The sequence below is a fragment of the Silvibacterium bohemicum genome (assembly GCF_001006305.1).
GTDB lineage: Bacteria > Acidobacteriota > Terriglobia > Terriglobales > Acidobacteriaceae > Silvibacterium > Silvibacterium bohemicum.
The window spans coordinates 690,690-914,507 of the sequence record NZ_LBHJ01000004.1 but is presented as its reverse complement, the minus strand read 5'-3'; the positions used below and the strand labels follow the sequence as shown (position 1 = coordinate 914,507).

The 223,818-nt window shown below is 58.5% G+C and carries 187 protein-coding genes, 6 tRNA genes, 3 rRNA genes and 1 pseudogene; 90 read left to right on the top strand and 107 right to left on the bottom strand.

Annotation, left to right across the window (positions count from 1 at the left end; all coding sequences use genetic code 11):
• Nucleotides 1-72: 72 nt before the first annotated feature.
• The 8 genes from XX99_RS14585 to XX99_RS14550 all read right to left on the bottom strand — a co-directional run bounded on the left by XX99_RS14585 (nucleotide 73) and on the right by XX99_RS14550 (nucleotide 10,574).
• Nucleotides 73-1,992, bottom strand: a complete 1,920-nt coding sequence (locus XX99_RS14585; RefSeq protein ID WP_050060071.1) for an ATP-binding protein — start codon at nucleotides 1,990-1,992, stop codon at nucleotides 73-75.
• A gap of 2 nt (nucleotides 1,993-1,994) precedes the next feature.
• Entirely contained in the window at nucleotides 1,995-3,314 is a 1,320-nt protein-coding gene (locus XX99_RS14580; protein WP_082125564.1) for a metallophosphoesterase family protein, read from the bottom strand.
• 2 nt (nucleotides 3,315-3,316) lie between these two features.
• Nucleotides 3,317-3,775 (bottom strand): DUF6527 family protein, encoded by a 459-nt coding sequence (locus tag XX99_RS14575; protein WP_050060069.1) that lies wholly within the window; start codon nucleotides 3,773-3,775, stop codon nucleotides 3,317-3,319.
• Nucleotides 3,772-4,950 carry a ThiF family adenylyltransferase gene (locus tag XX99_RS14570; protein ID WP_050060068.1) on the bottom strand — a complete coding sequence of 393 codons (1,179 nt, stop codon included), beginning with the start codon at nucleotides 4,948-4,950 and terminating at the stop codon, nucleotides 3,772-3,774. Before XX99_RS14570 ends, XX99_RS14575 begins: the two co-directional genes overlap by 4 nt.
• Nucleotides 4,925-5,680, bottom strand: coding sequence for a multiubiquitin domain-containing protein (locus XX99_RS14565; protein ID WP_050060067.1), 756 nt, complete (start codon nucleotides 5,678-5,680; stop codon nucleotides 4,925-4,927). Before XX99_RS14565 ends, XX99_RS14570 begins: the two co-directional genes overlap by 26 nt.
• 80 nt (nucleotides 5,681-5,760) lie before the next feature.
• Entirely contained in the window at nucleotides 5,761-9,141 is a 3,381-nt protein-coding gene (locus XX99_RS14560; RefSeq protein WP_050060066.1) for a UvrD-helicase domain-containing protein, read from the bottom strand.
• On the bottom strand, nucleotides 9,142-9,723 hold the full coding sequence (locus XX99_RS14555) for a hypothetical protein (protein WP_050060065.1): 582 nt from the start codon (nucleotides 9,721-9,723) through the stop codon (nucleotides 9,142-9,144).
• Nucleotides 9,720-10,574, bottom strand: a complete 855-nt coding sequence (locus XX99_RS14550) for a DNA-binding response regulator (protein WP_231581361.1) — start codon at nucleotides 10,572-10,574, stop codon at nucleotides 9,720-9,722. The genes XX99_RS14555 and XX99_RS14550 overlap by 4 nt, the downstream gene beginning before the upstream one ends.
• Before the next feature lie 300 nt (nucleotides 10,575-10,874).
• On the opposite strand from XX99_RS14550, the gene XX99_RS14540 reads away from it, so the two are divergent.
• The 5 genes from XX99_RS14540 (at nucleotide 10,875) to XX99_RS14520 (ending at nucleotide 16,940) form a co-directional block, all read left to right on the top strand.
• On the top strand, nucleotides 10,875-11,810 hold the full coding sequence (locus tag XX99_RS14540; protein WP_050060062.1) for a hypothetical protein: 936 nt from the start codon (nucleotides 10,875-10,877) through the stop codon (nucleotides 11,808-11,810).
• A 457-nt stretch (nucleotides 11,811-12,267) separates the two neighbouring features.
• A complete protein-coding gene (locus tag XX99_RS14535) occupies nucleotides 12,268-13,257 on the top strand; it encodes a 4Fe-4S dicluster domain-containing protein (RefSeq protein WP_050060061.1) in 990 nt (329 codons plus the stop codon).
• An 86-nt stretch (nucleotides 13,258-13,343) separates the two neighbouring features.
• Nucleotides 13,344-14,627 (top strand): MFS transporter, encoded by a 1,284-nt coding sequence (locus tag XX99_RS14530; protein ID WP_231581359.1) that lies wholly within the window; start codon nucleotides 13,344-13,346, stop codon nucleotides 14,625-14,627.
• Nucleotides 14,628-14,774: 147 nt separating this feature from the next.
• On the top strand, nucleotides 14,775-16,082 hold the full coding sequence (locus tag XX99_RS14525; protein WP_050060060.1) for an NAD(P)/FAD-dependent oxidoreductase: 1,308 nt from the start codon (nucleotides 14,775-14,777) through the stop codon (nucleotides 16,080-16,082).
• Nucleotides 16,083-16,085: 3 nt separating this feature from the next.
• On the top strand, nucleotides 16,086-16,940 hold the full coding sequence (locus XX99_RS14520; RefSeq protein WP_050060059.1) for an alpha/beta fold hydrolase: 855 nt from the start codon (nucleotides 16,086-16,088) through the stop codon (nucleotides 16,938-16,940).
• Nucleotides 16,941-17,115: 175 nt separating this feature from the next.
• On the opposite strand, the gene XX99_RS14515 is transcribed toward XX99_RS14520, so the two are convergent.
• The 5 genes from XX99_RS14515 to XX99_RS14495 form a co-directional block, all read right to left on the bottom strand.
• A complete protein-coding gene (locus tag XX99_RS14515) occupies nucleotides 17,116-17,664 on the bottom strand; it encodes a peroxiredoxin (RefSeq protein WP_050060058.1) in 549 nt (182 codons plus the stop codon).
• Nucleotides 17,665-17,760: 96 nt separating this feature from the next.
• Nucleotides 17,761-18,636 carry an LpxI family protein gene (locus XX99_RS14510; protein ID WP_050060057.1) on the bottom strand — a complete coding sequence of 292 codons (876 nt, stop codon included), beginning with the start codon at nucleotides 18,634-18,636 and terminating at the stop codon, nucleotides 17,761-17,763.
• Nucleotides 18,637-18,724: 88 nt separating this feature from the next.
• Complete coding sequence (gene lpxA / locus XX99_RS14505) at nucleotides 18,725-19,501, bottom strand: acyl-ACP--UDP-N-acetylglucosamine O-acyltransferase (protein WP_050060056.1); 777 nt, start codon at nucleotides 19,499-19,501, stop codon at nucleotides 18,725-18,727.
• Complete coding sequence (gene fabZ / locus XX99_RS14500; protein ID WP_050060055.1) at nucleotides 19,498-20,049, bottom strand: 3-hydroxyacyl-ACP dehydratase FabZ; 552 nt, start codon at nucleotides 20,047-20,049, stop codon at nucleotides 19,498-19,500. Before fabZ ends, lpxA begins: the two co-directional genes overlap by 4 nt.
• Before the next feature lie 46 nt (nucleotides 20,050-20,095).
• Complete coding sequence (locus XX99_RS14495; protein WP_231581358.1) at nucleotides 20,096-20,542, bottom strand: nucleoside deaminase; 447 nt, start codon at nucleotides 20,540-20,542, stop codon at nucleotides 20,096-20,098.
• Nucleotides 20,543-20,741: 199 nt separating this feature from the next.
• On the opposite strand from XX99_RS14495, the gene XX99_RS14490 reads away from it, so the two are divergent.
• From XX99_RS14490 to XX99_RS28670, 3 genes are read left to right on the top strand one after another with little or no spacing between them, the layout of a single operon-like run.
• Nucleotides 20,742-22,178 (top strand): APC family permease, encoded by a 1,437-nt coding sequence (locus XX99_RS14490; RefSeq protein WP_231581356.1) that lies wholly within the window; start codon nucleotides 20,742-20,744, stop codon nucleotides 22,176-22,178.
• Nucleotides 22,179-22,238: 60 nt separating this feature from the next.
• Nucleotides 22,239-22,499, top strand: coding sequence for a ribbon-helix-helix domain-containing protein (locus tag XX99_RS14485; protein ID WP_050060053.1), 261 nt, complete (start codon nucleotides 22,239-22,241; stop codon nucleotides 22,497-22,499).
• Nucleotides 22,496-22,933, top strand: a complete 438-nt coding sequence (locus tag XX99_RS28670; RefSeq protein ID WP_050060052.1) for a type II toxin-antitoxin system VapC family toxin — start codon at nucleotides 22,496-22,498, stop codon at nucleotides 22,931-22,933. The genes XX99_RS14485 and XX99_RS28670 overlap by 4 nt, the downstream gene beginning before the upstream one ends.
• 95 nt (nucleotides 22,934-23,028) lie before the next feature.
• Here XX99_RS28670 and XX99_RS14475 read toward each other — a convergent pair whose 3' ends face one another.
• Together XX99_RS14475 and XX99_RS14470 are read right to left on the bottom strand one after the other, a co-directional pair.
• Nucleotides 23,029-23,967 carry a branched-chain amino acid transaminase gene (locus tag XX99_RS14475; RefSeq protein WP_050060051.1) on the bottom strand — a complete coding sequence of 313 codons (939 nt, stop codon included), beginning with the start codon at nucleotides 23,965-23,967 and terminating at the stop codon, nucleotides 23,029-23,031.
• Between the two features lie 219 nt (nucleotides 23,968-24,186).
• The gene (locus XX99_RS14470; protein WP_050060050.1) at nucleotides 24,187-24,492 is read right to left on the bottom strand and encodes a hypothetical protein; all 306 of its coding nucleotides are present in this window, start codon (nucleotides 24,490-24,492) and stop codon (nucleotides 24,187-24,189) included.
• A 500-nt stretch (nucleotides 24,493-24,992) separates the two neighbouring features.
• On the opposite strand from XX99_RS14470, the gene XX99_RS14465 reads away from it, so the two are divergent.
• The 7 genes from XX99_RS14465 to XX99_RS14435 all read left to right on the top strand — a co-directional run bounded on the left by XX99_RS14465 (nucleotide 24,993) and on the right by XX99_RS14435 (nucleotide 32,913).
• Complete coding sequence (locus tag XX99_RS14465) at nucleotides 24,993-25,709, top strand: MarC family protein (protein ID WP_082125562.1); 717 nt, start codon at nucleotides 24,993-24,995, stop codon at nucleotides 25,707-25,709.
• Nucleotides 25,710-26,605: 896 nt separating this feature from the next.
• Nucleotides 26,606-28,105 (top strand): 16S ribosomal RNA (locus XX99_RS14460).
• 305 nt (nucleotides 28,106-28,410) lie between these two features.
• Nucleotides 28,411-28,487 (top strand) — tRNA-Ile (locus tag XX99_RS14455).
• Nucleotides 28,488-28,518: 31 nt separating this feature from the next.
• A tRNA-Ala gene (locus tag XX99_RS14450) sits at nucleotides 28,519-28,594 on the top strand.
• 349 nt (nucleotides 28,595-28,943) lie between these two features.
• Nucleotides 28,944-31,865 (top strand): 23S ribosomal RNA (locus tag XX99_RS14445).
• Nucleotides 31,866-32,093: 228 nt separating this feature from the next.
• Nucleotides 32,094-32,210: ribosomal RNA gene (gene rrf / locus XX99_RS14440) — 5S ribosomal RNA — on the top strand.
• Together the 16S, 23S and 5S rRNA genes with 2 tRNA genes alongside form the textbook arrangement of a ribosomal RNA operon.
• A gap of 97 nt (nucleotides 32,211-32,307) precedes the next feature.
• Nucleotides 32,308-32,913 (top strand): Uma2 family endonuclease, encoded by a 606-nt coding sequence (locus XX99_RS14435; protein ID WP_050060049.1) that lies wholly within the window; start codon nucleotides 32,308-32,310, stop codon nucleotides 32,911-32,913.
• Nucleotides 32,914-32,995: 82 nt separating this feature from the next.
• Here XX99_RS14435 and XX99_RS14430 read toward each other — a convergent pair whose 3' ends face one another.
• The 3 genes from XX99_RS14430 to XX99_RS14420 all read right to left on the bottom strand — a co-directional run bounded on the left by XX99_RS14430 (nucleotide 32,996) and on the right by XX99_RS14420 (nucleotide 37,611).
• Complete coding sequence (locus XX99_RS14430; protein ID WP_050060048.1) at nucleotides 32,996-33,778, bottom strand: dienelactone hydrolase family protein; 783 nt, start codon at nucleotides 33,776-33,778, stop codon at nucleotides 32,996-32,998.
• Nucleotides 33,779-33,822: 44 nt separating this feature from the next.
• A complete protein-coding gene (locus tag XX99_RS14425) occupies nucleotides 33,823-35,619 on the bottom strand; it encodes an MFS transporter (protein ID WP_050060047.1) in 1,797 nt (598 codons plus the stop codon).
• Nucleotides 35,620-35,730: 111 nt separating this feature from the next.
• Entirely contained in the window at nucleotides 35,731-37,611 is a 1,881-nt protein-coding gene (locus XX99_RS14420; RefSeq protein WP_231581354.1) for a glycoside hydrolase family 9 protein, read from the bottom strand.
• A gap of 192 nt (nucleotides 37,612-37,803) precedes the next feature.
• Here XX99_RS14420 and XX99_RS14415 point away from each other — a divergent pair, with 192 nt between their 5' ends.
• On the top strand, nucleotides 37,804-38,952 hold the full coding sequence (locus XX99_RS14415; RefSeq protein WP_082125588.1) for a glycoside hydrolase family 18 protein: 1,149 nt from the start codon (nucleotides 37,804-37,806) through the stop codon (nucleotides 38,950-38,952).
• Nucleotides 38,949-40,184, top strand: a complete 1,236-nt coding sequence (locus XX99_RS14410) for a DUF5009 domain-containing protein (protein ID WP_050060046.1) — start codon at nucleotides 38,949-38,951, stop codon at nucleotides 40,182-40,184. Before XX99_RS14415 ends, XX99_RS14410 begins: the two co-directional genes overlap by 4 nt.
• Before the next feature lie 34 nt (nucleotides 40,185-40,218).
• Here XX99_RS14410 and XX99_RS14405 read toward each other — a convergent pair whose 3' ends face one another.
• From XX99_RS14405 to XX99_RS14375, 7 genes are all read right to left on the bottom strand, one after another.
• Nucleotides 40,219-41,004 carry a DeoR/GlpR family DNA-binding transcription regulator gene (locus XX99_RS14405; protein ID WP_050060045.1) on the bottom strand — a complete coding sequence of 262 codons (786 nt, stop codon included), beginning with the start codon at nucleotides 41,002-41,004 and terminating at the stop codon, nucleotides 40,219-40,221.
• Nucleotides 41,005-41,129: 125 nt separating this feature from the next.
• Complete coding sequence (locus tag XX99_RS14400) at nucleotides 41,130-42,506, bottom strand: alpha-L-fucosidase (protein ID WP_156185985.1); 1,377 nt, start codon at nucleotides 42,504-42,506, stop codon at nucleotides 41,130-41,132.
• A 207-nt stretch (nucleotides 42,507-42,713) separates the two neighbouring features.
• The gene (gene udk / locus XX99_RS14395) at nucleotides 42,714-43,346 is read right to left on the bottom strand and encodes a uridine kinase (RefSeq protein ID WP_050060044.1); all 633 of its coding nucleotides are present in this window, start codon (nucleotides 43,344-43,346) and stop codon (nucleotides 42,714-42,716) included.
• Nucleotides 43,347-43,348: 2 nt separating this feature from the next.
• Complete coding sequence (locus XX99_RS14390) at nucleotides 43,349-44,215, bottom strand: purine-nucleoside phosphorylase (RefSeq protein WP_050060043.1); 867 nt, start codon at nucleotides 44,213-44,215, stop codon at nucleotides 43,349-43,351.
• Nucleotides 44,216-44,226: 11 nt separating this feature from the next.
• Complete coding sequence (locus XX99_RS14385) at nucleotides 44,227-45,468, bottom strand: NupC/NupG family nucleoside CNT transporter (protein ID WP_050060042.1); 1,242 nt, start codon at nucleotides 45,466-45,468, stop codon at nucleotides 44,227-44,229.
• 22 nt (nucleotides 45,469-45,490) lie between these two features.
• Entirely contained in the window at nucleotides 45,491-46,861 is a 1,371-nt protein-coding gene (locus XX99_RS14380; RefSeq protein WP_050060041.1) for a thymidine phosphorylase, read from the bottom strand.
• Nucleotides 46,862-46,872: 11 nt separating this feature from the next.
• Entirely contained in the window at nucleotides 46,873-47,298 is a 426-nt protein-coding gene (locus XX99_RS14375) for a cytidine deaminase (RefSeq protein ID WP_050060040.1), read from the bottom strand.
• A 191-nt stretch (nucleotides 47,299-47,489) separates the two neighbouring features.
• Here XX99_RS14375 and XX99_RS14370 point away from each other — a divergent pair, with 191 nt between their 5' ends.
• The 5 genes from XX99_RS14370 (at nucleotide 47,490) to XX99_RS14350 (ending at nucleotide 55,355) form a co-directional block, all read left to right on the top strand.
• On the top strand, nucleotides 47,490-52,346 hold the full coding sequence (locus XX99_RS14370) for an Lhr family helicase (protein ID WP_050060039.1): 4,857 nt from the start codon (nucleotides 47,490-47,492) through the stop codon (nucleotides 52,344-52,346).
• A gap of 2 nt (nucleotides 52,347-52,348) precedes the next feature.
• Nucleotides 52,349-53,251, top strand: coding sequence for an Fpg/Nei family DNA glycosylase (locus XX99_RS14365; RefSeq protein ID WP_050060038.1), 903 nt, complete (start codon nucleotides 52,349-52,351; stop codon nucleotides 53,249-53,251).
• A 38-nt stretch (nucleotides 53,252-53,289) separates the two neighbouring features.
• On the top strand, nucleotides 53,290-53,619 hold the full coding sequence (locus XX99_RS14360; protein WP_050060037.1) for an RNA chaperone Hfq: 330 nt from the start codon (nucleotides 53,290-53,292) through the stop codon (nucleotides 53,617-53,619).
• Nucleotides 53,616-54,500 (top strand): inositol monophosphatase family protein, encoded by an 885-nt coding sequence (locus XX99_RS14355; protein ID WP_050060036.1) that lies wholly within the window; start codon nucleotides 53,616-53,618, stop codon nucleotides 54,498-54,500. Before XX99_RS14360 ends, XX99_RS14355 begins: the two co-directional genes overlap by 4 nt.
• 114 nt (nucleotides 54,501-54,614) lie before the next feature.
• On the top strand, nucleotides 54,615-55,355 hold the full coding sequence (locus XX99_RS14350; protein ID WP_050060035.1) for an SDR family oxidoreductase: 741 nt from the start codon (nucleotides 54,615-54,617) through the stop codon (nucleotides 55,353-55,355).
• A 79-nt stretch (nucleotides 55,356-55,434) separates the two neighbouring features.
• Here the strand turns inward: XX99_RS14350 and XX99_RS14345 are convergent, their stop codons facing one another.
• The gene (locus tag XX99_RS14345; RefSeq protein ID WP_050060034.1) at nucleotides 55,435-57,354 is read right to left on the bottom strand and encodes an alpha-L-arabinofuranosidase C-terminal domain-containing protein; all 1,920 of its coding nucleotides are present in this window, start codon (nucleotides 57,352-57,354) and stop codon (nucleotides 55,435-55,437) included.
• Nucleotides 57,355-57,579: 225 nt separating this feature from the next.
• Between XX99_RS14345 and XX99_RS14340 the strand changes: the two genes are divergently transcribed.
• Entirely contained in the window at nucleotides 57,580-57,840 is a 261-nt protein-coding gene (locus tag XX99_RS14340) for a 4Fe-4S dicluster domain-containing protein (RefSeq protein ID WP_050060033.1), read from the top strand.
• 165 nt (nucleotides 57,841-58,005) lie between these two features.
• Nucleotides 58,006-58,656 carry a pyridoxamine 5'-phosphate oxidase family protein gene (locus XX99_RS14335; RefSeq protein ID WP_050060032.1) on the top strand — a complete coding sequence of 217 codons (651 nt, stop codon included), beginning with the start codon at nucleotides 58,006-58,008 and terminating at the stop codon, nucleotides 58,654-58,656.
• Between the two features lie 115 nt (nucleotides 58,657-58,771).
• Here the strand turns inward: XX99_RS14335 and XX99_RS14330 are convergent, their stop codons facing one another.
• The gene (locus XX99_RS14330; protein WP_050060031.1) at nucleotides 58,772-60,202 is read right to left on the bottom strand and encodes a glutamine synthetase family protein; all 1,431 of its coding nucleotides are present in this window, start codon (nucleotides 60,200-60,202) and stop codon (nucleotides 58,772-58,774) included.
• A gap of 255 nt (nucleotides 60,203-60,457) precedes the next feature.
• Here XX99_RS14330 and recO point away from each other — a divergent pair, with 255 nt between their 5' ends.
• The 4 genes from recO (at nucleotide 60,458) to XX99_RS14310 (ending at nucleotide 65,550) form a co-directional block, all read left to right on the top strand.
• On the top strand, nucleotides 60,458-61,201 hold the full coding sequence (gene recO / locus XX99_RS14325) for a DNA repair protein RecO (RefSeq protein ID WP_050060030.1): 744 nt from the start codon (nucleotides 60,458-60,460) through the stop codon (nucleotides 61,199-61,201).
• Nucleotides 61,202-61,335: 134 nt separating this feature from the next.
• Complete coding sequence (locus tag XX99_RS14320; protein ID WP_231581353.1) at nucleotides 61,336-62,403, top strand: glycine--tRNA ligase subunit alpha; 1,068 nt, start codon at nucleotides 61,336-61,338, stop codon at nucleotides 62,401-62,403.
• A 130-nt stretch (nucleotides 62,404-62,533) separates the two neighbouring features.
• Nucleotides 62,534-64,627 (top strand): glycine--tRNA ligase subunit beta, encoded by a 2,094-nt coding sequence (glyS, locus tag XX99_RS14315; RefSeq protein WP_050060029.1) that lies wholly within the window; start codon nucleotides 62,534-62,536, stop codon nucleotides 64,625-64,627.
• A gap of 119 nt (nucleotides 64,628-64,746) precedes the next feature.
• A complete protein-coding gene (locus XX99_RS14310; RefSeq protein WP_050060028.1) occupies nucleotides 64,747-65,550 on the top strand; it encodes a HugZ family pyridoxamine 5'-phosphate oxidase in 804 nt (267 codons plus the stop codon).
• Nucleotides 65,551-65,566: 16 nt separating this feature from the next.
• Here XX99_RS14310 and XX99_RS14305 read toward each other — a convergent pair whose 3' ends face one another.
• The 6 genes from XX99_RS14305 to XX99_RS14280 form a co-directional block, all read right to left on the bottom strand.
• A complete protein-coding gene (locus XX99_RS14305; RefSeq protein ID WP_050060027.1) occupies nucleotides 65,567-66,616 on the bottom strand; it encodes a phytoene/squalene synthase family protein in 1,050 nt (349 codons plus the stop codon).
• Nucleotides 66,617-66,736: 120 nt separating this feature from the next.
• Nucleotides 66,737-66,811, bottom strand: a tRNA-Cys gene (locus tag XX99_RS14300).
• 98 nt (nucleotides 66,812-66,909) lie between these two features.
• A tRNA-Gly gene (locus XX99_RS14295) sits at nucleotides 66,910-66,984 on the bottom strand.
• Nucleotides 66,985-67,062: 78 nt separating this feature from the next.
• Complete coding sequence (locus tag XX99_RS14290; protein WP_050060026.1) at nucleotides 67,063-67,776, bottom strand: ABC transporter ATP-binding protein; 714 nt, start codon at nucleotides 67,774-67,776, stop codon at nucleotides 67,063-67,065.
• A gap of 43 nt (nucleotides 67,777-67,819) precedes the next feature.
• The gene (locus XX99_RS14285; protein ID WP_050060025.1) at nucleotides 67,820-68,287 is read right to left on the bottom strand and encodes a response regulator; all 468 of its coding nucleotides are present in this window, start codon (nucleotides 68,285-68,287) and stop codon (nucleotides 67,820-67,822) included.
• A 525-nt stretch (nucleotides 68,288-68,812) separates the two neighbouring features.
• Nucleotides 68,813-69,730 (bottom strand): PhzF family phenazine biosynthesis protein, encoded by a 918-nt coding sequence (locus tag XX99_RS14280; protein ID WP_050060024.1) that lies wholly within the window; start codon nucleotides 69,728-69,730, stop codon nucleotides 68,813-68,815.
• A 284-nt stretch (nucleotides 69,731-70,014) separates the two neighbouring features.
• Between XX99_RS14280 and XX99_RS14275 the strand changes: the two genes are divergently transcribed.
• Together XX99_RS14275 and XX99_RS14270 are read left to right on the top strand one after the other, a co-directional pair.
• A complete protein-coding gene (locus tag XX99_RS14275) occupies nucleotides 70,015-70,671 on the top strand; it encodes a peroxiredoxin (RefSeq protein ID WP_050060023.1) in 657 nt (218 codons plus the stop codon).
• A gap of 120 nt (nucleotides 70,672-70,791) precedes the next feature.
• Nucleotides 70,792-70,867, top strand: a tRNA-Cys gene (locus XX99_RS14270).
• 196 nt (nucleotides 70,868-71,063) lie between these two features.
• On the opposite strand, the gene XX99_RS14265 is transcribed toward XX99_RS14270, so the two are convergent.
• Together XX99_RS14265 and XX99_RS14260 are read right to left on the bottom strand one after the other, a co-directional pair.
• Complete coding sequence (locus XX99_RS14265; RefSeq protein ID WP_156185984.1) at nucleotides 71,064-72,944, bottom strand: porin; 1,881 nt, start codon at nucleotides 72,942-72,944, stop codon at nucleotides 71,064-71,066.
• 140 nt (nucleotides 72,945-73,084) lie between these two features.
• Nucleotides 73,085-73,300 (bottom strand): hypothetical protein, encoded by a 216-nt coding sequence (locus XX99_RS14260; RefSeq protein WP_156185983.1) that lies wholly within the window; start codon nucleotides 73,298-73,300, stop codon nucleotides 73,085-73,087.
• 201 nt (nucleotides 73,301-73,501) lie between these two features.
• On the opposite strand from XX99_RS14260, the gene fliG reads away from it, so the two are divergent.
• On the top strand, nucleotides 73,502-74,524 hold the full coding sequence (gene fliG / locus XX99_RS14250; protein WP_231581351.1) for a flagellar motor switch protein FliG: 1,023 nt from the start codon (nucleotides 73,502-73,504) through the stop codon (nucleotides 74,522-74,524).
• A gap of 238 nt (nucleotides 74,525-74,762) precedes the next feature.
• Here the strand turns inward: fliG and XX99_RS14245 are convergent, their stop codons facing one another.
• From XX99_RS14245 to XX99_RS14235, 3 genes are read right to left on the bottom strand one after another with little or no spacing between them, the layout of a single operon-like run.
• Complete coding sequence (locus XX99_RS14245; RefSeq protein ID WP_050060018.1) at nucleotides 74,763-75,212, bottom strand: chemotaxis protein CheX; 450 nt, start codon at nucleotides 75,210-75,212, stop codon at nucleotides 74,763-74,765.
• Nucleotides 75,213-75,261: 49 nt separating this feature from the next.
• Nucleotides 75,262-75,723, bottom strand: coding sequence for a hypothetical protein (locus XX99_RS14240; RefSeq protein ID WP_050060017.1), 462 nt, complete (start codon nucleotides 75,721-75,723; stop codon nucleotides 75,262-75,264).
• A 7-nt stretch (nucleotides 75,724-75,730) separates the two neighbouring features.
• Nucleotides 75,731-76,084 (bottom strand): response regulator, encoded by a 354-nt coding sequence (locus tag XX99_RS14235; protein ID WP_197081888.1) that lies wholly within the window; start codon nucleotides 76,082-76,084, stop codon nucleotides 75,731-75,733.
• A gap of 306 nt (nucleotides 76,085-76,390) precedes the next feature.
• Here XX99_RS14235 and XX99_RS14230 point away from each other — a divergent pair, with 306 nt between their 5' ends.
• From XX99_RS14230 to XX99_RS14170, 13 genes and pseudogenes are all read left to right on the top strand, one after another.
• A complete protein-coding gene (locus XX99_RS14230) occupies nucleotides 76,391-76,894 on the top strand; it encodes a chemotaxis protein CheW (RefSeq protein WP_050060015.1) in 504 nt (167 codons plus the stop codon).
• 56 nt (nucleotides 76,895-76,950) lie between these two features.
• Nucleotides 76,951-78,192, top strand: a pseudogene (locus tag XX99_RS14225) (methyl-accepting chemotaxis protein); the annotation flags it as partial.
• Nucleotides 78,193-78,713: 521 nt separating this feature from the next.
• Entirely contained in the window at nucleotides 78,714-80,870 is a 2,157-nt protein-coding gene (locus XX99_RS14220; RefSeq protein ID WP_231581350.1) for a chemotaxis protein CheA, read from the top strand.
• Nucleotides 80,867-81,742 (top strand): CheR family methyltransferase, encoded by an 876-nt coding sequence (locus XX99_RS14215; protein ID WP_050060013.1) that lies wholly within the window; start codon nucleotides 80,867-80,869, stop codon nucleotides 81,740-81,742. The genes XX99_RS14220 and XX99_RS14215 overlap by 4 nt, the downstream gene beginning before the upstream one ends.
• Nucleotides 81,739-82,260 (top strand): chemotaxis protein CheD, encoded by a 522-nt coding sequence (locus XX99_RS14210; RefSeq protein WP_050060012.1) that lies wholly within the window; start codon nucleotides 81,739-81,741, stop codon nucleotides 82,258-82,260. The genes XX99_RS14215 and XX99_RS14210 overlap by 4 nt, the downstream gene beginning before the upstream one ends.
• On the top strand, nucleotides 82,260-82,661 hold the full coding sequence (locus tag XX99_RS14205; protein ID WP_050060011.1) for a response regulator: 402 nt from the start codon (nucleotides 82,260-82,262) through the stop codon (nucleotides 82,659-82,661). Before XX99_RS14210 ends, XX99_RS14205 begins: the two co-directional genes overlap by 1 nt.
• On the top strand, nucleotides 82,642-83,082 hold the full coding sequence (locus XX99_RS14200; RefSeq protein ID WP_050060010.1) for a chemotaxis protein CheX: 441 nt from the start codon (nucleotides 82,642-82,644) through the stop codon (nucleotides 83,080-83,082). Before XX99_RS14205 ends, XX99_RS14200 begins: the two co-directional genes overlap by 20 nt.
• Nucleotides 83,083-84,162 (top strand): protein-glutamate methylesterase/protein-glutamine glutaminase, encoded by a 1,080-nt coding sequence (locus tag XX99_RS14195; protein ID WP_050060009.1) that lies wholly within the window; start codon nucleotides 83,083-83,085, stop codon nucleotides 84,160-84,162.
• Nucleotides 84,163-84,540: 378 nt separating this feature from the next.
• Nucleotides 84,541-86,193, top strand: a complete 1,653-nt coding sequence (locus XX99_RS14190; RefSeq protein WP_050060008.1) for a methyl-accepting chemotaxis protein — start codon at nucleotides 84,541-84,543, stop codon at nucleotides 86,191-86,193.
• Between the two features lie 333 nt (nucleotides 86,194-86,526).
• Nucleotides 86,527-87,393, top strand: coding sequence for a magnesium/cobalt transporter CorA (gene corA, locus XX99_RS14185; protein ID WP_050060007.1), 867 nt, complete (start codon nucleotides 86,527-86,529; stop codon nucleotides 87,391-87,393).
• A 75-nt stretch (nucleotides 87,394-87,468) separates the two neighbouring features.
• Nucleotides 87,469-88,248 carry a glycosyltransferase family 2 protein gene (locus XX99_RS14180; protein ID WP_050060006.1) on the top strand — a complete coding sequence of 260 codons (780 nt, stop codon included), beginning with the start codon at nucleotides 87,469-87,471 and terminating at the stop codon, nucleotides 88,246-88,248.
• A gap of 50 nt (nucleotides 88,249-88,298) precedes the next feature.
• Nucleotides 88,299-89,087 (top strand): glycosyltransferase family 2 protein, encoded by a 789-nt coding sequence (locus tag XX99_RS14175; RefSeq protein WP_050060005.1) that lies wholly within the window; start codon nucleotides 88,299-88,301, stop codon nucleotides 89,085-89,087.
• Between the two features lie 290 nt (nucleotides 89,088-89,377).
• Entirely contained in the window at nucleotides 89,378-90,661 is a 1,284-nt protein-coding gene (locus XX99_RS14170; protein WP_156185982.1) for a hypothetical protein, read from the top strand.
• A gap of 45 nt (nucleotides 90,662-90,706) precedes the next feature.
• Here XX99_RS14170 and XX99_RS14165 read toward each other — a convergent pair whose 3' ends face one another.
• From XX99_RS14165 to XX99_RS14150, 4 genes are all read right to left on the bottom strand, one after another.
• Complete coding sequence (locus tag XX99_RS14165) at nucleotides 90,707-92,005, bottom strand: ArnT family glycosyltransferase (protein ID WP_231581346.1); 1,299 nt, start codon at nucleotides 92,003-92,005, stop codon at nucleotides 90,707-90,709.
• Nucleotides 92,006-92,025: 20 nt separating this feature from the next.
• Nucleotides 92,026-93,264: an ArnT family glycosyltransferase gene (locus tag XX99_RS14160; RefSeq protein WP_231581344.1), complete on the bottom strand. Its 1,239-nt coding sequence runs from the start codon at nucleotides 93,262-93,264 to the stop codon at nucleotides 92,026-92,028.
• An 84-nt stretch (nucleotides 93,265-93,348) separates the two neighbouring features.
• Entirely contained in the window at nucleotides 93,349-94,041 is a 693-nt protein-coding gene (locus tag XX99_RS14155) for a KdsC family phosphatase (protein WP_050060003.1), read from the bottom strand.
• Nucleotides 94,042-94,146: 105 nt separating this feature from the next.
• Nucleotides 94,147-94,380: a hypothetical protein gene (locus XX99_RS14150; RefSeq protein WP_050060002.1), complete on the bottom strand. Its 234-nt coding sequence runs from the start codon at nucleotides 94,378-94,380 to the stop codon at nucleotides 94,147-94,149.
• Between the two features lie 145 nt (nucleotides 94,381-94,525).
• On the opposite strand from XX99_RS14150, the gene XX99_RS14145 reads away from it, so the two are divergent.
• Nucleotides 94,526-99,001, top strand: a complete 4,476-nt coding sequence (locus XX99_RS14145; protein ID WP_082125558.1) for a DEAD/DEAH box helicase — start codon at nucleotides 94,526-94,528, stop codon at nucleotides 98,999-99,001.
• Entirely contained in the window at nucleotides 98,994-99,176 is a 183-nt protein-coding gene (locus XX99_RS14140) for a DUF5522 domain-containing protein (protein ID WP_231581342.1), read from the top strand. Before XX99_RS14145 ends, XX99_RS14140 begins: the two co-directional genes overlap by 8 nt.
• 28 nt (nucleotides 99,177-99,204) lie before the next feature.
• Here XX99_RS14140 and XX99_RS14135 read toward each other — a convergent pair whose 3' ends face one another.
• Genes XX99_RS14135 through XX99_RS14125 form a run of 3 tightly spaced genes read right to left on the bottom strand, consistent with a single transcriptional unit; the run spans nucleotide 99,205 to nucleotide 105,598 of the window.
• Nucleotides 99,205-101,415, bottom strand: a complete 2,211-nt coding sequence (locus XX99_RS14135; RefSeq protein ID WP_082125585.1) for a VWA domain-containing protein — start codon at nucleotides 101,413-101,415, stop codon at nucleotides 99,205-99,207.
• Nucleotides 101,416-101,429: 14 nt separating this feature from the next.
• The gene (locus XX99_RS14130) at nucleotides 101,430-104,843 is read right to left on the bottom strand and encodes a TonB-dependent receptor (RefSeq protein WP_050060000.1); all 3,414 of its coding nucleotides are present in this window, start codon (nucleotides 104,841-104,843) and stop codon (nucleotides 101,430-101,432) included.
• Between the two features lie 20 nt (nucleotides 104,844-104,863).
• Nucleotides 104,864-105,598: a DUF5666 domain-containing protein gene (locus XX99_RS14125; RefSeq protein WP_050059999.1), complete on the bottom strand. Its 735-nt coding sequence runs from the start codon at nucleotides 105,596-105,598 to the stop codon at nucleotides 104,864-104,866.
• Between the two features lie 249 nt (nucleotides 105,599-105,847).
• Here XX99_RS14125 and egtB point away from each other — a divergent pair, with 249 nt between their 5' ends.
• Nucleotides 105,848-107,146 carry an ergothioneine biosynthesis protein EgtB gene (gene egtB, locus XX99_RS14120; protein WP_375782560.1) on the top strand — a complete coding sequence of 433 codons (1,299 nt, stop codon included), beginning with the start codon at nucleotides 105,848-105,850 and terminating at the stop codon, nucleotides 107,144-107,146.
• A gap of 35 nt (nucleotides 107,147-107,181) precedes the next feature.
• Entirely contained in the window at nucleotides 107,182-108,162 is a 981-nt protein-coding gene (gene egtD, locus XX99_RS14115) for an L-histidine N(alpha)-methyltransferase (protein WP_050059998.1), read from the top strand.
• Between the two features lie 91 nt (nucleotides 108,163-108,253).
• Here egtD and XX99_RS14110 read toward each other — a convergent pair whose 3' ends face one another.
• The 11 genes from XX99_RS14110 to XX99_RS14060 all read right to left on the bottom strand — a co-directional run bounded on the left by XX99_RS14110 (nucleotide 108,254) and on the right by XX99_RS14060 (nucleotide 116,677).
• Entirely contained in the window at nucleotides 108,254-108,583 is a 330-nt protein-coding gene (locus XX99_RS14110; RefSeq protein ID WP_050059997.1) for an ArsR/SmtB family transcription factor, read from the bottom strand.
• Nucleotides 108,584-108,612: 29 nt separating this feature from the next.
• Nucleotides 108,613-109,086: an SRPBCC family protein gene (locus tag XX99_RS14105; protein ID WP_050059996.1), complete on the bottom strand. Its 474-nt coding sequence runs from the start codon at nucleotides 109,084-109,086 to the stop codon at nucleotides 108,613-108,615.
• Nucleotides 109,087-109,215: 129 nt separating this feature from the next.
• Complete coding sequence (gene moaC, locus XX99_RS14100) at nucleotides 109,216-109,677, bottom strand: cyclic pyranopterin monophosphate synthase MoaC (protein WP_050059995.1); 462 nt, start codon at nucleotides 109,675-109,677, stop codon at nucleotides 109,216-109,218.
• Nucleotides 109,678-109,726: 49 nt separating this feature from the next.
• A complete protein-coding gene (locus XX99_RS14095; RefSeq protein WP_221302549.1) occupies nucleotides 109,727-111,040 on the bottom strand; it encodes a molybdopterin molybdotransferase MoeA in 1,314 nt (437 codons plus the stop codon).
• A 46-nt stretch (nucleotides 111,041-111,086) separates the two neighbouring features.
• The gene (locus tag XX99_RS14090; protein WP_231581339.1) at nucleotides 111,087-112,241 is read right to left on the bottom strand and encodes a carboxypeptidase-like regulatory domain-containing protein; all 1,155 of its coding nucleotides are present in this window, start codon (nucleotides 112,239-112,241) and stop codon (nucleotides 111,087-111,089) included.
• A gap of 90 nt (nucleotides 112,242-112,331) precedes the next feature.
• On the bottom strand, nucleotides 112,332-113,024 hold the full coding sequence (queC, locus tag XX99_RS14085; protein WP_050059994.1) for a 7-cyano-7-deazaguanine synthase QueC: 693 nt from the start codon (nucleotides 113,022-113,024) through the stop codon (nucleotides 112,332-112,334).
• Between the two features lie 113 nt (nucleotides 113,025-113,137).
• Nucleotides 113,138-114,130 (bottom strand): substrate-binding domain-containing protein, encoded by a 993-nt coding sequence (locus tag XX99_RS14080; protein ID WP_050059993.1) that lies wholly within the window; start codon nucleotides 114,128-114,130, stop codon nucleotides 113,138-113,140.
• A 193-nt stretch (nucleotides 114,131-114,323) separates the two neighbouring features.
• Nucleotides 114,324-114,563 (bottom strand): type II toxin-antitoxin system HicA family toxin, encoded by a 240-nt coding sequence (locus XX99_RS14075; protein WP_050059992.1) that lies wholly within the window; start codon nucleotides 114,561-114,563, stop codon nucleotides 114,324-114,326.
• On the bottom strand, nucleotides 114,560-114,769 hold the full coding sequence (locus XX99_RS14070) for a type II toxin-antitoxin system HicB family antitoxin (protein ID WP_050059991.1): 210 nt from the start codon (nucleotides 114,767-114,769) through the stop codon (nucleotides 114,560-114,562). Before XX99_RS14070 ends, XX99_RS14075 begins: the two co-directional genes overlap by 4 nt.
• A 67-nt stretch (nucleotides 114,770-114,836) precedes the next feature.
• On the bottom strand, nucleotides 114,837-116,177 hold the full coding sequence (trmFO, locus tag XX99_RS14065) for a methylenetetrahydrofolate--tRNA-(uracil(54)-C(5))-methyltransferase (FADH(2)-oxidizing) TrmFO (RefSeq protein ID WP_050059990.1): 1,341 nt from the start codon (nucleotides 116,175-116,177) through the stop codon (nucleotides 114,837-114,839).
• Nucleotides 116,174-116,677: a GNAT family N-acetyltransferase gene (locus XX99_RS14060; RefSeq protein ID WP_050059989.1), complete on the bottom strand. Its 504-nt coding sequence runs from the start codon at nucleotides 116,675-116,677 to the stop codon at nucleotides 116,174-116,176. Before XX99_RS14060 ends, trmFO begins: the two co-directional genes overlap by 4 nt.
• Nucleotides 116,678-116,884: 207 nt before the next feature.
• Between XX99_RS14060 and XX99_RS14055 the strand changes: the two genes are divergently transcribed.
• Nucleotides 116,885-119,425 (top strand): ABC transporter permease, encoded by a 2,541-nt coding sequence (locus tag XX99_RS14055; RefSeq protein WP_050059988.1) that lies wholly within the window; start codon nucleotides 116,885-116,887, stop codon nucleotides 119,423-119,425.
• 33 nt (nucleotides 119,426-119,458) lie between these two features.
• Here the strand turns inward: XX99_RS14055 and XX99_RS14050 are convergent, their stop codons facing one another.
• From XX99_RS14050 to XX99_RS14035, 4 genes are all read right to left on the bottom strand, one after another.
• On the bottom strand, nucleotides 119,459-122,014 hold the full coding sequence (locus XX99_RS14050) for an ADOP family duplicated permease (RefSeq protein WP_050059987.1): 2,556 nt from the start codon (nucleotides 122,012-122,014) through the stop codon (nucleotides 119,459-119,461).
• Between the two features lie 68 nt (nucleotides 122,015-122,082).
• Entirely contained in the window at nucleotides 122,083-123,513 is a 1,431-nt protein-coding gene (gene der / locus XX99_RS14045) for a ribosome biogenesis GTPase Der (RefSeq protein ID WP_231581377.1), read from the bottom strand.
• A 183-nt stretch (nucleotides 123,514-123,696) separates the two neighbouring features.
• Nucleotides 123,697-124,065, bottom strand: coding sequence for a type II toxin-antitoxin system VapC family toxin (locus XX99_RS14040; RefSeq protein ID WP_050059986.1), 369 nt, complete (start codon nucleotides 124,063-124,065; stop codon nucleotides 123,697-123,699).
• Nucleotides 124,062-124,253 (bottom strand): type II toxin-antitoxin system VapB family antitoxin, encoded by a 192-nt coding sequence (locus tag XX99_RS14035; RefSeq protein ID WP_050059985.1) that lies wholly within the window; start codon nucleotides 124,251-124,253, stop codon nucleotides 124,062-124,064. The genes XX99_RS14040 and XX99_RS14035 overlap by 4 nt, the downstream gene beginning before the upstream one ends.
• 154 nt (nucleotides 124,254-124,407) lie before the next feature.
• On the opposite strand from XX99_RS14035, the gene XX99_RS14030 reads away from it, so the two are divergent.
• The 5 genes from XX99_RS14030 (at nucleotide 124,408) to XX99_RS14010 (ending at nucleotide 129,539) form a co-directional block, all read left to right on the top strand.
• Nucleotides 124,408-126,405, top strand: coding sequence for an ATP-dependent DNA helicase (locus XX99_RS14030; protein ID WP_050059984.1), 1,998 nt, complete (start codon nucleotides 124,408-124,410; stop codon nucleotides 126,403-126,405).
• Between the two features lie 65 nt (nucleotides 126,406-126,470).
• Complete coding sequence (locus XX99_RS14025) at nucleotides 126,471-127,931, top strand: amidohydrolase family protein (RefSeq protein WP_082125555.1); 1,461 nt, start codon at nucleotides 126,471-126,473, stop codon at nucleotides 127,929-127,931.
• A 170-nt stretch (nucleotides 127,932-128,101) separates the two neighbouring features.
• Nucleotides 128,102-128,353: a hypothetical protein gene (locus XX99_RS14020; protein WP_050059983.1), complete on the top strand. Its 252-nt coding sequence runs from the start codon at nucleotides 128,102-128,104 to the stop codon at nucleotides 128,351-128,353.
• Nucleotides 128,354-128,452: 99 nt separating this feature from the next.
• On the top strand, nucleotides 128,453-128,830 hold the full coding sequence (queD, locus tag XX99_RS14015) for a 6-carboxytetrahydropterin synthase QueD (protein ID WP_050059982.1): 378 nt from the start codon (nucleotides 128,453-128,455) through the stop codon (nucleotides 128,828-128,830).
• Nucleotides 128,831-128,858: 28 nt separating this feature from the next.
• A complete protein-coding gene (locus tag XX99_RS14010) occupies nucleotides 128,859-129,539 on the top strand; it encodes a radical SAM protein (protein ID WP_050059981.1) in 681 nt (226 codons plus the stop codon).
• A 108-nt stretch (nucleotides 129,540-129,647) separates the two neighbouring features.
• On the opposite strand, the gene XX99_RS14005 is transcribed toward XX99_RS14010, so the two are convergent.
• On the bottom strand, nucleotides 129,648-130,307 hold the full coding sequence (locus XX99_RS14005; protein ID WP_050059980.1) for a hypothetical protein: 660 nt from the start codon (nucleotides 130,305-130,307) through the stop codon (nucleotides 129,648-129,650).
• 60 nt (nucleotides 130,308-130,367) lie between these two features.
• On the opposite strand from XX99_RS14005, the gene XX99_RS14000 reads away from it, so the two are divergent.
• The 5 genes from XX99_RS14000 to XX99_RS13980 are packed head-to-tail and all read left to right on the top strand — an operon-like array spanning nucleotide 130,368 to nucleotide 135,012.
• A complete protein-coding gene (locus XX99_RS14000; protein WP_050059979.1) occupies nucleotides 130,368-131,627 on the top strand; it encodes a 3-deoxy-D-manno-octulosonic acid transferase in 1,260 nt (419 codons plus the stop codon).
• Complete coding sequence (gene lpxK, locus XX99_RS13995; protein ID WP_050059978.1) at nucleotides 131,624-132,595, top strand: tetraacyldisaccharide 4'-kinase; 972 nt, start codon at nucleotides 131,624-131,626, stop codon at nucleotides 132,593-132,595. The genes XX99_RS14000 and lpxK overlap by 4 nt, the downstream gene beginning before the upstream one ends.
• 10 nt (nucleotides 132,596-132,605) lie before the next feature.
• Nucleotides 132,606-133,646 carry a glycosyltransferase family 9 protein gene (locus XX99_RS13990; RefSeq protein WP_231581336.1) on the top strand — a complete coding sequence of 347 codons (1,041 nt, stop codon included), beginning with the start codon at nucleotides 132,606-132,608 and terminating at the stop codon, nucleotides 133,644-133,646.
• Nucleotides 133,647-134,201, top strand: a complete 555-nt coding sequence (locus XX99_RS13985) for a methyltransferase family protein (RefSeq protein ID WP_050059977.1) — start codon at nucleotides 133,647-133,649, stop codon at nucleotides 134,199-134,201. It abuts the gene before it with no gap.
• Nucleotides 134,202-134,232: 31 nt separating this feature from the next.
• Entirely contained in the window at nucleotides 134,233-135,012 is a 780-nt protein-coding gene (locus tag XX99_RS13980) for a DUF3108 domain-containing protein (RefSeq protein WP_231581335.1), read from the top strand.
• Between the two features lie 2 nt (nucleotides 135,013-135,014).
• On the opposite strand, the gene XX99_RS13975 is transcribed toward XX99_RS13980, so the two are convergent.
• The 10 genes from XX99_RS13975 to rpe all read right to left on the bottom strand — a co-directional run bounded on the left by XX99_RS13975 (nucleotide 135,015) and on the right by rpe (nucleotide 148,144).
• A complete protein-coding gene (locus XX99_RS13975; RefSeq protein ID WP_231581333.1) occupies nucleotides 135,015-135,338 on the bottom strand; it encodes a hypothetical protein in 324 nt (107 codons plus the stop codon).
• A gap of 104 nt (nucleotides 135,339-135,442) precedes the next feature.
• Nucleotides 135,443-138,157, bottom strand: a complete 2,715-nt coding sequence (locus tag XX99_RS13970) for a ComEC/Rec2 family competence protein (RefSeq protein ID WP_050059976.1) — start codon at nucleotides 138,155-138,157, stop codon at nucleotides 135,443-135,445.
• Between the two features lie 33 nt (nucleotides 138,158-138,190).
• Nucleotides 138,191-139,474: a 23S rRNA (uracil(1939)-C(5))-methyltransferase RlmD gene (rlmD, locus tag XX99_RS13965; RefSeq protein ID WP_050059975.1), complete on the bottom strand. Its 1,284-nt coding sequence runs from the start codon at nucleotides 139,472-139,474 to the stop codon at nucleotides 138,191-138,193.
• 10 nt (nucleotides 139,475-139,484) lie between these two features.
• Nucleotides 139,485-140,204, bottom strand: a complete 720-nt coding sequence (locus XX99_RS13960; RefSeq protein ID WP_050059974.1) for a hypothetical protein — start codon at nucleotides 140,202-140,204, stop codon at nucleotides 139,485-139,487.
• Between the two features lie 8 nt (nucleotides 140,205-140,212).
• Nucleotides 140,213-141,082 (bottom strand): type III pantothenate kinase, encoded by an 870-nt coding sequence (locus XX99_RS13955; RefSeq protein ID WP_050059973.1) that lies wholly within the window; start codon nucleotides 141,080-141,082, stop codon nucleotides 140,213-140,215.
• Between the two features lie 4 nt (nucleotides 141,083-141,086).
• Nucleotides 141,087-141,947 carry a biotin--[acetyl-CoA-carboxylase] ligase gene (locus XX99_RS13950; RefSeq protein ID WP_050059972.1) on the bottom strand — a complete coding sequence of 287 codons (861 nt, stop codon included), beginning with the start codon at nucleotides 141,945-141,947 and terminating at the stop codon, nucleotides 141,087-141,089.
• Between the two features lie 3 nt (nucleotides 141,948-141,950).
• Nucleotides 141,951-142,835, bottom strand: coding sequence for a carboxylating nicotinate-nucleotide diphosphorylase (nadC, locus tag XX99_RS13945; protein WP_050059971.1), 885 nt, complete (start codon nucleotides 142,833-142,835; stop codon nucleotides 141,951-141,953).
• 7 nt (nucleotides 142,836-142,842) lie between these two features.
• Nucleotides 142,843-145,587: a valine--tRNA ligase gene (locus XX99_RS13940; protein WP_050059970.1), complete on the bottom strand. Its 2,745-nt coding sequence runs from the start codon at nucleotides 145,585-145,587 to the stop codon at nucleotides 142,843-142,845.
• A gap of 147 nt (nucleotides 145,588-145,734) precedes the next feature.
• Nucleotides 145,735-147,399, bottom strand: coding sequence for an outer membrane protein assembly factor BamD (bamD, locus tag XX99_RS13935; protein ID WP_050059969.1), 1,665 nt, complete (start codon nucleotides 147,397-147,399; stop codon nucleotides 145,735-145,737).
• 37 nt (nucleotides 147,400-147,436) lie between these two features.
• Nucleotides 147,437-148,144, bottom strand: a complete 708-nt coding sequence (gene rpe / locus XX99_RS13930; RefSeq protein WP_050059968.1) for a ribulose-phosphate 3-epimerase — start codon at nucleotides 148,142-148,144, stop codon at nucleotides 147,437-147,439.
• 117 nt (nucleotides 148,145-148,261) lie between these two features.
• On the opposite strand from rpe, the gene XX99_RS13925 reads away from it, so the two are divergent.
• Both XX99_RS13925 and XX99_RS13920 read left to right on the top strand, forming a co-directional pair.
• A complete protein-coding gene (locus tag XX99_RS13925; RefSeq protein ID WP_050059967.1) occupies nucleotides 148,262-148,708 on the top strand; it encodes a type II toxin-antitoxin system VapC family toxin in 447 nt (148 codons plus the stop codon).
• On the top strand, nucleotides 148,705-148,914 hold the full coding sequence (locus XX99_RS13920; protein ID WP_050059966.1) for a hypothetical protein: 210 nt from the start codon (nucleotides 148,705-148,707) through the stop codon (nucleotides 148,912-148,914). The genes XX99_RS13925 and XX99_RS13920 overlap by 4 nt, the downstream gene beginning before the upstream one ends.
• A 3-nt stretch (nucleotides 148,915-148,917) precedes the next feature.
• Here XX99_RS13920 and XX99_RS13915 read toward each other — a convergent pair whose 3' ends face one another.
• The 4 genes from XX99_RS13915 to tldD all read right to left on the bottom strand — a co-directional run bounded on the left by XX99_RS13915 (nucleotide 148,918) and on the right by tldD (nucleotide 153,507).
• Nucleotides 148,918-150,189, bottom strand: coding sequence for a UvrB/UvrC motif-containing protein (locus XX99_RS13915; RefSeq protein WP_050059965.1), 1,272 nt, complete (start codon nucleotides 150,187-150,189; stop codon nucleotides 148,918-148,920).
• A gap of 27 nt (nucleotides 150,190-150,216) precedes the next feature.
• Nucleotides 150,217-151,599, bottom strand: a complete 1,383-nt coding sequence (locus XX99_RS13910) for a TldD/PmbA family protein (protein ID WP_050059964.1) — start codon at nucleotides 151,597-151,599, stop codon at nucleotides 150,217-150,219.
• 169 nt (nucleotides 151,600-151,768) lie between these two features.
• Nucleotides 151,769-152,035, bottom strand: coding sequence for a hypothetical protein (locus XX99_RS13905; protein WP_050059963.1), 267 nt, complete (start codon nucleotides 152,033-152,035; stop codon nucleotides 151,769-151,771).
• A 20-nt stretch (nucleotides 152,036-152,055) separates the two neighbouring features.
• Nucleotides 152,056-153,507, bottom strand: coding sequence for a metalloprotease TldD (gene tldD / locus XX99_RS13900; RefSeq protein WP_050059962.1), 1,452 nt, complete (start codon nucleotides 153,505-153,507; stop codon nucleotides 152,056-152,058).
• A gap of 328 nt (nucleotides 153,508-153,835) precedes the next feature.
• On the opposite strand from tldD, the gene XX99_RS13895 reads away from it, so the two are divergent.
• Together XX99_RS13895 and XX99_RS13890 are read left to right on the top strand one after the other, a co-directional pair.
• Nucleotides 153,836-154,375 carry a YfiT family bacillithiol transferase gene (locus tag XX99_RS13895; RefSeq protein WP_050059961.1) on the top strand — a complete coding sequence of 180 codons (540 nt, stop codon included), beginning with the start codon at nucleotides 153,836-153,838 and terminating at the stop codon, nucleotides 154,373-154,375.
• A gap of 45 nt (nucleotides 154,376-154,420) precedes the next feature.
• Nucleotides 154,421-155,992 carry a PDDEXK family nuclease gene (locus tag XX99_RS13890; protein WP_050060140.1) on the top strand — a complete coding sequence of 524 codons (1,572 nt, stop codon included), beginning with the start codon at nucleotides 154,421-154,423 and terminating at the stop codon, nucleotides 155,990-155,992.
• 112 nt (nucleotides 155,993-156,104) lie between these two features.
• Here the strand turns inward: XX99_RS13890 and guaB are convergent, their stop codons facing one another.
• Nucleotides 156,105-157,628 (bottom strand): IMP dehydrogenase, encoded by a 1,524-nt coding sequence (guaB, locus tag XX99_RS13885; RefSeq protein ID WP_050060139.1) that lies wholly within the window; start codon nucleotides 157,626-157,628, stop codon nucleotides 156,105-156,107.
• Between the two features lie 214 nt (nucleotides 157,629-157,842).
• On the opposite strand from guaB, the gene XX99_RS13880 reads away from it, so the two are divergent.
• Nucleotides 157,843-158,574, top strand: a complete 732-nt coding sequence (locus XX99_RS13880; protein ID WP_050059960.1) for a hypothetical protein — start codon at nucleotides 157,843-157,845, stop codon at nucleotides 158,572-158,574.
• 50 nt (nucleotides 158,575-158,624) lie between these two features.
• A complete protein-coding gene (locus XX99_RS13875) occupies nucleotides 158,625-158,987 on the top strand; it encodes a cupin domain-containing protein (protein ID WP_050059959.1) in 363 nt (120 codons plus the stop codon).
• Between the two features lie 23 nt (nucleotides 158,988-159,010).
• Here XX99_RS13875 and XX99_RS13870 read toward each other — a convergent pair whose 3' ends face one another.
• Nucleotides 159,011-159,505: a dUTP diphosphatase gene (locus tag XX99_RS13870; RefSeq protein ID WP_050059958.1), complete on the bottom strand. Its 495-nt coding sequence runs from the start codon at nucleotides 159,503-159,505 to the stop codon at nucleotides 159,011-159,013.
• Between the two features lie 5 nt (nucleotides 159,506-159,510).
• On the bottom strand, nucleotides 159,511-159,741 hold the full coding sequence (locus tag XX99_RS13865; RefSeq protein ID WP_050059957.1) for a hypothetical protein: 231 nt from the start codon (nucleotides 159,739-159,741) through the stop codon (nucleotides 159,511-159,513).
• 222 nt (nucleotides 159,742-159,963) lie between these two features.
• Here XX99_RS13865 and XX99_RS13860 point away from each other — a divergent pair, with 222 nt between their 5' ends.
• The 3 genes from XX99_RS13860 to XX99_RS13850 all read left to right on the top strand — a co-directional run bounded on the left by XX99_RS13860 (nucleotide 159,964) and on the right by XX99_RS13850 (nucleotide 163,366).
• On the top strand, nucleotides 159,964-160,848 hold the full coding sequence (locus tag XX99_RS13860; protein WP_082125553.1) for a GNAT family N-acetyltransferase: 885 nt from the start codon (nucleotides 159,964-159,966) through the stop codon (nucleotides 160,846-160,848).
• Nucleotides 160,849-160,952: 104 nt separating this feature from the next.
• Complete coding sequence (locus XX99_RS13855; protein WP_050059956.1) at nucleotides 160,953-161,606, top strand: lysophospholipid acyltransferase family protein; 654 nt, start codon at nucleotides 160,953-160,955, stop codon at nucleotides 161,604-161,606.
• A gap of 110 nt (nucleotides 161,607-161,716) precedes the next feature.
• The gene (locus tag XX99_RS13850; RefSeq protein ID WP_050059955.1) at nucleotides 161,717-163,366 is read left to right on the top strand and encodes an alpha-N-arabinofuranosidase; all 1,650 of its coding nucleotides are present in this window, start codon (nucleotides 161,717-161,719) and stop codon (nucleotides 163,364-163,366) included.
• A gap of 1 nt (nucleotide 163,367) precedes the next feature.
• Here the strand turns inward: XX99_RS13850 and XX99_RS13845 are convergent, their stop codons facing one another.
• Complete coding sequence (locus tag XX99_RS13845; protein ID WP_050059954.1) at nucleotides 163,368-164,243, bottom strand: glycoside hydrolase family 16 protein; 876 nt, start codon at nucleotides 164,241-164,243, stop codon at nucleotides 163,368-163,370.
• A 141-nt stretch (nucleotides 164,244-164,384) separates the two neighbouring features.
• On the opposite strand from XX99_RS13845, the gene XX99_RS13840 reads away from it, so the two are divergent.
• Nucleotides 164,385-165,572 (top strand): pyridoxal phosphate-dependent aminotransferase, encoded by a 1,188-nt coding sequence (locus XX99_RS13840; RefSeq protein ID WP_231581332.1) that lies wholly within the window; start codon nucleotides 164,385-164,387, stop codon nucleotides 165,570-165,572.
• Between the two features lie 123 nt (nucleotides 165,573-165,695).
• On the top strand, nucleotides 165,696-166,226 hold the full coding sequence (locus XX99_RS13835; protein ID WP_050059952.1) for a DinB family protein: 531 nt from the start codon (nucleotides 165,696-165,698) through the stop codon (nucleotides 166,224-166,226).
• 163 nt (nucleotides 166,227-166,389) lie between these two features.
• On the opposite strand, the gene XX99_RS13830 is transcribed toward XX99_RS13835, so the two are convergent.
• Together XX99_RS13830 and XX99_RS13825 are read right to left on the bottom strand one after the other, a co-directional pair.
• Nucleotides 166,390-167,538 carry a M24 family metallopeptidase gene (locus XX99_RS13830; RefSeq protein WP_050059951.1) on the bottom strand — a complete coding sequence of 383 codons (1,149 nt, stop codon included), beginning with the start codon at nucleotides 167,536-167,538 and terminating at the stop codon, nucleotides 166,390-166,392.
• A gap of 258 nt (nucleotides 167,539-167,796) precedes the next feature.
• Nucleotides 167,797-168,849, bottom strand: coding sequence for a COX15/CtaA family protein (locus XX99_RS13825; RefSeq protein ID WP_231581330.1), 1,053 nt, complete (start codon nucleotides 168,847-168,849; stop codon nucleotides 167,797-167,799).
• A 73-nt stretch (nucleotides 168,850-168,922) separates the two neighbouring features.
• Here XX99_RS13825 and XX99_RS13820 point away from each other — a divergent pair, with 73 nt between their 5' ends.
• Nucleotides 168,923-169,354: a hypothetical protein gene (locus XX99_RS13820; RefSeq protein WP_156185980.1), complete on the top strand. Its 432-nt coding sequence runs from the start codon at nucleotides 168,923-168,925 to the stop codon at nucleotides 169,352-169,354.
• On the opposite strand, the gene XX99_RS13815 is transcribed toward XX99_RS13820, so the two are convergent.
• Entirely contained in the window at nucleotides 169,355-170,005 is a 651-nt protein-coding gene (locus XX99_RS13815; protein ID WP_050059948.1) for a CPBP family glutamic-type intramembrane protease, read from the bottom strand.
• Between the two features lie 166 nt (nucleotides 170,006-170,171).
• Nucleotides 170,172-171,011: a pyrroline-5-carboxylate reductase gene (gene proC, locus XX99_RS13810; protein ID WP_050059947.1), complete on the bottom strand. Its 840-nt coding sequence runs from the start codon at nucleotides 171,009-171,011 to the stop codon at nucleotides 170,172-170,174.
• 221 nt (nucleotides 171,012-171,232) lie between these two features.
• Between proC and XX99_RS13805 the strand changes: the two genes are divergently transcribed.
• The gene (locus XX99_RS13805; RefSeq protein ID WP_082125549.1) at nucleotides 171,233-172,756 is read left to right on the top strand and encodes a sensor histidine kinase; all 1,524 of its coding nucleotides are present in this window, start codon (nucleotides 171,233-171,235) and stop codon (nucleotides 172,754-172,756) included.
• A 97-nt stretch (nucleotides 172,757-172,853) separates the two neighbouring features.
• Here the strand turns inward: XX99_RS13805 and XX99_RS13800 are convergent, their stop codons facing one another.
• From XX99_RS13800 to XX99_RS13785, 4 genes are all read right to left on the bottom strand, one after another.
• The gene (locus tag XX99_RS13800; RefSeq protein ID WP_082125548.1) at nucleotides 172,854-174,722 is read right to left on the bottom strand and encodes a DUF885 domain-containing protein; all 1,869 of its coding nucleotides are present in this window, start codon (nucleotides 174,720-174,722) and stop codon (nucleotides 172,854-172,856) included.
• Between the two features lie 181 nt (nucleotides 174,723-174,903).
• Complete coding sequence (locus tag XX99_RS13795; protein ID WP_231581375.1) at nucleotides 174,904-175,947, bottom strand: sigma-54-dependent transcriptional regulator; 1,044 nt, start codon at nucleotides 175,945-175,947, stop codon at nucleotides 174,904-174,906.
• Between the two features lie 140 nt (nucleotides 175,948-176,087).
• Complete coding sequence (locus XX99_RS13790; RefSeq protein WP_050059945.1) at nucleotides 176,088-176,855, bottom strand: ABC transporter ATP-binding protein; 768 nt, start codon at nucleotides 176,853-176,855, stop codon at nucleotides 176,088-176,090.
• A gap of 124 nt (nucleotides 176,856-176,979) precedes the next feature.
• Complete coding sequence (locus tag XX99_RS13785; protein WP_156185979.1) at nucleotides 176,980-178,362, bottom strand: efflux RND transporter periplasmic adaptor subunit; 1,383 nt, start codon at nucleotides 178,360-178,362, stop codon at nucleotides 176,980-176,982.
• Between the two features lie 358 nt (nucleotides 178,363-178,720).
• On the opposite strand from XX99_RS13785, the gene XX99_RS13780 reads away from it, so the two are divergent.
• From XX99_RS13780 to XX99_RS13765, 4 genes are all read left to right on the top strand, one after another.
• Nucleotides 178,721-180,457, top strand: a complete 1,737-nt coding sequence (locus XX99_RS13780; RefSeq protein ID WP_050059943.1) for a GWxTD domain-containing protein — start codon at nucleotides 178,721-178,723, stop codon at nucleotides 180,455-180,457.
• 94 nt (nucleotides 180,458-180,551) lie between these two features.
• Entirely contained in the window at nucleotides 180,552-182,240 is a 1,689-nt protein-coding gene (locus XX99_RS13775; protein WP_050059942.1) for a carboxypeptidase-like regulatory domain-containing protein, read from the top strand.
• Nucleotides 182,241-182,359: 119 nt separating this feature from the next.
• Nucleotides 182,360-182,435: transfer RNA gene (locus tag XX99_RS13770), tRNA-Lys, on the top strand.
• A gap of 1,202 nt (nucleotides 182,436-183,637) precedes the next feature.
• On the top strand, nucleotides 183,638-184,825 hold the full coding sequence (locus tag XX99_RS13765) for a GNAT family N-acetyltransferase (protein ID WP_184085259.1): 1,188 nt from the start codon (nucleotides 183,638-183,640) through the stop codon (nucleotides 184,823-184,825).
• Nucleotides 184,826-184,872: 47 nt separating this feature from the next.
• Here the strand turns inward: XX99_RS13765 and XX99_RS13760 are convergent, their stop codons facing one another.
• Nucleotides 184,873-186,255 (bottom strand): alpha/beta hydrolase family protein, encoded by a 1,383-nt coding sequence (locus XX99_RS13760; RefSeq protein ID WP_050059940.1) that lies wholly within the window; start codon nucleotides 186,253-186,255, stop codon nucleotides 184,873-184,875.
• 99 nt (nucleotides 186,256-186,354) lie between these two features.
• On the opposite strand from XX99_RS13760, the gene XX99_RS13755 reads away from it, so the two are divergent.
• A complete protein-coding gene (locus XX99_RS13755; protein ID WP_050059939.1) occupies nucleotides 186,355-188,136 on the top strand; it encodes a hypothetical protein in 1,782 nt (593 codons plus the stop codon).
• Nucleotides 188,137-188,163: 27 nt separating this feature from the next.
• Here XX99_RS13755 and XX99_RS13750 read toward each other — a convergent pair whose 3' ends face one another.
• From XX99_RS13750 to XX99_RS13730, 5 genes are all read right to left on the bottom strand, one after another.
• The gene (locus tag XX99_RS13750) at nucleotides 188,164-188,658 is read right to left on the bottom strand and encodes a DinB family protein (RefSeq protein WP_184085263.1); all 495 of its coding nucleotides are present in this window, start codon (nucleotides 188,656-188,658) and stop codon (nucleotides 188,164-188,166) included.
• 63 nt (nucleotides 188,659-188,721) lie between these two features.
• Entirely contained in the window at nucleotides 188,722-189,048 is a 327-nt protein-coding gene (locus XX99_RS13745; protein WP_050059937.1) for a hypothetical protein, read from the bottom strand.
• A 215-nt stretch (nucleotides 189,049-189,263) separates the two neighbouring features.
• The gene (locus XX99_RS13740; RefSeq protein ID WP_184085266.1) at nucleotides 189,264-190,739 is read right to left on the bottom strand and encodes an AAA family ATPase; all 1,476 of its coding nucleotides are present in this window, start codon (nucleotides 190,737-190,739) and stop codon (nucleotides 189,264-189,266) included.
• Nucleotides 190,740-191,012: 273 nt separating this feature from the next.
• On the bottom strand, nucleotides 191,013-192,503 hold the full coding sequence (locus XX99_RS13735; RefSeq protein ID WP_184085269.1) for a glycosyl hydrolase family 79 C-terminal domain-containing protein: 1,491 nt from the start codon (nucleotides 192,501-192,503) through the stop codon (nucleotides 191,013-191,015).
• A gap of 388 nt (nucleotides 192,504-192,891) precedes the next feature.
• Nucleotides 192,892-194,181 carry a VWA domain-containing protein gene (locus XX99_RS13730; RefSeq protein WP_082125544.1) on the bottom strand — a complete coding sequence of 430 codons (1,290 nt, stop codon included), beginning with the start codon at nucleotides 194,179-194,181 and terminating at the stop codon, nucleotides 192,892-192,894.
• A gap of 347 nt (nucleotides 194,182-194,528) precedes the next feature.
• Between XX99_RS13730 and XX99_RS13725 the strand changes: the two genes are divergently transcribed.
• Nucleotides 194,529-195,611: a VWA domain-containing protein gene (locus XX99_RS13725; RefSeq protein ID WP_050059934.1), complete on the top strand. Its 1,083-nt coding sequence runs from the start codon at nucleotides 194,529-194,531 to the stop codon at nucleotides 195,609-195,611.
• Between the two features lie 60 nt (nucleotides 195,612-195,671).
• Here XX99_RS13725 and XX99_RS13720 read toward each other — a convergent pair whose 3' ends face one another.
• Nucleotides 195,672-196,418, bottom strand: a complete 747-nt coding sequence (locus tag XX99_RS13720; protein ID WP_050059933.1) for a peptidase — start codon at nucleotides 196,416-196,418, stop codon at nucleotides 195,672-195,674.
• Between the two features lie 160 nt (nucleotides 196,419-196,578).
• On the opposite strand from XX99_RS13720, the gene XX99_RS13715 reads away from it, so the two are divergent.
• Entirely contained in the window at nucleotides 196,579-197,424 is an 846-nt protein-coding gene (locus tag XX99_RS13715; protein ID WP_050059932.1) for a transglutaminase-like domain-containing protein, read from the top strand.
• Nucleotides 197,425-197,454: 30 nt separating this feature from the next.
• On the opposite strand, the gene XX99_RS13710 is transcribed toward XX99_RS13715, so the two are convergent.
• A complete protein-coding gene (locus XX99_RS13710; protein ID WP_050059931.1) occupies nucleotides 197,455-198,774 on the bottom strand; it encodes a Gfo/Idh/MocA family protein in 1,320 nt (439 codons plus the stop codon).
• A 241-nt stretch (nucleotides 198,775-199,015) separates the two neighbouring features.
• Between XX99_RS13710 and XX99_RS13705 the strand changes: the two genes are divergently transcribed.
• From XX99_RS13705 to XX99_RS13695, 3 genes are read left to right on the top strand one after another with little or no spacing between them, the layout of a single operon-like run.
• Nucleotides 199,016-199,633, top strand: a complete 618-nt coding sequence (locus tag XX99_RS13705; RefSeq protein ID WP_050059930.1) for an RNA polymerase sigma factor — start codon at nucleotides 199,016-199,018, stop codon at nucleotides 199,631-199,633.
• Nucleotides 199,630-203,217, top strand: a complete 3,588-nt coding sequence (locus XX99_RS13700) for a CHAT domain-containing protein (protein ID WP_050059929.1) — start codon at nucleotides 199,630-199,632, stop codon at nucleotides 203,215-203,217. The genes XX99_RS13705 and XX99_RS13700 overlap by 4 nt, the downstream gene beginning before the upstream one ends.
• A complete protein-coding gene (locus XX99_RS13695) occupies nucleotides 203,210-203,983 on the top strand; it encodes a hypothetical protein (protein ID WP_050059928.1) in 774 nt (257 codons plus the stop codon). The genes XX99_RS13700 and XX99_RS13695 overlap by 8 nt, the downstream gene beginning before the upstream one ends.
• A gap of 256 nt (nucleotides 203,984-204,239) precedes the next feature.
• Here the strand turns inward: XX99_RS13695 and tatA are convergent, their stop codons facing one another.
• A complete protein-coding gene (gene tatA, locus XX99_RS13690) occupies nucleotides 204,240-204,449 on the bottom strand; it encodes a twin-arginine translocase TatA/TatE family subunit (RefSeq protein ID WP_050059927.1) in 210 nt (69 codons plus the stop codon).
• Between the two features lie 308 nt (nucleotides 204,450-204,757).
• Between tatA and XX99_RS13685 the strand changes: the two genes are divergently transcribed.
• The 7 genes from XX99_RS13685 (at nucleotide 204,758) to XX99_RS13655 (ending at nucleotide 211,370) form a co-directional block, all read left to right on the top strand.
• Nucleotides 204,758-205,417: a hypothetical protein gene (locus XX99_RS13685; RefSeq protein ID WP_156185977.1), complete on the top strand. Its 660-nt coding sequence runs from the start codon at nucleotides 204,758-204,760 to the stop codon at nucleotides 205,415-205,417.
• Between the two features lie 383 nt (nucleotides 205,418-205,800).
• Nucleotides 205,801-206,937: a glycine cleavage system aminomethyltransferase GcvT gene (gene gcvT / locus XX99_RS13680; RefSeq protein WP_082125543.1), complete on the top strand. Its 1,137-nt coding sequence runs from the start codon at nucleotides 205,801-205,803 to the stop codon at nucleotides 206,935-206,937.
• A 76-nt stretch (nucleotides 206,938-207,013) separates the two neighbouring features.
• A complete protein-coding gene (gene gcvH / locus XX99_RS13675; RefSeq protein ID WP_050059925.1) occupies nucleotides 207,014-207,403 on the top strand; it encodes a glycine cleavage system protein GcvH in 390 nt (129 codons plus the stop codon).
• Between the two features lie 141 nt (nucleotides 207,404-207,544).
• A complete protein-coding gene (gene gcvPA, locus XX99_RS13670; RefSeq protein ID WP_050059924.1) occupies nucleotides 207,545-208,909 on the top strand; it encodes an aminomethyl-transferring glycine dehydrogenase subunit GcvPA in 1,365 nt (454 codons plus the stop codon).
• A gap of 106 nt (nucleotides 208,910-209,015) precedes the next feature.
• Complete coding sequence (gene gcvPB, locus XX99_RS13665) at nucleotides 209,016-210,563, top strand: aminomethyl-transferring glycine dehydrogenase subunit GcvPB (protein ID WP_050059923.1); 1,548 nt, start codon at nucleotides 209,016-209,018, stop codon at nucleotides 210,561-210,563.
• Nucleotides 210,564-210,572: 9 nt separating this feature from the next.
• The gene (locus XX99_RS13660) at nucleotides 210,573-210,962 is read left to right on the top strand and encodes a GxxExxY protein (RefSeq protein WP_050059922.1); all 390 of its coding nucleotides are present in this window, start codon (nucleotides 210,573-210,575) and stop codon (nucleotides 210,960-210,962) included.
• A gap of 132 nt (nucleotides 210,963-211,094) precedes the next feature.
• A complete protein-coding gene (locus XX99_RS13655) occupies nucleotides 211,095-211,370 on the top strand; it encodes a hypothetical protein (RefSeq protein WP_050059921.1) in 276 nt (91 codons plus the stop codon).
• A 53-nt stretch (nucleotides 211,371-211,423) separates the two neighbouring features.
• Here XX99_RS13655 and XX99_RS13650 read toward each other — a convergent pair whose 3' ends face one another.
• The 5 genes from XX99_RS13650 to XX99_RS13635 form a co-directional block, all read right to left on the bottom strand.
• Nucleotides 211,424-211,984: a DUF2911 domain-containing protein gene (locus tag XX99_RS13650; protein ID WP_050059920.1), complete on the bottom strand. Its 561-nt coding sequence runs from the start codon at nucleotides 211,982-211,984 to the stop codon at nucleotides 211,424-211,426.
• 134 nt (nucleotides 211,985-212,118) lie between these two features.
• Nucleotides 212,119-212,547 carry an MmcQ/YjbR family DNA-binding protein gene (locus XX99_RS13645; RefSeq protein ID WP_050059919.1) on the bottom strand — a complete coding sequence of 143 codons (429 nt, stop codon included), beginning with the start codon at nucleotides 212,545-212,547 and terminating at the stop codon, nucleotides 212,119-212,121.
• 54 nt (nucleotides 212,548-212,601) lie between these two features.
• The gene (locus XX99_RS13640) at nucleotides 212,602-214,113 is read right to left on the bottom strand and encodes an amino acid permease (protein WP_269430974.1); all 1,512 of its coding nucleotides are present in this window, start codon (nucleotides 214,111-214,113) and stop codon (nucleotides 212,602-212,604) included.
• Nucleotides 214,114-214,240: 127 nt separating this feature from the next.
• Complete coding sequence (locus XX99_RS27730) at nucleotides 214,241-214,396, bottom strand: hypothetical protein (RefSeq protein WP_184085271.1); 156 nt, start codon at nucleotides 214,394-214,396, stop codon at nucleotides 214,241-214,243.
• A 37-nt stretch (nucleotides 214,397-214,433) separates the two neighbouring features.
• Nucleotides 214,434-217,136 (bottom strand): ATP-dependent helicase, encoded by a 2,703-nt coding sequence (locus XX99_RS13635; RefSeq protein ID WP_050059917.1) that lies wholly within the window; start codon nucleotides 217,134-217,136, stop codon nucleotides 214,434-214,436.
• A gap of 305 nt (nucleotides 217,137-217,441) precedes the next feature.
• On the opposite strand from XX99_RS13635, the gene XX99_RS13630 reads away from it, so the two are divergent.
• Entirely contained in the window at nucleotides 217,442-218,050 is a 609-nt protein-coding gene (locus XX99_RS13630; protein ID WP_050060133.1) for an LOG family protein, read from the top strand.
• A 3-nt stretch (nucleotides 218,051-218,053) separates the two neighbouring features.
• On the opposite strand, the gene XX99_RS13625 is transcribed toward XX99_RS13630, so the two are convergent.
• The 6 genes from XX99_RS13625 to XX99_RS13600 form a co-directional block, all read right to left on the bottom strand.
• Complete coding sequence (locus XX99_RS13625) at nucleotides 218,054-218,494, bottom strand: gamma-butyrobetaine hydroxylase-like domain-containing protein (RefSeq protein ID WP_050059916.1); 441 nt, start codon at nucleotides 218,492-218,494, stop codon at nucleotides 218,054-218,056.
• 90 nt (nucleotides 218,495-218,584) lie between these two features.
• Nucleotides 218,585-218,857: a SemiSWEET transporter gene (locus tag XX99_RS13620; RefSeq protein ID WP_050059915.1), complete on the bottom strand. Its 273-nt coding sequence runs from the start codon at nucleotides 218,855-218,857 to the stop codon at nucleotides 218,585-218,587.
• Entirely contained in the window at nucleotides 218,854-219,636 is a 783-nt protein-coding gene (locus tag XX99_RS13615; RefSeq protein ID WP_050059914.1) for a sulfite exporter TauE/SafE family protein, read from the bottom strand. The genes XX99_RS13620 and XX99_RS13615 overlap by 4 nt, the downstream gene beginning before the upstream one ends.
• Nucleotides 219,637-219,779: 143 nt before the next feature.
• Nucleotides 219,780-220,541, bottom strand: coding sequence for an ATP-binding cassette domain-containing protein (locus XX99_RS13610; RefSeq protein WP_050059913.1), 762 nt, complete (start codon nucleotides 220,539-220,541; stop codon nucleotides 219,780-219,782).
• Between the two features lie 287 nt (nucleotides 220,542-220,828).
• Entirely contained in the window at nucleotides 220,829-222,712 is a 1,884-nt protein-coding gene (locus XX99_RS13605; protein ID WP_050059912.1) for an amidase, read from the bottom strand.
• A gap of 171 nt (nucleotides 222,713-222,883) precedes the next feature.
• On the bottom strand, nucleotides 222,884-223,615 hold the full coding sequence (locus tag XX99_RS13600) for an endonuclease III domain-containing protein (RefSeq protein ID WP_050059911.1): 732 nt from the start codon (nucleotides 223,613-223,615) through the stop codon (nucleotides 222,884-222,886).
• Nucleotides 223,616-223,818 lie beyond the last annotated feature (203 nt).

The window sequence follows — 223,818 nt, the reverse complement described above, 5'->3', positions numbered from 1 at the left end:
CCTCCGCCCTCTTCAGGGTAAGTTCTCTGCCAAAAACTAACTCTCAATTTGGTACTGTTTTCGCCAGGCCCATCACAACGAAGGCAAGGCTCTCATGCTGAGCTCCTTTCCCCACGCGACGAGCAACTCCGCAGCAAGCCTCTCAGCCTCTTCAAGGCGCTCGTCAGTCTGCTTGATCTTCAAATCCAATAGAGCGATTTCTGCGTCCAGCACCTCCAGAGCAGCAGAAGACTTTGCTGACAAGAAGCGATCATCCGAAAGCCCATCCGCCGACAAGACCGACTCTTCATACTGTGAGACGGAAGATTTGGGATCTGTGAGAGCTTCTTGGGCAAAGAGATGATCGCGAAGTGGTTGCCAGGAGTCAGTTCTCATCTTCCGGGCTACACGTACTTCCTCGGCAGTTACTGCGCGCTCGGAAGCGACAAGTGACGCACGGGATATGCGTTTTTGCTCACGATCATCGGCTAATTTACGGGCCGCGGCCTTCTCCTCAGCAACATTACGCTGCGCGTCTTCGAGTTGAAGTCGCCATGATTCCAGCACACTGTCCGCCATGACATCGACGATCAACAGATCCTCAATCCCACCGCTCCAGGGAGCTAGTTTCGTAATCAGGACTGCAAGACGTTTTTCGGCATCTTTCTTGGAGATCTCGGCAGAGCGAAGTTCTTGATCAATTTTTCCTTGTTTTCTGGCAATGCCCACGGCCGATCTCAGAGACGGCAATGACAACGGCTCATCTGTTTCGGCACCCTGGCTCAGAATAGCTTCGGATTCTTCCTTCAATTCCACCACACGATCGTCCGCAGAGCGCTTAGCTTCCCTCAGCCTATCGAGCTTTCTGGCTCTGTCGCGGATGGTCGACACAGTTTGACGCGACGGTAGACGCTTTCTCAGTTCACTGATTTTGGCATCTGAAACCAGATTCAGATCAGCCAAGATGTTGCCTATCTGTAATTGCTTCGCCGCGAGATTCGTGCGCCTCCGGGGCAGATCGTCAAACGCCTGCTTTACTGCTCCTCTCTTTTCCAACAATTCTGAAATGTCGTTGGACAGCTCGACGATTTCGGCATCTCTCGACAGAGCTTTAAGTTGCGCATCCAGATCATGCAGACGTGCTTGCGCGGCGTCCCAAGCTCTGTGCGCGGTCGCAATGGCTTCCATGGCTGCATAAAATTCTCGTTCGTCAGAAAGAGACAGAACTTTCGTCGTGCTGTTGAAGAGGTACGTCCTTAGTTCTTCGAAACGCCGAACATTGGCAGCTAATCGCCGACGCCGTTGATGTTTCTTTTCTTCTACGCGTAAACGAGCCCTTTTTGTCGTCAACTCATCCCGGCGTAGTTCTAAAGACTCTTTCTTTTCTAGGGCGTCCTGCCAGTCTTTCGGGCGGATGCTGTTCTCCTTCACCGACTGGATCGCGCTCACTAGTTCCCGATGGGCGATGTTCCATCTGCGCGCTGTCGCACCTTTCTTCCAGATTTGTTCAGCTTCCGAGCACAGGGCATCGACTGTTTCGGCTATGCCCACCAGCCCTGAGCCAGCCGCGAAGATTGCTTGGCCGACATCGTCACGTGATTCGGCGATTGAACGTCCCCCATCACGCAACTGTTGGTGGCTTAGACTCCATCCGAGACGAAAAGAGTCGCGTGTGCTTCCTTGTAGCATTCGAATGATGCGGTCCTCGCTGACGGATTGGTTCGAGGAGTCAAGCAATGTCCCAACTTTACCCCTCTTGCGTTGGCAGTCTAGCGTTTCTCCGTTATGACTCAGAGAGGCTCCGACCCTCAATAAACTTGCATCGAATTTGTAATCTTGCGATTTTGCATGCGAAAACCCGAAAAGCAAATCCGATACACCTGCCATCGCTGTAGACTTCCCTGCTTCGTTTCGACCCGCGATGAAGTGAAAGTCTCTCGTTGCTTGAGGAAAGATCATCTCGCAACCATCAAAACTTCCGTACTTGGACAGCTTAAGTTTATTGAAACGCATGACTAATCCTCCGCCGAAACAAGCCGCGCTTGAAGAGTTCTAGAAGTTAACGAAATTAATTCACTCCAGCTTCCGGCACGCGCCAAGAGCATTGCTGTTTCCTCAGTTTCATTTGGTGGCTTCGGATAAGCTAAGAGGAACGGCGCGAGCTCATCTTGAAGTTGCTTGGACAAGAGATCATCTGACACTGCTGATGCGAGAAGTTCCTCCAGTCCTCCAACCTGAAGATTGGGCGCTGACTCCTTCGGCGCTTCTACCTGGATCCTAAGTTTTTCCAGCCAAAGGTCGGTCGAGAGCTCCACGGCGATTGCCCGTACGTCATCTCTAATCTGGGCAGAACTCTCCATGATTCGCGCATGCAATGGTGTTGAACCCTTGAGAACGAGCTGGATCACGACGGGTGGGTCCGTGCCTAACATGTCCAAGTGCGAACGAAGTTCTCTGCGGATGAGGCCCTGTAGATCTTCAATCTGGTCGACTTCGGTGCAATCGACGGCGACGGTAGCCCACCTAAATACATCTAGAGGGATGTGTTCTGCACGCTTCACTGCACCGTCTTCGACTTCCACTAAGACGGCTCCCTTTGGTCCGTGCTCACGGATATGTCGACCTTGCAGAACGCCACTAAATACAACATACGGAGAAGTATTCAAAATCGCGTGCTCATGGACATGCCCTAGAGCCCAGTAGTCGTAACCTTTCGCTTCCAGTGCTGCTATGTTGCACGGCGCATAGGTTTCGTGTTCCGCATATCCGTTGAGTGATGTGTGGAGAATCCCGATGTTGAAGAAACCCGAGATCGGCTCTGGGTAGCTGGGAGTAATGTCATCAACCTCTCTTCGAGAGCCGAAGCTTCGCCCATGCAAAGCGACTCGAAGCGTGTCTAATTCCTTTGTTTCAGCAATTCGATCGCTAAATACATGGACGTTCTCGGGCAGGGGCAGCGAGCGTGTCAACACTGAAACAGCGTCGTGATTGCCGCGTATCAGAAAAACCGGTATCCCCGCTGCGCCGAGTCTGCCCATAGCCTTAGCGAAATACAGGCCCGTTCCCATGTCCTTCCAGTCGCTATCGTAAAGATCACCTGCAATGACGACGAAATCGACCTTTTCGGAGCAAGCGAAGCGGATGAGTTTGTCGAAAGCGCTCCTGCTTGCTTCGCGGATCTCTTCTATAGGAAGCCCCTCATAACGTGACAAACCTCGTAGAGGGCTATCTAGATGTATATCCGCCGCATGGATGAACCGAAAAGTAGGCATCGGAGAAGTGTAATCGGAGTCCAGTGTTGCGCCGCGGTAGAGTTGTGATTTCGAAGTAGGCACGCTCAACCTCTCTCTCTGATCCAACGCCAAGCTTGCACCCAAAGACGTGGTTTCGCCGCTTCCGATAGGCGGGGGCTCTGAACCTGAATCGGCATCGGCATCGGCTCGTGCATCGGCTGATCGTAGAATTCCTTCTTCGCAGCTTTGTCCCGGCGCTGCTCGTCCTGAAACTCATCTTCCGTCCAAGGCAGCGCTTCAATTACACTTCCGCGGCTGATAACGTAGTGTGATCGACACGGAAGATTCCAGTTACCAATCGACGGTTTAAGAGAAACCGTATCTCCGTCAAATATCATTTTCCAATCGGTAGGGGTGAATGGGGTAACGACTTCTTCGCCGCATCCGCAGCAGCAGCTATGGGCCGCTACCGCATAAGGCATGGAGATATAGAGCGTACCCTGTTCAAGTTGCTCAGGAATATGTTCCACGAAGTGGTGCTCCAGATGTTTTTGGGAAATCATTCGCAATCTCCGTTTACGAGCATGTTGCCATCCGTGGTGTAGGTGCAGTGATGCTCTCGTTCAAGATCCCGGTAGAAGCCTCGAATCTTCTTCCACTTCACAACGGCCAGCACCGCGTTTAGTGCATTGAGATCGGCAACCTGAATGTTTGAAGCATAAAGGTCTGCGGGACCGCCTCCGGCAAACGAAACTCGGCTGCTATGGACATGATCACGTTTCTGCGGCGTGCTGGCTGTGGTCCGAAGAATTCCGCCAAGTGAACCGTCAGTCAAGTCGAGTCCCATGCCGACGTCCACAAATGAAGCACCGATCGACTCGAGTTTCTGAACGATCACGCGTTTCTCTTCGCCTGCATCCAAGCAAAGAAAGGCAAAAGTCACACCCTCGAGGAGATGTATATTGTTCCCGTCAAGCGCCACCGCATTCGCGGTGATCCCTTTACGCATGCGTGAATATATTCCCTTGAGGTAGTCAACCTTCTTAGGTGCCTCGCGCAGTTCTTCCAGACCTGGAGCACCGGGCGCACGGAACGCGTTGTGTTGCAGAAAGAGATCTGAATCAAAGAGTCTGATCTCCTGCACCGGGGTCTTGGCGACGAGGTCCAGCACATAAGAGCCCGTGCCACCGACTCCAACTATGGCGATGCGATCCGCCTTGAGTAGTTCGGTAAGGGCTCCTATGCCGACCCGACCGGATGCCGTTTCCATATAGTTGAAAACGCTATCTTCCTCTTCATCTGGCGCCCGCATTACCCTGGCACTCATTCCAGGTTTTACCACTGCCGCTGGACCGGACAAGATGCCGGCATAGCTCGTGAACTTCTGGTAATAGTCTGTATATCCTCCATCAGGTTTGCTTGAGAATGCCTGCCTGGCAGCCAGGCCATTACCTAAATTGATCTGAACGTTTGTCTGGTGCGCAATGGCTTGGATAGGAACGCCATCTGCGCGGCAAGGAAAGTCGCCGTCGAAATGGATTACGTGGTTGTCCGGCTGCCGGGTCTCATCTCCAGCCAACGTGAGACTGGAGATGAGGCGACCCGTGAGGACGTCTCCCTGCGCGTTGACGTAGGGGACTTCCTCCATGACGAGGAAGCCACCCTGCACGTGCACAAGATAACCCTCGTCGCGGAGACGTTTGAGGTCGGCGTTACGACTGAACAGTGCGTGTGACATTGAAGATTGTCCCCTTTTGCTTGACGTCAACCTTACCCCCGGTACCGAGTTCCCCTGCGTGTGGGGCAGAGGCCGCGTGTCGGTAGGTCATTGAAAACACCACATTGGGCTCGTGAACTCCCGGGAAGGCGAGCTGAACAACCTCTTCGAACGTGACGAGACGCTCATTCACGATGCGCGGCCGCGAATTGACGATGATCTCGTAATTCGTGGGCCTCTTGGGTGCTGTAACGAAATGTTCGATTCCGGGTTCCGCAAGGTCGACGAAGTCGCCGACCTCAATGACTCGATCTTCACCGCCACGTACTTGGAGGAAGACGCATTCGCCCTCCCGGGGCATGGCCAGCTTGTGGAGCTCTGCGCCGCTGATGATCGGTTTGCCCCAAGCGAGTTGCTTGTCATCGACAGTTAGCTTGAAATCGCGGTCCGTGAGAAAAGCGACAAATCGCTCAGCGCCCCTCGCCCGCAGGTCGAACAGCTCGTCGAGACGAATGTCCTCGAAATCTCCCGACGGTAGAATGCCGAAGAGACTATAGCCATCGCTCGGAAGGAGACCGGCTGCCTCCAGAATCTGGCTGCCAAGTGGGATGGGATCGCTGATCGTGAGAGTGACGAAGTTCAGATTTCCCTGCGCCAAGAGGAAACGGTAATTGCGGGCAGGATTGAGAGGTCGTCCTTCTCGCACCGCGACGCCCAGATCGTCAAACTCGAGGAAGGTTTCGGTATTCATAAGATCACATCCTTTCGTAGCGCGGGGCTTTGCCTCGGCTCTATAGGAGTAATCGCTGGCACATGGGCCGACCGGTAAACTCAGGAGAATTTTTTCTGCAGGGGTCCCTCGGGCGTGGGTCCACAGATAAAGAAGGCTGGACAGCCGGGACAGGTGAAAGGAGAAGTGATCGCTGGGAAATGCCCCGCTCGAATATCACCCAGGAAGCCCTCGAGCTTCGTTCGCCGATTCTGTAGCTCTTTCACGGATAGCAAAAGCCGTTGAGAGGTGCCGTCTGATAGATGGACGATTTCCGCTACCGAGTCTGGAAACGCCTGCTGAACGGCAAGTACGAATGCGGCAGCGCCAACATCCTTCGTTTCAGAGGATCTTAGATGTCCAGTCCGAATCCGACGTACAACTCTACTTTGATCAGGTCTGATGAGGATGTCATCAGCTCGCACCACGATCTCTTCGTCTCCGAATTTGAGATTGATAGCAACGGGAATCTCGTTCGAGCAGCCTTCCTGTGTACTGACGAAGTACCTTAGCATCGTTAGGGCGAGCGCAGAGAATTCATTTCGATGGCCGTGATCAGCAAGTCCCACAGTCTTGAGAGCCGCCTCGATGCGATCCTCCAAGTCCTCCGGGCCGGCAGGCTTCCCATCAATGATCAGCGTGGCCAGTATCACCCGCACCGCGTCGTGCATTTTCATAAAGGCAGTGGAGGTTCGTCTTCCGCCGACTTGCAGAATGTGGGTGTAGAAGAAGCGCCTCGGACAGCTTTCATAAAGTGCAATCTGCGGAGCCCCGAATCGCATAGGACCGTCGAATACTAATTGAAGTGCAGCCTCCTCCGCTGCCTCGGGAATCGAACGTTGCGGAACAACGACCGTCCTTATTAGCGTAGTGCCGATGCGATCCAAGAATGAAGAGAGGGGCCGATTATGGCCGTTGCTCTTCTCCATTGGTGCGTAAAAAAGCAGATGGCCTTTCGCTCGTGACAACGCCACATAGAAAAGACATTCCTGCTCTTCCACCTGTCCTTCGCGGTACGTCTCCAATGAGGATGTCGTTGCGCCCTGAATCATCCCTTCTGGGGGCGGGCAGATTGGGGCTGACGAAACGCGAGGAATCGTGTCTGCGTTCACGCCAGGTATATGTATAGCGGAAAACTCAAGTCCCTTGGCACCATGTATGGTCAGCAGACGCACCGCGTCAAGACCTTGAGCCGCGTTGGGGAGCTGGCGAAGGTCTCTGTCGTCGCCAAGGCGAACTAGCCGACGTACACGATCTAGGAGCCGCGCGATTGGCAGGCCTTGTCCGGATGGCTGGACACGTAGGAAGTTCAAGAACTGCCAGATGGCAATGGCACGAGAGCGATCGGCGATGTTGACTGAGCTGCCAAGTCTAGCAGCCATGCGCGTGTGATCAAGAAGCAGAGTTACAAGGACTGTCCACGGTGATGAACTCTGATCAAAGCCATGGAGAGCGACTCCCAAAGATGTCAGGGCTCTTGCCCCCTGATCCGTTATTTTCGGAATTCCGTCGACGCTCTGTAACCAAGCCCCCGGCGATACCTCTGTTAGGCGAAGGAACTCCAAGGTCGCTGCAACATCCGCAAACTGCATTTTGAATTCTGGCCAGCAGCCGAGCCGAACCAAGCCCATCGCGCGACGGTCAATCAACACCGAAAGTAATGAAAGGAGATCTTTAACCTCGGGACGTTCGAACAAGCTGCCTAAGAAGAGAACAGGGATGCCTAAAACCTCGAGATCTCTCGCCAACGTCGACAGCTTTTCATTTCCCGTGCACAAGACCGCCTGTTCTCTGTACGTCAAGCCTTCGCTTCTTAGCACTTGAATCGAATCTGCAAGGGCCACCGCCTGCTGCTCTGCCCTCCGTACGCAAAGCAATTTGGGGTAAATGCCGTTTGGCCCACGGTCGGCATGGAGTGCCCTACTCCCGGCACCCAGACGCATGGTGGCCGCGAATGTCGAAAAAGCGTTGACGATCTCTGCGGAGGATCGATAGTTTTGGCCTAAGCGCTCGCGTTTGGCACCAGGAAAGTCTTGAGTCCCGAAGCGCATCATGCTGAATGGAGATGCCCCGCGGAATCTATAGATGGACTGCTTCGCATCTCCGACAACCCAGAGGTTATGACCATCCGGTTTAATGGCCGCTAGCAAGCGGGTGCTGCTTCGGTTCACGTCTTGATATTCGTCCACGATGACGTGGTCGTACAGGGACTGGATGTGTGATCGAATATCAGGATTTGTCTCCAGTAACCGTACTGGAAGCAAGACTAAGTCACCAAAGTCAACGCAGTTTGCGTCTCTTTTCAGGCGCTCATAGGCGCCATACACTTGTGCGACCTCTGCGGCGCGCTCTGCGGCCTCACTTGATCCCATTGATCCTGCCAAGCGAGCATATTCCTCTGCGTCAACGACTTCATCCTTCGCACGAGATATAGCAGCCAGTATCTCGGTGATGATCTGGGTCGGGTCGTAGATGTTTCGGTAATGACGAAGATTGAACGAAGGAAATCGATCTTCCAGCAACTCAACAGCTTCGGTTCTGTCCATCATCCGCGGATCTCGAGGAAGTCCCAACTCTGTAAAGAAGCGGCGGACCAAGTCGAGGCCAAACGCGTGGAAGGTCCCCACCCACATCGCCGCGGCTGCCTCTCTGTGCTTTCGCGCGATGCGTTCGCCCATCTCGCTGGCGGCTTTATTTGAGAATGTGAGTACAAGTATCCGCCGTGGGTCAACGCCGTCCGCCAACAGTCCTTCGACCCTCGCCACGAGAGTTCGCGTCTTCCCAGTTCCCGGCCCGGCCTCAAGCAGATAGGCTTCGCCACGATGCTTGGCCGCTAATTCCTGAAGGTCGTTGAGCGGTGCTTCTTGCGTCGACTCCAATGGGCTGAGGTTGACGGCTGGTAAGAGGAGCGCGTCAAGTAGCTGCTGAGCCACTACCTCGAAGGGTGCGCCCACCTTATCTGATATCTCTGACGCGGTGAGGCCGTCGTCCAGGTGGAGCGTTCGAACCCATGATCTGGGCAAGAGGAACTCCCTCGCGAATAGATCCATTTGGATTTCACGCCTCTGCCTTCTACCGTAGTCAACGACCCTATCGAATCCAAGGGGCGAAGGCTCAGATGGTCGGCTGGGATCAACCTCAAGGATCGATTCGTCGGCAAGATCATCCTCCAGCACAACGTGCCCTAGTTCATGAGCAGTGAGGAAAGCCCTTTCAAAAAACGACTCGCAATTCTCATGGAGAATGAGCCGATCCTTCCGTAGGATCGCGGCTCGTCCCCCATCTAGGATCGCGGCACCTTTTGCCGTTGATTCGACATCGACGTCTTGGCGCTTCGCCTCAGCGAGAACAAAGGCGTACGGATCACAAGGATTGCTCCCATCGGCCACCGCGCGAGCGTGGAGTTGGGCGGCGATCTGGCGAGCTAGCTCAACGGAGTCCATCTACTCTCCGTCAACCGTCAGATCACGGATGTTTTCATCCGTCACACCCGCATCGGTCAACAGACGGACAAAACTGACCTGCTCGGCAACCTTCGGTTTGGAATCGGCCTTATAAGCTCGGCTCGGCTCTAAGTTCAATGAAGACGCCGAACTTAGCGACAAGATTGTTTCAACACTCGTGTTCAGGGTTGTTGCCAGGCGTAACAGGAAACGTTTAGGTACAGTTGAAAGCAACACGCGATGCTCTCGGAAAGCGGATAGGACCTGGCGTGGGACACCGAGGTTAAATGCAGCGGAACGTAAATCCGTGGCAGACAACGCAGCGAAGGGATCCGACTTGGGAGAAGCGCTGGAACTTCTGTATATGCTCCACGCTGTCTCAATTTTAGCCGTGTCCATAGAGGTGAGGTGTTCCTCCTCTTGTGTCGTGAGGCTGTTCAATTGCCATGACAGATCGATGAGATCTTCAGCAAACTCCGGGTACGTCCGTATGTAGTGCTCAAGCGTCTCTGGATCGGCCTTTTTCTCCACGGAGAACGCATCGAGAACCTCTTCGCGCGTAGGTTTAGTAGGGACGCTCATAGAGTTCCTCCTTCCTTCATGCTGTCGCGAATGACAGCGAAGGCAAGATCGCGGTGAGTTCTAACGGTCTTTTCGGAACGGTTAACTGCTTTGACGATAGTCATTGTGTCGGCGTCATTGGAGTCTATTTGGAAGCCCTGTCTCAACATGTGAATGATCCTGCGCTGTAAAGGAGATAACTGGTTAATCGCTGCATCTAGACACAACCGGTAACTGTGGCTCTGCAAATTTGATACATCGAAGGGATCGAAGGCACCCGCCGCCTGCTCAACCTCCGGCGACAGATCTGCGCCATCCTCATCGGACTCAAGGGGCGCGTATCTTTTCTCTGACAGCCACGCCCTTTTCTGGGCGGTCAGGCGAAGCTTCTCTACGGCTCCGTTGAACTTGATCTCAAAGAAATCTAGGCGCTCATCGTAGCCTTGACGGTCACTAGATAAGATCTCAACGAAACGGCCGAACGCTTCATCCCGGATGGATTCCTTCGTAAGCGAAGTGTCTTTTCCGTCTCGCATGGTGGCCCGCGGCAAAGCATTTAGAATTCGCTTGCTGAGAACTTTGAAAAGCAAGCCAAACCAAACTTCGTCTAATTCGTCCCGGCCTGTGCGAATCAGATGGACGATGCATTCACTTGGAACATAGAGAGGGTCGCTGGCTCGACTGATCTGTGCGCGCTCCACTAGAGACGTCCGAGGAAGGGCGTAGAGTTCAATCAACATCGACTCTATACCTGCATCGCGTGTGTAGAGATCGCCGGCAAGCGTCTTTTTCTTGAGTGGAGGGATGCTCAATGGTTCACCTTGCTCATCTGGAGCTCTTTTGTTGATGCTATGGAATACCGGCTCCATCATACGGGAACGGTATGATGGAGCCGTTAGGGGCAAACGGCTGGTCGTAATCAACTAGTAATCGTAGACATCAATGCCTACTGCCGCCCTTTCTCGTTCGTCAATCGATTGAATTGTGCCGAGATCGCGGTTTGCCATCTGCAAGGCGCTGTTCGGAGCAATGAACTCTTCTTCACTGGCACATCGCAAGAGAGGTACCACCCTGGACGGATCGACCGAGAGTTGCTCCCATCCAATCGCCACAACACCTTGCTCAAGGAGGGAATATTGGCTTTATATGTAGGGTTGGAGAACGGTGACTAAATGCCCATACTGAGATATCACGCAGCAGATTTCGGAGGGGGCAACTCCCTTCTCGTGGGCACGCATGATCTCGATGTCTCATGGGAGCAGATCAACTGGGCAGCCCAGACAGTTGGAAAGGCTGAGCATCATGTAGGTATGCACGGCCTCTTCTCGCTCTTCGAAGCGGCCTATAGAACCACGATCGTCTGGGCAAATCTGATGGAATCGGCAAGTGGGCGATTGATCAAATCACCGGCTTACGAAGCGCTTGATCCTTCGGAAAAGGGCTCCATCTCCTATTACCTCGGATTGATTTTTGCCAAACTCTTTGCGTTCCGCAGACTTGATACTCCCTGGCTGCTCCACTTCGACGTATATCGCGAAGAGCACGAAGCAGTTCTCGAAGGAAACGAGAAGCCGGACCTTATAGGACTGAACGCTGCGGGAAATTGGATTGTCTATGAAGCGAAGGGTAGAACCGGCGGATTCTTGACATCCGTTCTGGACGATGCAAAAGGCCAAGCACAGGAGATTACTACCATAGGCGGTATAGAGCCTGTATTGCGCGTAGGAAGTCTTGTCTATTTTCGATCTGACGGACTGCATCTGTCGGTCGTAGATCCTCCATCGGACAAGAGTCGTAGGCGGCGGGACGTCAAACTCTCTGAAAGAGATTTTCTCGCACAATATTACGCAACGTTCGATGCGGCTGTAGATGTGCGTCAAAATGCTCGGCGTGAGGAGCGCAATGGTGAAGAGTATCGAATTCTTGAATTGAATGACCTCGATGTCGCAATTGGTGTTCCAGTTGCAGCTCGCTTGGAACGGAGAGTCACACCTCCAAGGCAAATCGATGATGCAAGCTTCATCGGGCCCGACGGTATTGAGATAGCCCTTGGTGGTGCGTGGAGCCAAGTTAACATGCGTCGCGATCCGCGGGTTCGGACACGTTAGCAATGCATGTTTGGGTGATGAAGACTTAAGGTGCGTAGGGATAGGCTTCGGAATCAGCAAAGGGCATCAGTTCATCTTTGTACCAATTTTGTACCGCCGAGCCGGGAGAGGTGGTATTTTCGGATTTCTTGTCATTGTGTTTTCTGTAACTTACAGAATAAAAAGACCCGTGGAAAGAACGATCCCGTCTCTGGCCACCACTCCGAATTAATAGTCGTTCTCACCTCATTCGGTAGCTTTTAGGGCTGGCCCGGCCTTGAATATTTGAGTCCCGCGTCTCTTTCTTCCTGCGACAACTGACCTATCACCGTTGCTTCCACATGAAGATACGGGGAAATGCCCGGGTCTCTCTGTGCAAGGTGAGCCCGGCGCTTTCTCAATCTTTTGATCGATACCGCGTCGCTTGCGGCCGCCCCTATACTCGATGGCGTTCAGAGCCTTTTGGTGGGGAGAGTGAGTGACCGATCACGCGAATTCCAGACGCCCAAAACGCGGCAGCTACCGGCCTAAGCCGGAGACTCTTGCGCTGCTGCAGGTTTCCGGCAATCCGATCAATGGTGTGGGAGAGACCACGCCGCGCCGGCCTTCTCCATTCTTCTGGCATCCGCCCGATCAGCACCCCTGGGGCGGGCTGCAAATCGTGGCGCGAGAGAGCTCGCGCAAGTGCCCGGGCTCGGTTTCGGCCTTTCAGGCTGCCTATAACTATCCGGAGCTCATTCCGGTCGCCGACGTTCGCAGTGAGCAGTCCCCGGAGCAGCTTTCTTTAAATCTCATGCGCGTTGCTCTGGAGCATGAGGCGGATGATGTGGGTATCGCGCCGATGGATCCGCTCTACGTGTTTGAGGGATACACGATCAATGAGCCGTGGGTGATTGTTCTCGCTCTAGCCCACAATTACGAGCGGTTGAAGGAAGTTCCCTCTGACGAAACGAATGGGGTTGGCGTCTGCGATGTGGGCGATCAGTATGCGAAGGGCACGCGTTCTTCTTACGCGCTCGCAAACTGGATTCGCTCACAGGGGTACAACGCCCATCCCTATCCGGGACCTTCGGCAGGCGCTCTGGCGCTGATTCCTCCCGCCATCGCTGCGGGGTTAGGCGAACTCGGCAAGCATGGATCGCTGATCAGCAGACATTTCGGCTCAGGCGTGCGTCTGGCTGGAGTGACTACAGACATGCCGCTTGTCGCCACGGCGCCCGATCGCTTCGGAGCCGATGAGTTCTGCGCTACCTGCCAGATCTGCACGAATGCTTGTCCGCCGGGCGCGATCCTTCCGCAAAAGCAGATGGTGCGCGGCGTCGAACGCTGGTATGTGGACTTCGACAAGTGCATCCCCTACTTCGCAGAAGCGTCCTCATGCGGGATCTGCATCGCAGAATGTCCGTGGACGCGGCCAAGTGTGCGGCCCAAGCTCCTTGCCACCATGGCGCGGCGGCTTGACTTGTAGACGCCGCGGTCTGAAATCCGCAACCTGAAACTCCACGTTCACGCCGGGCCGTAAACCAACAGCCAGATGAAAAACCGGGGCAAGAGATGAGCGAAGCGATGAATCCGCAGGCGGCAAACGAAAGCTCCATCCGCTATGCGGGGTGGGGCGTCACGGCTGCGGCCTTCACGGGCGTGATGGTGAGCTTCGCTCCTATCATCCCCTATACCTTCAGCCTGTTCCTCAATCCGCTGCACGCCGCTTTCGGCTGGAAGCGGGAGGCCATCGGCGGCACATTCGCGCTTGCCGCGATCACGGTCGCACTGGTTTCTCCGGGCATTGGAGTTCTCCTCGACCGTTTTGCCCCGCGGCGTATCATCCTGCCATCGATTCTCATCTTCGCTCTGGCGCTGGCTTCGCTTAGCCGCCTGGGGCCGCATATCGGGCGGTTCTATCTCACGTTTTTTATCCTGGGACTGGTGGCTAACGGCACCGCTCAGTTTGCCTATACCCGAACGGTGCTCACCTGGTTTCATCAACACCGGGGCTTCGCGCTCGCGCTGATCCTGACTGGGAGCGGTGTCGGTTCGGTTCTCATTCCTCCTTTGACGCTATGGGCAATTCAGCATCACGGATGGCGCAGCGCCTACCTCATGCTGGGAGGCATCGCGCTGCTGGGTCTTCCTCTTACTGCGCTGCTGGTCCGCAATCGGCCCAACACGGTAGCGGTGCACCAGGAACATTCGTCCGATACTGGAACATCCGTAGCTGGCGCACTGCGCAGCGCGGCTTTCTGGATTCTGGCCGGCATCATCATGCTCTCTGCATTCAGTGAGAATGGCCTGGTCACAAATCTGGCGGCGATCCTGACCGAGCATCGCATTACTGCGGAGACTGCGGCGTTGGCTCTCTCGGTGCGCGGAGGAGCGGGCATCATCGGCAGGCTGTTCGTGGGTTTTCTGATCGACCGCTTTTCGCCACAGCGCATTCAGACATTCATCCTTCTGCTTTCGGCCGTAGGCACGCTGATTCTGGCATTCGCCGGCACATCGCTGGTTGCGCTTCTCGGCGCTACGCTGCTGGGTATCGGCCTTGGCAGCGAGGCCGACGTTGCGCCCTATCTGCTGGCGCGTTATTTCGGTCGCCGGCACTTCTCGGTTCTGTATGGGTTAACGTGGACCGCTTACGCTATCGGTGGCGCTACGGGCCCTATGGTGATTGGGCACCTCTACGATCGCGCCGGCTTTTATCAGCCGCGGTTCATCGTTTATCTGGCGTGCGTGTCGTTTGCAGCCGCTGCTTTGAGCCTTGTCCTGCGGCGCAATCCAGATAGTCCGAAACGGGCGGCGGACAGCCTGACTCCCGTGGCGGCACTCTCCGTGGAAAGTTGAAGTCACTCACATCCATCGCGATGCTGGCATCCGCCTCAATCTTTTGATCGATGCGTGTTTTAAGCGGCACCCGGTACGATTCTCCCGCGACAGATGGCCGATTCGTTTCAAAACGAATAGCCGACAAAACAGGGGAGAACGACACCCATGCCCGATGGTGGGCTGCAGTTGGATGTGACAGTGATGGGCGCGGGGCTGGCGGGCATGGCGGCATCGATTCATCTGGCGAGAGAAGGCTTCCACGTAATCTGTGCCGGTCCCGATGTCCGGAACCGGCAAGCGGTGGGAGAGTCGCTGGACTGGTCCGCTCCCGATCTTCTGCATGCCCTTGGCCTGTCGATGGAAAAGCTTATTGCCGACGGGATCGCCACCTACAAGCGGCATGTAACGCTCAAGCTGGCCGATGGTTTCACACAGCACTACGTTCCATCGGAGTGGCTGGGGCAGTCGCCCTTCAACGTCGAACTGCGCACCCTGCATGTCGATCGCTCGCTTCTGAACGAGGCGATTTATCAGATTGCTCTGAATCACGACGTCCAGTTTCTGCACGAGAGAGTCGCCAACATCGATCGCGATGGAGCGCGGGTTGTGGCTGTGCACATGGCGGACGGCACACGCATTTCCTCTCCCTGGTTCATTGACGCTTCCGGCGCGGGCGCGAGCCTGCTTCCCAAGACATTCAACCTGCCCTTCGACGAATATGGTCCGCACAAAACGGCCATGTGGAGCTACTTCACGGTCTCCGACGCGATCGAGGGCACGACGCTTTACACGCAGGAGCGCAAGCCTCCCTACATGGAATGGATCTGGGAGATTCCTATCCATCCCGACGTCATCAGCGTGGGTTATGTCGCCACTGGCGACTCCGTCAAAACAATGCGGCAACAGGGATTGTCGGTCGAAGAAATATTCCGGGCTCAATTGAGCCGTAATCCGCGCTTCGCTGCGCTTCTGGAGAGCTGCGAGCCTGCTCCGCCGCACGTTACATCGTTTCGCTGCCGCGTTCATTCCAAAATTGCCGGCCCGAATTGGCTGGTCATGGGCGAGGCCGCTTCGATGGTAGACCCGATGACCTCGAACGGCGTTACCGCTGCACTGCGCCATGCGGTCGAGGGAGCCAGCCTGATCGTTCAATCGCGAAAGCTGCGACAGATTCCTGCGTTGAAGCGGTTCCTATACAGCGTGCGCGTCGCAAGCCTGGCCAGGTTCTTCAATAGCGGGATTGAAAAGGTGCTCTACGACTGGCCTATTCGTAATCGCATCGGAATCGGAAACGCTGGCGATGTTTACACCGTGCCTGCCTGGAGCATGAATGCGATCTATGCCCGCCTGCGTCCTCGCGGAGTGATCTCGACCATGCTCTTCGGTTGTGCGCTCTCATTCTTGCTGGCGATTGCCTCCATTCTTCACGTCTGCTGCCGCCAGGAAGACGCAGTCTTCGAGGCTCAGGCATAGGTTATGCAAAAGCTCAGAGCCGGTAACGAAGACATGCATCTCTTCTCCTGCGGCTCGGGCGACCCCATCCTCTTCCTGCACGGCATTCCGACGAGCTGCCAGCTTTGGAACGGCGTCGTCGAGCGGATGGCCGGAAAATATCACTGCATCGCAGTGGACTTGCCTGGCCTGGGGCAAACGGCGAAGCGGGATCATCGCTTCGGTGAGCTGAAGCATCTGGTCGAGGCCATCGAATCCTTGCGCAAGAAGCGCGGCATCGAGAAATGGCACGTGGTCGGGCATGATGCGGGATGCGCGATTGCCGTTCACTATGCTCATCATTACCAGGAGCGCGTGAGCCGCATGGTGCTGATGACTCCGTCAATTTTCCCGGAGCTCGAGCCCTTCTTCTTATTCGAAATTCTGCGCAAACCTGTTCTGGGCGAGGTGATGGCTCCGGTTATCAACACGATATTTTGGAAGCTGGTGATGCGCCGGGCCTTCGAGCACACTCCTGAGCTCGATGCTGCCGTGAGGAATTTTCACGCGCCTTTCAGCGGCCTCACGGGATCATGGCGCCTGATGTCGCTGCTGCGCTGGGGCAATCCGGCCCAGGTGCTGGCATCGGTGCCCTCTCTGCTGCCCGAGCTTCTGGTTCCCACGCTGATCATGCATGGTTCGAAGGACCCGGCAGTGCCGGTGAGCTTTGCGCAGCGAGCTGCGCAGCTCCTGCCAAACGCGGAGAAGGTTCTTCTCGACTGCGGACATTTTCTGCCCATGAGCGAGCCGGGGCTTATCTCGGAAAAGCTGCTGCATTTCTTCGATTGCGGAAAGATCCCATCGTCTTCGGAAGAACCCATAGCGGCCGTGGCAAGTTGATCGCGAAATTTATTGGCGCACGTATACGGTCGCCCGGCTATCCGTGAAATCCCACATCTGAAAATCCAGATGTGGGGCACCCGGTGAAGGTCTGATCATCGGGCAAAAAAAGACTCCTCACCGAAGTGAGGAGTCTGATTTTGCGCCGAAGGCGCGGTCGCCTGGACGGCCAGTCCTACTTCTTTTCGAAGTCGGCGAGGGCGGTCAGTACTTCGGAGCTGTGGCCGGAGGGATCGACCTTGGTCCATACCTTCACGATCTTGCCGTGGGGATCGATGAGAAAGGTGTTGCGCATGGCGATCTTCATGGGGCCGAAGCTGCCCAGCGAACCGTACTGCTCGACGACCTTCTTCTGTTCATCGCTGAGCAGGTTGAAGGTCAGGCTGTCCTTTGTGCAGAACTGCTTGTGGCTGTCGACGGAATCCACGCTGACGCCGAGGATGACGGCGTTCGCGGCCTGGTACTTGTCGAGATCGCCCTGGAAGTTATGGGCTTCCTTGGTGCACCCCGAAGTCATGTCCTTGGGATAGAAGTAGAGGACCACCCACTTGCCCTTGTAGGTATCCAGGTTAACGGGAGTGCCTTCCTGGTTAGGCAGCGTAAAGGTGGGGGCGGATTGACCGACCTGGGGAAGCGTACCGCTATCGGCCGCGTAGCTGCGAATGGCAACACCGGCGACGACGAGCAGAACGAGGGCGATTACAGCGAGAGCAGTTCTAGACATTGACGTTCTCCAATAGTGAAATGCAGGTGCCGAAATTCGGGCCGAAGATGATTAGACCACTTCCGCATTGCCCTGTCGTTAGAGGGTGCGACGGTCTTACCGGTCTTCCAATGCCACTATGGTAATGCCGGCTTCGTCAGCAATTGTCACCAGCTTGTCACGGTCGAAGAGCAGGGTGCGGTGGGCCTCGACAGCCAGGCAGGTGGCCCCCGCCTGCCGCATGACCTCGATCGTGCGGACTCCGATGACCGGCACGTCGAAGCGCATGTCCTGCTTGGGTTTGGCTACCTTGACCACGGTGAGACTACGCGACAGGGTCGATTCGGCTGTGGAGTCGCCGTCGTCGAGCGACTGCATGATGGCTCCCGCGCGTTCGATGGTGGCGTCGGTTCCCTCCATGGCCTCGATGGCGACGCAGGCCTGGCTGGCGACGAGCACGGTCTGTCCGATGTCATAGCCGGCGATGGCTTTGCCGACTTCGCGTCCGTAGGCGATGTCTCGCTGCTCCTGTTCGCTGGGCGTGCGCGCGGTCAGTTTTCCGGGCTGGGCCAGAAGCGGTTCGAGATACGAGGTGGATGAGACCAGCTCGATGCCCTCGTCGCCCAGGACTTTGGCGACGGCTCCGAGCAGCATGTCGGTGTTTTTCGTCCGTAGCGACAGCAGCAGTTTGGCGAGCCGCCAATCGGGACGAATGCTGGAGAAGATCTGCTTGTGCTTCACCTGTCCGGCCATCACTGCGTGGGTCACGCCTTCCTTCTGGAAGGTCTCGATGAGGCGCGAGAGTTCGCCCAGAGATAACCAATGGACGCGGATTCCGGAGTCAGCCCGGGCGCGATCTTCGATCTCGGGGTCGGTCTCTTCCTTGATGGCGGCGACGATGACTTCGGCGCCGTGGGCGCGAGCCGCTTCCAGGAGCAGGAAAGGGAAGCGTCCGTTGCCGGCGATGAGTCCGAGTTTGGTGGTGTCGGTCATGTTCGTTTCTACCCATGTTTCACATGGGAGCCGTTACGTTTCAACTCACGTCTCAAGTGCGAGACGTGGGGCACCCAGAAGCTGAAGGCTACTTCAGCACTCCGCGGTGGGAACTTTCTATGAACTGTATGAGGTAGTCCACATCTTCGCTGGCTATTCCGTCTTCCTTCAGTTTCTGGATGGCCTGGGAGGTGTTCATCTTCGCGGCCAGCAGTAGGCGGTACGCGTTTTGGATAGCGCGCAGGCGCTGGCTGTCGAAGCCGCGGCGCTCGAGTCCCACTTTGTTGACTCCGTAAGCATGGGTTTCGCGCTTGGCCGAGGTTAGCGAGTAGGGCAGCACATCCTGGGTGACGGTGGTTCCGCCGCCGGTGTAGGCGTACTTGCCGATGCGGCAGAACTGGTGGACCTGGTTGAGCGCGCCGACCGTGGCGTAGTCCTCAACGACAACATGGCCGGCCAGGGTAGCGGCGTTTGCCAGGATGCAATGGTCGCCGATCACGCTGTCGTGTCCGATGTGGGTGTAGGCCATGATCAGGCAGTGACTGCCGATGCGGGTCGTGCCTCCACCGCCGGCTGTTCCGCGCGAGATGGTGACAGACTCGCGAATGCTATTGTCGTCGCCGAGCGTCGCTCCGGTGGGCTCTCCCTTGTATTTCAGATCCTGCGGGGCGACACCGACGCAGGCGAAGGGAAAGAAGTGGTTGCGCGCGCCCACCTTGAGATGTCCGTCGAGGACGACGTGAGAGACAAGCTCGCAGTCTTCGCCGAGAACGACATTGGGGCCGATGGTCGAGTAGGGGCCTACGGTGCAGGATTGGGGAACTACCGCACTCGACGCGACGATCGCGGTCGGGTGAATACTCACTCGTGACTCACGGGCTCGAGTACGGGCTCGACGACTGCCACGACTTCGGCTGCCGCAGCTTCCGTCCGGGCTTCTGGCTTCTGGCGCGGCACCAGCTGACACATCACGATGGCCTCGCAGGCCAGCTTGCCTTCGACGGTGCAACGGCCCTGCATGCGAACGGCGCGGGGCTTCCAATTGAGCACGTCGATTTCAATGCGCAGCTGGTCTCCGGGAACGACCGGGCGGCGGAACTTGGCGCGCTCGATGCCGGTGAAGACCATCAGCTTGGTGTCGCGGTCGGGAATTTCCGTGAGAAGAAGCGCTCCCCCAGCCTGGGCGATGGACTCGATGATGAGCACGCCGGGCATGATGGGAAAGCCGGGAAAATGGCCGGCAAAGAACGGTTCGTTGATGGTCACGTTCTTAAGAGCGACGACACGCTTGGTTCGCTCAACCTCGATGATGCGATCGATGAGCAGGAAGGGGTACCGGTGGGGAAGGATGGACATGATGTCCGTGACTTCCAGCACCTGGCGGCCGTCGAGAATAGGGTTTGGAGTCTCCATAAGCTGCAACGGTGATTATAAATCGTTGCAGCGGCGGCTTGCCGGATCAGTCTTCGCCGATATCTTCGTTCCAGACTTCCGGATTCTGTCTTATGTAGCCGGTCATCATCTGGAAGCACTCCGGATTGTCGAGGTCCTGTATCGCGATGCCGTTTTCTTTCAGCCATGCGATGCCTCCCTGGAAGGTTCGGCTTTCTCCAACAATGACGGTCTTAAAGCCGAACTGGCGGATTAGTCCGGAGCAATACCAGCAAGGGGCGAGAGTGGTGACCATGATGAGGTCTCGGTAGGAGCGCTGGCGTCCGGCGTTGCGGAAGGCGTCGGTTTCGCCGTGCGCGGAGGGATCGTTGTGCTGAACGCGCCGATTGTGTCCCGAGCCCAGCAGCGTTCCATCGGCACGGAAGATGGCGGCGCCGATGGGGATGCCTCCTTCGGCAAGTCCGAGACGTGCTTCCTGAATGGCAACGGCGAGTATGGCGGCGGGGTCAGGCAAGTTCATGGCTTCAGGGTAATGCAGGATGGGAGATGACGGCTCTGCTCATTGCAGCGAGTGGATTCACTCTCCAAACGGGGGACTCATTCTCCGATTGACTTGCGGACAGGTACGCTTGAGACTGAAGCCTCCGATTGAAAATTCATCGTTCCCGGGAGAAGCAACTTGGCTCGGGTGCCGGAAGAGGGGCGCTGGGATTTTGCCAGAGACTGCATCGCCATTTTCTACTCCGCCGCATGCCGGAGTCGCTCCGGATGAACCCCGTTCGGGATACGGCCTCCGCCGGCATGTGCTCGGACCATGGGAGACGCTGGCACAGTCGGTCTCAGCAATTGCTCCCACCGCTACGCCGGCAATGACCATTCCGCTGGTCTTTGCCCTGGCTGGAAACGGGACGTGGCTGGTATACATTTTCGCGACACTGGCGGTGACGCTGGTGGGACTGGTGATCGGCTGCTTCGGGCGCAGGTCGGCGTCTCCCGGATCGTTGTTCATGTATACGACCCAGTCGCTGCCGGGCTGGGCGGCGAGCATCGCAGGTTGGGCGCTGATTCTGGCCTATGTGGCAACAGCGGGATCGGTAGCCGCCGGATTCTTCAACTACGCCAATGTGCTTTTGCATGCGACGCTGGGGTGGAACGCTTCTCCCTCGCTGCTGATCGCGATTGCCGTAATCCTGGCCGGCGCCATGGCTTATCGCGATATCAAGCTCTCGGCGGAGATGATGTTGTGGATGGAGGCTGCGTCGGTGGCCTGCATCGTGATCATCCTGAGCTTGATTTTATGGCGGCATGGCTGGCATCCGGACACGGATCAACTACGGTTGAAAGGATCGTCGGGCACGGGGATCAGGCTGGGACTGGTGCTGGCGTTGTTCAGCTTTGTCGGCTTTGAATCGGCGACCGCGTTGGGCGATGAAGCGCGCGAGCCGCTCAAGACCATCCCGCGAGCGGTGTTGCAGTGTGCTCTGGGCTGCGGTGCATTTTTTGTCATCTCCGCATACGCCGAGGTGCTGGGCTTTCGCGGAGCGGGCGAGCGGCTGGACCAGGCGACCGCTCCGCTGCATACGCTGGCCAGCCAGGCGAGCACCGGCTATTTAGGTACGTTTCTTGGCACAGTGGTCGATGTGGGCGCGATGATGAGCATGTTCGCCTGCGTGCTGGCCTGCATCACCGCGGCCTCGCGGGTGCTGATGCTGATGTCGCATCGCGGGCTGGCGCATCGCAGGCTATCGCGAACGCATTCGCGAAACGAAACGCCGCATTGGGCGGTGATGGTTACGGCTGTCGCAACGTTGATTCCGGCCGTGGTGCTGGCCCTACGCGGGGTGAGTGCGATGGATATCTACGGCTGGCTTGGTTCGCTAGCCACCTACGGATTCATCACTGTCTATGCTTTGGTGTGCATCGCGCTACCGTTGCATCTGCGCGGCGAACAGAGGCGTGGCGCCGATCATCTGAGCGCGGGCGTTCTGCTGCTGTCGATTGCCGGAACTGCGGCGATGCTGCTGGCTCTGGCCGGGACGCTCTATCCGGTGCCGCCGGCTCCTTATTCGTGGCTGCCTTATTTCTACCTTGCGTATATCGTGCTCGGTCTGGGCTGGTATGCGGTTCGGCCGCGAGCAGTCAGCTCTTGAGAATGTCGCCAAGCGTGAAGAAGCATCAAAGCATCAATCTGGTGATGCTATGATGCTTCCATGCGAACTACCATCACTCTGGATGCCGACGTCGAGCAGCTCTTGAAGAAGGCGATTCGGGAGCGGGATATCTCCTTCAAAGAGGCGGTCAACGACGCGATCCGGACAGGCCTAAAGGCCGGAGCAACGAAGCGACCACGCTTTCGTCAGCAGACTTTCTCGATGGGAGCACCGCAGAATTTCCAATGGGAAAAGGCGCTCGGTATGGCTGCTGCTCTTGAAGACGAGGAGATAATGCGGAAGATGGCGATGGGCAAGTGATTGTTGTCGACGTGAACCTGCTTCTTCACGCAGTGAACGAAGATGCACCGCGGCATCGCGAGGCAAGAGCGTGGCTGCAGTCTGCTCTCTCCGGCGGAGAGATGTTGGGCCTTCCGTGGCTTGCTTTGCTCGCTTTTTTGAGGCTGAGTACGAAGCCGGGCTTGTTTCCCCGGCCGCTTCCAATCAGTTCTGCGCTCGATATAGTCGACAAATGGCTGGAATCTCCAGCAGTTTCCATTTTGCAGCCGGGGCCACAGCATGCACGGCTGTTGCGAGCACTGCTGATCGATGCAGGTACGGGAGGCGACCTGACATCTGATGCGCACTTAGCAGCACTCGCTGTCGAGCATGGCGCAGAACTTTGTTCACTTGATCGAGACTTTGCGCGTTTCCCGGGATTACGGTGGCGGGATCCGCTGCGTAAGCCGCAGTGAGGTATCTGCATCTTCAAGACGTATGTCGCTCGACGCTTCATGAGAAAAAGCCCGGCTCGAGCCGGGCTTTCTGCTTTTACTGCGATTGATGATGCTTATGCGGTGACTGGCTGCTCTGCGTTTACGTTCACCGGCGTCAGCCATCCGTAGCGGTCGGGCCGCAGACCGTTGGCGATGCCGAAGAACTCATCGGCGAGCTGCTTGGTGATCGGTCCGGGGTTGCCGTCGGCGACGATGATGCGATCGACGCTGCGGATGGGGGTGACTTCAGCGGCGGTTCCGGTGAAAAATACTTCGTCGGCGATGTAGAGCAGTTCCCGCGGCATGGCCTGTTCGACTACCGGAATGCCGAAGTGGCGTGCCAGCGTGAGCACCGAGTCGCGGGTGATGCCCGAGAGGACGGAGTTGGCCAGCGGCGTGGTGTAGAGCACGCCGTTGCGCACCAGGAAGAGGTTCTCGCCCGAGCCTTCTGAGAGATAGCCGTTCACATCGAGTGCGATGCCTTCGACGTAGCCGTTGGCGTCGGCTTCCATGCGGATCAGCTGTGAGTTGAGATAATTCCCACCCGCCTTGGCCAGCGAAGGCATGGTGTTGGGCGCGAGGCGCTGCCACGAAGAGATGCAGACATCCGCTGCGTCTCCGGCAACGTATTTGCCCCAGGGGAAGTTGGCCATGTAGACCTCGACCGGCACGTGCTTGGGATTGACGCCGATCTCGCCGTAACCGCGGAATGCGATGGGGCGGATATAGCAGGGCGCAACGCCGTTGGCTTCAACCAAGTCCACGACCGCTGAAGATAGCTGGTCGAGTGAATAGGGCAGGGGCATGCGATAGATCTTGGCTGAATCCAGCAGGCGCTGCATGTGTTCCGGCAGCCGAAAGACGGCCGCGCCGGAGGGCTGTCCGTAGCAGCGAATACCCTCGAATACGGACGAGCCGTAGTGAATGACGTGACTCATCACGTGAATATTGGCCTTCTCCCAGGGGATCAGGTTTCCGTTGTGCCAGATCTTGCTTGTTGTCTGAATCGGCATGCGTGCGCAGCTCCTTTTCCGCTTCCGCTAGAAGCGAATTATATCTGCACACGATTGCGATGCGATATGCAGGAAGCGTGGAGAAGCTATAGGTGGAGGCCATCTCCCGCCTCAGATGGAGGCTATCTTCTGCTGTATCTGATCTCTGCGGGAAACAGGGCACTGACTGAACTTGCCGTCCCTGTTCGTGCCATCTCGACTGACAGGGAAACGGCGGCGCTACTCTATTTGCGCGGCGAAGTGGGCGCGGATTGCGTCGGGCAGCAGCTGCAGATTGCGCGGAAAGATGGCGTCGCCGGCGAGACCACTGGTGCGCAGGATGGGATCGGCCACATAGCCTACAAACTGAGTCGAGTCATGACGTTTAATGCTCATGGCAATTCCCACGGCTGCGTCGACAGATTGAAGGTGCGATACGTCGAGAAGAACGACAGGGTGTCGGAGCTGCTGCCAGATCCCTTCCAAAGCCTCGTAACTTGAAGCGAGTTCGACCAAGAATCCGTCTTCGTGCAGGGTGCGGCGCAACGATTCTCCTAGCCGTACGTTGTCGCTGGCCAGGAGAATTTGCGGAAGGGCTAGATCCGGCCTCGCATTCACCCTCTTATCGAAGTCGTCCGGTGATCTATCGGTTGCATACGTACACATAAGAACCGTTCTCGCTTTCCTGTCTCGAAAATTCGTGTTGGAGCCGGAGTGACAGAACTCCTTGGGATATCCGCGCCGACATGGAAGGTGCAGATATTAGACCAATCGCGGGATTCCAGTAAGTGATTGAGCTTGCGGAGCTTATAGGAGTCGAATTGCAGGCAACTTTTTCCTCTCCGGCAATCGCTACTCGGTGCAGGGAAGTTTTGGCCGGTTACTCATAAATCAAAGCAAAGAGGCCATCGGTAATGAGCCTTGATAAGAAATCGCGCCGGGATTCGACCTGGCATGGCGCATTCTGTCTTTAAGTGGCCTGCCGGCTCACTTCGCGGGCGATTCCGATAGCATGAGCACATTGCGCTGATCGAGGAGGTGGGCAGATGCAGGGATGGATCGGTGTCGCCATGATCGCGGTGTACGGTCCTGCGAGCTCTGCTTTGCACGAGCTGCACTCCACCTACGTGAGATTTTCCGTCCTGGCGCTGAGCTCGATCTTCTTCCTGGTGGATCCCTTTGCTGCGATCCCTGCCTTCCTCTCCATTACTGCGGGTGTCGAAACTGAGCGGCGTAAGCGAATGGCGCGCAAAGCCTCGCTTACCTGTTTCATCGTCCTCTCGTCGTTTGCGCTCGCGGGCCGGCTGATCTTCAGGATGTTCGGCATCACGCTGCCGGCCTTCGAGATTGCCGGGGGCCTGATTCTGCTGCTGATCGGCATCGATATGCTGGAGGCCAAGCGCTCGCCTACTCAGGAGTCTTCCGACGATACGGAAGAGGCGGCAGCCAAGGAGGACGCGGGAATCGTGCCGCTGGGCATACCCATGCTGGCGGGTCCCGGTGCGATCTCGAGCGTGATGGTGCTGGTGGCGCAGGCGCCTTCAAAATGGCAGATGATGGCCATCCTGATTGCTATCGCTATTACCGCCTTCGCTAGTTACGGGGTGTTGAGCGGCGCAGATCGGGTGCGCAAGGTTCTGGGCGAGACCGGCATCCGCATCCTGGTTCGCATCATGGGATTGCTACTGGTGGCGCTGGCGATACAGTTCTTCGTCAATGGCCTTACGGATCTGGGAGTGATTGCGCGCCAGGTAGCGGAATAGCGCGACTCCGCGCATGGTCAGCGAAGGGTGTCATATAGGGGATTAAGCCGTTTCTGTAGCGGTTCGAGTTTTCAACAGATTCGCGGGGTTTTCAACACTTGCAGAGAAGCCCTGCGCCGGATAGTATTCATCTTGTTGCAACGAACTGATTCGGTCGTAGCGGCTTATAGCAAATGACTCGATACGAGCGAATGACTCGATACGAGTTGCAAAGCTGAAGAAAAGCTGGTAAGGTTAAAAAAGTTCAAGCAGCAGAGATAAGCAGTAAAGAGCAGTAAGGAATTGCAGGATGGCTTCGCCGAGCGGACTCTTGAGTCTGCCAGAGTAATAAGAGCGAAGTAGATGTTCGACAGGCGCTGGGCGCCTAATAAGAGCGAACAATCCATTGCAAGTCGAGGAGCAAGACTCCTCATATTTTGGCGGCCTAAATGGCCCGCCTTCATGAGCGCGCGCTCGAGTTAGCCGCCTCTTGAAGGATGATCTTTAAAAGTTTAGTGCTGCAAGAGTCGTGCCCAATCATCCTGGTAGGTGAAGCGGGGCTGTAAGGCGCGGATAGCCCGCCGACAGCGAATCAAATTGATCGATTAGGAAGTTGAAGAAAATGATCGAGATTTTGGTTGACACGGCAAGCGAACTTCGATAGTCTTAAAAAGTTCGCGCAAAAATGCAGCGCAACAAGTTCGAGGGCCACAGCGATGCTGTGATTCCCGATCCAAGCGGCCCGCTCAGGCGGTCACCGGCGTGGATCTTTGACAATCAGGTTGAACATGCCAGTCGTGAGAATGGGAGAAGATCTTGGTTCGATCATTCTCACATGTTAATGCCTCACAGTCTTTCGAGCACTGTGAGGACGATTGCACCGGCGACCTCCGTCGTCCGGTAGCAGTCTTCAGGTTTCAAACGAGAGTTTGATCCTGGCTCAGAATCAACGCTGGCGGCGTGCCTAACACATGCAAGTCGAACGAGAAAGTGGAGCAATCCACGAGTAAAGTGGCGCACGGGTGAGTAACACGTGACTAACCTACCCTTGAGTGGGGAATAACCTAGAGAAATCTGGGCTAATACCGCATAATACCTACGGGTCAAAGGAGCAATTCGCTTAAGGAGGGGGTCGCGGCAGATTAGCTAGTTGGCGGGGTAATGGCCCACCAAGGCGGTGATCTGTATCCGGCCTGAGAGGGCGCACGGACACACTGGAACTGAAACACGGTCCAGACTCCTACGGGAGGCAGCAGTGGGGAATTTTGCGCAATGGGGGAAACCCTGACGCAGCAACGCCGCGTGGAGGATGAAGTCCCTTGGGACGTAAACTCCTTTCGATCGGGAAGATAATGACGGTACCGAGAGAAGAAGCCCCGGCTAACTTCGTGCCAGCAGCCGCGGTAATACGAGGGGGGCAAGCGTTGTTCGGAATTATTGGGCGTAAAGGGTGCGTAGGCGGTTCGGTAAGTCTTATGTGAAATCTTCGGGCTCAACTCGAAGTCTGCATGAGAAACTGCCGGGCTTGAGTGTGGGAGAGGTGAGTGGAATTTCCGGTGTAGCGGTGAAATGCGTAGATATCGGAAGGAACACCTGTGGCGAAAGCGGCTCACTGGACCACAACTGACGCTGATGCACGAAAGCTAGGGGAGCAAACAGGATTAGATACCCTGGTAGTCCTAGCCCTAAACGATGATCGCTTGGTGTGACGGGTACCCAATCCCGCCGTGCCGAAGCTAACGCGTTAAGCGATCCGCCTGGGGAGTACGGTCGCAAGGCTGAAACTCAAAGGAATTGACGGGGGCCCGCACAAGCGGTGGAGCATGTGGTTTAATTCGACGCAACGCGAAGAACCTTACCTGGGCTCGAAATGTAGAGGAATCCGGTAGAAATATCGGCGTCTAGCAATAGACCTCTATATAGGTGCTGCATGGCTGTCGTCAGCTCGTGTCGTGAGATGTTGGGTTAAGTCCCGCAACGAGCGCAACCCTTATTACCAGTTGCTACCATTTAGTTGAGCACTCTGGTGAGACCGCCTCGGATAACGGGGAGGAAGGCGGGGATGACGTCAAGTCCTCATGGCCTTTATGTCCAGGGCTACACACGTGCTACAATGGTCGGTACAAACCGTCGCAAACCCGCGAGGGGGAGCTAATCGGAAAAAGCCGACCTCAGTTCGGATTACAGTCTGCAACTCGACTGTATGAAGCTGGAATCGCTAGTAATCGCGGATCAGAATGCCGCGGTGAATACGTTCCCGGGCCTTGTACACACCGCCCGTCACATCACGAAAGTGGGTTGCACTAGAAGCAGGTGAGCCGACCGCAAGGGGGCAGCCTTCCAAGGTGTAATTCATGATTGGGGTGAAGTCGTAACAAGGTAGCCGTAGGAGAACCTGCGGCTGGATCACCTCCTTTCTAAAGAGAACGTCATGGCACTCTCATGCTTCCGCGTATCGCGGACCGTGAATAACGGCGTATGAGGGCGTTGCCATGCACATCTCAATCATCTGTCCCTGACGGATGATTGAGAATTCTGATACGAGCCTTCTCTGCTTCTTCATGAATTTGCACGATGGTCAGGAGCGGCGTAGCCGCTTCGCATGTTCAACCTGGTCCTCGAAAACTTCTCGAGTAGAAATACGAGCAGTCGGGCTCAGCGGGCAATTGTCGCTTATAATTAAGCGACGCCCAATCCCTGGGCATCAGTTTTGGGCGATGCCGGGCCTGTAGCTCAGTTGGTTAGAGCGCACCCCTGATAAGGGTGAGGTCGGTAGTTCGAATCTACCCAGGCCCACCATAGCTTCAAAACTATCCTGTGCTTAAGGAATGGGGCTGTAGCTCAGCTGGGAGAGCACCTGCTTTGCAAGCAGGGGGTCAGGAGTTCGATCCTCCTCAGCTCCACCAACCTCTACTTCGAGCTGCCTGAAGATGGGCTTCCGGAAATCCGGATGTCGATCTTTGGGCAGGATCAGAGTCGCAAGACGATCGCAAGATCAAGATCTCTGATCTGGTTCAATTCGCCTGAGGGCGAGCATGGGTCTGATAGCCCGTGCCTGGATGTTTGACAACGAAATCGATTGGGTAAATATATTACAAGGCTGAGCAATGACCTTGTCCGTGGTTCGTACCGCGAGAGAAGGAAGTTGTTTAGTTGAGTGTCTTTAGAATAATCTTTTGCAAATTTCCTTATTAAGTTTAGGAATTTGCTAGGCGGCAATACGTAGAAGTGACTCCTGCGTGGAGTTAATTCTATGGTCAAGCTACTAAGGGCGCACGGTGGATGCCTTGGCAGATACAGGCGATGAAGGACGTGGCAAGCTGCGATAAGCTTCGGGGAGCCGCACACAGGCGTTATATCCGGAGATTTCCGAATGGGGAAACCCTCTTGAGCAAACCTCAAGAATGACCCGCTGAATACATAGGCGGGATCAAGCGAACTCAGGGAAGTGAACCATCTCAGTACCTGAAGGAAAAGAAAGAAACCTCGATTCCGAGAGTAGTGGCGAGCGAAATCGGAACAGCCCAAACCCGTGGCATTTCGGTGTCTCGGGGGTTGTAGGACCTGCAACAGTAGAGTTACCAATCCGGTAGTTAGTCGAATCCTCTGGAAAGGGGATCCATAGAGCGTGACAGGCGCGTAGACGAAAGCTATCCGGACTCGAAGCAGGCACCTGAGTAAGGCGGGGCACGTGAAACCCTGCTTGAATCCGCGGAGACCATTCCGCAAGGCTAAATACTCGTATCTGACCGATAGTGAACCAGTACCGTGAGGGAAAGGTGAAAAGCACCCCTGTTAGGGGAGTACAAAGTACCTGAAACCGTGTGCCTACAAGCAGTGGGAGGACTATGCCCGCAAGGGAATGTCTGACCGCGTGCCTATTGCATAATGAGCCGGCTAGTTATTCTTGTCAGCAAGGTTAAGCGTAAGCGAGCCGAAGCGAAAGCGAGTCTGAATAGGGCATTAAGTTGGCAGGAATAGACGCGAAGCGGGATGATCTACCCTTGGCCAGGTTGAAGGTAGGGTAAAACCTATTGGAGGACCGAACCGGTGTTTGTTGAAAAAAGCTCGGATGAGCTGAGGGTAGGGGTGAAAGGCTAATCAAATTCCGTGATAGCTCGTTCTCTCCGAAATAGCTTTAGGGCTAGCCTCGGGTGATTTGCATTGGTGGTAGAGAACTGGATGGACTAGGGGGCTTTCCGGCTTACTGAATCCAACCAAACTTCGAATGCCAGTGACAACCAGCCCGGGAGTCAGACTGTGGGGGCTAAGCTTCACAGTCGAGAGGGAAACAGCCCAGATCGCCTGCTAAGGTCCCAAAGTTACAGTTAAGTGGGAAAGGAAGTCGGAACGCCCAGACAGCCAGGAGGTTGGCTTAGAAGCAGCCATCCTTTAAAGAAAGCGTAATAGCTCACTGGTCAAGCGGTCCGGTGCCGACAATACAACGGGGCTAAAACTGTACACCGAAGCAGCGAATGCACACCTCTGGTGTGCGTGGTAGGAGAGCATTCTCAACAGCGATGAAGCCAGACTGAGAAGACTGGTGGAGCGTTGCGAAGAGACCCTGCCGGCATAAGTAGCGATAATGAATGTGAGAACCATTCACGCCGAAAGTCTAAGGTTTCCTGAGGAAGGTTAATCCGCTCAGGGTTAGGCGGTCCCTAAGGTGAGGCCGAAAGGCGTAGCTGATGGACATCCGGTTAATATTCCGGACCTCCCAACCTTCGTTTGACGATGGGGAGACGCAGAAGGATAAGCAGGACCTCATATGACTATGGGGTTTGATACGCGTAAGCTGGTTCTGGTAGGCAAATCCGCCAGAGCTTAACAGTGAGGCGTAAAACAGTAAGCCGTATGGCCGAAAGCTGCTGATTCCACGCTGCCGAGAAAATCCTCTAAGGAGAGGCGTTGGGAACCGTACCACAAACCGACACAGGTAGACGAGGAGAATATCCAAAGGCGCTCGAGTGAAAGCTTGTTAAGGAACTCGGCAAATTAGACCCGTAACTTCGGGAGAAGGGTCGCCCACCTCTGGTGGGCCGCAGTGAAACGCGTACGGCGACTGTTTAACAAAAACACAGGTCTCTGCAAAGTCGAAAACGACGTATAGGGGCTGACTCCTGCCCGGTGCTGGAAGGTTAAAAGGAGAGGTTAGCCGCAAGGCGAAGCTTTGAATTGAAGCCCCAGTGAACGGCGGCCGTAACTATAACGGTCCTAAGGTAGCGAAATTCCTTGTCGGGTAAGTTCCGACCTGCACGAATGGAGTAACGATCGTACGACTGTCTTAACGAGTTGCTCGGCGAACTTGTAGTACCGGTGAAGATGCCGGTTACCCGCAGCTAGACGGAAAGACCCCGTGCACCTTTACTACACCTTAACTATGATTTATGGCTCTTGCTGCGCAGGATAGGTGGGAGGCTTTGATACCAGATTCTCGGATTTGGTGGAGCCACCGGTGAGATACCACCCTGCGAGTGCTGTGAATCTAACCTACTCCCGTAATCCGGGAGAGGGACATAGTTAGGCGGGTAGTTTGACTGGGGCGGTCGCCTCCTAAATTGTAACGGAGGCGCGCGAAGCTACTCTCAGACTGTTTGGAAATCAGTCGTCGAGTGCAAAGGCATAAGAGTGGTTAACTGTGAGACCTACAAGTCGAGCAGATGCGAAAGCAGGCCTTAGTGATCCGGTGGTTCTGTATGGAAGGGCCATCGCTCAACGGATAAAAGGTACGCCGGGGATAACAGGCTGATCGAAGCCAAGAGTTCATATCGACGCTTCGGTTTGGCACCTCGATGTCGGCTCATCGCATCCTGGAGCTGTAGAAGGTTCCAAGGGTTAGGCTGTTCGCCTATTAAAGCGGTACGTGAGCTGGGTTCAGAACGTCGCGAGACAGTTCGGTCCCTATCTGCTGTGGGCGTAGGAGATTTGAGGAGGGCTGTCCTTAGTACGAGAGGACCGGGATGGACGAACCTCTTGTGTTCCAGTTGTCATGTCAATGGCACGGCTGGGTAGCGAAGTTCGGTTGTGATAACCGCTGAATGCATATAAGCGGGAAGCACGCTCCAAGATGAGATCTCCCTGAAGGGCCCAGGAAGACCACCTGGTTGATAGGCTGGAGGTGGAAGCGCAGTAATGCGTGTAGCTTACCAGTACTAATCGCCCGTTCGGCTTGTCCATAGAATTAATTCTGCGCAGTATGCGCCAGATGGTTCTAAGGCATATCAACAAGCCCTGTAATATACCAATCGATTTCGTTGTGAGATATTAGGTTGTGTGGCGCCAGTTTGCCTCAGTTTGTCCGGGAGAAACAGTCCGTAGACAACTGATGGCTGCGGGAGAAAAAGCCCGCCAAGCGCCGTCCAAGTTTTCAATGGCGTAACGAGCTGTACAAAACGCCTTAAGTTTGCCGGTGACCATACTGCGAGGGTCCCACCCGTTCCCATCCCGAACACGGAAGTTAAGCCTCGCTGGGCCGATGGTACTGCACGCGAAAGTGTGTGGGAGATTAGGTGATCGCCGGCATAAGTCTCTAGCAAAGGCCCACTCTTCGGAGTGGGCTTTTGTGTTTTTTAGTTCATTTCTCGTGTTTCCCGATGCGGGTCAGACATAGAATTCAAGTATGAGCACCATCCTCGAGATTCCGAAGCTGCCGAGCAGCGTAGTTTTGGATCCTCCTCTCACCGATGAGGAGTTCGAGAAGCTGTGCGCAGCGAACGACTTCGTGCAATTAGAACGAACGAAGGATGGCGCGATAATCGTGAATGCTCCTACAGGTGGCGATAGCAGCAGCGGTAACATCGAGATCGGCGGCCAACTAAGGGATTGGTGGAAGCAACATCGGCAGGGGCGCGTCTTCGACTCTAACGCGGGGTTCTTCCTTCCCGACGGCTCATCCTGCAGCCCGGACGCGGCATATGCGACCGCCGAGCAGATGCGCGGCCTCACCAAAGAGGACCGAAAACACTTTTTGCGATTTACTCCGGCCTTTGTGGTCGAGCTGCTTTCATCGTCCGACAGCCTGCCTGCCGCGAAGAAAAAGATGGATTTATGGCTAGCGAACGGAGCGGAGCTGGCGTGGTTGATCGATCCGTACCTACGCAACGTTCTGATCTACGAGCGCGGTCAGGCTACGTATCGGGAAGTCGTGGAGAACGTGGTCGGAACCGGCCCTGTTGCTGGTTTCGTGCTCGATCTGGCATCGGTATGGAGTCTATTCGAAGATTAACCGCAATAGGAATCGCAAGACAAAGCCCGCTCCGAAGAGCGGGCTTTTTGTTTCATCTCATCTTGTGACAAATCTTCCGGTCCTAATGCTTAGTCCCGCCAGGGGCCTGTGCTGGCAGATCGCCCGCGCCAAGGCGACGGTGAAAGAAATCGAACACCAAGTCATACAGCCGGTGCGCTAGCTCGGGATCGTAGCGAATGCCCTCGTCGCGCATGAAGGCGTGAGCTCCGTTTACTTCATGCCAGCTGAATTGCGCGCCTACCTCATTGAGCCGAGCCAATACCGTCATCCGGCCTTCGAGCGGGGTATGTGGGTCCTGTCGGCCCCAGATCATGAGCAGCTCGCCTTGAATGTCTTTGGTTCGTTTCAGCGAATCGTCTTTCATGCCCTTGCCCAGGCTGCCCTTGTGAATGTCCGTGGCGTAGAAGCAGGCGGCGCCGCGCACGTCGGGGTTCATCGCCGCGCGATAGGCCAGGTGTCCACCGATGCAGATTCCCATTGCGCCTAGCTGGCCGGTGCAATCGGGCCGGGATTTCAGATGATCGAGTACGGCGCGAGCGTCGGCATCGTAGCTGGCCAGCTCCTTGGTGGTCTTCCACTGGTTGCCGCGATCGGAGCCTGCCTGGTCGTAGGCGAGCACGGTTCCGGCGGCTTCAAACTCATGGTAGATCTCCGGCACGGCAACAATATATCCGTGTCCTGCAAGGATCGACGCCATCCTGTGAATGGGGCCGGTGACCTGAAAGATCTCGCTGTAGAAGACGATGCCCGGATACTTGCCCGCCGCTACTGGGCGAAAGATGTGCGTGCGCATCGGCCCATAAGGTGTGCTCAGCTCCACGTGCTCGTTGTCGATGATGATCATGGCGACTCCGTTCGAAGAGGATTCTAGATCCCGCGGTTCTTGGCCTATCGTGCACCAGCTTTGGCGAAATGCTCTTCAATCTCTTCCAAAGTTTTCCCCTTGGTCTCGGGAAGGAAGAGCAGGGCCGTAAGGAAATAGATCACGGTGAAACCGGCAAAGAGGAAGAACATCGCAGAATATCCGTACTTGCTGGCTACGGGCAGGAAGATGACGGCCAGCGTAGTGGAGACCAGCTGGTTGAGAACGAGCGCAATGCTCATGCCATTCGAGCGAATGCGGGTCGGCATCAGCTCAGAGAGCGCGATCCACACGCACACGCCGGGACCGGCCGCATAGAAGCCTACGAAAATATAAAGGAAGATCGCCACCAGCCAGCCGTGCGCCGCATTGGGCACGCGTCCCACAACTGCCCGCTGAATTTTAAGAGGAGCCGTCTGCGCGGCGTTGAGATCGGCAAATGGATTGGCGAAAAATGCTTCGATCTTGTTTGAGGGCAGGCCTATCTCCCTCGTGACGTGAATGGGAGCAGCGGAAGCGTCATCCGCCCGGACAAAACTCGTGGCTCCGGTGAATCCCCCATAGGAGTAAATCACTACCAGCGAGACATCCGACGAGCCGATGGATTGGCTCTGGCCTTCGCCGAGCATCTGCCTGGCAGTATCCGGAGTGAAGCGCAGATCGAGGGTCTGATCCGGGCTGACTAGCGACTGTATTGCGGAGCGGCAGTCGACGTTTTGTTTCTCCGTGCGCAGGAAAAGAATACCCGTACAGAGCATGGACAGGATGACTCCCGAGGTGCCCATGACCAGCAGAAACTTCCGGCCCTTCTTATCGACCAGCGTCATGCCGAAGATGGTGGCCAGGAAGTTCACCGCGGTAAAGAGAACATAGCCCCAGTGGGCGTGCAGGTCAGAGAGCCCGCTCTGGAGCAGGATGCTGGTGTTGTAGCCGATCACGGAGTTGATGCCGGTGGCCGTGTTGCAGAAGAGGATTACGCAGGTGAGCAGGAAGGGAAAGACGTATTTCCGCTGAAGGAGAGACTCTCTGATCTTCTTTCCGGACGAGGAAAGCGCGGCGCTGGCCGTCTCCTGCATCTCCTTCAATTCTGACTCAGCCTCTTCGGCGGTGCGCGAGCGCAACAGTGCAAGACGCGCGGCTTCGATCTTACCGCGACGGAAGAGCCAGCGCGGCGATTCGGAAACCATCAGCGAGCCGATGACAAAGAGCAAACCGGGAGGCAGGGAGACCCAGAAGATTCGCCGCCACGCCTGGTCTTTGAAGTGAAAGAGCGCAGAGGCACTGGCGGCGTGCGCGATCTCTTCGACGCGATAGCTGTAGTAAATCCCGATGAGGGCCGCGGAGACGATGCCCAGAGTCAGCAGCCACTGAAAGATGCCCGTACCTTTGCCGCGAACCGAAGAGGTCAGGCATTCGGCGAGATAAAGCGGAACCACGACACCGATCAGCCCTCCGCTAATTCCCTGCAACAGGCGGCCAAAGAAGAGCGGGCCGTACCCATGCGATAGTGCGATGACCGGGATGCTGAGAACGAAGGTGATACCGCTTATCGTCATCAGCGGTTTACGGCCCATCCAGTCGGCCAGAAGACCGGCGAAGAGGGTAGAGAAGACGCTGCCCAGCAGCACCGCCGCCACGATAATCGAGAGCTGCCCGGCGCTCAGGCCCGAAGTGGCTTCCAGATAAGGAAGCGCACCGCCGATAATGCCCACATCTACGCCGTAGAGCAGACCGCCGAGGCCGGCCACCAGGAGCAGCAGGCTATTTTGCAGCTTGTGGCTGGACGCCGAAGACGAGGTGTTGCCGGGTATGCTTTGAGCCATCTGGGTGTCTGTGTTCTTTCAATTTACTGAATCGTGAGCCGTCTGGATACGCATGATAGAGCCTCATTCCCGATTGCCGCACGAAATTCGGATCCTATCGAAATATTGTGTTTATTGATGGGGCAGGCTGACCGCGTAAAGATACCAGGCGGCGTGCGGCAGCCATTGCTCGGTCCAGCGCCAGTCCTCGTCCTGTCCGGTTACTGCGAATCCCTGATTGAAGGCGATGCCGTCTTCATTGTTGAGGCCGGCGGTGACGCCATTGACGATCGCTCCCGGCGCGTTCGTGTATTTCCACGAGCGGAAGAACATATAGGCTGCATCGCCGTGTCCGCTGCCTATCAGCATGCTTACATCGAAGGGATTTCTACCCAGGATCCAATGGAGCTGGTCCCAGGCATAGCTTTCGAGCTGCGCGTGAAAGGCGGGATCATCGGCAAAGAGTGGAGCTGCCATACGCGCCGCCGCTGCCAGCGAGCCCAGACGCGCATTTTCTCCCTGCCACCACGGAGCAGCTTCGGTGTCGTGAGGGAAGAAGAAGGCTGTGCGCACGGAGCCATCGCCCATGCGCACCAGCTGCCGAGCGTAGCCAAAGGGATTGTTGACCTCCGCCGTGACCGAGAGCTCAAATTTGAGCGAGCGTGCGACGGAGTCGTGTACCTGCTGCTGCATTGGTTGAGACGCGATCTTTGCGTACTCGATCAGACTGATCACGGGCAGGCCGGCATCGGCTGGGTGAAAGTAGGGGCGGGTCTGGTCGTTCGCGCGCCAGTAATCGCGATACTTGCCTTCCGTTATGAGGCGCGCCATCAGGTGAGCAGCGCGATGGTCTGCCGCTAAACGATATTTCTCCTCATGCGAGGCCTTGTACAGCTCGGTCGCTGCCATGAGCGCGCAGTAATCATCAAGGATATTCTCGGTGCCGTCGTTCAGCAGCTCGCGATTGTGTTCGTCGAGAAAGGCAAACGCCTCTTCGGCGGCTTTCAGATAGTCCTTGCGGGTAAGCTCCCCATCCGCAGGCATGGTGCTGGCCAGCGCCAGTGCGGCGATGGACATGCCGCCGCCTGCGCGAAAGCTTGCCTCATAAGCGTGCGGGCCATCGGCGGCGTGGATGTTCTCGGTTGAATCGGCAGTGCTCTTTTTGATCTGCGTCTTCCAATTGGGGTTGCCGATCACGCGATCCTTCGCCAGCTTCTCCTTGCCCGGTGCGGTGATGCTCTCGAAGAATGAACCGCCCGGCCGCTTGATGCGCGTTAGAAAATCCGCTCCGAAGAGCCCTTCATCGAGCAGGCGCTTGTCATATTCGGTGAAGTTGTCGTCGTGGCGAGCCTCGAGTTCCTGATAGCTTTTGAGCAAAGTCCACGCCACCAGCGGTACCTGCTGCGGATTGAAATAAGATGTGGGATTCTGGTGCGAAAGATGGATGCCGTAATCACCGGTTGCGTCATACCATCCGCCGTGGGCGTCGATGTAGCCCGAGCCATCGGGCAATGCCAGATGACGGTCGGCCTGGTCGTTCAATCCGCTGGAGCGCTGGCCTTTGAAGTAGTAAAGAACGTTTGAAAGCGTTTCCCGTTCCAGCACGTCGTCCTCGATCGCGAAGGCGCAGGAAGTGGCGTTCCCCGCGCCAGACGGTGTGGTGAGTGCATAGTGACCCGGTTTCTGCCATTGCGAGAAATCGGCGATCCAATACGTGCCGCCCCAGTTATTCACGCTTCCCGCAGGCTTCAGCTTGCCTGTGAAGATGGTCTGGCCGGTCGCTGAATCGACCAGAGAGAAAGTGTCAGGATGATCCGCCTTCGAGCCCAACACCAGCGCCTCTTTGGGCGCGTGCGTCTCATAGCCCACCTGGTCGACGAGGACATGGACCTCGGCGCGAGCGGCCGGAATCAGGGTGAGAAGACCACACACCACCAGAGTTTGTAGCGAAGTGCCTTTGATAGCTAGCCTCCTGGAAAAGCCCGGATCGAGGGGAACGGCAGGCGGCCACACAGCCTGCGCGCACTCAGTATACTGGTTGTCTAGACAAGTCGGGCCGACGGGGGCAATTTGCTGGAGCATATTGGAATTGGACGTGCGCACGCAGCCATTCGAACAGGCGAAAGCCTGGTAGCGAAGCAAGATAACCGGAAGCCGGCAGATCGTTATCCCGGCCTAAAACGCGCTGCGGTCTTCAGTAGACGCTTGTGGGCTGCGCTGGCCATCGCAGCAGGTTTGGCCTTCGCAGCGACTCATTCGGCGATTGCTGCGCCGTCCTCCGGCCCGGAGGTGATCGCTTACGTCTTCCCTCAGGAAGTGCAGCTTAAGCCTGGAGATATCGCGGCGAACAGGCTGACACGCATCAACTATGCCTTCGCTAATATCGTTGGCGGCCGCATCGTTACTGGCTTTCCGCATGACAAAGAAAACTTCGCGGCCCTCACCGCGCTGAAGAAACAGAATCCCCGGCTCAAGGTTCTCGTTTCGGTCGGAGGATGGACCTGGTCGGGCGCCTTCTCGGACATGGCTCTCACCAGTGAAAGCCGCAGTGTTTTTATTCAAAGCGTCGCGGAGTTTATCGATCGATACAAACTCGACGGGCTCGATGTCGATTGGGAGTATCCGGCCATGGCTGGTTCGACCAACCACTTCCGGCCTCAAGATACGCAGAACTACACGTTGCTTCTAGCTGAGCTGCGAGCCCGCTTCGATAAGGAAGAAAAGCGCCTGCACCGGCAGTTGTTTCTCTCTATCGCCGTCGGCGGCGAGAGCGATTTCATCGAGCATACCGAGATGGGCAAGGTGCAGAAGTACATCGACACCGTGAACCTGATGGCCTATGACTACTACGAGCCGGGCAGCGAGCCGATCACCGGCAACCACGCTCCGTTGTTTGCCAATCCTGCCGATCCTAAGAAGATATCCGCAGCTCAATCGATTCAAAACTACGAGCAGGCTGGAGTGCCGGCGGAGAAAATTGTTCTCGGTGTTCCGTTCTATGGACATGCGTGGGGCGGGGTTCAGGATCGGAACCACGGCCTCTTTCAGCCCGGCAAGTCTGCTCCCGAGACTTACGCGAAGTTCGGCAACATCGCCAACACCATGCTGAATCATGGCTATGATCGCTATTGGGATGCGGCTGCTTCCGCGCCTACCCTCTACAATCCCGCCAAGCATATTTTTGTCTCGTACGAAGACCCGCAGTCACTGGCGCTGAAGTGCAAGTATGTACTGGATCACAAGCTCGGCGGAGTAATGTTCTGGGATTATGAGAGCGATCCGACGGGTATGCTGCTGAATGCCATCGATCAGGAGTTTCATCTGCCTTCCGCATCGAACGGAGGAACGCGATGACGACCACAACATTCGCGCCAGTCTCAGAGCGTACGCCGGCAGCAGGCTCGAGCCGCATTGTTTCTATCGACATCTTTCGCGGACTCACCATGGCGGTGATGATCTTCGTCAACGAGCTTGATGGTGTTCACGGCCTGTCGAAATGGACTTATCACATGCCGGCGAAGGTCGATGCCATGTCCTATGTCGACATGGTCTTTCCATTCTTTCTGTTTATCGTGGGGCTATCTCTGCCGCTAGCTATTCGCCACCGATTGAAGAAGAATCCTTCCGTGCCTGCGCTTTGGTTTCATATTTTCCTTCGCTCGTTCAGCCTGCTGGTGCTGGGCCTCATCCTTGCCAACGCGGATTCGGGCGACCCCGCGCGCATGGGCATCAGCCAGGGTGCATGGGCGCTGCTCGCGCTCACCGGCGGCGTTTTGTTCTGGAATGTGTATCCGGGGTTAGACCGGCGTTCGACGCTGGTTCGCGTCCTGCGCGGCATTGGTCTGGTGCTGATGATCGCGATGTTCGCCATCTTCCGCCGCACTACGCATGATGGCCACGCCGCGTGGATCAACTTCTCTTACCCCGAGATCCTCGGCCTCATTGGCCTCACTTATTTTGCTGTTGCCATCCTCTACATTCCCACCCGGCGCTGGCTATGGGCGCCGCTCGCATGGCTCGCTGCGCTGGTCGCGTTCAACAGCCTCTCCGCGGCAAAGTTGATCTTGTTTCCGTCACGCTGGTCGATGTATGCATGGCCTTTCAGCAATGGAGCCCATTCCTCCCTCACCATGGCGGGTGTCGTGGTGTCGGCGATTTTTCTGGGTGCGCACCAGTGGCAATCGCACCGGCAGAAAACCATTCTCGCTGTGATCTTCGGTGCGGCCTGTCTGGTTGCGGGTTGGTTACTGACGCCGCTGGGCATCTCCAAGATTCGCGCCACGCCTACCTGGTGCCTCTACTCCATCGGAGCGGCCACGCTGATCTTTGCGTTGATCTACTGGATTGCCGATGTGAAGAAGCACTCGGGATGGGCTTTCTTCGTCCGCTCTGCGGGATCGAACACGCTGATGACGTATTTGCTGTCGGACTTCTACGCGTATCTCGTTGCGTTCACCGGGCTGACGTATTTCGAAACCCATCTCACCACCGGATGGCCGGGAGTGGCAAGGTGCATGGTGTTTACGGCCTGCATCCTGGCCATTTCATCGATCATCACCAGGCTCAGGGTGCGCATGCAGTTGTAAGCATTGTGCGAGTTGCAGCTTCGGCCGGCTTTGCTTAGACAGCCACTACTCGCACCTGCCTGCTGCGGAAGGCTTCGACTATTTCCGGACTCACGCTGTCGTCGGTAATGATGGTGTCGATTTCTTTTGTGGTGCAGACGCGGGTGGCGCTGACCAGGCCCAGCTTGCTGGCGTCAGCCACTGCGATCACCTGCTTGGCGTGCTTCGCCATCTCTCCGAGAATCAGCGCCTCGTCCGATTCGATCACGGTCAAGCCGTGTTCGGGATGAATGCCGCAAGCGCCCATAAAAACCTTGTCGAAAAACAGCCGCTGGATGGCCTCGAACGTCGTCGCGCCGACCAGCGAGAACGATCCCGGCCAGCGGACGGCTCCCCCAGTGACTGTGACTTTCATGTTGGGTTGGCTGGAGAGCTCCATGCCGATGTTGATGGCGCTGGTCACGATGTGAATGCCTTCGCGGTGGCGCAGGCTGCGCGCAATCTGCGTCGTCGTTGTCCCTGGAGAGAGCGCGATGGTGTCGCCATCGTTTACGGTCTCCGCAGCAGCCAGGGCGATGCGGCGCTTCTCATCGGCGAAGCGCTCTTCGCGCAGCGAGAACGCGGCGTCGAAGCGGAACGGCTCGTACGCTGTCTGCCCGGGCAGCTCCGCGCCGCCGTGCGTGCGGTTCACCAGGCCTCGCTGCTCCAGCTCGATCAGATCCCGGCGGATGCTGGCCGGCGATGCGTCGACCGCAATGGCGAGGTCTTCAACGCTGCCTCGCCCTTTCTCCAAAAGAAGGTGCAGGATTCGCTTGGCTCGGTCGTGTCTCTTTATCGCCATATTCGATTTCCCTCAGAAATGTCTTTCGATGCTCGCAGCTAAATGGTCGGTAACTGTCACCATGCGGAAGCATGAATTATAGCGAGCGATGATTTCATATCCTGCGACCGAGTGAAGTCGCGATCTTACTCTTTCTTCGCAGAAATCGCTTCGTCAAGGCGGAAGACCTGGAATTCGCGTATGCGTGGCTGACCGGCGCCGGCAACGATATTCAGTCTCACGCGTTCCGCAGTCACCGCGGGAAAGCGGTCGATCTTCTTGTGGCCGATTGCGTAATCGGAGACAACAGGCTTCCACTTACCGTCCTGCCAGGCCTCGATCCGGTATTGCTGCACGTTCTGTCCGTCGTTCAGCCACTCCATGGTCAACGTGTGATCGAAAGTAGTCGGCTTGGCGAATCTGACTTCGATGGTGGCGGACCGCTCGTTTTCAGGGGCAGACCAGAAGGTGTCGCGATCGCCATCGAGCGCGCGTTGCGTGTTGTCGTCGGCAGGCAGGTGGTGCGTGGCGAGATTGTTGGAATAGCGCTGGCGCAGCGCATCCCCAAGCTCGCTCAAACGCGCAACATCGGTATCCGGAATAAGCCCGCGGTCGTCGGGAGCGACGCCCAGCATCCACTGGCCGCCATGCCCGACGGAATCCTCATAGCTGGCAACGAGATCGTCCAGGCTGCGGAGCGACGCTTCATCGTTCGGATGCCAGAACCAGTGCAGCTTGCGCAGCGGAGTGTCGGCTTCGATGGGTCGCCAACGCAGATATCCGTGCCGGTCGATGACATTCCAGTTCTCGTAATCGATGCGGCCGGCTTCGTTCCCAACCCAGCGGGCATCGCCATATTCAAAGAGCGCGGTGTCGGCGAAGACGATGGTGTTGGGCTGATAGGTGCGCAGCGTCTCGATGATTTTGGGGAAGTCGTAGGTGCGGCCGCCGCTGCCCGCGCCATCGAGCCAGAACTCAACCAGGTCGCCGTAATTTTGCGCCAGCTCTTCCAACTCGGCGCGGTAGTACTTGTCGTACGCCTCGGGATCTTTGTACTTGGGCTCGTGCCGATCCCATGGAGAGAGATAGACGCCGAACTTGAGCCCATTGGCTCGCGCGGCTCGTGCGACCTCGCCGACGAGATCTCCTTTCCCGTCCTTCCATGGACTCGCCTTGATGCTGTAGTCGGTCTGGGCAGTGGGCCAGAGGCAGAAGCCGTCGTGATGCTTGGCCACCATCACGACATACTTTGCGCCCGACGCTTTGATCGCGCGCATCCATTGATCGGCGTCGAAGTGCGAGGGGTTGAAGACCTTCGGACTCGCCGTGCCGTCGCCCCACTCGCGATCGAGAAAGGTGTTCGTGCTGAAGTGCAGAATGACCCCAAATTCCAAATCCTGCCACTCGGTTTGCTGCGGAGAAGGCTTCACATCAGCGAAGTTCTGCGCGAAGGTATTGCCTGCGGCAATGCTGATCGACGCGAGCGCCAACGCCGCAAGCAAGAGGCGTTTCCCGGGCATCATAAGATCTCGAAAGCGTGAGATAGGCATAGGTCAGTGGCTGCTATTACTCTCGCACACTGAGTGAAGCTGTAGCTAACTGCATTAAGGCGCGCTGCGCCGCGAGCAGACGGTCGGTCCTTCGACTACGTCTCTCGCGATAAAACTGCGAAAGACTTCGCTCGAGATGACGACTCTTATGACTCAGAGTGCTTGGTATGTCGATATTGGCTAGCGGACGCTTAGCAGTTCCAGGAGCCCACGCTCTTTGAGGGACGTCAACACCTGCTCGATGGACCAATCGAGCGACTCCGTGCCGTCGACCACCAGGTCCGCGAATTGCGCCGAAGGCCGTACGTACTTTTCGGCCATGGGCCGCACCGTCTCCGCATAATGCTCTGCGACTGCTTCTTTGGTCCGTCCGCGATCGCGACAATCCCGGCGCAGTCTGCGCTCATAGCAGGTGTTATCGGGCGCATCGACATAGACGCTGAAATCGTAAAGACTACGCAGCCCTTCGTAATGTAGAGCGAAGATGCCATCGATGACGAGCAGGTGATCGACCTCAAGGCGTGTCGTCATTCCTGCAGCGCGGGTGTGGTTCGCAAAATCGTACTGCGGATGATAGATGACCTCGCCCCGAGCGAGCTGCCCGACATGGTCATTCAGTAGATCGGATTCCAGCTGGTCCGGATGGTCAAAATTTTGCTGGCAGCGTTCCTCATAGCTGAGGTGCGAGATGTCGCGGTAGTAATGATCGATGTGAAAGTGAGTGCCTTCCAACTCCCGCGCCAGCTCTTCCGCCAGAGAAGTCTTACCAGACCCAGAACAACCTGCTACACCCACAATCACCGGACCGCTCACTTCTACTTCGCGCCTCCTTGAATCATTTTCGACATCTGCGGCAGCATCTGCTCCAGGAGTGCCGCCAGCCGCGCTTCGACTCGCTGGCCTGTCTCCATCACCTCTTCGTGGCTCAATGGTTCGCCCTGGATTCCAGCGGCCATATTCGTCACACAGGAGATGCCCAATACTTCCAGGCCCATGTGCCGCGCGACGATATTCTCTTGCACTGTCGACATCCCGACTAAGTCCGCTCCCCAGGTGCGAAAGGCGCGAATCTCCGCAGGAGTTTCGAAGCTGGGCCCCAGCAGGCTGAGATAAACGCCCTCCTGCATAGGCCTCTCCCCATTATCGGCAATCGCCTGGGACAATTTGCGAAGACGCAGCGAATAGGCTTCGGTCATGTCGAAAAAGCGCGGTCCCATTCGATCGTCATTGGGGCCGGACACCGGATTATGCCCGGTGAAATTGATGTGGTCGGAGATGAGGACAAGATCGCCCTGGGCGAAGCTTTCGCAAATCCCGCCTGCCGCGTTGGTCAGCACCAGACCGCGTATTCCAAAGAGTGCCAGCACGCGAACGGGAAACGTCACCTGTTCGGAGGAATAGCCCTCATAGGCATGGACGCGGCCCTGCATTACCGCCACGGGTGTTTCGCCGATCTTGCCAATGACCAGGCGGCCGCTGTGCCCCGGAACTGTGGAGCGCGGGAAATGAGGAATCGCGGCAAATGGAATGGCGATGGGGCTCTCGAGCGCGGTTGCAAATGCACCCAATCCCGACCCGAGCACCACGGCGACCGCCGGTCTCAAATCTGTTTTTTCGGAGAGAAAGGCAGCGGCTTCGGCGGCTTTTCTATGAATATCGGATGGGTCGGAGGGATTTGGCATCGGTCAACTCTCTATTGAATCAGAATTCCGACGATTGATGCAGACATCAGGTTGGCCATGGTTCCCGCCAGCATGGCCCGCAGCCCCAGCCGAGCAAGGTCGTTCCGCCGATTTGGAGCCAGCGCGCCGATGCCCCCGATCTGAATGCCGATCGAGCTCAGATTGGCGAAGCCGCAGAGCGCAAAGGTGGCAATGGTGAAAGATCGGAAGTCGAGCGCTGCTTTCTGTGCTCCAAGCAGCGAATAAGCTACCACTTCATTGATGACCATGCGCGTTCCGAGCAGATTGCCGACGATCCGCGTGTCATGCCAGGGAATGCCGATCAGCCATGCGATGGGCGCAAAGAGCACACCCAGGATGGCGTCCAGACTGGTGGGGAAGTAGCTGAAATGGCGTGCCGCGAGCCAGTTATGAATGCCGCCCAGTACGCCGTTGAGCAGGGCGATCAGGGCCAGGAACGAGATCAGCATGATGGCCACATTGAAGGCCAGCTTTCCCCCATCGATGGTGCCGCGTGCGATCGCACCCAGCAGGTTTTCTTCCTTATGCTCTTCCTCGGGAGGCATGTGCACCACGCCCATGGTCGCGGGAGTTCCTACCTCCGGCACCAGCATCTTCGAGATCAAAATCGTTCCCGGGGCGGTCATGATGACCGCGGCCAGCAGATGCTGCGCCTCGATCCCATACAGGATGTACGCAGCCATGATGCCGCCCGAGACATGGGCCATGCCGCTGGTCATGATGGTCATCAGCTCGGAGCGCGTGGCGTCAGGCAGGAAGGGACGGATGGTCAGCGGGGCTTCCGTCTGGCCCATGAAAATGCTGGCCGCAACGTTGAGGCTTTCGGCACCGGAGACGCGCATGGTCCACTGCATGAGCCGCGCGAAGACCCGAATGACCAGCTGCATCACGCCGATGTGGTACAGCACGGCGAAGAATGCGGAGATGAAGATGATGGTAGGCAGCACCTGGAAGGCGAAGATCAATCCAAAGGGCGAATGCTGCTTGCCCAGATCGCCGAAGACCATCTGCGAGCCGGCGAAGGAGTAGGCGAGCATGCGGGTGATAGCCGCACCGACCGAGCCGAGAATCTGTTGGCCAACCGTCCACTTCAGCACCAGAAATGCGAAGACGATCTGCAGGCTGAGTCCCCAGATCACAGTGCGCCACCGGATGGCGCGCCGATTAGTGGAGAAGAGCCATGCCAGCGTCAGCATGGTGAGCAGGCCAAGCACCCCGGTGAATCTTGCCAATGTTTTCCCCTATGAGTCCATCCTATGGGCGAACCGGTGATTCCTGAAAATGATTTTGTAGCACTTCGGCGCTGTTTTTGCGTGTGATGATGTCGCTGATCAGCGCCGGCGGGGCCGACGGCTGGTCTTCAATGACCAGTGCGGACGCGAGAAGCTCTTCTGGCTCGGCGAAACGCGACTCCTCGTCGGTGAAAAGCGTGCAAAGCGCTTCACCGGCTGCGATGCGGCTGCCCAGCTTTACGTGCATCTCGAGACCGGCGTGGGCGGCAACGGGTTCACCAGCACGCTCGCGCCCTGCGCCGAGGCGCTGAACGGCCCAACCTACCTTCTCGCAGTCGACGCGGCTCAAATACCCGCTGTGTTCGGCACGAAACTCGCGGCGAAACTTCGGCGTATGAAAACGCACGGGATCATTCAGAAGCCGGGCATCGCCGCCTTGCGCCTCCACCATACGTATAAAAATGTCCAGCGCGCTGCCATCGGTTAGCTTTGCCTCGGCAATGGTCCTCCCTTCTTCCGCGCTGGCGGCCTTGCCGCCGAGGTAGATCATCCATCCGGCCAGCACCAGCGATAGCGCGCGTAGGTCCTCACTCAGGGCATTGCGCTGATTTTTAAGCAGCTCGACCGACTCCCAGATTTCAACCCAGTTGCCGGCGAAGCGGCCCAGCGGCTGATCCATCGAAGTGAGAATCGCCGCCGTCCGCGTGCCCGAGCGTTCGCCGGTATCGACCATGAGCGCTGCCAGAAAGCGCGAGGCCGAGAGATCTTTCAGAAAAGCTCCGGAGCCAGTCTTTACGTCAAGCACCAGCCCGTTCAAGCCTGCGGCCAGCTTCTTGCTCATGATCGAGGCGCAGATGAGCCACGGGCTCTCCACCGTGCCGGTCCGATCGCGAAGGTCGTAGAGGACGCGATCTGCAGGCACCAGGTTCTTTGTCTGACCGATGATGGTGGCGCCGCATGCGTCGATCACCCGCCGCGCTTCCTTCAGCGACAGTTGGGTGTTGTAGCCGGGGATGCTCTCGAGCTTATCGAGAGTGCCGCCGGTGTGTCCCAGCGCTCGTCCGCTGATCATCGGCACGGCCACGCCGGCCGCTGCCGCAATCGGGGCCACCAGGAACGATGTCTTATCGCCCACGCCGCCGGTTGAGTGCTTATCGACCGTCGTGCGTCCCAGTCCTGCGTGGTCGAAGACCTCGCCCGAGTACCGCATCGCCGCAGTCAGAGCCGCTTCTTCGTACAATGTGAGACCACGCAGGAAAGCAGCCATCAGAAAAGCAGCCAGCTGCGCTTCGGGAATCGACTGTCGTGCGGCGCCTTCGACAAGGAAGCGAATTTCGTCCTCTGTCAGCTCGCCGCCATCGCGCTTCTTACGGATCAGATCAATCGGATGCATGATGCACTCACTTACTTTGTTTCGAGATGAAAGCTGAACGGCAGCAGCTCGGCGAAGCTGCGAATCTCGATGCCCGCATCGCCGGGAAAGACAATTACCGCACTAGGAGTGACGAATTCGCTCATCACCTGCCGGCAGGCTCCGCATGGCGGGCTGGCGGCATCATTCAAATTCGTCACAGCGATGGCGACAATACGATGGGCCGCGCCCCGCTCACTTACAGCGCGGAAGAGCGCGTTGCGCTCGGCGCAGCTGGTCAGTCCGAACGATACGTTCTCCACGTTGCAGCCGGTCGTTATGTGGCCGTCGTCGAAGAGCAGCGCAGCGCCTACGCGGAAGCGCGAATAGGGCGCATAGGCATGCGCGGCAACTTCGCGGGCAGCGCCAAGTAATTGTTGCGCCAGGGTTGGATCCAGCAAATGAGAGGTGTCTGACATCGTCTTAGAGGCTAGAGCCGGGCAGGAAATTTCGCAAACGGCAAGATCGGGCGCAGATTTTCGCGACGTTTTGTTGCTGTGGGATCTGCTCTCAAAGTGTTTCCGTTCGGCCGCAAAGGGAGCGCATAACTTGCGGCGGATCAACGCACGAACGCATCCAAGCAGCGTGAGGAATATCCTGAATTCAGGCGATGAAATCGAAGCCAAACCCGCTTAAGGGCAAGCGTCGAACAGCCGCGGAAGCGGCCCCGAAGCCGTCCAGCCTGAACATCGCGGAGCTTAACGACGCCGCGCTCGCGCTTTTTCATCCGGTCACCGCAGAGTGGTTTCGGGCGGTCTTCGATCATCCCACGGCGCCGCAGCGCCTGGGCTGGCCGGCCATCGCGCGTGGCGAGAGCACCCTGATCCTTGCCCCCACGGGAACGGGAAAAACGCTCACCGCCTTCCTGTGGTGCCTGGATCGCCTAATGCTCCATTCGCCCGACTCAGACGTCGAGGGCTGCCGCGTGATCTACATCAGCCCGCTCAAGGCATTGGCCGTCGATGTCGAGCGCAACCTTCGTTCGCCGCTGGCCGGCATCGATAACATGGCTCGCCAGCGCGGCGTCGCGGTGCATATTCCCGAGATCAGCATCCGTACTGGAGATACGGCGCAGCGCGAGCGAGCACGTTTTCGCCGCCATCCTGCCGAGATCCTCATCACCACGCCGGAGTCCCTCTATCTCTTGCTGACCTCAGAGTCGGCAACTTCGCTGCGAACGGTCGAGACCGTCATCATCGATGAGATACACGCTCTCGTCCCTACCAAGCGCGGAGCCCATCTCGCTCTCAGCCTCGAACGCCTGCAGGCCATCACTGGCAAAGAGCTGCAACGCATTGGGCTTTCGGCGACGCAGCGTCCGCTTGAGGAAGTAGCGCACTTTCTTGCCGGTGTGGAAGTCAGCGGTCGCGCGCCACGCGAGAAGGGCACTCCGCAGCAGAAGGCGGCGAGCGAAGTTGCTGCCTTCGAGCATGAATGGACTACGGACGAAGAGGCTGCACAGCCTTTTCGTCCGGTGACAATCATCAATGCCAGCGAGACAAAACGCCTCGAGCTGAAGGTCGAGGTTCCGGTCGAAGATATGGCTCGCCTGGGCCAGATCGAGGAGCTGCCGAGCGGCGCGGCTTCGCAAGGACCGAAGCGCACATCGATTTGGAGTGCCATCCATCCGCGTCTGTTGGAGATCATCCTCGAGCGCGAGTCCACGCTCATCTTCGTCAACAATCGACGCACCGCGGAGCGGCTGGCCGGTGCGATTAACGAACTCGCGCAGGAGCGCGATCTTCCGCAGCCGCTGGCGCGCGCTCACCATGGCTCGCTCGCGGCAGCGCAGCGGTCGGAGATCGAAGAACAGCTCAAGGCAGGCTCCATTCGCGCGCTTGTCGCAACGTCATCGCTTGAGCTGGGCATCGATATGGGCGCCATCGATCTCGTCATTCAGATCGAAGCGCCGCCTTCGGTAGCCAGCGGCATGCAGCGCATCGGCCGCGCCGGGCATCAGGTGGGAGCGGCGAGCGAAGGCATCATCTTTCCCAAATTCCGCGCCGACCTCGTCGCGTGCGCCGCCGTTACGCGCGCGATGCACGAAGGTTTGGTCGAGTCGGCGCGCTATCTGCGTAATCCGCTGGACGTGCTGGCGCAGCAGATCGTCGCCACAGTCGCGCATCCACCTGCGCTGGCTGTTCCGCGCAGAAAGAAAGAGCCGCCGCCACAGCCGGAGATCACAGTCGAAGCGGTTTTCGCCATGGTGCGCGCATCGGCGCCTTTTGCCTCGCTCAGCCGTACAGCCTTCGAAGGCGTGCTCGATCTGCTCGCCGGCCGCTACCCCTCGGACGAATTCGCGGAGCTGCGTCCGCGCATTACCTGGGATCGGGTGAGCAACACGCTCACCCCGCGCGAAAGCGCCAAGAGCCTGGCGATTTTGAATGGCGGCACGATTCCCGATCGCGGTCTTTACGGCGTATTTCTTTCGGGCTCGGAGAAGCCGGTGCGCGTGGGTGAGCTCGATGAAGAGATGGTCTTCGAGAGCCGCACCGGCGACACCTTTGTCCTCGGCGCATCGTCCTGGCGCATCGACGAGATCACGCACGATCGCGTGCTCGTCTCGCCCGCGCCCGGCGAACCCGGCAAGATGCCTTTCTGGCATGGCGATCAGGCGGGGCGGCCACTGGAATTCGGCCAGCGCATCGGCGCACTGATTCGGGAACTGCGTGAGGTGCCGCGCAACGCCGCTATCAGCCGCTTGACCCGCGAGCATGATTTGGAGCTGCAGGCGGCGGAGAACCTGATGCGCTTCCTGGCCGATCAGGAGATTGTAACCAATACAGTTCCAGATGACCGCAACATCGTCATCGAGCGTGTGCGCGATGAGCTGGGCGACTGGCGTGTTTGCGTGCTCACACCTTTTGGAAGCCGCGTGCACGCGCCCTGGGCTATGGCGGTCACCGGGCGCATTCGCGCGTCAGGAGGACCGGATGTCGAGACCATGTGGGCCGACGATGGTTTTGTTCTGCGCTTTCCTGACACCGATGTTGCGCCCGACGCCGACCTCATCCTCCTCGATGCCGGCGAGGCCACCGATTTAGTCCTTCGTCAGTTAGGATCGACCGCGCTCTTCGCTGCGAAATTTCGCGAATCAGCGGCACGCGCTCTCCTGCTGCCGCGCCGTCGCGCGCAGGGCCGCGCCCCGCTGTGGCAGCAGCGCAAGCGCGCTTATGACCTGCTCGCCGTAGCATCCCGTTATCCGTCGTTTCCGATGCTGCTCGAGGCTTATCGCGAGTGCTTGCGGGATGTCTTCGACATCCCTGCATTTCTTGAGGTGCTGCGCTCGGTCGAAAAGCGGCAGATTCGCGTTCATGTGGCCGATTCACGCACGCCGTCGCCTTTCGCCTCGTCACTGCTTTTCAGCTACGTGGCGAATTACATCTATGACGGCGATGCGCCGCTGGCAGAGCGTCGTGCACAGGCTCTCTCCATCGATCAGGATCAGCTGCGCGACCTGCTTGGAGATGCCGATCTCCGCGAGATCCTCGACGCCGATGCCATCGCCGAAGTAGAAGAGCAGATTCAGGCGCTTGGCGAAACGCAGCGCGTCCGCTCGGTTGATGGCATGCACGATCTGTTGCTTCGTCTCGGCGATCTGGCCCGTGAGGATCTTGCGAGGCGGCTCGAATCCGTGGATCTGCTGCAGTCGCTCGATCGATTGTTGCGCGCCCGCCGGCTCCTCGAAGTCAAGATCGCTGGAGAGAAGCGCCTCATCGCCATCGAGGACGCGGCGCGTTACCGCGATGCGCTCGGGATCCCGCTGCCGCCCGGCATTGCCGCCTCATTCCTCGAACCGGTGGCGGCGCCGGTGCTCGAACTTGTCCGTCGCTATGCCCGCACCCATGGGCCATTTACGCTACAGGAAGCCGCCAAGAGATTTGGCCTGGATACGAAGCTGGTTGACTCATCGTTGCGGACGCTGCTGCTTGATGGGCGCGTTGTCGAAGGCGGCTTTCGTCCGAACGGCGTTCATCGCGAGTGGTGCGATGTCGAAGTCCTGCGCCAGATTCGCAGAAAGTCACTGGCACGGTTACGAAAAGAGATCGAACCGGTAGAGCAGCACCTCCTCGCGCGCTTCGAGACCCACTGGCAAGGAGTGCTGCAACGCCGTCGCGGGCTCGACGCGCTTCTCGACACGATCGAGAACCTGCAGGGGGCGCCGCTGCCCGCGTCCATGCTTGAATCGACCATCCTGCCCGCACGTCTCAGCAGATATTCGCCCTCTGACCTCGACACCCTCATCGCCGCCGGCGAAGTTGTCTGGTGCGGCCTCGATCCGCTCGGCGAGCATGACGGTCGCATCGCGCTCTATCTCTCCGACAAGCTCTCCACGCTGCTGCCGCCGCGCAACGTCCGCACCGATGAGCCGGTCACGGAAAAAGAAACAGCGATTCTCGATCAACTCACCCGCAACGGAGCCATGTTTTTCGCGCAGCTTCACGATGCGCTCGGTGGCGGCTATCCCGGAGAAACGCTCGATGCCCTCTGGGATCTTGTTTGGCGCGGCCTGGTCACCAATGACACTCTGCATGCGCTGCGCTCATATGTGAGCAAACCCTCGTCTTCGCGGCCGGCCAAGCGGCAGCATAATCTGCCTACGTTTCGATCGCGGCGCACCACTCCGCCCAGCGCGCAAGGCCGCTGGGGGCTTGTGCCGCAACCTGACCGCAGTACGCCGGCGCAGCAGACCGAGTGGTCGCACGCTCTCGCGCTGCAGATGCTGAATCGCTATGGCATCCTCACCCGCGAAACGGTGGCTCAGGAGAATGTTCCCGGTGGCTTCAGCGCTGTTTACGACGTGCTGAAGGCGCTTGAGGAGAGTGGGCGGGTTCGCCGCGGATACTTCATCGCAGGGCTTGGAGCCGCGCAGTTCGCGTTGCCTGCAGCGGTCGACCTGCTTCGCTCGCTGCGCAACAACTCCGACAAGCCGGAGATTGTTGCTCTCGGCGCCGCTGACCCAGCGAATGTCTATGGCTCTGTTCTGCGCTGGCCGCAAAACAGCGGTCAGGGTGCGTCGACTGGTACAACACGGCCGGGCGACGAGCTCAGTGCGATTCCTGAGACGGAAGCCAGCGAACCCGGTCCGCGCTCGCTTACCCGCAGCGTTGGAGCTTCCGTCATTCTGCGCAATGGAGAGCTTATCGGCTACATGCGCCGCAACAACCCGAGTCTGCAGGTCTTTCTACCGGCGGATGAGCCAGACCGCGGCAATGCTGCGCGAGATCTCGCGGCGTTTCTCGCGCGGAGCGCGCAGGAGAGCATGCGGCAGGACGAAGCTCGTCACCGCGGAGGCCTGCTCATTTCCACGATCAACGGTCAGCCGACGCACGAACACTTTCTCGCGCGCTTCCTCATGGATGCCGGCTTCACGCCAGCGCCGATGGGCTTCAACATGCGCCGCATCCTGCCGCCGGTTTCTGCATCCGAAACAGATGTGGCAGCTGCTGCCGGAGAGGTTCAGTAGAGATGCCCGAGGGCGATACCATCTTTCGCTCCGCCCGCGCCCTGAATAAAGCGTTGGCTGGAGCTGCCGTGACTGAATTCGATACCGCTTACGCGCCGCTGGCCAGCGTGCATGACAACACGCCTGTCACGGGACGAATCATCGAGAAGGTGGAAGCTCGCGGCAAGTGGCTGCTCATCTATTTCTCCGGCAATCTCATTTTAGTTACGCACATGCTCATGAGCGGGAGCTGGCATATCTATCGCACCGGCGAAAAATGGAGATGGACGCGGCAGCACATGCGGGTCGTGATCCGCACAAAGAACTTTGAGGCCGTCGCCTTCGATGTTCCTGTCGCGCAATTTCACACCGCCGGCTCTCTGACGCGCCATGCCGCGATACCTAAACTCGGACCCGATCTTCTCAGCCAGCAGTTCTCGGAAGACGAAGCGATGGCTCGCATCCGTGCCCATTCTGACGAAGAGATTGCCAACGTCCTCCTGAATCAGCAGGTCATGGCGGGGCTGGGAAATGTCTACAAATCCGAGGTGTGCTTCGCCTGCAAGGTGCATCCTTTTCGCAGTGTCGCATCGCTCTCCAATGCAGAGATCGACTGCCTGGTCGAGACATCGAGAAAGATGATGGGAGCCAATGTTCTCGGAACATCCGGCGACGGCATTACAACCTACACCGGAGCGCGCCGGACCACTGGCAACGCCAACCCAGCGAGCCGGGTGTGGGTCTACGGGCGGCAGGGCCGGCAATGCCGCCGCTGCGGCACGCTCGTTCTTATGCGCAAGCAAGGCGTCGGGGCTCGTTCCACCTACTGGTGTCCGGAGTGCCAACCGGTGGGAACCTCGTTTGCCGATTCCCCAGTGACGGGCTGGGCTACTCCGATTCGCCGCAAGAAGGCCGGATGCGGCTGATGCGCCAGCCATTGTGAGGCTCCGTTACAATTGAGGCCATGCCGGGACCGTCGCGCAAGCGCCAGAAATCGCCGCCGCCAGGAGAGACAGGACAAGAGGCTCTCTACCTGCGCTTTCTCAGCGACAAGCAGGTGACGGTGAGCGTGAAACTTCGCGATGGCGAAGCGGTCTCCGGATGGATCGAGTATTTCGACGATCGCATGATTCGCCTTACGCGCGAAGGCAAGCCCAATCTCTTCATCTATAAACATCAGATCCGCACCATTACGGAGATCGCGCGCAAGGGCGAAGAGCCGCGCCGCCGCAGCCGCAAAGCAGCGGACGCGCCCATAGCAGCCTCTCCTACGACCATTGAGGAAATCTCTTGAACGCACCTTCCGGCTTCGCCTTCGTTCCGTCTGCTTCCCGCATTGCTATCGAGGCCGGCGCTCTCATTCGCGACTTCTATCATCGCGGAGTCGCAACGGAGTACAAGGGCGACGTCGATCTGGTTACAGAAGCCGATCGCGCCTCGGAAAAGCTCATCGTCCAACGACTGATGGATGTTTTCCCGGAACACGGCGTCTTCGGCGAAGAGGGAACTCGCACGCATCTCGATAAGGAATATCGCTGGTACATCGATCCGCTCGACGGCACCACGAATTTCGCGCACGGTTTTCCGGTCTTTTGCGTCTCTATGGGGCTGGAGCGGCGCGCTTCCACGCTTGCGCCGACAGAAGATGGCGAGATAGTCGCTGGAGTTATTTACGATCCGCTGCGGGATGAGCTTTTCACTGCGGAAAAAGGTAAGGGCGCTTACTTGAATGGCGTGCGCATTCACGCGTCGAAGACTGCCGATCTCGCCGAGGCTCTTCTGGCCACGGGATTCCCTAGCCGCAAACGCCACGAAAATCCAAACATCCACTTTTACCAGGAGTTCACGCTTCGTTCGCACGGCGTACGCCGCGCGGGTTCGGCGGCGATAGACCTGGCCTACACCGCCTGCGGACGCATCGATGCGTATTGGGAGTTCAACCTGAATCCATGGGATACAGCGGCCGGCGCTCTTCTGGTCGCAGAGGCGGGAGGGACAATCACCACCTTCAGTGGCGCTCCTTTCAAGCTGGATAGCCGCGAAGTGCTCGCCACCAATGGACTCCTGCGCGATGAACTTATCGGACTCTTTACGGAGATGTTTGCTGGCAATGAACTGGAGCCGATCCCGACTCCCGCCGAGTTCGCGGCGAAACGGGCGGCACGCGCGTTGTAAATTGCGAAGCATTTCCGAATTAGCTAGCTGGCGAAGCGTGATCTTGATCGCCGCTCGGTTTTGCTGAATCTTCGTTCCCACCTCGTACATCTTTTGCGGAGAGGGAAAGTTCAAATGGCAAACGAAAAGAAAGTCGCGCTGATTACCGGCGCCAATCGTGGAATTGGATTGGAAACAGCCCGTCAGTTGGGTCAGAAGGGTATTACTGTTGTGGTCGCAGCGCGGACTTTGGCCTCTGCCGAAGAAACCGCCTCCAAGCTGAAGGCCGAGGGCATCGATGCATTTCCGGTCAAGCTCGAAGTGACCAGCGATCAGGATCGTAAAGCAGCCGTGAAGACAATTGGCGACAAGTTCGGCAAGCTCGATATTCTCATCAACAACGCCGGCGTAGGATCGCAGACCGATATGTTCGCGCTGACAGTATCCGAGACAACAGAAGAAGAACTGCAGACGGTGTTCGGTACGAATCTCTTCGCTGTTGTCGCCGTCACGCGTGAATTTCTGCCGTTGCTGAAGAAGAGCGATGCCGGTCGCATTGTGAATCTATCCAGCGTTCTGGGATCTCTCACTCTTCATGCGGATCCTAACAGCCCCATCGCCGCCGTCAAGAGTCTTGCCTATGATGCGTCGAAGTCGGCGTTGAATGCGTTTACCATTCACCTCGCTGCAGAGCTGAAAGATACCAAGATCAAGGTGAACTCGGCGCATCCCGGATGGGTCAAGACCGACATGGGCACCGACAAGGCTCCGATGGAAATCGTCGATGGAGCAAAGACCAGTGTCGAACTGGCACTGCTTCCGCAGGATGGCCCCAACGGACGGTTCATTCACCTGGGTCAAGAACTGCCCTGGTAATTAGGGCCTCAAATATTTCAATTCACAATTGGCATAAGACAGCGGGATCGATTTGCAATCGATCCCGCTTTTGTTTTGGTTATTTCGTTTCCAGTCGAATTACCTGAATGGAATAGGGTGGCAGCTCATAAGTGAACTCGCTCGCTGCTCTTTCGAATCGCGACTCGATGGGTACGATGGTCGTGGGCTGGCGAATGGAGTTTGTCGCGGCCAACGTGCCGGCGCGCAGCGTTACCACCTTGGCGATGTTTTTCACATCCGGTGCACCATCGAGGGCGATGGAGACCGGCTTGATGTCGGAAGTAGCGTTCACCAGCTTGATGAAGATTTCGCCAGTATCCGATTTCCGCGTCACCGAGTAGAAGAAGCGCAGATCGTCGCCGGTGGTCGAGGTCTCGGGGATCTCATCGCCGTGGTATTCACCGAAGAGCACCTGCGCATAGTAGCTGGGCGAGCCATAGCTCGATAGCGCGTCGTAGCCGATCAGGTCGCTCTCCCACTGCATGCCGCCCGGATTCACATTGACCAGCAGGGGCGCGTAGCTGGCCATCACGATGATGTCGCTGTTGCGCTCCATGCCTGTCATCCACGCGGCATCTCCAAGGGCTGCGCCGAAATCGGGCGTGGGGCTGCCTTCACGCGTCGCCCATTCTCCGACGAAGATCTTTGGCCCGTTGCGGTCTGTCTTGTCGTAGTGATGAACGTCATCGTAGAACTGCTGCGCGTTGCGGTAGTAGTGATCGTCGATGACATCGGGCTTGATTTCTTTCACCGGTGTTGTGGCAATCAACTGGAGGTTGGGATACTTCGCCTTGATTGCTTTGTAGAACTGCGCGTAGCGGCCGTCATAAGAGCCGGACTTATCAAAGAAATCTTCATTGCCGATTTCGACATAGTTCAGTGCGAAGGGAGCGGGATGCCCATCCTTCACCCGCTCCGCACCCCACTTGGTCGAGGCATCGCCGGTTACATACTCGATCTCGTCCAATGCATCGGCCACGTAAGGATCAAGGTCAGCGCCCGGTTTCACGAACTCCTGCTGCATCGAGTAGCCGGCATAGACAGCCAGCACAGGCTGCATCTGCAGGTCCTCGCACCACTCCAGAAACTCGAGCAATCCAAGTCCGTCGGAAGAGTGATAGCGCCATGGGCTCGGATGGGTCGGGCGATCGACGAGCGGGCCGATGGTCTTCTTCCACTCATACCGTTCGGGAATGTGATCGCCTTCGAGGTAATTGCCGCCCGGGAAGCGCAGGAAGCTGGGCTTCATCGCCGCCATCTTTTCCATTAGATCGATGCGGTTGCCGTTCTCGCGGTCGTGATAGGTGGGAGGAAAGAGCGAGATAAGGCTGAACCAGATGGTTCCCGGATTACCCGCGGAGAAGACTAGATGATTGCTCGAGGAGGGGGCCTGCGCGTTGGCAGTCAGCGTAAAGTCATACTTCTTCCAGTCGGATGAGAGCGCCGTTACCTGAGTGTGGGTGAGCACCGCGCCCGTCTCGTCGCTTACCAGATCGACGCGTACAGGACCGACTGCGGTGTCCGACGCCTTGGCATAGAACGAGCCTTTGTAAGTCGTTCTGGGACGCAGTGGGATGCCCCAGTATCCCTGGTTGGATATTCCCGCCGGATCGTTCGCGGTAGCTTTCTCGATGGTCAACTTCATGCTGTAGGGCAATGCCTGGCTTGGCCCTGTCGTTTTGTCGACGACCATCTCCGCTTTCGACTCGCCGCGCTCCACCAGCCTCCACGAGGGCACGCCATGCCTGTCGCCGAAAAAAGTGCGATTGCGTATCAGCTCCGCATAGAGGCCGCCGTCGTAGGAATAATTGATCTCTTCGGTCATCAGTCCATACAGGGTCGGGCTGGACTTCGCCTTCACCTGCTGCACGTGGACATTGAGAGTGACCGGAGGCGCCGTCTCGGCGAACGCCGGAGCGAGAAATGAAAGGGAGGCAAGAGAGACCGAACAGAAGACCTGGCGGAGAAGCGATGGCATGAACACTCCATGTACTGAGAGAAGGTTGGCGAGTGCCGGGAACGACCAGTAAACGTTATCTTGTAGCGCGCTCTCCGTCAACTGCTTTCGGCCGTCAGTGATTGCAGAGGAGAGCCGCCGCCTTCTTTTCTTGTCACCGATTCTTGAAAGCTTGGCCTTTCGTCTTCACCCCATGATCGCGCTACAATAAACGTGACAACTCACCCGAAGAAGAGGATCTCTCGAATGGCATACGTAATTGCGGAACCCTGCATCGGCACAAAGGACGTGGCTTGCGTCGACGCCTGTCCGGTGGACTGCATCCACCCCAAGAAAGACGAAGCCGGTTTCGGCGAGATTGAGCAGCTTTATATCGATCCCGTAGAGTGCATCGATTGCGGCGCGTGCGTTCCGGTCTGCCCGGTGTCGGCGATCTTCGCCGCCGACGACCTGCCCGAAAAGTGGGCCAGCTTCACAGACAAGAATTCAGCTCACTTCGGCCGCTAAATTTCAAGATAGAAAGCGCCGGGCCCATGGGGGCCGGGCGCTTTTCTTTTTTGCGCCTGAATCCATCTGCTTCATGGGAAGATTGTTGCCTTACGTGAAGTGAAAGTACGGAATTCGCTGGCTCGATCTTCCACTCCCACTGTTCCAGGCAAGCCGGAGGAAGCTATGACGCAAACCGCACCGTCGAAACGCACGCAGGTCGGCCGGCTTCCCAAGCGTGGCGATTATTCGAAGGAGACCATTCATGGCATCCTCGATGCGGCTTTTCTTTGCCACGTAGGCTTCGTTGTCGATGGGCAGCCCTTCGTCATTCCCACCGGCTATGGGCGTGATGGCGAAATCCTCTACATTCATGGCTCGGCAGCGAGCCGGATGCTTCGCAATCTGGAAAAAGGTGTCGATGCCTGCGTGACCGTCACGCTGCTCGACGGCATCGTGCTCGCGCGCGCCGCTTTTCATCACTCCATGAACTACCGCTCGGTGGTGATGCTGGGTACTGCAACACTGGTTGAGGATGCAGAGACGAAGCGCGAGGCGCTGCGCATTATCTCCGAGCAGATCGTGCCCGGCCGGTGGGACGACGTACGGCTGCCCAATGATCAGGAGTTGAAGGCGACGACGGTTCTTGCCTTTCCCATCGACGAGGCCTCGGCCAAGGTTCGCACCGGGCCTCCGGCAGACGATGAGGAAGATTACGGACTGGATATATGGGCGGGAGTTCTGCCGTTGAGCCTTCAGCCCGGAACGCTGATTCCCGATCCGCGCCTGAAGAGCGGGATTGATGTGGTTCCCACATATCGGGTCGGCCTGCAGTAAGACGCGTTCCTTCACTCCTCGTGCAGCAAGATCAGCGGATCGACGGAGAGAGGCTGCCACTCAAATTGAAACGCCCCGGAAACTCCGGGGCGTTTTCATGCTTGCGTGCCGCAGTTTAGAACTGGTTCCAGAGGAACTGGTTGTAAACCTCGTGGTGGAACTGCACCTCGGAGGGCTTCACGAACGTTCCCAGTTGACGCGGGCAGCGATCCGCCGATGCCTGCTTGAGGTCGGCATAACGCGCCTTTACGTCCTCGCCAAGCAGTTTGGTGGTCCAGGGCGCATTGCGGAAGTTCTCGATTGCGGTGTAGATGTTGTCAGGCAGGTACCGCTCCGCCTGGCGAAGGTTGGCGACCGTTGCCGTTTCGCCGTCCAGACCCGACTTGAAGATCGAGTACAGCACCAGGTAAGGATTCGAGTCCGGAGCCACCGAGCGCACTTCCACACGCGACGACTTCTCGTTGCCGATGGGAATGCGGATCATCGAGCCGCGATCGACCGCCGAAGCCTTGATCTGATTCGGCGCCTCGAAGTGAGGATCGAGACGACGGTAGGCGTTCACGCTGGAGTTCAGCAGCAGGCAGATGTCGTTGCCGTGAGTCAGGATGCGGTCGACAAAATCCCAGGCGAACTTCGAGATCTTCTCTTCGCCGTTAGGATCCCAGCAGAGATTCTTGCCGTCTTTGCTGATCGAGACGTTGGTGTGCATGCCGCTGCCGTTCACGCCGACAACCGGCTTGGGCAGGAACGAGGCGGTCATGCCCATGCGGGTTGCCACCTGGCGGCAGATCAGCTTGTAAATCTGGATCTGGTCGGCGGCCGCTACCACTTCGCCGTAACCGTAGTTGATTTCGAACTGCGAGGGGGCGACCTCGGGATGGTCCTTCTCATTCTCGAAGCCCATAGCGCGCTGTAATTCAGCTGCGGTATCGATGAACGAGCGCAGCGGATCGCCGGGCAGCGAATGGTAGTAGCCGCCGGTGTTTACGTAGTCGAAGCGGCCGGTCTGGGGGAAGTTCTTTTCAGCATTGACGCCGGCAAAGAGGAAGCCTTCGATCTCATTGGCCGCGTTCAGCGTGTAGCCGTGCTTTGCGTGCAGGCTATCGGCATAGGTCTTGAGCACGCCGCGCATGTCGCCGGTGTAAGGCGCTCCATTTTTGTCGATCACTTCGCCGAAGACCAGTACCTTGCCGGAGCCGAAGTAGTCGGCCGGCGCGAAGTAGAAGGCGCTCCAGTCGATGCCGAGGCGGAGGTCGCTCTCGCGCTGCGCGGTAAAGCCGCGGATCGACGAGCCGTCGAAGGTGAGATTGTCGTAACTCTTGACCAGGAACTTCTTGTCGTAGTCGAGCATATGCAGCCGGCCTTCGAGATCGCTGAAGAGGACGGTTACGGCCTTGATGCCCTTCTGATCGGTCAGATATTTCAGCCGCTCTTCCTGAATCTTGTCGGCGGCGACGCGCTTCCGGCGCTGGTCCTTCGCCCGTAAGTTCAGTTCTTCCAGCTCTTCATAGGACAACGCCAGGAAATTACGAAGTTCAGTGGACATGCTTCTCCTTCAAATGAGTTTTTGGGCATAGCCATCGCAGGATCTAACAGCTCGCGCACCGGGAGCTGGGGATAGGCCCACAAAATCGAGGGTGGCTCTCACTTTCCAGACTAATCCGCCCATTCGCAAAGGATAAGCGATATAAACAAAAGTGATCGAGACAATGAAAGAGTTTTATCCGGCACGATTGCACCAGCGTGCAGCGGTCCTCGCTTTTCTTAAACCCTAACCCCTGCACCCTATACCCTGTAGTAAGTGATTGCGCATCAAGCCGAAGCCCTGATTCTTCGCACCTGGCCGGTCCATGAGGCCGACCAGATCGTGTCGCTCTTTACCCGCGATCAGGGCAAACTCAAGGGCATTGCCAAGTCGGCGGCCAAGTCGCGGCGGCGCTTCGGCGGTGCGCTCGAGCCCATGACCTACGTGCTCGCGACTTATGTGGAAAAGCCGCGCCAGGAGCTGGTCCGGCTGGACTCCTGCGAGATCCTCGCTTCGCCGCTCTCCGAGCCGGTCGATTACGGACGCGCTGCCGCGCTGGCTTTCTTCGCCGAAATATTGGAAGAGACCCTTCCCGATCACGACCCGCAGGACACCGTCTTTCGTCTCGCGCTGGCGGTCCTCGAGCACACCCGGACAGGGTCTATCTGGCTTCCAGTGACCTATTTCGGTCTCTGGATCCTTCGACTCATGGGCTGGATGCCGGATATCTCTCATTGCACCCTCTGCGGACGGGCTTTTGCCGGAGAACCGGCCTATTTTGAGAGCCAGTCCGACGGCCTGGTCTGTGCTGATCATCGCCATCCCGCCAGCCGCGCGCTCTCACCAGCATCGCTGGCCGTCGCAGAACACATCTTTCGGGCGCCAATTTCCGCCCTGGCCGCCGAAGACTGGCCGCGAAACCGAGCCGCCGACCTGCGCCGATTTACCGCACAGGCGCTCGAACGGCACCTGGAGCGGAGGCTTCGCTCCTCTATCGCCCTAAGCAAACTGGGCGCGTGAGCCGATCAACTCAGCAGAGTCGTACTGGACCTGGCATTTTCGGCGCGAAGGCATCGATGCCGTCAAGCTTGCCCGGCTCAGGAAACTGGCGGCTCACGGTAAAATCTCCAGAGACCTTACCGACGGAAAGCAACGTGTCCTCAACCATTACATCTTCGACCGTTCATGAACGCACCCAGCCTCTGACCTTCCAGCAGCTTCTCTTCCGCCTGCAGACCTTCTGGGCGGACCGGGGATGCGTGCTGCAGCAGCCCTATGATGTCGAAGTGGGCGCGGGCACCATGTCGCCTGACACATTTCTGCGCGTGCTTGGTCCGAAACCGGTCAATATCGCTTACGCCCAGCCTTCGCGGCGTCCGGCCGACGGCCGCTATGGCGAGAACCCGAACCGTCTTTACAAACACACGCAATTCCAGGTGATCCTCAAGCCGCCGCCGTCCGATATTCAGGAGGTCTATCTGGCTTCGCTCGAAGCCGTCGGCATCGACCTCTCCGAGCACGACATCAAGTTCGAGGAAGACAACTGGGAGTCGCCGACATTGGGTGCGTGGGGTATCGGCTGGCAGGTGATGCTGGATGGCCTCGAGGTCACGCAGTTTACTTACTTCCAGCAGTGCGGCGGCCTCGATCTCGATCCCATCAGCGGAGAGATCACGTACGGTCTCGAACGCCTCGCGGCTTTTCTGCAGGATGTCGATTCCATCTACGACATCGTATGGGCGCGCGAACCGAAGACCGGACGCGAGATCACTTACGGCGAGATTCGCCTCGAGGAAGAGCTGCAGTTCTCGGTCTATAACTTCGAGGCTGCGGAGGTCGAAAAGCTTTGGGAGCACCTGCGTCTGTACGAAGCCGAATGCCAGGCGCTGATCACCAGCTACAACGACAGCTTTTCGCCCAAGATCGAAAAGCAAGGCGAGCGCAAGGAAAAGATCCACGACCGCGTGGTGCATGATGGCGATGCTCCCGGAGCGGGTGGGAACGAGGATGAGGGTTTTGGGGCGCAGCAGCGCCGCTTTCCCGTTCTAGGAGCTTACGATCTCTGCCTCAAGTGCTCGCATCTTTTCAATTTGCTCGACGCTCGCGGCGCAATTTCGGTGACAGAACGCGTCGGGGTGATCGCACGCATCCGCGCCCTGGCGGTGGGAGTAGCTAAAGCGTATGCGGGACAGCAAAATCAGCTGTTGGCTTCTAGCTCTTAACTTTTAGCCGGAACAGTTAGTCTTGATTTTTTCGAGATGGGCCGGGGATTCGTTTCAATCAACAGTGAGCAGTGGAGCAACAAACGAGCTAGCAGCTAGAGGCTAATAGCTAGAAGCTGAAACTAAAAACATGCCAGACTTTCTCTTTGAAATCGGACTTGAAGAAATCCCCGCGCGCATGATCGCGCCGGCGCAGATGGAACTTGCCCGCCGCGTCCAAGATGTGCTGACCCGCGAGCGGCTTTTGGAAGCAGGCAGCGAAGTGCACAGCTATTCCACGCCCCGCCGGCTGGCGGTGCTGGTGAAGTCGGTAGCTATTGCCCAATCCGACACCGAAGAATTGCTCACCGGACCGTCGTGGAACATCGCCTTCAAGAATGGCGAGCCTACGCCCGCGGCGCAGGCTTTTGCCAAAAAGGCTGGGGTCGAGCTCAGTGCGCTACAGAAGATCACAACGCCCAAGGGCGAATATGTCTCCGCGACCGCCCAGCGCAAGGGGCGCAGCGCGACAGAGATTCTTGCCGAGCAGCTGCCCAAGGAGCTTGCGGCCCTCTATTGGCCCAAGAATATGTATTGGCGGCCGGGCAAGCCGGAGCGCTTTGTGCGGCCGGTCAAGTGGCTGGTTGCGCTGCTCGATCACGCCATCGTGCCGGTGGAATTCGCCGGCGTTCGCGCTGCCAACATCACCTATGGGCACCGTATTCTCCACGGCAGCGAGTCTGTCACCATCGAGCACGCCGCCGACTATCTCGGACAGCTGGAAGCTGCGCACGTCACCGCCGATGTCGAACTGCGCCGCCATCGTATCCGCAAGGCGCTCGATGCAGCGGTGCGGTCGGTTGCCGGCGCACGCTGGCGGGAAGATCATCCTCTGGTCGATACGGTGACTCACCTCACCGAATGGCCTGCGGTCATCCTCGGCAGCTTCGAGCCTGAATACCTCACCCTGCCCGAAGAAGTTCTGGTCATGGTCATGCGGGACCACCAGAAATACTTTGCGGTTGAAGATGCAAGCCACAAGCTCGCGCCCTACTTCCTGACCGTGCTCAACACGCAGCCCGAAGAACACGGCGATGAGATTATCCGCCATGGCAACGAGCGCGTGCTGCGAGCGAGATTCAACGATGCGCGATTCTTCTGGGATGTGGACCAGAAAATTCCGCTGACTGCCCGCGTCGAAATGCTCAAGTCGGTGACCTTCCAGAAAGATTTGGGAAGCTATCACGACAAGACCGCAGCAACTCTTCGCATTGCCGAAAAGCTGGCCGGGATCCTGAGCGAGAAGGGCGCGAGGATCGACACAGGAGCGCTGCTCGAAGCAACAAAGCTCGCCAAGGCCGACCTGACCGCCGAGCTGGTGAAGGAGTTTACCGAGCTGCAAGGCATCGTAGGCGGCCTCTATGCGCGAGCGCAGGGTCTCGGCGAGAGCGTCGCCCAAGCCATCTATTGGCAATACTCGCCGGCCGGCATCGAAGACCCGATTCCTCCTACGGCCGAAGGCCAGCTTCTCGGAATCGCTGATCGCTTCCAGACCATTAGCGCGATGTTTGGTATCGGCCTCGAACCGACCGGATCGAAAGACCCGTTCGGCTTGCGCCGGGCTGCAAACGGAATCGTGAAGATCCTTGCGGAGTCCGGTCTGCCGCTCACGTTGTGGGATCTGACGGAGGCTGCGCCTCGCGGCCCGGCAACGGCGGAAAAAATCCCGGCCTTCTTCCGCGAACGCGTGGAGTTTTATCTGCGCGATGTCCGCGGCTTTGCTTACGACGTAGTCAACGCGGTGCTCGCTGCGGGACACAACGATATTCGCGATGCTATCGCTCGCGCCGAGGCGCTGAGCGCGGTGCGGGGAGCGGATGATTTTATCGCGATTGCCGCGGCATTCAAGCGGATGAAGAACATTCTTCGGCAGGCGCAGGAGAAAAACCTGCTGCAGTCAGAACCTAACTACGACGACTCAAGTCTGACAGACCTAGCCGAGATTAATTTGCGGACCAGAGCAGGACAGGTTGGTAAGGACTTCCATATTTTGCAGCGGACCCATAAATATCGCGAGGCGTTAGAACTTATTGCAACTCTACGCCCCGATGTCGATCAATTCTTTGACAAAGTCATGGTCATGGTTGAGGACGAAGCGATTCGAAATGCTCGTTTGGCCCTCATCTTGCGGGTTCAAAGGGCATTCTCGTCGATCGCCGATTTCTCGGAAATCGTGACCGCCTGATATCGCTGCCTGAAGAGTCGCGCGGAGTTACTAAATCCAATCGACGAAAGTACAGCAGCCGGTGAAAATCTGCGCCGGCTGCGATGCGCGGTAGGATGGGGAGGAGAGATGACCCTTCTATGACCTCTACTGAGACTACCGCCGCTTCTCGCCGCCACGCGTATACAGGACCCGATCTGCCCCAGCTTCCGGAGCCGACCTATGCGGAGCGTGTTCGAACGCTGATCGCGCTGACGTCGATCGCAACGCTATCGACAATGTCGCGGAAACGGCCCGGCTATCCGTTTGGTTCGCTGATGCCATTCGCACTCGATCTTGAAGGGCGTCCGCTCTTCCTGATCAGCTCCATGGCAATGCACACCCAGAATTTGAAGAGCGAGCCGCGAGCCAGTTTGTTTATCGGACAGGCTGCCGACGGCGATCCGCTTGGCGCTGCCCGCGCCACTCTGGTCGGCGACGTTGAGCCGGTCCCAGAGGCTGAAGTTTTTTCCGTGCGTGAGCAGTATTTAGCCAGGTATGAGAACAGCCGCTCGTGGGTTGATTTCGACGATTTCAGTTTCTATCGCCTTCAGCCATTGGATATCTACTATGTCGGCGGTTTCGGGGTGATGGGCTGGGTCTCAGCCGATGACTACAAGCTGGCGAAGCCGGATCCGCTTGCCGAGGCGGCGCCAGGCATCCTGGCCCACATGAACGCAGACCATGTTCCGGCCATGATTCTTCTCGCCCGAACGCATGCCGGCCATGAAGCGAGCGAGGCTGCGATGACCGCGGTCGATCGTCTTGGATTTTTCCTGAAACTGAAAACCGCCGAGGGGATGAAGGGGGTTCGCATCAACTACATTCGCGAAGTCTCAAACGCTCAGGAGACGCGGAAAGTGTTGGTCGAAATGGTTCAAGCAGCGGGTGTGACAACGAAGTAGCCAAAGACCCGCTTGATCAGGCTTTCATGCCTGCTTCAATTTTTGCGACCAGCCCCACAGCCCATCTCCGCAGCAGCGTGTTGGAAGTCACGATGGGCAGGGACAATGCCAGGATGCGGTACACATCGCCGCGCCGTATCTTCGAGGGGTGCGCCGGATCGAGCCAGCGATCGTTGGACGCGAGGAGCAACAGCGTCTCCAGCCCGATCAAGATCGGCCACAGGCAGGCCAGGCGAAGCCGGATAGAGAAGGCGGGCAGTGAGAGCGTGTAGTCGATGCCTTCGCGATAGTGATCGAGGGCCTTGCCGATAAGCTCGAACAGTACCGGCCGCGAACGCAACGATGTTTCAGGCAGCAAGAGGTCTTGCGGGCTCAGGTCGAATCGAGCGAGCATCGTGGCCGGCAGATAGCAGCGGCCGATGCGCAGATCCTTTGGGCAGTCCCGCAGAACGTTCGTCATCTGCAATGCTTTCCCGAACCGGACGCCGCGCTCCAGCACCAGTTCTTGCGGGTCACTGAAACTCCCTGGGGCATACGCGTAGGTCATCTTCGTCCAGAACTCTCCGACGCATCCCGCAACCAGGTAAGTGTATCGATCAAGCTCGGCGAATTCCTGAAGTGCGGCCATCTGCCCGGAGGATTCGGAGGGAAATGTGCGCAGATCGAACTCCATCCCCTCGGTGATCGTGGTGACAATGTCGCGCACCGCCTCCCGGTCTGGCTCGCTCAATTGGGATAAAACCTCAAACGCGGGACCAAGAGACTCGAGCAGAAGCTTTTCGTCCAAATCCTTTTGCTGGCTGGCCACTTCCAGCTTCATGCGTTGCAGCGCGTCTTCATCGGGGAGACCATTCACCTGGCTGCGGAGGGACAGCAGCAGGTCCATTCGCTTCTCTGGGGTGATCAGCGATGTGTCGGCGATGGTGTCCGCAGCCCGGGCCAGGAGGTACGCCAGACCAACCGGACCACGCATTCCGACGGGCAGCACCCTTAGGGTGAGATAGAAAGAGCGCGAAACACTTTTAAGAAGGGGACCGAGAAGGAGGTTTCTACTGGGGGCGGACATGAAATTTCGCTATCGATTTCTGTTCATTCTATTCGCAGCGTTTTCGATCAGCAGAGACGATCAATGATAGCTGGCGCGGTTTCATCAACCAGTTGTTCTGTGGATTCACCGTAGAAGAATTGGAGGCGCGGGTCGGAATCGAACCGACGCATAAAGGTTTTGCAGACCTCTCCCTTACCGCTTGGGTACCGCGCCCCTGGACAGCGAAAGCCAACTGGTAATCCTACGTCGGGAGGCGTGAAAATGACAGCTTCGGTGTTCGCCCTTGGAATGACGACCGGGTCCGTGCTGATTGGAGCGGGAGACGGGACTTGAACCCGCGACCCTCGCCTTGGCAAGGCGATGCTCTACCACTGAGCTACTCCCGCTTGGTTCTTTTTAAGTATATCGGTGTGGCGCGCGTAAGGTCAACGCGGCCTCCCCAATAACTTATTGCAGATAACCGATTAGATCGTCGCGTGAACCACGCGGCCCAATCCCGCCTCGATTCCCGTAATCTTTCCGTCGCGCATGCGCAGGATCCGATCCGCGATGGATGCCGCTTCCGGATTGTGCGTGATCATCAACACCGTCTGCTTGAATTCGCGATTGCTGCGCTGCAACATCTCGAGCACGGCATCGGAGCTGGCCGTGTCCAGGTTGCCGGTGGGCTCATCGGCCAGAATGATGGCTGGCCGCGTAACCAGCGCCCGCGCAATCGCAACCCGCTGCTGCTGACCGCCGGAGAGCTCCGACGGACGGTGATCGAGCCGGTCGGTGATGCCCAGCATGTCTGTCAGATGCGCCAGATGGCCTTTATCCAAAGGCTCGGAGCGTCCCGAGATGCCATAGGCGATCTCGATATTCTGCCGTGCCGTCAGCGTGGGCAGCAGGTTGAACTTCTGGAAGATGAAGCCGATCTTAGACTTCCGCATTTCGGTGCGCTCACCGTCATTGAGCGTGGCGAAGTCGACGCCATCGATGATCATCTTGCCGGATGTGGCGCGCGTCAGCCCGCCGAGTAAATAAAACAATGTGGATTTGCCGCTGCCCGAAGGACCGACGATGCTTACAAATTCGCCGGGATCCACGGTAAACGTGGCGTCCTGGAGTGCCGGAACCTCGATCTTTCCCGAGCGGTAGGTCTTGCCAAGATGTTCGGCGCGAATGATGGGCTGCACTGGCCTATTGTAAATGCGGCGCAGCCCTGAGGGTGGCGGCTGTTTAGGAAGCAAGCGCAGGCTGAATGGAGCCGGCGAAGATGGCGTCCTGGCCATGGCTGGGAACGGGCAGCATCCCCGGCCGCACCACCACGGCTTTCTTGGGGCCGCGTTTGCGGGCGATCATGACGCGGATGCGCTCCAGCATTTCGACCGGCGAGCAGGCGCCTTTGGGCAGGAAGGCGTCCGCGCGGTTGGCGCGCTCAAAGGCTTTGACCGTACCGCTGACCAGCATCATGGGTACTTCGGGTGAGATGTCCTTCATGCGGCGGACCATTTCATTGCCGTCCATCTGCGGCATCAGCAGATCGCTTACGACCAAATCGATTCCGCCATTGCGGAAGATATCCAGGCCGTCGTGGGCAGAGTTGGCGGTGAGTACGCGGTAACCGCGGGTTTCGAGCAGAAATTTACGGACGGCAAGGGCTTGTTCATTGTCATCGACGCAAAGGATTGTTTTTTTAGGTCTCATTCTTTTCCTTGGCTGCCTCGCATTGCACGCAAGGCTATCAATGTGCAGGCACACTTCGAGTAAGTGCCCCCGCAGAGGGTTTCGGTGGCCGCACCCTGACCCCTTTTGGAAAAATGAGGCTCCCTGCCACGCTCGTTGCGGCATCATGAGAATCATGGTGCCGCGCGAAAGCACGGGGCCGCATATCCGTAGGGATCAGGATGCGGAGAGCAGAGAGATGCCGCGTGTTTGCCTGCGCCTGACCGCTGCTTGCGCGCTTCTCGGTGTGCTTCCCGGAACATGGCAGGCAGCGGTCGGCGCACACGTTGCACGCTCCCGCTCTAGGTCAAGTTGTAGGTCAGTCGGCGAAAGTTGTGTTCCGTTTTTCTGGAACGCTTGCCAAGAGTACGAAGGGCGGTACGGCGTGTAAATAGGGAATATCAGGCGAAGAAGGGGATGACTTTCGTGTGCACATTCCACCGCAAATGGGCTTCCTGTGATGAACACTGGCGTTTCCACGCATCCGGCTTGTTGAAACCATGTGAATCACTCAAGGAAAAAGCGTCCCTTTGCAACTAGAACAGTGCTGCCGCCTACGTGAACTTCGCCAACTTTCCCGTCGAGCAAATTCGCGGTTGCGTAAATATCGCTGGCGCGATGAATCTCGATGCCCTGTTGCAGGTGCACTTCCTCGCCGGCAGGCACGACTCCATGCTGCACCAGATAAGAAATTGCGCATCCCGCCGCCGATCCCGTAGCCGGATCTTCGCCGTTATAGAACTGCATCCGCGCACGCCATCGTCCGGGAGCCTCTGCAGCAAGGGCGTAAAAGAATTTCGCGTGCGGCCCCTGCGCGTCGCTGTTCTCTGCGCGCTGAAAATATTCTTCACTGGCCGCTCCCTGCAATCGCATGCGGGTTAATGCCTCGACCGATCGAAGCACTACAACGCAGAAGGGAAGACCCGTTGACACTGTCTGTGGAGTGCGGTCTGGCTCCAGATCCTCCTTGCGAAGCCCGAGCAAAGGAGCGATCTCGGCCGCGTCATGCAATCTGCCGAAGACCGGCTGGGGCTGCGTCATCCGGCCGAACGCGGCAGTAACGGTGCTCTTTTCGGGATGGAAAACCACCGGCACCTGGCCAGCCTTCAGGTCGAGGACAATCTTCCCCGCTCCCTGAAACTCCGGAAAGAGCGAGCGAATGGTGGCAGCCGTGCCCAACGTGGGATGTCCAGCGAAGGGAAGCTCCTCCTCGGTTGTGAAGATGCGCACCCGCACCCCGCGCTCGCTTTCTGTCGCTGCGTCGCGGCGGCAGAGGAACGTTGTCTCGGAAAGGTTTGTCTCGCGCGCCAGGGCCTGCATCTCGGCATCTGAGAGATTGCCGGCATCGAGGAAAACGGCGAGTTGATTGCCCTCAAGTCTCCTGGCGGTGAATACGTCGCAGAGTTGATATTCAAATTCACGCATACGGCTGAAATTGACACCACTCCTTTCAGGTTCTATTCTCGGATATTAGAAGGGCTTTAGCATCCGCTGCTTCGCCGAATTACCACTATGACCCGATTTGCTCTAACCCGCGCGTGTCTGTGCTGCTGCTGTCGTTGCCGCACTATGCCGGGGTGCCTCTAGAGCAAAAGTAAATCCTTAAGCTCATACGCCCGCCGGCATAAAACATGCTCTGGCGGGTTTTTACTTTTACCAAGGCTTTTTAATCCAGAACGATTCGGATTCACCGAAAAGGCGAGAGAGACATGTCACTGCGCATCAACGATATCGCACCGGACTTCACTGCTGAAACTACCCATGGCACCATCCACTTTCACGAGTGGATCGGCGACAACTGGGCTGTCCTCTTTTCCCATCCCAAGGACTTTACGCCGGTCTGCACCACAGAGCTGGGAGCAGTCGCTGGTCTTGAAAAACAGTTTGCCGAGCGCGGCGCGAAGGTCATCGGTCTCAGCGTTGACCCGGTCACCAACCATGAGAAGTGGGCTACCGACATCCAGGACGTAGGCGGATATGCAGTGAATTATCCCCTGATCGGCGATCCCGAGCTTAAGATTGCCAAGCTTTATGACATGCTGGCTGCCGACGCAGGAGAGACCTCTGAGGGCCGTACGCCGGCCAACAATGCGCCCGTGCGCACCGTCTTCGTCATCGGCCCCGACAAGCGCATCAAGCTGACCTTGGCCTATCCCATGACGACCGGCCGCAACTTCGACGAGATCATCCGCGTACTCGACTCCATTCAACTCACCAGCAAGCACAAGGTAGCCACCCCGGCGAACTGGAAGCAGGGCGACGACGTAATCATCACCGGAGCCGTCTCCAACGAAGAAGCGGACAAGATCTTCCCCGGCTACAAGACGGTGAAGCCTTATCTGCGTACCACGACGCAGCCGAAGTAAGTTATCCTTCGGAAGCATCAGAGTGGAAAGTGATTCGGATCCCACGTCTGAGTTCTCAGACGTGGGAAAGCCTAAGTTCTCCGCTCGCCAGGACAAAGAAGCAAGACAGATTGACCATGGGCACCGGTGGCGAAGTGGCTAACGCGCTGGTCTGCAAAACCAGTATTCGCGGGTTCAATTCCCGCCCGGTGCTCCAAAATCCTCGAAACCTGATTCCAGGTTTGGGTTCCCTGAAATATTTGATGAGCAGCTGAGAATGGCTTGCAAGGTCGAGCAGGCGGATCTTCTCGTGGTGCAATGGTAAAGGGCCTGTGCCCCTTTTTATGAGGACACAGGCCCTTGGTTTGTTGTTGAAGTTCAAGTGGAGATTCGTAGCGCGGTTGGAGAATTGTTTAGAAGCGCTTCTCCATGCCTACGGAAACCCCCTTCAGGCGACCGCCGGCCCACAAGTGCGGGTCGGAGAACTCGTTGCCCACCGCGTCGAAAGCGTCATGGCCATCCGTCTTGACGCCGTGACCGCCGGCTCCTAAGTCATAGTGCGCGAACTGATCGTTGAAGGTTGCGGCCCAGTTGGTATAAGCCGTGAGGCCATCGCCAATCCGGTGCCGGTAGACCGCCGTATACATGTCGGACTTGTTGTTTACGCCGCGGCCTCCGTACAGATCGCCTGCGAAACCAAGCGGCGCCTGAACGAAGGAAGAGTTGTGTTGCCCGGGATCGCCCGGCGTCCGGTAGGCAGCGGCCCAGCCGATGGACAAACTGTCGGCGGAGCTGAGAGCTTGCGTGAACGCGAGCCAGCTGCCCAGGCGCTGCCGCTCATTCTGAAATTCCAGATAGTACGGCACGTACCGGTGCAGTGTTTCGACTTCCGCGCTGACCACGGTCTTCTTGTTAAAGAACCCATACTGTATGCCTACTTTACCTGCGTCTTCGTCAGCTACATCTGCGTTGTAGTAGGAAATCGGCACATTGTAAGAGTTGTAATTGACAGGTCCGGTATAGTCGGCCGGCACGGGTGTGGCGTACAACGCGGTGAGATCGCTTTGCCGGTTGACCTTCATGTGACGTTCGTATGCTGCGGTAATGTAAAGAGGCTCTTTGGTGTACGACACACTGGCGCTGACGGCGTCGCTCCAGCTGCCGTCGTTGCAAGCATCGGGTAGATCGGCGCCATCTCCAGGATTATCGCCGCCGGTGCAATCGGGTTCGCCCGCGGCAAGATTGTCGCTATCGTTGGAGCGATTTTGCCCCGGCGAAAAGAGAATGTTGAACTCGTAGCCGTGGAGATTCGGCGAGGAGTACCAGAGGGAGTGATCCAACCGCGTGCCGAACTCAACGCGATTGTCACCACCCGTGTTGCCCATAATCACAGCGTTGTCGCCTTCCATGCCGACGAAGGGATTCAGGCGTGCGGTGGACTGTTTGTAGGGTGCGTCTGATTTGCCGAACAGGAAGGCGCCCCATCTCTTATCGCCTAAGCCGATATAACTGTTGCGGGTGAACAGGGTGCCCTGGACCGTATTCTGCTCTTCGCTATTACTTTGCTGAATGCCGGGCGCGGCTGAGATCTCTATCTGGGTTTCCAGTTGATAGATGAAGTTCAGGTTGTTGATGCCGGTAGCCTGCGTGCCACGTACGCCGACAAAAGACAAGTTGGTTGAAAGATCTTCTAACCAACCCATGTTGCCGACGGGACCCAGACCATTGGAATCTCGCAGTCCGCCGATGCCCTTGGTCACCACATCGAACGAGACGTCGAGGTTGCCGTAAGCGGTGATTTCTCCACCGTGTGTGTAGAAGCTCAAGTCTCTGCCCGGCTTGCGCTCAAACCACCGATGCTGAGCCTGCTCTGCTGTTGTGGGCTGGTTTTCTCCGATGGTCTGATTGGCAACAGCTGTGGGATACACTCCGGCGCTGGAAGGTGTTGTCGATCCGGGATTCGTGTCGGGCGCAACACGCGGAGGCGCTACCTGAGCTGTAGCCGGCTCCTGGGGAGCTGCCGCAGGCTGGTTTACTGCCGGTGCAGCTGCTGGAACGGAGGGAGCTGCCGCTACTACTGAGGCGGAGGGCTTGCCTTGCATCGCATTTAACTGTGCTTGCACTGCGGCTAAGGCTCGCTCCAAGCGATCGATGCGGTCCAGGAGCGCCTTCTTATCGTCAGTACTGCTTCCCTGATCCTGCGCGAGTGCGCTGCTTGGCGCATTCAATGCCAAGAGCAGGACGAGGACAATTGCAACAAAACGACATTGACAACCAATTACCTTCGGTGGCATTTATCACTCCATTTACGATGTCTACCCGCTTCTCGAGCCAATGCAACCAAGCCGCCAGGTATCCCGGCATATATCGGCAGAAAGAATTGAAGAAGACAGCTTCCTTCGTATCGAATTCCAATGACAAAACTCCGCAGAGCCTAAGTCGTTACTAAGTCGAGGAATGCGCTGGCAGAGATTAACCGGGAGGCGAGATCCTCTAGAAGCCCGCCTCTTTTCTGCCGATAGAGAGCCAACGATCCGACCTCCTTGGCGGCAAATTCTTCGGATCGCAACAGGGCATATGCGGGCATCTGCATGTGCTTTTCCCCAGGGATGAACATGTCTTCAATCGTTGAAAATCCGACCTTTTTCATAGCAGCGCTCGATGGCCTTCTCACGGAAGGGAAGCCGATTCGCGTGCGCATTAAGAGCTCCGAGACGGCCATGGAATCACAGTCGATGGAAGAGATCCGACGGAGATTGCCGCGACCGGCGAAGAGCGTAGTTGGATTCAGTCAGCAGAAGCATGTCGGCGCCGCGGATGTCGTCCTGGCGCGTTCCCGAAAGGACCCATCGTGAGCTCTCTCGATCATCCAGCCCTGAGCGGCACGCGTAAGGCCGCGATTCTGCTGTCGCTACTCGAAGAAGAGTCGGCGGCTACGATTCTGCGCAATCTTCCTGACGAAGACCTGCAGCGAATCACCGGCGAGGTTGCCAACCTCGGCCATGTGCCGTTCGAGGTAACGCTCGAAGTCCTTGAGGAGTTCCATCAGATGATGACTGCTCAGGATTTCATTGCTCTGGGCGGACACGACGTCGCCAGCCGGTTATTGGTGAAGGCCTTCGGAGAGAGCAGCGCTCTCAGCATGATGCAGCGATTGACGCGAGCGGACGAGATGAGTTCGCTCAAGATGGACTCGCTGAAGAAAGCAGATCCACAGCAGCTGGCAAGATTTTTGGTGGGCGAGCACTCGCAGACCAAGGCCCTGATCCTCGGGCATCTCGATGCTAAGCAGGCTTCGGCACTGTTGATGAGATTGGAGCCTGAAGCGCGCGCAGAATGCGTGAGGCGTCTCGCGAACCTGGGTCAATTCTCTCCGGAGATTGTGGGCAAGGTCTCCAGCGTGTTGAATCGCCGCTTGCGTTCGGTGGGTGACCAGAGTAGGCGCGCCGATTTCGGATTCAGGAACGTGGCCGAGCTGATGAACCGGCTCGACACGCTGACCGCGCGCGAGATCCTGGAGACTATCGAGCGAGAGGAGCCGAAGCTGGCCGTCGGCATTCGCGACCTCATGTTTACCTTCGATGATTTCCTCGAGGTTCCAGAGCCGGAACTGCGCGAGATCATGAACCTGATCGACAAGAAGGCTTTGATGATCGCTCTGAAGGGCGCGAGCGAAGACCTGCGGAATCATTTCTATCGCACGATGTCGTCGCGCGCGGTGGAAATGATGAAGGAAGACTCCGAGGTCATGGGTCCGGTTCGAAGCAAAGACGTGGCCAAAGCCCAGACCGAGATCATCGCCGTCGCCCGCAAGCTGGAGTCCGAAGGAAAGATCGTTCTCAAAAGCGAAGGCGAAGACGAGTACGTTCTCTAACGGCGATGCGGCAATCGGTTCGCATCGTCTTCAAATGGCCAGGGCTATACAAGTATGGAAGGCCCTAAGTCCCAGCCCGCGCCTAACCTATGAGTCACGATGGTCGGCGCGAAGCAGCGAATATCTCCACCAAGAATGATGATTGAATTGCTAAAGAAGAGAGCGTGGCTGATGGCCGCGCTCTCTGTATTTTGCAGTGATATTTGCTAATGGATGGATCTGCGAGCGATAAGGCGAATTACTCGATCCAGGCACCGACGAAAAACGTCTCTTCGGCGCATAGCAGGGCGCTCCTGTACTCCGGAGGACATTGCTCACGCGTCGCCGGCGCAAAGATGACCTTTGGCATCGACAAGCGCAAGCTGCTTCCGCGAGCCGCCTTGTAGTGCCCGGCAATGATGTTGACGATCTCCCCGATGGCGTCCTGTACCAGCGTATCGTCGGTCTCCGAATCATCGAGACAGAGCATGATGGAGCTCAACTTCTGCGCGAGTGTAGAGCTGAGCTCCATGATCACTGCGCCCTGGCCGCCGTCTTCAAAGCGAACCATGGCGCTTAAATCGAGCGCCATGGCTGAGTTTTCAGGCACTCCCTGCTCGACTTCGATACCGACGACGCTTTGAAACACGTCGGCCGTTATCTTGTGAAGCATGGCAGAAGAGAGCGTTGCATTGATTTCGTCTGTCATCTCGAGTCCTCAATGACCTCCCGTTCTTTTCGCCGGGTTTTTGAATCGACTACTTGGTCATTATCGAAAATAATCCGCTCACTTCATTTCCAACCGATACTTTGAACTGCGTTTTGATGCCCGGATTTTTCAAGATGCGAACAACGTCGGCATCGCAATAGACCGGATCCTGCGCCATGCTCTTGAGGATGACGCGTTGTTCTTGCGACAGAGCCCTGGAGGCGATGTTCAGCACTTCGTGGATCGCATCGCGAATCACTTCTCCCATGGGATTTTCTTCAGCTCGCGCCATGGCTGTATCGAATGGCAGCCCGACCAATGCGCCACCAAGGGCGCCCAGGAGGGGAAGGTCAGTCTTAACTACGAGAGGCTCATTATCGGGCAGCACGTGATAAGTGACATAGAGCTGCCGGGTCTTGCTGTCGGGAACGGATACCGGAGCGAAGCGAACTTCGCGTCCAACTAAGGAGGTGAGCAGCCGCGACATCGCGACTGGCGTTACGTCGGCCATTGAATTTTTACCTCGCTCCGAGGATGGGAGTCAGCGCATCCTGCACATCTTCCGCGGTGAACGGCTTGGTGATCACAAAGCTGGCGCCGGAGCCTATCGCCGTATCCTTGATTTCAACCGAGGCTTCGGAGGTAATGAATCCGAACGGCACATTGTTCTTTTCCGAGCGTACTTTCCTTAGGAAATCGATGCCCGACATTTCCGGCATATTCCAATCCGAAAGAATGAGCTTCGGCTTCTCGCCGGCAAGTTTCTCCAGCGCTTGAACGCCGTTTTCAGCTTCCCCAATCGACAGGTCTCGATAACCTGCTTGACGTAGAGCGCGCTGCACCAGCAGTCGCATTGTTTTGCTGTCGTCCACCAAGAGGATATCCATCAGCCATTCCTTCCTTCACCCTTCAAATAGGCCCTCGTTCGTACACGTCGCGAGGGCGTCGCGCGGTGTTGCCTCTATCGGCGAGTTGGCAAGAAATTTCCAGTCTTCACCCGGCCGGACGGTGTGCTGCTCAAAGCGCGTTTTAAAGAGCGGGGAAAGGCCGATTTCCTGTCTGACTCTAGAATGGCGGCCTGCAACTGCCGATTAGTTGCATACACCACCAGACATCTCAGCACGCACGCGCTTTCGCCGCGGATGGGATCGAGGTCGCTCAAGCGAGGACGGACACCTATGGCAGTTGAAATGATGGAGCGTCGAGGCCACGTAGCCCAGGCCGGCAAATACTTGATCTTTGAATTGGGCAACGAGGAGTTCGGCACGAGCGTGATGCAGGTGCGAGAAATCATGAAGATGCAGGAAGTGACCGCAGTGCCGCAGTCGCCTCATTTCGTGCAGGGCGTGATCAATCTTCGCGGCCGCATTGTTCCGGTGATGAATCTGCGTCGAAAGTTCGGTATGCCCGACCAGGACTACACGGATCGCACCTGCATCGTTGTGCTGCGTGTGCAGACGGACGATGGAGAGCAATCGGTGGGAATCATCGTGGACGGGGTCGTTGAAGTGCTTCTCCTGAGCCAGGATGACATCGAAGATCGCCCCGACTTTGGGCGGGAAACTGCTTCGTCGCACATTCGCGGTATGGCGAAGAACAAGGGAAAGGTCAAGATTCTGCTGGATATGGATCGCGTTCTAAGCAGCGAAGAACTTCAGAGCTTCGGAATGGCAGAGGCATAACAAGGGAACAGTCGAGCCCCCTAAGGATAGACAGGGTAATGAAGAATATGACGATCGGCAAAAAACTATATTCAACCTTCGGGATGATGGCACTTCTCACCTTGGCTGCGGGTGGCCTCGCGATCTATAACATTGGCAATCTGGGAAACTCGGTTCAACAGCTGGGTGGGCATTGGGTGCGTGCTGCTTATTTGACCGGGCGCACCGATACTCTCACAGCAGACTTGATCGGCTTCTCGCGCGCCATCCTGATCCGTGGCTACATGAAAGATTCGGATTCAGCGCGCAGTCTCCACGATCAATACGTTGCCGGGCTCGCTCAGCTTCGGCAGGAAACCGATGAACTCAAATCGATTACCAAGGATCCTGAAACGTTAGATATCGAGCAGCACGAGATCCTGGACAAGCTGGCAACCTTCTCCGAACTGAACGACGAAATGTACGATCTCGTGCTTAAGGGAGATCTCCAGGCGGCAAGTGCTGTATTCGCGAACAAACTTGTCCCAATCGGTCTTGAGATTCGGAAATCGGGCGACAAGCTAGCCGAATTAGAGGGCAAGCTGGGATCCGACTATTCGGCCGATGCGGTGTCCGCTGTCGGGCCGGCACGCACTTTCAGCCTCGTCATGATCTTGCTTTCGCTCGGTATTGGCGTGGTCGGAGTGTACGTTGTGCGCGGAATCGCCAAGACCTTGGGTGACAGCGTAGCCGAGCTTCGCGATGGTTCCGAACAGGTTGCCAGCGCCGCTTCGCAAGTTTCGTCATCGAGTCAGTCTCTCGCGCAGGGATCTTCGGAGCAGGCAGCTTCTCTCGAAGAGACGTCTGCGTCCTCTGAGGAGATCAACTCCATGGCGCGTAAGAATACCGATAATTCACGCAGGACGGCGCAGCTGTTGAGTCAATCCATCGAAAAGGTCAACATGGCCAATCGCTATCTCGATGAGATGGTCGTCTCGATGGACGAGATCAACACGTCGAGCGGGAAGATATCCAAAATCATCAAAGTTATCGATGAAATCGCATTCCAGACCAACATCCTCGCTCTCAACGCTGCGGTAGAAGCCGCCCGGGCCGGTGAAGCGGGCATGGGCTTTGCAGTGGTGGCGGACGAGGTGCGGAGTCTGGCTCAGCGAAGCGCGCAGGCTGCCAAAGATACGGCGACCTTGATCGAAGATTCAATCGCGAAATCGAGCGAGGGCAAAGGCAAGGTCGATCAGGTAGCCGCTGCCATCCGCACCATCACGGAAGAATCCGCCAATATCAAAGTGATGGTCGATGAAGTGAGCCTGGGGAGCGAGGAGCAATCTCGCGGCATCGAGCAGATCGGTCGCGCGATTGCACAAATGGAGCAGGTCACGCAAACCACTGCCGCGAATGCCGAAGAAAGTGCGGCCGCCGCGGAAGAACTGAATGCGCAATCGGAAACGCTGAAGGAGATTGTTGCGCGCTTGCAGAGCATGGTGGATAGCAATGGCGGGCCGATCCCGTATCGCGGACTGCAAGTTTCATCGCAGCGGAAGAAGACTCCAATCGCGCCGCGTCCGATGGCTGTGAAGCCACAGCAGCCGGCCAGGACTTTCAAACCGCAAAGGATGTCAGCGTTTGACGAGCCGGTGTCCAAGGTCAGCTCCAAAGAGGAGAGTTTTCCGCTCGAAGAAAGCTTCCGGTCCTTTTAAGTGAAGCTCGATTGTGCGGCAAAAGCTGAAACTGCGAGCGGCCGTTAACAGCGATCCCTGGTAATAACTGCCCTGCATCCGTCCGACCGATTCAGGCGCGGCCACCAATAGAAGAAATGTACGGCTAAACCTAAGAGACGGTTATGTCCCAGCAATCAAATACTCTCATCGCGAGCAGCACGCAGGATAAATGGAAGGCCTGCATCGATGAACTCGCTAGCCGGCTGATGGTCGAAGGCAGCGATGCCGATGTCGCTCCCGAATTACGATCGATCGCCCAAGAAGCAGCCGAGCAGGGCGCTTCTTCCTGCGCTGAGACGGCCAACAAGCTGCTGGCGGCGCTCGACGCCGATCGCGAGAGCGGAACAGCGTATCTGCTGAAAGACGGAATTGCGATGCTGCGTGCCTCTATCGACGCGGCCGGCGCGCAGACGAGCAAGAGCAGCAGTGCACCGTCTTCCTTTGGAGAAGATGAGGAGCTGGTCGGGGATTTTCTTGTAGAAGCTCGCGAGCACCTCTCGACAATCGAAGGTCAATTGTTGGCGCTGGAGCGCTCACCTTCCGACATGGAAGCGATCCACGCGGTGTTTCGGGCCTTCCACACGATCAAGGGCCTAGCCGGCTTCCTGGATTTTCAGGTCATCCGCGAGGTCGCACACGAAGTCGAAACGATCCTCGATCTGGCGCGCAACGAGAAGCTGGTGATCGAGTCGACGGTCATCGATGTCGTTTTGGAAAGCGGAGATTTTCTTCAGACCGAGCTGTCCTCCGTCGAGCAGAGCCTGCAGTCAGGCAATCCACTAGCAATCGGCAATCATCATCCGCTGGTCGCGAAGATTCGCAGCCTGGCCGCTCCTCCTGCAACGGAAGCTGCGCCACCTCCGCCGAAGAAAGCAGCGAAGCCCAAGGCAACGAAGAAGCAGGCTTCTGTTGAGACAGTATCGCAGCCCTCCGAAGAGCGGCCTGAAGAAACAGTGGTGGCGGAACCGATCGCAGCAGAACCAATCGCGATGCCGGAACCTTCAGCGCCTGTAGCTGCCAAAGTGGCTGCAGTGGAGCCACCGCCTGCAGCGGCTCCCGCGGCTGCCAGTGCTCCGCGGTCTGCGCCGCCAGCCAAGGAGCAGGGGCGTGGCGCAGATACAAATTCGGTGCGCGTCGAAACGGCGAAGCTCGATCACCTGATGGACGTTGTCGGCGAGATCGTAGTCGCGCAATCGCTTATCCGTCACAATCCGGTGCTGGCCTTAGCCGCCGACTCCCGGCTTTTGGGCGATCTTTCGCAGCTTGCTCGTGTCACCGCTGAAGTGCAGCGGGCCACCATGAGCATGCGCATGATTCCTGTCGGGCAGCTTTTCCAGCGCGTCGAACGCGTCATCCGCGATCTCTCCCGGAAGGCCGGAAAGCTGGTGGTCCTCGAGACCTCCGGTGTGGATACGGAAATCGATAAGACGGTCGCCGAAGAGCTTGCCGATCCTCTGCTGCACATGGTGCGCAACTCGGTCGATCATGGCATCGAAATGCAGGCCGACCGCATCGCCGCCGGCAAGTCCGCCGAGGCCCGCATCCGCCTTTCGGCGCATCACCAGAGCGGACAGATCCTCATCGAAATATCCGACGATGGGCGCGGTTTGGATAGCGCCAAGATCCGGCGCAAGGCGGAGGAAAGACAGCTGATTTCGCCCAACGCACAATTGACAGACACAGAGATTTATCAGTTGATCTTCGAGCCCGGCTTCTCGACTGCGGAAAAGATCACGGATGTTTCCGGCCGTGGCGTAGGCATGGATGTTGTCCGCCGTAATGTGGAGAAACTTCGCGGCCGCATTGAAACCCAGTCTACAAAAGGCTTAGGGACTACCTTTCAGCTCAAGCTTCCACTGACGCTCGCCATCATCGACGGCCTGGTGGTTGAGGTGGGCATCAATCGTTACATCATTCCTCTCTCCGGAGTTCGCGAAACTTTCCGTCCGCGTCCCGACTCGCTCTTCACTGTGGAGGGGCGCGACGAGATGGTTCTGGTCCGCGAAGAGCTTATGCCGGTGGTTCGTCTCTACGAGCGCCTCGGCATCGAGCCCAGGACGACTCAACCTTCCGAGGGGCTGTTGGTAGTTCTCGAATCGGAGAACAAGCGCTTCTGCCTTCTCATCGACGAGTTGCGAGGGAAGCAGGAGGTTGTAATCAAGAGTCTGGGAGAAGTGTTCAAAGATGCGCCCGGATTTTCTGGCTGCGCCGTTCTCGGCGATGGGCATGTGGGACTCATCCTCGACATTGACGGCATCTATCGCGGGAGGCGCCGTTGAGTCCCGATCCTTATGCGATGCGACCGCACGACTTCGATCAGATACGGCAGATGGTATATCAGTTCTGCGGTGTCGATCTTCAAGGTAAAGAGGTTCTGGTAGGTACGAGGCTGGCGAAGAATGTCCGTGAGCTTGGATTCCCTTCGTTTGAAGCCTACTGCACCGAGGTGAAGCGGAACCCTTCAGGGCAGCTCTTCACCTCGATGATCGACGCGCTTACCACTAACCATACGAGTTTTTTCCGCGAAGAGGCGCACTTCAAGTTTCTTAAGGAAACAGTATTGCCCGGGCTTCCGGCGAATTCGAAAATCGCAATCTGGAGTGCGGCCTGTTCAACTGGCGAAGAGCCATATACCATCGCCTTCTCTCTAGTCGATGCATTAGGTGAAGATGCCTTTACTCGGGCCTCCATCACTGCTACGGATATCTCGACGCGCGTCTTGAGCCAGGCCCAGCGTGGGCTCTATCCCTCCGCGCATCTGCAGCAACAACTTTCCGCCGCAACCCTGAAGCGCTGTCTGCTGCGTGGTGTGGGGAACTATGCCAACCAATGCCTGGTTAAGCCTGAAGTGCGGGCGATGGTGACTTTTGCCCAGTTCAATCTGCTTGGCGATTATTCCTCGATGGGGCCCTTCGAAGTTATTTTTTGCCGCAACGTCATGATCTATTTCGATCGCGCCACTCAGCAAAATGTCGTCAACAAACTTGCTTCTCGACTCGCGCCGGGAGGCTACCTGTTCATTGGCCACTCCGAGAGCCTGAACGGCATCGAGCATCCGCTGTTGTATGTTCGCCCCGCTACCTACCGCAAGAGCGGATCGGCGCGCGGGGCTGTTAGGTCGGATTCCACTCACTCAGGGAAGATGCGATGAACACCGGAACCCTTATCACCGTTGGCATTAGCGACTGCGCGGTGTCGAACGATCCGAGTGCGATTCTTGTTACGCACGCTTTGGGTTCTTGTATCGCGCTTGCGATCCATGATCCCGTCGCTCAGGTTGCCGGGCTTCTGCACTTCATGCTGCCCGATTCTGGACTGCAACGCGACCAGCACAACAGCCGGCCTTTCATGTACGCGGATATCGGCATCCCTCTTCTCTTTCACGGCGCTTATGGACTTGGCGCCGCGAAGCCTCGGCTGATTGTTACTGCACTCGGCGGCGCGCAGGTAATCGAGGCCAGCGATGCCTTCAATATCGGGAGGCGTAACTATCTCGCGATGCGTCGCATTCTGTGGAAGGCGGGTGTGATGCTGCACGCAGAGGACGTGGGAGGAAACTTGCCGCGCACCGCCCACATGGAGGTAGGCAGCGGCCGCATTATCGTTTCTTCCGATCGGCAGGAACGTGTGATTCAGCGGACCCACACTGAAAGGAGCAGGGCTGTCTAATGTCATTAAAAGTAATGATCGTTGATGATTCGCCCAGCATGCGGAAGATCATTCGCCGTGTGCTCGCGCTATCCGGCTATGACCTGAGTTGCTGCCATGAAGCTGGCAATGGCATCGAGGCCATTGCGCTGCTCGACAGCACGCCTGTCGATGTGGTGTTCACTGACATTAATATGCCTGGGATGAACGGCGAGGAACTGGTGGAGAAAATGGCCGGCAATGCTGCCTATCGTTCTATACCGGTGCTGGTCGTCTCCACAGATCGCAGTGATGAACGTCTGCAGCGGATGCTCGCTCTCGGCGCTCGAGGATATCTAACCAAGCCGTTCCAGCCCGAAGCTCTCGGCGAGGCTATACGCAAGGTGTTAGGAGGGACGGAACATGCAGCCAGCGCAGTTTGAGCCTCTCCTTCAGGACGCCGTAAATGAAGTCCTCGAGTCGATGTGCTTTCTTTCGTCGGAGGATAGTTCCGCGAACATTCATCACCCGGAGACAGAACCGTGGGTGGGCCGGCGGCTCGATTTTCGCGGACCCTATCAGGGCTGTTTTGGTGTGCGCACATCCCTCAATACGGCGCGTCTCATCGCCTCCAATTTTCTGGGCGAAGAGCCGGCCGAGATAACGGATGAACAGGCAGAGGAGGTCGTCGGCGAGGTTGCAAACATGGTCTGCGGCACTCTTTTGGCCTCGGTAGAAACGCATCACACGTTCGATCTCACATCGCCACGTCTCGACGATGGCAAGGCCCCCGCATCCCTCAATCGCATCGCCCGCACCTTCACGCTTGAAGAGGGCGAACTCCAAATCTGGCTGGAAACATAGATGACCTTGAATCCTGGTGAACGCAAAATCAAGGTACTGATCGTCGATGACTCGAGCATCGTGCGCAAGATCCTGAGTGAAACCATCGCTGAAGAAAGCGACATGGAAGTCGTAGGCACGGCGCCCGATCCCTACGTCGCACGTGACAAGATACTTTCTCTCAACCCCGACGTGATCACGCTCGATATCGAAATGCCGCGCATGGACGGTCTTACTTTTCTCAAGAAGATCATGCAGTTTCATCCCATGCCAGTCATCATCATCAGCTCCCTGGCGCAATCTTCCTGCAGCATCTCGCTCGATGCTCTGTCGCATGGAGCCGTCGACGTGCTGGCCAAGCCGGGCGGACCCTATTCCATCGGTGAGTTGCGAGAGAGCCTTCCGGCGAAGCTGCGCGCAGCTGCGCGGGCACGAATTCCAAAGTCCACGACATCGGAGCCGCGACAGCCCATTGCCGTTCCACGGCCCGTGCTGTCGAACTCATCGCCGTTTCACCCCGAAACTGTGATTGCCATTGGCGCATCGACTGGCGGGACAGAAGCGATTCACGATGTGCTGGTGAGGCTTCCGGCGAACATTCCCGGCATGGTGCTTACTCAACACATCCCCAAGCTATTTTCCACGGCCTTTGCAGCGCGGCTCAACCGTGCCTGCAGCTTTGAGGTGAAGGAGGCTGCAGACGGCGACGAGCTCGGTCCAGGCCGCGCACTCTTGGCCCCCGGGGACTTTCACATGGTCCTGCGTAAGGTAGGTCGTACTTATCGAGTGCAGCTCCAGGATGGTCCAAAAGTTTGCTATCAGCGCCCGGCGGTGGATGTCATGTTCGCGTCGGTTGCTGTTGCAGCCAAGCAAAATGCCGTCGGCGTGCTGCTTACGGGCATGGGTTCCGATGGAGCCCAGGGGCTGCTCGGCATGAAGAAAGCCGGAGCCGGCACCATCGCGCAAAACGAGGCCACCTGCGTCGTCTATGGCATGCCGCGCGAAGCCGTCCGCATGGGCGCAGCAGACCAGGTGCTGCCCTTAGACGCAATAGCAGCCGCAATTCTGAACGAGTCGGCGCGCCGTCTCAGTCATGTATGAGATAGCGGATAACTTTATGCCCGATCGGGGTTATTGACCATAACTCCACTGTCGTTTGATCGACGATCAAGTCAATCAGTGGATGTTAGTGCTGGATTTGCCGATAGAGAGACAGCAATGAGCAGATGGCTATTTGCGGTTTTCTCGGGGCGAACTAAGTCGGGACGGAATATTAGCTTCGTCAGATCTGAGTGCGGTCTTGCGTGGGTGTAAGGCTCAGGCCGCGAGGTTGAGCGAGAAAAATAAGTCGTAAGTGGACTTCTGAAGGCATGAGAAGAATGCTACTTCGTGCGATTAGCGCCGCACGGCGAGTACCGCAATAAAGCCACCGCATCCAGCGGCATACCAAGATATGAGAACTGTGGAGAGAAGCTTTCAATGGGAACGATGACAATAGGTAAGAAGCTGTTCATAAGCTTCGGTCTACTTGTGATGATTGCCCTGGTGATCGGTGGCGTCGCGATCCGTAATGTGGGGGAACTTGGTTTCGGTGTGGACGAAATGGGCCATCACTATACCCGGGGGCTGTACTTGACTGGCCAGGTAAATCACCTGAGCTCCGATATGGTGGCCGCTTCGAGAGGCGTTTTGCTGCAGGGGTATCTCAAGGATTTCAACAGCGCGAGGCAGTTCAACGAGCGATATGCGCAAGACGTGAACAGCCTGAAGCAGGACACGGAAGAGTTTCTGCGCAGTGCGAGAAGGCAGCAATTGCACGAGATTGGAGAGGGTCAAATCCTCGATAAGCTGGATAAGCTGTCCGAGTACAACGCCGCTCTTTACCAGATGGTCGCCAAGGGAGATATGGCGGGCGCGAACGCGCTGATGGCCGAGAAGATCATGCCCGCGTTGGACGGGGTGAGCGCGGCCGGGGATAAGCTGGTCGAGATGCAAGAGCAGACCGCGGCTGCTTTTTCTGAGAAAGCTGTCGAGCTTGTTGCACCCGCTCGTTACATCAGTATCGCCATGATCTGCCTTTCGCTCGCCTTGGGCGGCGTCATTACCTACATCGTCCGCGGCATCAATACCACGTTGAGCCAAAGCGTCGCTGAGCTTCGCGACGGAGCGGAGCAGGTGGCGAGTGCTGCTGCTCAGGTTTCTTCTTCCAGCCAATCGCTGGCGCAAGGGGCATCAGAGCAGGCCGCATCCCTGGAAGAAACATCTGCTTCCTCGGAAGAGATCAACTCCATGGCTCGGAAAAACACGGACAATTCACGTGCAACTGCCGAACTGCTGACCCAGTCGCAGACCAAGGTGACGCTGGCTAACCAGCATCTGGCCGATATGGTGATTTCGATGAAAGAGATCACGGAGTCCAGCGGCAAAATCTCCAAGATCATCAAAGTGATCGACGAGATTGCATTTCAGACCAACATCCTCGCCTTGAACGCAGCGGTAGAGGCGGCGCGCGCTGGGGAGGCCGGCATGGGTTTCGCTGTCGTTGCCGATGAAGTTCGAAGCCTGGCCCAGCGAAGCGCACAGGCCGCGAAAGATACGGCCACTCTGATCGAGGATTCGATTGCGAAGTCCAACGAGGGCAAGAACAAGGTCGATCTGGTCGCGAGCGCTATCCGCGCCGTCACCGCGGACGCATCCCGCGTGAAAGAGATGGTGGACGAAGTAAGTCTGGGCAGCGAGGAACAATCCCGAGGCATAGAGGAGATCGGGAAGGCCATGGCCCAGATGGAGCAGATCACACAGACCACAGCCGCGAACGCGGAGGAGAGTGCGGCCGCTGCCCAAGAGCTCAATGCCCAGTCGGAAACACTCAAGGACGTTGTGGCAAGGTTGCAATCCATGGTCGACTCCGGAGCCCGCCAGGCGAGATCGGCTGCGCGGGGGATGAGCTCATCTCAGACCTCCAGAAAAGAGCAGTTCGCCCCGGTGTCTCGATTCAATGGCGCAAAGTTGTCAAACTCTTCGACCTCACTCTTTAGGACCCAAATTCCTATGACGGTGAGCGCACCGGCCAAAAACGGGTTCTCCAAGAGAGATGAGTTTCCGATGGAAGATAACTTTCAGTCGTTTTAATCGGTATCAACGAGTGTTGTAGTTCGCGATCTTTCGTGAAACTCAGCCGCAAGACGGGCAGGGCAGACGCCCCGCCCGTTTTTGTTTTGAGGAAGCGCTCTAGGACGGAGATATGCGTCGCCAGCGGATAGGTTAGCCGCATGCGTCTGCATTCTCTACGGGCGGTTTTTCTGGGAATTCTTGTCGCTTATGTTGCGGATGCTTCCGAAGCCGGCCATTTTCCGTAATCAGCAGGGTGTCATCAACTATCATTTACAGCGGGACGCTTTCGCATGGTGCGAATGTGAACGGCCACTCCCTGGATATCCGAAAGTTTCGTGAAAGGAAGTTTGCTTGGCCTGGTATGAGCTGAAAAGCGCTGACGACACACGTTTGGACGAGCTCGCCGAGCGCTTCCAATTGCATCCGCTCCATGTTCAGGATTGCAGGGACGCCGATGCCCGCATCAAGATCGAGCAGGGAGATAACTATCACTTTATTGTTCTAAGACCGCTGCAGCTTCTGGAGGGCGAAGAGGAGCTGCATCAGTCTCCCTTGACCATGTTCGTCGGCAAGGAGTTTTTCATCACCATTGGGGATGAGCAATGCGTGGCAATTCGCGAGGCGCTCGAGCGTGCCCGTCGTGCGGGCTCCGATACGCTCCCCGACCGGCTGCTCTACCTCATTTTCGACACCGTGGTCGATTCTTACTTCAAAGCAGTCGATACCATGGACGATCGAATCGACGTGGTGGAAGACAATGTTTTGGACAATCCATCTCCCTCGACCTTGCAGCACATCTTCGACCTGAAACGGGCTTTGATCGACCTTCGTCGCATCATCGTGAACACGCGTGACATCGGCATGCGTCTGCAGCGCGATAGTGAGCTTATCGACCGCGAGCTTTATCCCTTCTTTCGCGACATTTATGACCATCTGCTTCGTCTGGCGGACAGTGTAGAAACGCTGCGCGATCTGCTCAACAATACCCTCGATGTCTATCTTTCCAGTGTCGCCAATCGCACCAACCAGGTGATGAAGGTGCTGACCGTGCTAAGCACGATCGCCCTGCCGGCGCTGGTCATCTCCGGCATCTACGGCATGAACCTGAAAGGGCTGCCCTTTCTCGATAGCAACTATGGGAGCGCGATCGTCGGAGGCATGATGGTGCTTTCCACCGTCCTGCTGCTCATTCTCCTCCGTGCCCTGCGCTGGCTGTGATGTCCGCATTCATCGTCAGCGTACTTCGCTTGGCGTGATCGAAGACACCGGAACGCGGTATAACTGAAAGCGAAGATGCCTCCTACGCTTTCCGTCGCAATGATCGCGCGCAACGAAGAGAAGAACCTGCCGCGCACTCTGGAAGCAGTTCGCTGGGCCGACGAGATCGTGATCGTCGACTCCGGCTCGATCGACCGCACTCCGGAGATCGCCAGGTCCTTTGGCGCGAACCACTCTTTCAACCGCGATTTTCGCGGCCATCCGCAGCAAAAGACCATCGCCATCGGCAAATGCACCAGCGACTGGATTCTGTTGCTGGATGCCGATGAGGTGGTCAGCCCGGAGCTGGCGGAAGAGATCCGTCGGACCATTCAAAATCCTCAACATGAGGCGTACTGGATTCCGCGGCTCAATTTATTCATGGATCGCTGGATACGTCACGGCGGCTTCTACCCGGATCACAAATTGCGCCTGTTCAAGCGCGGCAGCGCACATATGGATACGAACATCGGGCCGCATGGAACGCCGCAGTTCGATGGGCCCAAGGGCACACTGAAACACGACCTCATCCATTACGCATACCCCAACTTTGAAATCTATCTGAGCCACATGAACGACTACAGCTCAGAAAACGTCGATGCGCTGGTGAAAAAAGGAAAGGCCCGGTCGCTTGCGTCGCTTCTGGCGCTTGCGGTACTCAATCCGGCAGTCACCTTTCTCAAGAACTACATTTTCCGCCTGGGATTTCTCGACGGCACGGCCGGGCTCATCTATCACCTCAACCACTCCGTCTATATTCATTGGAAATATGTGAAGGCCTGGTACGCGCAGAAGGAGAGACGGTCAGAATATTGAATTTTCAAAAGAGGGTCGCTCACCGGCGATAATGGAATAACCGAATCTGCATGCTGAATGACAAGAGAATTGCGGTTGTTCTACCCGCCTACAATGCTTCTCGCACCTTGCAACGCACGGTCGACGAGATACCGCGCGAGATCGTTGACGACATTATTCTGACCGATGACGCCAGTTCTGACGATACCTTTCTGATTTCTCAGCAACTCGGCATCGAAACGATCCAGCATGAGCGGAATCGCGGCTACGGCGGCAACCAGAAAACCTGCTATGCGGCAGCGCTGGCGCGGGGAGCAGATGTTGTCGTAATGCTGCACCCCGACTATCAGTACACTCCGAAGCTGGTCGCGGCGATGGCGTCCATGATCATTTATGGAGAATATGATTGCGTCTTCGCATCCCGCATCTTAGGGGGCGGTGCACGGCGCGGCGGCATGCCGCTCTACAAGTACATTTCCAATCGGGTTCTTACTCTAGCGCAGAACCTCATCATGGGACAGAAGATGTCCGAGTACCATACCGGCTACCGGGCATGGAGCCGGGCAGTCCTCGAGCGCTTGCCTCTGCTCGCCTGTTCGGATGATTTCGTTTTCGATAACCAGATGCTGGTGCAGGCGCTCTATTTCGGATTTCGGGTCGGCGAGATTTCCTGTCCGACGAAGTATTTTGCGGAGGCTTCCTCGATCAATTTTCAACGGAGCGTCGTCTATGGGCTTGGCGTCGTGCGTACCGCATTGGATTTCCGGATGAAAAAGTTGCGGCTGGCGAACCCCGCCTTTCTTGCCGATGCTCCGAACCGCCGCCTACCTGCTCATCACAATCCCAAAGAAAGCCTGTAGCGGTACGCGAAACAATGACGCGATTGTCATGGACATCTCAACTCGCGAAACCGGAGCCTATCTTTCTAGGCGCGCTCACTGCCGCTCTGGCTATTAGCTGTGCGTTCTTCGTGGTTTGCTCTTGGCACTGGCCAATGGTGGGTGATGCCACCATGGTGCACTATCTGATTTTGCTGTTGCAGCATGGGATGGCTCCGTATCGAGATATCGTAGACGCGCAAATGCCTGGCACCTATCTGGTGGATTGGCTGGTCATTCATATCTTCGGCGGAGGAGCGCTGGGACTGCGGGTGTTCGACTTCACGCTGCTGGTGTTAGCTACGCTGGCGATGCTCTGGATCGCTTGGCCTCACAGTCGCTTCGCCGGTTTTTACGCAGGCGCGCTGCTGGCACTGCTTCACGGACGTGACGGAATTCCGCAGACGGCGCAGCGTGACCTTATTATCGCGGTGCTCATGCTCGGTGCCTGCGCGTTTGCCATCCATGCGGTGCGAAACGTCAAAAGTTGGCCGATGCTTGGGTGTGGGTTGTGTTCGGGCATCGCTCTGACTATCAAGCCGACCGCTGCTCCCTTAGGGCTTCTGCTCCTCTTGCCGATCATCCTTCCTCGCGGCCCTCGCAGTTTGAAGTTAAGTCGATACTTATTCGCAGGCATCGTCGGCTTGGCAGGCCCTGTTGCTGCCTCTCTGGTGTTTTTGCAGAGGGAAGGTTCTGTCCCTGAATTTATGATCGCGGTGCGCGGCATGTGGCCTTACTATTCGAAACTTGCACCTCGCTCGATAGGCTATCTGCTGCTGCATAGTATTTCTCCTCTACTTCCTTTGGTCTTACTTTGGGTTGTGATGTTGGTGGTAAGCGCGGCACGAGAGCTGCCATGGCGAAGGCCATGGAACCCGGAGCGGGTTGCGCTCTGGATCGGTCTTGGCATCGGTTTCCTGTCGTATATCGGCCAGCGGAAGGGCTTTCCGTATCACCGCTATCCCGCTCTCGCATTCTTGCTGCTCATGATGGGGCTTGATTTCGCCGCCGTGCTACGCCGGCCGGGCGTATTGCGCATTTGTGGTGTGATTGGCCTCGCCGCGGGAGCGCTCATCATTGCCCCGGTATCTGCCTACAAGACCGCCGGATACGATTGGCGAAATCAGGAACTCTTCACGATGTTGCGAAGCGATCTGGAGCAGCAGGGAGGAGCGGGCTTGTCGGGGAACGTGCAATGTCTGGATGAATTTTCCGGGTGCATTAATGCGTTATACCGGATGGATCTGGTGCAGAGCACAGGCTTCCTGGTGGACTTCTATTTCTGGGCTCCGCATCAGACCCAAGTCACCGAAGCGATGAGGCAGCGTTTCTGGTCGGCGATACAGCAGAAGCCTCCGCGAGTGTTTGTAGTTATGAAGCAAGACTGGCCCGAAGCAACTGCCACATACAGCAAGTTGAATCAATGGCCGCAATTCGCCGACTATCTCGGCGCGAACTACAACCTCGCCGTAGATCGTTCTCCGCAAACATGGGTGAAGTGGGAAAGCCGCCCCTACCCCACAATGAGCTATCGAATTTACGTGCGCAAAAACTAGGGCACGATGACGGCTCACGCGCCGCAGGCTATAGGTGACTATATTTCACGCATGTTTGTCCGCTCGCGGTCGCGGCGCTGCCGATTGGAAGAGATAAACGCTGAAGATAGCGATAAGCGGCTCCAGCGGATGCCGAAAACGCGCCGCGACAGTTACAAAATAGTAGGTCATCGGCAGCAGCAGGAAGGCCCAGACAAAAAGTCCCGCGGCGGGAATTCTATTCTTCAGGGACAACGCGAGTCCCAACAGCCCCGTGATGCCGAGGAAACAGTAACTCAGTTCTCGTCCAAACTCGGCGGGGGCAGAGTGTTCGACGGGATGGGGAACGCTCACCCAGTAGAAGTAGAAGCGCTTCAACGAAATCTGAAAATAGTGCAGATGATGCGTCGCAAGATAGGCATTCGCCTTCGCGCCCTGCTCCTTGACGTATTCGACCTCGCCGAGGGTTTTGTAACGCATTGTTTCAGGATCGTGCTCGACCAACGGTAGCGTGGCGATGAATGCGAAGCCGTTGGATCCGGGTCCGCTTCCGGCGTACATCTCAGCGCCGAGATTGCCGCGGATGGGAATGAAGGCGTGAAAGACCACCCAGTTACGCCAGATCCAAGGCGCGAGCAGAGCCAGAAAAACGATGGAAGCCAAAGAGACGCGCAGCAGCGCAGATCCCAGGGAGCCGCGCGATCCGAGCAGAATCCAGATGCCGCAGATGGGAAGGAAGAGCAGCAGCGTGGCATTGGAGAGCGCAACCAGTCCCCACAGCGCGCCGAACAGCAGCCATCGCTGCATGGACTGAGCATCGTCGTCGCGAGAGGGGTCACCAATCGACCGCATGCGCAATGCCAGCACCAGAATCCAGCTAAAGAGCATCGCGGTGAGCGACATCTCCCACACCCAATGCACCGCGTACTGCAAGGCCGCTGGATAGAGCGCCCACAGCCAAGCTGACCAGACAGCGACTCGGCGGTTGTAGCAGCGCGCGGCAATCTCATAGACGAACAGTGCTGTAGCAGCGGAAAAGATGCTGTTGATGGTGAGAACGACCCCTGCGGAGAGCGCTGAATAGACGCCGAAGAGCTTGAACACGGCGGCGAGCAGCAGAGGGTAAAGCGGCGGAACCCAGGCTGTGGGACCGGTATGCCCGACGAAGGGATCGGAGTAGCCATAGCCGGTGGCCAGGGCGCGCGCGATGCGTCCCATCTCCCAGCCAAATTGAAAATGATCCTGAAAAAGGCGGATTTTATAGGTGTGTGCCAGCGTGATGTAGAGAACACGCACGGCCAGTCCTGCCCAGAAAATCAGCCAGGGCGCGCGAAAGCTTTTCGATTGAGTATCAGTAGCTGTCACAAATATTCGCAGACGATCCGTCAGGCCAGTTTAGCGGAAGCGCGGGGCGATGCCGATTGAAATAAGTAAACCGAAAAGATGACGATGAGCGGTTCCAGAGGGTGGCGAAAGCGAGCTTCGACGGTAACGAAATAGTAGGTAAGCGGCAGCAGCGCAAAAGCCCACGCCAAAAGACCCGCGGCTGCAATGCGCCGTCGCAGTGAGAGGAAAAGGCCCAGCACACCGGTGATGCTCGGCAAGCAATAGTTGACTTGGCGGATAAGGTCGAGCGCCCAGTGCTTGTCAGAAGGATGAGGAACGCTGGCCCAGAAGAAGTAGAACCGCTTCAGTGTGAGCGCCGCAAAGTGGCCGGGGTGCGTCCTAATATATGCCTTCGCCAGCTCGCCGCGTTGATGGACGTAGGCGATCTCACCAAGCTTCACGTAGAGCCGGTGCTGCGGGTCTTGCTCCGGCAATCCAATCAGAACTCCGTAGCGAAAGCCGTAAGAGCCGGGGCCGTTGCCTGCATAGAGTTCCGCGCCGAAATTGCTGCGTATAGGCACGAAGGCATGCAGGGCAATCCGGTTTCTCCAGACCCACGGAGCAAGACACGCTACAAATAACAACGCGGCCATGCAGGCGTGAAGAGCCGCTGCACTTCGGTTGTCCGCACCCAACAGTATCCAGATGCCGCAGACGGGCAGGAAGAGCAGCATGGTGGAATTCGAAAGCGCGATGAGTGCCCATAGCAGGCCGAAGATCAGCCATTGCGAGAGGTCTTGGCGTTTTTGTCCCGCGTCCGCATCGTTGCCGATGCCCCGCATGCGCAGAGCCAGCGCCAAGATGGCAGCGAAAAGAAATGTGGAGAGAGGTGTTTCCCACACCCACCGTACGGCATATTGCATCGCCGCAGGATAGAGGGCCCAGATCCAGCCGGACCACACGGCTACGCGGTGATTGTAAGAGCGCGCGGCGATCTCATACACGCAGGAAGCAGTCGCAGCCGAAAAGACGCTGTTCAGGACAAGAAGAACCCATCCCGACATGAGGCTGTAAATGCCGAAGAGCTTGAAGACCGCGGCGATGATTAAGGGACAAAGCGGCGGAACCCACGCAGTTGGACCGGTGTGTCCGCTGAACGGGTCGCTGTACCCGAAGCCGGTCACCAGGGCGCGGGCCACACGGGCCATCTCGTAGCCGAAGGTGAAGTGATCTTCGAAGGGGCTGAAGCGATACGTATGCGCGACGGTTACATAAGCTGCGCGAACGACAAAGGCCATCCAAAACAAAAGAAGCGGCGCGCGGAACGAATTTCTGTTTCGGTTTGGAGTTGGAGAAGTGGCAGTAGGCATCATGGAGTGCGATCAGGCGCCGGCTTCTCCCGCATCCATGTTTACTGCAACCGGGTCGGGCTCGCCGCCATTTCGTTCTCCGATATATTGCTCGATGACCTTATCGAGCAGCCCCTTTGCTTCCAGGATAAATTCGACGGCATCGCGCCCCGCGCCGTGTCCTCCGGAGCTGGGGGTGATGTAATGCGCTACGGCTTTGACCTGGGGCCGCGCGTTGGCGACGGCAATGGCCAGCCCGCATTCGCGCATCACCGGCAGGTCGATGATGTCGTCGCCCACGTAGGCGATCTCATCGATGGAGATATTCTCTTTCGCCATGATCTCGCGCACGGCCTGCATCTTGAAGGCCTGCCCCATATAGACGTATTCGAGGCGCAGATCGCGGGCTCGCAACGCGACCGTCTCGGAGACTCGTTTGGTGATGATGCCGCACTTCATGCCGGCCAGTCGGGCGAGAGAAACTCCCGAGCCGTCGTGGGCGTTGAACCCCTTGGCCTCGATCATGGTCGAGGATGCAAAGGCAAAACCGCCCTTGCCTTCGAGCGATTGGGCGTGACCGGCGGTAGTCTGGCTGGCCGCAGGCGCGGGGAAGAGCCAGATGCTGCCGTCGGTGAGAACGCCGTCCACATCGAAGAGGATCAATCGGATGCGGCGGGCGCGGTCCTCAGCACTGTCTTGGGCAGTGGGCAATGCAGACAAGTTCATATCTCTGCATTTTACGTGGTGCCGAGAGGACCGCGTGGGGGTTGCAGGGGGAGGGCCTGAAAATGCCCCTCAACCTCGTCGTTCACTGTGAATTTTTAAGGGGGACTAAGAGCCGTAATTGCGCGCTTCCTGCATCTGCTCCCAGGGGTAGGTCTGGAGTGGCGTGAAAGTGCGTTGAAAGAAGGCGTCGTCGACGATGTAGCATTCACCGTCCTCGCCTTTCACGATCCAGTCTCCGCGCCTGACGTGGCGAAAGCCGAGATCGGTGGTAATGGTCTGTTCCTCGTTGCATTGCGTTGCATCGACTAATAACGGTCGGCAAGTGCGAAACGCGCTCATGATTCCTCCGCCGGGATAAGCCCGACAATTTCCATTCAAGACCTGCAAACGTAAAGATCTGGGAAGACTGAAATAAAGATTTTCTTAAGAGCCGCGTAAGTGATTGAGGGCGAAGAAGAATCGAAAATCGAGCTAGAATACACGAATGTCGTCATCTGTCGCTGTCGGCCGGGGCGCAAATTCCGAAGCGATTCCGGAAAGCCTTCATTGGGCGCATCCGGTCGTTCAGGAGTGGTTTGTACGCCGCTTCGGCACGCCGACGGAGCCGCAGGAGCAGGGCTGGCCGTATATCCTCGCTGGCAAGCCGACGCTGATCTCCGCCCCCACAGGCTCGGGCAAAACGCTGGCCGCATTTCTTATCGCCATCGACGGCCTCTTGCGCCATGCCATCGAAGGCCGGCTCGATTGTGCCACGCAGGTGGTTTACGTCTCGCCGCTCAAGGCGCTCTCAAATGACGTGCAAAAAAATCTCGAAGCCCCGCTGCGCGAGATCCAACAACTCGCATTGGAGCGGGGATACCTTTGTCCTGCGATATCGACAGCGGTGCGTACGGGTGACTCTCTGCCATCCGAGCGCCGCGCCATGCTCAAACATCCTCCGCACATTCTGGTTACAACTCCGGAATCGCTCTATATTCTGTTGACCTCAGAGAAGAGCCGGCGGAATCTGCGTCGCGTACAGACGGTGATCGTAGACGAGATTCACGCCGTGGCCGACGACAAGCGCGGCTCGCATCTGGCGCTTACGCTGGAACGTCTCGATGCGTTGGTTCGCGGAGAGAATAATCTCAACGCGGCTGACTTCATCACGGGACACGCCGCGCCTCAGCGAATCGGGCTGTCGGCGACGCAAAATCCGATTGTGCTAGTCGCGAAGTTTCTCGCAGGGCAGCGCGCCTCTGACGTGGAGATTGTCCAGTCCGGGCAGCGGCGGCAGATGGATCTGGCCATCGAAATTCCCAATGATGAGCTGGGGGCGGTCGCTACCACTGCCATTTGGGAAAGCATTCATGCGCGCCTGGTTGATCTTGCCAACGAGCATCGGTCGACGCTGGTCTTCGTCAATACGCGCCGCATGGCCGAACGGCTGGCCTTTGCGCTTGGGGAACGTTTGGGCGCTGAGAATGTTGCGGCGCACCATGGTTCTCTCTCACGCAAGCTGCGCCTGGAATCCGAGCGCCGGCTGAAGGAAGGTGAGATTCGCATCCTGGTGGCGACAGCGTCGCTCGAGCTTGGCATCGATATCGGGTTTGTAGACCTGGTATGCCAGATCGGTTCGCCGCGCGCCATTGGCGTAGCCATGCAGCGCGTGGGGCGCGCAGGCCACTGGCGGGGTGCGATCCCCAAGGGCAGGCTCTTCGTCACCACGCGTGATGATCTGATGGAAACGGCCGCGCTGGTTCGCGCGATGCGCCGCGGCACGCTCGACAAGCTGGAAATTCCGTCGAAGCCGATCGATGTGCTCATGCAGCAGATTGTTGCGGCATGCGGCGCAGAGCCCTGGGAAGAGCGGAGACTCTTCGAACTCTTTCGGCGGGCCTATCCTTATCGAGATCTGCAATGGAGCGAATTCGAGGAAGCGCTTTGTCTGCTGGCCGAGGGCATCGAATCGAGCCGCGGGCGTTATGGCGCATATATTCTGCGTGACCGCGTGCATGGGCACATCCAGGCGCGACGCGGGGCGCGGCTCGCTGCTGTGACGAATGGCGGGACCATTCCTGATACGCCGCTTTTTCCGGTCATCATGCAGCCTGAGGGCGTTCAAATTGCCACGCTGGATGAACATTTCGCCGTGGATTCCTCTCCAGGCGACGTGATTCTGCTGGGCAATACCAGTTGGCGTATTCAGAAGATCGAGTCCGCAGGACGGGTTCTGGTCGAAGATGCTCACGGGCAGCCGCCCAATCTTCCTTTCTGGACTGGAGAAGCTCCGCAGCGCACCTGGGAGCTGTCGCAGTTTGTCTCCCAGCTGCGTGTCGAGATCGACCTCCGTACCAAGGATGTAATGCCCGGATACATCAGCCAGACGAATTCATCAGTGATGGAGACGGTGGCATGGCTAAAGGACTCGTGCGCGGTCAACGATTCCGCTGCTGAGCAGATGATAGGTTATATCGCCGCCGGGCGAGCTGTGCTGGGCACCGTTCCTTCTGTAACTGCCATCGTTGCAGAAAGGTTTTTCGACGAAGGCGGAGGCATGCAGCTTATCCTGCACGCGCCGTTCGGCGGGCGCGTGAACAAGGCATGGGGATTGGCGCTGCGTAAGCGCTTCTGCCGCGGATTCAACTTCGAATTGCAGGCGGCAGCTACGGATAACGGGCTTAACATTTCGCTTGCCGAGCAGCATAGTTTCCCATTGAGCGATGTCTTCCAATTCCTGACTACACAAACCGTCACCGAGTTGCTGGAGCAAGCCTCGCTAGCCTCGCCTATCTTCAAGGCGCGCTGGCGGTGGGATGCAAGCCGCAGTTTGCAACTGTTGCGGTTTCAAAAGGGCAAGAAGGTTGCGCCGCAGATCCAGCGGATGCGCTCCGACGATCTGCTGGCCAGCGTCTTTCCTCAGGTGGCCGCATGCCAGGAGAACATCGAAGGCGATATTCAGATTCCCGACCATCCGCTGATCCGTGAAGTGATGAAGGACGTGTTGAGCGAGGCCATGGACCTGGAGGGCCTCAAGTCGATTCTCGCGGCCATGGATGCGGGGGAGATCCGCTGCGTGGCAATCGACACCACGACGCCATCAGTTTTTGCGCACGAACTGCTTAACGCCAACCCCTACGCGTTTCTCGACGACGCAGGCTTGGAGGAGCGAAGGGCGCGCGCGGTAGCGATGCGGGGAATGCTGCCGGAAACAGCGCTGGGTGAGGCCGGACGCCTCTCTCCTGAGGCCATTGCCGAGGTTCGCGAGCAGATATGGCCCGATCTGCGGGACGAACATGAGCTGCATGACTTGCTGTGTTCGCTGGTAATTGTGCCTGTGTCGATTGCAGAAGACCCGCGAACGCGTTTTTGGGGAGATTTGTTTCAGGCGCTCGAGCGCACCGGCCGCGCTGCAGTGGCCGATGCCGATGGTCGCAAATATTTCGCCGCGGCCGAGCGTGGGGAGGAGCTTCTCCTGTTGTGGCCCGGTGCAGTATTTACACCAAGTCTGCCGCCGATGCCTTCCACCGTCAACAATGCGGATGACATCCTGCGCAAGGCTATTCAAGGCTGGATGGGATTGCTGGGGCCCGTGACATCGCGAAGCCTGGGCGAACGAATCGGCGTTGCTGCGAACGAGATATGGAAGCAGATGCTGCGCCTGGAGATGTCGGGCGCCATCCTGCGCGGCAGCTTCGAAGTTGCTGCTGGCGAAGTCCTGGCCGATGAAGATGTCGAATGGTGTGAGCGTCGTTTGTTGCAGCGCATCCACAAACGCACTCTGCACGCGCTCCGCAAACAGATCGAGCCGGTCACGCCCGCTGCTTATATGCGCTTCGTTCTCGACTGGCAACATCTTGGAGCGCAGCGTCAGCTCACGGGTGAACAGGGATTGCTCGAAGCCATTCGCGGCCTGGAGGGATTTGAAGCGCCTGCGGTCGAGTGGGAACGGTCGATCTTTCCGCAGCGCGTAGCAAACTACGATCCACGGTGGCTCGACGCGCTGACTTTGACCGGAGTCGTCGGATGGGGACGGATATCGGCGCATCCGGCGTTCTCGTCGATAGAGAATGGCGGTCCGAAGAGAATTATTCCGACAGGAATGGCGCCGGTCACTTTCTTTTTGCGCGAAGAAGCGCTATGGATGGATATGTGCCTGTCACAGCGACAAATCCCGGAGGTCAACCTGACATCTTGCCTGAGCGAGCTGGCCAACCGGCTGCGATCGTATCTTACCGACCGTGGCGCGATGTTTCCGGCTGAATTGACGAGGGTAGTTGGCGCATCCGGCGAGGACATAAGCCGTGCGTTATGGGAGCTGGTTGCGGCGGGCCTGGTCACCGCGGACGGTTTCGACAGCCTGCGGGTGCTGGTCGATCCGCGCCGCAAGCAAATATTCGCCGCGCCGGCACGCGCGAAGCCTGCCGCGCAGCCACGCAATGCCGCGGGACGCTGGAGCATGCTTTGCATTCCGGCTCCGACGCAAGAGAGCGCGGGTGAGGCAGCAGCACGGCACGAGAGCCAGATGGAGTCGGCATGTATGGTCTTGCTTCATCGATACGGCGTCGTCTTCCGGGATTTGATAGCGCGCGAGACTTCGATGCCGCGCTGGCGCGATCTGCTCGCGATGTTCCGGCGGCTCGAAGCCCGCGGCGTAGTGCGAGGCGGACGCTTTGTCTCTGGTTTTGGAGGGGAGCAATTTGCGTTGCCTGAGGCTCTGGAATCGCTGCGCGAAATGCGCAGAAGAAATGCGATTTCAGCTTTACCCATCACCTATGCGGCCGCCGATCCCATGAACCTGGTTGGCATTGTGATCCCAGGCGAGCGCCCGGCGTGCATTCCCGGCAAGACTGTCACGTATCCATTTACAGAAACAGCGCAACCCGAAAGCGCCATTGAAGAAGCCGATCGCGGGCTCGCGATCCCTGCAAGCCTGTTTGCTTCGCAGCCTTCGGCGATCGAGGGCGATGCGCGTGCCTGAAGATTGGCAGAATCTCGTAGAAGGCAAAGACTTCTACATGGATGGGCCGTACCTGGTGTTTACCGAGGCCTATCATCTCAAACGCGGATCTTGCTGCAACTCGGGCTGCCGGCACTGCCCCTGGCGGCTGCTTACTGATGAAAACAGCGATGGCGAAGAGCCCAGCGGGCCTTAGCTTCGGAGCGAGCAGAACGTTGTCAAGCTTAGTGACTTGGCGCTGGCGCGGGTTGAGTAACCGGTGCTGTCCCTGGCGTGGCTGCAGGTGCGACCGGTGCAGGTGCTGCTTCGCGGATCAGCACCGCGGTGCGCGGAAAGCTGAAGCTGCCTCCAGCGTCGTCGATTACATTTACCTGGCAAGTGTAGAGGCCGGGTTTGAGGCCACTCAGCGGCACATCGAACTGAAACGCGACCGCGTCGCGGTTGGGAATGTTGAGGCTGTTGGCTTCGATCAGCGGCGTCTCGAAACTCTTCGTGCCGCCATTCAAAAATTCGATGCTGGTGAGAACGCGAACCGGAGCCTTTGGATTTTTGGCGTCAGTTTTTTCCTGTTTGGTGTTGTCGGTGCCTGTTGCGCCTACGTGCGATGGCGCGTAGACCTCGTATAAGAAGTAGAGATGCTGGTCCTGGCGGAAGACATGCGGCAGGTTCGGCACCATCTGCTGCCCATCGTAGTCGAGCGGATTGTCCGTCTTCTTTGGCGACGGGATACGCTGGCTGGCCAGCACAACGGAGCTCATCTTGAGCGGAGTCTTGCGCTGATCGGGCACGGCGATATCGGTCTCGAACGATCCCATGCGTCCGGTTTCATTCTCGCGGACCACGAACTTCAGATGATATTTGCCGATGGGCAGGTTGAAGCCGGTGGAGTACTGGACATTCTTCTGCCGCACCTGCTGCGCCTGATCGATGGAGAGCTTCACCGTCTGGCGCGCCTGGCCGATGACATGCCCGGCAGGATCCTTCACTTCGCCGATGACGTCGAGTGTCGCCTTATCTTTGTCGCCGCCCTTCACGAAGGGAATCTGCGAGCCCGGCACGACGATGGACACAGGCACGAAGTAGTGCGTCTCGTCGGTGCGGAAGTACAGCGCCTCCAGATAGACTGCGACATCGGTGGCGGGAAGGTCGCTGGCTAACTCGTCTTCGAGTTCCCGCTCGCGGTCCTCGCGATTCGAGTGCTTATAGTCGGCTGGAGCGTAGTAGCCCGGCCGAAATTCAAGCTTCACATCGGAGCGGTTCACCTTGATGGTGAGGCGGCGATAGCGCCCATCCTTCCTCACGTCGCTCGAGCGAAAACCGATCACGTAGTAGGCCGAGGTATCGCGCTGCACGCGCTCGAAGGCCGGTGCAAAGTCGTTCGAGTCGAAGAAGGATTTTCCTCCGGTATCGGAGGAAAGCGTGGCCATCACTTCCTGCGTATTGAAGTTCGAATCGAGATTGTTCTGCAGGGCCGCGCCGTTATAGCTGTTGGCACCGCGCAAGCTGCCGGTCGAGGCGTCGCCGAGCGGGGAGATGGCCTGCAGCCCGCGTGTGTCGACGCTATAAATCGAGAGATTGGCGCGTACCGCGGCGTTGATCGCAGAGCGTAATGACGCCTGGTTCTCGATGCCATCGCGCTGGATGCCGCCGGAGAAATACAGCAGCGATTTTTTTTCGTTGATATAGGCCAGCGACTTCGAGACCTCGGCGATCGCAAAGAGCTCGCGATCGGTATTCAGGTCGTTGTACTCCTGCTCGTCGGCGGTGAATGAGGTTGTGTCTTCCACCTGATTAGAAGTGCTGGTCGCGCCCGATTGAAAGCCCTGTCCCGCTCCACCGGAGTAGGAATTCACCGCGTTGAGCAGCAACTGCTTGTTCTGCGTGAAGTCCTGGTCGAGCGAGAGCGTGTTGTTGAGCGAGACAACGGAGACCAGGTCGGCCGGCTGCATCTGCTTGTTGATGTAGTTGCGCGCCGCGTCCACGGAGCGCTCGATATCTTCAGGCTGCATCGATGTGAGGTCGAAAAACATGACGATCAGGCGCCGATTACGCAGCTCCTCAGGACGCGCGATTCCGTTCTTCGCATTGAAGATGCTCTGGCCCTTGCCTGCGAGCCCGCTAATGATAGCTTCATTGAGCGGCGTGGCCTGATCCACACTCTCGAAATCGAAGCTGGAAATCTGCTGCTGCTTGCCGTTCTCGAGGACAGTGAAATCTTTCTGCGTCAGCCCGCGCACCACTTCGCCGGTCTTCCTGTCGCGCACCACGACGTTGGTCAGCACCAGATCGCTGTTGACCTTGAGGGTGAAGGAAGATTGATCCGGTGTCTGATTCGAGGACTGCGGATTCGACGGCTGTTGCGCCTGGGCGGCGAACACTGCCGCACAGCCGCACGCCGCGGCGGCGAAAGCGAAAAGACGAATTTGTTCAGGCATCTTCATGGGAGATCCTAGAACCTATACCGTGCGAGGAAGGTGAACTGGCGCATGGCCGCAGCAGAAGTAACTTCGCCGTAGGTGCTGGAGCCGAGAGTCGTATCCACGCCCGAGTACTGCACGGTGTTGAAGACATTATTGACGGTCGCGCGGACTTCGAGCGTCTTCATCTCTGCAAAGCGATGCGTCTTCGAAAACGACATGTCGGTCGAGATGGTGCCGGGGCCGGGAATGGAGAAGCGCGAGGCCGATCCGTAGATTGCCGGTGGAGTCGTGAAGGCGTCCTTGTTGAACCAGTTGTCGAGCGTGCCTCCGCCGGTGGTGAGAGAGACGCCGGGAATACGATCCGGGCGCAGCGAGCCAGTGCTGCCGCGGGAAACGTCCGCCACCGCGGCCTCATAGTGAGGCGTAAGCGGATTGCCGGTCGCGAAGTCAAAGGTGCCGGAGACCGAAAGGCCATTGAGCGCGTGCGAAAGGAAGCTGCCGCCGGTCAGAAAATGAGCATCAGGCCCGAAGGGAAGCTCGTAGACGAAATCGCCCTTCACCTGGTGGCGGATATCGAAGCTGGAGTTCGATTCTTCGGCGAGCAGGTTCTGCCAGTTTTGTGCGACTCCTGCCGAAGTGCCTCCGTTGCCGCCGATCGATGACGCATTGTCGATGGAGTGCGAATAAGTATAAGTCGCGCCCAGCGAGATACCTTGCTGCATCCGCTTGCGCAGGCGTACGGCGAGCGCGTTGAAGTTGGAGAAGGCTACCGAATCTTCATAGTCGTAGAGCACGCCGCTTAGCGATTCGGTGGCTGTGCGTCCCGGCGCGTCGACGATATCGAGCCTCGTTCCCTTGGAGCCGTTGTATCCGACATTGAGAACGATGTTCATCGGCAGGGTGCGTTGAATGTCGATATTCCAGACCTGTACATAAGGCAGCCGATAGTTCTTGTTCACCGCGTAGTTGCCGTCTGCCTGCGGAGTTGCAGTGAAGCCTTGAGCGAGAGTGAAAACCGCAGGGCCGGTCAGCGGATTGCTGTTGGTCTGCACATCGGCGAAGGGAGGCTGGAAGGCGAAGTTCTGCACGAACTTCACATATTGCCCGTTCGCGTAGTTGATGCCGTAACCGGTGCGGATCACAGTGTCCTTGATCGGCCGCCAGGCCAGGCCGATGCGCGGAGAAAAGTTCGTCTTTTCCGGATTGACCAGGGTCCGCGGGAACTTACCTGAAAACGGTCCGATGCTGTTCGGAGTTACTGTGGTCACAGAAGCGAAATCGTTGCCGGTGTCGAGCGTGGCCAGATGGTCGTACTTCTCCGAGTAAGGTGAAAAATATTCGTAACGTAGTCCGACATTGACGGTGAAATTAGCCAAGGCGCGCCAGTCGTCCTGGACATAAGCGTCGATAGCATTCTCGCGCAGATAAGATTTTTGATCCGGAGCCTGAAGGCTGGTCTGCTGCGGCAGACCCAGGAGCAGATCGGCCAGCGACGAGCCGCTGGTGGCTGCTCCCGGAGTTGTATTCGGATCGGTTCCAGGCGCCTCGGTGTAGAGGCCGGTGAAGATGTAGGTTCCCGTCGAGTTGGTCTGTCCCAACAGGTCGAGATGCACGCGTCGCAGATCGCCACCGAAGCGCACATTGTGCTTCTTGTGGATCCACGCTGTCGTATTGGAAAGCGATATGGTCTGGTTGAGCTGGAAGGTCGGCTGCTGTTCGCTCAAGCTGGTGAACTGGTTCAGCGTAATGTTTGGGAGCCCATAGAGCAGAGGATTCGTCGGCAACCCCGCGAGGCCGATCTGGCTCGCTGCATCGGTGGTGTTGGTGAAGTAGTTCTGCGTCTGTGAGTCGGTTCGGTTCCAGTTCGTGTTGAAGATATTCGTCAGATGATTTTTGCTGACCGTGTATCCCACCTGCAGTGAATACTGATGGGACTGCGATTTGCCTCCGAGCCCAGGGAAGATGTTGAGCAGGTCGCTGGCTGAATGGCTGTAGTTGAAATTGCCGTTGATGCTCTGGCTTAACTGTGTGCTCCCCTGGTTCAGCCGTTGACGTATGAAATTTCTGAGGGCGGCGTTGGTGCCGCCGCTGCCGAAATTATGGATCACTCGCGCGCCTATGGTTGTAGTGTTGGTCTGCGCCGTGGAAAGCTCACGATAGTTCTGCACCAGCCCGGGCAAATTGGGCAAGGGCACATAGTTAAGCAGATTTTTTGCCTGGGGAGAGATGCGCGACCCAGGGATAGTATTTCCCGCAAAGGGCTGGCCGGTGTTGGGATCGTAGATGGTGGGACTGTTGCCTGTTGGAAGGTTAAAGTTTCCGCCGCGCTCGTCCAAAGTTGGAACGGTACCGTATTGATCGAACGGGGTGGAGGAGTGCTGACCCGAGAGCGTCAGAAAGAGAAAGTCCTTCGTGTCGTGCTCCAGCAGCTTGGGGATATAAGGTGCGCCGATCAGAGTTGCGCCAAAGCGGTTGGACGCGTAGCTCGGCTGCTCGACCTGCTGGCCGCGGATGGAAAAATTCTCGGCGTTGAGCGCCGAATTGCCGCCGTTCCAGAAGATCGCACCGTGCGGCTGGTTGGGGTTGAAGTTGCGGAAGTTTCCGCGTCCACCAAAGCCACGGCCTCCTCCTCCTCCAAAGCCACCACCGCCGCGTCCACCGCCGCCAAATCCTCCTCCTCCACCGCCAAAGCCGCCACCACCACCACCTGCTCCGCTCGGACCACCTTGCCCTCCGGGCCCACCCGGTCCGCCATCGCCGTTAGGGCCGCCTTCGCCCAGTTCGCCGGGATTAATACCTGCAAAGGGATTCGTCGAGCCGGTCTGTCCGGCTACTGCTACGGATTCGGTCGAAACATCGGAGTTGCTGGCGAGTGTTGGCAGCTGCGTCGAGTCGGAGCTTCCACTTGCTGACGCTGCACCGATGAGATCGGCGGCTGCGCCCAGTAGCGAGAGATTTTGCGTTCCGCGCCCAGCGTATTGCCGTGTTGCTGAACCCGCGGACTGGCCGGAGACGCTCGGTGCATTAGGCTCGTCCTGTTGCTGTACGGCGCGCGAGGCCAGAACAAGGGTGAAGTCCACCTGGCGGTCGCGGCCGGTTGCGTTCAGCAACGCCTCCTGTGTCGAGGAGGCAAAGGCAGCAAGATCGGTCTTGACTACATAACGGCCATTCTGCGGGATGGTCATGCTGAAGGCGCCGCGACCGTCGGTGGCCGTCGAATACTTCTTCCCGGTCAGGGTATTGGTGGCGGTGATGCTGACGCCAGGGAGAGGAACACTCCCCGACTTGACGCTGCCATGGATGACACCGCCGGCCTGCGTGGTTGTCGCCAGCGCGGGCTGGGAAGCGGCTTCCTGGCGACCACTGGAAGCGGAGCCGAAGGCCGGAGCCGTCAATTGCGACACGGCCAGTAGAAGCGAGATCGGGATGAGGCGAAGCGTCATATAAATGTAAATGGCGAGGACTATTGGTTGGGCGCGGGCGAGGCCGTCGCCGGTGTGCTCTGATCTTCTGGACGGCGTGGACCGCGGCCGCCTGCACCCCCACCCGGAACACCCACACTCAATGTGGTTGCGAGGAAGTTCCCACCCAGCAGCGATCCCCTGGCAGATACATTGTCGCCCACTTTGATATCGGCGAGCGTGATGCTATCGCGACGCTTTCGGAAGGAAGTGTTTTCGTCGACCACTATGATCTGCACCACGTTATCTGGACGCTTAATGGTGATCTTGGTTTCGTCGATAGATTGGATAGCGCCCGCGGTCCAGGTTTTGCCGAATTCCGCGCGAGCTTTTTCGTACTGCTCTTTGTCAAAGACCATAACGGCAACAGCGCCTACTGTCTTTGCCTTGTCGTCCTTGTCGCCGAAGGCCCCGACCATATCGCCGACATGAATGTCGGCGAGCTTGATCGGATCGCGCTGCTTGCGGAAATGGGTGTTCGCGCCGGTCTCGATCTTGTAGCTCGCACCGTCTTCCGTCTTGACCGTGATGTCGCTGCCGGAAATGGCCGTGACCGTTCCCTGGACACCATGTTCGGTAAAGGCCCCGGCCATGCTCTGTCCGCCGCCTTGTCTGCCACCCGGTCCGCTGTCTTGTCCCGCGCCCGACCCCGCCGGTGCACCACCATCCTGACCGTAGCCCAGCGAAAGGCACAGCGTGAACAGGAGCAGCACGGAGACACGGACAAAAGATTTCATGGTGAGTCGAGATTCCTTCCAGTGGACGGTTTGCCGGCTGTTTGGGAAGCGGTGCCGAGAAGCTGAATTTGCAGGATAGACGCCCTTACACTGGTAGAAGACGCAGATCCGTCTTGCCGTTCCGGTTGGAGCAGGTGAAAATTCCTGGTAACTTCTTCCCGCGTAGCTTCATCCCATAGTAGTCTTGCGGGCAACACGTTGCGGTGGCCGCTCTCTAATCCACTAGAGGTTGGTGAACGAATGAATCGAGTGACAGCCCCCGTAGCCGAAGCTGCTGCCGGAGGTCTTTCCAGCTCTTCCCTGAGCGCAGGCTCGTTGGGAGAGCAATTTTGTAAGGTGCGGCAGCAGACGCTCACCCTCTGCCAGCCGCTCACACCGGAAGACATGATGGTGCAGTCGTGTCCCGAAGCCAGTCCTGCCAAGTGGCATCTGGCGCACACGACCTGGTTCTTCGAGACCTTCATCCTGTCCGAATTTCTTTCCGGCTATCGTCCCTTCCATCCCGATTTTCTCTGGCTCTTCAACAGCTACTACAACGCGGTCTCCGACCAGCCTCTCAAGAAATTGCGCGCGTCTTTTTCGCGGCCGGCGCTCGACGAGATCCTGGACTATCGCCGCCACGTAGAAGCGGCGATGCAGCGGCTTATCGACGGCGGCCTGCCGGAAGAAGCGCAACGCCGGCTGGTTCTCGGCCTGCACCATGAACAGCAGCACCAGGAGCTCCTGGCTTACGACATCAAAAATGCCTTCTGGTCGAATCCGCTGCATCCCGCCTACAAAGTCGGGGAGATTTCCGTCGCGACCCAGAACGTGGCTCCTGTTCAATGGATCGGACACGACGGCGGTTTGGTGGAGATCGGACATCAGGGCGAGGGTTTCTGCTTCGACAACGAGCAGCCGCGTCACAAGCACTACCTCGAACCCTTTGCGCTAGCCTCACGCCTGGCGACCTGCGGCGAGTACCTCGATTTCATACGCGCGGGCGGCTACGAGCGTCCCGAGTTGTGGCTCTCCGAAGGCTGGGACACCGTCAAAGCGCAGCAGTGGACCGCTCCGCTGTATTGGTTCCGCGACGGGAACGACGATTGGCAGCTCTACACGCTGCGCGGACCACTGCCGCTCGAGCAGATTTTGTCTACACCGGTCTGCCACGTCAGCTATTTCGAGGCTGACGCCTTCGCTCGCTGGGCTGGCAAGAGATTGCCAACCGAGCAGGAGTGGGAGATCGCCGCATCTAATTTGCCTATGTCAGGAAGTTTTTTGGAAACTGACGTATTGCATCCAATGCCTGCAGCAGAAATCGACGGTTTGCAGCAGATGTTCGGCGAAGTATGGCAATGGACGGCAAGTGCATATCTAGGTTATCCCGGCTTCGCTGCACTTCCCGGAGCGCTTGGAGAGTATAACGGCAAATTTATGTGCAATCAGATGGTCCTGCGCGGCGGCTCGGCGGTCACTCCCGCCAGCCATATCCGCAGCACCTATCGCAACTTTTTCTCCCCGGCGACACGTTGGCATTTCTCTGGTATCCGCCTGGCCAATCGATAAAAATATCCCACAAACAGGAATTTCTCGGGTCCCTTATGCAAAGTCTTAGCTCGATCTGTTCACTGCCAGAGGTAGCACGTACTCCGGTTGGTGCGGAGGTATACCGCGGCCTTACCGGCCTGCCCAAAACCCTCAGTCCCTGGCTTTTTTATGACGAACGTGGATCGGAGCTCTTCGAGGCTATCACCGAGCTGCCCGAGTATTACCTGACGCGCACCGAGCGGGCGATCTTCACAACCTATGCCGATGAGATTCTGGACGCAGCCGCCGACCGCAAGCGAGTGAAGATGATTGAGCTGGGCGCGGGCACCGCGACCAAGACCGGTCTCCTTCTCGAGGCTGCGGTTCGCCGGCAGGAAACAGTCGACTATCTGGCGATTGATGTATCGGAATCGGCGCTGGCCGCCGCCCAACAGCGGATCGAATCCGAGATTCCCGGCGTGAACGTGATCTCGCGGATTGGCGACTACACGGAGGGCATCGAAGAGATTCCGGCCGCGGGGCAGCGACGCATGGCGCTTTATATCGGATCCAGCATCGGCAACTTCGAACCCAGTGATGCGGTGCAGGTATTGCGGGAGCTGCGGCGAAGGCTGGTTCCTGGAGACAAGCTGCTGCTGGGAGCCGATCGTGTGAAAGAACGCTCCGTGCTGTTACGCGCCTACGACGACGCGGCGGGGGTAACCGCGGCGTTCAATCAAAATGTTCTTACCCGCATCAATCGCGAGCTCGGAGCCAACTTCAACCTCCGGCTCTTCCGGCATCGTGCGCGCTGGAACCATGAACATTCGCGCATCGAGATGCATCTGGAAAGCCTCATCGCGCAACATGTCGCTATTCCTGCGCTGGATCTCGAGATCAAGTTTGGCCGCGGAGAGACCATCCACACGGAGAACAGCTACAAGTTCACCGCCTCCAGCATCTCTTCGATCGTCGAGCGCGCCGGCTTCGCCATGACACGCTGCTGGACCGACGAGCACGAGTGGTTCGGCGTCTATCTGGCGACGGCAGTTTAGAAAATCCTTCTTGCTAGGCACCCATGGTTTCGCAAACCTGCGAAACCATGGGTGCCTGAAAATCCTCCGATAATCTCAATACGCGGGCGGCTTATTTTTCTACCTCGGGCTCCGCGAGCAGGTCGCCGAGCTGATCGAAGCGGCGATCCCAAAGCGAACGGCGGTCGCTGATCCACTTTTGCAGCAGCGTAAAGCCGGCCGTCTCGATGCGGCAGATTCGTACCCTGCCGATTTTCTCGGTATAAACCAGTCCGCTCTCTGCCAGGATTTGAAGATGTTGAGCGACGGCCGTAACTGTGATGTCGAGCGGCTCCGCCAGACGTGAGACGGAAAGCGGCCCGTGGCACAGCCTGTCCAGGATCGCCCGGCGCGTGGGATCGCCGAGAGCGTGGAAAACACGGTCGATGTCGAGTTCAGGCATGCTTCGGACCTTTTCCGCCTCTCCAGCTCCTAATGCGCAAGCTCGGCCGCCAGCTTACTGAGCAGCGTGCGCCATCCTGCTTCCCGGATTTGCGGCCCATCCGCACCCTCGAAGAACGCTCCCTGGTGCGTGCAGATGAGGTCGGTTCCTGTGTTCGCCGGCAGAAGCTCAAAGGTTACCAGCGATGCCGAGAAGCGCCTCCCGTCCAGCGCCATGGTCGAAGCCGTCACGATGAGCCGGTCAGGCACAATCTCCAGATAGCTTCCCTGGCTGACGATTTCGACGCCAGGAAACGGAGTGCCGGCTCTGAAACGGTACTGGAGATGCTGATTACCTCCCACCTTGAAATCGATCTCAAACTCTTCGACATCGTGGCCTTCGTCCTCGGCGAACCAGCGGCGCTTTTTGGCTGGATCAGAAAAGGCGGTGAAGACCTGTTCGGGTGTTTTGGGGAAGCTGCGCTCAATGACGAACGTGCTGTGGATTACGGATTGCTCTGCCATGGGAATGTCCTCCTGGGACAGTGAAGTATGTGCTTCAGTGTCCAAGGAAAACCCGAAATAGTCAAGTGGAAACTTCAGTATTCGAAAATTTGAGCGAATAGGGCCGATTTGCGGATCGAGGGAAGAAGATCAGGTGGCCGAGAAATCGCTCTTGCCGCCAGTTTTTTTCAGCAGCCGGATCTCGCGAATGATGATGCCCTTGTCGAGCGCTTTGCACATGTCGTAGAGGGTGAGGGCAGCGACAGAGGCTGCGGTCAGCGCTTCCATCTCGACTCCGGTGCCGGCAGTGGTTGCGGCGGTGCTGTGGATCTCGATCCCGGCTTCGACGACGGTGGCTGTCACATCGACAAAACTGAGCGTGAGGGGGTGGCACATGGGAATCAGGTCGGCGGTGCGCTTGGCGGCCTGGATGCCGGCAAACCTGGCTACTTCCAAGGGATTTCCCTTGGGATTTCTGGGCAGTGCTTCCAATACCTCGGGCGAAAGCGCGACGAAGGCGTAGGCTACGGCTTCGCGCCGGGTCGGGGCCTTCTCGCTCACATCGACCATGCGCGCCTGTCCTTCGCTGTCGTAATGGGAGAGCTTGCCCATAGGCTTCAGGGTACAGGATCGGACTGCCTCAACAACTCCTAACGATTCGTCACAGATACAGAACCGCAACCTGGGCACCGGCGGCCAATGTTCCAGAGCCATCGGGGAGGACCACGAAGCTGTTCGCCTCGGAGGCGGCGGCGATATCTCCCGATCCTTGCCAGGGCCGCAGGCTGACGCGCGTTCCATCGATACCGGATTCGGAACGGGCGGGAAGAAAGCGGGTGAGGCCGGGTTTGACCTCAACAGTCTCAGCCAGACGGCCTTCGCGGAAATCTGGTTTGCACGCGTTTGCGGATTGTCCCGAAAGTCTCGCCAATAGAGGCGCGACGAAGAGAGCAAAGGTCACCATGGTGGAGACGGGATTGCCGGGAAGCCCGAAGAAATAGCGATGCCCTGCTTCAAAAGGCACCCGTCCGAAGACGACGGGCTTTCCCGGTTGCATGAGAACGCCGGTGAAGAAGAACTCAGCGCCCAGGTTGGCGAGCGCCTGCTCGACGAAGTCGTATTTGCCCATAGAAACTCCGCCCGAAAGCAGAATCAGGTCGGAGGTAAGTGCGCCGCGAATCGATTCCTCCAGGGACGAGAGTACGTCCGGCGCAGGCGGCAGAATGACGGGATCGCCGCCGCCTTTGGCGACCTGCGCAGCCAGAGAGTAGCTGTTCGAGTTGCGTATCTGGTGCGGCAAGGGTGTTTCTGCAAGGGAGACCAACTCGTCGCCCGTGGCCAGAATCGCAACTCGCGGACGGGCATAGACAGACAATGACGGTTTTCCGCAGGCAGCGGCGATGGCGATCTGCTGAGGCTGAATCCGCGTGCCGGGGGCGATGAGCACGTTTCCTTCACGCGCTTCGGCGCCGCGCGGAACGATGTTCTCTCCGGACACCCATTTCCGTCCGTCAATGGGGCGAATGGATTGTCCCTCGACCATGACCTCCTCGACCATGACCTCCTCGACCATGACCTCCTCGATCATGACATGCTCGATCATGACCACGCAGTCGAGGCCTTTGGGCACGGGCGCGCCGGTCATGATCTCGATAGCTTCACCCGCCTTGAGGTCCGGTCCCGTCCAGGACTGGCCGCTGCGCAGCTGCCCGACGATCTGGAGCGGACGAGAGGGGTCGAGATCGGCGGCATGGCAAGCAAAACCATCGCGCGTGGCGCGGGCAAACGGCGGCTGATCGCGATCGGCAACGACCGGCTCGGAGAGGATGCGGCCAAGGGATTTGAGTAGAGGTATGCCTTCGACCGGAGGCTTTTCAGTCAGCGTGCGGACATGATCGAAGACCACCTGTGCTGCTTCGGGGTAGGGAAGGACGCGATCGGGAAAAGAGGCTGTCACCGAATGAATTGTAGACAAAAAAGAGCGCCGTCCGAAGGCGGCGCTCTGTATGCAAAAAAGGGAGTTAGCTCTTCTTGCCCGCCTTGTACTTGTTCTGAACGGTGGTGCCCATCTCGGCCAGGATACTCTTGGCGTCGGCAGAGAAGGGACCGTCGGGGTCCAGCTCCAGGTATTTCTCGTAGGCCTCGGCGCATCCCGGGGGCGCGACGATCTTGTTGGTCTTGGGGTCGACGGTCGCCTTGTTGATCAACGCCTTGCCCTTCAGGTAATAGGGAATGGCCTTGGTAGGATCGGCGGCGATGGACTTGTCGGCAGCTTCGACGGTGGCGTCGACGTTGCCAGCGCGATCCATCATGATGGCCTCGTTGGTGTAGTGCATGGCGGCCAGTTTAGGATCCTTGGCTCCGGCGGCTTTGGCTGCAGCGTCGTACGCAGCCTGCGCCTCGGGAATCTTGCCCAGCGTGGCTAATACCTCACCCAGCGCGTCGTTGGCCGCAGCCTCGACCTCCGGATTCGGCTTGCCGCCGGCGCTGTCCAGCGCGACCGCCTTTTGCAGCGAGGTCACGGCATCGTCGTTTTTCTTCAAGCCCTTTTGGGCGATGCCCAACTCGACCCATAGCACCGCGGCATCCGGCTTGGCCTGGGTGTCCTTGGTCATAATCGCTTCGGAGTCGGCGTAGTTCTTATTCTTGTTATCGTCGCGGGCCTTCGCGAGATCGCCGTTCAGGTTCTTGATGACAGCATTTTCCTTATTCGCCGTCGCGTTCTTTTGCTTCACTTCTTCGAGCGCCTTCTTCTGCTCGGGAGACATCTTTGCGATGTACTCAGGGCGGGTGAGATCGAAGTCCTGGGTGACGTCGTTGCCGGCGACGACCTTCACGTCGCGGAACTGATCGACCGGCTTACCGTCGGCATTGTTCAGCGTAATGATGTAGGTGCCTGGAGCCATGCCGTCGCCCTTGTAATCGCCATTGGCATCGGTTTTGAAGGTGTACTTCGCCGTCTTGCCGTCGGTGCTGACGATGACGTCGACATTGGCAATCACTACGCCCACCGGATCGATTACGTGGCCGTGAATCTTGCCGGTATCCTGCGCCAAAAGCGAGGGCGCGATCAGTGGCGTGGCCACCACGGCCAGCGCCAAAGCCAGCCATATTTTCATCTTCCGCATTCTCTTCACTCCCATTGTCTTGATCTCCTTGGGTTCTTCCTGAGGCATTTTTTGCTCAATTGTTTCCGCGGGCGCTTTCGCTCGGCCACGATCACGAATTCTTGGGGCACTCACGGACGCCAAAATGGGACGCCGCTTCTAGGATTGTCTGATGGCGTAAGGAATCGGGTCCGATACGCCCGCCTCGCGAAATGCACGAAGACGGAGGACGCAACTATCGCATTCGCCACACGCTTCTTCTGCGCCCGAGTAGCACGACCACGTTAAATTGAGCGGCGCATTCAATTCAAGGCCCAGCGCCACGATCTCCTTCTTGCGCATATGGATGAGCGGAGTGGCGACTTCGATGTCTCCCTCCTTGGTTCCAGTACGAATCAGCTGCTGAAAGGCCTCGTAATAGGCCGGCCGGCAGTCGGGATAGCCGGAGCTGTCCTGCTCGACCGCGCCAATCAGGATGGTCTTGGCCTCCAAAACCTCGGCCCAACTCACCGCCGCAGCGAGGAAATGAGCGTTCCGAAATGGGACATAAGTTACCGGCACCGAATTCCCGATAGGCTCATGCTCCGGAGCCTTGGGGACGTCGATCGAGGCGTCGGTCAGAGCGGAGCCGCCAATGAGGCGGAAAAGATCGATCTTCAGGCGCAGGAAATCGCGAAATCCAAGAGCCTTTGCGACTCCCTGGGCGCTCTCGAACTCGCGCTCCTCGGTGCGCTGCCCATAGCTGAAGTGCAGCGCATAGGCGTCGTGATCGCGCGCAGCCAGAGCAGCGCAGACGGCGGAGTCCATGCCCCCGGAGAGGCAGACCACGGCGCGGGTGCGGGACTGGGACATAACTTTCTATCTTAACCCCAGCTTCTTCCGGCAGAGACCTGGGCCGACCGATCTGAGACAAGCGACCTGCTGACAGACCGCCTCCGGCCGGCCCACAGCAGGTGATGCTGCAGCTACTGGTGCTGGGCCGCTGCCGCCGAGGAGACGAAGATGTCCACATTCCCCTTGTCCACCTGGGCGGTCCCGGTGTCGATGAATGCTGGAAATGGCGAAAAAGTGTCGACCGCGTAATCGGTGCGCAGGTTCTTCACCGGATAGTGGTGGATCTCGTCGAGCATCTTGAGCCCATAGAAAGCCATGGTGTACGGTTTTTGCGCGATGGTCGCATCGACAACACCCTCTTTGATCAGATTGAGGGTGTCCGGATCGACGTCCATGGCAATCAGCAGCCGGTCGGTGGCCTTGTCGCGCTTGAGCACTTCGCCCACATCCTTGCCGGCCGAGGCTTCCAGGCAGATGAAGGCATCGACCTTGGCCGGGCCGGTCAGCGCAAGGTACTGAGGCGTCTTGTCCATGGCGTTGCCGGCATCACCCTTGATGTTGAATATCTCGGCGACCTTGATTCCGGGATGCTGGGAGAAGATCTCCATGTAGCCATTGAGGCGCTCATCGAGATTTGGCTGCCCGGGCATGGTGAAGAAGACCACGTTGCCCTTGCCGCCGAGACGATCAACCACCCGCTGCCCGCCCAGATGGCCGGCCTCGCGATTGTTGGTGCCAATGAAGAAGATGCGGTGACTGTGCGGAGAATCGGAGTCGATGGTAATGACGGGGATGCCCTTGTCGAGAGCGGAGTCGATCTGGGACTGCATGGACGAGGCGTCGGCTACGGAGACCAGAATGCCGTCAGGATGGGCGGCAACGGCCTGATCGAAGGCCTGGGACTCCGCCTGGGCATCGTAGTTGTCGGGACCGACGATTTTGGCGGTTACGTCATACTGCGCCGCGGCTTTGTTGAATCCGGCGACCGCCGTCTTCCAGTAGGGAAGACTCAGATTGTTCGAGACGAGATAATAGGTCTCTTTGTTGGAGTGGCGCTGGCATCCCGCCAGCAGACCCAGGGTTGTAAGTACGGAGAGCAGGGTCGCGTATCGAGCGATGTGCATAGAATCCTCCCACGACATGAAGCGCCTAGCTGTGCCGGCACATACTTCTTTAGGGGTCGGTTTGATCTACGCAGCTATAGCGCGACGGATTCTACTCCTTTGCGGGCTGGTTTGACTGCGGATATGGGCATCCGAACCCCAAAAAAGGAAATTCCCGCATTCGAAAAAAAATGTCCGTGCGGGCAAATTCGAGCTAGATGGAATCCAGAATGACCTGACGGTCAATGCTTTTATGTTTTGCCACGTCGCGAAGAATCGCATTGAGGGTGCCGATTCTCAACGGGGTATGGGCGGGAATCGCGATGCGATGGGAGGATGGAGATTCCGTTTGCAGGATGATATGGCTGCCCACCTGGTGAACTTGCTCATAGTCCCAGGCGCGGCAAAGGCACTTTGCCAAATCCGTGCCGTTGAGATTGCGAGGCAGCTTCATCCCACAGCGAGCATTTCGTCGCGGACAAGATGCAGGCGAATACCGGATGGCATTTGGCGGTCAAAATAATAGGCCTTTACGGCTTCGATAGCATTTTCCCGCAACTCGTTCCAGGTGTCCCCTTGAGTGAAGATGCTCTCACCGAGAGCTTCTGCGATATAGCCGCCGTCCGACTCTTGGGCAACCTCAAACACAAGCTCATGCATGAGAACACTCTAGTCGAGATCGCCGTGTGGCCACAAGAAACTTAAGTTCAAGGAGTGCAGACATTGCTTAGGTAGCCGAGACCGGATTGGCAGTTAAAGACTGCCACCACTGATCGAACGCCTCCAACGCGCGCTCGCACTGGATGCGGTGCCGCTCGCGCTTGTCGCGAATCTTCTTTCGCGTCTCTTCTTCGAGTGGAACCAGAAGATCGAAGGTAATATTCGCCGGGTTGAAACGCTTGCCTTCGGCATGCGTGATGTAGTGCATCAGCGAGCCGAGCGCGGTCTGGCGCGGCGCGGATGCAAGTAGCGTTCCCTGTGCGTATCCCGCAGCGTAAAGCCCCGCCAGCATGCCGGTGGCGATGGATTCGGTGTAACCCTCGACGCCGGAGATCTGTCCGGCAAAGAAGATGCTCGGATACTGCCGCATCTGCAGCGTCTCAGTCAGCACGCGCGGCGCCTGAATGTAGGTGTTGCGGTGAATCTGGCCGTAGCGCAGGAACTTCGCGTTCTCCAGGCCGGGAATCATGCGTAGGATGCGCGCCTGTTCGCCGTACTTGAGGTGGTTCTGGAAGCCGACGAGGTTGTAAGAGTCGGCTCGCAGATTCTCGCAGCGTAGCTGCACCACCGCCCACGGCGTCTTGCCGGTGCGAGGATCGCGCAATCCGACCGGCTTCATCGGCCCGAAGCGCAGCGTGTCGCGGCCGCGGCGGGCGGTCTCTTCGATGGGCAGGCAGCCCTCGAAGTAGTCGAGCTTCTCCCACTCTTTCTCTTTCACCTGCTCGGCGGCGACCAGGGCATCGTAGAAGGCGTCATATTCTTCCTTGGTCATCGGACAGTTGATGTAGTCGGCTGTGCCCTTGTCATAGCGGGCGGCGAAGTACACGCGCTCCATGTCGATAGAGTCGGCTTCGACGATAGGACTGATGGAATCGTAGAAGGCGAGATGCTCACTGCCGGTGAGGCGGGCTATCTCTCCCGACAGCGCAGACGACGTGAGCGGACCGCTGGCGATAATGGTGATGCCGTCTTCGGGATCGAGCGTGGTCACTTCCTCGCGGTGAACGTGAATGCGTGGCTCTGCTGCGATGGCCGCTTCAATGAGGCGCGAGAACTCGACGCGGTCGACGGCCAGAGCATGGCCGGCAGGAACGGCGCTGGCATCGGCGCAGGCGAGCAGCGGAGAACCGGCACGGCGCATCTCCTGCTTGAGCAGCCAGGGCGCGGTGTTTTCGCTTTCCGACTTGAGCGAGTTGGAACACACCAGCTCCCCGAAGTCGGATGTCTGGTGCGCCGGCGTGTTGCGTACCGGGCGCATTTCGTAGAGATCGACTTCGCAGCCTAGCCTGGCTGCGGTCAATGCTGCTTCAGGTCCTGCGAGTCCGCCGCCGATCACGCGAATCCTCATGCCTTGGCCTCGATCTTCACGTCAGCCAGCTTGCTGAGCGCATCTCCGGTCACACGCATGCGCCGCCAGTCGTCGAGCATCGTGGCGTCGAGGCTGCGATAGAAATCGATAGCCGGTTTGTTCCACTCCAGTACATCCCACTGCAAGCGCGCACAGCCCCGCTCGACGGCGATGGCCGCAACTTGACGTAGTAGTGCTTTGCCGGCGCCTTGTCCGCGGAACTCCGGGCGGACAAAAAGATCTTCGAGGTGCAGGCTGCGTCCTTGCCACGTGGAATAGATAGGGAAGTAGAGGGCGAACCCTGCCGGTGCACCGTCAATCTCGGCAATCAGACATGCGAAGTAGCGGCTGTCTTCAGGATTTTTGCCAAAGCCATCGCGCAGCAGTTGCTCTTCGGTAATGTGGACCGAATGCGGCTCACGTTCATATTCGGCGAGCTCTTGAATGAGAGCGCGAATGAGCGGAATGTCGGCGGGTACAGCAGGACGGATAAGAATCATGAGTGATTCTCTCCATTATAGAGACGACCAGTGTCCACTAACGGACAAGAAAAAAGCTGTTCTGTTACGGCTCGTAACATTTACTCTCGTATTCACAGATATCGGGAACTGATGATCCCCGCTCGCACGTATAGCAGTCCCAGAGGCATCGTTGCGTTCGCTCGCCGCTGATCTTCGAGAAGACAAATTCATTGGAGTGCATCACACATGATCTTTGAAGATATCCGCTATGCACTGCGGCAGTTTGCCAAGGCTCCGGGATTCACGGCGACCGCGATCCTGACGCTTGCGCTCGGCATCGGTGCGACCACCGCGATCTTCACGTTGGTGAACGCGGTGCTGCTGAAGTCGCTGCCGGTGACCAGGCCGGAAGACCTCATCCGTGTGGGCGACAACGAAAACTGCTGCGTGAATGGCGGCATGCAGGACAACTGGTCGCTCTTTTCCAATCTCAACTACAAGCAGTTTCGCGATAACACTCCCGGCTTTGCACAGCTGGCGGCATTTCAGGCTGGGGCCAATCGATTCGGGGTACGCCGGCAGGGAAGCAATCATCCTGCGGAATCCCTTGTCGGAGTCTTCGTCTCCGGCAATGCCTTCGATACGCTGGGATTGAATGCCTATGCCGGACGCCTGCTGCAGCCGACGGATGACAAATCAGGTGCGGTTCCGGTTGCGGTGATGAGCTTCCGCACCTGGCAGCAGAAGTTTGGACAGGATGGCTCTGTCGTGGGAGGCACGTTTGTCTTTAACGGGAAGCCCTTCACCATTGTGGGTATCACGCCACCAGGTTTCTACGGCGAGCGGCTCACCAGCGATCCCCCGTCGTTCTGGGTTCCACTCAGCAACGAGCCGGTCCTGAACGATACCGCCAGCTTCCTGGAGCGCGGCGACATGCAGTGGCTCAATCTCCTCGGCCGCCTCAAGCCGGGCGCGAATCAAAAGCAGGTGGAGTCGCAGATGCAGGTGGAACTGCGGCAGTTTCTGCAGAGCCCACTCAGTAAAGTCGAGCCTCGCGACTTTGTGCTGATCCCGAAGCAGACGCTGCATCTGGCTCCAGGTGGAGCAGGCGTGCAGCGCATGCAGGAGGACTACAAAGACGGGCTGCATCTTTTGATGGGGATCTCCCTCTTTGTACTCTTGATCGCCTGCGCCAATCTGGCCAATCTGATGATGGTGCGGGCCACGACGCGCAGACAGCAGACCTCGGTGCGCACTGCGCTGGGCGCACCGCGCGGCCGCCTGATAAGTCAGGCGCTTACCGAATGCGTTGTGCTGGCCGTGCTCGGCGGCCTCGCTGGATTGTTGGTGGCGTATGGCGGTGCAAGCCTGATTCTGCGCCTTGCGGCAGGTAAGAGTTACCTTCCCATTCATGCCGCGCCATCGCCTACGGTGCTGGCCTTCGCCTTCGCTGCTTCTCTGCTAACCGGAATCCTTTTCGGCGTCGCACCGGCGTGGATGACGGCGCAGGCCGATCCTATCGATGCTCTGCGCGAATCGAACCGCACCACCAAGAACAGCGGCTTGTGGACACAAAAAGCGCTGGTCGTCGCGCAAGCCGCCATATCGCTGGTCTTGCTGTGCGCCGCAGGATTGCTCACCCAGAGCCTGCGCAACATGCGCAGCCAGCATTTCGGATTCGACACCACGAACCGTTACATCCTGCATATCGATCCGCAGATGGCCGGGTATAAAGTGCCGCAGCTGGATGCGTTCTATCTTCAACTGCACGATTCGCTGGCGGCGATCCCTGGCATGAAGTCGGTGGCTTATTCGCTGTATAGCCCGATGGAAGGCGACAACTGGGGCGAGACTGCCTTCTTCGCGGGGCGTCCCGCGCCGCCGCCTGGCAGCAACGAGCAAAGCTGTTCATGGATCCGCGCCAGCGCAGGATATTTCGAGACCATCGGAACCAAAATAATCGCGGGCCGCGGTATTACCGGGCAGGACACAGCAGCGACCCGCAATATCGCTGTCGTCAATCAGACCTTTGCCAAGAAATTCTTCAAGGATGGCAATCCCATCGGTGCGCATTTCGGGGTGATCTCTCAGAAGGTTGCGGATACCTACGAGATCGTGGGCGTCACCGAAGACACGAACTACTGGGGGCCGACCAGTCGCATGCGCCCCATGTATTTTCTCGCGGGCGCGCAGTGGGTGAAGTACGAAGATTCGCGCGCGCAGACGTTCGAGGATGTCTCCCATCTCGCGATGGATGCCATCGAGCTGCAAACGAATGGAGCCATCCCGGGCCTCGAATCCCAGGTGCGCAACGCGCTGGCGCAGATCAATCCCAACCTCACGGTCATCGACTTCGAGCCCTTCGCCGAGCAGGTGTCGGACAACTTCAGTCAGCAGTCGTTGATCGCGCGACTCACCTCGCTCTTCGGCCTGCTCGCGCTGATCCTGGCCTCGATTGGTTTGTACGGCGTGACCTCTTACTCAGTGGCGCGGCGCACCGGCGAGATCGGCATTCGCATGGCGTTAGGAGCGGACCGCATGAACGTGTTGAAGATGGTGCTGAAGGGGGCGTTTCTGCAGGTGGCCATCGGTCTGGCCATCGGCATTCCGCTGACGATTCTGGGTGGGCGGGCGATGGCCAGCCAGCTCTTCGGCATCAAGCCTTACGATCCGCTGATTCTGGCGATCACGATCACGGTGTTGACCGCGGCTGCCTTTGTCGCCTCGGCGATACCCGCGCGCCGTGCGGCGAATACGGAACCGATGCAGGCGCTGAGATCAGAGTAGCGCGGCTTCGCTCCGGCTTATTGGCGTTCGGCCTTATTCAAGCCGCAGGGCCTCCATCGGCTCTGTGTGGGCGGCGCGATACGCGGGCAAATAAGCGGCAAGAACGCTCACGCACGCGAGTACGCCGGCCGAGGTGAGCCAGGCACTTACCCCGGCGTTGCCAATGCCGAAGAGCAACGCGTGCAGGCTTCGCGCCCAGAGAGCGGCCAGGATGCCGCCTGCGGCGATGCCAAGAGCGGTTATGCGAAAGGACTGCGTGAGTACCAGCAGCAGGATCTGCGAGCGCGTCGCGCCCAGCGCCATGCGCAGTCCGAACTCGCTGGTGCGCCGGGCCACGCGAAACGAGAGAACGCCGTAAAGACCGATAGCCGCCAACACCAGCGCAAGCACGCTGAAGGTCGAGGTAAGTCTGGCGAGCAGCGCCTCTGTGGTGAGCGTGCGGGCGTACGCAGCATCGAGAGGCATGATTTCCGTGATCGGCAATTGCCGGTCGACCTCGCGCAGACCCGCCTGAACGCTGGCGGCAATGGCCTGGGGCGCGCTCACGGTGCGAATCACCAAGCTGCCGCTTCCCGGGGACTGCTGTGCCTGGGCGAGATAGAGCATCGGCGCTGCCGGAGAGCGAAGGTCGTTCACCCGCGCGTCGACGATCTCTCCCACGATGAGATAGCGGGCATCGCCCGGCGCAGCTTCGAGGCCGATGCGATGACCGATGGGATTCTCTCCAGGTCCGAATAACTTTACTGCAAAGGAGTGGTTGACGACCGCAACCTGCGCCGCCTGAGGACGATCGCCGCTGTCGAACTCCCGCCCACGCAGCAACGCCATCCCCATCGCGTGGAAATATCCAGAACCCACGTCGTCCTGCTGTGCTTCCGAGAGACCGCGTGCGTCGTCGGAGATGCCGGCGGCGTGAATCGGCGTATTCCAAAGGCAGTTGGGTGGCGGGCAACGGTCGAGAGCGACGGCGCGCACTCCGGGAAGACCGGTCACGCGATCGATCATCTGCGGATAGAGCGATTCCCGCTTTACGTCGTCATAGTTCGCATCGTGGAAGTCGAATCGAACAGTGAGAAGGTGTCCGCGATCGAGGCCGGCGTCCATTCGATTGAGGTTGGTCAAGGTGCGGAGAAACATCGACGCGAGGCTGAGCAGCAGGACCGACAACGTGATCTGCGCGGCCAGCATGAGATGGGCGGATCGCCCTCCTGCGCTTCCAATCGCCGTTCGCCGCGAGGTGAGCCCGCCCTGGGGAAGCGCGTTGCCGAAGATCAGTTGACGCGCAGGCAAAATCTGGAAGAACAGCACGGCGGCTGCGAGCAGTCCGAGAGAGAAGAGATAGACACCCGCGTCGAAATGAAGGCTCAACGATGTGTCGTTCTGCAGCGACCAATGAAGCAAGGCCGACCCAGCCATGCGGGCGACGAGAATACTGAGTGCGCCGCCGCAGAGAGCCAGCAGCGCGCTTTCAACCAACAGTTGCTGCAGCACCCGGGGCTGGCTCGCCCCCAGCGCCGCGCGGATGGCGAACTCATGGCTGCGCTGAACCACTCTTGTTCGCTGCAGATTGGCAAGATTGAGGCACGCGATGAGGAGCAGCAGCGCGACCATGCCCATCAGGACGAAAAGCGGCTCCGCATAGTGCTCGGAAAACGGGCTCTCGCTACGGGCAGCAGAGAGAAGCGAGAAGCGGCTGGCGAGCGCTTCCGATGACTTGCCGGCGAACTTCGCATAAAGCTCACGATCTGGAGCAAAGGCTGCGTCCCACTGCGCTAGCGAGATGGCGGCTGCTCCCGGTGGCACTCGCGCTATGAGCGTCAGCCAGAAGAATGCGCTCTGACTGTTGTACGGCGCATCGAGATGCACTCCGGCTTCACGCCCGAGCGAATCGAAGGGGCCCGCATAGCGCACATCCTGCTGCGCTTCGAGTGGAAGCCAGAAGTCTGGAGATTCGCCGGGGATAACTCCATAGAAATCGCGCGGCGCCACGCCTGCCACGAATATCTGCGCTCCGTTGAGAACAAGCGTGCGGCCGACGATGCCCGGATCGGCTGCAAAATGCTGCTGCCAGAAGCCGTAGCGAAGCACAGCCGGCCAGCCTGTCCCCGATTGGGCTGCATCTTGAGGCGAAAGAACGCTGCCCAGCGCGGCCGGCGTATCGAGAACCGAAAAGAAGTTGGTCGAAACCAGCTGCATCTTGGCGCGCGTAGTTTCTCCACTGTTGTGGTCGGCCAGATTGCCTTCGGCAAGATAGGAGTGGGCCGCGATGGCACTGTGATCCGTATCGCTGTTGGCTGTTTGCCGCAGGCGTTCGAAGGCCGGCTGAGAATAGAGCCAAGCCTGGTCATTCGGCGTGCGGATGCCATGAAGCACGAAGAGCTGTTGGGGCGACGGCACCGGCAGCGTTGGGTAGACCACACCGCGCAGCAGGGTGAAGACCGCAGTATTCGCTCCCACACCCAGCGCGAGCGTCGCGATCACGGTGAGAGAAAAAATGGGAGACTTTCGCAGCTGGCGCAATGCGTAGCTGAGATCCTGGCTGAGTCTTTCCAGCAGAGAGTGAACTTGCTGACCGAACCGCGCTCGCATCTTCTCTCACCCCGTGAACGAATTGAACTTCGGAATGACTGCTGACTGCTAATGACGCTAAGACTAGCTCATTTGTCGTCGGTCTTCTTGTTGCGCGGCCGAGTCTTGAACCAGATGGGCGAGCCTTCGAATCCAAACGACTCGCGAATCTGATTTTCTAGAAAGCGCTCGAAAGAGAAGTGCAGCTTCACGTCGCGATCGGTGAAGAGCACGAAGGTCGGCGGTGCAACGGCAGCCTGCGTCATGTAAAAGATGCGCATCCGGTTGGCCATGGGAACGGGGGCGCGTTGGAAATCGATCTTCTCCAGAAACTTGTTCATCTGTCCGGTCGAGACTCGCTTGCGGCGCTCCTGGGCCACGCGAATTGCGGTGTCGAGCACCCGGTTCAGGCTGCGGCTATCCTGCTTGGCGTGCGCTGCGGAGATAAAAACTACCGGCGCGTAGTTCAGATATTTCAAATGACGGCGCAGCTGCTCTTCGAAGATAGCGCGGTCTGCGGGGGGCTTGTCGTCGGTGCGACCCGTGGTTACAAGATCCCACTTGTTGACGACGATCACCACCGACCGGCCGCTCTCGTGGGCATATCCGCCAATCGTGGCGTCGGAGGCGGTGACGCCCTCGGTGGCATCGATCACCAGCAGAGAAACATCGGCGGCTTCGAGGTGACGGCGCGCCATCACCACCGACAATTTCTCGGCCATGAGGTGAGTCTTGCCCTTGCGGCGAATGCCTGCCGTGTCGATGATGCGCAGCATGTGGCCCTGATATTCGACGACTTCATCGACAGCGTCGCGCGTGGTTCCGGCGATGGGTGAGACGATGGCGCGGTCGGAGTTGGTGAGCGCGTTGAGCAGCGTCGACTTGCCGACATTGGGGCGGCCGATGATGGCCATGCGCGTCTCCCGCTGCTGGTACTCGCCGTGGGTGCGGTGCAGCGATTCGCCTTCTTCTGCCTCTGCAGGCTCTTCAATCGCAGGCTCTTCTTCCGGCTCCTCGGGAAAGGCGAGAACCGCGAAGACTTCATCGAGCAGATCACCGATGCCATGTCCGTGCTCGGCCGAGATGGCCTGGAGATTCTTGATGCCCAGACGGCGGAAGTTTTCCGCGGCCGCGTCCATGGCCTCGGTATCGATCTTGTTGACGGCGAGAAAAATCGGCTTGCCGGAGCGCAGCAGGATGCGCGCGAGATCGATGTCGGGCGAGGCTAACTCGGTGCGGCCGTCAACGACCATCACCACGGCCTCAGCCTCGTCGAGAGCCACCTTGGCCTGGCGATAGATCTCGGAGGGAATCAGCGCTTCGTCGTCCGGCACGATGCCGCCGGTATCGACCAGTCGCGCCGTCTTGCCGGCCCAGTGGACCTCGCCGTAGATGCGGTCGCGCGTGATGCCCGGCTCGTCGCCAACGATGGAGCGGCGCGAGCCCGTAAGCCGATTGAAGAGCGTCGATTTGCCGACATTGGGGCGTCCGACGATGGCGAACACAGGCTGATTGCCCACATCCGCCGAGGACAGTCTGTTTCGCGAAGAAATATGCTTGGATTTTTTCAACTTGCTTGCCGACCTGACGGGGATTGGATTCATCCCTCAGCGGCAAATGCCGCGAATCTCGAATGTTTGGGCCGTATTATGGCCACCTTTCATTCTATCGTGCGTTGGCATGGGCCAATCGCCGTGCCGGGCCTAATTCAGGCCGGCATCAAAGCCGAGGCGCACAGCCACTACGTGAAGACGCTTGTCGCGAGTCCATAACGCGGTGCCTGGGGTCAGTGCGGCTGAGGCCAGGAGATGAGCATCGATGTATCCAAGGCCGCTTGCGAAGAGCTTCCACCGGTCGATGGCGCGAAGCACTTCGTCATCCGTGGCCATCGTGGCCTGGGGAAGATTGCCCAGAGCGCCGAGAACAATCTCGCGCTGCCGCAGAGAGCCCAGAGCCAATTCTCCAATCACGAAAGGATGAGTGAGGATTTGGCTCCTCTGGAGCAAGTCGACCAAGGCAGGCTCATTGCAGCGGAGATGGTCGATCCAGACGGAAGTATCCGCCAGGATCACTCCGATCGCCGGCGCGGGATCGCAGTCAACTGCGGCTCGCTGCCGCCCAGACGCGCCAGCCGACGCGCGCTTTCGCGCTCGATGAGTGCTTTCAATGCTTCTCGAACGAGAGCCGTTTTTTCTTCGAGGCCGGTGAATGCCTGCGCTTTCGCAAGAAGGTCGTCATCGAGGGCTAAAGTGGTGCGCATAGATTCTCCTGCAATAGCATCGATAATATCATCACTTGATGACGAAATGCGTGCCTTTATCCGCTCTTGGCAAGAGCAGCCGACACGAGTCAGGGCGAGGTTTCCAATTCCCCGGCAACGGCTATGCTAGAGGAGAACTTCCGGCGAAACCTGAATGCCCTCCACCCTCCAAACCGTGCCGTCCCTGCCCTCGCTCTACGACTTCTTCGCGCCGGGCGGGGTCCTCTCGCGTTCGCCGCTGCCCTATGAGTTCCGCAAAGGGCAGCTGGAGATGGCGCAGGCAGTCGAGCGGGCTCTGGAAGAGAACCGGCACCTGATTGTTGAGGCCGGAACGGGCACAGGCAAGACGCTGGCCTATCTGCTGCCGGCGCTGCGATCGGGGCGGCGGGTGATCATCTCGACCGGCACAAAGAATCTGCAGGAGCAGCTTTTTTTCAAGGACATTCCTTTCCTTGAATCCCTGCTGGGCCCATTGCAGGTCTGTTACATGAAGGGCCGTGCGAACTATCTCTGCCGCCATAAGCTCTTCGCGCTGCGCAGCCAGCCCATTCTGTCCGGGCTAGAAGAGATTTCGCAGTACCAGGCCATCGCCGAGTGGGAAAAGACAACCGAGACCGGCGATCGTGCGGAGATCGACGACCTGCCCGAGACCAGCCAGCTGTGGGCCAAGCTGGATGCGCGCAGCGACGCGTGCCTGGGGCAGAGCTGCGCGGATTATCAGCGCTGCTTCGTCACCGAGATGCGGCGCAAAGCGGCGGAGAGCGACATCGTGATCGTCAATCATCACCTGTTCTTTGCCGACCTGGCCATCAAGCAGCAGGCCAAGGCCGCTCCCGATGCGGGCGTGCTGCCCGAGGCCGGCATCGTGATCTTCGATGAGGCGCATGAGCTTGAGGACGTGGCGTCGAGCTACTTTGGCATCAATCTCAGCAATATCCGCTTCGAAGAGCTGGCGCGGGATCTGGAGTCAATGCTGCGCGCCAAGCAGGCGCTCAGCGCGGGCATTTCCAGCGCAGCGCAGATCGCGCGCGAGCGGGCGCGGATGTTCTTCGCAGCTCTTCCACGTGGATCGGGCCACGGGGGGGCGAATGCAGACGGGCGGATGCAGTTCTCCGGGCGCGAGGAGTTTCTCGAGACGCAGGGCGACCTGTATCTCGGCGTGTTGAATGCGCTGCATCGGCTGGAAGGCGAGCTGGAGCGGGTGCGCGGCGTTGAAGAGGCTCCGCCGCTGCGCAAGCGAGCCGCGGACATCCGCGAGCACTTGAAGTTTTTGATGGAGTCGGAGGACCGGAACACTGTCTTCTGGCTGGAGCGACGTGGCGGCAAGGGGCGCAACTCAGCTCCGACCACACATCTGCAGGCCACGCCTATCGATGTCTCGGGCCTGCTGGGCGAGCTGCTCTTCGAGAAATTTCCCAGCGTGGTGCTGACTTCGGCAACGCTGACCGTCCAGGGCGGCTTCGAGCACTTCAGGAAACGGCTGGGCCTTCGCGATGCGCGCGAGCTGGTGGTGCCATCGCACTTTCATTACGGAGAACAGGCGTTGCTCTACCTGCCGCAGGAGATGCCCGACCCGCGCGATCCAAATTTCCAGGACGAGGCGGTCAAGCGCATCCGTCGCATGCTGGAGATCACGCAAGGCCGCGCCTTCTGCCTCTTCACCAGCTACGCGCAGATGCACGACCTCTACGACCGTCTGCTGACGGAAGTGGGCTTTCCGCTGCTGCTGCAAGGCACAGCCCCGCGCAAGGCGCTGCTGGAAGAGTTTCGCGAGACGCCGAATGCCGTGCTCTTCGGCACATCGAGCTTCTGGCAGGGAGTGGACGTCCAGGGCGAGGCGCTGAGCTGCGTGATCGTCGACCGGCTGCCTTTTGCGGTGCCCACCGATCCCGTGGTGCAGGCGCGCATGCGAGCCATCGAAGAGAATGGCGGCAGCCCGTTCTTCGATTACCAGGTGCCGTCGGCGGTCATCACCTTGAAGCAGGGTTTCGGACGGCTGATCCGTTCGCTGGAAGATCGCGGCGTGCTGATGCTGCTCGATCCTCGGCTGCAACGGCAGCGCTACGGGCGCGTCTTCTTGGAGAGCCTGCCGCCCTATCGCGTCACCCAGGAGTGGTCGGCGGTCGAGCAGTTTTTTGCAACCAAGTCGTGACTCGCGCCGCGCAATGCGGCATAGTGGATTCGTCCTACAAATCAGGCTCACAAAGGAAGAATGCGATGCGCGCGATTGCCGCTGCGGTCATTGGAATGCTTGTTCTCGGGAGTGCCGCGTTTGCTCAGGAGCAGCCAGCGAAGGTGGACCCTCTCAAGCCGTTTCTCGCCGAAGATGCGCCGGTGCTGGTGCTGAACAACGTGCGGCTCATCGATGGAACCGGTGCAGCGGCTCGCGAGAATGTGCGCATCGACATCGATCACGGGAAGATCGTGAACGTGCAGAGCGCTCTGTTGCGCAATGCCTTTCCCGAGGGCGCAAAGGTCATCGATATGGCCGGTAAGACCGTCTTCCCCGGACTGGTGGGCATGCACGAGCATCTTTTTTATCCGCTGCCGGAGGGTGGTCACGGACTTTTGCCTCTCTACGGCGAGATGGCCGATAGCGCTCCGCGGCTTTACCTGGCGGGCGGCGTGACCTCGGCGCGTACCGCGGGAAGTCTTGAACCGTATACCGACATTTCGGTGAAAGATGCCATCGACGCCGGCAAGATTCCCGGGCCGAACCTTTTTCTAACCGGGCCTTATCTCGAAGGCTCGCCGGCAATCGGTCCGCAGCTCCATGCCCTGAAAGATGCCGATGATGCGGCACGCCTCGTCGACTACTGGTCGGCCGAAGGCATGACTTCGTTCAAAGCCTACATGCACATCACGCCGGAAGAACTGAAAGCGGCAATCGATCACGCGCATGCCAAGGGGCTGAAAGTCACCGGACATCTCTGCTCGGTCGGTTTCAAGGAGGCAGCGGCGCTGGGCATCGACAACCTCGAACACGGCCTGGCAGTCGATACCGAGTTTTACCCCGAAAAGAAGTCTGGCGTGTGCCCCGGACAGAACCCACCCCAGGTTGGGCTGGCCAAGCTTGATGTGGAGGGCTCGGAGATTCAGGGGACGATCAAAGACTTGATCGCGCACCACGTAGCAGTGACGTCCACACTGGCTATTTTCGAGAGCTTCGTCGCCAACCGGCCGTCGATGGATGAGGAGATGCGCGTGCGCGAATCCCTGCTGCCGCAGGCGTGGGGCGATTATGTAACCACGCGTGCGGAGATAGCCGAAGGCGAGCGGCCGTCGCCCTGGCCGGTGCTGCTGAAGCAGGAGATGCAGTTCGAGCATGACTTTGTGAAGCAGGGCGGCTTGCTGATGGCCGGCTGCGACCCCACCGGCTATGGAGGCGTGCTGCCGGGCTTCGGCGACCAGCGCAATGTCGAGCTGCTGGTCGAGGCTGGATTCTCACCCGAAGAGGCGATTCATATCGCGACGGAGAACGGCGCGCAGTGGCTGGGCGAGGATGCTCGCATTGGAACCGTTGCAGCCGGCAAGACAGCCGATCTGGTCGTAGTCACAGGCAATCCGGCAAAGAATATCCACGACATTGAAAAGGTGGACGTGGTGTTCAAGGACGGCGTCGGCTATTCGCCGCAGAAGCTGATCGAGTCAGTGCGGGGGCTGGTCGGTATCCGTTAGCATTAGGAGAATGCTGCAGGCGCCGCAGGCAATTCGTCATTCTGAGCGCAGCGAAGAATCTCAGCGAGGCTGGCATACAGAAATCGTTGAGATTATTCCTCCCCATGGTCGTCCGAATTACGGCGTTTGAGATAGTTCCGCCGGTGCTCTAGTCTTGGGTTAACCGCATCATGGCTCGAAATCTATACATCCTCGCCTCAACCCTTCTGCTCTTCGCGCTCGTCTCCTGCGGGATGATGTTTTCCAGCAGCCATTTCCAGCCGGGATTGCCCGGCAACGGCTCCATTTGGAAGACGATTTCGCTTTTCCTCATGCTGGGCGGCCTGATTGTGGCACTCCTGGGTGTGATGACGGCCATGTTCGAGCAAGTGGACCGCCGCGCCGATGAGCGGCGGCAGCGCGAGCGCGCCAAGCGCAAATAGCGACCGCGAACGGCTCTGGATCATCCAAACAGACAGCCTTGAAGCCATCAAAAGCTACAATAGTAAGAGGCGATTGCCCGAGAGAGTCGATAGAGAAGAATGTACGAAGTGACTGTAGAACGCGAGTTTTCCTCAGGCCACTACCTGAGGAACTACCGCGGCAAGTGCGAAAACCCGCACGGACACAATTACAAGGTCCGTATCACCCTGCGCGGCGAGACGCTGGACGTCTCCGGCCTGCTGCTGGATTTCAAAGATCTGAAGCATGTCATGCGCCCGGTCATCGACCGGCTTGACCATCAGATGCTGAATGAGCTGGAGCCATTCACCGAGATCAATCCCTCGGCCGAGAACCTGGCGAAGTACTTTTACGACGAGACGAATCAGCAGATGGAGTCTCTGACCAAAGGGCGCGTGCGTGTCAAGGATTGCACCATCTACGAGACCGACACCACGACGGCTACGTATTACGAGTAATGGCTGCAGGTCTTGAACGGGTGATTCCTTGTATCTGATCGAAATTTACAAATCCGTGCAGGGCGAATCGAGCTTCGCCGGCGTGCCGTGCATCTTTGTGCGGCTGGCGGGCTGCAACCTGCGCTGCTCCTGGTGCGACTCGGAGTACACCTTCACCGGCGGCTACAAGCTGACTGAAGATGAGGTGGTCGCCGAGGTGGCGAAGCTGGCTCCCGTGAAGCTGGTCGAGTTTACGGGCGGCGAACCGCTGCTGCAGGAGCGCGAGCTCATTCCGCTGATGGAGCGGCTGCTGGCTCAAGGCTATGAGCTGATGATCGAGACCAGCGGCGAGCGTCCGGTCGAAAATGTGCCCAAGGAAGTCCATAAGATTGTCGACGTGAAGTGTCCGGGCTCTGGTGAGGCCGGTCGGTTCCGCATGGAGAATCTTGCTTCGCTCACCGAACGTGACGAGCTGAAGTTTGTAATTACCCACCGCGAGGATTACGAATACGCGCGGGAATTTATCCGCAACAACGCGCTCGAAGGCCGCGTGGGGCAGATACTCTTATCGCCTGCGTTTTCCAAGACGCCCTCGCCGGAACGGAGCACGGCCAACTGCCTCCTCGATCCCCGCGACCTGGTGGAGTGGATGCTCGCCGATGAACTGAACGCCCGGCTGAGCCTGCAGATTCACAAGTACGTCTGGGAGCCGCAGAAGAAGGGCGTTTGAGGCTGGCTTCTCCTCGACCTTCACAACTCACGAACGTCATTCTGAGTGATTCGAGGGACCCGGCGCGTGTTCTTTGCGTGTGGGGCTGATGAAGTTGAAGGCGTTGCCTTACTGCGTCGATCCCTTTTGGGTATCCAGATACTTGTCGAAGGGAATGTCGTAGGGGAAGAACTGCTTCCCATCGCCATCCTGCACCTTGCGGAAGCTCAACTTCGCGCCCCGCAATGGATTCCCGCCCAGCCCCTCCATGTCATAGAAGAGGAATCCCGCCTTGGTGCTGTGCGGCGGGACGGTGACGTCGGCATATTCGAGCTCCGAGAAATCCTGTTCGATTTTGGCGTCGGGCGTTTTGGGCTTGCCGCCCACCGGCGGTAACGGCGCAGGCATGGGAATCTTTTTGCCGGTGTTGCTGACGTGGGTCATGCGCCGTTCGACATCGGCCGCTTCGGCGGCGGGGATGCGATCGCCATGCGCGGTGATGAAGTCGATGCGCGCCTGCTCCAGCGAGATGGGCTTATCGCCGTTGTTGGTGACGATGATGCGGATGGGCATGAAATAGTTTTTGAGGTAATCGACGCGGAAGTACTTCATCTTCTCTTTGCTGTCGAAAGGCTCGGCGGCAATGGTCGTGTTTTCGTCGGGATGGGCATCGAACGCGGCGTACTTCGATGCATCCTGCACGGGAGGCAAAGGATGGTCGCTGGCATTGAGCCGGGAGGTAACCATCCCCAGCGCCAACAGAAGAAAAATCGAGGAACGCAAGCGCATGTTGCTCCGCACGGTTATCATCTTCGCTTGAGACTTGAGTATAGAAGGATTTGTTAGCGGATGTTTGCCTTGTACAGCTTCGCGTTGCTGCTGGTCTTGTTGGTGGGCTCGCCTTACTGGATTTTCCGGATGGCGACCAGCGGCAAATATCGCGAAGGGCTGAGCGAGCGGCTGGGGTTCGTTCCCCGTCGGCTGCGCCGGGCCGAGCCGCAGCCGACGATCTGGGTGCATGCCGTGTCGGTCGGAGAAGTGCTGGCGGCGAGCAGCCTGATCGCACAATTGAAGGTCCGCGCGGATGGCTGTCGTGTAGTCGTGTCGACCACCACTCGAACCGGACAGAAGATTGCGCGCGACCGCTTTGGCGCGGAGAACGTCTTTTACTTTCCCTTGGACTTCGCCTTCGCGGTGCGTGCATACCTGCGTGCTCTTCGCCCAGCGTTGCTGGTGCTGCTGGAAACGGAGTTCTGGCCGCGCATGCTCGCCGAGTGCTATCGCGCCAAGGTTCCGGTTACGGTGGTAAACGCTCGCATCTCCGACCGCTCGTGGCCACGATATTTCAAACTGCGCCGGCTGTGGAAGAAGCTATTGGGACCGACCACGCTGGTGCTGGCGCAGAGCGAGCAGGATGCGGAGCGTTTGATGGCGATTGGCGCGGGAAACGTCGAGGTAAGCGGCAACCTCAAGTTCGACATTCGCGTGCACAAACCCGCGCCTGTGACCGAAGCATTGAGACAGTTTCTGACCAGCGGGCAAAAAGTGATCGTCTGCGGATCGACGCTGGAGGGCGAGGAGGAGATGCTGCTCAATGCCGTGCCTCCCGCATGCATCACGATTCTTGCGCCGCGCCATCCTGACCGATTCTCAGCAGTCGCACAGCTGCTCAAGCGCCGGGATGCGCGTTGGCTACGCCGCTCGGAGTGGCTGCGCGCCCCCGATCCGCTGCGTCCCGGAACGGTGCTCCTGCTCGACTCGATCGGAGAGCTGGCTTCGGTCTATTCGGTGGCATCGCTGGCGTTTATCGGTGGAAGCTTGATTCCCGCCGGCGGCCACAATCCACTGGAGCCTGCGCAGTTTGCTGTGCCGATTCTGATGGGCTCGCACTACGAGAATTTCCGCAGCATGGTCGAAGTTTTGAGGTCGGTGCAGGCAATTCAGATCGTGACTTCCGAAAACCTGCAAGCTTCCATCGCGAATCTTCTGGAGCATCCGGGCGAAGCCGCAGCTATGGGCGAGCGTGCCCGCGCCATCTTCGACAGCGAAGCGGGCGGCACCGATCGGACTCTGGCGAAGCTCCTGGAGCTGGTCGGAGCAGATGCGTGAATCGGGACTTCCTGGCGCCCCTGGTGCCGCTCTATCGCGCGGCTTTCGCAGCAAAAAATGTTGTCTACGACCGAACCTGGCGCACTCCGGACCGCTTGAGTTGGCCCGTGGTGAGCGTCGGCAATCTTTCGGTGGGAGGATCGGGAAAGACGCCGCTGGTCATCAGGTTGGCGCAACTGTTGTCGGCTGCGGGAGTGCATGTCGACGTGCTTTCCCGGGGATATGGCCGCACTTCCAGCGATGTGGCGCGCGTCAATTCGGCGGGAAGCGCAGAATTGTTTGGCGACGAACCGCTGCTGATCTCGCAGAAAACCGGCGTGCCGGTTTACGTTGGAGCCAGCCGTTATGCGGCTGGTCTGCAGGCCGAACGCGAGTTTTCCGGAACAGGCGTGCATCTGCTCGACGATGGCTTTCAGCATCGCAAACTTGCGCGGGATTTCGACATCGTGGTGGTGCATGCCAGCGACTTCGAGCAGCAGCTGTTGCCCGCCGGGCGATTACGCGAACCGCTGTCGTCGCTGCGTCGAGCGTCCGCTATCGTATTGCGCAGCGAGGATGCCGCGCTCGAAGAAAAAATACGCCAGCGCGGCATCCGATCTCCGGTGTGGCTTCAACATCGTCGGCTGCTCGTCGAAGCGCAGAGCCCGGCCGTGGCCTTTTGCGGCATCGCTCACGATCAGGATTTTTATTCGGCGCTCAAGACCAATGGGGTCGAACTGACCGCAACCCGCTCCTTTCGCGATCATCATCGCTATGCAGATTTCGACATCGACACGATTGTCCATCTATGCCAGACCACCGGCGCGAAAGTCTGCGTTACGACGGAGAAAGATCTCGTGCGTCTGAGCCCGGAGCATCGCGCGAAGATCGCTTCTGTCGTGCATCTGGAAGCGGCGCGATTAGAGGTTTCGCTCACCGATGAGCCGGCCGTCGTGCGGCAGCTGCTCGCGCTGCATGTGAGAAAATAAGCGTTTGCCGATGGAAGAAAAGCAGTTGCGAGTGCTCATTGTGCGGCTGGGAGCGATGGGAGACATTCTCCATGCGCTGCCCGCTGTCACCGCGCTGCGGCAGGCGCACCCGGAGTGGTTTCTAGGTTGGGCGGTCGAGCCGCAGTGGCGCGGCTTGCTGTGCGCGGACGATTGCAAGGAGCGCGGTCCGGCCATGCCATTGGTAGATCAGATTCATCTTGTTCCAGCAAAGCAGTGGGCGCGCGCACCTTTGCAGGCCCAAACCTTTCGCGCTGTCCGCCAGCTTCGGCGCGAGTTGGGGACGGCGCATTACGATATCTGCCTTGATTTACAAGGCGCAGTACGCTCGGCAGCTATCGCCCGCTGGGCGCGAGCTGCGCGGCTGATCGGAGAAGACCAGCCGCGCGAGCCCTTGGCACGATGGTTCTTCAGCGAGCGCGTGCCGACCCAGGGCAGGCATGTGATCGAGCAGGCGATCGAAGTCGTCAATCAAGTTGCGGGGGAATCTCTGCCGTACGCTCCCGCGTGGCTACCTGCAGATCAGAAGGCGGAATGCAATGCGGATAAGCTAGCGCAGCCCTTCGTGCTATTGAATCCCGGCGCGGGATGGGGAGCGAAGCGTTGGCCGATCGATCGCTATGCCACGGTTGCGCGCGCACTTCACTCGCTCGGTTATACGATCGTCGTCAACGCGGGACCTGGGGAAGAGGCGCTCGGCACAGAGCTGCGAAACATTGCCGGAGAGTTTGTTCAGACGGTCCAGCCCACGCTGACGGAGCTGATTGCGATCACGCGCCGGGCTGCACTGGTCATTGCCGGAGACACCGGCCCGCTGCATCTGGCGTCTGCTCTGGGCAAGCCGGTCGTGGCGATCTTCGGACCGACCGATCCGGCTCGCAACGGGCCATTTGGTGGGAGCTTTCGTGTGCTGCGGCATCCTGAAAGCAAGCGTGATCACACGCGACGTTCGGAGCCGGAGGCAGGATTGTTGACCATTCCTCCGGCGGCCGTGATAGAAGCAGCAAAAGAACTTTTGCAGGAGTTGCGATAGATGGCAGGCGGCTGGAGCAGAATTGCAAAACGAATCCGCGTGCCTTTGGGCTTTGCCTTCGCCATATTTTTTCTTTGGCTGGCGCGGCCGAGCCTGCTTTTCATAGGACTAAGCTTGCTTCTCGTCATCCCCGGACTTTTACTGCGTGCTTATGCCTCGGGCTACGTCAAAAAGAATGCGGAGCTCACCATGACCGGGCCGTATGCCTATACGCGCAACCCGCTTTATCTCGGCTCGATGATGATCGCCTTCGGCTTTGCGCTGGCGTCGCGCAGTATCTGGATTGCGCTTGCGCTGGCTGTGCTTTTTGCTGCGATTTATATACCGGTCATTCAGGGTGAAGAGCGGTTTTTGCGAGGAGCTTTCGCGGGTTTTGACGACTATGCGGCGCGTGTTCCACGCCTGCTGCCGCGTTTGAGCCGAGCCGCTACGCCAGACAACGACGGCGGAGGGTTCTCCGCCGCGCTTTATCGCAAACACCGCGAGTACAATGCATTGATAGGAGCGGTCGCGATTTATACCGCTCTCGCGCTGCGGCTTTTATTTCTTCGATGAGGGTGCCAATTTCGTGCGGGTGAGTGTCTGATTGATTCGGCTTCGTAGGTTGCTCGTCGCTGCTGCTTGTTTGCTGTTGCTGGCCGACCTCCGTGCGGAGCCGCCGCAGGCTGCTTCTCCCATGCAGCCGCCGCGCGCAGGGTTTTCCTTCCCCGCCCGGCAGACACTGAACTACTCCGTCGATTGGCGGGTCTTTCCGGCGGGAGTCGTTTCTTTCCATGTGGAAGCAGACGGAGAGATGCAGCGAGTGACTGTGACCGCGGATACGGTGGGAGCTGTCAATCTCATCTTTCGCGTCAGCGACCGTTTCCAATCTTCTTTCCAGCGCAGCACCGGATGTTCGGAGAGCTTTTCCAAGCAGCTGATTGAAGGACGTCGCCAGGTGAACAGCGACTTGCATTTCAATTACGCGCAAAGCAAAGCGATGCAAACCGAGAAGAACCTGATCTCAGGCATCAGCAAGCATCAGGAAGCCGCGATTCCGTCATGTGTGACCGACTCGCTTTCCGCGATCTTCTATGCGGCGTCACAACCGATGACCATAGGACAGAGCTTCCAGATGCCGTTGGCCGACGCCATGAAGACCATCCCTGTCACCATGAAGGTCGAAGGGCGGGAAGAGGTGAAGACACCGGCCGGCGCCTTCCAGACGCTACGCGTGGAGCCGACGGCGGACGCCGGCATCGTAAAGAACCGCGGCAACATCTGGATCTGGTACACGGACGACGACCGTCACATGCCGGTGCAGATGCGCGCGCGGCTCTTCTGGGGGACGATAACGTTTCGCCTGACTTCCGTAGAACAGAAGTAGTCTTACTGGATTCGATAGCGCTCGCGCATCAGCCGCTGGAGACGCGGCTTGTAAATGATGTTGTAGACCAGCTCCTTATCCGGAAACATGGCCAGCGCGGCGCGGCGGCTATCGGCAACCATCTCGGCGGCTTCATCGACAGTGAGCGACCCATCCTGGCCGATGACCGACATCACCATATCCATCATCAATTGCAGACGCCGGATCTTGCGCTGCTCTTCTTTCAGTTCTTCGGGGCTTTGCTGGAGCGAGGTTTCCGGAGGGGGTGCGGTGTTCAAAGATAAATGAGGAAGATCAACGGACCGTTCGGTTTCGTGTGAGCCCATGTACGCAATTTCCTCCCATGCGAGGCATCGTATAACGGGATAGACGCGGTGTGGAGAAAAAAGATGCCCGCGGCGGCCGGCGGTATTGAGTCGGTTGCGGGGTGTCAAGGCACCGTAGCTGCCCATGGCACGGCCGTGACCCTGCCTCCATCAAGATAGAAGCTAGTCAGCCCGGTCATGTCGGTGAGAAAGGTTTTGACGTGCGCGGATTGCAGCTTTATCAAAACCTCACGGCGAGGATGGCCATAGAAGTTACGTTTGCCGACAGAGATGACCGAGTAAGACGGCGAGACTGCAGCCAAAAATGCGGGCGTGGTCGAAGTGATGCTGCCGTGATGCCCTATCTTCAGCAGGTCGGAATGCAATCCTCCAACCAGCACCATGCGCGCTTCACTTGGGGCTTCGGCATCGCCTTCGAGAAGCGCCGAAGTCTTTCCGTTGGCCACGCGCAGCACCAGCGAGTCATTGTTGGAGGGTGCGAACCCGGGATGGTAGTTGACGGAAGGTGCAAGGACATGGATCGACGCGCCTCCGAACAGGAATTCGTCACCAGCGAGATGTGTTTCGATTCGCGTGCCGGTCTCATTGGCAATCTTCAGGATCTGCTGATAAGGCGGAACGCCGGGATTCTTGCCGATCCATAGCTCATGTGGTCGAAAATTTCTGAGCACAGCAGGCATGCCACCGATGTGATCAGCATGCGCGTGGGTGATGGCGACTGCATCGAGGCGCCGAATGCCGCGCGACCACAGAACCGGAGAGACCACATCTTCACCCACATTGAAGTTGGAATCGGGCGAAGCTCCAACTAGGCCGCCCGCGTCGATGAGCAAAGTCTTCCCTTCAGGGGTAATTACTAGCAGCGAATCGCCCTGGCCTACATCGATAGCGGTGATCTCCAACAGGTTGGCTCGCCGCTGAATCGAATGGGGGAGAACGATGAGAGATGCCGCGAGAGCGAGGGCCGAAGCGGCGGCTGCGATTCCAAAACGCCTCAAGCGAACAAGACAGATTGCGCCGATGCACAGAGCGATCCAGAGCGCGATCGTACCCGGACCGGGCATCGGCATGCGCAAATCGGCGCCATGCAGGGCGGCAAAGGCAGATACGACGCGTGTCATGCAATGCAGGAGCATCGCGGTTGCCGCCGCCGGAATGAAGGCGATCGATGGAACCGACATCACGGTCGCAAAGGTCAGAAGGGCGCACGGCAGCAAGACGCCGAGGAAGGGCACGACCAACAGATTCACCGGAAGCGCGAGCAGCGTGATGCGATGGAAATAAACGGCCATGGGCAGCATCATGAAAAACTCGATAGTCACGGAGACGACAAGCAATTCCGCAACGCGTAGCAGCAGCTTGATGGTCCACGGAAAAACCTTCCACGCGAAGAATACTCCAGTGAGCAGCCGAAGATGCTGCGCCATCATGCGCAGGCTCACACGAAATTGTGCGATACGCGGCGGGAGCGACGGATCGATGCGAATGATCTGAAGGTTGCGCACCGCATGAAGATAAGGGCCGAAGGTCTTTTCGATGACGGGTGCAGCCACTCCGGCAATGGCGATTACCGAAAGCAATGTCATCTGCATGCCTGAATCGAAGAGCGAAGCAGGATCGGCAGCGAGCAGGAAGAGTGCGACCAGTCCGATGGCATTGAAGGCCGAGCGTTCCCGCCAGATCAAGCGGCCGACGAGATAGATCGTCACCATGCCGAGAGCTCGCTGCACGGGATGGCCGAAGCCCGTGAAGAGCGCGTATCCGCTGGAGGCGAGGATAGTAAGCAATGAGGCCAGTGGATGTGAGAGATGCAACCGCCGTGCCAGCGCAAAGATCACTGTCGAGAAGATCGCCAGATGCAGGCCTGAGACCACGAGCAGATGGAACGAGCCGGTCCGTTCGAATCCCACGCGCAGAGTGTGGCGAAGGTAGGTTCGATCGCCGGTGAGCATTGCCGCGAGCATTGCGGCGTCTTCAGAGCCGATGCGAAACCATGAGGGCAGACTTTTATTCTGCGGAGATTCGGCAAAGCTCATCAGCTTCACGCTGGCTTGCTGTTCGATGGAGTGAAGCTGACAGCGTAAATCGAGCTTGCGCGAAAAAGCCAATATCGCGAGCTGTTGGACCTGGACGCTGGCCAGTGCGCCGATGCCTTGGGTGTGAAGATATTCGGACGTATCCCATACCCCGGGATCGAGGAAGCGTTCTTCCGTGTGCATGGCGAGGTTGCTGCGTAGGCGTTCACCACAACGAAGCTCTGGAAAGGCGGCTTCGAGTGGCGCATAGACGGCGATGCGAACGATCCGCGCGGGCAATTGCGGAACGGCTGTGCCCGATACGCTGGATAAACGCAGATCGATCTGCCGGCTGCGCTCTTCACGAATCCTGCTCGAGAACGGGCTGGCCGAGGCTACCGTCCGCAACGGACCGAGTCGAACGATTTCGCCTTCGACGAGACGAGGCGTTCCGTCAGCCAGCATCGCAAGCTGCGTTTGCGGATCGACTCCGGGAGCTACGCTGCCGCAAAAGGCTCCGAGGATCGCATACAGCAAGATTGCCGTTGGCCAAGCGAGCCGCGGCGCGTAACGAACAGCGAGTGCGGCAACCACGAAGCAGCTTGAGAGTGCAGCGAAGAGAAGTCCCGGCATGAAGCGTGCGAAATGAGCGGCCAGAATGCCGAATGCGAGGCAAATCGCCGCCAGCAGTGCGGGAGCTGTATGCACGCGAAAGGGAAGGTGTGACTTAGGAGCGCGGCGCGAAAGCGTTGGTCCGCAGGCTGCGATGGGTGATGCGGGCTCGACGAGTGTGGATGTGGCCATGGCGAGCCATTTCCAGCGCGCCGCCTGCGCATCCTATTTCAGCGATAGCTTGGCGACGCTTTCCAGGTGAAATGTTTGGGGAAACATATCCACCATGTGTAACTGCTGAAGAGAGTAGCCCGAGTCTAGCAAAGATTTCAGATCGCGCGACAAAGTCGCCGGATCGCAGGAAACGTAAGTAATGTGTGCGGGCTGGATCTCTTCGAGCAGCGCGGTAACTTCCTTGCCAAGCCCCGCGCGGGGCGGATCGATCACCACAAAGTCGGGGATCTCTTTGCGGGCGCTAGCTGCGCGGCGAAGGAAATCGAGCGTGCTGGATGCGACGATCCGGTGCGCTCCGTCTGCGAGATTGTGGCGCAGGTCCTGAACCGAGCTGGGCGCGGCCTCGACAGCGACAACCTGATCGAACGTGGATTGAAGGACGCGTGCGAACAGGCCCACCCCGGCATAGAGATCCCATGCGAGCTTGCCTTCGGCATCCTTGGTGACGAGCTCGACGAGCGGATCAATAAGGAAGCGGTTCACCTGGAAGAAGGAGCCGATGCTCACGCGATAGATTTGGTCTGCGGCTGCATAGCTGATCGATTGGTTTCCTGCCGACGCCAGAAAGCTGCTGCGCTTGTTCTCGCGCTCAGTGGAAAACACAGCTGCTCCGATAGCACGTGGAAGTTCTTTTTCAATCACGGCCCAAAGCTTCTGCAAGGCTGTCTGTGCAGCTCCAGTGTTCGATCCACTCCAGAGAGAGAGAAATAGCTCGTTCTGCTCCGCATTCGTGAAGAGCTCTACCTCATCGAAAGATTTCGCAAGCTGCCAGCGATCGCTATGGGAATTGAAGACGCTTAGGGCCTCTTCAATCAGAGGCGCGGAGATGGGGCAGCTATCGACCGCAAGGTTCGCGTGCGTACCGCGCTTCTTATACGAAAGCTTCGAGGTATTGCGATCGAGATGGAACCGGGCGCGATTGCGATATCCCATCGGCTCGGCACTGAGCGAGACTATGTCCGGGATGTTCGAGAGATGCGCGCGTTCCAGTGTTTCCCGCAGGATCTGCTTCTTGATCTCCAGTTGCTGCTCGTAGGACGCGTGCTGGTAATGGCATCCGCCGCATTCACCGAAATACTTGCAGGGCGCGGGCACGCGTTTCGGCGACGGCCCGATGACGTCGATGAGTTCCGCCTCTGCATAGCCTCCGCGGTCGCGAGTGACTTGAGCTTCCACGGTTTCGCCGGGCAGTGTGAAGGGAACGAAGATCGCCTTGCCCTCGGAGCGCGCCAGGCCGGCTCCGCCGTAGATGCTTTTCTCGATGGTTAATTTCATCCGGCCAGCTTCATCCCTGCCTCATATAAAACAGGCTCAGGCGCGGGAGTTTATATTTTTCCAGCAGCCTCTTCTGCAGAAACTGCTGCTCGATCTGGCGAATCTGCGTGGTCTGCATCCGCGCCCGATACGGAGCCAACTCGCGGGCGCTCTCCGTGCGCAATGCGACCAGTTCCGCTTCAGGCGCGGTCGCGGTGATGGCGCTCAGCAGCTTCTCTTCCATCACCGTCATCCTGCGCTCCAGCTCTTCAAGGTTAGGTGCTGCGAGCATCACTTCGCCGGCGATGAGCTGCAGACTGATGGCATTCGCCTGCGCAGTCTCGGCCGCTATGCCAGCCAATTTTGCCTCATCCAATTGCGCAGCGCATTCGCGCAGATGAGCGGCAATCCTTGCTTGCTCAAATCCGGGTGCAGCTCCAGTCGCGGATTCGGCGTTGCTATCGGGCTTGGCCGCACCGATAGATGCTTCCTTGATATCTTCAACCGCGGCCATCACCGCTTGCGCGCAGTATGCGAGGCCGTTCACGCGCCGCACGCGAGCGCGAGACTTGCTTGCGTCATGTTTATCAAAAGCGGCATCGATCCCGCGCAGGATGGCCTCCAAGGGAATGCCAGCCTCGCGCCAGGTTTCGATGAGCGCCCAATCCAGTGTGGAGAGCAGCAGCAGCGAGCCACGCCGCCGCTGGAAATGCTCTTCGATTTCGGTGAAGTAGTTGAAATAGTTTTGCAAGGTTCGGCTCAGAGCTTCGGGGAGCGCGTATCGTGCGCGCTCGATGGCGGCTTTTGTTTGCCGCCGCGGCTGCGGTCCTGGCTGCGCTCCAGATTGCGCTCAATGTTGCGTTCGTAAATGATCCGCAATCCTTCCAGCGTCAAGGTGTCGTCCACCTGGCGGATGTATTTCGATTCACCTGCGATCAAGTTTGCGAGACCACCGGTCGCGATGCAAATCGTGTCTGGGCCCAGCTCGGCGATCATGCGTTCGAGAATGCTGTCGACCAGACCGATGTGTCCGTAAAACAATCCAATTTGTAAGTTATCGACGGTGTTGGTGCCGATAACCTTTGCTGGCCGCTTGATCTCGATGCGTGGAAGCCGCGCGGCGCGTGCGAAGAGCGCTTCTGCGGAGATATTCAGACCCGGTGCGATGGCCCCGCCGAGAAACTCGCCCTTGCGTGAGATGACATCGAAGTTCGTCGCCGTGCCGAAGTCCACGACGATGCAAGGGCCGCCGTATTTCTCAAAGGCTCCTACGCAATTGGCTACACGGTCGGCGCCCACTTCGCTGGGATTGTCAGTGAGGATAGGCAGACCGGTCTTGACTCCGGGCTCGATGAACATCGGCTTCTGCTTGAAATAACGCTCGCAGAACTGGCGCAAAATCCAGTCGATCGGAGGAACCACCGACGCGATAACGATGCCGGTGATCTCGTCGCTCTGCACGCCTTCGCCCTGAAGCAGGTTGCGAATCAGGATGCCGTATTCATCTGCGGTTTGCGTATGCCGCGTGCTGATGCGCCAGGTGATGCGCAGCTCTCCGGGCTTGCCGTCCGTAATCGGATAGAGCGCGATAACCGTATTCGTATTGTTTACGTTAAGCGTCAGCAGCATGGGGTCACCGGTTGATCGTTTTTTGTTCGCGTACGCCGCCGGAGAAGACGGTTCGTAGTCCGCCGGCAGTGCGAATCTGCAGGAAGCCGCGAGGATCAAGGCCCTCGGTCACCCCTTCGAAGCCGTCCTGATCTTCCACGTAGACATGTTTTCCGCGCACCCAGGATGAAACCTGCTCTAATCGCGCCAGGATGTTTGCCTGCGCAGTCGTTGGAGAAGAGGTCAGAGCTGTCGCTTCTACGTCCAACGATTGTAGCAAGGCAATCAGAAGCTCCTGGCGCGGCCAATCGCGGCCCGTCTCGATGTAGAGTGACGTCGCAAAATTATGCAGCTCGTCAGGAAAGCGCTGCTGATGAACATTGATGCCGATGCCGATGACCAGATGGCGCACGTGTGTCGCCTCGGCATTGAGCTCGGTGAGGATGCCGCAGAATTTCCGGCTTCTCCCCTTATGGCCCAGCAGCAAATCATTCGGCCAGCGCAGATCGGCTTCGAGCGAAGTCACCTGTTTCACCGCATCATGCACGGCAAGTCCAGCCGCGAGTGAAAACCACAGAGCGTCGGCTGGAGCCATACGCGGCCGCAACAGCGCGCTGACATACAGGCCGGAGCCGGGCGGCGAGGCCCAGGCATGAGCGCCGCGTCCGCGTCCCGCAGTCTGCTCATCGGCGAAGTACACCATGCCCTCGGGTGCGCCCGACTCGGCTTCCTTCATGGCGTGGGTGTTGGTCGAAGGGATGGTCGGGAAGAGGCGCAGCTTGCCGGCGAAGCGCGTCCCGCTGAGTGCAGCATCGAGTGCGGCGAGATCAAAGCCGCTTGGAGCTGCAGACACCGTGCTCCCGCTCACGCTTCCATCCAAGCTCATGCTTTAGTAGATCTCCGCAGTGATGCGCATGCTGAGGTCGACGGCAGTCGCGGAGTGCGTAAGCGCGCCGACGGAGATGTAATCGACCCCGGCCAGAGCGTATTTCCGGATGTTCTCGAGCTGAATTCCGCCCGATGCCTCGGTCGGAATGGACGAACCGTGCTCAGCAATAATGGCAAGCGCTTTCTTGATCTCCGCCGGCGTCATGTTGTCGAGCAGCAGCGACTCGGCGCGGTGATCGAGCGCGGTGCGCAGCTCGTCGAAGGTGCGGACCTCGATGTCGATGGTCTGGCCGGCCTTACGAAGCTCATGTGCCCGCGCCAGAACCTTCTCGATGCCGCCGCCGAGCGAGATGTGATTGTTCTTGATGAGAATGCCGTCGGAGAGATCGAGCCGATGGTTTTCTCCGCCGCCGCAGCGAACGGAATACTTGTCGAGCACGCGCAGTCCGGGGATGGTCTTTCTCGTATCGAGTACCTTGGCTTTGGTCCCGGAGACCGCGTCTACATATTGGCGGGTGAGGGTGGCGATGCCGCTCATGCGCTGAATGAGATTGAGGATGACGCGCTCGCAGGCAAGAATCACCCGGGCATTGTGCCGGATGACGGCGATGGCCTGGCCTTTCTTCACTCGCACGCCGTCGAACATCTCCGGATGGCTGACCACTTCGTAACGGCCACTGTTACGTTTGTCGAGGCGCGCGTAGATATCGAGAAAGCGTGGAATGCAGCCGAGACCGCAGATGACGCAATCCTGCTTGGCAATGACCGTTGCCGAGGCGCGCAGCGCGGGATCGATGGTGATGGCGGTCGTCACGTCGCTGGTGGCCTTGTCCTCGACCAATGCCTGCTCCAGGATGGCTTCAATCTTCTTGCTTTTCCAATCCATATAGCCTCTATCCCAGCTGGTCGAGCGACCTGCGGGTTTTCTCGATCAGTATTACGAGCTCCGCGGCGCGCTTGCGGATGCCATCAACGATATGTGCCGGAGCTTTCGCGAGAAAGCCTTCGTTCGCAAGCTGCCGCTGGGCATTGGCTTGCTCCTTCTCGAATTGCGCCAACTCCTTGGTCAGTCGCTCGCGCTCTGCGGCGACATCGACAGTGCGCTCATAAACGACCTGCACATCAAACGCAGGCGTCGATCGAATCCCAGATCCTTCAATATTCTCGACGGGATCGAGAGTCGAGACCCGTGCGAGGCGCTGAATGATCAGGAGTGCGTCTCCGAAAGAGTTGTCGTGGGTGGTGCGAACACGCACCGGCACCGACTCTCTCTCGGGCACTTCCAGCTCTTTGCGCGCTGCGCGAATATTGACGATCAGATCCTGCAACGTTGCCATCTCAGACTCGACAGCGAGGTCGAGGGCCTCGTCAAACGGCTGCGGATAGCGCGACAGGGCAATCGACTTCGCCGGAGGATTGCCGTTGTAGAGAGCGTGCCAAAGCTCTTCGGTGATAAAGGGCATGAAGGGCGAGAGCATGCGCAGCGCTGCTTCGAAGGTCGCCAGAAGCGTGGTGAGCGCGGCCTTTGCGGCCCGCTTGTCGGCGTTTTCCGTGAAGTCGAGGCGCAGCTTCACGATCTCCAGGTACCAATCGCAGAAGTCGCCCCAGAAGAACTGATAGACGAGGTTCGCAGCTTCGTGAAAGCGATATTCGGACAAAGCCTCATTCACATCAGCGGCAGTGTGGTTGAGGCGCGAGACGATCCAGCGCGCTTCGATGGGCGCGTTTTCGTCGGGTCCGAAGGAATCGATCAGAGTGTTGCGGCTGACTTCGACGCCTCCGAGCGCGGCGCGCTCCTCGTTCATGAAGATGAATCGCGCTGCATTCCAGATCTTGTTGGCAAAGGCGCGATAGCCCTCGGTCCGGGCTTCGCTGAAGGCGATGTCCGTGCCCGGCGAGGCCATCGCCGCCAGCGTGAAGCGCACGGCGTCAGTCCCGTACTTCTCGACGATCTCAATAGGGTCGATGACGTTGCCTTTGGTCTTCGACATCTTCTGGCGGTCGGCGTCGCGCACCAGCGCGTGAATATAAACTTCGCGGAAGGGCACGGCGTCTTTGAGCGTTCGTTTGTCGCCGTTGGCCATGGGCATCTCAAGCATGAAATGACAGCCCAGCATGATCATCCTCGCCACCCAGAAGAAGAGGATGTCGAAGCCGGTGACGAGCAGAGAAGTCGGATAAAAAATATCGAGATCGCGCGTGTGCTTCGGCCATCCGAATACCGAGCATGGCAGCAGGCCGGAAGAGAACCAGGTATCGAGGACGTCCGTATCCTGGTGTATCGCAGCGCTTCCGCACTCCGCGCAGCTTGCCGGTTTATCCGCGCGAGAAACAGTGATCTGCCCGCAGGCTTCGCAGTGCCACGCGGGAATGCGATGGCCCCACCAGAGCTGGCGAGAGATGCACCAGTCATGGATGTTGCGCATCCACTCGAAATAGGTCTTCGCGTACTGCTCCGGCGTGAATTTGATGTGTCCCTGCTCGACGGCGGCAATGGCCTTGTCGGCGAGCGGCTGGATTTTGACAAACCATTGCGTCGAGAGACGCGGTTCAACGACTGCGCCGCTGCGCTGGCTGAGGCCGATGGCCATGGCGTGGTCTTTCACGTCGACCAGCAGATCGAGAGCGCGCAGGTCTTCGACAATCTTCTCGCGCGCTGCATAGCGATCGAGACCGTGATACGGCGAGCCGGGCAGCTCGATGCGTGCGGCCTCGTCCATGATGCTCAGCTGGGGGAGATTGTGGCGCACCCCGATGGCGAAGTCATTGGGGTCGTGTGCGGGCGTGACTTTAACCGCGCCCGTTCCGAACTCGGGATTGGCCCAGCTATCGGTGACGATGGGAATTTCGCGCTCGGCTCCGCCGTTTACACCGCTTAGCGGCAGGCGCAGAAGCTTGCCATGGAAGGCGAGATAGCGGGCGTCGTCGGGGTTTACGGCCACGGCGGTATCGCCGAGCATGGTTTCCGGCCGCGTGGTGGCGATCACGATCGAACCACTGCCATCGGCGAGCGGATAGCGAATGTGGTAAAGCTTGCCGGCTCGCTCCTCGTGCGTCACTTCGAGGTCAGAGACGGCGGTCTGCTGAATCGGATCCCAATTGACGATGTATTTGCCGCGATAGATCAGTCCCTGTTCATACAGGCGGACGAAGGCTTCCCTCACCGCGACGGAGAGATTCTCGTCCATGGTGAAGTATTCGCGCGACCAATCCACGCTGGCGCCGAGGCGCTTCATCTGGCCAAGAATGGCTCCGCCATAATGTTCTTTCCACTGCCAGACGCGTTCGATGAACGCTTCCCGGCCTACGTCCTGGCGTTTCTTGCCTTCTCCGGCAAGCTGGCGCTCCACCATCATCTGCGTGGCGATGCCAGCGTGATCGGTGCCCGGCAGCCAGAGCGTAGTGTCGCCGCACATGCGGTGCCAGCGGGTGAGGATGTCCATCTCCGTCTGGTTGAGCATGTGGCCCATGTGCAGTCGGCCGGTCACATTCGGTGGAGGCAAGAGGATGGTAAACGGATCGCGCTCCGGCACGGATTCCGGCGACGGCACTTCGAACAGGCGTTCGTTTACCCAGTAGGCGGCCCAGCGATCTTCAATCGCGCCGGGATCATAAGCTTTCTCAAGGTCTTGGGGCATTTCTGACAGTCCAACTCTTCACGATAGAGGATTCTCCGGCGGGTGTATAGCCGGGTGGTTCGAGTGCAAAGCGCAGGTCTCGACAATTGAGACTCAAATCAAAAGGCCGCCCGAAGGCGGCCCTCAGAACATTAGAGCAACCCCGCGTTAGAAGGGGTTGACCTTATCCAGACCCTTCTTCTTCTTGTGCTTGCTCGAAGATTCATCCTTCGAGTTGTAGGGTGCTTTCTTGGCTTTCTTTCCGCTGGCCGTTGCGCCGGTGTTGACCTGCGCTCCGCCGCCCTTGGCATCGTTGATCTGGTTGGGCGCTTCGGCAGGCTTATCGATTGCCGGCAGCGGCTTGTTTTCGACGGGACCGACTCCGGCGACAGCAGGGGTCGATGCAGGTGCGGTCACAACTGCGTCCGGAGAGCCTTCGTGGAGCGGCCGGGAGATTGCAGCCGAACCTGGAGCGGCAACCGCATTGGGAGCGACCATCCCGCTGGCTGCCGGAGTGCCGGCATTACCGCCGTCACCCGATCCCGCAGCGTTGCCGGTAGAAGCGGCGGAGTCACTCGGGATTTCAACGGTGACAGTGCTGCCCGGAGAGCCGCCGGCATCGGGAACAGTGTCAAATTTGAGGGCAGGAGCCGGCTGATCGGTACGCGGCGGAGCCGTACCCTGGCTGATTGCTGTGGCGGTGGAATCTTCGCCGGTCTTCGGCGAGATTCCAGGAATTGGCTCACCCTTCATCGCTGCCGTGAAGGTTGCCATCGTCTGCTTGTTGACGTCGGGAGCAAGCGTCGGTGTCGGATCGCTGAGCAATGGTTCGCCCACGCGCGCCGATTGCACGGTGGAGGGACCATGTTTGATCATCAGCAGGGCGCGGTCCTTGAGCTTCACATTGACGCGACTGCCTTCTTCGGCTTCGCTCTCAGCCAACTCCTGCTGCGTAGGCTCGGGCACCGGCCGGCCCAGGGCAATCAGGCGATCCTTGGCATCTTCCACGTGAGGCGCCATGGGATAGCGCAACACAACACGCTCCCAGGCTGCGCCGGCCCGATCGTTGTAGACCCTGATGAGCTCGGCCTTGGCCCCGGGAGGAATATTCAGCTGGCTGACCTTCTGTGCCTGGGTCGCGTATTGGTCGCCGAGCGTGATCAGCGTCTGGTCGCTATGACTGAAGAGCGGATAAGTATCGGCGACCGTCTGCAGGCGGGCGATTGCCGCTCCGGTGTTCTCGCGCAACGCATAGAAAGATCCGACCTCGAACTGCCGCTGGGCCAGAACTTCCTGCACTTCGCGCAGGCGCTGCTTAGCGCGCGGGATCAGCGGGGAGTCGGGAAAATCCTGCAGCATGGTCCGATATTCCTGCTGGGCGTGAATGGCATTCTGCGGATCGCGATCCGGCTTGTCCATCTGCTGGAAGTAGATGTCGCCGACTTTCATCTGCGCTTCCGCCGCCTCGGGGGTGTTGGGAAAGAAGGTGATGAAGTCCTTGTATTCGGCCTCAGCTTGCTGCAGAGCCGCCGACCCGCCCTCGCGGTACCAGGTATCGCCGATGGCCAGCTTGGCGCGCATGGCGTACTCGGTTTCCGGGTAGGTGTTCAGGAGAGTCTGCAGATCGAGGCGGGCCACGTCGAACTTGCCCTTCTTCAGAGCCAGCATGGCTTTGTCGAAGAGCTCTTTGTCCGGCTGCTTGGATTTCACATTTGCCAGCGGATTCGAGGACAGGTCGCTCTGTTTCTTCTTTTTGGTGCTGAAAGCATACGCCGGGGGCATGAGCGCTGCGCACAGTCCTACAACGGCAATCTGGGTAATAACGCGATTCATAACACCTCAAACTTCACAAAACACTCTTGCCTGCTGCTTACGACTGGTTGCCGGTTGCGATCCGTGAATCGGACTCCATCCGCTCGGCAGCCAATTGCGCCGCTTCGAGCAGCTCCCGCGCGTCCTGTTCCGGATTGCCTCCCGAGAAGACAGCGCTTCCAGCGACCAGAAGCTCCGCTCCTGCTTCGACGACCAAGGCTATGGTGTCGTGAGCGACGCCGCCATCTACTTCAATCCTATAGCTCAGGCCCAATTCCTGGCGAAGTTCTTTAAGCCGCCGGATCTTATTGAGCGAATAGGGGATGAAGCTCTGTCCGCCAAATCCGGGGTTCACGCTCATGACCAGGACATGATGCACCATGCCGAGGATAGGAATCAGCAGGTCGACCTCGGTGGCCGGGTTGATGACCACCGCCGGCTGCATGCCGTGATGCGCGATCAGCTCCAAAGTGCGGTGCAGATGGCGGCAGGCCTCGTAATGAACGCTCATCCAATTGGCGCCGGCATCGGCAAACGCCTCAACGAAGTCGTCGGGATTCTCGATCATCATGTGGCAGTCGAGCGGCAGGTGAGTGACCCTGCGCAACGACTTGACCACGGGAGGTCCGAGCGTGAGATTGGGCACGAAATGGCCATCCATCACATCGACATGGATAACCGTGCCACCGCCGCGCTCGGCGGCCTGGACTTCTTCGCCCAAACGGGCAAAGTCCGCGGACAGAATGGATGGAAGAAGCTCAACCAAGATGACACAAGTTTAGCAGCCGCCTGTGAAAACTGCGGCATCGCGGAATAAGTATTTGCTATCGGTAAAGGCCGTGCCTACTCTTCCCCAGAGGACGGTGCTTGCAAGGGAGAGAGTGTGCGAAAGATTTACCTGGATGCCTGCGCCTTAAATCGGCTCACGGACGATCAAAGTCAGCTAAGAATTCGCAACGAAGCTGAGGCCGTCCAGGCAATTTTCCATGGGATACAGCAAGGTCAGGTTTTCTGGGTGGCGAGTGTCGTTCTTAAATCCGAGATAAAAAGAAATCCTGATCGCGATAAAAGGCAGGACGCCTTGGCATTACTCTCGTTTGCTCAAGAGATTTTGACAGTCAGCCCTGCCATCATCGAGCGCGCGGAAACGCTCGAAGCACTTGGATTTGGAGCTTTCGACGCCCTGCACCTCGCTTGCGCCGAGGATGCGCACGTGGATGTTCTGTTGACTACCGATGATCGGTTTCTCCGTCAGGTCGCGCGCGGTCTCGGAAAACCGAGAGTTGCGGTGGCGAATCCGATAAAATGGTTGAAGGTAGCGCTGCCATGATTACTCTCGACCAGATGACGGATGAGCAATTCGAGCGCCATGCATTGCACCTCCTTTGCCGGGAATTCGGCGTTGACGGCCTCGCGCGATTCCTCCGGGTCTACCGGGCAGGGAGTGGAGACTACACGCGTGAACGGCATCGGTGGCTGCAAGCAACGACCGTTCAGGAAATCGCCCGCGAATTTGAACAGGGCGTCCAGCCGTAGTCGTTACGATTCCGGCACCAACGGGGTTAGCCCCTGCCGGTAAACCCGCGAAATGGCGCGTAGCAGCGGCCTTTTCGGAATCTCTCCACCGGGCTCGGCGAAACACACTTCTCCAATGCGCCTAGCCTGCGGGCGATAATACCAGCGGCTGAAGAGGCATAGATGATCGGCGACGGTCTGCGGACCTCCCCGGTTTTCGGCTGTGCGGCTGCGCAGGCTCCCCAGAACCTCATCCAACCGGGCTTCTAAGGTGTCTCGAGAAGCAAGCTGGACCGCCGGGGCGCCGCCCTCCTGGAGGGGCACCGCCTCGACCGCGACCGGCTGGGCGAAGAGCGAGGACGATCCCGAGTGCTCGTTGTGGTGGCGCATACCTGCGACGGAATAGGGAACCGGGCCGCTCAGGCATCCCTTGGCCAGCAGGAACAGAGAAACCCACTCCCCCTCGTTGGCCGTGTTCACCGCTGGCTGCACGATCACCCCATTCAACTCCGCGAGAGGATGTACGGCCGGAGAAATGCCGGTAATGGCGGTCTCCACTTTTGCCAGTCGCAAGTGAATCTCGGCGGCGCGCTCGAAATCGAGATCCGCGGAGGCGGCGTCACGTTGCCGGGTCAGATCGGTGATCAGGCTCTGGCCGTGCGTGGCCAGAAATGCATGCACGGCGGCGGCCTCCTGCGTATAGCGCTCATCGCTGCAGCCCTTGAAGCAGGGGGCCATGCACTTCTTCATCTCCGAATACACGCAGCCGGGAAAATCAGGATCGGGGTGGAGATCGTCTGTGCATCGGCGCAGCTCGAAGAGATTCAGCGTCGATTCGAGAAAGCTCTCGGACGCGTTGCGGGAGGGAAACGGCCCGAAGAGATCGTTTTCCGCAGATTTCGCGATGCGGTTGGTCACACAGACCCGGGGATACGCGTTCTCCATCGTCATGCGCAGGAAGATAGGCGGCTTGAGGTGCAGGCGCTTGCGCGCCCGCTCGCCGAAGGCGGTGAACGAGGCATGGTAGAGCAGCAGCCACGCCTCGAAATCAGAGCCCGTGAGCGTGTATTCGATGCGGGCGACGCTTTGCGCCAGACGGAGGCGCTTTGACTGCTCCGGCTTGGATGCGGGTCGGGGATCGAGCAGGCGGCGCAGCCGCTTTCGCAGGTTGGGGGTGCGGCTCAGGTATGGCTCGGAGCGCGCGTCCGCTGCGAAGAGGGCAAAGATTCCCGCCTGCGCGGGGATATCGCTCCAGGACGGATTGGCCGGATCGAAGTTAAGAGAGCTGGAGAGCACGCCGGTTCATCCTACAAGACACCCTGTTTACTCCCCGGCGATGGTCATGCCGTCCACACGCAAAGTCGGCGACGCCACCGATCCTCGGAATACCAGGTCGTTCCCGATGGAGGTGATGTTGCGGAACATCTCTTTCAGGTTGCCAGCGATGGTGATCTCCTGCACAGGATAGGTCAGTTCGCCATTCTCGATCCATAGGCCGGATGCTCCCCGCGAATAATCGCCCGTAACCATGTTCACGCCCTGGCCGATCAGTTCCGTGACGTAAAGGCCGGATGAGACCGAGCGCAGAATCTCTTCCGGCGTCTGCTCGCCTGCCGCGAGATAGACATTTCCTGCGCCGGTGCCGGGATTGCCCGCCAGTCCCCGCGAGGCGTTGCCCGTACTCTTCATGCCCAGCTTGCGGCCAGTGTAGGTGTTGAGCAGATAGTTTGAGAGCACCCCGCGTTCGACGATCACCGTACGGCGAGAGGGTAGTCCTTCGCCATCGAAAGGCGATGTTCCGAAGCCGCCGACCATGGTGCCGTCGTCGATCACGGTGATGGCTTCCGCCGCAACCTGTTCCCCGAGCTTCCCTGTGAAAAAGGATGCGCCGCGATAGATGCTATCGCCGCTGGCCGCGTCGAAGATGGCTCCGATCAGTGAACGCGCGATCTCCGGGGCGAAGACCAGCGGCACTTGTTGGGTCTTGACGCGGCGGCCATCGAGACGGCGCAGAGTCCGGCGCGCGGCTTCGATGCCTACCGATTCGGGCGAGGCCAGCCTGGCCAGCGAACGAGCGTAGGTGTACCAGTAATCGCGCTGCATCTCGCCGCTCTTGCCCAACGCAATCGGACTGCAGGAGACGGAGCACGAGGAGGCCTGGTATTCGCCGGTAAAGCCTCTGGAGTTGGCGAAAATCTTGCGTCCGGTTGAGGCGTCGAAGCTGCCCCCGGCAGAGTTGGTAATGCGGGTGTCTGCGCTGAGCGCTGCAGCTTCGGCGCGGCGTGCGTAGTCGATGCGCTCGGCCGTCGGCAGCGAGTAGACGTCTTCGTGATAAAGCTGGAGGTCGCCGGGAAGCGAGCCGAATTCGCCGGCTTCGGCCAGCCCTGCGAAGGGATCTTCCGAGGTGACGCGAGCCAGCGAGAGCGCCCCTTTGACCAGATGCTCGACGCCTTCGGTAGAAAAATCGCTGCTGGAGGTGCTGGCCACGCGATAGCCGTTGTCCGCTGCCATCAGCACGCGCAGCCCCATGCCTCGCGAACCGGACTCCTTCAGCGTCTCCACCTCGCCCATGCGCACCAGGGTGGAGAACTCATCGCCCTCGCGAATGGTTACCTCGGCGTCGCTCGCGCCCGCCTTCACTGCTTTTTCTACGATGTGGGCAGCCAGCTGTTTCAGGTCGGTCTTGCTATCAATCAAGGTGGTCATTGCGCCATCGTTCGCTATTGGGGCTGGAGGTTGGAATTTTCGTGCGGAGGCCGCAGCTAACTCTTGGCGGCCGAAGCCGCAATCGTGCGTACCGGCGAAAGCCGGTACCCTTCAGAAACGTCCCATGAGGCCATGAGGGGGTGGCCATGAGCCGTCAATCAAAAGCCGCTTAGACGATTGCCAGTTCTGCCATCTTCTTGGTGCCGTCGAAGCGTTCGTCGAGCGAGCAGCCGGGGTTCCGCTTGCGATGCTCGGCGCGCGATGCAGTGCTTCCATCGGGAGCGGCGCGATAGAGGCGCACGGCGCCGTGGCACTCTGAGCAGCGCAACATTGGCTCGGCCAGCTTGAGGGCCTCAAAAACCGAGATCGTTTCCCAGTCATAAATACGCGTGCCTTCGGGCGTAGTGAAATGTCTCTTAATTCCGACAACATCCATAATCTGTGTCTCCTGTTTAATTATCTGCTGCCAGTGCCGCCCACCGTCATGCGATCCAGTTTGATTGTCGGCATACCGACGCCTACTGGAACGCTTTGTCCATCTTTGCCGCAGGTCCCAACGCCTTCATCCAGCGCAAGGTCGTTGCCTACCATGGAGACATACTTCAGAGCCTCCGGACCATTGCCGATCAGCGTCGCGTCGCGCACCGGGGCGGTTACTTTGCCGTCCTCGATGAGGTAGGCTTCGCTGGCCGAAAAAACAAATTTGCCGCTGGTGATGTCCACCGACCCGCCGCCGAAGTTCACCGCATACAGGCCACGTTTTACGCTGCGGATAATGTCTTCGGGAGCGTCCTCGCCGGCCAGCATATAAGTGTTGGTCATGCGCGGCATGGGGATCTGCTGGTAGCTTTCGCGGCGGCCGTTGCCGGTATGAGGCATGTTCATGAGCCGCGCGGAAAGCTTGTCGCTGAGATATCCCTTGAGAATGCCGTTCTCGATGAGTACCGTCTCCTGGGTTGCTGAGCCCTCGTCGTCCACATGAAGCGAGCCGCGACGGCCGGGCATGGTTCCATTATCGACGACCGTGACCTTAGAGCTGGCTACCGATCTCCCTATCAAGCCAGCAAAGGCTGAGGTCTTCTTGCGGTTGAAATCGGCTTCGAGGCCATGTCCCACCGCCTCATGCAGTAAAACTCCGGGCCAGCCCGGGCCGAGCACCACTTCCATCTCGCCGGCCGGAGCCGCAATCGCACCCAGTTGGAGAATGGCCTGCCGGGCGGCCTCCCGGGCAAAATGCTCCGGGGTTTTTTCGGTCTGGAAGAAATCGATTTCGACGCGGCCGCCTCCGCCCGAGGTGCCCTTGGAGGTCCGATCCGCTTCCTTGGCCAGCACAAAGACGTTGAGCCGGGCCAGAGGCTGGGTGTCGCTCGCAAAGGTGCCGTCCGAGGCGGCGATGAGGATGCGGCGCAGCTCATCGGAATAGCCGGCGCGAACCTGGGTCACCCGTGTGTCGAATGCGCGGGCAGTGCGATCCGCGCGCGTAACGAGGTCCAATTTCGCGGAGAGATCGGTGTCCATGTCGAACGCTGGAGCGGGGTAGAGGCTGGGCGCTGCTACCGTCTCCTTGAAGCCGACAACGGGCTGCTTGGCGGGTCCGCTGGCGATCAGGGCGGCCGTCTTGGCCGCATGCAGCAGTCGGTCGGCGGACAGGTTATCGGTATAAGCGTAGCCGGTGCGCTCGCCGCTCACAACACGGATTCCGCAGCCTGCGCTGACTCCGTGGCTGGCCGACTTGACCAGCGACTCATCCAGCCCAATCGAGGTGGAAGCTACTGATTCGAAATAGAGATCGGCATAATCTCCGCCGGCGGAAAGAGCCTCGCCCAGGCAGCGTTCGAGCACCCGCTCGGTGAGACCGAACTTATCGAAAAAATATTGCTTATGGTTCCCGGACTGCGACTGCGCCATACCCACCCTGTGGATTTCTGAAGCTGCTTCCTCAATTCTATGCTTTTCGGGGTCGGAGAGTGAATGCGTGGCGTGGTAACTTCTGAGAGCCCTGTCGAAACCTTCTCAACCTTCCCTCTGCTGTTATTGCTAGGATGGTGCCATGAAGAAGCTTCTTTTGCTCTCCCTGGTGCTGGTGTTTTCGGCTTCGGCTTTTGCCCAGCCGGTTCATCACCACCACCGCCGTCACCATCGCCACCACCGTCACGCCTAGCCGGAAGCCGGAAACGGGTGTCTGTAACTGGACGCTGCACCCGTTCCAACTCTCCTGTGGGATACTTCAGTCTGCATGGCAAGCATTGTGAATTTCGATTCAAGGTATCCCATCGGGCGATTTGTCTCGTCTGAAACCATCGACGCCGAGCAGCTTCGCGGCCACATCGCGACGCTGGCAGCTACCCCTGAAAATATGCGCGCCGCCGTGGACGGCCTGAGCCGCGTCCAGATCGATACTCCCTACCGCGAAGGCGGATGGACGGTCCGGCAGCTCGTTCACCATGTCGCCGACAGTCACATGAACGCCTATTGCCGCACGCGACAGGCTTTGACCGAAGATTGGCCCGTGGCGCTGGCTTACGACGAAAAATCGTGGGCAGAGCTCTCCGACGCGCGCACCCTTCCAGTCGAAATCTCGCTTGAACTGCTGGAGCCGGTCCACCGGCGGTGGGTTGCGCTTTTCGAGTCTCTAACGCCGGAAGACTGGCAGAAGGGCTACAAGCATTCGGAAGGCGGCCCCACGACTGTGGCCAAAGTCGCGGCCATGTACGACTGGCACTGCCGCCATCACATCGCCCACATCACCGAGTTACGAAAGAGTCGCGGCTGGTAGCAATTCGCTTGCCGGGGCATTTTGGCGGGCTGCATCATCGCAGCCATGCCCCCCGTCGAAGCTGAAAGCCCTGCTACGGATCTGGTCCGTGTGCTGGACGATTTTTTCATCGAAAATCCCCAGGCTGCCGTGCTGGAAGATGGCCGCGTCATCTTCGACATGGCGTCAGCGCGGTATTCTCTGAGCTCCGAAAACGGGCGCTGCCTGCTCCATCTCTGGTCGGAAGAGCGGAACATGGTGCGCACCGTCTGCGGTGTGCGGGAGCGCAAAGACTCGCTGCGCATCGAGAGCCGCCGCTTTGGTCAAAGCCGCCCGCAATTCTTCGAAATCGTTCCGACTCGCGACCATCGCTCTCCTTCGACACGCGACCTGGCACGGACCCGCTATCAGCATCTGCTGGAGCGGGTGCTCACCCGGGCTTTCCCCGGCTGGTCGGTCGACAACCTGCGCACCGCAACCGATCTGGAGCACAGCTTCGGGCCGGCCTATACCCGCGGCGTGCTGCGTCGAGGTATGACGAACTGGGCTCTGATTGCGGTCAATTCAGAAGAATCGCCTGCGACCATCGACGGCATTCTCACCCTGGGCATTCTGTGGCTGGCTCACTGCCGCGAGCAGGGAGACGGAAAGAGATTTTTCGAGGGGCTGAAGGTAGTCGTTCCCGCCGGGACATCGCGCACGATCAAAGCGCGCATGGCGTGGCTCAATCGCTTCGCGGCCAAGTACGAGCTCTACGAACTGGACGCGCGGTCGGAAGAACTTGCCGTGATCGACTGCAGCGAGAGCGGCAATCTCCAGGTAAAGCTGATGCATGCCTTCAATCCACGGACGGCTCTGGAGCGCTGCGGCAAGGCAATCGACCGCGTGCTGGGGTTACTGGACCCGGGGCTGCGTGCGACGGCGGAGCTGCGAGCCAACGGACCGGCGGAGGTCTCTCTGGCCTTGCATGGGCTGGAGTTTGCCCGCATCCGCCGCGAATTCGCAGCCAATTCCTTCGCGATCCATGATGAAGTCACGTTTGGAGCGGGAGCGAATGAAACTCCGCTCACTCCCGAGAACGAGGATCTCTTTCGCGATCTCACCCAGCGGCTTTTTGAGAATCGCTGCGAAAGCGGAACCCTGCGCAATCCTCTGTATCGTCTTCAACCCGAGCGATGGCTGGAGTCCGCGCTGCGAAGGGATATCGCAGAGCTCGAGCCGGGCATTCGAGCGGAGATGATTTACACACAGGTGCCGGCATTGTCAGCAGGCGATCGGGGAATGCTGGACCTGCTCACAGTTACGCACTCCGGTCAGCTGGCAGTGATCGAGGTGAAAGCCGATGACGATCTTCACCTGCCGCTGCAGGCGCTCGACTACTGGTGCCGGGTTCGGAAGCTGCATCGCGAACAGGCGTTTCAGCGGCATGGCTACTTCCCGGGCATCGAGCTTTCCGATCAGCCGCCGATGCTTTACCTGATCGCGCCCGCGCTGAGGATTCATCCCGCGACCGATACAGTTCTTAGCTATCTCGCGGCGGAGATTCCGTGGGAAGTTATTGGTTTGAATGAAGACTGGCGCACGCGGCGGAAGGTGATTCTACGCAAGCGGAGCGGATCTTTGGGCCCAAGAAACTAACGGTCTCCCACCCTTAACAAGAAAACTGTGAAGGATGGAGCATCGAGTAAATACTCAAACAAATTGAGGACCAATGTGTGCCGCGAAGCGGCGGACGCCTGGACGGCCAGTCCTATTCGACGTGGTAGTTGGGGGCTTCTCGGGTGATGATTACGTCGTGGACGTGGCTTTCGCGTAGGCCGGCGTTGGAGATGCGCACGAAGCGCGAGTTGGTCTGCAGCTCTTCGATGGTTCCGCAGCCGAGATATCCCATGCCCGAACGCAGGCCGCCAACCAGTTGGTAGATCATGGCTTCGAGCGGTCCGCGATGAGGAACACGTCCTTCAATGCCTTCGGGGACGTACTTGGCGAGGCGATTCTGGCCGTTGCGCTCGCGGGTGACGACGCCTTCGCTGCGGGTTGCGGCTTCGGGAAGATCCTGCGTGCCCTGGAAGTAGCGTTCGCCTGAGCCCTGCGCCATGGCGGAGAGCGAGCCCATGCCGCGATAAGCCTTGAAGGTTCGTCCCTGGTACAGGATCGTCTCGCCCGGGCTCTCGTCGACGCCCGCAAAGAGCGATCCGATCATGACAGCGCTGGCTCCGGCCGCGATGGCTTTGGCGACATCGCCCGAGTACTTGATTCCGCCGTCGGCGATGATCGGGATATTGAATTCGCGACCCGCGCGGAAGGCCTCGCTGACCGCGGTGATCTGCGGCATGCCTGCGCCGGTGACCATGCGCGTGGTGCAGATCGATCCTGGGCCGATTCCGACCTTTACGGCGTCCGCTCCGGCTTCAATCAGGGCCTTCGCGCCTTCATAGGTCGCGATATTGCCGGCGAGGAGATCGACATCGGGGAACTGCTTCTTGACCAGGCGCACGGCTTCGAGAACGCGCGAGGAATGACCATGTGCGGAGTCGATCGAAAGCGCGTCGACGCGGTTTTTCACCAGCTCCGCAGCACGTTCCAGGAAGTCGCCGGTCGCGCCGATGGCTCCGCCTACGCGCAAGCGCCCCTGGTCGTCCTTCGAGGCGTTGGGATACTTCAGCTTCTTCTGGATGTCCTTGACCGTGATCAGCCCCTTCAGCTCGTAGCCGCCGTTGACCACCAGGAGCTTCTCGACGCGGTGCTTGTGCAGAATGAGCTCGGCTTCTTCGAGGGTGGTGCCCACCGGGACGGTGATGAGATTTTCTTTGGTCATGACATCGCGAATGGGGATGTCGGTGCGCGTCTCGAAGCGAAGGTCGCGATTGGTGAGGATTCCCACCAGCTTCTTGTCCTTGGTGACCGGAACGCCTGAAATCTTGTAGCGTCGCATGACTTCGAGGGCATCGGAAATAAGCTGATCCGGAGTCATGGTGACCGGATCGACGATCATGCCGCTTTCTGACCGCTTGACCTTGTCGATCTCGCTGGCCTGCTGGTCGGGAGTGAGATTGCGATGAACAATCCCGATTCCGCCCTGCTGGGCCATGGCGATGGCCAGGCGCGACTCGGTCACGGTGTCCATGGCCGCGCTCAACAGCGGCGTATTGAGCAGGATGCGCCTGGTAAGACGCGTCTGGGTGCTTACTTGGGCAGGAACCACGTCGCTGTAAGCGGGCACGAGCAGGACGTCGTCAAAAGTCAGGGCTTCAGGTACCGGAATTTCGATCATATAAAAAAGATGCACCGCTACCCAGGGAGGATACAGAGCTTCCTCCGGGGCGGTGCCTTCCAAATATTGTAGTGCGAAACCGGACTTTAGCGGCAAATCGAGGCCCTGGACCCGTCAATTCACAACTTGTTGACAAGCGAGACTATTCACGCGTTTGATACGGCGGGAATCGGACGAGGGTAGTGCAGTTCCGAATCGTCCGCCGGGAGCTCACATGTTCCTTCCAACGGACGCACGCAAACTCCTTCTCGTGCTCGCAGTCTCTTTGCCGGCCCTTCAGGTTCACGCTCAACAAACGGACGTCAGACGATACGATCTCTACGCAGGATTTACAGGCTTCGAGACGCCGGAGCTGAATCTGGCGGAACGCGGCTTCCATCTCCAGGCCGGCGAGAGTCTGCGCACCTGGCTCTCTCTCGGATTCGATTATTCGGTGGTGAGCGGCCACAACGCGCTCACGCCGAACCTGCTCAAGACATCCCTTCAGCAGGAGCTGGGGCTGGAGATCGAAGAGCTGATCGCGGCAGGGTTGATTCCGCCCAGCTACCAGCTGGTCGTTCCAACGAATGCTTTTTCCCAAACCTTTGCATTGGGGCCACAACTCACGTATCGGCATCTCAAGCCGGTCACTCTCTTCGTACGACCGTCGCTGGGGGCGATCCGGCAAACGGTCACCCCGCGCCCGGCAGATCCGGTAGCTACAGCCATCGTGGAGCAGCTTGTGCCCGCGGGTTCCAAGGTGGATTGGACGGGCTTCTATGGTTTCGGTGGAGGCGGCGAATGGAATGCGACGCGGCATTTCGGCATTCGCCTGCAGGCCGATCTCGTCTACTGGAGACTCTTCAATGACCTGCTCGCCAATGGGACATGGACGGTACGCTATTCGGTGGGGCCGACCTTTCACTTCGGACGGAATATCGCAGCATCACCGCCTGATTCGCACTGACTCATCGCCGTGTCCCTCGTCTTATAGTCTGTGAAGAGAAGGGGATTGCCATGTCAGAGAAATGGAAGTACACCAGCTTTGCCAAGATACCGGTGGACCACATGAATCCACTGCTGGATCGTCAGTTTGTTCACGGCGAACAGGGAATGCTGGCGCGAATCACGCTGCGCAAAGGCTGCATCGTGCCGCGTCACAATCATCCCAATGAGCAGATAACCTACATACTCGAAGGGGCATTGAAGTTTGTTCTAGGAGACGGCGAGGAGGTCGTCGTTCGCGCCGGAGAGGTACTGGTGATACCGCCAAATTTGCCGCACAGCGCGGAAGCTTTGGAAGACACCGTTGACCTGGATGTCTTCACGCCGCCTCGCGCCGATTGGCTCGATGGAACCGACGCTTATCTTCGCAAGTAAAAACTATCTGTAAGTAAGACCCGTTAGCGGCCGGACGAGCCAAAACCCTTTGCGCCACGGCCGCTTTCCGATAACTCCTCGACCACCACAATTTCCAAAGAGGTGCGGGATTCGAAGGGAGACATCTGCGCGATCTTGTCTCCTTTGCGGATATGGACGCTGGCGTCGGTGCGGGCGAGCGTCACGTCAGTGAGCCGGCCCGAATCGTCGCGTACGGACTGGATCGTGTAGTCAGGCTGATTGATATTGATAAGGCAGACGAGAAGCTCTCCGCGATATCCCGCATCAATGCGGCCACCGGCATAGGTGATACCTTTTGCGGCCATGGAGGATCGATCGCCGAGAACGAAGCCCCAGCCAGTCGGCCCTTCTACCGCTATGCCCGTGCGAACTTTGACTGGAACCCCCGGGGGGAGGAGAACATCTTCTACAGAGTAGAGGTCGAAGCCCAGGTCGCTCCCTGCATAGTTGACCGTTGGCGGCTGAGCTTCAGGATGCAGCAGTTTGACCTTCAACATCCTTGTTACTTTTTCGCCACGGTAGCGGACGTCTCTTTCCGCTGCTTGGCCCAGCGGCGCTTTTGCGCGGCGGCGATGCGCTGGCGGGCTTCCGGACTGAGGATCCGTTTAGGAGCGGCCTTGCCAGTTGCTATTCCAGTAAAACTCTGGCTACCCGCACTTTGCAGTAGCTTTCTTACCTGATGAAGTCGGTCAAGTTCGTCGTCAATCGACGCAATGATTTGTTCACGTGTCATGTGTTGTTTTGATTACCCTTCCTAGTTAACTGCATTTACTTCACTCATTGAAGAACAGCAGGTCCACCCTATCAACGTATTACGACTTCGGGATCGGACGATTTTCTTCTCCAAAAATTAAGAATGCTTCAACTCATCCTATAGTGTCTCGTTCATCGAGAATTAGCTTTGTTTTCGCAATACTTTAAGAATTGTTCAAGATTCTCAGCGCATGATATGCGCATGATCTCCTCTTACGGGCATAGGAAGCCACGCCGGCTCAACTCGAGTGCGGCGGGTACTTTCGAGATTGCGGATGCTGGCAATTTTCACCAGAGTGTCCCGGTAGTACCTCCTGCCGCCTTCCAACCTTGGATCTCGATTGAGACGGGTAAGTACCAGATTCGAGTTGCCCAGTCCCTGGCCGAGCGTGAATCCGCATGCCGTCTGCGTTTCAAGGTCTTCAATATTGAACTGGGGGAGGGTTTGTCCTCTTCTTACTCCACGGGGATGGATCAGGACGAGTTCGATCTATTCTGCGACCACCTCATCGTCGAGGATCGCTCCAGAGGCGAGATTGTTGGAACCTACCGGATGCAATCCGGAGCCATGGCCAAGCGCAACATCGGATATTACAGCGCCCAGGAATTTGACTTCACGCCCTACGAGCGGATTCGCTCTGAAGTTCTGGAACTTGGCCGCGCGTCCATCGACCGCGACCATCGCTCGAGCGAGGTTTTGAATTTGCTTTGGCGCGGCATCGCACAGTACGCGAAGTTTTATGGACTCCGGTACCTGATCGGCTGCTCCTCGCTGAACTCGGAAGATCCTCAATCGGGCTGGACTGTTTTCGGACAGCTTTCTTCGTTCCTGGTCGCTCCTGAGCTGCGGACGGTTCCCACCAGCTCCTATGCGCTGCCTCCGGCATCGACCTCGAGCGAGACGCTGATCAGTGAGATGCCGATCAAGGTTCCGAAACTGCTCAAGACTTATATTGGAGTGGGAGCGAGGATCTGCGGCACACCAGCATGGGACAGGGCATTCAAGACGATCGACTTTCTGACCTTGCTGGACCTGGCGCAGCTATCGCCGGCGGCGAGAAACAGGTTCCTGGTCGACGAACAGTAATCGCACGCAGTGTACGCAGCGCTTTCCGCGCTCTCGTCCTCTTATTCAGCTTGCTTGAAGTCTTACTTCGTTTTGCAGTTCTGCGGGCGCAGTGTCGAGGCGATGTGAGTCCTCGGCTTCGCGCTCTGTGGCTTCATCGCGCCTGCAACATGATCGTGCGCAGGCTCGGAATGCGAGTAAGCGCATCGGGATCTCTGCCTGCCTCGGGGCTGATCGTTTCCAACCATCTGAGTTACCTAGATATCCTTTTCTTCTCGTCGTTGATGCCCTGCATCTTCGTCTCGAAATCCGAAGTTTTATCCTGGCCGCTCTTCGGCATTCTTGCCCGATGCGGGGGAACGATCTTTGTGGAGCGGGGCCGCGGTTCGGTTCTCGATTCCGTATCAAAAAAAATAGGTGCGGCGCTCGAAGAAGGAGTTCTGGTAGTGCTCTTTCCCGAGGGCACCAGTACTGACGGCAGTTCGGTGCTGGGCTTCTTTCCAGCGCTCTTTGAGGCCGCGGTCCGGCGGGAAACTCCTGTGTTTCCTGCGGCAGTCGCGTATGAAATTCCGGGTGGCCGCGAGATAGATCTTTGTTATTACGCGGATATAACTTTCGGGCCGCACCTGCTCACGGCGCTGGGACTGCGTGGTATCCATGCGCATCTGGCTTTTTCGGGCATTGCGAGTCACTATGGCGACCGCAAAGCGGCGGCGCGAGGGTCGCGTGACGAGGTGATTGCACTCCGTGAGAAGCTTGCCTTGGAAATCTCTTCCTGAGCTGCCGGGGCCGGTCGAGAAGATTCTTGACGGAAGTTGGGTAAATGTTTTCTCATTCGAGTCGCGCCGGTCCCGCCGGTCCAACACTCACGCTTCCCAAAAGGATAGAAATGCAACGAAGAGAGTTTCTGAAAGCCTCTGCCCTTACCGGCGCCACCTTCGTTTTTTCGCAGCGGCCCGGTTTTGCTGCTACTTCTGACGCACATGTCGAGATCCTGCTTGATGAGCCGGTCGCGACCGTCGCGCCGGCTATCTTCGGGCATTTCATCGAGCATCTGGGCGGCGTGATCTATGACGGCGTCTGGGTCGGCGAGAAGTCGAAGATCGCGAATACCGGCGGCATACGAACGCAGCTGATCGAGCGCCTGAAGGCGATCCAGGCGCCGGTCATTCGCTGGCCTGGAGGCTGCTTTGCCGATTCCTACGACTGGCGCGATGGCATCGGGCCACGCGACAAGCGGCCGAAAAGGACGGATTTCTGGGCGGACGAGCCGCATGCGGAAAAGCTTTCCAACAATTCGCCGGTGAAGTTCGAACCCAACCAGTTCGGAACCGATGAGTTTGCCCGGCTGTGCAAGTTGAGCGGCGCGGAGCCCTACATAGCTGCGAACCTGCGCAGCCTGCCCGCCTACGCCTTCGACCAGTGGGTCGAGTATTGCAATTCTCCGGCGGGAAGCACGGCCTATGCGGACATACGCGCTCAGGGCGGTACGCGCGATCCCTACAACGTGCAGTACTGGGGGATCGGCAACGAGAGCTGGGGCTGCGGCGGCAACTTTACGCCCGAGCAGTATGCCTCGGAGTACCGGCGCTTTCAGGCCTGGGTTCCTCACTACGGGCTGGATCTGAAATTTGTCGCATCGGGTCCCAATCAGGATGACGTGGCCTGGACCTCGAAGTTTTTCGAGAGCACTCTTCACGACCGTCCCATCCCTCCGCCGTGGGCCCTGTCGCTGCATTACTACACGGACCTTCCCGAAGCGTTGAAGTTCGAGGTGGCGGATGTTTATCCCTCCTACGCGAAGGCCAACCGCATGGAGAGGATCATTCTCGATCACTGGTCGGCGATGGGTGTTTACGATCCGGAGCACCGCGTGAAGCTGGTGGTCGACGAGTATGGGCCGTGGTATCGCATGGGCACCGAGCTCGATCCCTCGCACATCTTCGGCGAGCAGATCACCATGCGCGACGCCATCATGACGGCGCTCACGCTGGACATCTTCCTGCGCAACGCGGACAAAGTTGGAATGGCGGCCTGCGCGCAGCTCATCAACTGCATCAACTCGCTCTTCCTGGCGCACGAAGACCACTTCGTGAACACTCCCAACTACTACGTCTTCCATATGTACGCCGCTCATCAGGGAGGACAGGCGGTGCGCACCGAGTTCTCAGCGCCGGGTGTGACCTTTGCAGCACAAGCCGATGTGCATGGTCCATGGGACGAAAACGCGGCGGAGAAGGCCGGCTCGCTGTGGGGTCTGAATGGATCGGCATCGGTGAAAGGCAAGATCGTCACCGTGACGATTACAAATCCGCATTTAACCGATGCCCGCGATACGGAAATTTTTCTACGCGGCCAGGGTTCGGTCGGCTCCGTCGAGGCAGCGGTCCTCGCGGGAGATGAGATTCACGCTCACAACACCTTCGAGCAGCCGGATGCTGTAACGGCAAAGACTGTTCAGGCGACTGCAAGCGGCAAGTCGGTGAAGGTTACCCTGCCGCCGTCTTCGGTGACGAAGCTGACGGTCGCTCTCAGCTGAGCTATCGGGCCGATTCCTGGTAGACCCGAACGTAGTCGATCAGCATCTCCTGCGGAAAGATGCTGGTCGCGTCGGGAGGGCCGGGCCACGAGCCGCCGACCGCGAGATTGAGGATCAGGAAAAATTTCGACGAGTCGAAGGGCCAGATGCCGCCCGCGGTAAGGCTTGCCGGGGTGTAATCGGCATACACGTTCGCGGGATCGTCGACATAGAACTTCATCTCTTGCGGCGACCAGAGGATGCCGAAGGTGTGAAACGCGTCAGCGAATTTTCCGCCGTTAGGCAGCGCATAGCTGGTGGTGATGGAGGTGCCGGTGAATCCCGGGCCGTGGATGGAGCCGAAGTTCGTAGCGGGAAATTTCCCTACGCTCTCCATGATGTCGACTTCGCCGCAGGCTGGCCACTTCACGGCATCGATGTTATCGCCGAGCATCCAGAAGGCCGGCCAGAAGCCCTGCCCGGCAGGCATCTTGATGCGGGCTTCAATGCGTCCATACAGGAAACTTTGCAGGCCCTGCGTCTTCAGTCTCGCCGAGGTGTAGCTGTTCTTTCCTGATTTGCGCGCGACGATGTGCAGATAGCCGTCGTTGCCGACATAAGCATTGGGTGCGGCCGAATCGCATGGCGTGCTTTTGGATGCGTATGCGCAGTAGGTTTCGTATTCGCCGTTTCCCCAGCCGCCTCCACCGAGATCGTAAGTCCAATTGTGCGGATCAGGCGCGCTCTGCGGCGCCGTGCCGTTGAACTCATCGCTCCAGACCAGCTTTTCAGCGCTCGGAGCAGAGGATGCGGTTCCGGCAGCAACTTGCGCTTTCATGCCTCCGATGGCGATGAGGGAGAGGATCGCTATGCCGCAGAGCTTTCCGATCGAAGTCATTATTCCTCTTTGAGCCGGGTTTGAACGTAGTGAGCCCGCCGCAGTTCGCAGCATAGTGGATGACACATTTCGTGTCCAAACCTCGAAGGTGGCAGGAACGGCTCTGTTTGCTGTTGGCTTCCGGGCATGGGGAGTGCCATCATGAAGAGAACCCTTATGCCGACAGCCGCCGATAAGCTTCGCCTCAGCCAGATTTCACCACACATTGTTCAATCCGAGATTCGTTCCATGACCGTCGAATGCGATCGTGTGGGCGGAGTCAACCTTGCGCAGGGCGTGTGCGATACCGAGCTGCCTGCCCCGGTCGCGCGGCGCGCCATCGAGGCGATCCATGAGGGCTACAACATCTATACGCGGCTCGATGGCGTAGCGCCGCTACGCGAAGCGATTGCGCGCAAGCTGCAACGCGATAACGGCCTCACCGTCGATCCTGAAGGTGAGGTGCTGGTCACCTCCGGCGCGACAGGCGGGCTCTATGCGGCTGCGCTGGCATTGCTCGATCCAGGCGACGAGGTGATCCTCTTCGAGCCGTTTTATGGCTACCACCTGAACACGCTGCTGGCCCTGCGCGTGAAGCCGGTGGCGGTTCCGCTGGAGATGGGGACGTGGGCGCTCGATCTTGACCGGCTGCGCTCGGCGATCACACCGAAGACGCGTGCCGTTATCATCAACACTCCGGCAAACCCCTGCGGCAAAGTTTTCTCTCTCGCCGAGTTGGAGGCGATTGCCGAGCTTGCACAGCAGCACGATCTCTTCGTGTTCACCGACGAGATCTATGAATACTTCGTCTTCGACGGGACGAAACACGTCAGTCCGGCGACTCTTCCTGGCATGGCGGAGCGAACCATTACGATTTCAGGTCTGTCCAAGACCTTCAGCATCACAGGCTGGCGTGTGGGCTATTTGGCCGCGGATCGCCGCTGGCTGGGGTCGATCGGCTATTTTCACGATCTAACGTATGTTTGCAGCCCCTCGCCTTTTCAGTACGGCGCCGCGGCGGGATTGATGGAGCTTCCGGCTTCGTTTTACGAAGGACTGTCTGCGGAGTATCAGGCCAAGCGCGACCAGCTGTGTTCTGCATTGACCGATGCCGGCCTGACGCCTTCGATTCCTTCGGGCGCGTACTACGTAATCGCCGACGTCTCCCGTCTCCCCGGCGCGAATGCCAAAGAGAAGGCGCGCACGTTGCTGCGCGAGTCCAAAGTGGCCGCTGTTGCCGGCACCGCATTTTTCACCGGCGGCCGAGGCGAGAACCTGCTGCGCTTCTGCTTCGCCAAACGCGATGAGGATCTGCAGCGGGCATGCGACCTGCTGCGCCAGTTGCGGTGAAGTAAGTAAAACTCCTGGCATCGATATTCATTCCCGACCGTCCGGTATCAAGCCTGATTCGCGTATTCACTTGTTCCTAGCGGTCTATCTCGATAGGCTGAATGCGGTAACAAGGAGCGAAACATGCAACGAACGGTGTTGATCATTGCGGGACTTTTGGTCTCAGGAGTAGCGGCTATCGGGCAGGCGCCTGCTACCCCCAGCGGGTTGTCGGGAGAAGTGCAAACCGGCTATGGCCGCGTCAAAGCAAATGTGATCAAGGCGGCTGAAAATACGCCGCCGGAAGATTACACGTATAAGCCCACGCCGGACATTCGGACATTCGCGCGCGTGGTGAACCATGTGACCGAAGCCCAATTCCACATTTGCGGGTCGCTGAACGGTGTGGCTGCCGCCAGCATCGTCAAACCGCCGGCGGATACGGCAGATAAGACCGTCATCGTGGACGCTCTGAAGGCTTCTTTCTCCGAATGCGACAAAGCCTACGGTGCTCTAACCGAAACGAACCTCACGGAGATGATTGAGCTGGGACCAGCCAAGCGGTCGCGGATCGGATTGGCCTGGGGCAATGTCTCGCACGACAACGAGCAGTACGCGACGCTGGCCTTGTATATGCGCTTGAAAGGGCTTGTGCCGCCGAGCAGCGAGAAGTAAATCTGTCAGCCTCCCGATTGAAAAAGGCACCGGAGACCAGCGGTCTCCGGTGTTTGGGAGGACAACAATCGATTCTTTACTCAAGAGCTGCTAAGTCCGGCGGCCCGAGTAAATGGCATCTCTGCGACGCCTGTAAATTTGTTTTGCAGCGCTCGCGGGCTTCTTACTTTACGAGCACTCCTGCAGCGCGATAGATCTTCCCACCGACTTCCGATTCGATAACGGGCAGTGACGGGGTACCGGTCAGGACTTCGACGCCGTCCTTGGTGACCAGCACCGTGTCTTCGGCCTTGGCTCCCCGCAGGCTCGGGTTGTAGGCGAACGCTTGCGGAAGGGCAACAGTCTGCTCTCCGTGTGGGGTAATGACCCAATCACGCTCCACGTAGCCGCAGGGGCCACCCTGATGGTGTCGCTCGATCTCTTCGGGAACTCCGGCAGCGGCATAGGCTTTCTTGGCCACGGCAAAGATTGCAGCGGAGGTTGCGCCGGGACGCGTGGCATGCAACAGTTCGGCATTGATCTGTGCCGCATGCGTGAAGGACGCAGCAAGCTCCTTGGGTACAGAGCCGAAGTGAACAAAGCGGGTAATCGAGACCACTAATCCCCACTTGCGCGCGCAGAGATTGACCATGCCATAGTGTTCAAGGACGCCCTTGCGCGGAACGGCATGCTTGTACTTGCGGATGCGGTCGTCGGTGCCCATCAGCAAAACAGTGGGCGCGATGCCTCGCTCCAGCAGAGCGGCCGAGGTGCGCGCGGCCATTTCATACTCGGTGACGCCTGGCTCCAGCGATTCGAGAACGGAAACTGTTGCGTCCGCGGTGTCGCGTCCGAGAGCGCGCAGACGGTTGATCTCCGTAGGAAGCAACGGAGCGCGAAGCGAGCCGAGATTGACCTGTGTAGCGTCGGCTGTGGCCGCGTCTGATGCGAAGCTCTTGCCGCCCGTCAGCTTTTTCAAATGTGGAGCGGCGGATTCGTACCAGGGATAGAGAACGGGCTCGTAATCGAGGCCTGCGAATTCTTCTGCCGCGAGGCGCGGGCCTTCATTTTCAGGGGCGAGATAGTATTTCCGGCCTTCGCGGGTGATGAGCAGCGAGGTGACGGCTGCTTCCGATCCCAGCGCGACGCGCGCTTCGACCTGGCCCGCGGTGGCCCAGGCGATATTTTCATGGCGGCTCAGCAGGAGCGCCGAATATCCGTGCCGGTCAAGAAATGCGGCAATGCGCTCCGATTTTTCGGCCAGCTCCGCTGCTTGAGGGGCATGACCGTTCGCGATCACTGAAGAAACCTGTTGCTCTGCCTGATTCACCATAGTCCGACTTCCTGAACGTGTTGCGTACATTTCGATCGACCGCAAGTTATCGCAGCGGCCACCATCATCGCAGTCTCGAAACAAGAGCGGCCTGAGATAGCCGGCTCATTCTGTCCTACGCGCTGCATCTTCGTAAGTAAATCGGTTTTTCGCTGAATTGGGAAGCAAAAAAGATCGGTCTTGAATACATTTCTTCCAGCATGCGCAAAGCGTCTTTAGGACGCGGCAGGCGATCTGGCGGCAGATGGGGAGAAGCGTCTAGATTAAGCAGCTGTTGCCGACGCACCCGATGGGCCGCAGGCAAAGGCGGGCGGTGAGAACGGTGAGAGCGATCCAGAGAAGATCCGCGCCGAGCAGGTGGAGCATCTGCATCGCAACGGGCGCGAGCAGGGCGAGGTCGACGACCCCCAATGCGTATTGAAAAACGAGCAGGCCAACGACGGTGAGAGACAGGCCGCGATCGAAGGAGTTGGCGAATCCGCGGAAGACGATCCACAGAATGAAGGCTCCGGCGATGAGGCTCACGACAGGATGCATCCAGCGGATGTGGAGAAGCCACGGGCTGTTGGGAGCAAAATCCTGAAGGATGGCGGCGCGCAGGCTGTCCGCCGGGTAGAGCGTGTCGGCCAGCGCGGCGAGAGAGCCGCAGACTCCGGTAAGAATCACCGCCGCAAGTCCGGGGATGGCGAGTCTTCGGCGGCGGAACTCGATGCTTCCGAGCATGTAGCCCATTTTTCTCGAAAGGAAGTGCGCGGTCAGCGTGAGCGCGCCGAGCATGAGAAGCGTGTTGGTCAGGTGAAGGGCGAGATAGACACCGCGCGATGCCGATTGATCGTGCGCGACCTTGCCGAGCAGAACGAGCAGCGCGCCCAGCAGCGCCTCGTTCAAAGTGAGCACCAGAGCCGTGACTGCTGCTGCTCGTGCAGCGTGGCGTCGGGGCGCGGCACGAAAAGTCCAGTAGACCAGGCCGGCGATCAGGATGAGAGCGACGCCGCTCATGGAGCGATGAGCAAACTCGATCAGCGTGGCCACGGTGGGATGATGCTGAATCACGGAGCCGTTGCAGAGAGGCCACCGATCGCCGCAGCCTGCTCCCGAACCGGTGGCGCGCACCGCAGCTCCCCATATGATTACCGCGACGTTGTACGCGACAACGCCCCATGCATATCGCCGCACCGCCCGAGAAGGCATGGGGGCTGGAGCGAATGTTGCCGGAAGCGCAGATCCGGGAATGGTAGATCCGGGTATAGCAGGTCCGGGCATAGCAGGTCCGGGCATAGCAGGTCCGGGGATGGACGACGTAGCGTTCATTCGAGGCTCATCGACTTATTTTACCGATTCCCGTAGGCAACTCCACCTCGCTTTGGCTAATCTGTGGACTGATATGAAAAACTCACGAATTTTTACCCTATTGCTGGCGTCCACCCTGACTTTTGGAGCCGGTTCGACTGTATTAGCCCAGGACACCGGCGCCAAGCAAGACGTCAAGAACGCAGGGACCGACACCAAGGATGCGGCCAAGAGCACCGGCCACGCGATCAAGAAGGGAACCACGAAGGCCTATCACGGCACGAAAAAGGGAACGACCAAGACCTACGACAAGACTAAGGAAGGCACCACGAAAGGCTACGACAAGACCAAGGAAACCGGACAGAAGGTAGGCGACAAGACCAAGGAAGGCACCGAAAAGGTCTTCGCTCCCAACAAAGAGGCGGGTTCCAAGGCCAAGGACAATGCGCACCAGACTGCGACCAAGACCAAGGACAAGACCAAGGAAACCGACCAGAAGGTGAACGACGCCACCAAGCCCCAGTAGCTATACGAGCTTGGCGAAGAAGTACTGGCCGAGTCCTACGGTGAAAATGAAGCAGCCGTAAAGCGCGTGCTCGAAGGACGAAACAAAGAGGGAGCGCGTAGCCAGATGCCGCCGGGCGAAAAGAACGCCGCCCGCAAAGGTGAGGGCGACCGCGACCCAGTTTCGAAAGACAACGTGCATCAAGGAAAAGGAAAAGGCGCTGAGCAAAATCAGCGCCTTTTCCTTTTGTGGCGGCGCGCCGAAGAGATTTCGATAGCGATGAAGAAGAAAGGCACGGAAGAGGATGCCCTGCGGATATACGGAAAGAACGGGATAGAGGACCATCACCAGCGCCCAGACGATGGGATGAGCACGGACGAAGCTGAACAGCACCGGATGCGCGAATTCATAAACCAGGGCGCCAATGACTGCTATGCCCATCGCGAAGAGCAGCAGCATTGAGGAGAGCTGCCTGCGCAGCGGGCCTGGGTTCCACAACTCGGAGCGGCGATAGTTGGGGTCGCGATAGAGCGCGATCAAACCGTAGGCGGCGGCCAGCCAGAGAATCGGCATCGGCGGGACGATTTGCGGTCCGAGGACCAGGGCCAGGGGAATGGCAACGAAGATTCCAAGGAACTCGACGATGAGCAGTATCTTCGTGCGAAGGATCACAGGCGAAATCTCCCGCTAAGAGCATTTCCCTTTGGAAGCAGACCGTAAAGAGATGCTCTAAGCAGCTTTTCGGTTAAGAAAAGCTGCATTTAGTGAATTTCTCACACGGACAAAGTCATAGAAAAATTCTCTTAGAGAATAAACACAGATTTCCCCAAATGGTTCCTTAGCCCGCGGCCAATTCCTTGGCGCGTTGGGTGGCGCGCATCACGGCCTTGATCAAGGTCACGCGCAGGCCGCCCTCTTCTAATTCGAGAATGCCATCGATGGTGCATCCCGCGGGAGTTGTGACGGCGTCTTTGAGCAGTGCCGGATGATAACCGGTTTCGAGCACCATCTTGGCCGCGCCGAAGGTGGTTTGCGCTGCCAGGAGCGTGGCGATATCGCGGGGCAGGCCGACCTTCACTCCGGCTTCGGCGAGCGATTCCAGAATGATGTAGATGAAGGCCGGACCGCTGGCGGAGAGGCCGGTTACGGCGTCCATGTGTTTCTCGTCGACGACGACGGTGCGGCCGACGGTTTCGAAGATCCGCGAGGCGAAGGCCATCTGTGCGTCGTTCACGAAGCGGCCCCGGCAGAGCGCGGAGATGCCGGCGCCGAGCATCGAGGGCGTGTTCGGCATGGAGCGGATGACCGCGATGTCCATGCCCGCAGCCTGCTCGATGGCACTGATTCTCACCGATGCAGCGAAGGAAATGAGCAGCTTCTCTGGAGTAAGCGCGGGGCGAATCTGCTCGACCAGGTCCGGAATTTGAAAGGGCTTGACACCAAGGAGGATGACATCGGCCTTTTGCGCGATAGCCAGATTGTCGGTCGAGACTTCGACACCCCATTGTGCGGAGAGAGCGGCAGCGCGATCGGCGTGCGCGACCGTGGCGAGGAGCTGGTCAGGGCTGAGAATCTGTTGCTTCAGAAAGGCTTGCAGGAGGATGCCGCCCATTTTTCCGGCTCCCAGCACGGCCACTCGCAATTGCGACAGGTCTTGATTCAGTGCAGCGGTGTTCATACGTGGTTTAAGAGTACAGGAGCGGGCTTTGCTGTTGATATTCCGACGACAGGAGCGGGAGTAGGCTCAAGGATCAAAGGCAAACATGTTCGCAGGTAATTTGGGCAGACGACGATCAAAACCCGGTTACATCGTCTGCCGCCGGGCATCTATTCGTTGAAAGCGTCTAACGCTTTGTGGATATCGCGGCTGATACCTTACGGACATAAGGAGCGGAGCATATGACGAGCCAGACCCCGGAAGCGGTGGAACAACCCGCGAATCATTCTCCCCTCGAGCTACGGCCATTCGGTCTGGGCTACGGGCAGCTCTGCACGGCTCCCCCGGTTCCTACGCCTGTAGAGGAAATCGTCGAGGCACTGCGCGGTGTGGAACTGCTCCAGGGCCTGACCGACGAGGAATATCTCTGGCTGGCCACGCATAGCAGTGAGCGCGTCGGTCCCGATCAGGCGATCATCTTTCGAGAAGGCGCGCCCGCGCACCATTTCAGCGTCATTCTGAAGGGCGAAGTCTGCGTTTACCGGAAGAATTCCGGCCTTATCACGCTGTCCATTGGACGCACTGGAAAAGTCACAGGCAAACTGCCTTTTTCAAGGATGAAGACCTGGGGCGGTGGCGGCTCGACCTCGGGCCCGGCGTGGATTCTCGATGTTCATGAGGATCTGTTTCCGGAGATGCTGCTTGCCATCCCCTCCATGGGGCAGCGTTGCGCATCGATTCTGGTCGAACGGACCCGTGATTTTACCCGCGCCGAGCAGCAGGCGGAGAAGCTGGATGCGCTTGGAAAGCTGGCCGCAAATCTCTCTCATGAACTCAAGAACCCGGCGTCTGCCGCGCAGCGAGCCGCGCTCAGTTTGCTATCGAATATCGACCGCGACGAAGAGCTTTGCCGCCTGGGCCGGCTCTTCGATTCCGAAGAAGAGTTCTCCCTGTATCGAGAGTGGATATGCCGCGCGCAGAGGATCGTCGAAGCCGCAGCCGCTGCCCAGCGCGCAGATGGTGGCGCCTTGTCGGATGGCGACCGCGAGGATGTGCTGTTGCGCTGGCTCGAAGCGCACCGGGTCCCCGACGCATGGAAGCTTGCGCCAGTCTTCGCCGCAGCGCATCTGCCTGTCGCATCGCTCGAGGAGCTTGCGTCCCAGATCGGAGCAAAGGCTTTTCCCGCCGCCGTAGCCAGCTTCTCCACCTCGTTGAATGCGCGCCTGACCGTGAAGACGATTGCCGATTCCTCTTCGCGCATCTTCAGCATCATCAAGGCCATTCAGGATTACTCCTACATGGATCAGGCTCCCGTTCAGGATGTCGATCTGATCCAGTCGGTAGAGAGCGCATTGACGCTGCTGCATTCGCAATCACAGGGGATCACCATCATTCGTGATTTCAATCCGTCCATGCCCAAGATCATGGCTTATGGCGGAGAGCTTAGCCAGGTGTGGACGGCGTTGATCGAAAATGCATTCGCGGCGATGAACGGCCACGGCGTGCTGAAGATTACGATCACGCTGAACGGAGAAGTGGCCTTCATCGAGTTCTGGGACGATGGGCCGGGCATCGATCCAGCTATCTCTTCGCGTATCTTCGAGCCCTTCTTTACGACCAAGCCGATCGGACAGGCTCTAGGTCTGGGGCTCGATACCGTGAGGCGCATCGTCCACAAGCACCTGGGCTCGGTCACCGTGCAATCGGTTTCGGGTTCGACTTGCTTTCAGGTTCGCCTGCCTATGAATCGGCCCCAGGTGTATTGAGGGGCTGGCCGCGCGCACTTTGAGCAATCGAAGCTGAAGCCCAGCGAGCATCGATTGCTGACGTGAAGCCGCTACCGCGATCGTTGAAGGCTCGCAGTTAGTGGCTTTTCACCTTAACAATCCAAGCATCGATCCTTTGCTCAAGCACATCGAGCGGCAACGCTCCCGAGTCGATGACCTGATCGTGGAAGGCGCTGAGATCGAACTTGCTGCCGAGTTCCTTCTGGGCTTTCGCACGCAGCTCCAGGATCTTGAGCTGCCCGATCTTGTAGCCCAGCGCCTGTGCCGGCCATGCGATGTAGCGGTCGACCTCCGATTGCACCGTCGCATCGTCGAGCCCGGAGTGGTCGTGGAAGTACTGGACCATCTGCTCGCGGCTCCAATGCTCGGAGTGAACTCCGGTGTCGACAACCAGGCGAATGGCGCGGAAGATATCGGTTTCCAGGCGGCCGTAGTCGGAGTATGGGTCCTGGTAGAAGCCGACATCTTTGCCCAGCCGCTCCGCATAGAGGCCCCAGCCTTCGACGAATGCGGTGTAGCCGAGATATTTGCGGAACTCGGGAATGCCAGTCAACTCCTGCGCGATGGAAATCTGCAGGTGATGGCCGGGGATGCCTTCGTGGTACGCGATGGACTCGACATTGGCCAGCGAGCGGTGTTCGAAATCGTAAGTGTTCACGAAGACCTTGCCGGGACGCTTGCCGTCGGGCGTGCCGGGGTCGTAATAGGCGGGCGCCTGATCTTTCTCGATAAATTCCGGAACTGCCTCGACTTCAAGCGGAGCCTTGGGTAGCCGTCCGAAGAGAGAGGGCAGCTTGGGACGCATCTGATCGATGTCCGCGCGAAAGGTATTCAAAAACTGTTCTTTGCTCTGCGGGTGCTGCTTGGGATTGGTATTGATCGATGCACGCAGCGCCGCGATGTCTTTGAATCCCAGTTTCTGCGCGATAGCCAGCATCTCCGCTTCGTCGCGCTTCACCTCGTCGACGCCGATCTGATGAATCTGCGCCGGGGTGAGGTCGGTCGTCGTGCTTTCGCGGACGCGGAAGGCGTAATACTTGTCGCCATCGGACAGCGACGACACGCCGGGGTCGGTGCGGCCTGCGGGGATATACGTAGCCTTGAGGAAGCGCGCGAACTGCGCGTAGGCAGGAAGTACCTGCTTCTGGATGGCGTCGAGAACTGCGGCCTTGATGCGTGTCTGATCTTCGGGAGAAATTGCAGATGGAAATTTTTGCAGCGGCCTGGCGAAGGGCGTGTCTTCGGGCTTTGCCGTGGCGATGGCGTTGACCTGGACAAGCACTTTTTCGAGCAGATACTTGGGCGGCACGCGGCCATCTTCGATGCCTGTGCTCATGTTGGCGCTGATCTGATCGAAGGCGGTAGGAATTTTGGTGAGGCGTGCGGTGTAGTCGTCGTAGTCCTTCACCGTCTCGAAGCTAAGCCGGGGAACCAGTTGGGGCAGCTCGTTGTGCAGCCCGCTGAACTGGTTGACGGGCATCTCCCAGGGCTTGAACTCCGCTTCGGCCTGCTGATCGACGAGCTGACGAATCATCAGGTCTTTGCTGAGGATTTCCTGATCATCCATTCCGGCGGTGTCGATGGAGCCGAGGCGAATGATGGAGTCGCGGCCGCGAGCCAGCTCTTCGTTATAGGCGTCGACGGAGTAATCGGTGAGCTGATCGTTGTAGCGCTTGTCGCCGATGGTTGAGGCGAATTCTGGATCGAGCCGCAGACGGGTCTCCCACATCTCCGCAAAGAGCGCGTTGAGCGCTTTGCGCCGGTCTTCGAGTGAAGCATCCGGAGCGAGGGCGGGAGCGGCGGTTGGAGCGGCAGGAACTCCTAGCTTCTGCTCTTCCGAGTGCTGCGCGGCCTCTTTCTGCACTGACTTGGGAAAGGTCTGGGCGTGGGCCGAGGCAATGGGCAGGACGAGGGCGACGACGGCAACGGCGAAAGATTTCTGCATGGGTTATACGAATCCGTTCGCTCATTGTAGTGGCTGCGATATGCGGAGGTCCGCAAGCTTCAGGGCTGAGCCTTGCGATTTTCGGCGATAACCCGACCAGGAGCGCGGTCGCGATCTAGGCGCGGGGGCCGGTGAATCCAAGACCGGAGGTCGTCGAACCTAAGACCGGAGGTCGGTGAATTTAAGACCGGCGGGATTCGAGCAGGCGGTAAAGGGTGGAGCGGCTGATGCCGAGCAGGCGGGCGGCGCGGAGTTTGTTTCCATCCACCTGCGCCAGGACGAGCGTGATGTGGCGCAAGATGGCGCGGTCCAGATTTGGGTCGTGATTCGGATCGTGGCTTGGATCCTCTGCGGGAGTGTCCTGCCTGCTGCCTCTGCCGGCATCGTTATCCGGCCCTGCGAGATCTGTGCTGCCTACAGAGAAGCCCGGCGAAAGGGAAGGGATGTCGATGGGGCGAATCCATTGACCTTCGCAGGCCATGGCGGCGGCATGGATCGTGTTTTCCAGCTCACGTACATTGCCGGGCCATGGATGGGTCAGGAGCCGGGGAAGCGACTGCGGTCCCAGTCCGCGAACCGGTTTGTTATGGGTTACCGAGAAACGTTCTGCAAAGAAGTCGGCCAGTAGAGGGATGTCTTCGCGACGTTCGCGCAGCGGAGGTAAGGTGAAGCGGATCACGGTGAGGCGATTGGCCAGATCGATGCGCAGCGAGAAGGCCGAGACGAGCTTCCGCACTGGCAGGTTCGTGCTGAAGAAGACCTGGCGCGGGGCGGAATCGGGCAGGCGCCGGGCGTGCTGGTGATCGAGCCACTGAAGGAAATCCAGCAGACGAGCCTGCTGGGCGGCGGTGAGGTCTTCGATGTGATTCAACAGCAGCGTTCCATCTCGCGATTCGCGAATGACCGCGGGCAGATGCTCGAAAAAATGTGGAGCGGGACAGGGAAGAAAGATGCCAGATGCCGCTGGGCCGAGTGCATGCAGGGTGCGCGCGGCGGTCTCCTTGCCGGTGCCGCTTTGGCCTTCAAGGGTGGCGATGCGGAGGTGAGGCGCGGTCGATCGCATCTGCGCGAAGAGGCGCTGCATCACCAGACTTCGGCCGGCCATGAGGCCAAGCGACCATTCGGGATGCTTCGCAGCCGCAGACGCTGCCTGGTGAAGCAGCTGGTCTCTGCTCTGCTTCGAGGTTTGCTCCCCGAATTGCTCCCGAATTTGCTGCCCAGACACCAAGATCAATCGATCCTCTCGTTCCCTTATCGGCGGGAATCGAGAGGAGATGAAAGGATGCTAAGCCATCCGTGGCTCAAGGCGCGAACTGAGAGCCCAGGATTGAGGGCCTTGCGATGCAAGAGGGGATGGAGGATGATTTAGCTATTTTCGGGGCGGCGCACGCGCGAGGAGGGCTGATCGGAGAAAATCTTTCCGTCGCGGATGTGGACGACGCGGTGAGCGTATTCGGCGATATCCGGCTCGTGGGTGACCAGCACGATGGTGTTTCCGTTCGAATGAAGCTGATCGAAGAGCGCCATGATTTCGTCGCCGGTCTTCGAGTCCAGATTTCCAGTGGGCTCATCGGCCAGGATGATCGAAGGCCGGTTGATGAGCGCGCGTGCGATGGCTACGCGCTGCCGCTGGCCGCCGGAGAGCTCGTTCGGCTTGTGATTCATGCGGGTGTCGAGATTGACGGCGCGCAACGCGCCCTGGGCGCGTTCCAGCCGTTCCGCCGCGGGAGTGCCGTTGTAAATCAAGGGCAGCTCCACATTATGCAGAGCGCTGGCGCGGGCCAGCAGGTTAAAAGTCTGGAAGACGAAGCCGATTTCCTTGTTGCGGATGCGGGCCAGTTCGTCGTCGTTCAGTTCGCTGACCAGGTGCCCATTGAGCCAGTACTGCCCCTTGCTCGGGGTGTCCAGGCAGCCGATCAGGTTCATCAGCGTGGACTTGCCGGAGCCGGAGGGACCCATGATTGCGACATATTCGTTGTGCTTGATGCGGAGCGTGATTCCCTGCAGCGCATGCACCTGCTGCTCCGAGCCCATGTCGTAGGTCTTCCAGATATCCTCTACGACAATTACATCGCCTGGCGACACGGCGGCCGCAGTTCTGGCTTCGGTTTCGTTGGTGGTTTCGGTGGTCATCCACTACTCCTATTCGACTACGCGCAAGCGTCCGGCTACGACCTAGCCCAGCCATCGGCTACGACTTAGCCAGGATACGGTTTGGACGCGGTTCAAGTTCCAAAAGGAATCGAGCCAACTGCTGCTAGGATGACGAATCGCTCTTGGGAGGCGCAACCGGTGTCGTATCGCGCTTCACTAACGAATTATCCTTGAGATCGCGCAGAATCTGGAAGGTGCCGGTGACGATTTCATCGCCAGGCTGCAATCCGCCGGTGATCTCGATGTCGGTGGTGCCGGTAATTCCGGTGGCGACCGGAATGAAATGAACGCGGAGCTTGCCCTTGTCGTCGCGCACGACAAAGACGCCCTGAACCTGCTTTTGCGCACTGTTCGCGGCAGTGGCGGCCTGCACCGCATTGGCGCCCTTCTTGGCGCCATCGTCAGGGGCGCGTAAGGCCAGCGCCTGGATGGGAATTGTGACCACGTCGTTCTTCTGAGCTGTAGTGATCTTGGCGGTCGTGGACAGGCCGGGACGCAGCTCCTCGGTGGGAGTGTCCAGAGTGACGACGACCTTGAAGTCCTTCGCCTCTTCCTGGCCGCTGGTGGATTGGCTGGTCGCGACGCCTGTCGAGCGCAGCAGCGCCTGGTCGCCTACCAGCGTGACATGGCCTTTGAAGACCTTCCCGGGAAGGGCATCGACGGAGACATCGGCGCTCTGCCCGATAGCCACGTTGACGATATCGGTTTCGTCGACCTTGACCTCGGCGGTGATCACCGAAACGTCGGCGAGGGTCATCAGCACAGATCCGTTGGTGTCCTGAATACCGGGAACGACGGTTTCGCCCTCGCGCACCGGCAGGTTGGTCACGATGCCGTCGAAGGGCGCCACGGCGATGGTCTTGTTGAAGAGATCGACGTTGGCGGTGAGATTCGAAACCTGGGTATTCATGTGGCCGCGGGCGGAGGCGGTGTTGGCCTTGGCCTGAGCCACGGCGGCTTGGTTCTGAGCGAGCGTGGCGGCATCGGTGTCATACGCCGCTTTCTTAGCGTCATAGTCTTGCTTGGCCATGATTCCGGCCTGATAGAGCCCCTGGGCGCGATCGAAGTCGAGGCGCTTCTGTTCGAGGTCGGCCTTGGCGTGTTCGACGGAGGCTTCCTGCGTCTTCTCCGCGGCTATGGCAGCGGCAATGTCGGTGTTGGCGGCGGCGATGGCTGCCTTCTGGCCTTCGACATTGGCCTCCTGCTCCACATTTTCGACGGTCGCAACCTCTTCGCCCTTATGGACCTTGTCGCCCTCTTTGACATAGAGATGGGTGATGCGGCCAAGGGCGCGAGCGCCGAGGTTCACGTAGGTCTTGGGCTTGATCTGGCCGGTGCCGCTGACGGTCGAGGTCAGGTTTTGCCGCACGACCTTCCCGGTAAGCACCTTGGTGTAACCGGCCTGAGCTCGCACGATGGTGAGAGCCACAATCCCAGCCACGACGGCAACGCCGAGGACAATAATAATGATTTTCTTCAAGCGCACTCTTCCCGATGGCTAATTTGCCGCGTTCCTCGTTCGCCCGATATACGCACGAGGAGTGGAAATGGTTCCCAGTCAAAACGTCAGGTCGAATCGGAGCTTTTTGAACAAGCCTTGCTGTCTTTTTCGTGTCTACGGAGTCTTACTTCCACGGCTTGGGGGCGCGAGTGAATGGGGAAGCAGCTACATCGCCTCCGGGTATCCATGATAGCAGCAGAAACTCCGAAGCCGGATAGCGATTTGGTGTCAGCGAAGCCTGAATTTGATTGAGGTTTAGCGCCCCCAGAGCTGCGGTTGTGCTTGTATATGGGGTTTCAAGTCCGTAAAATCAAAAGGCTGTAGAGGAGCAGTAAGACGGCGTATGTCAAAGGGTCGTTTTCCAGCCATTTTTGCGATCGCCTTCGGTGCGTTTCTAGCGATTCCATCCATTCAGGCGCAACAGACGGATTCACCGGCCACACCTTCACAGGCCACACCGGATGCGCAGGATCAGTCTGCGCCGGCTCAGGATCCGCTCACTCGCCAACGTTCGGACAAGGAGCGCTTCAAGCAACAGAAGGAATTGAAGCAGGAGCTCCACGGCACATATAAGAAGTGGGTGGACGAAGATGTCCACTGGATCATCACGGACCAGGAGCTGAAGGCGTTTAAGAGCCTCAGCAACGACGAAGAGCGGGATAACTTCATCGAAAACTTCTGGCAGCGCCGCAATCCAAACCCGGATTCGCCTGAAAATGAGTTCCGCGAAGAGAATTACCGCCGTATTGCCTACGCCAATGAGCACTTTGCAGCGGGCAAGCCGGGCTGGAAGACGGATCGCGGACATATCTACATTGCATTCGGCAAGGCAGACAGCATCGACTCCCACCCCAGCGGCGGCATGTATGACCGTCCCATGGAAGAAGGTGGCGGCCAGACGTCTACTTATCCCTTTGAGATCTGGCACTATCGCTATCTCGAAGGCATCGGCGAGAACATCGACGTCGAATTCGTCGACACCTGCATGTGCGGCGATTACCACATGACCATCGACCGCTCGGAGAAAGACGCACTGCAGCACGTTCCTGGGGCCGGCGCGACACTTTACGAGCAGATGGGCATGGCCAAGCAGGCGGATCGTTTCCGCGGCGGCCTGGAAAACCTGGGCACCGGGCCGATGTCCTCCCAGCTGCAGAGCAAGCAGTTCGACCGGCTTGAGCTTTACGCCAAGCTGCAGGCTCCTCCTCCGGTGAAGTTCAAGGATCTGGAGTCCTTCCTCGCCAACCACAAGTTGTTGACTGGCCCGATCTTCCCGTTCGACGTGCGGACTGATTTTGTGAAGGTCACGGATGACACGGTGATCATGCCGGTTACGCTCCAGATCAAAAATCGCGACATCACCTTCCAGACCAAGGATGGTGTATCGAAGGGCGAGGTCAATATCCTGGGCCGCGTCTCGACGATTACCGATCACATAGTCCAGACATTTGAGGAGACGGTGCAGGTGGAGCAGCCTTCGGAGCTGCTTCCGAAGACCCTGGACAACTCCCAGCTTTACTGGAAGGCGCTGCCTCTGCGGCCGGGCCGCTATCGCATCGATATCGCGATCAAGGATGTGAATAACCCCGACCACGTCGGCATCTTCGCGCAGGGCGTTACGGTTCCGAAGTATGACGATGACCGGCTTTCGGCCTCTTCGCTGATTCTGGCAGACAAAATGTATCGTGTGCCTTCGAAGCAGATCGGTACGGGAAATTTCATCATCGGCAACACTTTTGTTCGTCCCCGCGTGACAGCAAATGCAGCCACGCCGGTGACCTTTCATCGCGACCAGAGTCTGAGCTTCTGGATGCAGATTTATAACCTGGGCATCGATGAGAAGAGCAAACAGAATGCGGCGACCATCAAATATCAGATTATCGATGTCGCCTCGAACAAAGCGCTTCTGGACACGGAAGAGAACTCCAAGACCATGAGCGCGAATTCCGATCAGTTGACGGTGGAAAAGAGCCTCCCCCTTGCCAGCCTTCAGCCTGGGAAATATGTTGTCAAGGTCATGGTGAATGACAGCGTCTCGAAACAGGAGATCGCCCAGTCGGCGCCATTTACGGTAGATTAGGCGGAAGCGGAAAAACTGCCGGAGAGCAGTCAATCCGCCTTTGGTCCTTACGTTTGGGAGCGAAGAGCCAGGGAGCAATAGACAGATTGGATCTGTGACCAAAAGGTTTTCCATTTACGCCCCGATCATTGTGTTGCTCTGTGCAGCGCTACAGTTCCCCGCCTATGCCCTGACGGATGGAACGGTATCGGGCGTGGTGCGCGACGCCAAGGGTTCGCCTCAGATCGGCACCCTGGTCCAGCTGGTCAAGCCCGATCTCTCGGTGATCTCTCAGACCTTCACCGATGATCACGGTCACTACACCCTCCCCAGGATTCTTCCCGGCGTTTACGGCATCAAGGCTACGGCGGAGCTTTTTCTTCCTACCCTGCGCGAGAATCTGCATATAGCCCCCAGCTCCAAGCTGGTTGTGAATCTCACGCTCAGCACGATCTATGAAGCGTTTCGCTGGCTTCCGGCCCAGCCTCGTCTGGCGGATGAGCCTCAAGATGACTGGACCTGGACCCTGCGCCTTTCTGCCAACCGGCCCTTACTGCGCATGCTGGGCGATGGTCCCATGGTGGTGATGCAGGAGGCGGAAGGCCAGAATGCGGCGTTGAAGGCGCGGGTCACCATCCGCGGCGGGGCGAGTGGATTTGGCGACGGCGGCGTGCATAACGGCTTCGAGGTGCGCCGGTCGAACGACAGCACCCGGCAGTTGCTCCTGCGCGCCGATCTGAGCCAGGCTGACGATCCGGCGCTCAATACCGTTGTTGGCTATGAACAGCAGCTGGCTCCGGGCAGAACTCTGCGCACGGTGGCCGCATTCGTGGATCGACCCGAGATTGCGGGTGGAACGGATATGCAGGGTCTGCAGGCGATGGTGTTTCGCACCGCCCAGACGATGGATCTTACCCCGGCGATTCAGGTCGAAGCCGGCAATGAGTTTGAGGCTGTACACCTGGGAACGACCGCGGTCGCCAACCATCCCTTTGGGTCGCTGCGAGTGCTGGCAGGCGACACCGCGGTTACTTATCGGATGACCACTACGCCCGGTGTGCGGCAGGCGGACCAGATCGACCGGGCAAGTACGCTGGTTCCGGCGCTTGGGGAAACGAACGGGAAGCTGGAACTCGAGCACGGGCTGCACCAGGAGCTCTCGCTGAGCAAAGGCGATGGGAATGTCCGGTGGAGCATGACGGTATTCCACGATCGGGATGCCAATCCGATGATCGAAGGCGGCGGCACAATCTCGCAAGCCGACTGGAAGAGCGGCGATCTGCTCTACGATTCGGCGACGGACACGCTGCGGATCGCAGGTGAAGGCTTCGCCAGTAACGGCGCCGTACTCGAGCTCAAAGACATGCTGCCGGACGACATGTGGATCTCCTTCGCCGCGGCGACGGGCGACGCTCTTACGCTGGATGCGCAGCCGCTACCGGTGACCCTGGAACATGGATTGCTCAGCCTGCGCCCCGTCCGCACCGAGATGTACTCGGCATCCTTCGGCGGCAAGCTAACCCGCGCCAGGACCCAATGGCAGGCCTCGTATCGCTGGCAGCAGCCCGGTTCGATGACCTCGGTCGATGCGTTCAATCGGAATCTGGCCGATCCTTATCTGAGCTTTTTCGTCCGGCAGCCGATCCACTATCGCTGTGTCCTTCCCAGTGGATTGGAGGCGATCATCGACGTGAGAAATCTCCTCGCGCAGGGCTATCGCCCGATGGTTACCAGCGACGGCAGTGTGCTCTATTTCGCGCAAGCGGAACGAGCGGTTGAGGGCGGCCTCGCCTTCACTTTCTGAGCATCGATCTGCTGCGGCAGCGAGCTAATCCACGCGAATTTTTGTGTTATATTCAATGAGGCGGTTGAGTCGTTTTACACGCTCCCACCATCTCAAGCCGAGGTTCTTCGGCACCCACTGGACGCGTAGCTCAACTGGCAGAGCATTCGACTCTTAATCGACAGGTTGGTGGTTCGATTCCACCCGCGTCCACCATCCACAAGAATACGTCAATCCATGACTCGGGCATCGCGTCTGCGGGACCATCCGCGAGTGGTGGATCTCCCCGAGATTTCTGACGTGACTGCATCATGGGGCCTTCTTTTTGAGCCCGCACAAAAAGTAGCCGAAAGATAGTCTCTTCTAGCCGAAAGATAGAGCTTTGTGATTGTTTCCGGGCGCTAGTCTGTTCCAGCCCATGAAAGAGTTCATTCAGCTTGCCTCGGTGTGGAAACCCCGCTGGTTCTGGTCGATCATCCGAAAAAGAGAAGATTATCGCTGCTTCCGCTGCCGCACGCCGATCACATTTAAGGAGCGCCTGTCATACTTCTCGACGGGCTTTTGCCAGAACTGTTCGTTTTGCAAATGATGCGCATCCTCGATCGCCACGAGGGCTGAGACCGCGGAGAAGATGATTGGAGTTCTTCCATCCTGGCGTGGTTCCGATCTCCTAATAGTGCGCTGATGGGTTGAACGTCGACAGCGCCCGGCCGACCTGGTGCTGCGCGTTCGTGTTCGCCCATGTACCTGCGGCACAAAAAATCGAATGCTCACTATCTACTTTTCAAACTGCTGGCCGATAGAGTTTGGATCCACTTGCTTTGCTGCGCAAGGTAGATCCAGAGGGTAGATTCAGGGCCAGATGTTTTTCGGACGATGTCGCACTCCCATTGCTGGAGATGCGAGACATAACCGCGAGCCACCGCGTGTTTGGCGTTGCAGCGCGGCGATCGATTGCGTCGCCGCCGTATATCGAGCCAAACGCCTTTGGGAATTCCCCTGTCTGCCGATGATCTGGAGGACAGAGTCGCGCTCAAGACCCAGAAAACGTGCGCTCGTTCCAGAAAGATCTCAAGAGAAAGATGACGCACGCGCGGTTTCTCCAGAATCTGCACGAATCTCTGAAAACTGCATCTACTACTACTGGAAAGGTAGTTCGGCCCGTGCGAACTGTCTTCAATTCCTGGTAATGGGAGCTTTAACGTAAGGCTCGCGAAACTATTTTCCCTAAACCGGTAAATGGCAGTCGACAGAAAAGGCGTTTTCAAAATATTGTCATTACGAATTATTCAGCAAACTGTAACATATGAAATATTTTTAGATGCATCCGATTCAAGTTGCAGGTTAGCTCGTCTAGTTGGACTGTACTTCGGATGTTTAACGCTTCATCCTTTCCTCCAATGACATCGATCGCTGGCATGCGAACAGAAACGCTGAGTGACGCACGGAGCTTTGTCCGGTATTGGGACGAGATCGATGCTCTGCGCCGGGAAGTGGGCGCGGAGGACGATGTCCTGCAAGACCCGCTGCATTTTTTAGCTGCTACTGACGACACGCGCCGTTCCTGCTCGGTAGCCTGCTGGGAGGGCGATGTGTTAATCGGCCTGGTCTATGCCACCCAACACTATGTACGCGGAGTTGCTACAGGTTTTGCTATCGGCGGCGACTATGTCGGTCGAGGGCTGCTGCTGTGCCGCCCCGAGCGTGAGGCCGCAGTTATAAAGGCGTCGATCGAAAAAATACTCTCCGGCGGAGTTCATTCGCTTCACCTTCGTGTCCTGCGAAGGACGGATGAGAAGACGCAGGTGCCGGGCACGCGAATGAAGTATCTGGACGCGGTTGTGCCGGGAGACCGCATGATCCTTACCGGCAGCTTTGATGAGTTCCTCGGAACGATGGGAAAGCACACGCGCAGAAATATTCGCAACTACATCAGGAAGGCAGCGAGCGCCGGTATCGAGTTCGTGCCCTCGCTGACCCGGCAGGAGTATGAGGCCGGGGTCCATCGCCTGAATACCAGCACGGCATTTCCGGTGGAGGAAGCAAGGCTCGTCCGGGACGAACGCCTGCTGGCATTTCACTCGGGCAGCCAGAGGATGGGCTTGCGCGACGAGCACGGGAATTGGGTGGCGATCCTATGCGGGTTTACCCAGGGGGATCGATTTCACCTGCTGACCCAACTCAACGACGTAGGTTTCGAGCATTTAAGTCTATCGGTGGTGCTGCGAGGACGCATGGTCGAGTCCCTGATTTCATCCGGGCATGCAGAGCTGCAGTTCATGGGGGGCACCTCGTTGAGTTTCGGCCGATTCTGCGCACCGCAAATGTATCGCTCGATTTTTATCGATAAGCAGAGAGGGCTGGCGGCCGTGGCCAAGCATCTCGGCAGCAGAATTCTGGAGCTAATGGCTCGCATGGGGCGGCCGATACCCAAGACGCTCGAAATGATCTGCAGTGGATATTTGGAAGAATGGCGGTTGATGGAGCGCACTGCGGTGGGGCCTGCGGCGGTGGCATTTGGGCATGGGGCGTCTGGCGTTACGCCGGAGGCTGCTCCTCAACTCAGCAACGAGCATGAGCCCGGCACGCTGTCTGAAAAGTCTTGAACTGTAATTCCGAGCCGGCATTGGCGGCGCGCGTTTGAGAAGTTCTCCTATTGCCGCTGCAGAAACCGGAAACTTACTTCGGGAAACGGCTGATCCGTGTTGCGCAGGATTGCCGGGTCTTCTCCGCGAAGAGTCTTGCCGAAGAACGCAAGAACGTAGGTTCGCAGAATCGCGTACTCACGCTCTACCGGAATTGTTCCCGCGCCCGATGAACTTTTGCGAGGAGAGAAGAGGCTGCGGTCGGTAAAGCTGGGATGTGTGCTGCCGTGCAATGTGATCTGGTAGCCGTTCGACTTCTGCATCATCGTTGTGTCGCCGAGATCGAGGAGAAGATCGATGAGCGCACCGCGGTCCTGATGTAATTCTGCAGGCGTGAATTGCGTGACGTCTTCTTCGATCATCATGAAAGGCTTGGCAGAGCCCTCTTGCTGAATCTGTCCCCAGAATGATCCATCCATATCAAGCGCAGATTTGATCCTGCTGTCTTCGAGAGAGGCCTGGGCTGCGACCGATCCTCCTATGGAGTGTCCCAGCGCCCCGACGCGATCCATATCGACGCGTCGATAAAACGGGCTGGTCTGATCTCCGCTCCAGCATTGGAACTGATCCAGCACAATGCGATTGTCGTCCACCTGGATCTCCTGCTGCTTTGCAGCGTAGACCTTCAATTGATCGAAGCTGTGAGTCTCGAAGTCGATTCCTTCACCGAGGTCGGGCTGTTCCACGTGTCCGTCTGGAAAAGCCGTTGGACCTGAGTTGCCGGTGTGATCGATGCCGATGATGATATAGCCGTGGCTGGCCAGTTCCTCGACAAGGTAGGTGTAGTAAGTGCGCCGGCCACCCCAGGCGGGATTGAGAAGTAGTAGCGGGAACGGATGGCTGCTTTGCGCGAAAGGAGCGTTCCAGCGGGAGTGAGTCCACAAGACGGCTTGATAGGAAGATATGAGATTGGTTTCCGCCAGCTTGCGATAAGGGGCACGCGGAGCATGCGATGGCGCGGCCGGATACCAGACCTGAATAACTAACTCGCGCTTGCCGGTGGAGTTCGCCGACGAGGGATCGGATGGATGATCGTTGACCAGTGTCAGGATGCGAGTGCCGATGGCATAAGTACCGGTGGGAGCGGGCAGCTTGAACATGGGGAGCATTGCCGACGCGGCGCAGGTTCCGAGCGTTAGAAGCAACATCGCCACAGCAACGATCCGCTGGATCATCGGTCTTCGAAAAGCGAAGGCAGCGGCGAATAAAAGCACGGCAAGATACGCGGGAGCCATCTGCCAGTGCGGGCCTTCTAAGACGGCATGCAACAGCAATACGAGTAGATCGAGAAGAAGCAGGCCGGACAGGATGCGCCGCGGAGTTCTCTGCAAGAATGCGGCCAAGGCGCTCGCAACAACCAGCAGAGCAAGTAGGATTTCGAACGTTCGCATCGTTTCATATTCCTTTGCGGTGAGCCACGCACAGGGTATCGTATAGCGTGTTGCCGAACTTTGTGAGAGGAATGGAGCGAAGTCGGGCTCTCATCGATAATGTCAGCAATCAACGCGACGGAAGGCTCCGCCGCTACCGGCCCGGTCAGTCGCAGGAGAGAACTCAACGAACCTCTCGGGCGGCAGGTTACGCTTACCTGCTTTGTCCTCTTTCTCGGAGCCATCGAAGGATGGTTCAAACGCACCGACTTCGCCACCGATGCCATCTCTTATCTCGATATCAGCAGAGCGATCCCCGCCAGAGATTGGAAGATGGTATTCAATCCGCTGTGGAGCGTCGGTTATCCCTTATTGCTTGCGGCGGCGCGCCCGTTCTTTCCATCGAGCGCCAACGGGGAGTGGCTTGCCATCCATGTTCTCAATCTCATTATTTTTCTAGGCACATGGCTGGCCTTCCTTTATCTCCTGAAGAGCTTCAACTCTTTGAGCGAAGATTTACCCCTGGAAGAGGCTTTGCAGCGGCGCAGGTTTGTTCACTATGCCGGCGTCTGTATCTTCATTGCGATTCAGCTCTGCATCGATTCCGTTTCTCGTGTTGGCCCCGACCTGCTGGTCACTACTTTCTTCTTTCTTGCAACGGCTACGATCTGGCGCTTGCTTGGAAATCCCAACTATGGACGCGCCATTGTTCTCGGCGTCATCTTAGGCGTGGGATATTGGATCAAAGGCATTTTCCTTCCGCTCTCTTTCATCCTGCTGCTAGTGACGGCTGGCGCATTCCTCTGGAAGAAGCGGCGAATTGCGCCGGTCCTGATAGCGTTTCTAGTATTCGCGGTAGTTGCCGCACCTTATGTTGCTGGGCTGTCCTGGTCGTACGGGCATTTCACCACGGGCGAATCGGGCCAGTTGAACTATGCGTTCCATGTGAACTATCTGCCGCGATGGACAAACTGGCAAGGCGGTCCCGCGGGGTATGGGACGCCGGTTCATCCTACGCATGAGGTATTGAAGGGGCCTGATCTCTTCGTTTTTGGCGAGCCTTACCACAATACCTATCCACCTTTCGGCAATGTTGTTTATTGGTATGAAGGGTATCGGCATTTCTGGAGCGCGAAGTACCAGGCGATTGGGATTGGGCGCGATCTTGGTTATCTGGCGAAGATATTGGTTGGGCAGCCGATCTTCTACGCCGTGCTTCTTTCTACTCTGCTCTTACTTGCTGCGGCGGAAAATCGTCGCGCCATGCTGAAGACGGCGCTAAGTTTTTGGCCGTTCTATCTTCCGGCGCTGCTGGGAATTCTGCTCTACGTTCAGGTTCACCTTGAGGACCGCTATCTCGGATCGTTTTTCGCCATCCTCTGTCTGCTCCCGTTCGTGACGGTTGCGGCACTGAGCAGCTTGCCGTCGCGCAAAACGCGTACGCAAATTTTCGCGATCATGACGCTTGGAGCCGCTCTTAACTACCTTCTGGTCGACCGCGATATTTTTTCGCACATCGCCCATCACTACACTTATGCGGAAAATCCGCAGTGGAAGCTGGGCATGGGACTACAGCGGCTGGGCCTCAAGCCGGGAGACGAAGTTGCCGCTATCGGTGGACCGAATGCGAGCTGCACCTGGGCCTATGTCGCGCACCTGCGGATTGTGGCCGAACTGGGCGGCGATCCTTTCGATCAGCGTAATCCGCATCAGGCTCCGGCAGGTGCGGAAGTTCAGGAGTTCTGGCACGGCTCGCCTGAGTTGCAGGGAAGAATCCTGACATTGTTTCGCAATGCGGGAGCAGCTGCGGCGGTAGCTTCCAATAAGCCATCCGATGTGAGCACGCCGGCAGGCTGGCAGCGTGTGGATGGAACCGACACCTGGGTTTATCTTCTGCACTAGACTGTAGCGGCCGTGCTTGAGAGGAGTTTATCGCGGCCGTGGCGTGGTCAGGTCGAGGTCTTGCTGCGTCATCTGCTTGGTCAGCAGGATGATCTGTCCGGTGTGCTGTTGCACGTGACCCACGACCTGATAAATCGCTTCGAGAATGGTGACGTCCCGATTCTGAGGGCGAATGCGCTCCTCGAGCCGCTGCGTAGGCAAGTGCCCGAGGACATCGTTTGCTTCTGCAATTGTTTTCTTGAACAGGCCGATGAGCTCGGCCCCGGTGAGGCTGCCCGCGGCTGAAAATTCCTGGTCACGGGTGCGCACGTCAGAGTTGGCGCCGACGCCGTGCATGATCCACTGGCGAGTACTGCCGCACAGATGCAGGATGAGATTGCCGATAGTATTTTCGTGGTCGGCCTGACGCTGCCACACTTGATCATTGGTGAGTTTTTGCAGACATGCTTCGACGCACCTGACCATGTCCTCCAGCTTCGACGTGGAGTGGCGCAGAAAGATGGTTCCTATTTCAGAGCTCATGGGGTGAGTGTATTCGTTTCGCATGTTTTGCGGAATCGACGACACAAGGTGCTCCGCCTGGGATTAGTTCAAAGCCAATCCCAGCCCGTGGACCGACGCGATTTCATAATGCGCCGATTTTTCGTCATACCGTAGAAGATATTTGCGGCGTTCCTCGGGGACAATGGCGGTTTCAAAATCTTCACCGGCAACGGCGCGTATGGCCTCGATCGAGTCCCAGAGGATGATGGTGATGAATTCGACCTCTGCGTCTTGCTGCCTGCGCAGGAGATAACTGCCGATGTAACCGCTCGCCATGCCGATGCCGGGCAACAGCTCGGGTTTCAGCATAGCCTCATAGAGGCTGGCATCTTCGGCTCTGGTATATCCACGCCACACTCTCGCAATCATCTTTCACCTCAGGGCGCCTTCGGCATCGTGGATGTGGGGCAGCCCGAATGTACGGATATTAGTCTGAGGCGGCGGGTTGTCGATACGAAAATTTTATTCGGGGATAAAATCGTGCACCGCACGCCGGGATGTTCCAGCTCCGCGCTGCTGCACGTGCGTCGCGGTGTAAGCAGGCTTCGGCGGATCGCCTTGGAAGATGGACTACGTAGTTGCGGTTACCGTGCCACTCCGCCGGCTTCCGCATGTGCGGCGATCTCGTAGGCCACGCTCGATTCCTGCCCGGCGAACATGGCGCGCAGGCGCTCGGCGACCCGGCGATGCCAGTGCGCACGCCGTGCGGCGGGCATGCGCGCATAGAGCGCTTCGCGATACAAAGCGTGAGAGAAGACGTAAAACGCCGATTGCGTTCCGTCGGGCAGCTCGTCGTGTCCGGCGATGGTGAGGAGACGGACGCGGCGTACCAGCTTAGCGTAAGCTTCCTCAACCTGGTCGATCGTGATCTCCAGCGCCGCAGCCGCAGCCCATGCGGGGAATATGGTTCCGGCGATGCTTCCGGCTTCGAGCAGCCGGCGGTCTTCATCGGTGAGTTTTTCGAGCTGGAACTCGATGATGCCGGCCAGACCCTCGGGCACGCCCAGTTCGATTTCGCTGAGCGGCACGCGCAGACTCAGCTGCCCATCGTCGAGCCGAAAGATGTTCTGCGTGCGCAGGTGCTCGAGCACCGCGGTCATGAAGAGCGGGTTGCCGGCGCAGTGCTGATGAACCAGGCTGGAGAGGCCGGAAGGCAGCTTCTCCGAATGAAGTTCGCGGCGGAGATATGCGGATATCGCCTGTTTGTCGAGCGGCCCGAGGCGCAATTCCTCACTGCGGCGATTGGTGAGCAGGTCCTGCTCGAGCAGACGCAGCGGATGCTCGGTATCGATGTCGCTCGGGCGATAGCTGGCCAGCACCATGAGTTTGGCCCGCGACCTGCGGCGTGCAAGGGCAGAAATCAGGTCGAGGGTCGAAGTGTCCGCCCAGTGAATGTCTTCGAAGATGAGCAGCAGCGGGTGATTGGCCGCGAGCGATTCGAAGGCCTCGCAGAGCTCTCCCACGGACGACCCGCCGTTGCGGCCGGTCCATCCGGGCGCGAGCGAGTTCAACAGGGAGCGTGCTTTGCCATCGTCGCAGGAGCAGAGATCGTTAAGAGCTTCGCGCACGGGATAGAAGGCCTCTTTGCCTCCGAAGCCTTCGATCGACTGTCCGCGTGCGACGCGAAGGCCTTCTTCCTCGCAGTGTTGTGCGCAGAACGCGTCGATCAGTGCGGTTTTGCCGATGCCCGGCTCTCCGGTAATAAAGAGGGTGGAGCGTTCTGCTTTCTTGACGCGATTGAGATGGTCGACAAGAAAACCCTGCTCAAACTCACGTCCTACCAGCGTGGCGGACAATCCCGCATTGCTGGCAGAAGACACATCGGTCACTGCGCAGAGAAAGCGATAGCCGCGCTTGGGTACAGTCTGAATGTAACGTGGGTAGGAGGGGTCGTCACCGAGGAGCTTGCGCAGCTCAAGAATATAAGTGCGCAACACCTGTGGCTGAACGTAGGTTTCGGGCCACAACGCTTCGAGCAGCTCGTCATGCGTGACCAGCCTCTGCGAGTTCTCAACCAGATAGCGCAGGACGGCGAATGGGCGCGGAGTGAGGGAGATCATTGCCTCTCCGCGCCACATACACTCATTCTGAGGGTCGATGCGAAAATCGCCGAACTGTTGCATTGCTCGAATGGACTCCTCATCCACAGTATCGGTTAGCAACCGGATTGTCGTCACGCGTTCGTGAGAAGCATCACTTCTGGCACTTGCGCGAGTCATCGACGAAGGCTAACGCCGCTTACGGACGATCGGCATCCGTGACTTGAAGGGCCCCAGGCTGTATCGACATATCTAGTTCAACAAGCGAAACTACGCAGGGGAGCGGCGGACAGTTCATAGCCGCTTGAACGAGACGAGCGCTGCGCTTGCAGACGGCACTTCGATTGTTGCTGCATTGTCAACGATAGAAACCCGCTCCAGGCTTGAATATTCCCACTTCCCGCCGCCGTCGACGCCATTCGCGCCCAGCACGATTCCAGTTGTTGCTTCCAGACCAGAAGCTGTGAGGCGCAAGACGGACGCTTCCTCGGAACGTTCCTGCGGCTGAATAGCGATTCGGGCACTCCGATCTTTATGTTTGTTGAAGATGACGGCTTTGATGCTCCCTGAATCCGAACGCAGAGAATAGGCGGTGAGTAGAGGCTCGTCCTGCTGATATTCGAGGCTGGATGCGAGCAGCTTACCCGCTCCGGCCTGCGCGAAGAGCAGCATTCCGTAAAAGATGGGCCGCGCCGTAAATCCTTTTTCGCGAGTGCCGGCGATGGGTGTGTACCATCCGAAGCCTCCACCGTGGAAGTTAATGCCTTCTCCCCCGGCCTGGGCGAGCTGATACATCAACTCCGCTCCCCATAGAGCGGACGCGAAGGTATCGCTGACTCCCTCTTTGCCGCCCGAATAGCAGGAGTTGGTTTCCGCCAGCCGAAAGGGAAGGCCGGTGTCCTTTCTCGTCTGCCCCATTCCAGCGAATTGAGACTGCAGTTTGGGATTCGGTTGGAGAAGCCGAGCGATGGTCATGGAAGGATCGGTCGGCGGTCCCTCGGCGTAGTAATGCTGCGAAAGAGAGACGATGTCCTGCTTGAATTCGTTCGCGAACGGCAACAGCCATTCGTTGTTGAAGGCTGTATCGGGTCCGGCAAATGGCGCATCGGGAACGCGCTTCTTGATTGCTTCGTAGAAGCTGCGCCACTCCTTGGCAAAGTCGGGATAGGCATAGCCGGCCTTGCGGATGCCGTTTCTGGAAAAGAGATCGGGCTCGTTGCAAAGTTGAAAAGCGATGAGCCTCGGCCCAAAAGTGTTGAAGACATAGGCCGCTTCCTCGGCAGCCGTCTCGGGCGTCCCGGTGCCCAGGTTGAGCCCGTAGATCAGCTTCCATCCCAGGGCGTCGACAAAGCCGCGCAGGTTGCGGATGGCATGAGGCGTGATGATGGTGGGCTTGGGCGGAGCCTTGCCGGTATCCGGACCGACTGCGGCACCCGGCTGCGCGGGCGCGTCGGCGCCCATGGCTGCCGGCGTCTCAGCCGTCCACCGGGAATATTCGCTGGTGTTGCCGCCGATGCGGAGAACTCCCGAGCCTCCGAGGCGGCGCATCAGGCCAACCAAATCTCTGTTGGAGGGAGAGAAGAATTCGGGATCGCCGAGCTGCGCGGTTTCATAGCTGAGACCGGTGAAGTCGGGACCGATGACGTTTCCTTCGCGGCTTGGGTCGATGGTCAGCCGGGCAATAGCGGCCGAGTCAGGCGCTCCCCACCCGCGTTTTGCGATGAGGGTCGAGCTGGAGGCAAGAGCGGAGAGGCGCAGAAAATCCCGGCGATGCATAGCTAGCATTCGATCATTGGCGGCTTCCTTACGCAAATAGCTCGCCTCTGAATTGATGCCATTTCAGATCGCGCGGAGCCACAATAATTTGTGGATAAATTCGGGTGGCAGGTAGCTGGGAAGCGGGTAGCTAAGGCGCGGTTGGCTCTAGTCCGGTTGGCTCGAAACTGGCAGAGCCGCGTACGAGATCGCTCAAGTCTGGGCCCGTCATTCAGGGCAGGTCGTTCTAATGGCCGACGGAAGCAAGAATTCCGGCGAAGCGACAGTGAAATGGCTGATCCGCGGGCCAAGCTTCACGCGCTCTCTCAAAAACAGATCGGGTGGTTTGTCATCGACCAAAAAGAAAGCCTGCCCAACCGGGCAGGCTTTCTTTTTGAAACTTTCGGATGATGACCGGCTATTGCGTCATATTGGCCAACGACGGGTAGTAACCTTCCTTGGCGGTGACGTCGAGACCGGAAATCCCTTCCACCCGCACATCGACCGAGTGATGCTTTTCGCTGAGAGATGGCGCGTGGCTGTAGTACCCGAGAGTGTACTGGGTGCGCACCGAGCCGGTGATCGCGGCGAAGCTCTTCTGCATACCATTCTCGGAGAACTGGGATTCCAGATAGCCGCCCGTAAAGGTGGTGTATTTGGGCATCACGTTGTCCGCGGGCAGCAGGGGCAGCTTGACCTTATCCAGGTAGCCGACGCCCCAGGTGGCTGCGTCTCCGACCAGCGTGCCGTAGACGGTAATGTTGTTGGTCAACAGAAACCTCAGCACTTCCTTTTGCGAAGCGGTGCTGCGCTTTTCCTTACCGTCGGTGATGACGTAGAGGATGCGACGCCGTCCCTTGGGCTGCCGGGAGAGCATCTGCGCAGCGTAGAGAATAGCATCGTTGAGGGGGTGGGATTCCCTGGGAATCGTCAGGAAGTTACCCGGATTACCACGCTGCGGAGCCAGGTTGGGATCAGGCGAATTGCCGTTGATGGACATGCCAGACGCCAATGGGCCGGTAGGCTGGGGCACGCCCATATCGCGTCCTGGACGCTTGGCCTGTTGCAGCGCTACGGGCAGGCGTGCGCCCTGAGCGCCGGTGAAGTCGGTGATCGTCTGCGGGTTGTTGTTGTAGGTGATGACGGCAACGGTATCCGCAGGAGAAAACGCGCCGGTGACCGCGGCCAGACTCTCGTTGACTTTCTGCATGATGTCCGACGGCAGCGTCTGGTCGATGACGAAGGCTACGGAGAGCGGATACGGATCGACGGTGAAAAAAGCGATTTTCTGGCGCTGGCCGTCTTCAAAGATGCGGAACTGCCGCCAGGTCAGACCGGCTACAAGCTGGTGGTGCTTGTCGCGCACGGTGACGGGAATGTCAATGTAATTGACTGGAACGTGGATCGTGAAGGCCTGGGCATCCGCGGCGGTCTTCGGCGTTTCCGGAGCTTCCGTCTGAAAAGTATCGGGAGCGGGCGGCGTGGTTGGAGCGGGCGCCTGGGTGGTCTGTCCGGGAGGCAAGTCGGGGCTGCTCTGTTTGTCGACAATGGTGCCTGACCCGGGAGTGACCTGGCCTTTGAGATCGGAAAGGCCGGATGGTGCAGGCGCGTCCGGAATGTTAGGGGGCGTTTGCTGCTGCTGCGGTTGTTGTTGCGCGGCTCCCATCATGAACAGGGAGAACGCGATTGCCAAGGCGCCTTGCGTCACCAGAAATCCTCCAACTACCTTCCATACGTGGCCCGGCGGTTCCGGACCCTTTCAAACCTTGTGATCGGGCGGAAAAGCTCCGCCTGCAGCGTAAGTTACCGCTAATTCAGGCACTCGATGGCATGCCTCAGATCGTATCTGCCTCGAGGTTGGGCCCGGTCAAACTTCCTTATCTTAGACGCGCCGAATCCCCAATCGCTTGGAGGGTCCCGGGCGTATGCTTCAGACTACCAGATGCAGGTACGCGGCTTTGTGTTTTACGGATTCCTCGCCGAGTCGATTCCCGTATCGATTCCGGCCGTCAGGGACTGACATTTTCCTGCGGAATCCCGTCTAATGAGGTGGCCATGTCTTTATCTTTTCGCGATCGTCCGCTACGCCTTCCGCTTGTCGCCTTGCTGTCTCTCCCGCTCGGCCTGGGAGCCTTGAGCGCCCGGGCTCAGACCACCCCTTCGGCCGATGCTCCGCCGCCGGCGAGCAGCTTTCCCGACCAGCCGGACGAGTCGAAGGCCGAAACGACGCTGAAGGTGAACGTCAACCTGGTCAGCCTCTACTTCACGGTCCGCGACAAGCACAATGGTTTGATTCCAACGCTGGCGAAAAGCGACTGCAATATCGTCGAGGACAAGCAGCAGCAGACCATCAAGAACTTCTCGGCTGAGACCGATCTGCCGTTGACGCTGGGGATCATGGTCGACACCAGCGGGAGCCAGCAGCGCGTTCTTCCTCTGGAGCAGCAGGCGGCCGACAACTTTCTGCGCAGCCTCATGCGCAAAAAGGACGAGGCGTTCGTGGTCAGCTTCGATGTTGGCGTGAACCTGGAACAGGATTTCACCAATAACGTAAGCGAGCTGCAGCGCGCCATCGACAAGACAGACATTAATGTCGGCGCTGGCGGAGGAGGCGTACCGGGGATCGGCCAGGGGCCGGTGCCTACTCACGGTGCCCCCAAGGGGACGCTGCTCTACGACGCGGTCTCGCAGGTATCGAATGACAAGATCCGCTCGGAAACTGGACGCAAGGCGCTCATCCTGCTTACCGACGGCGAGGACGAGGGTAGCGAGACCAAGCCCAACCAGGCGATCGAGGCGGCGCAGAAGGCGAACGCCATCATTTACGTGATCCTGATCGCGGATCGCCCCTTCTATGGCAATGGCGGATTCAACCTGGGCTACTCGGGCGATTCGCAGATGCAGAAGCTGACGCAGGAGACCGGCGGCCGCGTGATCAACGTGGGCAATAACGGGAAGAAGCTCGAAGACGCCTTTGCCCAGATCGAAGAGGAGCTGCGGACCCAGTACCTTGCGAGCTATACGCCGACCAATAACAAGCTGGACGGCAGCTACCGCAAGCTGGATATCTCTTGCAAAGGCGATGGGCTGAAGGTGCAGTCCCGGAAGGGCTACTACGCCGTCGGCGACATCGAATAGGTCTGGCCGTCCAGGCCTGCCGCTTCGCGTTTGCCGTTGACTCTCGAGTCTGATGTCCGGCTACGGAAGATTTGGCAGACAGGCGTTGAACTGGATCTTGGGTAGGTCCTCGACGGCGCGGCGCAGCGCCTGCTCCCAGCAGCGGTGGATGAGCATCAACTCCGAGTCGTCGGCGGAGAAGCGTCGATAGCGGTCCAACTCCAGCTTGTCGTTCTCATACAGCAGAAATTCGATGGGCGGCCCTACGGTCACGTTGGAGCGCATGGTGGCGTCATACGAGAGCAACGCGTACATGGCCGCGTCTTCGAGCGTGGTCGAGCCGGAGACGATGCCGCGATCGAGGATGGGCCGGCCGTATTTGACCTCGCCGATCTGCAGATACGGCGAGTCGTGTGTGGCGCTCAACGGATTGCCCTGGGGATAGATCAGCGAGAGAGCCGGGCGCTCGCCCTTGACCTGTCCTCCAAGCAGAAGATTGATGTTGAAGTTGAATCCGTCGCGCTCGAGAGCGGCGCGGTCGAGCTCCGACACCTTGCGCACGCAGTCGCCAACCACGCGTGCCGCTGCGTAGAACGAATTCACCCGTGCAAGTCCTTCGCCCGCGTCGAATTCATCGCGTAGCAGGGCAATGACAGATTGCGTAAGGGAAAGACTGCCGCTGGTGAGGATGACGAAGGCCCGCTCACCCGGATGAACGAAGGTGTGCATCTTGCGGCAAATGTTGACCTGATCGAAGCCCGCGTTGGAGCGCGAGTCGGAGGCCATGACCAATCCCTGGTGGGTAAGAATGCCGAGACAGTACGTCAAGTCGTCCCTCGTAGCGATAGTCGTCGCTAGTGAAACTCTAAACGAAATGCGGCCGCGACAAACGTTTCAGGCCATTCATCGCATCTTAATATCGCCATCCTTGCTGCATAATGGGCATCCCGGCACGAATTCAGGGCGAAAGGGCCATGAAAGAAAATCTATGCTTATCCGACTTGGATACGATATCCAATTTGACCTGCCAGCGCCCGTTTCTTTTGTAGCCATGCTGCACGTCCATCCCTCGCGCTCCGCCGATCTGCGCGAGCCTGACCTGATGCAGGTGGATCCCGCGATTTCTCTCGACTGCTATATCGATAGCTTCGGCAACGTCTGCACACGTTTCGACGCTCCGGCCGGCCGGCTTCGGCTCTCGAACAACACTCTTATTTTGGATTCCGGTGAGCCAGACGCAATTAACCTCTCCGCTGTCGAGCATCCGATCTCCGAATTGCCCAGCGACGTTCTGCGCTACCTGATGAGCAGCCGCTACTGCGAGGTCGACCGGCTCTCCGGCATTGCACTGGATCTCTTCGGGCATCTGCCCAAGGGGTGGTCGCGCGTTCACGCGGTTTGCAGCTGGGTGCATGAGAAGGTCACCTTCGGATATCACTTTGCACGGCCGACCAAAACCGCACTGGATGTTTTCACGGAGCGGCAGGGGGTGTGCCGCGATTTCCAGCATCTGGCCATTACGTTTTTGCGAGCCTTGAATATTCCGGCGCGCTACGCGACCGGCTATCTCGGCGACATTCGCATCGACATTCCGCCCTCCCCGATGGATTTCAGCGCGTGGCTCGAGGTGTATCTCTCCGGCCGCTGGTGGACCTTCGATGCACGGCACAACCGCCCGCGTGTGGGGCGGGTGCTGATGGCGGTCGGACGCGACGCGTCCGACGTGGCGATTACGACTTCTTTCGGGGTCGCGAATCTCCGCCACTTTTTCGTGGTCAGCGACGAGGTGGTGGAAGAGGCTTCTGCAGAGCGGATTCTTTCCGGGCAGAATTGACCAAGTCCAGTTGTAAATCCTGCTAATTCTTCAGGCCCTCTTGATGAGTTTGTCCTCGAAGTAGGAGGCGTTGGCCATGTGGCAGGCAGCGGCTGCGTGGTGACCAAAGACCACGTCTTCGACGACCGGCTTGCGGGTGCGAACGGCGCTGAAGAAGTTTGCTAGGTGCGGTTTCAGGTTGTCCCAGGATTGACCCCGGTAGACCGTAGCGTCGGCTAACGGATGCTGCGCGAGGATGGGGTCGTTCTGGGCATGCCAATCCTGGTCATACTGGTGGCGCAGGGCTGCGGAATAGCTTTGCGAGTAGTAGCTGGGGCCGGTGTTGATTCCCAGCTGAGGTAGATACGTCACGGAGTTGTTGGTGATTTCGACGACGCCTTTGCTGCCCAGCACCCGGGTGATCTCCGGAGTTTCGGTGCCGAGGGTCAGCCGCACCGAAACCGGAACCTTGCCGTACTTCAGCACGGTCGACTGCACGTCCGGCATGTTCCGGCCGTCCTTCCAGCGTTCGATGCCTCCCGCGGTATAGGCTGAATCGGGGATGGCGTTGATGCCGGTCACAAATTGCATGCCGCTCACCAGATGCACCATCAGATCCCCGGCCATGCCGGTGCCGTACTCATGCCAGCAGCGCCAGCGTGCAAAGGTTTTGGGATCGAAAGGCTTTTTGGGCAGATCCTTCTGCCAGGTTACCCAATCGAGGTTTTCCGGGGAAAGATCGGGCGGCGGAGGATATTCCCACGCGCCATCGGGCGAGTTACGCCCCAGCTGCAGCTCGGCCTGCAGAACATCGCCGATGGAGCCGTTCGATATCAACTCCTGAGCTTTGATGAAGATAGGGGAGCTGACCCGCTGCGAGCCTACCTGAACGAATTTTCCGGTGTGCTGGGACGTGGAGACCATCTCCTCGCCTTCGGCGATGGTGTGCGACATCGGCTTTTCGCAGTAGACGTCTTTACCGGCTTTGAGCGCGTCAACAACCACCTGTTTGTGCCAGAAATCCGGGACAGCGACGATCACGCATTCGATGGATTTGTCTTGGAGGACATCCTGGTAGCGGCGGCTGGTCTTCACGTCCTGGCCGGCGATCTCTCGCGCCAGAGTATGGCGGCCGTCGTAGAGATCGCTCGCAGCGAGGCACTTCACTCCAGGCAGGGCGACGGAGTTGGTAAGAAGCGCGGAACCCTGAGTGCCGACCCCGATGATGCCGAAGCGGACGGGGTTGCTGAGGTCCATATCGGGCGTCTGGGCGTCGAGATGGACCTCGGAGATGCCAAGCAGTCCGGCCGCCGCCGCACCCGCTCCAGCATGAAGAAATGCCCGGCGGGATAGTGAGGGAAATTGAGCCATAATCGGGGTTCCTCCCAAGAACGGGACCACTATATCCGAATCCGGACAATTTGCTCTCAGGTAACCGTTTACAGGCGTCCGCAGCACTTAACCGGGATTGGGTTGAAGCTCGGAAATCGTGCTAAACATGAAGATTTTGATGTAATCTGATGCCATTCTCGTGGTTATAAAAGACATTTCATCCGACGACCTAGCTAGCCTCTGTGCAGTTGAGGCCGATATAGATGCGTGGAATGAGTTCGTGCGGCGATTCACTCGTCCGATAGCGCTCAGCGCATTGCGCGTGGGCCGGCTGTGGGGGGAAACATCGCCCGCCGTCATCGATGATATTGTCCAGGATGTCTTTCTCAAGTTCTGCGAGAACGACCGTAAGGTTCTGCGCGAATTTGAGCCCCGCCACAATGGTTCCTTCACCGCGTTCGCAAAGGTAGTAAGCGCGGCCACGGCGAACGACTATTTCCGCAAACGGAACACCGTGAAGCGCGGAGGAGGCGTGAAGGAAGAGCCTATCTCCGAACTGCACGTGGGCATGGTGCAGGATGCGGAGTGGATCGAGCGCAACCAGCTATTACGGGAGATCGACAGCTTTCTCGAGAGCTCCGGCCGGGATGAGACGGGGCGACGGGATCGCACCGTGTTCTGGCTCTATTACCAGCAGGGGATGACGGCGAGCGCCATCGCTAACCTTCCGGGCATCGCGCTTTCGGTCAAGGGAGTGGAAAGTGCGCTTCATCGCATGACCGCGCTGATACGCAAACACGTCCAAAAACCGTTTGTAACCTCAGTTTCTGTAAAAAAATGTAGTTCCCGCGAAGGATTTCTCTCCGAGTCCACGATTCAGAGAGGTGAGTGGCTATGAATCCTCCGCGGCGCGTCCCCAGCGAAAAAATCGAGGAACTCCTTGACCGGCTGGTCGTGCGTGAAGACGGCGAGGGGATCGGATCGCATAGTATTTTGGAGATTTCGAGGCGCCGGGGGAGCTGTCCGGCCCCATCGGAATGGCAGCGAATTGCCTCGAACGGACCGGCTGATGAGCAATCCCGCCGGCTGGTCGAACATGCGGCGGAATGTCAGCATTGTGGCGCGCAGTTAAGTTTTTGGGCTGGTGTTCTCTCCGACGAGCAGACTCCGGAAGAAACAGCGATGCTCGGCCAGCTTTCCTCTCTGACTCCTGCCTGGCAGGAGCGCATGGCCCAGACGATGTTGGCTGCGACCCGGCAGTCGAAGAGCCCCTCCGGCATGCGCGTTCTGTGGCCATGGTTTCTGGGCGCCGGCGGATTGGCCGCAGCGGCGGCTCTTTTCGTTCTGTTCCTAGGGGGCATGCACCCCCAATCCTCGCCGGAGCGCCTGCTGGCAGAGGCCTACACCGATCATCGCGTGATGGACGCGCGTATCCCACTCGCCGGATTTGCTCCCGTCGACTCGTCGCGTCATAGCCGCGCGGCTGGACCCACCATGAGCGATTCGGTGCCCTTGCTCGAGGCGCGCGCCGCGATCACCCAGGCGCTGATGAAGACGCCGGAAGATCCGCATTGGCTGCTGCTGCAGGCCCGCTCCGATTTGCTGAATGAGAGCTACGACCCGGCCATCGACACGCTGAAGCGACTGCTGGCGGCTGACCCGGGAAACGTATCCGCGTTGACAGATCTGGCTTCGGCGTACTTGATGCGCTCCAGGGCCTCGGAAGCCGCTACGGACGAGGCGACGGCCCTGGATTATCTGGAGCAGGCGGCGCGGCGCGAGCCCAATAACTCCATCGTGATTTATAACGAGGCCCTGGTGCTGCAGGACCTCTTCCAATATTCGAATGCGATCGCTGCCTGGAAGAGATTTCTCGCGGTGGAACACGATCCGGCCTGGGTTGCTGATGGCAAAAAACGTCTGGCCGAGATTGAAGCGCTTGAGGCCAAGGTGAAAGCGCAGCAGTCGCGGCTCGATCCGTTTCTGGGCAATCCCGAGGGGATGCTGCACCTGGCGCGTAGTCCGGCCATGATTGCCGATTACGATGAAGAGCTTTCGACCGTTTCCCTCCCGCACCTGCTTCAAGCCGCCTTTCCCCCTCCTGCAGTCGACTCTTCCTTCAGCAATTCTTCTCCCCCTGAATCGAAATGCACCGAAACTTGCAGTGCAGCGCGAACGCTGCTGCGTGCAGTCGCGGCTTCGCTGCGAGAGCATCATCGCGATCAATGGCTTGAAGACCTGCTGGCCGGCGCTGCGACTCCCGGCTACGTAGCCGGAGTTCGCCTTCTCGCCCGCGCGCTCGATGATGGAAGGTATGCGAATCCAGCGAATGCGCTTAAAGAAGCCCAGGAGGCGCAGGCAGCCTTCCAGCATACTGGCAACATTGCGGGCATCGCCGCCGCGCGTGTACAGCAGGTCTACGACCTTGAGCATTTGCTGGATCCGCGCGTCTGTCTCCTGGTGGCCCACGACTTGCAATCCTCGGTCTCGAGTGGCCGGTATCCCTGGCAGGAATCGCTCTTCTGGTCGGATCAATCGTCCTGCTACGCGCGACAGAACGATTTTGCGGACGCAATGGCGAGCCTGCATCGTGCTTTAACAATTTCCAGCGATGCCGGTTATCGGGTGATCCATCTGCGTGCGCTTGGTTTTGCCGCCTCGGACGAGGAGGCGATGGGAAACCGCGGCCGCGCCTGGAAGATGAATATGCAGGTGCTACGGGATTACTGGAGCGGCAACTATCCGATGATCCGGCGTCTTCAGCCATACGTCAGCCTGGCCTACACGGAGCAGCGGTCAAGCCGCTTCTACAGCGCCGAGCTGCTGCGACGGGAGGCTGTCAGCGTGGCAGCGTTGCAGGGAAATCCTGAGCAGCTCAACTCGAATCGTTTTCTGCTGGTCAAGGCCGAAATCCAGGCCGGTGACACCCTGGCAGCGCGGCGAGACCTGGAGATCGCGAAGTCGGAGCTGGTTTCTCTGCCGGATCACGTTGCCCTTCGTGGAGCCGCCGCGAACACAGGGATTCTGCTTGCCGAAGCCTATCTTGTTCGCGGAGATGCGCAGGCTGCCGCGAGAATGCTGGAGACGGTTGCATCCGACGTGGACGCGATCGGCAACCGCGAAATGGAACTGAGCTATACCGCGACCGCCGGCCGCCTGGCGCTGCAGCAAGGGAACTATCAACTGGCCGCGGACCGGCTCACGCGTGGACTGGCAGACGCTGAGGCGGCTTACGGAGAGGTGAAAGATCAGCAGGACCGCATCGATTGGATCGAGAGCTCCCGCGGGATCTATGCGGCTCTGGTGCTTCTGTGGCAGCGACAGGGCAAAGATCCCCTGGAATCCCTTGCATTATGGGAGCGATATCGGATTCTTTCGAGCGGCGTCTCGCTCCAAAACTGGTGCCACGGGGCCGATCTTGCTTGTCTCGCGCAGCCGCTCGAAGCGGCCCGCAGACATCTCAAGCAGGAGACGATCGTCGGCACCATCCGCCTGGATCATTCGCTGCTGCTCTGGACCATGGACGGGCAAGGCGTCCGGATGCATGAGGTGGGCATTGAGCCGGAGCGCTTCGATCTGCTGTGTCACGCGTTCTCTGAGGTGCTGGCTACCCCGGCGAGCAGCGAAGCCCAGATTCGCTTCTATGGCGCCCGGCTGGCGGCCTCTCTGCTCACGCCGGTTGCTTCCTCGCTCGAGGCGCACCGGACGCTGGTCTTCGACTTGGATGACAGCATGGAGTTTCTTCCGGTTGCCGCGCTGCCGGTGAACGGCCGGTATCTCGGGTTGCAATTCGGCACGAGCACGATTCACTCCGTCCTGCTGGCTAGTCGAGAGCCGGAGATGGCGAAACTTCCGCGACCAGGTGTGGTTGTGGGAGCGTCGGACCCTGGCGATCCGGAGGCCTCGCGGCTGCCTGAAGCAAAGAGCGAGGCCCTGGCCGTGGCTGGTTTCCTGCATCGCCCCAAGGTCTTCGTCGGTGACGAAGCAGCCGCCGGTGCAGTCGCGGCTGCTGCCCCGCACGCAGCCCTGATACATTTTGCCGGGCACACACGGTATGTCAACGGGGTCACGCAGCTCCTGATGGCCAGTTCCGCAGGATCCGGCCCGGATTGGCTGGATGCGCGCACCTTCGGTCCGCATGCCTTCGCCGATTGCCGCCTTGTCGTGCTGTCGGCCTGTTCTACCGGGAAAAAGGAAGAGCGAGAATCCGACGATATCCAGGACATTGTTCAGACGTTCACCACTGAAGGAGCGCAGCAGGTGGTAGCGACGCATTGGGACGTCGACTCTGCTGCATCGGTCGCGTTGATGAAAGAGTTCTACTCCGGTTTGGCACGCGGGCTGGCAGTCCCCCAGGCACTCCTGCAGGCCGAAAACTCAGTGAGCACGATCACTGAATACCGGCACCCGTATTACTGGGCGCCATATTACGTTTTTGGGATGAGCACTACCAACCTCAAGGAGCTGTTACACAATGACTGAGTCTGGTGCAGGATCGCCTCCGGCGGCCGCGACCCCATTCGATTTGCGTATCCACTTCAACGGTGCCTTTGTTTTCTCCATTGCAACGGAAGGAAACTCCTCCGACGCCAATGCCAAGCTCACCGGAGTTGAAATTTACACTCCGGTATGCGAACACAGCAGCGGCGCTTCAATCAATGGCGGCGCGACTTACATGCTAGAAGACTACTGGCACTGCATCGACCCTGTTTATCCTGCAGGCCACGTGAGCGCGCCACTGACGCTGGGGCAACTCCAGAAGAATATCGGCACCAATACCCCCTGGGTTGTTTCGAATCGCCCCATGGGAGCGGACTGGGGAATCGCGTTCAAGCTTCCTCTTCCTCCCGACGACTGGCAATGCGATTTCCTCGCCTCAACCTCGGGTCCGTCCTCGGGTTCCTGCTTCAGCGGACGGGATGCCACGATCATCCCTTCAGCGGTCGCTCTTGAGCACATCGTCATTTACAAGCAAGTCACTTCCGTGGAGCTGCATGGGGCCTGCTTCTCAACCGACTTCAGCCCGGTGAAGGGAGTTACCGACCTCTACATCACCTCTGAGGTTCCCTATATCCCGACACGGCAGCATGAACGGCGCGCCGCGGACGCCATGGCCGGAATGCTCGGCCTGGATCTGGTCCTCGACTCGTCAATCGGTGCGGTCACTCAGGAAGCCGGCGTCTTTCAGCCAAAGGACAAGATGGGCAACTGCCTGATGAGCATCATTTCCGGACCAAAGCCGCAGTAAAAGCAGGGTGCAGGGGATAGGGTTCAGCATTTAGAACCCTTCCCCATGCCTGTGCGCTGTTCGTCGCTGGAATGATACTCCCCTAAATTCGCACACAATTTTCGAGGGCGGCATTTTGGGGCGGGAATGCTCTTGCAAATTCACAGGTGCGGGCGCGAAAGCTCAAATGGCGGCAGTAAAAGATGAAACGGGAGGGGCTGCGGGGAACTCAGACGTTCTCTTCTGAGCTCCCTCGGCAATGATTCTGACTAGAGATTTATTTGGGCTGGGGAGTCGGAGTCGCTTCGGTCTTTGCGACGTTTTCCTGCTTGGCGGCGTCGCCTCCACCCTTGATGCCGTCCTTGAAACCCTTGAGCCCTTCGCCCAATCCCTTTCCGAGTTCCGGAAGCTTGCGCGGGCCAAAAATCAGCAGGGCGATGACCAGAATGATGATCAGGTGGGTGGGCGTAAACAGGTTATCGAGCATGGTGGTATCTCCCGAAATTCCAACAGGGTGTGTCCTGCCGGAGTGCGATTGTCAAATCTCGCTGAGCATATTGTCGCACAGCGCAGGGTACCGTGTACCAGACCGGCACGCGGTTTTAATGATGCACTATCAAAACGCACGACGGCGGAAGCTGGATCTGTGGAAACGGCTAACGAACGGGACAGAAGACAGTCTAGGCATGTATCTTGAGATATTGCAGCGACTGCGCGGATGGAGACGCCCGTGGAGGTTCGCGGAGCCGGTTTTGGAGGTTGTGTCTGTTGAAGGACGTGCGGAAGATTGTGTTCATGCTGGCAGTTGGAGTGGGGCTGCTGCCTTTTTTGCAAACTCAGGCTCATGCCCAGTACCAACAGCCGGTGATAGCCCCGAGCGACACCCTGGCGGGCGTGCACTATGACTACAAGTGGGAAATCTACGGCGGCCTGGCCTATTCGCACTTCAACGCCGGTCCCGACCTCGTTCAGGGCTCGAACCTGGGCGGCTTCGACATCCAGGCTGCGCGCTTCTTTCGCAAGCGCTGGGCGGTCGCTGCCAATGGACGCGGATATTACGGAACCAGCGGCGTTTTGCCCAATCCCTACGGCATCAAGGGACCTTTTGTCGACGAGTACATGTTTATGGCCGGTCCGGAATACCGCGGGCCCAGCAACGAACACGTCTCGATGACTTTCCACGCCCTTTTTGGGGGCGCCCATGGCAGCTTCGAGTCGGCGCTTCAGAATCAGTCGGGGGCTCCGGTGCCTCCCGCGGCACTGGGCCTGTTCAGCAATCAGACCACCTTCGGCAGCGCCATCGGCGGCTCGATCGACCTGAACCGGTCGCCGCGCTGGGTGTTCCGCATCTCGCCGGACGCGACGTTAACCAATTTCGGAAGCGGCGGCATCCACGAACAGTTTGCGCTGTCAGTGGGCGTCGTCTATCGGCTCAAGCGCGGGTTGAAGCGGTAAATGGCTGGTTTGAATCGACGGTGAGTGTTTCCGCTTTTATCTGCAGGAGCATTCACCCGATTCAGGAGTTCCTTTCGGCTTTTGATCTTCAGCGGTCGTTACCCTGGTCACGGAAGAAAAGCGATTTTTTATGCCAATGTGCGGGGTTGTGAGCCGATGACGCCTTAATGTGATTGCAGTTGCTGTTCCCTCCGAATGCCCTCCCATCGCGGTTCAACTGCCCCCCGCTCCCGAAGTGAAAGCCCTCTTTGCAGACCACTTTTGAAGCGTGTCTCTACGGCACGCTCTCCCCTTCAGACCGCGGATAGCCTCAAGCTCCCAATTCCGCTCTCCGACGTGCTACCGTAAAAAGTTCGAGATATCCCGCCGGAAGGATTCCCGCCGTGGCTTCTGCAACTGCACTTGCGCTTCGAAAAACCGCTCTCAATGACATGCACCATCAGATGGGCGCGAAGATGGTGGACTTCGGCGGCTGGGATATGCCGGTCGAATATTCCGGGCTGATCGCCGAACATATGACCGTTCGGACGGGCGTCGGCCTCTTCGATGTCAGCCACATGGGCGACATTCAGCTGCGCGGGCCGGAGTCGCTGGCTGCGGTGCAGCATATCTCGATGAACGATGCCTCAAAGCTGCAGGTGGGGCAGGCGCACTACTCGGCGATGCTCTATCCGAACGGCACATTTGTCGACGACGTGATCGTGCACAAGCTGAGCGACAACGATTACCTGATCGTGATCAATGCCGGCACGCGCGAAAAAGATTTCCAGTGGATTAGAACGAATGCCCAGCGCTTCAAGTGCCACGTGAGCGACTACAGCGACTACTACACGCAGCTGGCGATCCAGGGACCGAAGGCCGTCGATACGCTGGCCAAGCTTACCGACGTAGATCTTAGCTCGATCAAGAACTACTGGTTCAAGTGGGGAACGGTCTGCGGATTGGCGAATACACTGATTGCGCGCACTGGCTATACCGGCGAGGACGGCTTCGAGATCTATGTGCCCTCCGATGTGCCGACCAGCGAGCGGGTGTGGAATGAAGTGCTGGATGCGGGCAGGGAATTCGGCATTCTGCCCTGCGGCCTGGGGGCTCGCAACACGCTGCGGCTCGAGGCGGCGATGGCCCTCAACGGTCATGAGATTTCGGAGTCGATCAATGTCTTTGAGGCGCACCTGGATCGCTTCCTCAAGCTCGAAAAGGGACCGTTCCTCGGATCTGAAGCATTGACGAAGATCAAAGTAGAGGGCGGGCCTGCGCGGAAGCTGGTGGGACTTGAGATCATCGAGCGGGGCATTGCACGCGACGGTTATGCAGTAGTCGATGCCGAAGGAAAGAAGATCGGCGAAATCACCAGCGGGTCGCCCGCTCCGTTCCTGAAAAAGAATATCGCGCTGGCCTACATCCCAACCGAGTTGGCGGTGGAGGGCGGCGAGGTAGCTGTCGAGATACGTGGAAACCCGGTGAAGTCGCGCATTGTGCCGACTCCGTTTTATAAGCGGCCGAAGAAAACATCGTAAAGCTCACGAGGCTCTCGATGTACTTTGCGACTTGGCCGTGATTATTTATAAACATTAGAAAGAGGAGAGCAAGCCGATGGCGTATCCGGAGAAATACAAGTACACCAAGGAACATGAATGGATCGAAGTGGCGGGCAACGTGGGCACGGTGGGAATCACCGACTACGCCCAGAACTCGCTCGGCGATATCGTCTTCGTGGATGCTCCGAAGATCGGATCGAAGGTGGAAAAGGGCGCGGTGTTCGGCAGCGTGGAGTCGGTGAAAGCTGTCTCCGACCTTTATTCTCCTGTAACCGGGACGGTTACAGAAGTGAACGAGGAGCTGCATGCTTCGCCGGAGAAGCTCAACACCGAGGCACACTCCGCATGGATCATGAAGGTGGAGCTTGGCGATGCCGCGGAGCTTGGCTCGCTGCTTTCGGCGGCGGACTATGAAGCCTTCATCGCGGAAGAGACCGCGAAGTAGGTCTGCATGCTTCAAAAGATTTCACCGCGGAGACGCGAAGAGCGCAAAGGGTTTCGTGACAAGTCCGATGCGCTCTGTGGTGGCTTGAGCTCCAAGTTTAGAACCCGCTAAGCGAAACGCCGAACCAAGAAGGAATAACTGATGCGTTATTTGCCCAAGTCGGATGCCGAGCGTGCGGAGATGCTGCGCGAGATCGGCGCGTCGTCGATTGACGATCTATTTGTAACCGTGCCTGAAGAGTATCGACTGACGCGCGATCTGAAGGTTCCGCGGCAGATGGGCGAGTCCGAGATTGTGGAGCACTTTAAGGCGACTGCCGCGCTGAACGCGAATGGCTACTCCAGCTTTCTAGGTGCGGGCGCCTACCGGCACTATCGGCCGGTGGTAATCGACTCGCTGGTGCAGCGCGGGGAATTTCTTACCTCGTACACACCTTATCAGGCTGAGATTACGCAAGGCACCCTGCAGGCAATCTTCGAATTCCAGACCATGATCTGCGAGCTGACGGGGATGGATATCGCCAACGCGTCGATGTATGACGGCTCGACAGGTGCGGCGGAAGCAGTGATGATGGCGGTGCGCATCACCGGGCGCGATGGCGTGCTGGTGGCGCGGACCGTGCACCCGGAGTATCGCGAGGTGATGCACACTTACGCGCAGCATCAGGGGCACGATGCGCGCGAGGTTGGATACATCGCCGAGGGGCAGCCGGGCGCGGGGCGCATCGATCTGGCGGCGTTAGAGCAGGCAGTGACCGACCAGACGGCCTGCGTGCTGGTGCAGTCGCCGAACTTCTTCGGCGTAATGGAAGATATCCCTGCCATCGCCGATATCGCGCATAAGAAGGGCGCATTGTTGATTGTCTCGATCGCCGAGGCGGTTTCGCTGGGAATTGTGCGGCCGCCGGTCGAAGCAGACATCGTCTCGATGGAGGCGCAGTCGTACGGCGTGGCGCTGAGCTACGGTGGTCCTTACTGCGGCGTGCTGGCTGCGAAGGAAAAGTATCTGCGACAGATGCCGGGCCGTCTCGTTGGCGAGACCAAGGATACGGAAGGACGTCGGGGATTCGTGCTGACGCTGTCGACGCGCGAGCAGCATATCCGCCGCGAGAAGGCGACTTCGAACATCTGCACAAATCAGGCTCTGGTCGCGCTGATGACGACCATCTTCCTTACCGTTTATGGCAAGGAAGGAATGCGCGAGCTGGCGCTGCAGAATCTGGCTAAGGCCAAGTACGCAGCCGATACTCTGAGTGCGCAGGGCAAGCTTCTCTTTGCGAAGACACCGCGCTTCCATGAATTCGTTTTGGAAACGGACGAGGCTCCCGAGGCGCTGAACGCGCGACTCTTGGAGAAAAAAATCATCGGCGGCTTGTCGCTGAGCAAGTGGTATCCGGAGTTGGGGAACGCGACGCTGTGGTGTGCTACGGAACTAATGACGCGAGCGCAGATTGATGCAGCGGCGGCTGCGGTGGCCGCGGCTCTGGTAAGCGCGGCGGCTCGGTAAGAGCGCTTCACCGCTAAGACGCAAAGAACGCCAAGAATTTCGTAGGACGAACTTTGCGGTCTTTGCGTCTTCGCGGTGCATGTTTCGGATTTGAGGGTTGAAAGATATGGCAACAGATAAATTTGTGGGTACGACGCGCAAGGTCACTGCGCACCTGACGCAGAACGAAAATCTGAGCTTTGAGAAATCGTCTCCGGGTAAGAAGGGCTACAAACTCGCTCCTCTCGACGTGCCCGAAGTAGAGGCGTCGGCGCTGCTCGATGGCGCGGTGCGCGCGGATGTAGGCGCGCTGCCGGAGCTGAGCGAGATCGAGATTATCCGCCACTTCACGCGGCTCTCGACGTGGAATTATGCGATCGATCTCGGCATGTATCCGCTGGGCAGCTGCACCATGAAGTACAACCCGCGCGTGAACGAGTTTGTCTCACGGCTGGAGGGGATTGCCGAGGCGCATCCCTATCAGCCGGAGTCGCTGTCACAGGGCGCGCTGGGCGTCGTGAAGCTGTTGCAGGATTGCTTGATCGAGATTACCGGCATGGATGCCATCACGTTGCAACCTGCTGCGGGCGCGCATGGTGAGTTTACCGGCATCCTGTTGGCGCGGGCTTATCACCAGTCGAAGGGCAACGCGCGCAAGCATGTCATCATCCCTGACTCCGCGCATGGGACGAATCCGGCAACGGCCGCAAGCTGCGGTTATCAGGTGATCAATCTGAAGTCGAATGCGCAAGGCGGAGTCGATGTTGCGGCCCTGGCGCAAATGGTGAATGAAGACACGGCAGCTCTGATGCTGACCAATCCTTCGACGATTGGCGTCTTCGAAAATGAGATCCACAAGATTGCCGATGTGCTGCACGACAAGGGCGCGCTGCTCTACATGGATGGCGCGAACATGAATGCGCTGGTCGGCAAGACGCGGCCCGGCGATTTCGGCGTGGACGTGATGCACCTCAATTTGCACAAGACCTTCTCGACTCCGCATGGCGGCGGTGGTCCGGGATCGGGTCCGGTGGCGTGCAAGAAAATCCTGGAACCGTTCCTGCCTTCGCCGGTTTTGGCTCAGGGAGCGGATGGGCTGCTGCACTGGAATTACGATCGTCCGGAATCGGTCGGCCGTGTGCGCATGCTCTACGGCAATTTCGGGATGTTCGTGCGCGCTCTCGCGTACATTCTCGCCAACGGCCCGGATGGTCTGCGCCAGACGACCGAAGATGCGGTGCTGAATGCGAACTACATTCGCGCCAAGCTTCAGGATGTTTACGAGCTGCCTTACAATACGCCGTCGATGCACGAAGTGGTCTTCAGCGATAAGCGGCAGACGAAGAATGGCGTGAAGACTGGCGATATCGCGAAGAGGCTGATCGACTACGGCTTTCATCCCTATACAACTTCGTTTCCGCTGATCGTGCCCGGGGCGCTGATGATCGAGCCTACGGAGAGCGAGTCGCGCGAGGAGCTTGATCTGTTCGTGGATGCGATGCGACAGATTGCGCGCGAGGTGGATGAGAATCCGGAAGTGGTGATCACCGCACCGCACTCTACGCGGATTTCGCGCCTTGACGAAACAACTGCGGCGCGCAAGCCGGTACTGCGGTGGAAGGCCCCAGCGGCTTCCACTCCGGTTGAAGTCGATACGCCAGCGAAGGAGTGGTAGGGCTGGGTTATGGCCGGTCCCGAAGTATTGAACGAGCTTGCGCGACAGGCTGTCGACAGTGCTATCGCAGTCCACAGCGCATTAGGTCCGGGACTGTTGGAGAGCACGCATCAGGCTTGTTTGGCGCACGAGCTGCGTAAGCGCGGACTTGAAGTCAAAATTCAAGTTGGCCTTCCGGTTGTGTATGACGGTGTCAGATTAGAGCTGGGCTATCGAATCGACATTCTGATCGCCGAAAGCGTGATCCTGGAGATTAAGTCAATCGATGCCATCGCCCCCATACACCGCGCTCAGCTTTTGTCGTATTTGAGATTGAGCGGATGCCGGCTTGGGCTGCTTATGAACTTCAATGTGCCGTTGATGAAGGATGGCATCGTGCGCATGGTCAATGGTTTGTAAACAATGAGACTTCACCGCTAAGACGCTAAGAACGCCAAGGAGGCTAAGGGCGTTAAGGCGCGAAAATGTTGAGAAAGCTTTGCGGTCTTAGCGTCTTTGCGGTGAATCAGTTCAGGCCCAGGAGAATTGTCTATGTCTAATCTCAGTCATCACCGCGACGAGTTAGAGAAATACGAATTCATGATGGGGCCGGCTCGTGGGCGGCTGGCCGTTACGCTGGACATGCTGACCGATGCGCTGATCCTGATTGGCCAGCATGGTGTCTATTGCACATCGCAGCGGAACCCCTCCAAACCTGCGCTCGATCTGCAGACTGTACTGGGTGAGATCAACGGCGCGAAAGAGTTGATTCAATCTGTCATGCAGGAGCTGGAACGACAGCGCGAAGCCGAAAACTCCCGAAAGTAAAAGGCTGCATCGCTCGCGCGGTGCAGCCTTTGCTTCTCAGAACACTTTTTCAATTACTTTACGGCTTCCACAGGCACATAGACATTCGTGTTTTCCCAGATCAGGTGAAGCTGGGTCTTGTTGCCTGCCGTGTGTTCGAAGGTGATCTTGAAGGTCTCCACGGGCGAGGACGGCGAATCGCCTGCCGTCATATTGACCTGCCCGAGATCCATCTCCGGCTTGTAAACCGTTCCCCACTGGCCGGTCTGCTTGTTCACGATCAGCTTCCACGCCGTGGCTGAGGGAATGGAGTAGATCGAATAGGTGCCGGCAGGAACTTTGATCGTGCCGATGCGCAGATCGGTTTCGGTCTTGAGCGTGGTCGAGGTGTTGGCTCCGGTGCGCCACCAGTGGTCATAGGGAATGATGCCGCCGAAGATCTTGCGTCCGCGCGCGGAGGGCGCGCAATAGTCGATGGTGATCGACTTGCCGCTGAGGGTGACGCTGGCTTGTGCGGGAGGGCTGGGGGGATTGGCCGCATGAGGATCGCACTGGGCGTGCGCCTGGACGAGGGAGAAAACAAGAAAAGCAACCGCAAGGATGGAGGTTCTACAAGCAAATAGCGTTCGATTCATCGGGTAAAACTCCTGTGGTGATGAGAATACCCGTTCATGAAAGCGCGTGCTTCACGATTTGCCACAGATGGGATTTAAAGATGTGAAGGAAGCGCTACCGTTCGGAGCCAGATTTTCTCGGGCTAGATAAGTTCCTACTTGCCTTGGGAGACGAGGAGCCTTTTTCGCGCGGCTATCAGCTTTTTTCGCTCTGCCGGCGGCATGCCGAGAACATCTCTGGTGCGCTTCGGAAGCTTGGCATAGACGAATTCATAGGCGTTGCGAAGATGATTTTTGAGTTCCTTGGAAGAAAAGACATCGTAGCGCTCGATGGCGATCCAGTAGGCTCGCGCCAGGTATGGTGCAGGGTGTGCGCCTTCTATCTCCAGCAACTCAGCGTAGCGTTCGGGGCCGGCCGCGAAGGAGAGAACGCCGCGGCTATCCGGGCTCAAGTTGGCTAGCGCGAACATCTTTCCTCCGATGGCCTTGTCGGCCACCCAGAAGACAAGGTTGTCGCCCCACTGCACCGTCTCCTCAACGTGAGGCAGAGAGAGCAGGTAGGCGCGCAGCAACTCGACGTTCATCGGTTTCCAAGAAGCGCCAGACAGAGTATCGTGCGGGCTACTTCGGAGTCCATCCTACTTCGCTCGTGCGAACTCGCTGCGTTTGCGGCTGTAGAAGTAGTAGATGACCAGCCCGATGGCCAGCCAGATGAAGAAGCGAATCCAGGTGATGATGGGCAGTCCGGCCATGAGCAGGATGCAGAAAAGAATGCTCAGAACGGGGAAGACCGGTCCGCCGGGACAGCGGAAGCCACGGCGGCGGCCCGGGTCTTTGTAGCGCAGGATCAGCACGCCTGCAGATACCAGCACGAAAGCAAAGAGGGTTCCAATATTCGACAGGTCGGAGAATGTGCCGATGTCCAGAAGCCCCGCCGGAATGCCCACCACAAATCCTGCGACCCATGTAGCGACGGCTGGAGTGCGGAAGCGGGGATGCACTTTGCTGAAGACTGTCGGCAGCAAGCGATCGCGCGACATGGCAAACCACACGCGCGCCTGTCCGATCTGAAAAACTAAGATCGATGAGATCATGCCCAGCATGGCGCCGATCAGGATAGCCAGGCGAGTCCAGTTCAGCGTGGCACTCGGATGCGCGAGATAAATTTTCTTGAGGGTGTTGACCACCGGTGCGGCGTCGTCGATCAGCGCATCCCAGCGGATCAGGCCGGTGAGAACGACCGCTACTCCGATATAGAGGATGGTGCAGATGATGAGGGTCGCAATGATGCCGATGGGAACGTCGCGCTGTGGATTTTTGCACTCTTCCGCAGCCGTCGAGACTGAATCGAAGCCGATGTAGGTGAAGAAGATGATCGAGCCGCCGGTCAGAACGCCCGACCATCCATTCGGATAAAACGGCTTCCAGTTGGTGGGGTGAATGAAATGCGCACCTACGCCGACGAAGAGGAGGATGGCGGCGATCTTAAGCAGCACCATCACGTTGTTGGTCTCTGCGGACTCGCGGATGCCGCGAACCAGCACCATGGTGAGCAGCATGACGATCAGAAATGCCGGGATGTTGAAGCCGAAATGCCAGCCCGAGGCGTAGAGCGTGTTTCCCTGCAGATCCTGCAGACCGGAGGGCAGATAGGCCGGGGAGATCCATCGCAGGTTGGGATGGATGCCAAACCAATCGAGAAATCCGACGGCATGCTCGGCGAAGCCGACGGAGACGGCCATATTGGAGAAGGCGTATTCGAGGATGAGATCCCAGCCGATGATCCAGGCGACCAACTCACCCATCGTCGCGTAGGTATAGGTGTAGGCTGATCCCGCAATGGGGATCATGGACGCCAGCTCGGCATAGCAAAGTCCGGTGAAGGCGCAGACAATCGCCACCAGCACCAGCGAGAGCGCGAGCGCCGGTCCTGCGCCCGGACGGCCGGCCAGGGCGGTGTGATGCACCAGGTAATCCAGCACCGGAGTGTTCAGCATCGACGAGGTGTCGAACTTCTCCCCGGAGATCGCGGTGCCGATTACGGTAAAAATACCCGAACCGATGACGGCGCCGATGCCGAGCGAGGTGAGGGAAAGAGGTCCGAGCGTCTTCTTGAGGCTGTGCTCGGGATTTTCCGACTCGCTGATCAGCTTGTCGATCGATTTGCAGGAGAATACTTGAGGCGGCAGAGTCCGGTTCCTCGTGTGCGGGATTGAGGGGAGTGTATCCGGAGTTAGGCCCGCTCCGCGAGTGGAATCGCACGGAGCGGGCTTGAGGCTAGCGCTTGCTCTGGCCGCGGCTCAGCTTCTTGATCTTCTTCTTGTTGGCGCCACGCGGCGCCGTCCGTGCTGCCTTGGGAGCTGCCTTCTTGCGCGCGGTGCGCTTTACCTTCTTGCGTTCTACCTTGTCTTCAATCGTCTTGGTGTTTGCCATTCGAATCCTTATCTTTTGCGGAGTATGCTTGCGGCGTCTAAAGCCGTTCCAGCTGGGCAAATTTCTCCACCAGCTTCTTCACTCCGAACTTAGAAAATTGTACCGTAACCTTGGCATCTTCCCCATCGCCTTCGCGGCGGAAGACGACTCCCTCGCCATATTTGGGGTGGCGGACGCGCTGGCCGCTCTTCAGACCCTTCGAGCCAGCCGGTTCCGGAACATCCAGCTTGGGCCGCGACTTCGGCACGGCGGCGCCGCGCGAAGAGAAGAATTGCGCTATGTTGTCGAGCGATTTCTCGGGTTTCGCGCCTCGGCCGGTCTGGTTGGAACGAGCATTGTAGGAGCCAGCGCTCTGGTCTTCGTCCTCGTAGCTGTAGTGGCGGCCGGTCGCACCGTCATCCCCGCGCCGGTCGTAGCCGGAACTGCCGTGGCTGTTCCAACTGCTCTGCCGGGTGCTGCCGGCAGCTTCTTCGATCAGATGGGAGGGAATCTCCTCAAGGAAGCGCGACGCCATGCTGGCTTCCGGCATGTCGTTGCCATAACGGCGGCGATAGCGCGCCCGCGTGACGAACAGCGTGTCCATGGCCCGGGTCAGGCCTACGTAGCACAGTCGCCGCTCCTCCTCCATCTGGTTCGGATCGTTTAAGGTGCGCGAGTGCGGGAAGAGCCCTTCCTCCATGCCGGCCAGCAAGACCAGAGGGAATTCGAGACCCTTGGCTGCGTGCAGGGTCATGAGGGTGACGCGTGAGTCAGCATCGTACTTGTCCGTGTCGCTGGACAGCGCGGCGTGATCCAGAAACTCCGCGAGGGTCTCGCCGCGCTCGTGCGCATCCTGCGCAGCGTTCGCCAATTCCTTCAAGTTCTCGATGCGGGAGAAGGCTTCCGGCGTACCTTCCTCTTCGAGCGAGCGAATGTATCCGGTGCGATCGATCACGAACTTGATGAGCTCCGGCAGTGTCCCCGCATCGCCGGGAGCGCGAAAGCCGGGAACCGCCTCAGAGATCTTTTCGACCTTGCTCGCGGGAGCTGCGTGCGAGGCTGCCGCATGCGGAACGGGCGGCTCGTCGGCGAAAGGATTGAAGGCGGCGGCATCGATGGGCAGATCGGGCTCTGGCCCGGGGGAAAAGCTTGATGGAAATGCCAGCCCATGCTGTTGTTCATCGCCGAAATCAAAGCTGATATCGGTTTCGATTTCGGCGGCATCGCTTGCCTCTGCTTCGAAGGCGAAGCTGGTATCTTCGTCCGCATCTGTCGCAGACGCGGCGACATCTTCGGCCAGTTTTTCGGCAAAATCCGGAGTTAGCATGGCACGGGCATCTGCGATGACCTGGCGAAAGGTGTCCAGGGCAATCAATGCTCGGGACGGCAGCAATTTTTCGCGAAGCGCGCGCTGGATCGCGGTCCAGGTGCTGGAGCCGGTCTCGAGTGCAAGCCGTTCCAGAGTATCCACGGTGGTCTTGCCGATGCCCCGCGTCGGCGTATTGATCACACGCTGGAGCGCGATGGAGTCATCCGTGTTCAGGATCAGTTTCAGGTAGCACAGCAGGTCTTTGATCTCGGCACGCTCGTAGAAAGAGAAGCCGCCGACCATGGTGTACTTGATGCCGTAGCGGCGCAGCGCCTCTTCCACCAGCCGGGACTGCGAGTTGGTGCGATAGAGGACGGCGGCGCGAGGTTGGTCTACTTCCGGGCCGGCCTTGCGAAAATACTTCTGGATGGTATCGGCGATGAACAGCGCTTCGTTCTCGCCATCGGGCGCTTCGTAATAGCCGATCAGCGAGCCGCCCTCGCGCGAGGTCCATAGAGCCTTTCCTTTACGCTGCGTGTTGCGTGAGACTACGGCCGATGCGGCTTCGAGAATGATCTGCGTGGAGCGATAATTTTGTTCCAGGCGGATGGTCTTCGCGCCGGGAAAGTCCTTTTCGAACTCGAGGATGTTGCGGATGTCGGCGCCGCGCCAGGAATAGATGCTCTGGTCTTCGTCGCCGACCACGCAGACATTCTTTTCCGGTCCAGCCAGCAGCTTCATCAGCTCATACTGCGGCCGGTTGGTGTCCTGATACTCGTCGATGAGCAGATAACGATAGCGGCGGTTGTAGCGCTCGCGGGTTTCGCCGGAGACCTTGAGCAAGCGCACGGCTTCGAGCAGCAGATCGTCGAAGTCGAGGGCGTTGGCCTTGAGCAGTTCCTTCTTGTAGGACTCGAAGATGTGCGCCACCCGCTCGCTGGTTGGATCGGAGGAGCTGAGGTAATACTCCTGTGGGTCGATCATGTGGTTCTTGGCCCAGGAAATCTTGGACAGGACCACGCGCGGCGTGAGCTGCTTATCGTCGAGGCCCATGCGGCGCATGGCAGCCTTCACGACGGCCTGCTGATCGGCCTCGTCGTAGATGGCGAAGTTCTTCGTCAGCCCTTCATTGCCGATGCGGAGGGCTTCGATGTCGCGGCGCAGCATGCGCACGCAGAAGGAGTGGAAGGTGGCGACCAGCGGCTTGGCCAGGGTCGAGTGCCCAATCAGGCTGTCGACGCGCTCGGCCATCTCCTTCGAAGCCTTGTTGGTGAAGGTGACGGCGAGGATGGAGTCGGGCGCCACGCCGCGCTCCTGGATGAGATAGGCGATGCGATGCGTGATGACGCGCGTTTTACCGGAGCCGGCGCCGGCGAGCAGGAGCACGGGGCCGTCGACGCTCTCAACGCCCGCACGCTGCTCAGGGTTCAATTTAGCTAGTAGATGCTGCAAAGGGGAAAGTCCGATTCTTAGATAAGCTTTCCCTATTTTACCGCTTTGATCGTCCTGGCTTGTTCTTGGTATGCCTCTTGCTCACAGTGCGATTTTCTTCCTGACGTGCGGGATTGTTCAGATTTTCAAGACCACCTGAATTGGCTCCGCATTCTGCCACGGCTTCGTTCATATCCTCGATGGATATAGGTTTCTTTGGCCTAGGGATGATGCCCTTTAACGACTGAATGTCGATCGTCTTCTTTATAGATTTCAAAATACCTCCGCACGAATTCTCCAGGTTTATCGGTAGACTGGGTTTCAAGATGAGTAGGTCAAAGAAGAAGTGGATCTGTGTATTCTGTGGCTCGGCGAATGGTGCAAGGGCTGAATATCTGGCCACCGCCCGCGAGCTGGGCCTGGCGATTGCGGGCAAGGGCCATGGACTCGTCTATGGGGGAGCGACGGCGGGTTTGATGGGCGCTGTCGCCGATGCTGCGCTTTCAGCCGGCGGGGAAGTCGTCGGCGTTATTCCCGATGTGCTCATGGATCGTGAGATCGCGCATCGCGGGCTGACCGAGCTGCATGCCGTTCACACCATGCACGAGCGCAAGGCTCTGATGGCTTCGCGGGCCGATGCCTTCGTGGCGCTGCCCGGCGGCTTCGGCACCATGGATGAGTTTCTCGAGATCCTCACCTGGGCGCAGCTGCGCATTCACTCGAAGCCCTGTGTGCTGCTCAATGTTGGCGGCTATTACGATGCTCTCTTGCAGTTCCTCGATCATGCGGTCGAACAGGGTTTCCTGAAGACGGAGAACCGGCAGCGGGTACTGGTGACCGAAGATGTTCCAGGAACTCTGCTTGAGATCAAAAGAGCCTGGGAACAGATCGAAACTCCGGTGCATGATCCGAAGTTGGATGAGCTGGTGAAGTAGAAATCAATCCAGCGGATTTTGCGATCGGCACTCTTCGCACTGGCAGTGGCGGCGGAGATAGTCCCAGGAGTAGATGCCGCTGGTGTGCCCGTCGTTCCAGTAGAAGGTGAGGGCGTAGCGACCCACCGGTATCACCGAGTTGGGCCGCGGCGGATCCTGATACATGGGGAGCAGCGTAGCTGGCGCCGGCTTTGGCTGGCCCGGCTGACGTCCCGATGCCTCGCGTTCTTCATTGCAGGTGGCGCAGGGACAGGCGTTGCGCAGCCAGGCAAAGGTCCATGAGCTGCGGTGTCCGTCTTTCCAATCGATCTCGAGACCGGTGCCCTCGGTCTTGTGTACGCGTACCTTGGCCGGATCGGTGGCCTCGCGCGGCAGATCGCGTTGCTGCCAGTCTGCTCTCCTGGCCTGCTCGGCGCTGATCATGCGAATTCCTTCGTGGCTCATGCTTCTATTCTCCCGCAAATGCAGTCAGCGCGTATCGGAAGGCTTCGCGGTTCGTTGCTACTTCGTGGCTGCATCTTGCAAATTCCGAAGTTATCCCCGGTCATATCGCAATTTGAGAGCGAGGATGGCCAGCGACAGGGCCAGTGTGGCTCCATTGGCAAGCGTGATGGGAAAAGAGTGCAGATAAATTCCGTATACGAGCCATAAAAAGACTCCGACCGAGAACACCAGAAACATGATCAGCGAGATGTCCCGCGCCGTTTTGAGCCTCCACACCCGCAGCAGTTGGGGAACGAAGGAGGTGGTGGTGCAGCACGCGGCTGCTGTGCCGATGAGGTTGATCGTCTGTGCCGAAAGGGTCATGCGGTCTTCCAGAAGAAATATGCGGCCATGCCGAAGCCGATCACGATCACGAAGGCGCGCATGAGCCGCGGGTCAACGTTGCGCGCGCCGCGTGCGCCCAGATAGCCGCCGATAGCCGCCGTGAGCATCATCAAAACACAATGCTGCCACAGGATCTGCTTCTGGACGATAAAGACCACTACCGCGATGCCGTTGGCCAGGGTAGTGGTGACCACTTTGAGGGCATTGATCTGGTTGATGTTCTGGATGCCAAAGAGCGCGAGCAGAGACATGATGAGAAATCCCGCACCGGCTCCGAAGTAGCCAATGTAAAAGCAGACGAAAATCGTTCCGAGAAAGATCGGAATCAGCGACGGCTGGGAGTCGCTGGCTCTCCTTCCGCGTGCGCGGGCGTTCAACCAACGAGAAATGGGTCCGCTAGCAGCAAACAACGTCGACGCCAGCAGCAGAAGCCATGGGACGAGATGAAGAAACGTCGCCTGACCGGTGTGAAGCAGCACCATGCCGCCGGTGCATCCTCCTAGAAGCGCTGCTGTGCCGAGCGGCCATACAAGATGCGTGTTGTGCTTCAGGTCTTCCCAGTAAGCGGCGATCGAGGTGAACTGCCCCGGCCATAGCGCGACGGTATTGGTCGCATTGGCCTGAATGGGCGGCACGCCGACTCCGAGCAGCGCGGGAAAGGATAAGAAGGACCCACCGCCTGCCATTGCGTTCAGTGCTCCGGCCAAAAAGGAGGCCACAACCAGCCAGATGGCAGGCAGATTCAATGTAAGGTGCATTGATTTGATTTTATCGAGATCGCGAGCCTACAGGTTCGTGACGATTGGTGTTGTGAATCCCACCTCTCAAAATCGAGATGTGGGGCACCCGGAGTTCTATTTTTCAATATAGAAATTGCGTTGCGAGGTGATGCAGGAACAAATCAATCGACGCGAATTTCCGGCGTGGCCGCGAGCAGGGAGCGGGTGTAGGCCTCGCGTGGTGCATCGCATATCTCGGCGCTGCTGCCGGATTCGACCAGACGTCCGCGATGAAGTACGGCGATGTTTGTGGAAAGATAGCGCACGAGCGGCATGGAGTGCGAGATGAAGAGATAGGTGAGCGAGAACTCACGCTGCAGATCGCGAAGCAGGTTGATAATCTGCGCGCCCACACTGACGTCAAGCGCGGATACCGGTTCGTCGAGGACGAGCAGCTTCGGCCGCAAGGCCAGCGCACGCGCGATGTTGATGCGCTGGCGTTGTCCGCCCGAGAACTCATGAGGGAAGCGGGCGAGAGCCGAGTCATCGAGGCCCACGGCGCGAAGCAGTTCGGCGGTGCGCGGCTGCAGCTCGGAGTGCGGACAAGCTTTGTGGATCACAAGCGGTTCGGCCACGATGTCTTTGACCCGCATGCGAGGGTTGAGTGCGGCGAACGGGTCCTGAAAGACGACCTGCATGCTGCGGCGAATAGGGCGCAGCTTGCGCTGCGAAACACCGCTGATGGGGCTGCCATCGAAGAGAACGGAGCCGCTGCTGGGCTCGATGAGGCCCAGGACCATGCGGGCAATCGTCGACTTGCCCGATCCCGACTCGCCTACTAGCCCCAACGTCTCGCCACTGGCGATGGAGAAAGAGACGTTATCGACGACAAGGGCCTCGGGTCCATAGCTCTTGGAGAGATTGCGGGCTTCGAGCAGGGGCATGGAGAGAGGATAAATGAAGGCGGCTGTTGGAGCGGATCGCTATAAAGCGGGTAGCTAAAAGCCGGTTAGCTAAGAAGCGGTTAGCGGAAAAGCCGGTCAGCTAAAAGCTGGTTGGCGAAACAGTGGTGAATGTTTGGCCAGATTGGACTCGATAAGTTCAGTTGCGGAGCAAAGATCGGTTGCGAAAGCGATGTCAGGGAGTGGTTCGCGCATTGCCTCGCACAATTCAAAGGAAAGAAAAATTCCCGCTGGCCGCTTTCGCTAACCGGCCTTTAGCTACCCGCTCTTCAGCCGAGCTTGGGATGCTGCTTCTGAAATCCTGTTGCCTCCTGGTAAGCGCGGGCGAAGGCGCAGAGTTTTGCGTCCTGGTAATGGCCTGCGAGGAAGGTGATGCTCACCGGCGTGCCCGGACCGCCAATCTGGTCGTCGTCGCCGGTGTCGACCTTTGGCGGCGTCGGAGCATCTTCGCCGCGTAGGCCGTTGGGCACGATGACGGCGGGATGTCCGGTGAGATTGGTGATGACGAGTTGCTCGCTGTTGGTGGCAGCGACGATCACATCGACCTGATCGAAGAGCTTCGAGACTTCGCGAATGGCGAGGCTGCGCGCACGGTTGGCCTGGATGTATTCGACCGCCGGATAGAAGCGCGCGATGCGGAAGTCGTTCGGCCAGTCTTCGGGGCTTTGTTCGGTGAGCAGCTTGTCGCGGCCGGTGGTAGTTAGCTCATCGAAGGCTGCGGCGGCCTCGGCGGTGAGCAGCGGAGTCATCGAGCTGTAGGGCAGGTCGGGCAGCGTGATCGGAATCAGGTTCACGCCCATGCTGCGTAGCTTGTCGAGCGCAGCCTGATCGTAGTTTCGGTCGTAGGCGCGGCGCGCGCGAAATGCGGCTGCCTGACGTTGCCGCTCCGCGTGCTTTTTCTTTTCCTCTTCGGTTAGCGGCGCAGACTGCTTTTCGGGCTCCTGATCTGCAGACGGGTCCGCGGGCTTATCCGCTTCGAATTCGCTTTGGACGTAGCCGATGCGCAGGCTCTTCCAGTCGAGATCGGCGTTCCAGTTGAAGGCCGCCTCGCGTGCCGAGAGATCCTGGCCGTCCGGACCATAGATCGCTTGCAGCACCATCGCGCAGTCTTCCACGCCGCGACAGATCGGTCCCAGCTTGTCCATCGTCCAGCTCAAAGCCATGGCGCCGGTGCGCGGCACGAAGCCGAACGTGGGACGAAGCCCGGTCACGCCGCAGCGTGTGGACGGCGAGGAGATGGAGCCGAGGGTTTCCGAGCCGATGGAGAAGGCGACGCATCCAGCGGATGTGGCCGAGGCCGGGCCGGCCGACGATCCGCTCGAGCCCTGCTTCGGATTCCATGGGTTGCGTGTGCGTCCGCCGAACCACTTGTCGCCCATGGCCAGCGCTCCGAGAGTGAGCTTGGCCACCAGCACGGCTCCGGCTTCATCGAGTCGCTTGACCACCGTGGCGTCTTCATCGATCTGCTGCTTCTCAAAGCCGCCGGCTCCCCATGTTGTGGGATAACCCTTTACGGCGAGCAGATCCTTTGCGCCCCAGGGCAGTCCGTGGAGCGGCCCGCGGTATTTCCCAGCAGCGATTTCCGCATCGGCTTGCTTGGCCTGCGCGATGGCGCGCTCTTCCGTTACGGTGATGCCGAAGTGCAGCAGCGGATCGTATTTGCGCAGCCGTGCGATATACATCTGCGTGAGATCGAGCGAGGAAACTTTCTTTCGCCGCACCAGGTCGGCGAGCTCAGGGATGGTTGCGAAGGCGAGGTCCTCGATGTTGGAGGGCATGGTGAATACAGTCCGGCTATAGACCGGCTTATGCTTTTCGGTGTTCACCGTCGCGCCGGGCGGCAGGGGATCGAAGATGAAGGCAGGCGCGACGCTGTTGGGCATATGCAGCTTGCGTATGGCGCTGTAACTGTCGCGCTGCTGGTTGAGGCCGTCGAGCATCATCTGCTTTTGAGCGGGGGCGATAGTGAGGCCTGCCAATGCCGCGGCCTGATCGATCATCTCCGATGTGATCTTGGGTGCTTCCGGCGATTTCTTAGCGGGGTCTGCCTGCTGAGCCTGCGCGGCAAGCGTGTAGAGGGCTCCGGGAAAGAGCGTCGATGCGAGGCCAAAGCGGCCGGAAACAGCCAGAAATCCACGACGATCAAGCGCCATGCCGATGTGTGCTCCTGAAAAAATCTAAAGGTGATTGCGAAGACAAATTAGGACGCAGTATACGATGACTCGCGGCTTCGGCGGCGTTCGATTTCATTGAGGCAACGGATGGTTGGAAGCCTCATGAAATCGCTCGGCACTCGGCGGCTTTCTTGAGCGTGCGAATGCGAACTATCTTCTGATGGTCTCTCGCACATCTCTGGAAGAGGTAACTTCTTTGCCGGTAGGGCAGATGGTTAGCAGCGGACAAGGAGGACAGTGCGGCTGCCATTGCAGCTTGGTGCAGGCACGCTGACCATGAAGCTTGATGAGGCTATGGTGGTCGTCCAGCATCTCCGGTCCCCAGGTGGAGGGAGCCAGGCTCATCAGCTTCTTTTCTGTTTCCGCGGTGGGAGTGTTTTTGGGGACGAGGTGAAGCCGCTCCGCGATGCGTTGATGATGAGAGTCGATGACGAGAGCCGATCCGCGAATGGTGCTGAAGTTGACTACCGATGCGCTGGTCTTTGGGCCGACTCCCTCGAACGTTTCGAGCCATTTGCGGATTCGATCGATAGGCTGGCCATGAAGGAAATCTAGATTGAGCTTGCCGCCATTTTGACGAGCGATGCGGCGCAGAGCCTTCTGAAGGCGAGGCGCCTTGGTTTCAGCGAAGGTTGCAGGCGCGATGATGCGCAGGACTTCGTCTTCCGAGGAGTCGCGCACCCGCTCCCAGCTTTTGAAGTGCCGCTCCAACGCGTAGAGAACCTCATGCGAAGTCTCCGTTTTCGTGCGGGACGAGAGCATGGAATATACGAACTGCCGCAGCGGAGGCCACGGCACGCGCAAAGGAGGAGGGCCATAAGCTACAAGCAGCCTGTCGTGAATTTCCTGCAGGCGTCCGTCTTCAAACAGGGTTAAGTTCATTTACCTGGGCGCAGTTCCTTACGGCGACAGATTGCCCCAAAAAGACCTTGACCTGCTGTTTGGTTAGATAACAGGACTTCTTGGGCAGGATCCGATTGCAAGCGCCTGCTTCCAGAATACAGGCTCGATTTTGAGAGCATGCACTCCAATTCTCCGCCCCGAAGCGGGTCAGCTCTTTCGGTTGAAGTCGGAAAGATAGACGC

Coding starts and splice junctions, on each gene's coding strand:
- tatA (WP_050059927.1), bottom strand. CDS start 204,449: ATGCTCGATAACCTGTTTACGCCCACCCACCTGATCATCATTCTGGTC.
- bamD (WP_050059969.1), bottom strand. CDS start 147,399: ATGAATCGCGTTATTACCCAGATTGCCGTTGTAGGACTGTGCGCAGCG.
- XX99_RS14230 (WP_050060015.1), top strand. CDS start 76,391: ATGGCAGTTGAAATGATGGAGCGTCGAGGCCACGTAGCCCAGGCCGGC.
- XX99_RS13800 (WP_082125548.1), bottom strand. CDS start 174,722: ATGCAGAAATCTTTCGCCGTTGCCGTCGTCGCCCTCGTCCTGCCCATT.
- XX99_RS14515 (WP_050060058.1), bottom strand. CDS start 17,664: ATGTCTAGAACTGCTCTCGCTGTAATCGCCCTCGTTCTGCTCGTCGTC.
- XX99_RS14030 (WP_050059984.1), top strand. CDS start 124,408: ATGCCCTCCACCCTCCAAACCGTGCCGTCCCTGCCCTCGCTCTACGAC.
- XX99_RS13745 (WP_050059937.1), bottom strand. CDS start 189,048: ATGATTGCGAGAGTGTGGCGTGGATATACCAGAGCCGAAGATGCCAGC.
- XX99_RS14145 (WP_082125558.1), top strand. CDS start 94,526: ATGTCGTCATCTGTCGCTGTCGGCCGGGGCGCAAATTCCGAAGCGATT.
- XX99_RS13710 (WP_050059931.1), bottom strand. CDS start 198,774: ATGGCTCAATTTCCCTCACTATCCCGCCGGGCATTTCTTCATGCTGGA.
- XX99_RS14195 (WP_050060009.1), top strand. CDS start 83,083: ATGACCTTGAATCCTGGTGAACGCAAAATCAAGGTACTGATCGTCGAT.
- XX99_RS13865 (WP_050059957.1), bottom strand. CDS start 159,741: ATGACACGTGAACAAATCATTGCGTCGATTGACGACGAACTTGACCGA.
- XX99_RS14090 (WP_231581339.1), bottom strand. CDS start 112,241: ATGCCTCAGGAAGAACCCAAGGAGATCAAGACAATGGGAGTGAAGAGA.
- XX99_RS14130 (WP_050060000.1), bottom strand. CDS start 104,843: ATGACGCTTCGCCTCATCCCGATCTCGCTTCTACTGGCCGTGTCGCAA.
- XX99_RS13605 (WP_050059912.1), bottom strand. CDS start 222,712: ATGGCGCTTGATCGTCGTGGATTTCTGGCTGTTTCCGGCCGCTTTGGC.
- XX99_RS13920 (WP_050059966.1), top strand. CDS start 148,705: ATGATTACTCTCGACCAGATGACGGATGAGCAATTCGAGCGCCATGCA.
- XX99_RS14365 (WP_050060038.1), top strand. CDS start 52,349: ATGCCCGAGGGCGATACCATCTTTCGCTCCGCCCGCGCCCTGAATAAA.
- nadC (WP_050059971.1), bottom strand. CDS start 142,835: ATGGATTGGAAAAGCAAGAAGATTGAAGCCATCCTGGAGCAGGCATTG.
- XX99_RS14240 (WP_050060017.1), bottom strand. CDS start 75,723: ATGGCCGACGTAACGCCAGTCGCGATGTCGCGGCTGCTCACCTCCTTA.
- XX99_RS14055 (WP_050059988.1), top strand. CDS start 116,885: ATGATCTTTGAAGATATCCGCTATGCACTGCGGCAGTTTGCCAAGGCT.
- XX99_RS13870 (WP_050059958.1), bottom strand. CDS start 159,505: ATGTTGAAGGTCAAACTGCTGCATCCTGAAGCTCAGCCGCCAACGGTC.
- XX99_RS27730 (WP_184085271.1), bottom strand. CDS start 214,396: ATGGCAAACACCAAGACGATTGAAGACAAGGTAGAACGCAAGAAGGTA.
- glyS (WP_050060029.1), top strand. CDS start 62,534: ATGCCAGACTTTCTCTTTGAAATCGGACTTGAAGAAATCCCCGCGCGC.
- XX99_RS14565 (WP_050060067.1), bottom strand. CDS start 5,680: ATGAATACCGAAACCTTCCTCGAGTTTGACGATCTGGGCGTCGCGGTG.
- XX99_RS13970 (WP_050059976.1), bottom strand. CDS start 138,157: ATGGCCACATCCACACTCGTCGAGCCCGCATCACCCATCGCAGCCTGC.
- XX99_RS14035 (WP_050059985.1), bottom strand. CDS start 124,253: ATGCGCACCACTTTAGCCCTCGATGACGACCTTCTTGCGAAAGCGCAG.
- XX99_RS14405 (WP_050060045.1), bottom strand. CDS start 41,004: ATGGCGATAAAGAGACACGACCGAGCCAAGCGAATCCTGCACCTTCTT.
- XX99_RS13780 (WP_050059943.1), top strand. CDS start 178,721: ATGTCAAAGGGTCGTTTTCCAGCCATTTTTGCGATCGCCTTCGGTGCG.
- XX99_RS13975 (WP_231581333.1), bottom strand. CDS start 135,338: ATGGGCTCACACGAAACCGAACGGTCCGTTGATCTTCCTCATTTATCT.
- rlmD (WP_050059975.1), bottom strand. CDS start 139,474: ATGAAATTAACCATCGAGAAAAGCATCTACGGCGGAGCCGGCCTGGCG.
- XX99_RS13655 (WP_050059921.1), top strand. CDS start 211,095: ATGTCTAATCTCAGTCATCACCGCGACGAGTTAGAGAAATACGAATTC.
- XX99_RS14425 (WP_050060047.1), bottom strand. CDS start 35,619: ATGGCTCAAAGCATACCCGGCAACACCTCGTCTTCGGCGTCCAGCCAC.
- egtD (WP_050059998.1), top strand. CDS start 107,182: ATGCAAAGTCTTAGCTCGATCTGTTCACTGCCAGAGGTAGCACGTACT.
- XX99_RS14020 (WP_050059983.1), top strand. CDS start 128,102: ATGGCTCGAAATCTATACATCCTCGCCTCAACCCTTCTGCTCTTCGCG.
- XX99_RS13890 (WP_050060140.1), top strand. CDS start 154,421: ATGCCCCCCGTCGAAGCTGAAAGCCCTGCTACGGATCTGGTCCGTGTG.
- moaC (WP_050059995.1), bottom strand. CDS start 109,677: ATGGGCAAGCTCTCCCATTACGACAGCGAAGGACAGGCGCGCATGGTC.
- XX99_RS14155 (WP_050060003.1), bottom strand. CDS start 94,041: ATGAACTTGTCTGCATTGCCCACTGCCCAAGACAGTGCTGAGGACCGC.
- XX99_RS14305 (WP_050060027.1), bottom strand. CDS start 66,616: ATGTCCGCCCCCAGTAGAAACCTCCTTCTCGGTCCCCTTCTTAAAAGT.
- XX99_RS14285 (WP_050060025.1), bottom strand. CDS start 68,287: ATGAGACCTAAAAAAACAATCCTTTGCGTCGATGACAATGAACAAGCC.
- XX99_RS13985 (WP_050059977.1), top strand. CDS start 133,647: ATGGCAGGCGGCTGGAGCAGAATTGCAAAACGAATCCGCGTGCCTTTG.
- XX99_RS13955 (WP_050059973.1), bottom strand. CDS start 141,082: ATGCTGCTGACGCTTAACGTAAACAATACGAATACGGTTATCGCGCTC.
- XX99_RS13750 (WP_184085263.1), bottom strand. CDS start 188,658: ATGAGCTCTGAAATAGGAACCATCTTTCTGCGCCACTCCACGTCGAAG.
- XX99_RS13820 (WP_156185980.1), top strand. CDS start 168,923: ATGAAAAACTCACGAATTTTTACCCTATTGCTGGCGTCCACCCTGACT.
- XX99_RS13830 (WP_050059951.1), bottom strand. CDS start 167,538: ATGGTGAATCAGGCAGAGCAACAGGTTTCTTCAGTGATCGCGAACGGT.
- XX99_RS13835 (WP_050059952.1), top strand. CDS start 165,696: ATGCAACGAACGGTGTTGATCATTGCGGGACTTTTGGTCTCAGGAGTA.
- XX99_RS14510 (WP_050060057.1), bottom strand. CDS start 18,636: ATGACCGACACCACCAAACTCGGACTCATCGCCGGCAACGGACGCTTC.
- XX99_RS13695 (WP_050059928.1), top strand. CDS start 203,210: ATGACTGAGTCTGGTGCAGGATCGCCTCCGGCGGCCGCGACCCCATTC.
- XX99_RS14375 (WP_050060040.1), bottom strand. CDS start 47,298: ATGTCAGACACCTCTCATTTGCTGGATCCAACCCTGGCGCAACAATTA.
- XX99_RS14530 (WP_231581359.1), top strand. CDS start 13,344: ATGAGCGAAGCGATGAATCCGCAGGCGGCAAACGAAAGCTCCATCCGC.
- XX99_RS14560 (WP_050060066.1), bottom strand. CDS start 9,141: ATGGACTCCGTTGAGCTAGCTCGCCAGATCGCCGCCCAACTCCACGCT.
- XX99_RS14005 (WP_050059980.1), bottom strand. CDS start 130,307: ATGCGCTTGCGTTCCTCGATTTTTCTTCTGTTGGCGCTGGGGATGGTT.
- XX99_RS13765 (WP_184085259.1), top strand. CDS start 183,638: ATGCGAACAGAAACGCTGAGTGACGCACGGAGCTTTGTCCGGTATTGG.
- XX99_RS13660 (WP_050059922.1), top strand. CDS start 210,573: ATGGCCGGTCCCGAAGTATTGAACGAGCTTGCGCGACAGGCTGTCGAC.
- XX99_RS14025 (WP_082125555.1), top strand. CDS start 126,471: ATGCGCGCGATTGCCGCTGCGGTCATTGGAATGCTTGTTCTCGGGAGT.
- XX99_RS13610 (WP_050059913.1), bottom strand. CDS start 220,541: ATGCCCCTGCTCGAAGCCCGCAATCTCTCCAAGAGCTATGGACCCGAG.
- XX99_RS14150 (WP_050060002.1), bottom strand. CDS start 94,380: ATGAGCGCGTTTCGCACTTGCCGACCGTTATTAGTCGATGCAACGCAA.
- XX99_RS14370 (WP_050060039.1), top strand. CDS start 47,490: ATGAAATCGAAGCCAAACCCGCTTAAGGGCAAGCGTCGAACAGCCGCG.
- gcvH (WP_050059925.1), top strand. CDS start 207,014: ATGGCGTATCCGGAGAAATACAAGTACACCAAGGAACATGAATGGATC.
- XX99_RS13630 (WP_050060133.1), top strand. CDS start 217,442: ATGAGTAGGTCAAAGAAGAAGTGGATCTGTGTATTCTGTGGCTCGGCG.
- XX99_RS14520 (WP_050060059.1), top strand. CDS start 16,086: ATGCAAAAGCTCAGAGCCGGTAACGAAGACATGCATCTCTTCTCCTGC.
- XX99_RS13880 (WP_050059960.1), top strand. CDS start 157,843: ATGTTCCTTCCAACGGACGCACGCAAACTCCTTCTCGTGCTCGCAGTC.
- gcvPB (WP_050059923.1), top strand. CDS start 209,016: ATGGCAACAGATAAATTTGTGGGTACGACGCGCAAGGTCACTGCGCAC.
- XX99_RS14280 (WP_050060024.1), bottom strand. CDS start 69,730: ATGCGTGAATTTGAATATCAACTCTGCGACGTATTCACCGCCAGGAGA.
- XX99_RS14555 (WP_050060065.1), bottom strand. CDS start 9,723: ATGAGCGTCCCTACTAAACCTACGCGCGAAGAGGTTCTCGATGCGTTC.
- XX99_RS14180 (WP_050060006.1), top strand. CDS start 87,469: ATGCCTCCTACGCTTTCCGTCGCAATGATCGCGCGCAACGAAGAGAAG.
- XX99_RS14525 (WP_050060060.1), top strand. CDS start 14,775: ATGCCCGATGGTGGGCTGCAGTTGGATGTGACAGTGATGGGCGCGGGG.
- XX99_RS13740 (WP_184085266.1), bottom strand. CDS start 190,739: ATGATCTCCCTCACTCCGCGCCCATTCGCCGTCCTGCGCTATCTGGTT.
- XX99_RS14060 (WP_050059989.1), bottom strand. CDS start 116,677: ATGATTCTTATCCGTCCTGCTGTACCCGCCGACATTCCGCTCATTCGC.
- XX99_RS13755 (WP_050059939.1), top strand. CDS start 186,355: ATGTCAGCAATCAACGCGACGGAAGGCTCCGCCGCTACCGGCCCGGTC.
- XX99_RS13620 (WP_050059915.1), bottom strand. CDS start 218,857: ATGACCCTTTCGGCACAGACGATCAACCTCATCGGCACAGCAGCCGCG.
- XX99_RS14075 (WP_050059992.1), bottom strand. CDS start 114,563: ATGAAGCTGCCTCGCAATCTCAACGGCACGGATTTGGCAAAGTGCCTT.
- XX99_RS13700 (WP_050059929.1), top strand. CDS start 199,630: ATGAATCCTCCGCGGCGCGTCCCCAGCGAAAAAATCGAGGAACTCCTT.
- XX99_RS14570 (WP_050060068.1), bottom strand. CDS start 4,950: ATGTCACACGCACTGTTCAGTCGTAACGCCGACCTCAAACGTCTCCGC.
- tldD (WP_050059962.1), bottom strand. CDS start 153,507: ATGGCGCAGTCGCAGTCCGGGAACCATAAGCAATATTTTTTCGATAAG.
- XX99_RS13645 (WP_050059919.1), bottom strand. CDS start 212,547: ATGAACGTCGAGTTGCTGCGCGCCTACCTGCTCTCTCTGCCTCACGTT.
- XX99_RS14260 (WP_156185983.1), bottom strand. CDS start 73,300: ATGAAAAAGGTCGGATTTTCAACGATTGAAGACATGTTCATCCCTGGG.
- XX99_RS14105 (WP_050059996.1), bottom strand. CDS start 109,086: ATGGCAGAGCAATCCGTAATCCACAGCACGTTCGTCATTGAGCGCAGC.
- XX99_RS13990 (WP_231581336.1), top strand. CDS start 132,606: ATGGAAGAAAAGCAGTTGCGAGTGCTCATTGTGCGGCTGGGAGCGATG.
- XX99_RS14275 (WP_050060023.1), top strand. CDS start 70,015: ATGTCACTGCGCATCAACGATATCGCACCGGACTTCACTGCTGAAACT.
- XX99_RS13940 (WP_050059970.1), bottom strand. CDS start 145,587: ATGCCCCAAGACCTTGAGAAAGCTTATGATCCCGGCGCGATTGAAGAT.
- XX99_RS14540 (WP_050060062.1), top strand. CDS start 10,875: ATGCCCATACTGAGATATCACGCAGCAGATTTCGGAGGGGGCAACTCC.
- proC (WP_050059947.1), bottom strand. CDS start 171,011: ATGAACACCGCTGCACTGAATCAAGACCTGTCGCAATTGCGAGTGGCC.
- XX99_RS14575 (WP_050060069.1), bottom strand. CDS start 3,775: ATGATTTCCCAAAAACATCTGGAGCACCACTTCGTGGAACATATTCCT.
- XX99_RS14360 (WP_050060037.1), top strand. CDS start 53,290: ATGCCGGGACCGTCGCGCAAGCGCCAGAAATCGCCGCCGCCAGGAGAG.
- XX99_RS14200 (WP_050060010.1), top strand. CDS start 82,642: ATGCAGCCAGCGCAGTTTGAGCCTCTCCTTCAGGACGCCGTAAATGAA.
- XX99_RS14585 (WP_050060071.1), bottom strand. CDS start 1,992: ATGCGTTTCAATAAACTTAAGCTGTCCAAGTACGGAAGTTTTGATGGT.
- XX99_RS14110 (WP_050059997.1), bottom strand. CDS start 108,583: ATGCCTGAACTCGACATCGACCGTGTTTTCCACGCTCTCGGCGATCCC.
- XX99_RS13910 (WP_050059964.1), bottom strand. CDS start 151,599: ATGACCACCTTGATTGATAGCAAGACCGACCTGAAACAGCTGGCTGCC.
- XX99_RS13600 (WP_050059911.1), bottom strand. CDS start 223,615: ATGAACTTAACCCTGTTTGAAGACGGACGCCTGCAGGAAATTCACGAC.
- XX99_RS13805 (WP_082125549.1), top strand. CDS start 171,233: ATGACGAGCCAGACCCCGGAAGCGGTGGAACAACCCGCGAATCATTCT.
- XX99_RS13685 (WP_156185977.1), top strand. CDS start 204,758: ATGCTGGCAGTTGGAGTGGGGCTGCTGCCTTTTTTGCAAACTCAGGCT.
- fabZ (WP_050060055.1), bottom strand. CDS start 20,049: ATGGAGACTCCAAACCCTATTCTCGACGGCCGCCAGGTGCTGGAAGTC.
- guaB (WP_050060139.1), bottom strand. CDS start 157,628: ATGATCGAAATTCCGGTACCTGAAGCCCTGACTTTTGACGACGTCCTG.
- XX99_RS14410 (WP_050060046.1), top strand. CDS start 38,949: ATGACGACCACAACATTCGCGCCAGTCTCAGAGCGTACGCCGGCAGCA.
- XX99_RS14350 (WP_050060035.1), top strand. CDS start 54,615: ATGGCAAACGAAAAGAAAGTCGCGCTGATTACCGGCGCCAATCGTGGA.
- XX99_RS13625 (WP_050059916.1), bottom strand. CDS start 218,494: ATGAGCCACGAAGGAATTCGCATGATCAGCGCCGAGCAGGCCAGGAGA.
- XX99_RS14265 (WP_156185984.1), bottom strand. CDS start 72,944: ATGCCACCGAAGGTAATTGGTTGTCAATGTCGTTTTGTTGCAATTGTC.
- XX99_RS13825 (WP_231581330.1), bottom strand. CDS start 168,849: ATGAACGCTACGTCGTCCATCCCCGGACCTGCTATGCCCGGACCTGCT.
- XX99_RS14335 (WP_050060032.1), top strand. CDS start 58,006: ATGACGCAAACCGCACCGTCGAAACGCACGCAGGTCGGCCGGCTTCCC.
- XX99_RS14380 (WP_050060041.1), bottom strand. CDS start 46,861: ATGCATCCGATTGATCTGATCCGTAAGAAGCGCGATGGCGGCGAGCTG.
- XX99_RS13790 (WP_050059945.1), bottom strand. CDS start 176,855: ATGACCACCGAAACCACCAACGAAACCGAAGCCAGAACTGCGGCCGCC.
- XX99_RS13650 (WP_050059920.1), bottom strand. CDS start 211,984: ATGAATCGAACGCTATTTGCTTGTAGAACCTCCATCCTTGCGGTTGCT.
- queC (WP_050059994.1), bottom strand. CDS start 113,024: ATGTCCCAGTCCCGCACCCGCGCCGTGGTCTGCCTCTCCGGGGGCATG.
- XX99_RS13860 (WP_082125553.1), top strand. CDS start 159,964: ATGATCTCCTCTTACGGGCATAGGAAGCCACGCCGGCTCAACTCGAGT.
- XX99_RS14400 (WP_156185985.1), bottom strand. CDS start 42,506: ATGATGCCCGGGAAACGCCTCTTGCTTGCGGCGTTGGCGCTCGCGTCG.
- XX99_RS14475 (WP_050060051.1), bottom strand. CDS start 23,967: ATGCCGATTCAGACAACAAGCAAGATCTGGCACAACGGAAACCTGATC.
- gcvPA (WP_050059924.1), top strand. CDS start 207,545: ATGCGTTATTTGCCCAAGTCGGATGCCGAGCGTGCGGAGATGCTGCGC.
- XX99_RS14050 (WP_050059987.1), bottom strand. CDS start 122,014: ATGCGAGCGCGGTTCGGTCAGCAAGTTCACTCTCTGCTGGAAAGACTC.
- XX99_RS13760 (WP_050059940.1), bottom strand. CDS start 186,255: ATGCGAACGTTCGAAATCCTACTTGCTCTGCTGGTTGTTGCGAGCGCC.
- trmFO (WP_050059990.1), bottom strand. CDS start 116,177: ATGAGGATTCGCGTGATCGGCGGCGGACTCGCAGGACCTGAAGCAGCA.
- queD (WP_050059982.1), top strand. CDS start 128,453: ATGTACGAAGTGACTGTAGAACGCGAGTTTTCCTCAGGCCACTACCTG.
- XX99_RS14070 (WP_050059991.1), bottom strand. CDS start 114,769: ATGCATGAGCTTGTGTTTGAGGTTGCCCAAGAGTCGGACGGCGGCTAT.
- XX99_RS14430 (WP_050060048.1), bottom strand. CDS start 33,778: ATGATCATCATCGACAACGAGCACGTGGAGCTGAGCACACCTTATGGG.
- XX99_RS14310 (WP_050060028.1), top strand. CDS start 64,747: ATGACCTCTACTGAGACTACCGCCGCTTCTCGCCGCCACGCGTATACA.
- XX99_RS13905 (WP_050059963.1), bottom strand. CDS start 152,035: ATGGATGTTGTCGGAATTAAGAGACATTTCACTACGCCCGAAGGCACG.
- XX99_RS13875 (WP_050059959.1), top strand. CDS start 158,625: ATGTCAGAGAAATGGAAGTACACCAGCTTTGCCAAGATACCGGTGGAC.
- XX99_RS13950 (WP_050059972.1), bottom strand. CDS start 141,947: ATGAGCTTGGATGGAAGCGTGAGCGGGAGCACGGTGTCTGCAGCTCCA.
- XX99_RS14465 (WP_082125562.1), top strand. CDS start 24,993: ATGCAGGGATGGATCGGTGTCGCCATGATCGCGGTGTACGGTCCTGCG.
- XX99_RS13715 (WP_050059932.1), top strand. CDS start 196,579: ATGCTTATCCGACTTGGATACGATATCCAATTTGACCTGCCAGCGCCC.
- XX99_RS14220 (WP_231581350.1), top strand. CDS start 78,714: ATGTCCCAGCAATCAAATACTCTCATCGCGAGCAGCACGCAGGATAAA.
- XX99_RS13840 (WP_231581332.1), top strand. CDS start 164,385: ATGAAGAGAACCCTTATGCCGACAGCCGCCGATAAGCTTCGCCTCAGC.
- XX99_RS14000 (WP_050059979.1), top strand. CDS start 130,368: ATGTTTGCCTTGTACAGCTTCGCGTTGCTGCTGGTCTTGTTGGTGGGC.
- XX99_RS13850 (WP_050059955.1), top strand. CDS start 161,717: ATGCAACGAAGAGAGTTTCTGAAAGCCTCTGCCCTTACCGGCGCCACC.
- XX99_RS13615 (WP_050059914.1), bottom strand. CDS start 219,636: ATGCACCTTACATTGAATCTGCCTGCCATCTGGCTGGTTGTGGCCTCC.
- XX99_RS14340 (WP_050060033.1), top strand. CDS start 57,580: ATGGCATACGTAATTGCGGAACCCTGCATCGGCACAAAGGACGTGGCT.
- XX99_RS14160 (WP_231581344.1), bottom strand. CDS start 93,264: ATGGCCTTTGTCGTTCGCGCAGCTTATGTAACCGTCGCGCATACGTAT.
- XX99_RS14080 (WP_050059993.1), bottom strand. CDS start 114,130: ATGCACATCGCTCGATACGCGACCCTGCTCTCCGTACTTACAACCCTG.
- XX99_RS14210 (WP_050060012.1), top strand. CDS start 81,739: ATGAACACCGGAACCCTTATCACCGTTGGCATTAGCGACTGCGCGGTG.
- XX99_RS14550 (WP_231581361.1), bottom strand. CDS start 10,574: ATGATGGAGCCGGTATTCCATAGCATCAACAAAAGAGCTCCAGATGAG.
- XX99_RS13735 (WP_184085269.1), bottom strand. CDS start 192,503: ATGCTAGCTATGCATCGCCGGGATTTTCTGCGCCTCTCCGCTCTTGCC.
- XX99_RS13725 (WP_050059934.1), top strand. CDS start 194,529: ATGTCTTTATCTTTTCGCGATCGTCCGCTACGCCTTCCGCTTGTCGCC.
- XX99_RS14390 (WP_050060043.1), bottom strand. CDS start 44,215: ATGCCAAATCCCTCCGACCCATCCGATATTCATAGAAAAGCCGCCGAA.
- XX99_RS14435 (WP_050060049.1), top strand. CDS start 32,308: ATGAGCACCATCCTCGAGATTCCGAAGCTGCCGAGCAGCGTAGTTTTG.
- XX99_RS14330 (WP_050060031.1), bottom strand. CDS start 60,202: ATGTCCACTGAACTTCGTAATTTCCTGGCGTTGTCCTATGAAGAGCTG.
- XX99_RS14175 (WP_050060005.1), top strand. CDS start 88,299: ATGCTGAATGACAAGAGAATTGCGGTTGTTCTACCCGCCTACAATGCT.
- XX99_RS13895 (WP_050059961.1), top strand. CDS start 153,836: ATGGCAAGCATTGTGAATTTCGATTCAAGGTATCCCATCGGGCGATTT.
- XX99_RS14125 (WP_050059999.1), bottom strand. CDS start 105,598: ATGAAATCTTTTGTCCGTGTCTCCGTGCTGCTCCTGTTCACGCTGTGC.
- XX99_RS13845 (WP_050059954.1), bottom strand. CDS start 164,243: ATGACTTCGATCGGAAAGCTCTGCGGCATAGCGATCCTCTCCCTCATC.
- XX99_RS14135 (WP_082125585.1), bottom strand. CDS start 101,415: ATGCCTGAACAAATTCGTCTTTTCGCTTTCGCCGCCGCGGCGTGCGGC.
- XX99_RS14345 (WP_050060034.1), bottom strand. CDS start 57,354: ATGCCATCGCTTCTCCGCCAGGTCTTCTGTTCGGTCTCTCTTGCCTCC.
- XX99_RS14245 (WP_050060018.1), bottom strand. CDS start 75,212: ATGACAGACGAAATCAATGCAACGCTCTCTTCTGCCATGCTTCACAAG.
- XX99_RS14190 (WP_050060008.1), top strand. CDS start 84,541: ATGGGAACGATGACAATAGGTAAGAAGCTGTTCATAAGCTTCGGTCTA.
- XX99_RS14485 (WP_050060053.1), top strand. CDS start 22,239: ATGCGAACTACCATCACTCTGGATGCCGACGTCGAGCAGCTCTTGAAG.
- XX99_RS14205 (WP_050060011.1), top strand. CDS start 82,260: ATGTCATTAAAAGTAATGATCGTTGATGATTCGCCCAGCATGCGGAAG.